198 protein-coding genes, 15 tRNA genes, 3 rRNA genes, 1 pseudogene and 1 riboswitch (1 of these 218 running past the window's edge) are annotated in these 230686 nt (G+C 42.0%); of the genes and pseudogenes, 100 read left to right on the forward strand and 117 right to left on the reverse strand.

Annotated elements, in window-relative coordinates; all coding sequences use genetic code 11:
* Positions 1 to 314: 314 nt before the first annotated feature.
* Genes bioD through bioB form a run of 4 tightly spaced genes read right to left on the reverse strand, consistent with a single transcriptional unit; the run spans position 315 to position 3939 of the window.
* Positions 315 to 989 carry a dethiobiotin synthase gene (gene bioD, locus AB6N04_RS10925; protein ID WP_369308333.1) on the reverse strand — a complete coding sequence of 225 codons (675 nt, stop codon included), beginning with the start codon at positions 987 to 989 and terminating at the stop codon, positions 315 to 317.
* A complete protein-coding gene (bioC, locus tag AB6N04_RS10930; RefSeq protein ID WP_369308334.1) occupies positions 982 to 1767 on the reverse strand; it encodes a malonyl-ACP O-methyltransferase BioC in 786 nt (261 codons plus the stop codon). Before bioC ends, bioD begins: the two co-directional genes overlap by 8 nt.
* The gene (gene bioF / locus AB6N04_RS10935; RefSeq protein WP_369312073.1) at positions 1745 to 2902 is read right to left on the reverse strand and encodes an 8-amino-7-oxononanoate synthase; all 1158 of its coding nucleotides are present in this window, start codon (positions 2900 to 2902) and stop codon (positions 1745 to 1747) included. The genes bioC and bioF overlap by 23 nt, the downstream gene beginning before the upstream one ends.
* Positions 2902 to 3939 carry a biotin synthase BioB gene (gene bioB / locus AB6N04_RS10940; protein WP_369308335.1) on the reverse strand — a complete coding sequence of 346 codons (1038 nt, stop codon included), beginning with the start codon at positions 3937 to 3939 and terminating at the stop codon, positions 2902 to 2904. The genes bioF and bioB overlap by 1 nt, the downstream gene beginning before the upstream one ends.
* A 93-nt stretch (positions 3940 to 4032) precedes the next feature.
* Here bioB and bioA point away from each other — a divergent pair, with 93 nt between their 5' ends.
* Together bioA and AB6N04_RS10950 are read left to right on the forward strand one after the other, a co-directional pair.
* On the forward strand, positions 4033 to 5301 hold the full coding sequence (gene bioA, locus AB6N04_RS10945; protein ID WP_369308336.1) for an adenosylmethionine--8-amino-7-oxononanoate transaminase: 1269 nt from the start codon (positions 4033 to 4035) through the stop codon (positions 5299 to 5301).
* 269 nt (positions 5302 to 5570) lie between these two features.
* Positions 5571 to 5789: pseudogene (locus tag AB6N04_RS10950) on the forward strand (IS5/IS1182 family transposase); the annotation flags it as partial.
* A gap of 211 nt (positions 5790 to 6000) precedes the next feature.
* On the opposite strand, the gene AB6N04_RS10955 reads toward AB6N04_RS10950, so the two are convergent.
* Genes AB6N04_RS10955 through AB6N04_RS10965 form a run of 3 tightly spaced genes read right to left on the reverse strand, consistent with a single transcriptional unit; the run spans position 6001 to position 8386 of the window.
* Positions 6001 to 6489, reverse strand: a complete 489-nt coding sequence (locus tag AB6N04_RS10955) for a DUF6392 family protein (RefSeq protein WP_369308337.1) — start codon at positions 6487 to 6489, stop codon at positions 6001 to 6003.
* Positions 6486 to 6995, reverse strand: a complete 510-nt coding sequence (locus AB6N04_RS10960) for a DUF6392 family protein (RefSeq protein ID WP_369308338.1) — start codon at positions 6993 to 6995, stop codon at positions 6486 to 6488. Before AB6N04_RS10960 ends, AB6N04_RS10955 begins: the two co-directional genes overlap by 4 nt.
* Positions 6992 to 8386, reverse strand: a complete 1395-nt coding sequence (locus AB6N04_RS10965) for an S-type pyocin domain-containing protein (RefSeq protein ID WP_369308339.1) — start codon at positions 8384 to 8386, stop codon at positions 6992 to 6994. The genes AB6N04_RS10960 and AB6N04_RS10965 overlap by 4 nt, the downstream gene beginning before the upstream one ends.
* 369 nt (positions 8387 to 8755) lie before the next feature.
* On the opposite strand from AB6N04_RS10965, the gene AB6N04_RS10970 reads away from it, so the two are divergent.
* Positions 8756 to 9082 carry a transposase gene (locus AB6N04_RS10970; protein ID WP_369312075.1) on the forward strand — a complete coding sequence of 109 codons (327 nt, stop codon included), beginning with the start codon at positions 8756 to 8758 and terminating at the stop codon, positions 9080 to 9082.
* An 87-nt stretch (positions 9083 to 9169) separates the two neighbouring features.
* Here the strand turns inward: AB6N04_RS10970 and pgl are convergent, their stop codons facing one another.
* On the reverse strand, positions 9170 to 10156 hold the full coding sequence (gene pgl / locus AB6N04_RS10975) for a 6-phosphogluconolactonase (RefSeq protein WP_369308340.1): 987 nt from the start codon (positions 10154 to 10156) through the stop codon (positions 9170 to 9172).
* Between the two features lie 243 nt (positions 10157 to 10399).
* Between pgl and AB6N04_RS10980 the strand changes: the two genes are divergently transcribed.
* The 5 genes from AB6N04_RS10980 (at position 10400) to AB6N04_RS11000 (ending at position 14477) form a co-directional block, all read left to right on the forward strand.
* The gene (locus AB6N04_RS10980) at positions 10400 to 11218 is read left to right on the forward strand and encodes a pyridoxal phosphatase (RefSeq protein ID WP_369308341.1); all 819 of its coding nucleotides are present in this window, start codon (positions 10400 to 10402) and stop codon (positions 11216 to 11218) included.
* 159 nt (positions 11219 to 11377) lie between these two features.
* Complete coding sequence (locus AB6N04_RS10985; RefSeq protein ID WP_369308342.1) at positions 11378 to 12415, forward strand: hypothetical protein; 1038 nt, start codon at positions 11378 to 11380, stop codon at positions 12413 to 12415.
* Entirely contained in the window at positions 12415 to 12990 is a 576-nt protein-coding gene (locus AB6N04_RS10990; protein WP_369308344.1) for a LemA family protein, read from the forward strand. The genes AB6N04_RS10985 and AB6N04_RS10990 overlap by 1 nt, the downstream gene beginning before the upstream one ends.
* 84 nt (positions 12991 to 13074) lie before the next feature.
* Positions 13075 to 14082, forward strand: coding sequence for a hypothetical protein (locus tag AB6N04_RS10995; RefSeq protein ID WP_369308345.1), 1008 nt, complete (start codon positions 13075 to 13077; stop codon positions 14080 to 14082).
* A gap of 20 nt (positions 14083 to 14102) precedes the next feature.
* Entirely contained in the window at positions 14103 to 14477 is a 375-nt protein-coding gene (locus AB6N04_RS11000; protein ID WP_369308346.1) for a hypothetical protein, read from the forward strand.
* Positions 14478 to 14566: 89 nt separating this feature from the next.
* Here AB6N04_RS11000 and modC read toward each other — a convergent pair whose 3' ends face one another.
* The 3 genes from modC to modA are packed head-to-tail and all read right to left on the reverse strand — an operon-like array spanning position 14567 to position 17133.
* Positions 14567 to 15634: a molybdenum ABC transporter ATP-binding protein ModC gene (modC, locus tag AB6N04_RS11005; RefSeq protein ID WP_369308347.1), complete on the reverse strand. Its 1068-nt coding sequence runs from the start codon at positions 15632 to 15634 to the stop codon at positions 14567 to 14569.
* 1 nt (position 15635) lies between these two features.
* Complete coding sequence (gene modB, locus AB6N04_RS11010; RefSeq protein WP_369308348.1) at positions 15636 to 16325, reverse strand: molybdate ABC transporter permease subunit; 690 nt, start codon at positions 16323 to 16325, stop codon at positions 15636 to 15638.
* A gap of 25 nt (positions 16326 to 16350) precedes the next feature.
* Positions 16351 to 17133, reverse strand: coding sequence for a molybdate ABC transporter substrate-binding protein (gene modA, locus AB6N04_RS11015; RefSeq protein WP_369312077.1), 783 nt, complete (start codon positions 17131 to 17133; stop codon positions 16351 to 16353).
* 283 nt (positions 17134 to 17416) lie between these two features.
* On the opposite strand from modA, the gene AB6N04_RS11020 reads away from it, so the two are divergent.
* Positions 17417 to 18448 (forward strand): ElaD/SseL family deubiquitinase, encoded by a 1032-nt coding sequence (locus tag AB6N04_RS11020; RefSeq protein ID WP_369308349.1) that lies wholly within the window; start codon positions 17417 to 17419, stop codon positions 18446 to 18448.
* 87 nt (positions 18449 to 18535) lie between these two features.
* Here AB6N04_RS11020 and AB6N04_RS11025 read toward each other — a convergent pair whose 3' ends face one another.
* Positions 18536 to 18685, reverse strand: a complete 150-nt coding sequence (locus AB6N04_RS11025; RefSeq protein WP_369308350.1) for an AcrZ family multidrug efflux pump-associated protein — start codon at positions 18683 to 18685, stop codon at positions 18536 to 18538.
* 230 nt (positions 18686 to 18915) lie between these two features.
* On the opposite strand from AB6N04_RS11025, the gene modE reads away from it, so the two are divergent.
* From modE to gpmA, 3 genes are all read left to right on the forward strand, one after another.
* On the forward strand, positions 18916 to 19704 hold the full coding sequence (gene modE, locus AB6N04_RS11030; protein ID WP_369308351.1) for a molybdenum-dependent transcriptional regulator: 789 nt from the start codon (positions 18916 to 18918) through the stop codon (positions 19702 to 19704).
* A 139-nt stretch (positions 19705 to 19843) separates the two neighbouring features.
* Positions 19844 to 21319 carry a molybdate ABC transporter ATP-binding protein ModF gene (modF, locus tag AB6N04_RS11035; protein ID WP_369308352.1) on the forward strand — a complete coding sequence of 492 codons (1476 nt, stop codon included), beginning with the start codon at positions 19844 to 19846 and terminating at the stop codon, positions 21317 to 21319.
* 326 nt (positions 21320 to 21645) lie between these two features.
* On the forward strand, positions 21646 to 22398 hold the full coding sequence (gene gpmA, locus AB6N04_RS11040; RefSeq protein WP_369308353.1) for a 2,3-diphosphoglycerate-dependent phosphoglycerate mutase: 753 nt from the start codon (positions 21646 to 21648) through the stop codon (positions 22396 to 22398).
* 88 nt (positions 22399 to 22486) lie between these two features.
* On the opposite strand, the gene AB6N04_RS11045 is transcribed toward gpmA, so the two are convergent.
* Positions 22487 to 23173 carry an outer membrane protein gene (locus tag AB6N04_RS11045; RefSeq protein WP_369308354.1) on the reverse strand — a complete coding sequence of 229 codons (687 nt, stop codon included), beginning with the start codon at positions 23171 to 23173 and terminating at the stop codon, positions 22487 to 22489.
* 193 nt (positions 23174 to 23366) lie between these two features.
* Here AB6N04_RS11045 and AB6N04_RS11050 point away from each other — a divergent pair, with 193 nt between their 5' ends.
* Positions 23367 to 24107 carry a hypothetical protein gene (locus AB6N04_RS11050; RefSeq protein ID WP_369308355.1) on the forward strand — a complete coding sequence of 247 codons (741 nt, stop codon included), beginning with the start codon at positions 23367 to 23369 and terminating at the stop codon, positions 24105 to 24107.
* Positions 24108 to 24149: 42 nt separating this feature from the next.
* Here AB6N04_RS11050 and AB6N04_RS11055 read toward each other — a convergent pair whose 3' ends face one another.
* The 5 genes from AB6N04_RS11055 to nadA all read right to left on the reverse strand — a co-directional run bounded on the left by AB6N04_RS11055 (position 24150) and on the right by nadA (position 28561).
* Complete coding sequence (locus AB6N04_RS11055) at positions 24150 to 24941, reverse strand: hypothetical protein (protein ID WP_369308356.1); 792 nt, start codon at positions 24939 to 24941, stop codon at positions 24150 to 24152.
* Positions 24942 to 24978: 37 nt separating this feature from the next.
* The gene (locus tag AB6N04_RS11060) at positions 24979 to 25125 is read right to left on the reverse strand and encodes a hypothetical protein (RefSeq protein WP_369308357.1); all 147 of its coding nucleotides are present in this window, start codon (positions 25123 to 25125) and stop codon (positions 24979 to 24981) included.
* A 192-nt stretch (positions 25126 to 25317) separates the two neighbouring features.
* Positions 25318 to 26376, reverse strand: coding sequence for a 3-deoxy-7-phosphoheptulonate synthase AroG (gene aroG, locus AB6N04_RS11065; protein ID WP_369308358.1), 1059 nt, complete (start codon positions 26374 to 26376; stop codon positions 25318 to 25320).
* A 352-nt stretch (positions 26377 to 26728) separates the two neighbouring features.
* Positions 26729 to 27451, reverse strand: a complete 723-nt coding sequence (gene pnuC / locus AB6N04_RS11070) for a nicotinamide riboside transporter PnuC (protein WP_369308359.1) — start codon at positions 27449 to 27451, stop codon at positions 26729 to 26731.
* A 69-nt stretch (positions 27452 to 27520) separates the two neighbouring features.
* Positions 27521 to 28561, reverse strand: a complete 1041-nt coding sequence (gene nadA / locus AB6N04_RS11075) for a quinolinate synthase NadA (RefSeq protein WP_369308360.1) — start codon at positions 28559 to 28561, stop codon at positions 27521 to 27523.
* 251 nt (positions 28562 to 28812) lie between these two features.
* On the opposite strand from nadA, the gene AB6N04_RS11080 reads away from it, so the two are divergent.
* Positions 28813 to 29682: an aminoglycoside 6-adenylyltransferase gene (locus AB6N04_RS11080; RefSeq protein WP_369308361.1), complete on the forward strand. Its 870-nt coding sequence runs from the start codon at positions 28813 to 28815 to the stop codon at positions 29680 to 29682.
* Between the two features lie 150 nt (positions 29683 to 29832).
* Here the strand turns inward: AB6N04_RS11080 and AB6N04_RS11085 are convergent.
* From AB6N04_RS11085 to sdhC, 22 genes are all read right to left on the reverse strand, one after another.
* A tRNA-Lys gene (locus tag AB6N04_RS11085) sits at positions 29833 to 29908 on the reverse strand.
* A 266-nt stretch (positions 29909 to 30174) separates the two neighbouring features.
* Positions 30175 to 30250, reverse strand: a tRNA-Lys gene (locus AB6N04_RS11090).
* Between the two features lie 32 nt (positions 30251 to 30282).
* A tRNA-Lys gene (locus AB6N04_RS11095) sits at positions 30283 to 30358 on the reverse strand.
* A gap of 192 nt (positions 30359 to 30550) precedes the next feature.
* Complete coding sequence (cpoB, locus tag AB6N04_RS11100) at positions 30551 to 31336, reverse strand: cell division protein CpoB (protein ID WP_369308362.1); 786 nt, start codon at positions 31334 to 31336, stop codon at positions 30551 to 30553.
* A gap of 22 nt (positions 31337 to 31358) precedes the next feature.
* Positions 31359 to 31856, reverse strand: a complete 498-nt coding sequence (gene pal / locus AB6N04_RS11105) for a peptidoglycan-associated lipoprotein Pal (RefSeq protein WP_047756402.1) — start codon at positions 31854 to 31856, stop codon at positions 31359 to 31361.
* Between the two features lie 44 nt (positions 31857 to 31900).
* A complete protein-coding gene (gene tolB, locus AB6N04_RS11110; protein WP_369308363.1) occupies positions 31901 to 33193 on the reverse strand; it encodes a Tol-Pal system beta propeller repeat protein TolB in 1293 nt (430 codons plus the stop codon).
* Positions 33194 to 33339: 146 nt separating this feature from the next.
* Positions 33340 to 34434 carry a cell envelope integrity protein TolA gene (gene tolA / locus AB6N04_RS11115; RefSeq protein ID WP_369308364.1) on the reverse strand — a complete coding sequence of 365 codons (1095 nt, stop codon included), beginning with the start codon at positions 34432 to 34434 and terminating at the stop codon, positions 33340 to 33342.
* Between the two features lie 51 nt (positions 34435 to 34485).
* Complete coding sequence (gene tolR, locus AB6N04_RS11120) at positions 34486 to 34908, reverse strand: colicin uptake protein TolR (protein ID WP_004256786.1); 423 nt, start codon at positions 34906 to 34908, stop codon at positions 34486 to 34488.
* Positions 34909 to 34925: 17 nt separating this feature from the next.
* Positions 34926 to 35609 carry a Tol-Pal system protein TolQ gene (gene tolQ / locus AB6N04_RS11125; RefSeq protein WP_369308365.1) on the reverse strand — a complete coding sequence of 228 codons (684 nt, stop codon included), beginning with the start codon at positions 35607 to 35609 and terminating at the stop codon, positions 34926 to 34928.
* The gene (gene ybgC / locus AB6N04_RS11130; RefSeq protein ID WP_369308366.1) at positions 35606 to 36010 is read right to left on the reverse strand and encodes a tol-pal system-associated acyl-CoA thioesterase; all 405 of its coding nucleotides are present in this window, start codon (positions 36008 to 36010) and stop codon (positions 35606 to 35608) included. The genes tolQ and ybgC overlap by 4 nt, the downstream gene beginning before the upstream one ends.
* A 125-nt stretch (positions 36011 to 36135) precedes the next feature.
* Positions 36136 to 36423, reverse strand: coding sequence for a cyd operon protein YbgE (gene ybgE, locus AB6N04_RS11135; RefSeq protein WP_369308368.1), 288 nt, complete (start codon positions 36421 to 36423; stop codon positions 36136 to 36138).
* Positions 36424 to 36428: 5 nt separating this feature from the next.
* The gene (cydX, locus tag AB6N04_RS11140) at positions 36429 to 36542 is read right to left on the reverse strand and encodes a cytochrome bd-I oxidase subunit CydX (RefSeq protein ID WP_004909083.1); all 114 of its coding nucleotides are present in this window, start codon (positions 36540 to 36542) and stop codon (positions 36429 to 36431) included.
* Between the two features lie 11 nt (positions 36543 to 36553).
* The gene (cydB, locus tag AB6N04_RS11145; protein ID WP_369308369.1) at positions 36554 to 37693 is read right to left on the reverse strand and encodes a cytochrome d ubiquinol oxidase subunit II; all 1140 of its coding nucleotides are present in this window, start codon (positions 37691 to 37693) and stop codon (positions 36554 to 36556) included.
* A gap of 13 nt (positions 37694 to 37706) precedes the next feature.
* On the reverse strand, positions 37707 to 39275 hold the full coding sequence (gene cydA / locus AB6N04_RS11150) for a cytochrome ubiquinol oxidase subunit I (protein WP_369308371.1): 1569 nt from the start codon (positions 39273 to 39275) through the stop codon (positions 37707 to 37709).
* An 858-nt stretch (positions 39276 to 40133) separates the two neighbouring features.
* Positions 40134 to 41006, reverse strand: a complete 873-nt coding sequence (sucD, locus tag AB6N04_RS11155) for a succinate--CoA ligase subunit alpha (protein WP_369308372.1) — start codon at positions 41004 to 41006, stop codon at positions 40134 to 40136.
* Positions 41006 to 42172, reverse strand: coding sequence for an ADP-forming succinate--CoA ligase subunit beta (gene sucC / locus AB6N04_RS11160; protein ID WP_206085302.1), 1167 nt, complete (start codon positions 42170 to 42172; stop codon positions 41006 to 41008). The genes sucD and sucC overlap by 1 nt, the downstream gene beginning before the upstream one ends.
* A 132-nt stretch (positions 42173 to 42304) precedes the next feature.
* Entirely contained in the window at positions 42305 to 43516 is a 1212-nt protein-coding gene (gene odhB / locus AB6N04_RS11165; protein WP_369308373.1) for a 2-oxoglutarate dehydrogenase complex dihydrolipoyllysine-residue succinyltransferase, read from the reverse strand.
* Between the two features lie 14 nt (positions 43517 to 43530).
* Entirely contained in the window at positions 43531 to 46344 is a 2814-nt protein-coding gene (gene sucA, locus AB6N04_RS11170; protein WP_369308374.1) for a 2-oxoglutarate dehydrogenase E1 component, read from the reverse strand.
* 496 nt (positions 46345 to 46840) lie between these two features.
* Positions 46841 to 47557 (reverse strand): succinate dehydrogenase iron-sulfur subunit, encoded by a 717-nt coding sequence (locus AB6N04_RS11175; RefSeq protein WP_369308375.1) that lies wholly within the window; start codon positions 47555 to 47557, stop codon positions 46841 to 46843.
* 35 nt (positions 47558 to 47592) lie between these two features.
* Positions 47593 to 49359 carry a succinate dehydrogenase flavoprotein subunit gene (sdhA, locus tag AB6N04_RS11180; RefSeq protein WP_369308376.1) on the reverse strand — a complete coding sequence of 589 codons (1767 nt, stop codon included), beginning with the start codon at positions 49357 to 49359 and terminating at the stop codon, positions 47593 to 47595.
* Position 49360: 1 nt separating this feature from the next.
* A complete protein-coding gene (gene sdhD, locus AB6N04_RS11185) occupies positions 49361 to 49705 on the reverse strand; it encodes a succinate dehydrogenase membrane anchor subunit (RefSeq protein WP_369308377.1) in 345 nt (114 codons plus the stop codon).
* On the reverse strand, positions 49699 to 50088 hold the full coding sequence (sdhC, locus tag AB6N04_RS11190; RefSeq protein WP_004909059.1) for a succinate dehydrogenase cytochrome b556 subunit: 390 nt from the start codon (positions 50086 to 50088) through the stop codon (positions 49699 to 49701). Before sdhC ends, sdhD begins: the two co-directional genes overlap by 7 nt.
* 674 nt (positions 50089 to 50762) lie before the next feature.
* Between sdhC and AB6N04_RS11195 the strand changes: the two genes are divergently transcribed.
* Positions 50763 to 52049 (forward strand): citrate synthase, encoded by a 1287-nt coding sequence (locus AB6N04_RS11195; RefSeq protein WP_369308378.1) that lies wholly within the window; start codon positions 50763 to 50765, stop codon positions 52047 to 52049.
* 73 nt (positions 52050 to 52122) lie between these two features.
* On the opposite strand, the gene AB6N04_RS11200 is transcribed toward AB6N04_RS11195, so the two are convergent.
* A complete protein-coding gene (locus AB6N04_RS11200) occupies positions 52123 to 52881 on the reverse strand; it encodes a helix-turn-helix domain-containing protein (protein WP_369308379.1) in 759 nt (252 codons plus the stop codon).
* 125 nt (positions 52882 to 53006) lie between these two features.
* Between AB6N04_RS11200 and AB6N04_RS11205 the strand changes: the two genes are divergently transcribed.
* The gene (locus AB6N04_RS11205) at positions 53007 to 54140 is read left to right on the forward strand and encodes a multidrug effflux MFS transporter (protein WP_369312079.1); all 1134 of its coding nucleotides are present in this window, start codon (positions 53007 to 53009) and stop codon (positions 54138 to 54140) included.
* A gap of 922 nt (positions 54141 to 55062) precedes the next feature.
* On the opposite strand, the gene AB6N04_RS11210 is transcribed toward AB6N04_RS11205, so the two are convergent.
* Both AB6N04_RS11210 and AB6N04_RS11215 read right to left on the reverse strand, forming a co-directional pair.
* Positions 55063 to 55806 carry a type 2 GTP cyclohydrolase I gene (locus AB6N04_RS11210; RefSeq protein ID WP_369308381.1) on the reverse strand — a complete coding sequence of 248 codons (744 nt, stop codon included), beginning with the start codon at positions 55804 to 55806 and terminating at the stop codon, positions 55063 to 55065.
* Positions 55807 to 56007: 201 nt separating this feature from the next.
* On the reverse strand, positions 56008 to 56214 hold the full coding sequence (locus AB6N04_RS11215; RefSeq protein ID WP_369308382.1) for a YbfA family protein: 207 nt from the start codon (positions 56212 to 56214) through the stop codon (positions 56008 to 56010).
* 439 nt (positions 56215 to 56653) lie between these two features.
* Here AB6N04_RS11215 and kdpF point away from each other — a divergent pair, with 439 nt between their 5' ends.
* The 7 genes from kdpF (at position 56654) to AB6N04_RS11250 (ending at position 65014) form a co-directional block, all read left to right on the forward strand.
* Positions 56654 to 56743: a K(+)-transporting ATPase subunit F gene (kdpF, locus tag AB6N04_RS11220; RefSeq protein WP_206085296.1), complete on the forward strand. Its 90-nt coding sequence runs from the start codon at positions 56654 to 56656 to the stop codon at positions 56741 to 56743.
* Between the two features lies 1 nt (position 56744).
* Positions 56745 to 58448 carry a potassium-transporting ATPase subunit KdpA gene (gene kdpA, locus AB6N04_RS11225; RefSeq protein ID WP_369308383.1) on the forward strand — a complete coding sequence of 568 codons (1704 nt, stop codon included), beginning with the start codon at positions 56745 to 56747 and terminating at the stop codon, positions 58446 to 58448.
* 13 nt (positions 58449 to 58461) lie between these two features.
* Positions 58462 to 60525: a potassium-transporting ATPase subunit KdpB gene (gene kdpB, locus AB6N04_RS11230; protein ID WP_369308384.1), complete on the forward strand. Its 2064-nt coding sequence runs from the start codon at positions 58462 to 58464 to the stop codon at positions 60523 to 60525.
* 10 nt (positions 60526 to 60535) lie between these two features.
* Entirely contained in the window at positions 60536 to 61126 is a 591-nt protein-coding gene (gene kdpC / locus AB6N04_RS11235) for a potassium-transporting ATPase subunit KdpC (RefSeq protein ID WP_369308385.1), read from the forward strand.
* 11 nt (positions 61127 to 61137) lie between these two features.
* Positions 61138 to 63825, forward strand: coding sequence for a two-component system sensor histidine kinase KdpD (gene kdpD, locus AB6N04_RS11240; RefSeq protein WP_369308387.1), 2688 nt, complete (start codon positions 61138 to 61140; stop codon positions 63823 to 63825).
* A gap of 16 nt (positions 63826 to 63841) precedes the next feature.
* Positions 63842 to 64525, forward strand: a complete 684-nt coding sequence (gene kdpE / locus AB6N04_RS11245) for a two-component system response regulator KdpE (protein WP_369308388.1) — start codon at positions 63842 to 63844, stop codon at positions 64523 to 64525.
* A gap of 93 nt (positions 64526 to 64618) precedes the next feature.
* A complete protein-coding gene (locus AB6N04_RS11250) occupies positions 64619 to 65014 on the forward strand; it encodes a DUF5329 family protein (RefSeq protein ID WP_369308389.1) in 396 nt (131 codons plus the stop codon).
* Positions 65015 to 65247: 233 nt separating this feature from the next.
* Here AB6N04_RS11250 and glnS read toward each other — a convergent pair whose 3' ends face one another.
* The 5 genes from glnS to nagE form a co-directional block, all read right to left on the reverse strand.
* A complete protein-coding gene (gene glnS / locus AB6N04_RS11255; RefSeq protein WP_369308390.1) occupies positions 65248 to 66915 on the reverse strand; it encodes a glutamine--tRNA ligase in 1668 nt (555 codons plus the stop codon).
* A gap of 169 nt (positions 66916 to 67084) precedes the next feature.
* Positions 67085 to 67900: a sulfite exporter TauE/SafE family protein gene (locus AB6N04_RS11260; protein ID WP_369308392.1), complete on the reverse strand. Its 816-nt coding sequence runs from the start codon at positions 67898 to 67900 to the stop codon at positions 67085 to 67087.
* Between the two features lie 991 nt (positions 67901 to 68891).
* Positions 68892 to 69179 carry a type II toxin-antitoxin system RelE/ParE family toxin gene (locus AB6N04_RS11265; protein WP_369308393.1) on the reverse strand — a complete coding sequence of 96 codons (288 nt, stop codon included), beginning with the start codon at positions 69177 to 69179 and terminating at the stop codon, positions 68892 to 68894.
* Positions 69176 to 69439, reverse strand: coding sequence for a type II toxin-antitoxin system ParD family antitoxin (locus AB6N04_RS11270; protein WP_369308394.1), 264 nt, complete (start codon positions 69437 to 69439; stop codon positions 69176 to 69178). Before AB6N04_RS11270 ends, AB6N04_RS11265 begins: the two co-directional genes overlap by 4 nt.
* Positions 69440 to 69836: 397 nt before the next feature.
* Positions 69837 to 71864: an N-acetylglucosamine-specific PTS transporter subunit IIBC gene (nagE, locus tag AB6N04_RS11275; RefSeq protein ID WP_369308395.1), complete on the reverse strand. Its 2028-nt coding sequence runs from the start codon at positions 71862 to 71864 to the stop codon at positions 69837 to 69839.
* Between the two features lie 416 nt (positions 71865 to 72280).
* Here nagE and nagB point away from each other — a divergent pair, with 416 nt between their 5' ends.
* The 10 genes from nagB to AB6N04_RS11325 all read left to right on the forward strand — a co-directional run bounded on the left by nagB (position 72281) and on the right by AB6N04_RS11325 (position 78417).
* Complete coding sequence (gene nagB / locus AB6N04_RS11280) at positions 72281 to 73084, forward strand: glucosamine-6-phosphate deaminase (RefSeq protein ID WP_369308397.1); 804 nt, start codon at positions 72281 to 72283, stop codon at positions 73082 to 73084.
* A gap of 75 nt (positions 73085 to 73159) precedes the next feature.
* Positions 73160 to 74329: an N-acetylglucosamine-6-phosphate deacetylase gene (nagA, locus tag AB6N04_RS11285; RefSeq protein ID WP_369308399.1), complete on the forward strand. Its 1170-nt coding sequence runs from the start codon at positions 73160 to 73162 to the stop codon at positions 74327 to 74329.
* 3 nt (positions 74330 to 74332) lie between these two features.
* Positions 74333 to 75556 (forward strand): ROK family protein, encoded by a 1224-nt coding sequence (locus tag AB6N04_RS11290; RefSeq protein ID WP_369308401.1) that lies wholly within the window; start codon positions 74333 to 74335, stop codon positions 75554 to 75556.
* 388 nt (positions 75557 to 75944) lie between these two features.
* Positions 75945 to 76021, forward strand: a tRNA-Met gene (locus AB6N04_RS11295).
* A gap of 7 nt (positions 76022 to 76028) precedes the next feature.
* Positions 76029 to 76113: transfer RNA gene (locus AB6N04_RS11300), tRNA-Leu, on the forward strand.
* 31 nt (positions 76114 to 76144) lie between these two features.
* Positions 76145 to 76219 (forward strand) — tRNA-Gln (locus tag AB6N04_RS11305).
* A 31-nt stretch (positions 76220 to 76250) separates the two neighbouring features.
* Positions 76251 to 76325 (forward strand) — tRNA-Gln (locus AB6N04_RS11310).
* 49 nt (positions 76326 to 76374) lie between these two features.
* A tRNA-Met gene (locus AB6N04_RS11315) sits at positions 76375 to 76451 on the forward strand.
* Positions 76452 to 76464: 13 nt separating this feature from the next.
* A tRNA-Gln gene (locus AB6N04_RS11320) sits at positions 76465 to 76539 on the forward strand.
* 522 nt (positions 76540 to 77061) lie between these two features.
* On the forward strand, positions 77062 to 78417 hold the full coding sequence (locus AB6N04_RS11325) for a dicarboxylate/amino acid:cation symporter (RefSeq protein WP_369308403.1): 1356 nt from the start codon (positions 77062 to 77064) through the stop codon (positions 78415 to 78417).
* Between the two features lie 63 nt (positions 78418 to 78480).
* On the opposite strand, the gene ubiF is transcribed toward AB6N04_RS11325, so the two are convergent.
* Positions 78481 to 79668: a 3-demethoxyubiquinol 3-hydroxylase gene (gene ubiF / locus AB6N04_RS11330; RefSeq protein WP_369312081.1), complete on the reverse strand. Its 1188-nt coding sequence runs from the start codon at positions 79666 to 79668 to the stop codon at positions 78481 to 78483.
* 580 nt (positions 79669 to 80248) lie between these two features.
* Here ubiF and miaB point away from each other — a divergent pair.
* The 5 genes from miaB to lnt all read left to right on the forward strand — a co-directional run bounded on the left by miaB (position 80249) and on the right by lnt (position 86167).
* Positions 80249 to 81679, forward strand: a complete 1431-nt coding sequence (gene miaB, locus AB6N04_RS11335; protein ID WP_369308405.1) for a tRNA (N6-isopentenyl adenosine(37)-C2)-methylthiotransferase MiaB — start codon at positions 80249 to 80251, stop codon at positions 81677 to 81679.
* 21 nt (positions 81680 to 81700) lie between these two features.
* On the forward strand, positions 81701 to 82771 hold the full coding sequence (locus tag AB6N04_RS11340; protein WP_225819908.1) for a PhoH family protein: 1071 nt from the start codon (positions 81701 to 81703) through the stop codon (positions 82769 to 82771).
* On the forward strand, positions 82772 to 83239 hold the full coding sequence (ybeY, locus tag AB6N04_RS11345) for an rRNA maturation RNase YbeY (RefSeq protein WP_369308406.1): 468 nt from the start codon (positions 82772 to 82774) through the stop codon (positions 83237 to 83239).
* 514 nt (positions 83240 to 83753) lie between these two features.
* A complete protein-coding gene (gene corC, locus AB6N04_RS11350; RefSeq protein WP_369312083.1) occupies positions 83754 to 84638 on the forward strand; it encodes a CNNM family magnesium/cobalt transport protein CorC in 885 nt (294 codons plus the stop codon).
* Positions 84638 to 86167 (forward strand): apolipoprotein N-acyltransferase, encoded by a 1530-nt coding sequence (gene lnt, locus AB6N04_RS11355; RefSeq protein ID WP_369308407.1) that lies wholly within the window; start codon positions 84638 to 84640, stop codon positions 86165 to 86167. Before corC ends, lnt begins: the two co-directional genes overlap by 1 nt.
* Before the next feature lie 54 nt (positions 86168 to 86221).
* Here lnt and AB6N04_RS11360 read toward each other — a convergent pair whose 3' ends face one another.
* Entirely contained in the window at positions 86222 to 87145 is a 924-nt protein-coding gene (locus AB6N04_RS11360) for a sugar kinase (RefSeq protein WP_369308408.1), read from the reverse strand.
* Positions 87142 to 88164, reverse strand: coding sequence for an SPFH domain-containing protein (locus AB6N04_RS11365; protein WP_369308409.1), 1023 nt, complete (start codon positions 88162 to 88164; stop codon positions 87142 to 87144). Before AB6N04_RS11365 ends, AB6N04_RS11360 begins: the two co-directional genes overlap by 4 nt.
* Before the next feature lie 151 nt (positions 88165 to 88315).
* On the opposite strand from AB6N04_RS11365, the gene AB6N04_RS11370 reads away from it, so the two are divergent.
* Positions 88316 to 89029, forward strand: a complete 714-nt coding sequence (locus AB6N04_RS11370) for an NUDIX domain-containing protein (protein ID WP_369308410.1) — start codon at positions 88316 to 88318, stop codon at positions 89027 to 89029.
* A 48-nt stretch (positions 89030 to 89077) separates the two neighbouring features.
* Here the strand turns inward: AB6N04_RS11370 and AB6N04_RS11375 are convergent, their stop codons facing one another.
* From AB6N04_RS11375 to AB6N04_RS11395, 5 genes are all read right to left on the reverse strand, one after another.
* On the reverse strand, positions 89078 to 89605 hold the full coding sequence (locus AB6N04_RS11375; protein WP_369308411.1) for a protein K: 528 nt from the start codon (positions 89603 to 89605) through the stop codon (positions 89078 to 89080).
* A 112-nt stretch (positions 89606 to 89717) separates the two neighbouring features.
* Entirely contained in the window at positions 89718 to 90218 is a 501-nt protein-coding gene (locus AB6N04_RS11380; RefSeq protein ID WP_369308412.1) for a protein disulfide oxidoreductase, read from the reverse strand.
* Between the two features lie 254 nt (positions 90219 to 90472).
* Entirely contained in the window at positions 90473 to 91204 is a 732-nt protein-coding gene (locus AB6N04_RS11385; RefSeq protein WP_369308413.1) for a DsbA family protein, read from the reverse strand.
* Positions 91201 to 93282, reverse strand: coding sequence for a protein-disulfide reductase DsbD family protein (locus AB6N04_RS11390; RefSeq protein WP_369308414.1), 2082 nt, complete (start codon positions 93280 to 93282; stop codon positions 91201 to 91203). The genes AB6N04_RS11385 and AB6N04_RS11390 overlap by 4 nt, the downstream gene beginning before the upstream one ends.
* Positions 93283 to 93330: 48 nt before the next feature.
* On the reverse strand, positions 93331 to 93672 hold the full coding sequence (locus tag AB6N04_RS11395) for a metal resistance protein (protein ID WP_369308415.1): 342 nt from the start codon (positions 93670 to 93672) through the stop codon (positions 93331 to 93333).
* Positions 93673 to 94325: 653 nt separating this feature from the next.
* Between AB6N04_RS11395 and AB6N04_RS11400 the strand changes: the two genes are divergently transcribed.
* From AB6N04_RS11400 to AB6N04_RS11415, 4 genes are all read left to right on the forward strand, one after another.
* Positions 94326 to 95219, forward strand: a complete 894-nt coding sequence (locus AB6N04_RS11400) for an amino acid ABC transporter substrate-binding protein (protein ID WP_369308416.1) — start codon at positions 94326 to 94328, stop codon at positions 95217 to 95219.
* A 388-nt stretch (positions 95220 to 95607) separates the two neighbouring features.
* The gene (locus AB6N04_RS11405) at positions 95608 to 96348 is read left to right on the forward strand and encodes an amino acid ABC transporter permease (RefSeq protein ID WP_369308417.1); all 741 of its coding nucleotides are present in this window, start codon (positions 95608 to 95610) and stop codon (positions 96346 to 96348) included.
* 4 nt (positions 96349 to 96352) lie between these two features.
* Complete coding sequence (gltK, locus tag AB6N04_RS11410) at positions 96353 to 97030, forward strand: glutamate/aspartate ABC transporter permease GltK (protein WP_206085472.1); 678 nt, start codon at positions 96353 to 96355, stop codon at positions 97028 to 97030.
* The gene (locus AB6N04_RS11415) at positions 97027 to 97752 is read left to right on the forward strand and encodes an amino acid ABC transporter ATP-binding protein (RefSeq protein WP_369308418.1); all 726 of its coding nucleotides are present in this window, start codon (positions 97027 to 97029) and stop codon (positions 97750 to 97752) included. Before gltK ends, AB6N04_RS11415 begins: the two co-directional genes overlap by 4 nt.
* A gap of 65 nt (positions 97753 to 97817) precedes the next feature.
* Here the strand turns inward: AB6N04_RS11415 and AB6N04_RS11420 are convergent, their stop codons facing one another.
* Positions 97818 to 98231 carry a GFA family protein gene (locus AB6N04_RS11420; protein WP_369308419.1) on the reverse strand — a complete coding sequence of 138 codons (414 nt, stop codon included), beginning with the start codon at positions 98229 to 98231 and terminating at the stop codon, positions 97818 to 97820.
* A gap of 364 nt (positions 98232 to 98595) precedes the next feature.
* Here AB6N04_RS11420 and leuS point away from each other — a divergent pair, with 364 nt between their 5' ends.
* The 4 genes from leuS to nadD are packed head-to-tail and all read left to right on the forward strand — an operon-like array spanning position 98596 to position 103443.
* Positions 98596 to 101178: a leucine--tRNA ligase gene (leuS, locus tag AB6N04_RS11425; RefSeq protein WP_369312085.1), complete on the forward strand. Its 2583-nt coding sequence runs from the start codon at positions 98596 to 98598 to the stop codon at positions 101176 to 101178.
* A 30-nt stretch (positions 101179 to 101208) separates the two neighbouring features.
* On the forward strand, positions 101209 to 101748 hold the full coding sequence (lptE, locus tag AB6N04_RS11430) for an LPS assembly lipoprotein LptE (RefSeq protein ID WP_369308420.1): 540 nt from the start codon (positions 101209 to 101211) through the stop codon (positions 101746 to 101748).
* The gene (gene holA / locus AB6N04_RS11435; RefSeq protein ID WP_369308421.1) at positions 101748 to 102779 is read left to right on the forward strand and encodes a DNA polymerase III subunit delta; all 1032 of its coding nucleotides are present in this window, start codon (positions 101748 to 101750) and stop codon (positions 102777 to 102779) included. The genes lptE and holA overlap by 1 nt, the downstream gene beginning before the upstream one ends.
* Complete coding sequence (gene nadD, locus AB6N04_RS11440) at positions 102772 to 103443, forward strand: nicotinate-nucleotide adenylyltransferase (RefSeq protein WP_369308422.1); 672 nt, start codon at positions 102772 to 102774, stop codon at positions 103441 to 103443. The genes holA and nadD overlap by 8 nt, the downstream gene beginning before the upstream one ends.
* Here nadD and AB6N04_RS11445 read toward each other — a convergent pair.
* Positions 103434 to 104159, reverse strand: a complete 726-nt coding sequence (locus AB6N04_RS11445; protein WP_369308423.1) for a YbgA family protein — start codon at positions 104157 to 104159, stop codon at positions 103434 to 103436. The two genes, nadD and AB6N04_RS11445, sit on opposite strands and share 10 nt — an antisense overlap.
* 265 nt (positions 104160 to 104424) lie before the next feature.
* On the opposite strand from AB6N04_RS11445, the gene rsfS reads away from it, so the two are divergent.
* The 9 genes from rsfS (at position 104425) to lipA (ending at position 112994) form a co-directional block, all read left to right on the forward strand.
* Complete coding sequence (rsfS, locus tag AB6N04_RS11450) at positions 104425 to 104751, forward strand: ribosome silencing factor (protein ID WP_369308424.1); 327 nt, start codon at positions 104425 to 104427, stop codon at positions 104749 to 104751.
* A 2-nt stretch (positions 104752 to 104753) separates the two neighbouring features.
* Complete coding sequence (rlmH, locus tag AB6N04_RS11455) at positions 104754 to 105224, forward strand: 23S rRNA (pseudouridine(1915)-N(3))-methyltransferase RlmH (RefSeq protein ID WP_369308425.1); 471 nt, start codon at positions 104754 to 104756, stop codon at positions 105222 to 105224.
* A 32-nt stretch (positions 105225 to 105256) separates the two neighbouring features.
* The gene (gene mrdA / locus AB6N04_RS11460; protein WP_369308426.1) at positions 105257 to 107146 is read left to right on the forward strand and encodes a peptidoglycan DD-transpeptidase MrdA; all 1890 of its coding nucleotides are present in this window, start codon (positions 105257 to 105259) and stop codon (positions 107144 to 107146) included.
* A gap of 39 nt (positions 107147 to 107185) precedes the next feature.
* The gene (mrdB, locus tag AB6N04_RS11465) at positions 107186 to 108298 is read left to right on the forward strand and encodes a peptidoglycan glycosyltransferase MrdB (protein ID WP_369308427.1); all 1113 of its coding nucleotides are present in this window, start codon (positions 107186 to 107188) and stop codon (positions 108296 to 108298) included.
* 13 nt (positions 108299 to 108311) lie between these two features.
* Positions 108312 to 109289: an endolytic peptidoglycan transglycosylase RlpA gene (rlpA, locus tag AB6N04_RS11470; RefSeq protein ID WP_369308428.1), complete on the forward strand. Its 978-nt coding sequence runs from the start codon at positions 108312 to 108314 to the stop codon at positions 109287 to 109289.
* Positions 109290 to 109456: 167 nt separating this feature from the next.
* Positions 109457 to 110668, forward strand: a complete 1212-nt coding sequence (dacA, locus tag AB6N04_RS11475; protein ID WP_369308429.1) for a D-alanyl-D-alanine carboxypeptidase DacA — start codon at positions 109457 to 109459, stop codon at positions 110666 to 110668.
* Between the two features lie 193 nt (positions 110669 to 110861).
* On the forward strand, positions 110862 to 111125 hold the full coding sequence (gene ybeD / locus AB6N04_RS11480; protein ID WP_369308430.1) for a DUF493 family protein YbeD: 264 nt from the start codon (positions 110862 to 110864) through the stop codon (positions 111123 to 111125).
* A 218-nt stretch (positions 111126 to 111343) separates the two neighbouring features.
* Positions 111344 to 111907: a lipoyl(octanoyl) transferase LipB gene (lipB, locus tag AB6N04_RS11485; RefSeq protein WP_369312087.1), complete on the forward strand. Its 564-nt coding sequence runs from the start codon at positions 111344 to 111346 to the stop codon at positions 111905 to 111907.
* Between the two features lie 121 nt (positions 111908 to 112028).
* Positions 112029 to 112994 carry a lipoyl synthase gene (gene lipA, locus AB6N04_RS11490; RefSeq protein WP_369308431.1) on the forward strand — a complete coding sequence of 322 codons (966 nt, stop codon included), beginning with the start codon at positions 112029 to 112031 and terminating at the stop codon, positions 112992 to 112994.
* Positions 112995 to 113149: 155 nt separating this feature from the next.
* On the opposite strand, the gene cspE is transcribed toward lipA, so the two are convergent.
* Both cspE and AB6N04_RS11500 read right to left on the reverse strand, forming a co-directional pair.
* Positions 113150 to 113359, reverse strand: a complete 210-nt coding sequence (gene cspE, locus AB6N04_RS11495; RefSeq protein WP_014657708.1) for a transcription antiterminator/RNA stability regulator CspE — start codon at positions 113357 to 113359, stop codon at positions 113150 to 113152.
* Between the two features lie 217 nt (positions 113360 to 113576).
* Positions 113577 to 114035: a methylated-DNA--[protein]-cysteine S-methyltransferase gene (locus AB6N04_RS11500; RefSeq protein WP_369308432.1), complete on the reverse strand. Its 459-nt coding sequence runs from the start codon at positions 114033 to 114035 to the stop codon at positions 113577 to 113579.
* 287 nt (positions 114036 to 114322) lie between these two features.
* Between AB6N04_RS11500 and nrdH the strand changes: the two genes are divergently transcribed.
* From nrdH to AB6N04_RS11560, 12 genes are all read left to right on the forward strand, one after another.
* Positions 114323 to 114550, forward strand: a complete 228-nt coding sequence (nrdH, locus tag AB6N04_RS11505) for a glutaredoxin-like protein NrdH (protein ID WP_369308433.1) — start codon at positions 114323 to 114325, stop codon at positions 114548 to 114550.
* Between the two features lie 8 nt (positions 114551 to 114558).
* Positions 114559 to 114984, forward strand: a complete 426-nt coding sequence (nrdI, locus tag AB6N04_RS11510; RefSeq protein ID WP_369308434.1) for a class Ib ribonucleoside-diphosphate reductase assembly flavoprotein NrdI — start codon at positions 114559 to 114561, stop codon at positions 114982 to 114984.
* Positions 114984 to 117116, forward strand: a complete 2133-nt coding sequence (gene nrdE / locus AB6N04_RS11515; RefSeq protein ID WP_369308435.1) for a class 1b ribonucleoside-diphosphate reductase subunit alpha — start codon at positions 114984 to 114986, stop codon at positions 117114 to 117116. The genes nrdI and nrdE overlap by 1 nt, the downstream gene beginning before the upstream one ends.
* 12 nt (positions 117117 to 117128) lie before the next feature.
* Positions 117129 to 118100 carry a class 1b ribonucleoside-diphosphate reductase subunit beta gene (gene nrdF / locus AB6N04_RS11520; RefSeq protein ID WP_369308436.1) on the forward strand — a complete coding sequence of 324 codons (972 nt, stop codon included), beginning with the start codon at positions 117129 to 117131 and terminating at the stop codon, positions 118098 to 118100.
* Positions 118101 to 118829: 729 nt separating this feature from the next.
* Positions 118830 to 120029 (forward strand): glycine betaine/L-proline ABC transporter ATP-binding protein ProV, encoded by a 1200-nt coding sequence (gene proV / locus AB6N04_RS11525; RefSeq protein WP_369308437.1) that lies wholly within the window; start codon positions 118830 to 118832, stop codon positions 120027 to 120029.
* Positions 120022 to 121188, forward strand: a complete 1167-nt coding sequence (gene proW / locus AB6N04_RS11530) for a glycine betaine/L-proline ABC transporter permease ProW (RefSeq protein ID WP_369308438.1) — start codon at positions 120022 to 120024, stop codon at positions 121186 to 121188. The genes proV and proW overlap by 8 nt, the downstream gene beginning before the upstream one ends.
* Before the next feature lie 82 nt (positions 121189 to 121270).
* On the forward strand, positions 121271 to 122266 hold the full coding sequence (gene proX, locus AB6N04_RS11535) for a glycine betaine/L-proline ABC transporter substrate-binding protein ProX (RefSeq protein WP_369308439.1): 996 nt from the start codon (positions 121271 to 121273) through the stop codon (positions 122264 to 122266).
* Between the two features lie 296 nt (positions 122267 to 122562).
* Positions 122563 to 123762 carry an MFS transporter gene (locus AB6N04_RS11540; RefSeq protein WP_369308440.1) on the forward strand — a complete coding sequence of 400 codons (1200 nt, stop codon included), beginning with the start codon at positions 122563 to 122565 and terminating at the stop codon, positions 123760 to 123762.
* A 660-nt stretch (positions 123763 to 124422) separates the two neighbouring features.
* Positions 124423 to 124938 carry a transcriptional repressor MprA gene (gene mprA / locus AB6N04_RS11545; protein ID WP_369308441.1) on the forward strand — a complete coding sequence of 172 codons (516 nt, stop codon included), beginning with the start codon at positions 124423 to 124425 and terminating at the stop codon, positions 124936 to 124938.
* Positions 124939 to 125154: 216 nt separating this feature from the next.
* Entirely contained in the window at positions 125155 to 126336 is a 1182-nt protein-coding gene (gene emrA / locus AB6N04_RS11550) for a multidrug efflux MFS transporter periplasmic adaptor subunit EmrA (protein WP_369308442.1), read from the forward strand.
* 17 nt (positions 126337 to 126353) lie between these two features.
* The gene (gene emrB / locus AB6N04_RS11555) at positions 126354 to 127889 is read left to right on the forward strand and encodes a multidrug efflux MFS transporter permease subunit EmrB (RefSeq protein ID WP_369308443.1); all 1536 of its coding nucleotides are present in this window, start codon (positions 126354 to 126356) and stop codon (positions 127887 to 127889) included.
* Positions 127890 to 127989: 100 nt separating this feature from the next.
* Positions 127990 to 128412, forward strand: a complete 423-nt coding sequence (locus AB6N04_RS11560; protein ID WP_369308444.1) for a hypothetical protein — start codon at positions 127990 to 127992, stop codon at positions 128410 to 128412.
* Positions 128413 to 128621: 209 nt separating this feature from the next.
* Here AB6N04_RS11560 and AB6N04_RS11565 read toward each other — a convergent pair whose 3' ends face one another.
* Positions 128622 to 129731 carry a tRNA/rRNA methyltransferase gene (locus tag AB6N04_RS11565; RefSeq protein ID WP_369308445.1) on the reverse strand — a complete coding sequence of 370 codons (1110 nt, stop codon included), beginning with the start codon at positions 129729 to 129731 and terminating at the stop codon, positions 128622 to 128624.
* 169 nt (positions 129732 to 129900) lie between these two features.
* Here AB6N04_RS11565 and AB6N04_RS11570 point away from each other — a divergent pair, with 169 nt between their 5' ends.
* The 6 genes from AB6N04_RS11570 (at position 129901) to AB6N04_RS11595 (ending at position 136598) form a co-directional block, all read left to right on the forward strand.
* Positions 129901 to 130602 (forward strand): tRNA-uridine aminocarboxypropyltransferase, encoded by a 702-nt coding sequence (locus AB6N04_RS11570; RefSeq protein ID WP_369308446.1) that lies wholly within the window; start codon positions 129901 to 129903, stop codon positions 130600 to 130602.
* Positions 130603 to 130826: 224 nt separating this feature from the next.
* Entirely contained in the window at positions 130827 to 133472 is a 2646-nt protein-coding gene (locus AB6N04_RS11575) for a bifunctional acetate--CoA ligase family protein/GNAT family N-acetyltransferase (RefSeq protein WP_369308447.1), read from the forward strand.
* A gap of 159 nt (positions 133473 to 133631) precedes the next feature.
* Positions 133632 to 134987, forward strand: coding sequence for a CDP-diacylglycerol--serine O-phosphatidyltransferase (pssA, locus tag AB6N04_RS11580; RefSeq protein ID WP_369312089.1), 1356 nt, complete (start codon positions 133632 to 133634; stop codon positions 134985 to 134987).
* A 56-nt stretch (positions 134988 to 135043) separates the two neighbouring features.
* Positions 135044 to 135388, forward strand: coding sequence for a YfiM family lipoprotein (locus AB6N04_RS11585; protein WP_369308448.1), 345 nt, complete (start codon positions 135044 to 135046; stop codon positions 135386 to 135388).
* A gap of 110 nt (positions 135389 to 135498) precedes the next feature.
* Positions 135499 to 135822 (forward strand): antibiotic biosynthesis monooxygenase, encoded by a 324-nt coding sequence (locus AB6N04_RS11590; RefSeq protein WP_369308449.1) that lies wholly within the window; start codon positions 135499 to 135501, stop codon positions 135820 to 135822.
* Between the two features lie 65 nt (positions 135823 to 135887).
* Positions 135888 to 136598: an ArsR/SmtB family transcription factor gene (locus AB6N04_RS11595; protein ID WP_369308450.1), complete on the forward strand. Its 711-nt coding sequence runs from the start codon at positions 135888 to 135890 to the stop codon at positions 136596 to 136598.
* 410 nt (positions 136599 to 137008) lie between these two features.
* Here the strand turns inward: AB6N04_RS11595 and AB6N04_RS11600 are convergent.
* From AB6N04_RS11600 to gmhB, 7 genes are all read right to left on the reverse strand, one after another.
* Positions 137009 to 137085: transfer RNA gene (locus AB6N04_RS11600), tRNA-Asp, on the reverse strand.
* A gap of 61 nt (positions 137086 to 137146) precedes the next feature.
* A 5S ribosomal RNA gene (rrf, locus tag AB6N04_RS11605) occupies positions 137147 to 137262 on the reverse strand.
* A 138-nt stretch (positions 137263 to 137400) separates the two neighbouring features.
* A 23S ribosomal RNA gene (locus AB6N04_RS11610) occupies positions 137401 to 140485 on the reverse strand.
* Between the two features lie 331 nt (positions 140486 to 140816).
* Positions 140817 to 140892: transfer RNA gene (locus tag AB6N04_RS11615), tRNA-Ala, on the reverse strand.
* A gap of 138 nt (positions 140893 to 141030) precedes the next feature.
* Positions 141031 to 141107: transfer RNA gene (locus tag AB6N04_RS11620), tRNA-Ile, on the reverse strand.
* 65 nt (positions 141108 to 141172) lie between these two features.
* Positions 141173 to 142712: ribosomal RNA gene (locus AB6N04_RS11625) — 16S ribosomal RNA — on the reverse strand.
* Together the 16S, 23S and 5S rRNA genes with 3 tRNA genes alongside form the textbook arrangement of a ribosomal RNA operon.
* 527 nt (positions 142713 to 143239) lie before the next feature.
* A complete protein-coding gene (gene gmhB / locus AB6N04_RS11630; protein ID WP_369308451.1) occupies positions 143240 to 143806 on the reverse strand; it encodes a D-glycero-beta-D-manno-heptose 1,7-bisphosphate 7-phosphatase in 567 nt (188 codons plus the stop codon).
* A gap of 171 nt (positions 143807 to 143977) precedes the next feature.
* Here gmhB and metN point away from each other — a divergent pair, with 171 nt between their 5' ends.
* The 6 genes from metN to proS all read left to right on the forward strand — a co-directional run bounded on the left by metN (position 143978) and on the right by proS (position 149611).
* On the forward strand, positions 143978 to 145009 hold the full coding sequence (gene metN, locus AB6N04_RS11635; RefSeq protein WP_369308452.1) for a methionine ABC transporter ATP-binding protein MetN: 1032 nt from the start codon (positions 143978 to 143980) through the stop codon (positions 145007 to 145009).
* The gene (gene metI, locus AB6N04_RS11640; protein WP_369308453.1) at positions 145002 to 145655 is read left to right on the forward strand and encodes a methionine ABC transporter permease MetI; all 654 of its coding nucleotides are present in this window, start codon (positions 145002 to 145004) and stop codon (positions 145653 to 145655) included. Before metN ends, metI begins: the two co-directional genes overlap by 8 nt.
* A gap of 60 nt (positions 145656 to 145715) precedes the next feature.
* Positions 145716 to 146537: a MetQ/NlpA family lipoprotein gene (locus tag AB6N04_RS11645; RefSeq protein WP_369308454.1), complete on the forward strand. Its 822-nt coding sequence runs from the start codon at positions 145716 to 145718 to the stop codon at positions 146535 to 146537.
* Between the two features lie 124 nt (positions 146538 to 146661).
* Positions 146662 to 147066, forward strand: coding sequence for an Rcs stress response system protein RcsF (gene rcsF, locus AB6N04_RS11650; RefSeq protein ID WP_369308455.1), 405 nt, complete (start codon positions 146662 to 146664; stop codon positions 147064 to 147066).
* A gap of 7 nt (positions 147067 to 147073) precedes the next feature.
* Positions 147074 to 147793, forward strand: a complete 720-nt coding sequence (gene tsaA / locus AB6N04_RS11655; protein WP_369308457.1) for a tRNA (N6-threonylcarbamoyladenosine(37)-N6)-methyltransferase TrmO — start codon at positions 147074 to 147076, stop codon at positions 147791 to 147793.
* 99 nt (positions 147794 to 147892) lie between these two features.
* Positions 147893 to 149611 carry a proline--tRNA ligase gene (gene proS, locus AB6N04_RS11660; RefSeq protein WP_369308458.1) on the forward strand — a complete coding sequence of 573 codons (1719 nt, stop codon included), beginning with the start codon at positions 147893 to 147895 and terminating at the stop codon, positions 149609 to 149611.
* A 154-nt stretch (positions 149612 to 149765) separates the two neighbouring features.
* Here the strand turns inward: proS and chbG are convergent, their stop codons facing one another.
* The 7 genes from chbG to nlpE form a co-directional block, all read right to left on the reverse strand.
* Positions 149766 to 150521, reverse strand: a complete 756-nt coding sequence (chbG, locus tag AB6N04_RS11665) for a chitin disaccharide deacetylase (RefSeq protein WP_369308459.1) — start codon at positions 150519 to 150521, stop codon at positions 149766 to 149768.
* Between the two features lie 35 nt (positions 150522 to 150556).
* Positions 150557 to 151909 (reverse strand): 6-phospho-beta-glucosidase, encoded by a 1353-nt coding sequence (locus AB6N04_RS11670; protein ID WP_369308460.1) that lies wholly within the window; start codon positions 151907 to 151909, stop codon positions 150557 to 150559.
* A 116-nt stretch (positions 151910 to 152025) separates the two neighbouring features.
* The gene (gene chbR, locus AB6N04_RS11675) at positions 152026 to 152892 is read right to left on the reverse strand and encodes a transcriptional regulator ChbR (RefSeq protein ID WP_369308461.1); all 867 of its coding nucleotides are present in this window, start codon (positions 152890 to 152892) and stop codon (positions 152026 to 152028) included.
* Between the two features lie 9 nt (positions 152893 to 152901).
* On the reverse strand, positions 152902 to 153246 hold the full coding sequence (gene chbA / locus AB6N04_RS11680) for a PTS N,N'-diacetylchitobiose transporter subunit IIA (RefSeq protein ID WP_369308462.1): 345 nt from the start codon (positions 153244 to 153246) through the stop codon (positions 152902 to 152904).
* 44 nt (positions 153247 to 153290) lie between these two features.
* A complete protein-coding gene (gene chbC / locus AB6N04_RS11685) occupies positions 153291 to 154652 on the reverse strand; it encodes a PTS N,N'-diacetylchitobiose transporter subunit IIC (RefSeq protein ID WP_369308463.1) in 1362 nt (453 codons plus the stop codon).
* A 108-nt stretch (positions 154653 to 154760) separates the two neighbouring features.
* On the reverse strand, positions 154761 to 155081 hold the full coding sequence (locus AB6N04_RS11690) for a PTS sugar transporter subunit IIB (protein WP_369308464.1): 321 nt from the start codon (positions 155079 to 155081) through the stop codon (positions 154761 to 154763).
* A gap of 370 nt (positions 155082 to 155451) precedes the next feature.
* On the reverse strand, positions 155452 to 156108 hold the full coding sequence (gene nlpE / locus AB6N04_RS11695; protein WP_369308465.1) for an envelope stress response activation lipoprotein NlpE: 657 nt from the start codon (positions 156106 to 156108) through the stop codon (positions 155452 to 155454).
* Between the two features lie 273 nt (positions 156109 to 156381).
* Here nlpE and rof point away from each other — a divergent pair, with 273 nt between their 5' ends.
* A complete protein-coding gene (rof, locus tag AB6N04_RS11700) occupies positions 156382 to 156645 on the forward strand; it encodes a Rho-binding antiterminator (RefSeq protein ID WP_369308466.1) in 264 nt (87 codons plus the stop codon).
* Positions 156646 to 156705: 60 nt separating this feature from the next.
* Here rof and tilS read toward each other — a convergent pair whose 3' ends face one another.
* The 19 genes from tilS to rpsB form a co-directional block, all read right to left on the reverse strand.
* Positions 156706 to 158058 (reverse strand): tRNA lysidine(34) synthetase TilS, encoded by a 1353-nt coding sequence (gene tilS / locus AB6N04_RS11705; RefSeq protein WP_369308467.1) that lies wholly within the window; start codon positions 158056 to 158058, stop codon positions 156706 to 156708.
* A 22-nt stretch (positions 158059 to 158080) separates the two neighbouring features.
* Positions 158081 to 158959, reverse strand: coding sequence for a DMT family transporter (locus tag AB6N04_RS11710; protein WP_369308468.1), 879 nt, complete (start codon positions 158957 to 158959; stop codon positions 158081 to 158083).
* Positions 158960 to 159064: 105 nt separating this feature from the next.
* Positions 159065 to 160024, reverse strand: coding sequence for an acetyl-CoA carboxylase carboxyl transferase subunit alpha (gene accA, locus AB6N04_RS11715; protein ID WP_369308469.1), 960 nt, complete (start codon positions 160022 to 160024; stop codon positions 159065 to 159067).
* Positions 160025 to 160036: 12 nt separating this feature from the next.
* On the reverse strand, positions 160037 to 163519 hold the full coding sequence (gene dnaE / locus AB6N04_RS11720; RefSeq protein WP_369308470.1) for a DNA polymerase III subunit alpha: 3483 nt from the start codon (positions 163517 to 163519) through the stop codon (positions 160037 to 160039).
* A gap of 11 nt (positions 163520 to 163530) precedes the next feature.
* Positions 163531 to 164124: a ribonuclease HII gene (rnhB, locus tag AB6N04_RS11725; RefSeq protein WP_369308471.1), complete on the reverse strand. Its 594-nt coding sequence runs from the start codon at positions 164122 to 164124 to the stop codon at positions 163531 to 163533.
* A complete protein-coding gene (lpxB, locus tag AB6N04_RS11730) occupies positions 164124 to 165272 on the reverse strand; it encodes a lipid-A-disaccharide synthase (protein ID WP_369312091.1) in 1149 nt (382 codons plus the stop codon). The genes rnhB and lpxB overlap by 1 nt, the downstream gene beginning before the upstream one ends.
* Positions 165273 to 165596: 324 nt before the next feature.
* The gene (gene lpxA / locus AB6N04_RS11735) at positions 165597 to 166394 is read right to left on the reverse strand and encodes an acyl-ACP--UDP-N-acetylglucosamine O-acyltransferase (RefSeq protein ID WP_369308472.1); all 798 of its coding nucleotides are present in this window, start codon (positions 166392 to 166394) and stop codon (positions 165597 to 165599) included.
* A gap of 1 nt (position 166395) precedes the next feature.
* A complete protein-coding gene (fabZ, locus tag AB6N04_RS11740) occupies positions 166396 to 166848 on the reverse strand; it encodes a 3-hydroxyacyl-ACP dehydratase FabZ (protein WP_047756012.1) in 453 nt (150 codons plus the stop codon).
* Between the two features lie 129 nt (positions 166849 to 166977).
* Positions 166978 to 168015, reverse strand: coding sequence for a UDP-3-O-(3-hydroxymyristoyl)glucosamine N-acyltransferase (gene lpxD / locus AB6N04_RS11745; protein ID WP_369308473.1), 1038 nt, complete (start codon positions 168013 to 168015; stop codon positions 166978 to 166980).
* A gap of 3 nt (positions 168016 to 168018) precedes the next feature.
* Complete coding sequence (skp, locus tag AB6N04_RS11750) at positions 168019 to 168513, reverse strand: molecular chaperone Skp (RefSeq protein WP_369308474.1); 495 nt, start codon at positions 168511 to 168513, stop codon at positions 168019 to 168021.
* A gap of 89 nt (positions 168514 to 168602) precedes the next feature.
* Complete coding sequence (gene bamA / locus AB6N04_RS11755) at positions 168603 to 171032, reverse strand: outer membrane protein assembly factor BamA (RefSeq protein WP_369308475.1); 2430 nt, start codon at positions 171030 to 171032, stop codon at positions 168603 to 168605.
* Between the two features lie 41 nt (positions 171033 to 171073).
* Complete coding sequence (gene rseP / locus AB6N04_RS11760; RefSeq protein WP_369308476.1) at positions 171074 to 172426, reverse strand: sigma E protease regulator RseP; 1353 nt, start codon at positions 172424 to 172426, stop codon at positions 171074 to 171076.
* Positions 172427 to 172434: 8 nt separating this feature from the next.
* Positions 172435 to 173295 (reverse strand): phosphatidate cytidylyltransferase, encoded by an 861-nt coding sequence (gene cdsA, locus AB6N04_RS11765; protein ID WP_369308477.1) that lies wholly within the window; start codon positions 173293 to 173295, stop codon positions 172435 to 172437.
* Positions 173296 to 173304: 9 nt separating this feature from the next.
* On the reverse strand, positions 173305 to 174060 hold the full coding sequence (gene uppS, locus AB6N04_RS11770; RefSeq protein ID WP_369308478.1) for a polyprenyl diphosphate synthase: 756 nt from the start codon (positions 174058 to 174060) through the stop codon (positions 173305 to 173307).
* Positions 174061 to 174246: 186 nt separating this feature from the next.
* Positions 174247 to 175440 carry a 1-deoxy-D-xylulose-5-phosphate reductoisomerase gene (gene ispC, locus AB6N04_RS11775; RefSeq protein WP_369308480.1) on the reverse strand — a complete coding sequence of 398 codons (1194 nt, stop codon included), beginning with the start codon at positions 175438 to 175440 and terminating at the stop codon, positions 174247 to 174249.
* A 147-nt stretch (positions 175441 to 175587) separates the two neighbouring features.
* Positions 175588 to 176145, reverse strand: coding sequence for a ribosome recycling factor (gene frr / locus AB6N04_RS11780; protein ID WP_369308481.1), 558 nt, complete (start codon positions 176143 to 176145; stop codon positions 175588 to 175590).
* A 108-nt stretch (positions 176146 to 176253) separates the two neighbouring features.
* Entirely contained in the window at positions 176254 to 176982 is a 729-nt protein-coding gene (gene pyrH / locus AB6N04_RS11785) for a UMP kinase (RefSeq protein WP_369308482.1), read from the reverse strand.
* A 219-nt stretch (positions 176983 to 177201) separates the two neighbouring features.
* A complete protein-coding gene (tsf, locus tag AB6N04_RS11790; RefSeq protein ID WP_369308483.1) occupies positions 177202 to 178053 on the reverse strand; it encodes a translation elongation factor Ts in 852 nt (283 codons plus the stop codon).
* A 143-nt stretch (positions 178054 to 178196) separates the two neighbouring features.
* The gene (rpsB, locus tag AB6N04_RS11795; RefSeq protein ID WP_369308485.1) at positions 178197 to 178922 is read right to left on the reverse strand and encodes a 30S ribosomal protein S2; all 726 of its coding nucleotides are present in this window, start codon (positions 178920 to 178922) and stop codon (positions 178197 to 178199) included.
* Between the two features lie 662 nt (positions 178923 to 179584).
* Between rpsB and map the strand changes: the two genes are divergently transcribed.
* From map to AB6N04_RS11815, 4 genes are all read left to right on the forward strand, one after another.
* Positions 179585 to 180382, forward strand: a complete 798-nt coding sequence (gene map, locus AB6N04_RS11800) for a type I methionyl aminopeptidase (protein ID WP_369308486.1) — start codon at positions 179585 to 179587, stop codon at positions 180380 to 180382.
* Positions 180383 to 180647: 265 nt separating this feature from the next.
* Positions 180648 to 183284: a bifunctional uridylyltransferase/uridylyl-removing protein GlnD gene (gene glnD, locus AB6N04_RS11805; RefSeq protein WP_369308487.1), complete on the forward strand. Its 2637-nt coding sequence runs from the start codon at positions 180648 to 180650 to the stop codon at positions 183282 to 183284.
* Between the two features lie 63 nt (positions 183285 to 183347).
* Positions 183348 to 184175 (forward strand): 2,3,4,5-tetrahydropyridine-2,6-dicarboxylate N-succinyltransferase, encoded by an 828-nt coding sequence (dapD, locus tag AB6N04_RS11810; RefSeq protein WP_369308489.1) that lies wholly within the window; start codon positions 183348 to 183350, stop codon positions 184173 to 184175.
* Between the two features lie 400 nt (positions 184176 to 184575).
* Positions 184576 to 184956: a DUF3461 family protein gene (locus AB6N04_RS11815; protein WP_369308491.1), complete on the forward strand. Its 381-nt coding sequence runs from the start codon at positions 184576 to 184578 to the stop codon at positions 184954 to 184956.
* A gap of 81 nt (positions 184957 to 185037) precedes the next feature.
* Here the strand turns inward: AB6N04_RS11815 and AB6N04_RS11820 are convergent, their stop codons facing one another.
* From AB6N04_RS11820 to AB6N04_RS11830, 3 genes are read right to left on the reverse strand one after another with little or no spacing between them, the layout of a single operon-like run.
* The gene (locus AB6N04_RS11820; RefSeq protein ID WP_369308492.1) at positions 185038 to 185490 is read right to left on the reverse strand and encodes a flavodoxin; all 453 of its coding nucleotides are present in this window, start codon (positions 185488 to 185490) and stop codon (positions 185038 to 185040) included.
* Positions 185491 to 185521: 31 nt separating this feature from the next.
* On the reverse strand, positions 185522 to 186271 hold the full coding sequence (gene truC, locus AB6N04_RS11825) for a tRNA pseudouridine(65) synthase TruC (protein ID WP_369308493.1): 750 nt from the start codon (positions 186269 to 186271) through the stop codon (positions 185522 to 185524).
* Positions 186272 to 186274: 3 nt separating this feature from the next.
* Complete coding sequence (locus AB6N04_RS11830; RefSeq protein ID WP_369308494.1) at positions 186275 to 186610, reverse strand: YqcC family protein; 336 nt, start codon at positions 186608 to 186610, stop codon at positions 186275 to 186277.
* A gap of 230 nt (positions 186611 to 186840) precedes the next feature.
* Between AB6N04_RS11830 and AB6N04_RS11835 the strand changes: the two genes are divergently transcribed.
* Positions 186841 to 187728, forward strand: coding sequence for a DUF535 family protein (locus AB6N04_RS11835; protein WP_369308495.1), 888 nt, complete (start codon positions 186841 to 186843; stop codon positions 187726 to 187728).
* A 443-nt stretch (positions 187729 to 188171) separates the two neighbouring features.
* Here the strand turns inward: AB6N04_RS11835 and syd are convergent, their stop codons facing one another.
* Complete coding sequence (gene syd / locus AB6N04_RS11840; RefSeq protein ID WP_369308497.1) at positions 188172 to 188732, reverse strand: SecY-interacting protein; 561 nt, start codon at positions 188730 to 188732, stop codon at positions 188172 to 188174.
* A 145-nt stretch (positions 188733 to 188877) separates the two neighbouring features.
* On the opposite strand from syd, the gene queF reads away from it, so the two are divergent.
* The 3 genes from queF to xni all read left to right on the forward strand — a co-directional run bounded on the left by queF (position 188878) and on the right by xni (position 191974).
* Positions 188878 to 189723, forward strand: coding sequence for an NADPH-dependent 7-cyano-7-deazaguanine reductase QueF (gene queF / locus AB6N04_RS11845; protein ID WP_369308498.1), 846 nt, complete (start codon positions 188878 to 188880; stop codon positions 189721 to 189723).
* Positions 189724 to 189829: 106 nt separating this feature from the next.
* Positions 189830 to 191197, forward strand: a complete 1368-nt coding sequence (gene ppnN / locus AB6N04_RS11850; RefSeq protein WP_369308500.1) for a nucleotide 5'-monophosphate nucleosidase PpnN — start codon at positions 189830 to 189832, stop codon at positions 191195 to 191197.
* Between the two features lie 18 nt (positions 191198 to 191215).
* Positions 191216 to 191974, forward strand: coding sequence for a flap endonuclease Xni (gene xni / locus AB6N04_RS11855; protein ID WP_369308501.1), 759 nt, complete (start codon positions 191216 to 191218; stop codon positions 191972 to 191974).
* Positions 191975 to 192025: 51 nt separating this feature from the next.
* Here xni and rlmM read toward each other — a convergent pair whose 3' ends face one another.
* The 3 genes from rlmM to AB6N04_RS11870 are packed head-to-tail and all read right to left on the reverse strand — an operon-like array spanning position 192026 to position 194488.
* The gene (gene rlmM, locus AB6N04_RS11860; RefSeq protein WP_369308503.1) at positions 192026 to 193129 is read right to left on the reverse strand and encodes a 23S rRNA (cytidine(2498)-2'-O)-methyltransferase RlmM; all 1104 of its coding nucleotides are present in this window, start codon (positions 193127 to 193129) and stop codon (positions 192026 to 192028) included.
* The gene (locus AB6N04_RS11865; protein ID WP_353244432.1) at positions 193122 to 193517 is read right to left on the reverse strand and encodes a DUF423 domain-containing protein; all 396 of its coding nucleotides are present in this window, start codon (positions 193515 to 193517) and stop codon (positions 193122 to 193124) included. Before AB6N04_RS11865 ends, rlmM begins: the two co-directional genes overlap by 8 nt.
* Before the next feature lie 29 nt (positions 193518 to 193546).
* Positions 193547 to 194488, reverse strand: a complete 942-nt coding sequence (locus tag AB6N04_RS11870; protein WP_369308505.1) for a transcriptional regulator GcvA — start codon at positions 194486 to 194488, stop codon at positions 193547 to 193549.
* A gap of 701 nt (positions 194489 to 195189) precedes the next feature.
* Between AB6N04_RS11870 and csdA the strand changes: the two genes are divergently transcribed.
* Entirely contained in the window at positions 195190 to 196395 is a 1206-nt protein-coding gene (gene csdA, locus AB6N04_RS11875; RefSeq protein ID WP_369308506.1) for a cysteine desulfurase CsdA, read from the forward strand.
* Between the two features lie 30 nt (positions 196396 to 196425).
* Positions 196426 to 196884 (forward strand): cysteine desulfurase sulfur acceptor subunit CsdE, encoded by a 459-nt coding sequence (csdE, locus tag AB6N04_RS11880; RefSeq protein WP_369308507.1) that lies wholly within the window; start codon positions 196426 to 196428, stop codon positions 196882 to 196884.
* A 42-nt stretch (positions 196885 to 196926) separates the two neighbouring features.
* Here csdE and tcdA read toward each other — a convergent pair whose 3' ends face one another.
* Positions 196927 to 197742: a tRNA cyclic N6-threonylcarbamoyladenosine(37) synthase TcdA gene (tcdA, locus tag AB6N04_RS11885; protein WP_369308509.1), complete on the reverse strand. Its 816-nt coding sequence runs from the start codon at positions 197740 to 197742 to the stop codon at positions 196927 to 196929.
* Between the two features lie 30 nt (positions 197743 to 197772).
* The gene (mltA, locus tag AB6N04_RS11890; protein ID WP_369308511.1) at positions 197773 to 198912 is read right to left on the reverse strand and encodes a murein transglycosylase A; all 1140 of its coding nucleotides are present in this window, start codon (positions 198910 to 198912) and stop codon (positions 197773 to 197775) included.
* 233 nt (positions 198913 to 199145) lie between these two features.
* Between mltA and AB6N04_RS11895 the strand changes: the two genes are divergently transcribed.
* The 3 genes from AB6N04_RS11895 (at position 199146) to AB6N04_RS11905 (ending at position 199450) form a co-directional block, all read left to right on the forward strand.
* Positions 199146 to 199222, forward strand: a tRNA-Met gene (locus tag AB6N04_RS11895).
* Positions 199223 to 199278: 56 nt separating this feature from the next.
* Positions 199279 to 199355: transfer RNA gene (locus AB6N04_RS11900), tRNA-Met, on the forward strand.
* An 18-nt stretch (positions 199356 to 199373) separates the two neighbouring features.
* Positions 199374 to 199450 (forward strand) — tRNA-Met (locus tag AB6N04_RS11905).
* A 117-nt stretch (positions 199451 to 199567) separates the two neighbouring features.
* Here the strand turns inward: AB6N04_RS11905 and amiC are convergent.
* Positions 199568 to 200818, reverse strand: a complete 1251-nt coding sequence (gene amiC / locus AB6N04_RS11910) for an N-acetylmuramoyl-L-alanine amidase AmiC (RefSeq protein ID WP_369308513.1) — start codon at positions 200816 to 200818, stop codon at positions 199568 to 199570.
* A 247-nt stretch (positions 200819 to 201065) separates the two neighbouring features.
* On the opposite strand from amiC, the gene argA reads away from it, so the two are divergent.
* The gene (gene argA / locus AB6N04_RS11915) at positions 201066 to 202409 is read left to right on the forward strand and encodes an amino-acid N-acetyltransferase (RefSeq protein ID WP_369308515.1); all 1344 of its coding nucleotides are present in this window, start codon (positions 201066 to 201068) and stop codon (positions 202407 to 202409) included.
* A gap of 105 nt (positions 202410 to 202514) precedes the next feature.
* Here the strand turns inward: argA and AB6N04_RS11920 are convergent, their stop codons facing one another.
* The 13 genes from AB6N04_RS11920 to rppH all read right to left on the reverse strand — a co-directional run bounded on the left by AB6N04_RS11920 (position 202515) and on the right by rppH (position 221907).
* Complete coding sequence (locus tag AB6N04_RS11920) at positions 202515 to 203084, reverse strand: hypothetical protein (protein WP_369308517.1); 570 nt, start codon at positions 203082 to 203084, stop codon at positions 202515 to 202517.
* 70 nt (positions 203085 to 203154) lie between these two features.
* Entirely contained in the window at positions 203155 to 205002 is a 1848-nt protein-coding gene (recD, locus tag AB6N04_RS11925) for an exodeoxyribonuclease V subunit alpha (protein WP_369308518.1), read from the reverse strand.
* On the reverse strand, positions 204999 to 208613 hold the full coding sequence (gene recB, locus AB6N04_RS11930) for an exodeoxyribonuclease V subunit beta (protein WP_369308519.1): 3615 nt from the start codon (positions 208611 to 208613) through the stop codon (positions 204999 to 205001). The genes recD and recB overlap by 4 nt, the downstream gene beginning before the upstream one ends.
* Positions 208610 to 211507 carry a pitrilysin gene (gene ptrA, locus AB6N04_RS11935; protein WP_369308521.1) on the reverse strand — a complete coding sequence of 966 codons (2898 nt, stop codon included), beginning with the start codon at positions 211505 to 211507 and terminating at the stop codon, positions 208610 to 208612. The genes recB and ptrA overlap by 4 nt, the downstream gene beginning before the upstream one ends.
* A 17-nt stretch (positions 211508 to 211524) precedes the next feature.
* Positions 211525 to 214902 carry an exodeoxyribonuclease V subunit gamma gene (gene recC, locus AB6N04_RS11940; RefSeq protein WP_369308522.1) on the reverse strand — a complete coding sequence of 1126 codons (3378 nt, stop codon included), beginning with the start codon at positions 214900 to 214902 and terminating at the stop codon, positions 211525 to 211527.
* Entirely contained in the window at positions 214880 to 215266 is a 387-nt protein-coding gene (locus AB6N04_RS11945; protein ID WP_369308523.1) for a prepilin-type N-terminal cleavage/methylation domain-containing protein, read from the reverse strand. Before AB6N04_RS11945 ends, recC begins: the two co-directional genes overlap by 23 nt.
* Positions 215263 to 215700, reverse strand: a complete 438-nt coding sequence (locus AB6N04_RS11950; protein WP_369308525.1) for a DUF2509 family protein — start codon at positions 215698 to 215700, stop codon at positions 215263 to 215265. Before AB6N04_RS11950 ends, AB6N04_RS11945 begins: the two co-directional genes overlap by 4 nt.
* Positions 215700 to 216305: a prepilin peptidase-dependent protein gene (locus tag AB6N04_RS11955; RefSeq protein ID WP_369308527.1), complete on the reverse strand. Its 606-nt coding sequence runs from the start codon at positions 216303 to 216305 to the stop codon at positions 215700 to 215702. Before AB6N04_RS11955 ends, AB6N04_RS11950 begins: the two co-directional genes overlap by 1 nt.
* Positions 216299 to 216784: a prepilin-type N-terminal cleavage/methylation domain-containing protein gene (locus tag AB6N04_RS11960; protein ID WP_369308528.1), complete on the reverse strand. Its 486-nt coding sequence runs from the start codon at positions 216782 to 216784 to the stop codon at positions 216299 to 216301. The genes AB6N04_RS11955 and AB6N04_RS11960 overlap by 7 nt, the downstream gene beginning before the upstream one ends.
* A 312-nt stretch (positions 216785 to 217096) precedes the next feature.
* Positions 217097 to 217948, reverse strand: coding sequence for a thymidylate synthase (locus AB6N04_RS11965; RefSeq protein ID WP_369308529.1), 852 nt, complete (start codon positions 217946 to 217948; stop codon positions 217097 to 217099).
* A 111-nt stretch (positions 217949 to 218059) separates the two neighbouring features.
* Complete coding sequence (lgt, locus tag AB6N04_RS11970; protein ID WP_369308530.1) at positions 218060 to 218956, reverse strand: prolipoprotein diacylglyceryl transferase; 897 nt, start codon at positions 218954 to 218956, stop codon at positions 218060 to 218062.
* A gap of 166 nt (positions 218957 to 219122) precedes the next feature.
* On the reverse strand, positions 219123 to 221369 hold the full coding sequence (gene ptsP / locus AB6N04_RS11975; RefSeq protein ID WP_369308531.1) for a phosphoenolpyruvate--protein phosphotransferase: 2247 nt from the start codon (positions 221367 to 221369) through the stop codon (positions 219123 to 219125).
* Positions 221370 to 221373: 4 nt separating this feature from the next.
* A complete protein-coding gene (gene rppH / locus AB6N04_RS11980) occupies positions 221374 to 221907 on the reverse strand; it encodes an RNA pyrophosphohydrolase (RefSeq protein WP_369308532.1) in 534 nt (177 codons plus the stop codon).
* A 113-nt stretch (positions 221908 to 222020) separates the two neighbouring features.
* Positions 222021 to 222118: riboswitch (TPP riboswitch) on the forward strand.
* A gap of 58 nt (positions 222119 to 222176) precedes the next feature.
* On the opposite strand from rppH, the gene thiB reads away from it, so the two are divergent.
* The 5 genes from thiB to rapA form a co-directional block, all read left to right on the forward strand.
* A complete protein-coding gene (thiB, locus tag AB6N04_RS11985) occupies positions 222177 to 223181 on the forward strand; it encodes a thiamine ABC transporter substrate binding subunit (protein ID WP_369308533.1) in 1005 nt (334 codons plus the stop codon).
* Entirely contained in the window at positions 223157 to 224761 is a 1605-nt protein-coding gene (gene thiP, locus AB6N04_RS11990) for a thiamine/thiamine pyrophosphate ABC transporter permease ThiP (protein WP_369308534.1), read from the forward strand. Before thiB ends, thiP begins: the two co-directional genes overlap by 25 nt.
* Positions 224754 to 225458, forward strand: a complete 705-nt coding sequence (gene thiQ, locus AB6N04_RS11995) for a thiamine ABC transporter ATP-binding protein ThiQ (protein WP_369308535.1) — start codon at positions 224754 to 224756, stop codon at positions 225456 to 225458. Before thiP ends, thiQ begins: the two co-directional genes overlap by 8 nt.
* 74 nt (positions 225459 to 225532) lie before the next feature.
* Positions 225533 to 227872, forward strand: a complete 2340-nt coding sequence (locus AB6N04_RS12000) for a DNA polymerase II (protein WP_369312093.1) — start codon at positions 225533 to 225535, stop codon at positions 227870 to 227872.
* A gap of 383 nt (positions 227873 to 228255) precedes the next feature.
* Positions 228256 to 230686: the 5' portion of an RNA polymerase-associated protein RapA gene (gene rapA / locus AB6N04_RS12005; protein WP_369308536.1), read on the forward strand. Its footprint extends 476 nt past the window's final position; 2431 of the gene's 2907 nt are visible here — the first part of the coding sequence; its start codon is at positions 228256 to 228258; the stop codon falls past the right edge of the window.

Here is a 230686-nt window from a genome sequence, read left to right on the forward strand (position 1 = left end):
CAAGGTTATCCACAGAAATAGTGGATAACTCTTGAAGCCCTTAGGGCTCATGCTTTCTCGCCATAGGCAAAATTTGTTAGACGTAAACTAAATGACAAAATAATGGCAGTTATATGAAAAAATTTTTACGTAGTATCTGTTAGAAAAAAGGGATTTTATCTTTTTTAATAGGATCAAGAGGCAATTTTTAGGGGAAAACTTGACAAAAAAACAGTTGCGAACATTAAACAAGATCAACATGACATTTAACAATTGATCGTTTTATTTAAGAAGAGTAATGGGCTTTAACAACGGTGTTAAGCCCTTTATTGACCTCACAATAAGTTAAGATCTAAATATCGCCCTAACGTGGATAGATCAAGTTGGGGCTGATAAGGCAAGATCCCCAAGCAAGGGGAACTGATCATACGTTTAAGTGTCGAAAGATACTCCCTTTGATAAGGTCCTGGAGCTTCAACTTCGTTGGCAATCCAACCAACAACGGATAAGCCCGCGGTCTTGATAGCCTCTAAGGTTAACAATGCGTGATTAATACAACCTAATTTTACACCGACCACCAAAATCACAGGGAGCTGCTGTTCAATCACCCAATCTGCATACGTTTTTTCGCTGGATAATGGAGTGTACCATCCACCAGCCCCTTCGACTAAAACCCAATCTGCTTGTTTTTGAATATATATTAAACCTTGATTAATAACCGAAAAATCAATTGGAAGCCCCATTTTTTCGCTAATAATATGCGGTGAGGTCGGTGCTTCAAATACGATGGGATTTATCACTGAATAAGGTCGTTTTACACGGCTATTGGCTTGCAAAAGCAAGGCATCACTGTTACGTAAACCTTCTGGGGTCTGCTCGCTACCGGAAGCGACAGGTTTATAACCGATAGTATTAAATCCTTGTAAATTAGCGGCTTGCAATAAGGCACAACTCGCTACTGTTTTTCCTACTTCCGTATCTGTTCCTGTCACAAAATAGGTTTTAGTCACGGTAAATTACTCCAAATACTGTTTGATAGGTTAACGAGAGCCCTTGTTGCGTTCTTGGATACACTGATGCTAAGTGTTGAAGACGTTTGCGAGTCATCAAGCCTGTTTGACGCCCTGCGGTTAAGTGAGTTGCCCCAATTCCTTTTAGTGAATTTAACAAGCTAATTAAATCAGGAAAATACAGCGTATCTTGCTGAAAAGACAATTCATGGCACCAGGTTTGACAACTGGCAGTAATGTTTTGTGAGCTTAAAAAGGTATTCACATGAGAGTATCCATCAATTGATTGCCAAGCTTTAGAAAGCTCATTAAGTGAATGCTCTGCCAGCGTTGTAAAAACAATCACGCCGCCTTGCTTTGTTACACGGTATAACTCACTTAATGCACCGTGAAAGCTTTCGCACCATTGAATAGATAAATTGGAAAAAACCACATCAAACTGTGCTGAATTAACCGGGATCGATTCCATATCTGCGCACACATATTCATCGGCGGCATCTTTATTCCTTGCAACATCTAACATCCCCATAGACAGATCTAATGCAGTAACAATGTGGCCTTGGTCTTTCAGTCGTTGACTAAAAAAACCCGTCCCACATCCTGCATCCAATACCCTCAAGGGTGCTATGATTTGCTGAGTGTTAAGAATAGATTTCAATCTATTCAGTAGTTGCACTCCTGTCCCTTGTTGGTAGTTTGCAATAGCATCGTAGCCTGTCGCTGCTCGCCCAAATGCTGCCGCAATTTTTTGTTTGTCATGACATATTGTCGACGTCATGCAAAGCCTCCAACAGTTTATCAAGATCTGATTGTTGATGTGCAGCGCTTAAAGTGATCCGAAGGCGAGCCGTTCCTGGCGGAACAGTCGGCGGTCGGATCCCTTGCACCCAGATCCCTTTTTGACGTAATAATGATGCTGCCTGTTGGCACGCTTGATTGTCACCAATAATTAAGGGCTGAATAGCGGTCTTTGAGTCCGCTAATTTCATTTGGTTAAAGCTGGCATTTTCTCGTAAGTATTCAATATGGGAGTTAAGAATTTCACGCGGTTTATCTGCCAATTTAATTTGCTTCACGGCTTCTGATAAAGCGACCGCCTGCGCTGGTGGCATGGATGTGCTATAAATCAAATGGCGCGCCCACTGAACAAAAAATTCAGCCGTTTGCTCATCACAAAGTACCGCTGCTCCGCTCAAGCCAAATGCTTTACCAAATGTGACGACTAAAATTTCGGGTTTGATGCCATACGCCGAACAGCTCCCGCGCCCTTGATCACCACAAATACCAATACCATGGGCATCGTCCACCATTAACCACGCACCGTGCTTTTTGGCGATATCATGCAACGTATCAAGGGGGGCACAATCCCCATCCATACTAAAAACCCCCTCGCTAATCACAAGGGTTTTCCCTGACACTGGCTTTTTAATAAAATGTTCAAGAGATAACGTGTTGTTATGATGAAACCGTCTTAGTTGAGCCCCTGAATGCATCGAAGCTTCTATAAGGGATGCATGGCTGAGCTTATCGGCTAAAATGCGGTCATTCTGTGTCATTAACGCCGTCACCACAGCATGGTTTGCCGCAAAACCCGAAATAAATAGCAGTGCTTTTGGGTAGCCCAGCCACTGTGCTAATGCAATTTCAAGTTCCGCATGGGCTTGTGTGTACCCTGTAATATGCCCTGAGCCACCACTGCCCACACCATAGATAGCGGCGCCGTGCTGCCACGCAGCAATGATCTCAGGATGGTGAGATAATCCTAAATAATCATTAGAGGAAAAATTCAGATATTTCTTTCCATTTTGATACAATTCACGACCATTCGCCCTCTCAATACATTGGCGTTGACGCCAGATTGAGGCGCGTTTGCGCTGCTCAATCTGCTCTTGTAGGAATATTTGCCAACTCATCATACAGCTGCGTTATAGAATTGCGCGTTATCCGCAGTTAATAATGTTTCTGCTAATTTAGCAGCTTGTAAATTATCCCCTTCATTGGTATCAATTCGCTCTGGATTAATATCCAGTTTTCGAAATAACGCCAAATCCTTATTTTCATCTGGATTGGGTGTCGTTAATAACTTACATCCATAGAAAACTGAGTTTGCTCCCGCCATAAAACAGAGTGCTTGAGTTTGCTCGTTCATATATTCACGACCAGCCGATAAACGCACATATGAGGTTGGCATCATAATACGAGCAACTGCAATGGTACGAATAAAATCAAAAGCATCAACATCTTCATTATCTGCCATTGGTGTGCCTTCAACTTTCATTAACATATTAATTGGTACACTCTCTGGTGGTTTTGGTAAATTGGCTAATTGCACCAGTAAAGCCGCACGATCGCTGACTTTTTCACCTAAACCTAAAATGCCGCCTGAGCAGACCTTAATCCCTGCGTCACGTACATTTTCCAAAGTATCCAAACGATCTTGATATGTTCTTGTGGTAATAATATTGCCGTAAAATTCAGGGGAGGTATCAAGGTTATGATTGTAATAATCTAAGCCTGCCTCAGCGAGGCGCTGAGCTTGGGAATTATCAATCATTCCCAAGGTCATGCAGGTCTCCATCCCAAGGGATTTCACCTCTTTAACCATCATTTCAAGGTAAGGCATATCACGCTCTTTTGGGTTACGCCATGCCGCGCCCATACAAAAACGAGTTGATCCTGCCTGCTTGGCTTTTTTCGCTGATTCAATGACTTGCTGAACTTCCATCAAACGTTCAGTTTCTAAACCTGTTTTATAGCGAGCGCTTTGCGCACAATATTTACAATCTTCGGGGCATGCCCCTGTTTTGATAGATAACAAGGTGCTGACTTGCACTTGTTGCGGATCAAAATGTTGGCGATGAATTTGCTGTGCCTGAAATAACAATTCAAAAAAAGGCATTGAAAACAGTTCATTAGCTTGTTTTATTGTCCACTGTTTTAATGTATTCATGGAGACGCTCCAGTTGAAAAAATTGTTGCCAGTTTAAATATTGTGGTTATCATGTCAACCAAAATGATCTAAAAAAGTTTACGATGGATAATCATGAATAGTCACGATATTGCTTTTGATAGCCTACATATTTGGCACCCTTACACTTCAATGAGTCACCCTATTCCAGCCTACCCAATCGTTGCGGCACATGGGGTTGAGCTAGAAATGGCAGATGGAAAAAAATTGATTGATGGGATGGCCTCTTGGTGGTCAGCAATTCATGGTTATAATCATCCTGTACTCAACCAAGCTGCCACAAAACAGATAAGCCAGATGTCCCATGTGATGTTTGGCGGAATCACTCACCCACCAGCAGTAAATTTATGCAGACAGCTAGTGACCATAACGCCAGAGCCGCTAGAGTGTGTGTTTTTGGCTGATTCTGGGTCTGTTGCAGTTGAAGTTGCGCTAAAAATGGCGTTGCAATACTGGCAAGCGAGAGGGGAAAAGCGCCAGCGAATTTTAACATTACGCCATGGATATCATGGGGATACCTTTGGTGCGATGGCCGTTTGTGATCCTGATAACTCGATGCATAGCCTGTACAAAGGCTATTTGCCACCACATATTTTTGTCGATGCCCCACAGTGTGGCTTTTATGATGAATGGGAACCCGATGATCTTGCACCATTACGCCATGAATTAGCGAAAACTCACAACGAAATTGCGGCGATCATCTTAGAACCGATCGTTCAAGGTGCGGGGGGAATGCGTATCTATCATCCTGAATATTTAAAAGGTGTGCGCCAGTTGTGTGATGAATACGGTATCTTGCTGATTGCCGATGAAATCGCCACAGGGTTTGGACGCACAGGAAAGCTGTTTGCATGCCATCACGCCAATATATCACCGGATATTATGTGCTTAGGAAAGGCATTAACTGGTGGATATATGACGCTTTCCGCAACAATCACAACTCGCCATGTTGCAGAAACCATTAGTAATGGTGAAGCGGGCTGTTTTATGCATGGTCCAACCTTTATGGGTAACCCCCTAGCCTGTGCTGTCGCTGATGCCAGTTTAACCTTATTACTCAATAGCCCTTGGCAACAAACTATTGCCAATATTGAACAACAACTAAAAGCCGAATTGGTGCCTTTAGCTTCTCACTCCGCTGTTGCTGACGTGCGTGTTCTTGGTGCAATTGGCGTGATTGAAATGAAGCAATCTGTCAATACCGCCGCTTTACAAAAGGTGTTTGTGGAAAATGGCGTGTGGGTACGCCCATTTGGTAAGTTAATTTATATTATGCCTCCGTATATCATCACCCCAGAGCAACTTACTAAAGTCACCGCTACCATGGCCAAAGTCTTAGGATGATCAGCCAAATAAAATTAACCATTTGTTTTAAAAAGATTTTCAAACAGATAATCTCCTAAATAATTTGAGTTATAGCAAGGCTGGTAAGTGAAACTAAGCCCTAGGGACTGTTGATCTTTGTAGGTTTTTTGAACGGCATGGTGATGTTGTATAATGATTTCGCCAAAATACAAACACAACAGAAATCACCATGCCAAGAACAATGTTAACAGAAAAACAGTGGACTACGCTATGCCAACTCATGAGATAGAGCTTATTTATCAGAGGTAAAGGGTTCTACCTCAATGATCCCAAGGCGAAAAGTGAATCTTTTAAGCAATGATCATATGGATTGGGAGCTTTATAAAATCCGACATTTTGTTGAAAATGCATTTGCTCGGATTAAACATTTTATAGCCATATCAAGTCGATATGACAAATTGGCAAGAAATTACTCATCGATGGTCGCACTGTCATTGATTATGATGTGGTTATCAAAACACCGATGAGCAATTTTCACACAAAGTTCAACAGCCCCAGAGATTTCTTGAATTGCACCGTCAAAAGAAGCTCAACCTAACCAGAAGTAACATGCTTAGCTAAAGGAACAAGCTAAGGAGCCATGACCCAATAACCGATCATGGAGAGAAGCAAAGACAAGAAGAGGTTATCGCTTCGCTCCGTTTTGATTAATACCACATTGGGACATTAGGGTTTTATTTATTTCAGTTTTAATTCCAAACGGTCATACAGGAAAAAAGTTACACTCTTAACATTTACCGTTTTATAACCATAACGCATTGATAATGCTATTTTCTTATCAGAACCAGGAAGTGTCATAAAAAACACGCTAATCTTTCCAAAATTAATCCCCATAACAGTCTGTTCAGGTTCACTAACTAGAGGAGCTCCTAAGTATTCCTGTAACCAATATTCCGTCATCACTTGCTGTAACCCAAAGGGAATTTCATTCGGAAACTTCCACTGATTTCGCATGTCATCCGGAATCACAGTTATAGTGATTTCTCTTAGCCTTTTAGAGGGGTTATCAAAAGATAAAAACACATACTCTTTTTTCATATCTAACGTGACAACATCATCCCCTGAGTTCCCTTGAGGCTTAGTTTTATAAGGGATCAGTCCATCATTATAAAGTTCATCATAGGTATCCCCTAAACGTTGCACTAACGCTTCAATATTCACACTCATTTGTAATGATTTACTCTCCAGCGTTTTTCCAAACTATCTAACAACTCAAAAGTAACCTCTTGAGCAAACGTTTTCATCCTAGGATGAAAACTCACAATCATAGCTATATTTTCGATAGATAGTGTCGTAATACTTAACTTAAAAACTTCTGTTTTTCCTATAGGAATGCCTAAAATAACATCTTCCGGTGCTTGCCTTATTGGATTTCCTATATGTTCATACAACCAACGATCTGTCATTGTTTGTTGTAAACCAAAAGGTATTTTATTCGGGAAAACCCACTGATTTCTTACATTATCAGGTATCAGCGTCATAGTAATTTGTGATAACTTTTTCGACGGATTATCAAATGCTAAAAAAGTATATTCCTTATTCATTCTAAGGGTTAATACATCATCCCCAGAATTCCCTTGAGGCTTAGTTTTGTAAGGGATCAGCCCATCGTTATAAAGTTCATCATAGGTATTCCCTAAACGTTGCACTAACGCTTCAATATTCACACTCATTTGTATAATCCTTTCGCTTCGTTTAGCTCATGAATTTTGTCTAATTTTTCATTCAGTAATTTGCTATCGTAACCTTCATTCTCTAAGCATTCTCGGTTGGCTTCCCAATTACGTTCGACCGCCTCCCGTAAATTTTTAGCATCCAACTCTTTTCGTGGTAACAATGTACCATCATTGAGCACAATCTTACTGTTATTGCGACCACCATAGGTCTCACTACATTTCTGATGAACATCTTTAGGAATAGCAATTGAAGCTACCTGATTCACTATTTTGTCTAATTGAGTTTCCGTTAATGCTGGATATTTGTTTTTTAAATACAATCTAACGGCTGCTTTAGATGGTATATGATCTATTTCATATAATCCTTCTCGAGAACGCCCTTTAAAATTCTCGTAATAATCCACCTCCAAATCATCTACAGGCTCTTTTTGAAAAAAAACATAAATAGCCGGTACTTCACCCAGCGGATCGACTATCACGTAATCATTAAAATCCGTTTCATGAAGAGGAAGCGATTCAATCCAACCCGTTGATTGCTCTGGCATCGGAAACGTTTCAATCCAGCCCTTTGATGGTTCGAGTATTGGGTTAGGTAAACTCCAGATTTTTTGAGGCTCAGGAAGCGGTGTCGGCGGAAGATAATCCCCAACTCCGCCACCATCATGAATAACCGCTCCTCGCAGCCCATTATCGAGGCTAAATTTTACCACCTGAAAGGCTAAGTCCGGATTTTTAGCCACATCCTGAGCGGTATAATCGTTATACTCCGCCGTATTATTTTGAGTATTCCAAATAAATTGGCCTTTAAAATCCGGATCAGAAAACGTCACTGAACCATCCTCATGACGCTCAGCAAAACGGACTCGAACTCTGTCTAACCCACTGTGTTCGTCCACAGCATATCCGACGATTTTTGGGTTTCCACTTTTTTCGTCCTCAATCACCCGAAAACGAACACGGGTTGTGACGGTGCTTTTTGCCGCAGCGATTTCTCTTAGAAACGCTTCCGACGTATAGTCATAGGTCGATACGGTTGAGGCAGAACGAGAAAAACCGCCCACAATCGTTCTCTTCTCGAATGGACGCCCGATAACAATGCGATCTAGCGTCGAATCTCCGACGCTCGGCGAATAAAACACCCCCATTAATGCGACGGTTAGCGGATTAGGCGCTTTAACCAACTGAGATAATAGGCTGATATCTTTTGAGAGCGTTGAAGAGGCAGGCTTCGGTATAGATGGGACTGAAATAGATTGTGCTGGCGCAAAAGATAATGCCCTAGGCTCCATAAAAAAACGTAATTTTGGTACCTTAACATAAACCGTCGTTGTTGACGTTCCTGTATTTGTTCGGCTTGTTGCACTTCCAATGTAATTATTTTCTGGCATCCTACCATCTCCGGATAAAAACAATCACACAACATTACCTTATCTTAAATTTTATTTCCCTATTTTTTCATTCCTTAAATATCAGGTTCCCATAATCCCTATCATGTAAATAGTATTTGTCCCCCGCATCACTGAAAATAATGCATACTCCAATTTGACCCTAAGGGCTATTGATCTTTGTGTTTTTTTAACGGCATGATGATGCTGCATAATCTGTTTCGCCAAAAACTCACCATGTAACTGATCACCAGCAGCGAGCTGTGTTAACAGGAAAACAGTGGGCTATGACTCATGAGAAACGCGGAATGTGTCTATAACAAGAACGAACACTGAATGACTTTTGAAGGCATATCCTGTTAATTTTGAGCTATCTGGGTTTATGCAAAAGAATTGGTCGCAAACAGCTCTGCCAGTGACTTTACAATCGCAGATAAAGGATACGATAGCGATAAATTTAGGGCTTATATATCGGATGTAAAAGGTTCTATCTCAATGATCCCAAGGCGAAAAGTGAATCTTTTAAACAATGTTCATATGGATTGGGAGCTTTATAAAATTCGACATTATGTTGAAAATGCCTTTGCAAGGATTAAACATTTTAGAGCCATATCAAGTCGATATGACAAATTAGCGAGAAATGACTCATCGATGGTAGCCCTTTCATTAATCATGATGTGGATACCAAAATACCGATGAGTTATTTTTACACAAATATAAACACCCCCTAGTCACATACACAAGTATATAACTAGGGTTAGTCAGCGTAGCTAACGCAGCTGCAGCTTAAAGGATGAAAGATATGACCCACATAGGGCCTTTACCTACTGAATAACGCCCCACCTCTGTTAACTTCCCAGTGATCCTATCGATCTCTGACACCGAAATATGGTCTGATTTTTGCCCGCTAGAAATTAAAAATCGCCCTGTTGCGTCTATATTAAAACCTCTTGGGTGTACTTCAGTTGGATAACGTGCCTCTAACGTGAGCTCGCAACCATCATCAGAGATAATATAGTGGCTGATATAACTTTCAGAGCGCTCGCTGGCATATAAATGGCGGCCATCTGGTGTCACATGAATATCTGCTGCCCAACGTTGGCTTTTATTACCCTCTGGGTAATTTGCCACTGTTTGCATCGTGCGATAACGGGTAAATTTACGGTAAACACCAATAGTTGAGTCCAGTTCATTCACACAATAAATCACTTTCTGCGTAGGATGGAATGCCAAGTGACGAGGACCTGAATTTGGTGCTGTCGTGATTTGGTCTGCCGTTGCTTCCGTTAAATAGCCATTTTCCTGTAGATCAAACAAGCGGATATGGTCTTCCCCTAAACAAGGAACCCACAGCTGCTGGTTATCAACATCAACGTGGGAGGAGTGCGGGTTACGTAGGCCTTCAATCACTTGAACAACGCGATCGGGAACCCCCTCTTCATTCATCGTTAATACAGCCAAGTTATGCTGATGGTATGAAGGGACAAACAAGTATTTTCCAGTGTTATCAAGGGATAAATGAACAGGTGTCCCCGGCACCGACGTTTCAGCTTTTAAGCGTAATGTTCCTTTCGCTTCAATATCATAAGTCACCACACGGAAATTAGGGCGAACCCCAATATAAAGGTGCTTTTTATCATGGCTTAGCACCATTGGTTGCACCTGCCCCGGTGTTTTCACAGTTTGCAGAAGTGTTAACTCCCCGACTTCATTCATTAACCACACGTGAATTTGCTGACTTTCGGGACTTGCAATATAAACAACCTGTTCCATCCTGACTCCTTAATTCATGATAAAAATGCTAAGCCGCATCGATAACCTAAATATATTAGGTCACTATACCCTATATTATTTAAATTACTGCTAGTAATTAAAAGGCAATATCATTATCGATTTAAATTAACAGGCTGAAACTAAAACGGTTCAGTTCGTTACTATTATCAGCTATGATGATAAAATAACCTCACTCCTATAGCTCACCTATAGGTCACTTCTAAAATCACGTGGAGCCGTTTTATGTCATACCGCGTTATTGCGCTCGATCTCGATGGAACACTGCTTGATCATCAAAAGAAGATCTTGCCTGAATCGTTAGCTGTCCTGCAAGAAGCCCGCCGCCAAGGTGTTAAGGTGATCATTGTGACGGGTCGCCACCATGTGGCTATTCACCCTTTTTATCAGGCCCTTGATCTGGATACCCCTGCTATTTGTTGTAACGGTACCTACCTGTATGACTATCTAGGGAAAAAGGTACTCAAATCAAACCCAATGACCCTCGATTCCGCCACTCAAATGATTAATAAGTTACGTGGCACCGATATCCAACACTTAATGTACGTGGACAATGCGATGTTATATAACGCCAAAACTGAAGGCGTCCAACGCACATTAAATTGGGCTGAATCATTACCCGTTGCACAACGTCCAACCCTTGAATTTGTTGAAGACTATGCGGATGTTATGCACAACTATGATTCAATTTGGAAATTTGCGGTTAGTTCACAAAACACAGAACAACTGCACCAAGTCGTCCATGAAATCGAAAATGATTTTGGTTTAGATTGTGAATGGTCTTGGGCAGATCAGGTAGATATTGGGCGTAAAGGTAATAGCAAAGGCCAACGTTTAAAAGAGTGGGTTGAATCTCAAGGCATGACAATGGAAAACGTTGTTGCTTTTGGGGATAATTTTAACGATTTAAGCATGCTAACAACCGCAGGCCTCGGCGTTGCGATGGGCAATGCGGTTGATGAAATCAAACAGCAAGCTAAACTGGTTACACGTGTAAATACTGAGCCGGGTATTGCTGAAGTTATCCGTAAATATGTTTTATAAAGAATGACTGCGTACTGACATCCACAGATATAAGAACTGCCAATAGTTCTTATATCTGCTGACGTTATAAGTTTAGTAAATAACAACATGAATTTTAAATGGTTTACTTTATTAATTGAATTGTAGATAATCGAAAAATATAAAATTATCGATTATTAAATGATGCTATCCCATAACTCTGCCGTTTCTAACATAACTAAAAAAATAACTGCCATAGTGAATTCAGCTAATAGTAAAGAAGAATTCAATCGTGCGCTAAAATTATCTACCGATTTTGGTCAGCCTTTAAAATATAATAATGCAAACTTGTATATTACCGCCTGTTCTGCGCTAATTATCTGTCTATTCGCTATAGCCTTAGGCTACCAATCAACAAATGGCGGCCCATGGGATAACATCTTTATCTGTGTTATTGCGGTCAGTCTCGTTGTTACACTTATATCACTTGGAATTTGTTTATTTAGAAAATCAAAAATACAAAAAATAAGTAACCAAATTTATACAGGGATTGCCTTATTGGATTACGGTATTAACCCTCTCCCACGATACAATGGCAGAGTTAATCAATTATTGGATGATTTTTTAGAATTTGATAGAGGGAATTACTCAAGAAAAATCATGTATGAATACGAAACATTTCCCGAATCTGAGACTCAATTTAATTTCTATCGTTTTGAATATGTAGATAAAATAGAAAAAGAAGAAACCACATCAGACAGTAAAGGTAATACGACAACCAGAACTGTCACTCACTATGAACACTACTATCGTTACGGGTTAATTACTGATTATCACCTTTTTAGCAATATTGCTGTTATCTCAAATGGAGCCGTTCCTTTTCGTACCAAATATCAACCTGCATCAATGGAATTGAGCAAATATTTTAAGTTTGGTGCAGAAAGCGAATTAGAGCTGGCTAAGTGGTTAAAACCTACTATCGTTGAAATATTGTTAGATGCTAGACAAATTTTTAAAAATTTAAATATTGAAATTAATCATGATGGTATCATGTGTATCAGTTTTTCAACAGATGACGTAATCAAAACCAAACATCAATATAATTTAGAGAATATTGATGACTTTAAGACTGAACTACAAACCGAAAACAAGCTACCTAAGTTAAAACAGCTTATCGACTTTTATAAACGTATTATTAAATATACAGATAACAATTTTTCCAATAAGGATGTGATTTAATGAGTGGTTTTTTAGTTTTTTTTGCGGTTATTGCCGGGCTTATTCTCACTATTATTTTAATTAATAACAGTATTATCCAGAAACATAACCGAGTACGCCAAGCTTGGGCTGACGTTATCACTCAAGAGCGCCAAAAAACGCAGATTATTCCCAAAATTGAATCACTGGTAAAAGATCATAAAGACTATGAGTCCTCCATTTTAGCGAGCATTACCGAAATGCGTAGCGCAGCATCTAAGCTTGGTAGCCATGCAGAAAATGTTAGCCAAACTGAGTTAAAATCGTTTCAGGATAACTTCCAAACTGCACTAAAAGGCTTCAATGCCGTTGTCGAAAATTACCCTGATTTAAAATCGATAGGTCTCTATCGTGATTTAGCCCATGAAATTTCTGAACAGGAAGATAACATAGGGGCAGCTATTCGCATTTATAATAGCAACGTAGCAACCTTCAACACATCTATTGAAGTTTTTCCAAATAGTCTCATCAACAACCTGATGACCAAAAGAAATCCAGCTCAACCTTTTGACCATCAACAGTCTGCTAACGATATTGGCTTTACCCCAACATTTTAATCATATATAGAAAGGCACTTGTTTAGATATTAATAACGAGTGCCTCTAAACCTATACAGTTTTCACACGAAAATTTCAATAAACATGTTTAAAAACAATACGATTGTCTACCAAGTACTGAATAAAGTTAAACAGAAACTAAACCACGCTACGAGCTATAACGATCTTACTGAAGCCGTTTTTATTGCTAAATCAGCAGGACGAAAACTGGTATATAATAATTTTATCTTCGTTATTATTTGTACAATAACATTTGTACTCGCTTTAATCCATTGGTCAGACTCGAATAATAACACAGGATTTCAGTGGGTTAGTCAAGATGGTATTATTGTGGCTAGTTTAATCGCTATAGGATCATTATCTTTACTGATTATTTTTGGTCGTAATAGTTCGGTCACTATGCTTAGTCACGATATCTATCAAATGTGGGGGTTTCTTGATAACAACATTCAATATTCACCTATCGAAAATGGTCCTGTGAGCTCGATGTTAGTTCATTTTGAGCAATTTAAACGTGGCAATTATTCTCGAAAGATCATTAAAGAGTATCAAAGTACGCCTAATGTTAAACACCCTTTTTATTTTTACAAGTTTGAATTTGTCGACACAGAGTTAACTTACAGAAATAAAACAGTCAAAACTAAGAAAGTATACTATTACCGCTATGGATTAATTTTTGATTTTAAATACCATAAAAATATCTATATCATCAGCGATGGTAATATTCCTCATCCATTAAATTACAGCGTTTCATCGTCAAATTTTAATCAAAAATTTTCACTTGGCGGTATAGATGAGCACCAAGTCGCAAAATTCTTGAAACCTATCGTTGTTGAAGCAATTATGAAAGCCAGTGATCAACTTGATAACCTTAATATCGAAATTAATGATAGTGGTATGCTGTGTATTTCATATAGCCATTCAGGGCTGTTATATCAGTTCCCCAAGTATGATCTTAACTCAGCCGATCAATTTTTGGCTGAACTGAACCAAACAGAACCTAAATTTCCGAGTATCAGTGAAGCAATTCGCTTGTACACATTAATTTTAAAATACTCCGATAATAATTTTACCACCCCCTCAAATCTATAATTTATTTTGAAAGGATTCATATGCGTAATACTGGAAACTGGCTATCTCGACCATGGAATGAAGGAAAGTTAAAGCGGATAAATTTTCTACTCTATTACTTATTTTGTGATTTTATGCTGTACGCGCTCACTCCCCCTTTTTTTGGTCATGGTAACCCAGCGATCCCCGTGATTGCCATTGCCATTTTCAGTTTGTACATCAACGCATTGATTAATGTACAAAGGTTACGAGATATGGGGGTTAAGCAGGCAAAATTGATTGGTATTTCCTTACAAGTGATTTTTTCCTCAATCACATATATCTCTGCATATCACTTAAATATTTTAATTTTTTTTATTAACTTTGTTGCTAGCTTTATATTTTTCCTCGTTTTATTACTCTTTCCTTCACGCTAATAGCACTAACTAAGGGCCACAAAAAGCACCCTCTCTTTTTATGGCCCTTTGTGGTAACTTTACGCAACTTATTCACATAGCAAGAAATACTACAGCTGACGACTTAATGAAACGCTTTTCACCTGCGCATACACCTTACGACCTTTACGGATCGACAGCTCATCTCTTGCCCAACGTGTAATTCTCGCCCATAAATAGTGTTTATCGCCCAAGTCCAATTTGACATCAATTTGCTCACCATCCTCAATCCATTCAACAACTTCCGCTGAAAGAATATTGCGAATACTGCTGACTTGTGGTTTTTCTAGCACAAGTGAAACATCAGAGGCATCAACGCGGATGCGTAATCCCGCACCTTGTGAGCTATCCACCCGAGGGATCCATAACTTTTGCCCACCAACAATCACCGCTGTCATGTCATAATCGGGATGCTGGCTGTGAACCGTGGCACTGATGACGCTACTCAACGTCTCTTTTTGCAGCCAAGGGCGTAATGCGCTACTTGCCCACACATCTTCAAGTGGACCGAACGCTTTGACTTTCCCTGCGGCCATAACAATCACTTTATCGGCCAAACGCAAAATTTCATCTAAGCTATGGCTAACATAGAGAATGGGAATTTTGACATCTTGAGACAACCTTTCTAAGTAAGGCAATAACTCGCGTTTACGTGGTAAATCTAAAGATGCCAGCGGCTCGTCCATCAATAAAATTTCAGGCGCTGTTAACAAAGCACGACCGATAGCAACACGTTGCTTTTCCCCCCCCGATAGCGTTATTGGGTAACGGTTAAGCAATTGTTCAATACCTAATAATTCAACAATATCGTCAAAACGAGCCTTCATGACAGGGGACATGCCATAACGCAAATTGTTTTTGACACGATAATGGGGAAATAACCGAGCATCTTGGAATACATAACCAATATGGCGCTGTTCTGGTGGCAAGCAAATGTTCTTTTCGATATCCACTAACGTGCGCCCATTTAACACAATGCGGCCTTTATTTGGCTTTGTTAATCCGCCAATCACGTTAATTAACGATGTTTTCCCTGCGCCCGATAAGCCAAAAACGGCAGTAATACTTTCTGTCGGTAACTGAGTGTTCACTTCCAATTGCAAGTCCCCTAACTTTTGGGAAAAGTCGAGTTCTAACATGCTAGGCTACTCCCAAACGTTTTTTGCCCCAACGTGTTAACCACTCTGAAATCAATAATGAAATCAAGGCTAAAACAATGGCAATAATACACAAACGGGCTGCATCAACTTCAGCGCCTGGCGTCTCAATCAGTGTGTACATGGCAAGAGGGATAGTTTGCGTTTCACCTGGGATATTGGAGACGAAGGTAATGGTTGCGCCAAATTCCCCCAATGAGCGAGCGAAAGCTAAAACAGTACCGACAATAATACCCGGTAAAGAGAGCGGAATGGTGATGGTAAAGAAAACGCGTAACGGCGTTGCCCCCAACGTTCTCGCGGCTTGTTCCAGTTTTCGGTCTACCGCTTCTAATGCTAAGCGAATTGCCCGCACCATTAATGGAAATGCCACAACCGCAGAAGCCAATGCCGCACCTCGCCAGCTAAATGTGAAGCTAAAACCAAACCAGTTATACAACCATTCACCAATAAAACCGCGTTTTCCCATGCTGATCAATAATAAGTACCCCACTACCACTGGTGGCAGCACCAGTGGTAGATGGATAATACTATCGAGCAGTGTTTTACCTGGAAAATTACAGCGAACTAACACCCAAGCCATTAAAATACCAAGAGGTAAGCTGAGGATCACCGCAACACTGGATACCTTAAGGCTCAGATAAATCGCTTCCCATTCATAAGGACTTAACATCTGCAACAAAACACTCTCTTAATATTTATTTAGTGCGAGGATCAAAACCGTAACGTTTAAACACCGCTGAAGCCGCTGGTGTTTTCAGATATTCGTAATAGTCACGAGTCGCTTTATTGTCTTGATCTTTCACGATTGCCATTGGATATTCAACAGGTTTATGTGAATCTGCTGGGAAAACGCCCACAACTTTCACTTTTTGGCTTGCGACAGCATCAGAACCATACACAATACCTAAAGGAGCTTCTTGGCGTTCAACTAGCGCCATACCGCTGCGGACGTTATTTGTACGCGCTAATAATGGGTCAACGGTTTCCCATGCACCTAGGTTACCTAATGCTTCTTTTGCATAAATACCCACAGGGACGTGGTCAGGATCACCCACTGCTAACCGACCGCCATCTAACAGCTTTTTCCAATCTGTTTGCTTATTAATTTCAACTTTATCGATTTTGGAATCTTTTGGTGCGATTAATACTAGCTCATTACCTAATAAGGTATAACGGGTATTTTCGACCATTAAATTTTTATCGATAGCGTAATCCATCCACTGCTGGTCGGCAGAGATAAACAGATTCGCCGGTGCACCTTGCTCAATTTGGCGTGCTAATGTTGAAGAGGATGCATAAGACGCCACGACTTCCACATTAGATTCTTTTTTATACTGTTCTGAAATTTCATTCAGCGCGTTAGTCAAAGAGGCCGCAGCAAAAACGGTAATTTTATCAGCGGCAAAGCTGTTACTTGCCATTGTTAACGTTAATGTTGCGCCAGCAAGAAGTGATACTAAACCTTTTTTCATTTTTATCCACCCTAGTATTAATTAACGCGCTATATATATCAGGATACATCGATAACTTAAAGTTAAACTGCATATAAAAGTGTGCTGGCTCAAGAAATGATGTAATTTTGGCTGCACCTTTTCGTCACAGGTTAAAAAAGGTAAATCCTTCTTACCGCTTATTCCATCGTTTTTGTATAGAAATAAACCTATTCCACTTGGTATTTTATCGGCACATTAAAGGCAAATTTTAACTTTTACAGTGAATTTGTGATTCTTCATGCTCCTCTTGCTGACAAAAGGATTGACCATGCGTATAACTCAACCCTCTTCAATACCACTTTCCCCCAACCAATTAAACAATCTATTAAATGGAAAAATAGATGATGACGGCTTAGCGTTACTGACACAATCCGCCTGCCAAGGCAGTCTTGATGATATTGATTTATTACATAATTTAGCTTTACGCCATGACGAGTTAGGTCAAAAAGCAGAAAGTATTTTATTTGATATTTTCAGTGGAAAAATAAAAAGTAAAAAAGGTATTGATAGCGAAATACAAAAAACCAGTGAAAGGTTGTATCAATTATCCGGTGACGGGAAAATCAAAAATTACCTTGATGATTCAAAACTAAAAGCCCCCTCTAAATTACTCTATATTGTTGGTTCAAAAATAGAAAAGCGTATTGATAAGCTTGATTTAACCCCATTATTTATCAAAGACGAACCAACAGGCTCAAGCCTTTGGGATCTGAACAGAATGCTCACAAGTGATGAACTTGATGCTGTAAATAAAGAGACTGGATCTTTGCCACTTAATGTGACGGTTAATTGTGCAATGGGACTTACCCAAAATGGCGATAATTTATTAGCAGAAATTATCGAAGAAAAAATAAACAGTGGCGCTAATTTGAACCAAATTGAATTATTCCCTATCAATGTTAATAACAACCATTGGATTTTATTTGCACTTTACCAAGCAAACTCACAACACACACCATTAAACAACGACATAAAATGTGTCATATTTAATTCATACTATAGTGTTAGTGACGATATTCGAAAAGACATAGCACTGGCGGCAGAAAAAGCAAATATCGCTGAAAAAAATATCACTTATATTGAAGGTAACATCCAACAATTTGTGCCCAATGGCTGCGGGCTATTTGTTCTTGAAGCAATAAAACGAATCACTGAAGCCCCTGAACAAGATCCAATAAAAAACCTCAACAAATTCCATATAAGTTTCGCTAAAAAAATCGAAGAAGAACAGGAACAATTTAATATTCAAAATCGTCGGCAATTGTTTTCACATTACTTTGATAACAAAAGTCGATTATGATGGGTCCATCGCTTAAGAGAAAAACCCCTTGATGGCCTTCGCCATCAAGGGGTCTATGATCAATTGGAACGGTAATATCGCTAAACGTTACTTGTTCTCAGTATGATGATGCGGAACATGCGCTTTAGACAGTAAGTTAAAGAATGCGCCTAACCCATAGATCAAGCCCATGATCAAAAACATCACGACAGGAACCATCATCAGAGCGAAACCTAAACTTTTAATAAGTTCTAACATAAAAAAGCCTCTTCAGTGATACTGTACCCACCAGCCTACAAGATACGCTGACGAGGAAAATTCGACTCTTAATACAACTATTATAAACCCATTGATTATAAATCAAATCAAAATAATAACGCATAATCGCGTTATAATGCAGACTATTTTAGACAAAATATTATACTAACGACATACTAAACGTGCTTTTTAGCTCTGTCACCACTAACCGAGCCGGAAGGGAGAAAAATATGCAGGCAGAAATCTTACTCACACTTAAATTGCAAGGCAGTTTATTTGCTGATCCACGCCGTATCGCACTACTCAAACAAATTAAAGCGACAGGCTCTATCAGTCAAGGTGCCAAGCTTGCAGGTATCAGTTATAAAAGTGCTTGGGATGCTATTAATGAAATGAACCAACTCACCGATGATATTCTGGTTGACCGCGCAACGGGGGGAAAAGGTGGCGGTGGTACGACATTAACCCATTACGGTGAGAGATTGCTTCAATTATATGATTTATTAGCACAAATTCAGCAAAAAGCCTTTGATGTTCTTAAAGAAGATAATTTACCCCTTGATAGCCTGCTTGCGGCCATTTCACGCTTTTCACTGCAAACTAGTGCACGTAATCAGTTTTTCGGCACACTGATTGCCCGTGACCATACACACGTCCAACAACATGTTCAAATTCGTTTAGCGGATAACAGTACGGTGATTAAGGCCGCACTTACTGAACAAAGCGCTAACCGTCTAGGTTTAGTTGAAGGTAAAGAAGTGCTCGCGTTAATTAAAGCACCATGGGTTAAGCTCAGCAAACAACCAAAACAAAGCGATTTTGATAACCACCTTGAAGGGAAAATCACCACGTTAGAACGAGGTAAAGATAATAGCGAAGTGATTGTCACGCTGACAGGTGGCGAAACACTCTGCTCAACCCTGCCAAATAGTGATGTTGATGCACAATCTTTGCAAGTTAACGACACGATCACCGCACTTTTCAATGCAGACCAAGTGATTGTTGCTACCTTGTGCTAAATAAATCGGCTTACTTACTTGAAAAAAGTAAGTAAGCATTCACCTTTTTTATCTCCACTCACATTCACTTATTGACTTTATCCGCAATCCTGATTATTCCTGTTAGACGACAAGGTAAATATTCATGATAAGGAAGCGAATGAGCTCAATAACAATACAACATAGCAGCTTTAAGCTCAGCGAAACACAAACGTTGGATATCCAGCAACTCACTATTAACAAGGGTGAAAGTTGGGCATTTATTGGTTCGAATGGCAGCGGTAAATCATCACTTGCTCGTGTTCTATCTAATGAGCTCAAACCACTCTCTGGTGTTGTCAAAAATACGTTTAACTCTCCCGTTCGCCTTTCGTTTGAGCAATTGCAAAAAATCATTAATGAAGAGTGGCAACGCAACAATACCGACCTTCTTAGTGATGGTGAAGAAGACACGGGCTATACCGCTGCTGAAATAATCCAGCTTAACCATAAAGACAATGAATATTGTTTAGAGCTCGCAACTAAATTTGGCATTCGTGATTTACTTTCTCGCCGTTTTAAATACCTTTCCACAGGAGAAACGCGTAAGGTATTGTTATGCCAAACATTAATGGGTAACCCTGACTTATTGATCTTAGATGAGCCCTTTGATGGCTTAGACGTCTATTCACGTAGCAACTTAAGCGAACTGCTCTACAGTTTATCTGAAAAAGGTCTAACGCTAGTTTTAGTGTTAAATCGCTTTGATGAACTTCCTGACTATATTGAAAATATGGGAGTGGTTGCCGATTGCAAATTGACGATGTCTGGTGACAGAGAGTCAGTACTTGCTAACTCGCTAATTAGCCAATTGCAGCACAGTGAAAAAATAAAGCAACTTTCAATTCCCGAAACAGAAGATCCAACGAACGATGAAAAGCTTGATGAAACAACACCGCGTATCATTTTAAAAAATGGTGTTATCAGTTATAACGACAAACCTATCCTCCATGGTCTAAACTGGCAAGTTAACCCGGGTGAACACTGGCAAATTATAGGTGAAAATGGTGCGGGTAAATCCACTTTATTAAGCTTAATCACTGGTGATCATCCACAAGGTTACAGCAATGATTTAACCTTATTTGGTCGTCGCCGAGGTAGCGGTGAAACCATTTGGGACATCAAACGCCATATTGGCTATGTGAGTAACAGTATTCACCAAGAATACCGGGTTGCAACCAGCGTATTAAATGTGATTATTTCCGGTTTCCATGACTCAATAGGTTTATACCAAACACCATCGGATCGCCAAATACAGTTAGCTTATGAATGGCTAGCACTGTTAGGATTCGATGCCAAAACCGCACAACACCCTTTCCATAGTCTTTCATGGGGCCAACAGCGATTAGTATTAATCGCTAGGGCGCTTGTCAAACACCCAGCGATGCTGATTTTGGACGAGCCACTACAAGGATTAGATGGTCTGAATCGATTACTCGTTTTACGTTTTATCGATGTGATGCTGAGTCAAGGCAACACTCAGTTGCTATTTGTTACCCATCATCAAGAGGATGCGCCTGCCTGTATTACTCACCGATTAACTTTCGTTCCTGAAAATGGCAAATATCGCTACGAAATTGAACAGGTTCGTACTTAGCCCACAAAACTATCAGCAATTTGGAAGCAATACCAAGTTGCTGATAACTTTCCCTGAAGTCGCCATAGAATTTGCTTGATGTCAGTCATGAGAATGTGTAAACAGTGATTTTATCGCTTGCTGTATCGATTCAATTCGAGTTAAATTTAGTGCATTGGCAAGATTTATCAACCTAGAGAACAAATCGCCTCTTCGAATAAGATTTGTTTTTCACATTGATTAGGGAGAAAACGCAAGTTGCTACTAGCGTTCAAGTTGACTATCCCTATAATGTAGGTCAGCAACAATTCATTTCTAATTAGAATGTACTGATAGGAGTTTTAGCTATGGCTGTAACTAAACTGGTTTTAGTAAGACACGGTGAAAGTGAGTGGAATAAAGAAAACCGCTTCACTGGTTGGACGGATGTTGAATTATCTGATAAAGGTCGCGATGAAGCAAAAGTTGCTGGCCAATTACTGAAAGATGAAGGCTTTGTCTTTGATTTTGCATACACTTCTGTTCTAAAGCGCGCTATCCATACCCTGTGGAACATTCTTGATCAAGTTGAACAACAATGGCTGCCAGTTGAAAAAAGCTGGAAACTGAATGAGCGTCACTACGGGGCTCTGCAAGGCTTAGACAAATCAGAAACAGCAGCAAAATACGGTGACGAGCAAGTTAAACTGTGGCGTCGCGGTTTCGCCATCACCCCACCAGAACTGACGAAAGACGATGAGCGCTATCCAGGTCACGATCCACGTTATGCAAAACTGTCAGAAAGCGAATTGCCCGTAACTGAAAGCTTAGCAACCACGATTGAACGTGTTGTTCCTTACTGGGAAGAAGTGATCAAACCACGCGTTGCAAGTGGTGAAAAAGTCATTATTGCTGCACATGGTAACTCACTACGCGCACTGGTAAAATATTTGGATAACATGGGTGAAGATGAAATTCTAAACCTGAACATTCCAACTGCGGTCCCCATGGTTTATGAGTTCGATGAGAACATGAAACCAATCAAACGCTACTACTTAGGTAACCAAGACGAAATCGCAGCAAAACAAGCCGCTGTTGCGAACCAAGGTAAAGCAAAGTAATTTATTCATTTTACCCTGTTAAAAAAGATTGAGTTTTTGGCTCAATCTTTTTTTATATCACCCATATGACTAGTAAACCATCAAAATATTAGAATAAGTATCTCACACCCAACATTACTTCTTGCGATTTCAGATGTGCTTTCATTTGCTCATCTTGCCGATGACGAATATTATCAAAATTATTCATACCACTTTCGATTTTACCTAGGTCGATGTAGCGATAGCCTAGATCCACATTTAATTTATCAATTGGCTCATAACTCACACCCGCCCCGATAGAATAAACAAGATTAGTATCTGTATTGCTTGCATATTGGCGCGATGTATTCCCCTGCCAGCCAGAAGATTTAATTTTAGCAACACCAAGACCTACAGTACCATACACTGAGATCCCTTGATAAACCTCATAGTCACGGTATGCATTAATCATTAAACGCTCTGCATCGACTTTGTGATGATTAAAGCTGGTACGAAAAATACTAGAACTACTGGTATATTCTGTTTTTTTCTTAAACGTATACTCAGCTTCAGTGCGCCAGCCATTGCCATATTGGTAACCCGCCGCGATTGCACCATGATAAAAATCTTCTTTCTCATCACCCGCAACAAATTGACCAATACCTGGACGACTACTGGTATCCATATTATCGGCTTTTTGCCATACTTTGGTCACTCTAGCTGCGCCGTAATACCCTTCATGACTTGTTGACGCTAAAGTTGTACTGGCCATACTCACCAGTGCAAAGCCAATTGAAATCGTAAAATATTTATTCATTCTCAGTATTATCCATAAATGTTATTGTAACGAATAGTTATCATTTCACTTATGTAACAATAAAGAAATACAAAAATATTGCTTAAGTCATTCTTATTTTTTGAATGAAAATAACTTACTATCTCTAGTGTCGAAAATAACAATAACCGATTATCATAGGGAAAATTAATTTAAGGATTGATAAAACATCGAAATGAATAAATTTAATATTTATGTCTGGGTTGGTTTGGTACTCAGCGCTAGTATATTAGGTTCACTTCTGTATATGATTAATGCGGGTGAACTTGTTATTGATGGCTCAAATGGTGCAGCAAACCATGAATTAATGAAAACATTGATGATTATTGCTTGTGCCAGTTTCCCAATCCAAATTGTAAGTATGATGGTGATGCCATATAAACCAAGGCTCGCGATTGGTCTCGCCATTGTCAGTAGCGTTGCATTGATGCCTATCACCATAGTATTTGCAATGGGGATGATTTTTTCTGCAACTCGCTGGCGCTACCGCCAATTAGACGTGTTTGATACTAGCCTCAATGTCAATTTTAGCGAAAAGGTTGAGTTTAATAAACGCAATAACCGCATTGTGGTGATTTCCCTTGGTATTATCAGTATTGCCTTTATTTTACTGAGCCAAAGTTTAGGGATGTTTTTATTTGTTTTAACGATTTTCCTTGGCTACTTTGGCAAAAAAGCAGGTGATACCGTTTATTTAGCAGTAAAAGACGCATACTTGTATATCCGCCCGAATATCTTTGCTTATTGCTACCGTATTCCATTAAAAGATGTGACTTACCTAAAAGGAGAAAAAGGCAAAGTTTTCTTTGATGTTCAAACCCCTGAAGGGCTTTTGCAATTAACCGCAACACCAGCAAATACAGCACCTGAAGAACAGGTAAATATTGAAAAATTATTAAGCCGAGTCCCAAAATAGTGATAAAAATCTGCCTACAAAAATAGTAGGCAGATTTTATTATTAATGAACTTGAACAGGGATCATCATGTCTATTGAAGGGTATACATTCAGGTCAATACCATTGATTGTCTCCGAATCCAATACATTAATTCCCGAAATAAAGGTGGATAATAATTCAAGAATATTCGTCGAAATATCAAGACCCCCTGAAATAGGGATGTCAGCTTTAAAAGTTTTAATCCCATATTTATTTAAAACAGGCTCTGCCATCTCAGCCCATTCCAAATAACCAGTAATCGCTTCTTCTGCATTTTTAATATTATCCTTAGCTCTTATGATTTCATATTCAGTTAAAGCATCATATTTTAATTTATCTTTTTGTGAATTAATATAATCTTTCTGTTCTTGAATTAGCTTACCATATTCTTTAAATCCATTAACATAGTCATAACCTTTATATTCACCATGTTCTTTAACATTCTCAATCGTATAATTAATATTATTCGCGGTGCTTTCCAGAGTAACCATTTTAAAGTGTTCCTGCCTAATTCTATTGTCTGATTCAGTTAATAACTCCCTTGCTTCAGACGTTAATTTAGGTAGTGCGTTAAATAATTTATTGCTAAATTCAGGTGGTGATAATTTTCTAGTTTTAAGTTCGTAAAATTTATTTATTATTTCACTTATCTGACTACTTGCAATCTCACCATTTTGCATATAACTGTTAACTTCAGTTAATAACCGATTATAATTTGAATTCCTATCGGTGAGATATTCATAGTAGCTTTCAACAGAATCTATATATTTCTCTATTTCATTTAACTCACTCTCGTCTATATTTCCAATTTTCAAGTTATTTTCAATAAAGACCTTATAGTACCTTAAGTTATTATCTAATAATTAAATCATAAAATGATGGGTAAAAAATTTCATTTCTATTTACAGCATTAATTGAATGTTCATGCCAATTCATTAAATCGAGTTTATAATTAGCTCTATTTAAATTACTTAAATTACTTAAATTACTTAAATCCATACTGCAATCTCCTATAGTTTCAATTAATAATTATATATTTCGGAGATTACATTAGCCAAAATATTATAAAAAAAACAAATTTAGTTTTTATATATAAAGAATTGAATCATATTAGTAGAAATAGTTAAAATAACATTTAGCCATTAATAGAAAAGCTCAATTATATAATAATTGAGCTTTTCTGGAGATTAATTAATATTTACTGCGACGTGCTATCACAGCATCCGATAGCTGACGCAATACTTTCTCGGTATCACCCCAACCAATACAAGCATCTGTGACGCTTTTACCGTAAACTAATGGCTCACCGGATTCTAAGTTTTGGTTACCTTCCACTAAATTACTTTCAATCATAATCCCTGTAATTGAACGATCGCCGCTGCTAATTTGTTCACTAACATCCGCCGCAACTTCCATCTGCTTTTCAAATTTCTTACAGCTATTCGCGTGGCTAAAGTCAATCATAATGCTAGGCATTAAACCTGCTTTTACTAAGCCCTCGCGCACTTCTTTAACATGTTTAGCGCTATAATTTGGCTCTTTACCGCCACGCAAAATGATATGGCAGTCAGGGTTACCGCTTGTGTTTACGATGGCAGAATGTCCCCATTTCGTCACAGACAAGAAACAATGTGCAGAACGCGCCGAATTAATTGCATCAATGGCAATTTTAATCGTGCCATCAGTACCATTTTTAAAACCAACAGGGCAAGAAAGTCCTGAAGCAAGTTCACGGTGAATTTGTGATTCAGTGGTACGTGCCCCAATTGCTCCCCAACTCATTAAATCAGCAACATATTGTGGGCTAATGACATCCAAAAACTCACCCGCAGTCGGCAAACCTTGGTTATTAATCGTTAATAGTAATTCACGCGCAATACGTAAACCTTCGTTAATATCGAAACTGTTATCCATGCGAGGGTCATTAATTAAACCTTTCCAACCCACTGTGGTACGAGGTTTTTCAAAATACACACGCATCACGATTTCTAACGAGTCTTTCAACTCTTCACGCAACTGAGCTAAGCGCTCAGCGTATTCAAGCGCAGCTTTAGTATCATGAATCGAACACGGGCCAATTACCACCACTAGGCGGTCATCTTTACCCGTTAAAATATTGTGAATAGCAAGGCGTGCTTCATGAACGGTAAACGCAGCTTTATCTGTTGCTGGAAATTTTTCAAGTAGAGCAATAGGGGGAAGTAATTCTTTTATTTGTTTTATTCTGACGTCATCGTTCTGATAGTTCATACCTGTATATCCAATGTTTATTATTTTTTACTGTTGTTGATTTGCATACCTTATTTATCTCAAGCTAGCGCGCAGAGATCGCTTGTTAGTTCCCTCACCACGCAATAAAGATGAATTGATAACTTAAAAGATAATCGGTATCGAATTTTTAATCTAACCGTTCAGCAGACATCTGTAAACAGCCAAACGCATGCAGAAACAAGGGGTTTATTTGCTACTGATTATAAAATGAGGTGAAATAGGGATATTTAGCACAATAAGCAGGCTAAGTTGACATTTTCCAGTGTTAAAAACAAGCAAAACGACTAAATAACGAGGATGTTACTTTAGCCGTTTTCTGTTTTTTTTCAAACTAGGGGCGAGATAACGGCGTAGAGCCATTCTCTTTTGCTGATTTTATCCAAAGTCGAGAACCGTTTAAGGCGATACCGAGCAAAATAAGGTATTCTAGCGACATTGCGTATACCCCTTGGATAAAGAAAATCACAATGCTTATCACATTGATGATCACCCAAAGCAACCAATTCTCAACGTATTTACGCGTCATTAAGATCATCGCAACGACAGACAAAATCGTCATTGCGGAATCCCAAAATGGGAATGCATCCGGTTCTATCGTTGGCATCGCTAAATTAGCACCAAACAAATTCAAAATTTCAACAGCCCAAGTCGCCAGAATGCCAAACACTGTGTCAATATTAAAAGTGAGATAAAGAACCGCTAATACGCAAAACACTAGGGTTATAGAAGCTTTTGGTAGGCTTAACCAGCGGATCTTTAACTCAGCTTGTTGAGAGCTTGTTACCCGGCTCCATGCATACCAACCATAAATATTGGCGACAAAAAAGAATATCTGTAAAAGTAAGTTCGCGTAGAGTTGGATCTGAAAGAAAATAACGGCAAATAATGAAACATTAATTAAACCAAATAGGTAATTAATCGTTTTTTCTAAGCTTGCCAGTAAAATGCAAAGTAAACCTGCAATTGTCCCCACGGCCTCAATATATGATAAATCATAGACTGAACCCCATAAGGGGATTTGTACTAACGTATTGGCTGTACTAAAAAAATCCATCCCAAAACCCTTTTAATTGTTAGTCAATGTTGTATTGCTCAATACTGCTTTTCTTTATGCTGATTATGTTTATTTTAGACTCTGAGCAAAATCTAGCATTTTATTCAACGGTAATAACGCTTTTTTTCTTAAATCATCAGTAACGTATATTTGATGGTCTTGAGAATTCCCTTCTAATGCCTCAGCAATCGCTTTTAAGCCATTCATTGCCATCCAAGGGCAATGGGCACAAGTCCGGCATGTCGCCCCCTCTCCTGCTGTTGGTGCAATATATAACGTCTTTTCTGGGCACGCTTGCTGCATTTTATAGAAAATGCCTTTATCCGTTGCCACGATCATTGAAGGGTTGGGTAAGTCTTGTGCGGCTTTGATCAATTGACTCGTAGAGCCCACCGCATCAGCGAGTTCGACTATCGCCTGAGGCGATTCAGGATGGACCAGCACTGCAGCTTCTGGGTAGAGAGACTTCATTTTTTGTAACGATTGGGTTTTAAACTCATCATGAACAATGCAAGCTCCCTGCCAGCACAGAATATCCGCCCCGGTTTGCTGCTGTACATAACGCCCCAAATGACGGTCTGGAGCCCAAATAATTTTTTTCCCAAGGCTATTAAGGTGCTCAATCAACTCAACGGCAATACTTGAGGTTACGACCCAATCAGCCCGTGCTTTTACCGCCGCTGATGTATTGGCGTAGACAACAACTGTTCTATCTGGGTGCTCATCACAAAAACGAATAAATTCATCTTCAGGGCAGCCTAAATCCAAAGAGCATTGTGCATCCAGTGTTGGCATAAGAACAGTTTTCTCTGGGCTGAGAATTTTGGCTGTTTCTCCCATAAATTTCACCCCAGCAACCACAAGGGTTGATGCAGGATGTTTAGCCCCAAAACGCGCCATTTCTAGTGAATCTGCGACACATCCGCCAGTTTCTTCAGCGAGTGCTTGAATTTCAGGATCCGTATAGTAATGTGCAACGATAACTGCATTTTTTTCGACCAACAATGATTTAATCTGTTTGCGATAAAACGCTTTTTCATCCGCGCTTAATGGCGCAGGTTTTGGTGGAAATGGGTAAACTGACTGTTCGAAATCGATAAACACGCTCATTTTTCACCTCTGTTTAGCATAAAGCGATTTTTTGACTTAAATTAAGTTAAAAACCGCAAAATAAAGCCAAGTCTGTTTTATATACTAAACAAGATACTCCACTTTGCTTAATAAGTCTTCTTTCTTTTTACTTATAAAGTCGTATCTTCAGGCGGTCTTTTCTCATTCCTACTCTTTTTACGTTTGAACCTTCGCTTTTATTACGCTTTATCGGTATCTTAGCGCTTACTATTATATTAAGCAGGCCAGTTATGGAATCACCAGCATCGTTAATAAATAAAATTATCTCTATTTCATTACTCGACCCTAGAATTGAAGCCGTGGTGTTAACGGGTTCACGAGGTCGAGAGCAAGATATCGATAGTTACTCTGATATTGATATTGAATTAATCGGCCACGGCGTGATGGAACTCTTTCAACAAAAAGATTGGGTTGATCACTTTGGTAAACCATTGGCTGCACTTCATTTACTTAACTTAGAAGATGATGCCCCTGATTGGCCCACATGCTTAGTGATCTACGAAGAAGGTCGTAAAGTCGATTTCACTTTTGCAGAACCTGAACGTTTAGAGAAAATGAAGCGCTCAGGTTTGGATGCCACATTTTCACGCGGCTTTACTATTTTATTAGATAAAACAGGGATCACTGATGATTTACCAGACGATATCAACGCCGCATCTTTGATGCCTTCTCCTTTGAATGCCATTGAATTTGGAGAGATTGTCACCGACTTTTGGCATGAGGCCCATCAAGTTGCTATTGCCCTTACACGAGAAGAATTGTGGGTGGCATGGTCACGAAGCGCAGATATGAAGCGCTATTTTCTAATGCTGATTGAGCGTCTGGTTTCTCTACAAGGTAAAGATGTTTGGTATAAAGGCCGTAAGTTCCACGAATGGATGCCAGTAAAATATATTCAAGCTCTAGAAATTATTTTTAATTGCAGTACAGCAGAAAAAGCCGCATTGTCGTTACAGTGCTTGATGCAATGTTTTGCAGAAGTCAGTATTGATTTTGCCAAACTACAACCTTATGACGATCTACAGGATATGGCTAAAAAAATGCAAAAGTTAGTGATTGGTTTGTTACAAGATAATGGGCTGCTACCTGAAGGGCTGTGATTGTATTATCCAACGTAGTAATAAAATATTTTGTTTTAAACTGAGTCGTAAGGGGTGCAAATCCTACGGATTTCGCCTTCGGCTCAAACCTGCGACCAGCTTGTCGAGGTATCGCTAACCAACGGCATGTTTACTTAAGGAGACTTGAGATGGTGGGTCGTGCAGGATTCGAACCTGCGACCAATTGATTAAAAGTCAACTGCTCTACCGACTGAGCTAACGACCCATCTTGAAACTACTTTGATTATGTTTTGCAGGATTTAAGTTCTTCGAACTTCCCCTTCGGGCTGAACCTGCAACCATCTTGTAAAACTCAACAACCCGACCGACTGAGCTAACGACCCATCTTGAAACTACTTTGATTATGTTTTGCAGGATTTAAGTTCTTCGAACTTCCCCTTCGGGCTGAACCTGCAACCATCTTGTAAAACTCAACAACCCGACCGACTGAGCTAACGACCCATCTGGGATCTTTGTGTTTACTGTCTTAGATGGTGGGTCGTGCAGGATTCGAACCTGCGACCAATTGATTAAAAGTCAACTGCTCTACCGACTGAGCTAACGACCCATCTTGGGATACTTTATGTTTACTGTCTTAGATGGTGGGTCGTGCAGGATTCGAACCTGCGACCAATTGATTAAAAGTCAACTGCTCTACCGACTGAGCTAACGACCCATCTAAAACTCTAAAACTAAATTTCTTACTGTTTCGCGAGATTTTCGGATAACCGTATTCTCGTATCAACGGCGGCTTATATTACTGATTTCTGACGAGGGTGCAATAATTTTTTTGCAAAAAAAGATTGAATGCACACTTATCATACTGATAACCCCGAAATATTCGGCAATATCGCTTCGGGGTTAGGAATTAAAGTGCACTTAGCTTTTTTTCAGCTAATTTAGAGCCCGCACTGTTTGGATATTGTTTCAACACCTGTTGGTAAACAGCTTTCGCTTTATCTTTTTGTCCCTTATCTTGCATGATCAGCCCAACTTTATATAAGGCCTCGCTGCTTTTTTGGGATTTTGGATATTGTTTCACTACAGTGGCAAAGTAGAATGCAGCGTCGTCCTTACTACCTTTGTTGTAGTTTAGCTGCCCCAACCAATAGTTTGCGTTAGATTGATATCCTGACTTTGGATAGGCTTTAACAAAACTTTGTAATGCACCAATCGCTTCATCAATTTGAGCTTTTGATTTGCTTTCCATTGCAAGCTTAACCGCAGCATTATAATCATCTTTCTCATTTCCACCTGTATTGGCCGTTGCCGCAGGAGCATTTGATGAAGATGATGTATTTGCTGCACTTGTATCAGGCGCATCACCTGAGTTAGCTGAATTACCGCCCCCCGCGTTGTCTAATTGCATATACAAATCTTTTTGACGCTCGATGACTTGATTCAGTTTGTATTCACTTTCTTGAATCTGACCGCGTAGCATATCAATGTCACGTTGGTTGTCAGCGAGTTGTTGTTGAATTTGATACAAAATTTGACCTTGAGAAGATACTGCTGTCTCAAGCTGGGATAGACGGTCACCTGGGGAACCAGATCCGACATTGTTGATTGGCGCTTGGGCAATAGCGGCCCAAGGGGCCGCTACGCCAACCAATAACGACAGACCGACTAGTAAGTGTCTGAAGTTACTGTTCATAATAGATAATTTCGCTTATCTATTAGTATGCAATGACTGCACGACGGTTTTTCGCGTAGTCTGCTTCAGTATGACCTAACACAGCTGGTTTTTCTTTACCGTAAGAAACCAGTGAAACTTGGTCACCAGAAACACCCTTGCTTTGCAGGTACATTTTAACTGCATTAGCACGGCGCTCGCCCAGTGCGATGTTGTATTCTGGAGTACCACGCTCATCCGCATGACCTTCAACAACAACACGTACAGATGGGTTGCTACGCAGGAATGCTGCGTGTGCATCTAACATATCAGCGTATTCTGGAGATACGTTGTATTTGTCAAAGCCAAAGTAAACAGTGTTGTTTTGTTGCAGCTGTTCCATTTGCTGACGTGCCAGCTCTTCCGCAGACAGACCTGTGTTAGTTTGGTTAGTAGAAGTATCTACGCCATCTTGGTCATTGTTTTTGTTAGAGCTACAAGCTGCGACTGCCATGATTGGTAACGCGATCATCAGCCCTTTAAGCACTTTATTCAGTTGCATCGTTTTGATCCTTAATATTTTTTGCCACACATTATTATTATGCATCACAGATACGGAGACCAGGCAGGGAATTTAACCTGTCCATCGGTCGCCGGAAGACGCGCTTTGAAACGCCCGTCGGTCGAAACTAGCTGCAATATAGTCCCCAAGCCTTGAGAGGAGCTATAAATTACCATAGTGCCGTTAGGTGCGATACTCGGCGTTTCATCTAGGAACGTTTTCGTTAAAAATTCAACGTTATTCGTTGCCAGATCCTGTTTGGCGACATGCTGCTGACCGCCGCCGGAGCTGACCATCACTAAGAAAGTACCATCCGGACTAACATCAGCATCCTGATTTTGTGTTCCTTCCCAGGACACACGCTCAGGGCTGCCACCATTAATATTCATTTTATAAATCTGCGGACGTCCTGCCTGATCTGAAGTATAGACCAACGTTTGGCTATCTGGCATCCAGCTTGGCTCAGTATTGTTACTACGACCATCTGTTACCTGACGAATTTGCCCACTTGCTAAGTCCATCACATAGAGATTCAGGCTGCCTGTTTTAGACAGTGCAAATGCCAATTTTGTCCCGTCTGGAGAGAATGCAGGTGCCCCATTATGACGAGGGAAAGATGCCACCTGACGAACGGCTCCAGTAGACAATGTTTGAATGACAAGTGCTGAACTACCACTTTCAAACGTTACATATGCCAGTTTTTCACCATCAGGTGACCAAGCTGGCGACATCAGAGGTTCTGGTGAACGGTGAACCGTAAATTGGTTGAAACCGTCGTAATCAGAAACTCGTAATTCATACGGATACTGACCGCCTTTATTCACGACAACATACGCAATGCGTGTGCGAAAAGCACCACGAATACCGGTCAGTTTTTCAAAAACTTCATCACTTGCAGTATGCGCTGCGTAGCGTAACCACTCTTTTGTGACTTTAAATTGATTTTGAGATAACACAGCACCAGGATTAGCAGCAACATCGACTAGCTGATAGCTAACCACAAAGCTACCATCAGCGGCTGGCTGTACTTGCCCCACTACCACCGCATTAATACCTAATGCAGTCCATGCTTCTGGAATAACTTCCGATGCAGTGCCTGGTTGCTGAGGCATACGGCTTGGCTCAATTGGGTTAAATTTCCCGCTATTGCGTAAATCAGCACCTACGATTTGACCAACTTCTTGTGGCGGTGCACCTGCACCAGACCATTTAAAAGGCACCACACCAATTGGTTGAGCTGAATTTACACCTTCAGTGATCTCAATACGTATTTCAGCCTGAGCCACTGTCGCCCATAGCATTAGGAACCCTAAAACTACTTTAAAAGCCTGCTTCATTCTTATCTCCCTTACTGCGTATTATTTACCACCGCAATAATTCGCTGAATTTTAACAAAGGTATAATAACAAAACTAGATACCACGCAAACTATTTATGCTATTGCCATAAAATTTTCAATACAGATAGCTCTGAGTTATTGAAAATCAAGGCTTAAACACAACTACGCTCCCTGCTTTATTAAATGTATCATAGACTTCGCGGCTAGGCGGTTTTGGCATTGTAGCAAGCTTCGCTGCTCTGATTGCCGCATCACATAGTGCCGCGTCGTTTGCCGGATTATTTTTTGGTGTAATACTGACCAATAATCCGTCAGGAGCAAGCTTTAATTGCAGGTCACAAGTCCGTCCACGATAAGTCTCCGAATCATAGAACTTACTTTGGATTGCTGCTTTTATTTTACCTGCGTAACTATCAACATCCGCATTTGATGCGCCTGATTTTTTACCGCCCCCCGTTCCCGCTGCTGCTTGGCCGCCCTGCTTACTTGGGCCTGATGCCGTTAAGTCACCCAGCAAGTCATCAACAGAAGCCGCGTTTTTGGCTGCTTCTGCTTTGGCTTTAGCCGCTTTGGCTTTAGCTTCTTTGTCTGCTTTTTCTTTCGCTTCTTTTTCAGCTTTAGCTTTGGCTTCTTTTTCGGCTTTGGCTTTCGCTTCTTTTTCCGCTTTTTCTTTGGCTTCTTTTTCCGCTTTAGCTTTAGCAGCCTCAGCTTCTTTTTGCGCTTGAGCTTCAGCTTTGGCTTTTTCGGCTGCTTGCTCTTTAATTAATTTTTCTTTTTCGGCTTTTGCTTTCGCGGCAGCTTCTTCCGCAATTTTTTGCTCTTCCTTGGCTTTTTTCGCGGCTTCTAACGCTTTTTTCTGTTGTTCTTCAGCTTGCTTTTGTTGCTCAGCGGCATCACGTTCAGTTTTTATGCGTTCTTCTTCTAATTTTTGCAGGCGTTTTTGTTCCTTCTCTTGCTGTTCCCTTAGCTCAGCTTCTTGCCTCTGTTCTTGTTCTTTACGCTCTTTAGCTGCTTGTCTGGCCATGTTTTGTTGTTTTTGCATTTGTTCATACTGCTCAACAACCACGCCGGGGTCGACCATCACCGCATCAATGACAGTCCCTTCTTCTCCGCCACCACCAAGTTTGACGACGGAAACTAAAGAGCCTATAACGATCAAACCGATCAAAAGAATGTGCAGTATCACTGACATCATAAGTGATCGATTTAAGTTATCTTTTTTCTCTTTTGTCTTTCCCACTCTGGTATCCAAAAAAAGATTTGTGACTTACGCAAACCACAACAACTCAGCCTAAATAGGCTGAGTCATCAAGCCGACAGATTTAATCCCTGCACTATGCAAAATATTCAGCGCCTTAATCACTTCTTCATAAGGCACTTCTTTTGCGCCTCCAATTAAGAAAATCGCTTTGGGATTTTTCTCTAATTGAGATTTAGCTTCAGCCGCAATCTGTTCAGGTGGCAGCAATTCTAACACCTCACCATCAAGGCGCATATTGTATTGCCCCACTCCCGAGACCTCTAAAATAATCGGTGGGTTATCACTCGATGATACGGTTTGTGTATCCGTTGCATCCGGTAATTCAACCTCCACGCTTTGAGAGATAATTGGTGCGGTTGCCATAAATATCAGCAATAACACCAACAACACATCCAGCAATGGAACGATGTTGATTTCGGATTTCAGCTCACGTCTGCGACTTGTGCGCGCCATTCGCTTATCTCCCCGTATTATTTCTTATCAGCAGAGAAGGCTTGACGATGCAAGATGGCTAAAAATTCTTCCATAAAGTTATCGTAGCTTTGTTCTAACTTACTGACACGCAGGTTTAAACGGTTAAATGCCATAACGGCAGGAATTGCAGCAAACAAACCAATCGCAGTGGCGATCAGCGCTTCAGCAATCCCTGGAGCAACCATTTGTAAGGTCGCTTGTTTAACCGCACCTAATGCGATAAATGCGTGCATAATCCCCCAAACGGTACCAAATAAGCCAATATATGGGCTAATTGAGCCAACCGTACCTAAGAATGGGATATGCGCCTCTACCGATTCTAATTCACGATTCATTGAAATACGCATTGCTCGAGACGCCCCAGTGACCACCGCATCAGGTGCATGAATATTCGCTTGATGTAAACGGACGAACTCTTTAAAACCTGCGTGGAAAATTTGTTCTGCACCACTGAGTTCATCACGACGCGCTTGGCTTTCTTTATATAAGCGCGATAGCTCGATTCCTGACCAGAACTTATCCTCGAATGCCTCTGCCTCACGGGTAGCGGCATTTAATATTTTGGTTCTTTGAATGATGATCGCCCATGATGCAATAGAAAAACCGATCAAAACGAACATAATAAGCTGAACCAAAAGGCTCGCTTTTAGGAATAAATCCAGGATATTCATGTCAGTCACTGTTTAAACTCCGCGACAATAGACTTAGGAAGCGCTGTAGGCTTCATTTTTGATGTGTCCACACAAGCAATAAGGGCATTTGCCCCACATAGCAGGTTACCTTGCAAATCAACTAACCTTTGATGAAAGGTTAATGAGGCGCGTTTCATTTCAACAAGTTGCGTCTCAACTTCCAACAGATCATCCAACCGAGCACCTTTCACAAAGTCAATTGTCATGCTACGCACAACAAAGCCAAGGTTCTCAGCAAGCATACTTTGCTGGTTGATCCCTTTATTTCGCAACATTTCTGTTCTCGCTCGTTCAAAAAATGCTAAATAGCGCGCGTGATAAACCACGCCGCCCGCATCTGTATCTTCATAATACACGCGAACAGGCCAGCGAAATAACATATCAACCACTCCGTCTTAGGTTAAATTAACTAACGGTGCCACTATACTCAAGACAGTGTCAGTTTGGAATCACTTTGAAAGTAAAGATATCAAAAATAATTATGGGTCCATTGACCCACAATTAGCAATTAGAATTATCTAAAGACTTGAAAAAGTCCCCAAATAAGAATGATGGCTGCTGGCAATGGGTGAAATATTGCGCGAAAGATAACTTTTTGCGGTTTAAAACCAACCCCAAAAATCATTGCAGTGCAGGTTGCCCAAATTAATAACAGGCCTTGCCATATTTGGAATGAGCTGGTTTTGGCCGCGAACATAGTTGGGTCCCACATTACCGCACCAGCGGTCACTAAAGCTAAAATAAGGATAAGGGCCCTTATCGGCCCCTTATCCAATAGCTGATAGGTTTTATCCACCAGCATTTTAGTTACTCACCATCTTTAGCGGCTTTAGAGTCTTCAGAGTGCTCTAACGCTAATGCTGCAATCACTGCAAAACTACAAGCTAACAGCGTGCCGAGGATCCAGGCGAAATACCACATAGTTATGCTCCTTAATACAGTGAGTGCTTGTTGCCTTCGATGAAGTTTTTATCCAAACGACCAAACAATTTGTAGTAACACCATGCGGTGTATGCCAGTACGATTGGAACAAAGATAATCGCAACCACAGTCATCACTTGAAGCGTAAACAGGCTAGAAGTCGCATCCCACATGGTCAAGCTTGCATTTGGCATGATGCTTGAAGGCATGATGAATGGGAACATTGCTACACCACAAGTTAAAATGATACACGCGATAGTTAATGAAGAACTAACAAACGCCCAACCATTTTTATCTGCTTTACTAAACAGCATAGTCAGTAATGGCAGTGCCAGACCCAGCACAGGCAGAGCCCAAAGGATTGGATAAGCATTGAAGTTATTCAACCATGCACCTGAAGCCACTTCGACTGTTTTGTTCAGTGGGTTAGAAACAGCCAGTGTATCGATGGTTGACGTCACAACATAACCATCAATCGCCATCACTAACCAGACACCTGCACCAGCAAACGAAAGCAGAGTGACTAATGCACAGATATAAGTTGCTTTACGAACACGCAAGTACAGTTCGCCTGTGGTACGCATTTGCAGATAAGTTGCACCTTGAGTCACAATCATCATTAAACCGACCACACCCGCTAACAGGCCATATGGATTCAGCAGACCAAACAGGTTACCTGTATAGGTTAGATACTGTTGGCTATCGATTTGCAGTGGAACACCCAGTAGCAGGTTACCAAACGCAACACCGATAACTAATGGTGGAACGAAACCACCGATGAACAGACCCCAGTCCCACATGTTACGCCATTTCGGGTTCTCCAACTTAGAACGGTAGTCGAAACCAACCGGACGGAAGAACAATGCCGCTAACACCAAAATCATGGCGATATAGAAACCAGAGAATGACGCAGCATAGACCTGTGGCCACGCAGCGAACATCGCACCACCCGCAGTAATTAACCAAACTTGGTTACCATCCCAGTGCGGTGCAACGGCGTTAATCATGATACGGCGTTCAGTATCTGTTTTACCTAAGATAGGTAATAAGAAGCCAACGCCCATGTCAAAGCCATCCGTGACGGCAAATCCAATCAGTAATACACCGATAAGGATCCACCACACAAACCGAAGAACTTCATAATCAAACATAAGTGGCTCCTATTTACTGAACGTCGTGTGCAGAAGTGTTTTTCTGTTCAAAGTGGTAACGACCGGTTTTCAGGCTACTAGGCCCTTTACGAGCGAATTTGAACATTAAGAACATTTCAGCAATTAAGAACAGTGTGTACAGACCACAGATCAGTATCATAGAGAAAATCAGGTCATGCGTTGTCAAATTAGAGTGTGCAACCGACACCGGCAACACTTCACCAATTGCCCATGGCTGACGACCATATTCTGCAACGAACCAACCCGCTTCAATTGCAATCCATGGTAATGGAATACTAATCAAGGCAATACGTAACAACAGTTTGCTTTTACCAATACGGTTACGAACCACTGCCAAGAATGCCCAACCGATGATTAACAGTAACAGGCAGCCAACACCAACCATGATACGGAATGCCCAGAATAGAGGACCTACGTTCGGAATACTGTCTTTAACGGCTTGCTGGATCTGTGCTTCTGTCGCATCAACAACATTTGGTGCATATTGTTTTAACAGAAGACCGTAACCCAGATCTTTTTTGCTTGCTTCGAATGCAGCACGCAAGTCAGGATCTTTGTTACCCGCTAACAGCTCTTGTAACTGACCATATGCAACCATACCGTTACGGATACGCACTTCGTGTTGTTTCATCAGATCTTTCAGACCTAATACAGGCGTATCAATAGAACGAGTTGTAATAATACCCATCACCCAAGGGATCGAGATAGCAAATTTGTTTTCTTGCTTCTCAGTATCTGGCCATGCAATTAAGTTAAATGCAGCAGGTGGAGCGTGGGTTTCCCACTCTGCTTCAACAGCAGCCAGTTTGGTTTTCTGAACGTCACCCATTTCGTAACCTGATTCATCACCAAGAACGATAACAGACAGAACGGCCGCGATACCAAAGCTTGCAGCAATTGCAAAAGAACGTTTAGCAAAAGCAACATCACGACCTTTAAGTAGGTAGTAAGAGCTAATACCAAGGATAAACATTGCACCAGTACAATAACCCGCAGCAACTGTGTGGACGAACTTCACTTGCGCAACTGGGTTTAAGACTAGCTCAGAGAAGCTAACCATTTCCATACGCATTGTTTCGAAGTTGAAATCAGCAGCAATTGGGTTTTGCATCCAACCGTTCGCAACCAAAATCCACAAAGCAGAGAAGTTAGAACCTAAAGCAACTAACCATGTTACAGCTAGGTGTTGATTTTTGCTTAAACGATCCCAACCAAAGAAGAATAAACCGACGAACGTTGATTCTAAGAAGAACGCCATCAGACCTTCGATTGCAAGAGGTGCACCGAAGATATCTCCAACATAGTGCGCGTAGTAAGACCAGTTAGTACCGAATTGGAACTCCATGGTCAAACCCGTTGCAACACCTAGGGCGAAGTTAATACCAAATAACTTACCCCAGAACTTAGTCATATCTTTATAAATTTGCTTGCCAGACAGCACATATACCGTTTCCATGATCGCAAGCAAAAACGCCATACCGAGCGTTAATGGCACGAACAGGAAGTGATACATTGCGGTTAAGGCAAACTGTAATCGTGACAGTTCGACAATATCAAACATCTTGACTCCTTGCTCCTAGCAGGAAGACACCGACTTGCGGCAACCCAGCTTCCAAATTATGTTTTTAGAAAGCCTCTTAACTACCAGCAAAAAATGCCTCAAAACAACAAATAATTAACAAAATTAAAAGAACAAACGTTACTATAATAATAGTACGCCTATCTTCACACACAATAAACTTCTTTTACGTGACTCAGATTTGAATTCTGAATTTACATCAATAATTATACTCTTTAATAGAAAATTGAGTATTTGATCGAGCACCAATTTAAGCAATTTATACAAATAAAGCTAGCTCCAATGAATTGATTTACGTCAATTTTTTTCGCATTGTTAATTGATTTGAGCTTCGGTCAATTAATAGTTATTTACTTGTTAATACGCTGTTATTGGTATTGATATAAATGTACTTAATTTTTTCAAAGATTAACAAAAAAATATAACCTTTGTATTAAGGACTCCAAAAAAGAATATTTAATTTATAATAGTATCTTATTTTAAAGTTATTATGAATTTTATTAATATACGAATCTAACTCAACTAAATGCCTATATTAGCTTAATTGATCCTCCCTAAAAGTTCTAAATTTGATGTGCCGCAATTTCACTATTTTTTGCATAAAGTGCGAACACCTCCCCACAATCTGATAGCGAATACCTTATTTAAGCTCGATGTCGCATTGCTACGCCAGTTGCTATCTTTTTTAAGTATAGACACTCTTTTACATAGCACCTTATAAGTGATGCAGAAATTATATTGGCTCTTGATGTGCTTTCCTGAGCTATAGACACAAAAAAACCCGTACTCAAAGGAATACGGGCTTTCGCCTCTTACGATTACTCGTTATCTAGGGGCTGTTTACTTGTTCAATAATGATTTAACAGCATCACCGATATCTGCAAGGCTACGAACTGTTTTCACGCCTGCCGCTTCTAATGCCGCAAATTTCTCATCTGCTGTACCTTTACCGCCCGCAATGATTGCACCAGCGTGCCCCATACGTTTACCTTTCGGTGCAGTCACACCCGCGATGTAACCGACAACAGGTTTAGTCACGTGCTCTTTAATATAAGCCGCGGCTTCTTCCTCTGCATTACCACCGATTTCACCGATCATAACGATAGCTTCAGTTTGTGGGTCAGCTTGGAATAATTTCAGGATATCAATAAAGTTTGAACCCGGAATTGGGTCACCACCGATACCAACACAGGTAGATTGACCTAAACCTGCATCTGTTGTTTGTTTAACCGCTTCATAGGTTAGCGTACCGGAACGGGAAACGATCCCCACTTTACCTGGCATATGGATGTGACCAGGTTGGATACCAATCTTACATTCACCTGGAGTGATAACGCCCGGACAGTTTGGACCAATCATACGAACGCCAGCTTCATCTAATTTCACTTTTACAGTCAGCATATCCAGCGTTGGGATACCTTCCGTAATAGTGATAATCAGTTTAATGCCTGCATCGATAGCTTCTAAGATAGAATCTTTACAAAATGGAGCTGGAACGTAGATAACTGAAGCCGTTGCGCCTGTAGCTTCAACCGCTTCACGCACGGTGTTAAATACTGGCAGACCTAAGTGAGTTGTGCCACCTTTACCCGGAGTCACACCACCAACCATTTGAGTTCCATAAGCAATTGCTTGTTCTGAGTGGAATGTACCTTGACCACCAGTGAAACCCTGGCAAATAACTTTGGTGTTTTTATCGATTAAAATAGACATTATTTAGCCTCCGCTGCTGCTACTGCTTTTTTAGCTGCGTCTGTCAGGCTGTTTGCAGCGATAATATTCAAGCCACTATCTGCCAGTTTCTTCGCACCTAACTCAGCATTGTTACCTTCTAAACGCACAACTACTGGTACATTTACACCCACTTCTTCAACTGCACCAATGATGCCGTCTGCAATCAGGTCACAGCGAACGATACCACCAAAGATGTTAACGAAAACCGCTTTCACGTTTTCATCAGAAAGAATGATTTTAAATGCTTCAGTGACACGCTCTTTTGTCGCGCCGCCGCCAACATCTAAGAAGTTTGCTGGTGCGCCACCGTGCAATTTAACGATGTCCATCGTCCCCATTGCGAGACCCGCACCGTTAACCATACAACCGATGTTGCCATCTAATGCAACGTAGTTCAGTTCCCACTGAGCCGCTTGTGCTTCACGAGCATCTTCTTGAGATTCGTCACGCAGTTCACGGATTTCAGGTTGGCGATATAATGCGTTGCTGTCGATACCCAATTTACCATCTAAGCACACTAAGTCGCCCGCAGTACTAATAACCAGAGGGTTGATTTCTGCTAATGCTAAATCGCGCTCAAGGAACAGTGTTGCCAGCCCCATGAAAATTTTTGCAAATTGACTAACTTGTTTGCCTGTTAAGCCTAATTTGAACGCTAATTCACGGCCTTGGAAAGGCATTGGACCCGTCAATGGGTCGATAATTGCTTTGTGGATCAGTTCTGGCGTTTCTTCAGCCACTTTCTCGATTTCCACGCCACCTTCCGTCGATGCCATGAAAACAACACGACGAGTGCTACGGTCTACAACTGCACCTAAATATAACTCTTTCGCAATGTCAGTCGCTGTTTCAACCAGAATTTGGTTAACTGGCTGACCATTCGCATCTGTTTGATAGGTAACTAAATTTTTACCTAACCAGTTTTCTGCAAAGGCTTTAACTTCGTTGATATCGCTAGTGACTTTAACGCCGCCAGCTTTACCACGTCCACCTGCGTGAACTTGGCATTTAATTACCCATGGGCCGTTGCCAATTTTTTTCGCAGCATCGACGGTTTCAGCGACTGATGAACAGGCATAACCTGTTGGTGCAGGCATCCCATAACGTGCAAACAACTGTTTTGCCTGGTACTCGTGTAAATTCATGATGTTCTATCCATAATTGAGTCTGAAGAGGCGTTTATTCGCCTCCTGCAATTGTTACTGATTTAGCAACCCGCAAGCGGGTTGCATCGGTTACTTCAGACCGGGCAGGTTATTCCCTGCCCTGTTATGTTGCTATACGTCCAGCAGTAAACGAGTTGGATCTTCCAGCATATCTTTGATAGCGACTAAGAAGCCGACTGACTCACTACCATCGATTAAACGATGATCATAAGACAGCGCTAAGTACATCATAGGAAGAATCTCTACCTTACCATTTACAGCCATCGGGCGGTCTTTAATGGCATGCATGCCTAAAATCGCGCTCTGTGGTGGGTTAATGATAGGTGTAGACATCAGAGAACCAAATACGCCACCATTAGTAATAGTGAAGTTACCGCCGGTTAAGTCTTCAACAGTTAATTTACCGTCACGACCTTTCACAGCCAGTTCTTTAATTTTCTTCTCAATATCAGCCATGCTCATTGCATCGACATCACGCAATACTGGGGTGACCAGACCACGAGGTGTGGATACTGCAATACTGATATCAAAGTAGTTATGATAAACCACATCGTCGCCATCAATAGACGCGTTCACTTCTGGATAGCGTTTCAGGGCTTCAACCGCAGCTTTCACATAGAAAGACATAAAGCCTAAACGTACACCATGACGTTTTTCGAATGCTTCGCCATATTGTTTACGTAAGTCTTTAATCGGTTGCATGTTGATTTCGTTAAACGTGGTCAACATCGCTGTGGTATTTTTCGCTTCTAACAAGCGCTCAGCAATACGTTTGCGCAAACGCGTCATTGGAACACGTTTTTCGCTACGATGTGCTAATGGAGCCTGTGGTGAAACAGGTGCAGATGCTGCTGGTGCCGCTGATTTGTTTGCAGACAAGTGTTTTTCAACATCTTCACGCGTTAAACGACCACCAACACCCGTGCCTTTAATATCCGCAGGGTTCAAGTCATGTTCTGCAATTAGGCGACGAATTGCTGGGCTCAGCGCATCGTTGCTTTCTGTTTCCAGACTTGCAGTTTGACGTTGTGCAGGCGTTGCTTGTTGTGGCTCTTTCACTTCAGCAGGAATACCCGTGCTATCACCTAAACGAATGCGACCTAACAGCTGTTTAGATAATACTGTTGCCCCTTCGTCTTCAACGATAGCTTCTAATACGCCCGCTTCGCTCGCTGGCACTTCCAGTACCACTTTATCTGTTTCGATCTCAACCAGAACTTCATCACGCTGAACACTGTCACCTGGTTTTTTATGCCATGTGGCAACCGTAGCATCTGCAACGGATTCAGGAAGATCGGGAACAAGAATTTCTACGCTACTCATTTTCTATCCTTTAATTATTCAATGTTCAAAGCGTCATTAACCAGAGCTTTTTGTTGCTCTAAGTGTACGGACGTATAGCCAACTGCTGGAGATGAAGAAGCAGCTCGACCTGCATAACGTAAAGTTGCCCCTGCTGGGATAGCTTCACGGAAATTATGTTGACTGCAATACCAAGCACCTTGGTTTAATGGCTCTTCTTGACACCATACAAAGTCTTTCACATGGTTAAATTGCGCCAACGCGTTTTGGATATCTTCGTGTGGGAACGGATACAGTTGTTCAATTCGCACGATAGCCACGTCAGTTTGTTCATTCTTACGACGTTGTTCTAACAAATCGTAATAGACCTTTCCTGAACACAGAATGACGCGTTTCACATTTTTCGGATTGATTTCATCGATTTCACCGATAACTGGTTCAAATGTTCCATTCGCCAGTTCTTCCATGCTAGACACCGCTAATGGGTGACGCAGCAGAGATTTTGGTGACATCACAATCAGAGGACGACGCATGCCTCGCAGGGCTTGACGACGTAACATGTGATAAACCTGAGCCGGTGTTGACGGCACACACACTTGCATATTTTGGTCAGCACACAGTTGCAGGTAACGTTCTAAACGTGCAGATGAGTGCTCTGGGCCTTGGCCTTCATAACCATGAGGCAGTAACATCACCAGTCCACACATACGACCCCATTTTTGCTCACCTGAGCTAATGAATTGGTCGATCACCACTTGGGCACAGTTAGCGAAGTCACCAAATTGTGCTTCCCAAATAGTCAGTGCACGTGGTTCGGTGGTTGCATAACCATATTCGAACGCTAATACCGCATTTTCAGTCAGAACAGAATCCCAAACGTTAAACACGCCTTGGCCGTTATGAATATTTTGCAGTGGAACGTAAACAGAACCGTTAGTTTGGTTGTGAATAACCGCATGGCGATGGAAGAAGGTTCCGCGTCCCGCGTCTTCACCTGATAAACGCACTGGGATGCCTTCATCAACCAAGGTTGCATACGCTAAAGTCTCCGCTGCCCCCCAGTCGAGTAATTTCTCACCTTTCGCCATCTCTGCGCGGTCAGCATAGATTTTCTCAACACGAGATTGGGCAACAACGCCTTCAGGGATAGTACTGACTTTTACTGCCAGATCTGTTAAGCGTTTGATATCAAATGTTGATTTGTAGGATGCATCCCATTCATGGTTCAAATACGGAGCCCATGTGTATGAGTTCAGCCCCATTTCACGGTACTCTTCAACCACACAGTCACCTGCATCTAATGCATCGCGGTACAGGTTAACCATTTCAGTCACATCATTCGCACTTAATACGTTCTCTGCGATTAAGCGGTCTGCGTAAATTTTACGCGGCGTTGGATGCTGTTTGATTTTTTGGTACATCACTGGCTGTGTTGCACTTGGCTCATCCGCTTCGTTATGGCCATGACGGCGGTAACACACTAAATCGATCATCACATCGCGTTTAAATGTATTACGGAAATCCAGCGCTAAACGTGTCACAAAAGCCACTGCTTCTGGATCGTCTGCATTCACGTGGAAAATTGGTGCCTGCACCATCTTCACGATGTCAGTACAGTATTCAGTTGAACGTGTGTCTTTTGGATTTGACGTGGTAAAACCAATTTGGTTATTAATCACGATACGTACGGTACCGCCCACCTCATAACCCCGTGCCTGGGACATGTTCAGTGTTTCTTGCACAACACCTTGACCAGTTACTGCTGAGTCACCGTGAATAGTGATTGGCAGAACCATGTTACTGCGACCTTCATCTAAACGGTCACGACGCGCACGCACAGAACCGATAACCACTGGGCTAACGATTTCAAGGTGTGATGGGTTAAACGCTAGCGCTAAGTGAACGCGTGAACCTGCGGTTTGAAAGTCAGAAGAGAAGCCTTGGTGATATTTAACGTCACCCGCACTAGAGTGATCTTTATGTTTACCTGCGAACTCATCAAATAATTCGCCCGGTTTTTTACCTAAGATATTAACCAGTACGTTTAAGCGACCACGGTGGGCCATACCCAGAACAACTTCACGGGTATCTTGTTTGCCTGCGTGGTGGATTAAGTCTTTCAGCATTGGGATCAGTGAATCACCACCTTCCAATGAGAAACGTTTTGCGCCCGGGAATTTTGCCCCAATGTAGCGCTCAAGACCTTCAGCTGCGGTTAACTCGGACAGGAAACGCTTTTTCTCTTCCGCCGAGAAAACTTTAGACACGTCTACAGACTCAAGACGTTGTTGGATCCAACGTTTTTCTTCTGTATTCGTGATGTGCATATATTCCGCACCGATTGAACCGCAGTAAATACGTTTCAGGTTGTCATATAGCTCGCTGAGTTTCATGGTTTCTTTGCCGATAGCAAATGAACCCACGTTGAAAGTTTCGTTGAAATCTTCTTTTGTTAAGTTATGGAACGCTGGGTCTAAATCTGGAACAGATTCACGTTTCCAAAGCCCTAACGGGTCAAGATTAGCATTTTGATGTCCGCGGAAGCGGAATGCATTTATTAACTGCAAAACTTTAACTTGTTTTGCGTCGATAGCTGGATCGCTAACAGAGGTATGATAACGTGTAGAGTCTTTTGCTAAGCGGCGGAAGTAATCGCGCGCTTGGGAGTGGAATTGCTCACCGCTAGTGCCGAGGGCTGCACCAGGTAGTTGCTCGAAAATGGCTTTCCACTCGGCATCTACAGAGTTAGGGTCAGTCAGATAATCTTCATAGAGCTGTTCTATATAAGTCTGGTTCGCGCCTGCCAGAAAGCTTGAATCCAGCCAGTCCTTCATTACGCCGTTCTGCATTGTGATCCCTTAAGCTTTAAAAGCTTTAGTTTTCGCCGTGGTTAACTAATCGCCGCATTTAAGCGACCTCGATAAAGGTTCTCTTGGACGTGCTTTATGCATGTTCTCTCTTTGGGAGGCCCTTTATCAGTAAGGGTTTCCCTTTTAAGGAACCTTTAAAAACTGGCTACGGTTTTTAAAGGCCCCTAAGATTACGCTTTCGTCTTCATCTTTTGCAGTTGGCTAATTTTTTTACTTTTTACTGTTACTTTCGTTACTTTCACTTTTTTGCGCTTTTGTTATTACAACGTTTTATTTAATGCTATTTTTTATTGATGACAATGTTACTTTCTGATCACCTTTATGGATATTTGGTTTTCGCGCTTTTGTGACCTTAAGCGCTATTTAAATCAAAATATTGAGTTTACTTTACGCTTTCTTTTTAACTTATGTTTTTATTTTGTGCTATTTTTACTTAGCCCGCAGTACCAAGGCACTGCGGGTTAAAGTTTAGCGATTAGGCACTGTGTTTTAGCAACATAGATTTAATATGACCGATAGCTTTTGTCGGATTTAGCCCTTTAGGGCATACATTGACACAATTCATGATGCTATGACAGCGGAAAACACTAAAAGCGTCGTTCAGATCATCTAATCGCGAATCGGTTTCTGTATCACGGCTATCAATCAAGAAGCGATACGCTGCTAACAGACCTGCCGGACCAATAAATTTGTCCGGATTCCACCAGAAAGATGGGCAAGAAGTCGAACAACATGCACACAAGATACACTCGTATAAACCATCGAGTTTTTCGCGTTGTGCAGGAGTTTGTAAATTCTCACGCGCAGGCGGATTCTTATTGTCATTAATCAGATATGGACGAATTTTCTCGTATTGGGTGTAGAACTGAGTCATGTCGATGATCAGGTCACGTATAACTGGCAGACCTGGTAATGGACGAATGACAATTTTCTTCCCACCACGAGTCAAAGCGGATAATGGCGTGATACATGCCAACCCGTTTTTACCGTTCATGTTCACACCGTCAGAACCGCATACCCCTTCACGACAAGAACGACGGAAGGATAATGTGGGATCTTGTTCTTTGATTTGGATTAACGCATCCAGCAACATCATGTCACGCCCTTCAGGAACGTCTAGCGTGTAATCTTGCATACGTGGTGCGTTGTCCACATCAGGATTGTAGCGATAAATCGAAAATTGTAATTTCATAGTTTATTTCTCCGCAACTGGATTAACACCACGCATTAGTAGGTACGAATTTTCGGTGGGAAGGCTTCACGCAGTTTTGGCTGCATGTTGACTTCACGACGCGTCATCGTTTCAGATTGCGGTAAATATAATGAGTGACATAACCAATTCGCATCATCACGATCTGGATAGTCAAAACGGCTATGGGCCCCACGACTTTCTGTACGGAAATTCGCTGCTTGCGCTGTTGCATAAGCGGTTTCCATCAGGTTATCCAGTTCTAAACATTCGATACGCTGCGTATTAAATTCTGTGGACGTATCATCAAGGCGTGCATTTTTCAGACGTTCACGGATCACTTTCAGCTCTTCTAAACCTTTCGCCATAGCATCACCTTCACGGAATACCGAGAAGTTATGCTGCATACAGGTTTGCAGTGCTTTACGAATTTCCGTTGGATCTTCGCCAGTACGTGCGTTTTCCCAACGATTAAAGCGCGTCATTGCCGCGTCAATGTCAGATTCAGAAGCATCACGCATAGAACCTTGTTCCATGATGGACTCTTTCAAATGCAGCCCCGCAGAACGACCAAATACCACTAAGTCGAGTAGTGAGTTACCCCCTAAACGGTTAGCGCCATGTACAGATACACACGCAATTTCCCCAACGGCAAACAGACCTGGGATCACTTCATCTTCGCCTTTTTCGTTATAGCGAATTGCTTGACCTGTCACTTTCGTTGGGATCCCCCCCATCATATAGTGACACGTTGGAATAACCGGAATAGGTTCTTTGATTGGGTCAACGTGAGCAAAGGTACGGGATAATTCAAGGATACCCGGTAAACGAGATTCCAGAACTTCTTTTCCTAAGTGATCCAGTTTCAGCTTAGCATGAGGCCCCCAAGGACCATCACAACCACGACCTTCACGGATTTCAATCATGATTGAACGTGCAACAACGTCACGACCTGCAAGGTCTTTGGCGTTTGGTGCATAACGTTCCATAAAGCGCTCGCCGTCTTTATTCAGCAAGTAACCACCTTCACCACGGCAACCTTCAGTGACCAGAACACCAGCCCCTGCAATCCCCGTCGGGTGGAATTGCCACATCTCCATATCTTGCAGAGGAACACCAGCACGTGCAGCCATACCCACGCCATCACCCGTATTGATATGGGCGTTAGTCGTTGATTGGTAAATACGGCCAGCTCCACCTGTTGCCAGAATGGTCGCTTTTGCTTTGAAGTAAACCAGCTCACCCGTTTCCATACAAATTGCAGTACAACCCACGATATCACCATCTTGATTTTTCACTAAATCAAGGGCATACCATTCAGAAAAAATTGTGGTGTGGTTTTTTAAGTTCTGCTGATACAGGGTATGTAATAGTGCGTGCCCAGTACGGTCAGCCGCAGCTGCGGTTCGTGCAGCTTGCTCACCACCGAAGTTTTTAGACTGGCCACCAAATGGACGTTGATAGATCCTTCCATCATCAAGGCGTGAGAATGGCAACCCCATATGTTCTAATTCAAGGATAGCTTCTGGCCCTGTTTTACACATATACTCAATAGCGTCTTGGTCACCGATATAGTCGGAGCCTTTAACTGTATCATACATGTGCCATTCCCAGTTATCCGGGTGCGTATTACCTAATGCTACCGTAATACCACCTTGTGCTGATACAGTATGAGAACGGGTTGGAAAGACTTTTGACAGCAGAGCACAAGATAAGCCCAACTGTGAAATTTGAAGTGCTGCGCGCATACCTGCACCACCAGCACCAATAACGATAGCGTCAAACTCTCTGATTGGCAGATTCATTTTATGCACCCCACACAACAATTGTTCCGTAAATTAAATAAGCCAACAGACCTACAATGATAGCCAATTGCAACACTAAGCGAATTGCCAGCGGCTTAACATAGTCAGTCAGCACTTGCCACATGCCAATCCACGCATGCACAAGGATCGAGAACAAGGTGAGGATGGTGAATACTTTCGTCACAGAAGAGGCAAAGAAACCACGCCAGACTTCATAGGTAATGTCGTTAATTGCAACAAAACCAACAACATACAGTACGTAGAGTGCGATAATTATCGCCGAGCCACGAATTAACAGCCAGTCCTGAATACCAGTACGGCCTAAAGCTGATGCATTACTTACCATACTAAGATCCCCGCCAGAATTGCCAGAATTACGGTAATAACAAATGTAATTTTTGCAGATGAGTTACCAGCAGCAAGGGTTTCATCAACACAGCCGAAATCCATTAACATATGACGAATACCACCACAAATGTGGTAAGCCAATGCAGTCAGGATGCCCCAAAGAATGAACTTAGCAAAAAAGCCAGTCATTATTTCAGACGCGTATTGAAAACCTTCTGGAGAGGAGAGAGATGTCCCTAACAACCAAAGCAGAATACCAACTGCGATGAGAGTAATGACGCCAGAGACACGGTGCAAGATCGAAGATATTGCAGTGATCGGGAAGTGGATCGTCTGCAAATCAAGGTTGACAGGTCTTTGTTTTTTCACAATTTTGCCCACACAGCTCTTTATTATTTTCCATCCTCCGGACCTGGGGTGGAAATCAGACAGCGACAGGGGTACAAAATGCAACTTAACACAAACTCTAATCCATCATGTTTAAATAAAGTTGCATACTGATCACGCTGGGAACTCCTACTACAGGGTAATCCGGAGACCTGCTGCTAGTATAAAGTCTTCACAATGCCATTACAATTCCCACACAAAATGTTTGGGGACATTTAGCCCGAACAGTGAGAAGGATCACGATTTAAACATTTTATATAAATGTGCTTATCTTATTTGACAATGATTCAACATTTATCTTACATATAGGTCTGGCAGAATTATCTTAACGGTGTGGTTGACGCTTCACTGTAAAAATAAAAAAACGTGAATGTTACAATGTTAGATACTCCACAATTTGAACTATGATGGGTATTAATAACAAAAGTTATGAAAGTTGTTCCTCTTACCACAAATAATGATATTGTAGGGAAAACAACAAAAAGAACATAACATCTACACACTCATAAACAACCTAATTACATTGTCGTCGGTCGTCAGATTTCAGGTTTTATGTGATAGCGAGCTGATTTCCAAAGCATACCGGTGGAACAATGCACAAAGACACAGTATAACGCTGAGTTTCTGGGTTGTTGGGTGTCGATTATCAAGCGCTAAGGAGACCATAAATGGCTGATAACAAAGCTAAGCTAATGACGAGTAGTGCGGGTGATATTGAACTCGATATTTTAAGCCCGACAATTGGTCAAGACGTTATCGATGTCCGAACTTTAGGTTCAAAAGGGTTCTTTACCTACGACCCTGGTTTTACTTCTACTGCATCCTGTGAATCAAAAATCACCTACATCGACGGTGAAAAAGGCGTACTACTGCACCGTGGTTTCCCTATTGACCAACTCGCTACCGAAGCCTCTTACCTCGAAGTCTGTTATATCCTGCTGTACGGTGAAGCTCCAACTCAAGAACAATACGACGTATTTAAAAATACAGTGACTCGCCATACCATGATCCATGAGCAAATTACTCGCATGCTTAATGGTTTCCGCCGTGACTCACACCCAATGGCGGTATTATGCGGCGTAACAGGTGCACTGGCAGCGTTCTATCACGATGCATTGGATGTTAACAATCCACGCCACCGTGAAATTACCGCTTATCGCTTGCTGTCCAAAATGCCAACCGTTGCAGCAATGTGTTATAAATATTCTATTGGCCAACCGTTTGTTTATCCACGTAATGATTTGTCATACGCGGGTAACTTCTTGTACATGATGTTCTCTACTCCATGTGAAGAATATACGGTAAACCCAGTCCTTGAACGTGCAATGGATCGTATTTTAATTTTGCACGCTGACCATGAACAAAATGCATCAACCTCAACCGTTCGTACAGCAGGCTCTTCAGGTGCCAACCCATTTGCTTGTATCGCAGCAGGTATCGCTTCACTGTGGGGACCTGCCCACGGTGGTGCTAACGAAGCTTGCTTGCGCATGCTTGAGGAAATTCAAACTGTTGAGCACATTCCTGAATTTATCGAACGTGCGAAAGACAAAAATGACTCTTTCCGCCTGATGGGCTTTGGTCACCGCGTCTATAAAAACCACGATCCACGCGCCACCGTAATGCGTGAAACTTGCCACGAAGTTCTAAACGAACTTGGCTTGAACGATAGCTTACTGGAAGTCGCTATGGAGTTGGAGCGTATCGCACTGAACGACCCGTACTTCATTGAGAAGAAACTGTACCCGAACGTTGACTTCTACTCAGGTATCATACTGAAAGCGATGGGGATCCCATCTTCAATGTTCACGGTGATTTTCGCCATTGCGCGTACCATAGGTTGGATTGCGCACTGGAACGAAATGCACGATGACGGCTTAAAAATTGCACGTCCTCGTCAGCTGTATACCGGTTATGACAAACGTGAATTCAACTCTGCATTAACAAAAAAATAATATTTCGTTAAGTTCAAACCCTACGTTAATTAAGACCTTGATTTTTCAAGGTCTTTTCTGTTTATCTAATCCTCTACTGTTGATACTCTCTTGGCGTCATTCCGCTCATTTTACGAAAAAAACTAATAAAGGCGCTATCACTAGTCAGGCCAAGCTCTTGAGTAATAAAGTAATATGGTTTTCCTTGAGCCAATAATTCAACCGCTTTCATAAACCGCCATTGCTGTCGCCATGTTTGATACGTCATGCCTGTCTCTTTCAAAAAAATACGGGTGATCGTCTTTTCGCTAGCGCCAATATTTTGAGCAAGTTGATTCAAATTTGGGGGTAATTGTTCGATATCGAGGCGATTAAAGCGCCTATCTTGCGGTAAAGAAAGTAACGTCGGCTCGGTTGTGGCAGCTTGCAGCTCATCAATAAAAACAGGTAGTAAATTTGCGAGCCTTCCCTTTTGCCAATCGCTATCAAATGGTGCGATGGCTATCCGCTCTAATAACTCCCTTAACAACGGTGAAATACTCAAAATCACCACGTCATCCCCCACTTTTTCGGCATATTTTTCACTTAAATAAATAGACCGATAGCCCACCGAGGCGCGCATTTGTGCGCGATGGCGAACAAAAGGAGGGATCCACGCCACCCTGCCGGGAGGTAACAGTGATAGACGGTTATCTAGGGAGATGCGAATACATCCCTGCTGAGTAAACAGCAGTTGCCCCATTTCATGCATGTGGGTTCCTGAATCATGCTGCCCCATCTGTGCCGCAATCCCCAAAACTGGAGATTGATACCAATGAGTTTGAAACTCATCCGTTTGATTTAACCACGCCATAAATGTCTCTTTTTTGATATTTATAGTCTTTATTATAGTAATAAGACATTAAAATTATCACTAAACTGCTCACCATTGAAAGGTTAGACCATTATTTTTTTATTACTCAGGGCAGGAAAATGCATATCAAACCCTCTCTTTCATTATGGCTAGCGGTGGCCTTAATGATGTTCCCACAAATTGTGGAAACCATCTACAGCCCAGCATTGACTGACATTGCGAGCGCTTTTTCAGTCAATGCGGAACAAGCCTCACAAACCCTTTCGCTCTATTTCTTTGCATTTGCATTGGGCGTGGTGTTTTGGGGAAGAGCATGTGACACCCTAGGCCGTCGTCCAACAATTTTAGCGGGCCTGTTAGTTTATGGAATAGCCGCGATAGGGGCTTTATTTATTGATCAATTTTACGGGCTACTGCTGCTGCGAATGTTAGCCGCTTTTGGTGCCGCAGTCGGCTCTATTGGTACACAGACGGTAATGCGCGATAGCTATCAAGGCCATGAATTAGCGAAAGTTTTCTCAATTATGGGCATTGCATTAGCCATTAGCCCTGCATTAGGTATGTTATCTGGTGCTGGGCTAGCCAGTTTGGCGGGTTATCGTGGTGTTTTTACTGGTTTAGCGATTTTAGCCATCGTACTTTTACTGTGGTCAATGTATCGTTTACCGGAAACTCGCCCTGAAAATGTGACTAAAGTCCCATTTATGGAGACATTTTTACGGATGATCACCGATAAAGAAATTATGAGAAATGTGATCCTAATAGCATTTTTCAACATTAATTTATTTAGCTATTATCAGCTGGCACCTTTCAGTTTTGAACAATTAATGCTCACCCAACAACAATTTGGTCTTACAGGGATTTTATTAGCTCTTGGCGTGGGATTAGGTTCGATGATTAACCGCTATTTATTGGCTAAAAAACACACATCCGAGCAACTTGTTAAGCTATCGAGTGCTATTTCTGTTGTTAGTGGCTGTATAGTTTTTGTTCTGATGGATTCTATTTGGTTCGTTTTACCCGTAATTGGCATCGTTATTGGCTACGGAATTGCGATACCGAACATCCTTGCCCATGCATTAAATCGCTATAGCGATAGAAAAGGCACGGCTGGCGCAATCTTGGGTTTACTCTATTACATAGGGTTAGCCATTGGGTTAATGGTCGCAGGTTGGAGTCAGCACTTAGGTTTAGTGCTGACTATCTCAAGTTTGCTTCTGCTTCTTGCGTCATTACGCTATCGCATTGATACAAATTAAGTTTTTATTTTACTATTCACAAATCATTTTCTAAATAGTTCGCGTTGTGGCTAGGCGGCAAATAAGGATAGCTTGGGGAGCATACACCAGTATGTGACTGGGGATTTGCGAGTGAAGGCAACACCACCACAGCTCGAAATATGACAAAAACTTAATTCTCTAAATAGTTCGCGTTGTGGCTAGGCAGCAAATAAGGATAGCTTGGGGAGCATACACCAGTATATGACTGGGGATTTGCGAGTGAAGCCAACACCACCACAGCTCGCAATATGACAAAAACTTAATTCTCTAAATAGTTCGCGTTGTGGCTAGGCGGCAAATGAAGATAGCTTGTGGAGCATACACCAGTATGTGACTGGGGATTTGCGAGTGAAGCCAACACCGCCACAGCTCGAAATATGACAAAAACTTAATTCTCTAAATAGTTCGCGTTGTGGCTAGGTGGCAAATAAGGATAGCTTGGGGAGCATACACCAGTATGTGACTGGGGATTTGCGAGTGAAGCCAACACCGCCACAGCTCGAAATATGACAAAAACTTAATTCTCTAAATAGTTCGAGTTGTGGCTAGGCGGCAAATGAGGATAGCTTGGGGAGCATACACTAGTATGTGACCCAAGTATCCGAGTGAAGCCAACACCACCACAGCTCGAAATATGACAAAAACTTAATTCTCTAAATAGTTCGAGTTGTGGCAAGGCGGCAAGTGAGGATAGCTTGGGGAGCATACACTAGTATGTGACCCAAGTATCCGAGTGAAGCCAACACCGCCACAGCTCGAAATATGACAAAAACTTAATTCTCTAAATAGTTCGAGTTGTGGCAAGGCGGCAAGTGAGGATAGCTTGGGGAGCATACACTAGTATGTGACCCAAGTATCCGAGTGAAGCCAACACCGCCACAGCTCGAAATATGACGAGAATTTAGGCTGGATTATCAATATCGATAAACTCGGCATCTAACCCCTGCTCATCGACTAACCACTTAGTTAGTGCTTTAATCCCATAACGCTCCGTTGCGTGGTGACCTGCACTGTAGAAATGGATCCCCATCTCCCTTGCTATATGGATTGTTTGTTCTGAAACTTCCCCTGTTACAAAAGCATCTACACCAAATTCAGCAGCTTGCAGAATGAAGCCTTGCCCGCCCCCTGTGCACCAAGCAATTTGGCGAATTTCTTCTTTCGCATTATCGCCACAGTGCAGGACTTTACGACCTAAGCGTGTTTCTAAACGCTCGGTTAATTCAGTTGGGGTTATTGGCTGATCAAAAAAACCAAATGGCATTAATGGGTCAATTTGACCATTTATTTGCACGCCCATGATATAAGCGAGCTGAGTGTTGTTACCTAATTGATGATGAGCATCTAAAGGAAGGTGATAACCATAAAGATTAATATCATTGGCTAATAAAGTTTTTAAGCGATTCTTTTTCATGCCTTTAATCAGGACTGGCTCATTTTTCCAAAAATAGCCATGATGAACAATCACCGCATCCGCTTTTTTCTCAACGGCGACATCTAACAACGCTTGGCAGGCCGTGACACCCGTGATAATTTTATGCACATGGGGACGTCCCTCAACTTGCAATCCATTTGGTGCAAAATCTTGAAACTCATTGACCTTGAGCTCATCGTTAATGATTTCTTCTAATCTTAAGTTATGCATTATGTTGTCCTTTTGACTGCACAGCGAATCTATAACACCATTTTGAATGTAATTTGCTGATAATCAATAAGCATAAACGGAAACCCCATTTTTTTGTGTTAGTTGAAGCCCATCATTTGAAAAGAAATAAGAGAAATAAAAAACAAAACCCCCACAATAAACAATTGCAGGGGTTGTCATTTTAAGACTTAACACACTGGATTAGCGATGGCTTTCAAGTGTTGTCTCTGAACGTTCTAACCACACAGGTTTGTCACTTGTTTTCGACCAAACTTTGTTTAAGTAACTGTAATATTTAGCTCTTTTTGGATGAAAAACCATAACCGGAAACGCAATAATGCCAGCTGTTACAGCGGCAGTGCGGCGTGCAATTACCTGATTACGGGAATATTCGCGGTATGTGGACATCGATATCCTCCTTCAGTTGCCACTTTATTTGTCGATCCCAGCATTGCTCTAAAAAACTCCCCAAGTACAACCATTTCGCAGAGCGACTAAAACCGAACAGATAATATGAGTATTTATTGACTACACATAGAATAACGCAAATTGTGTAATAAAACTACTCATCTGACCACTAAAATTAAAATATTACAGATAACTTCTTATTATTCTGTATTTTTATTACAAAATTTAACCAAAAACCGTTTTAAACAAACATTTTTGCAACAACCAAGCAACAAACTATATTTTAAGTATTGGTACTTAACCCTTAAAAGAGGGCAACTTTCCCCCCAGCGAAATAGCTATTTTTATACTTTTTTTACACCCAGCCTTATTTTTTTATCAGCTTCTTTACAACGAACGCCCTAAGCTCATCTCATGGAAATAATAAGGAGAAAATACTGTGTCATTACTTTCCATTTTTGGGGCAGTTCTCGTTGTTCTACTGCTGGTTTATCTGATTTACGCCCTGCTTAACGCGGAGGATTTCTGATATGGCCACCACATCATTTTTGCTGATTGGCAGCTTTCTTCTGGTCTTGATCATATTCGCTAAACCACTAGGTAATGGGATTACACGACTCATTGACGGAGATATCCCTCGTCGCTTAGCAGCAAGTGAATCATTACTTTGGCGCTTAGCTGGCGTTAAACAGCCTGGGAGAGAGGCTGCCGAAATGAATTGGCTGCAATATGCGTTAGCCATTATTTTATTTAATGTGCTTGGCTTTATTATCCTGTTCGCTATTTTGGTGTTTCAGGGCCACTTGCCACTCAATCCACAACACTTTGCGGGGATGAGCTGGGATTTAGCCTTTAATACCGCGATAAGCTTTGTGGCAAACACGAACTGGCAATCCTACAGCGGTGAAAACACGCTGAGTTATTTAAGCCAAATGGCTGGTTTAACCGTGCAAAATTTCCTCTCTGCCTCAACAGGTATCGCCGTCGCTTTTGCCTTGATCCGTGCCTTTTCTCGTCATGGCAGTAAAACACTGGGTAACGCATGGGTGGATATTTACCGCATTACCTTCTATTTATTGTTTCCCCTCGCCATTGTTTTCGCCTTATTTTTTGTCAGCCAAGGGGTGATCCAAAACTTTTCTGACTACCTCTTAGTCGATAATTTAGATAACACGACACAGCTGTTACCTATGGGCCCAGTGGCATCCCAAGAAGCGATCAAATTACTAGGAACCAATGGCGGTGGTTTCTTTGGAGCAAACTCTTCTCATCCGTTTGAAAACCCCACCGCACTGAGTAATTTTGTCCAAATGCTGGCGATATTTTTAATTCCTACTGCTTTGTGTTTCGCCTTCGGCCGTTCTGTGGGGGATAACAAACAAGGACATACCTTGTTGTGGGTTATGGGGATTATTTTTGTGATCGCCGCGATTGTGGTTATTAAAGCAGAATATGTGGGCAATCCATTTTTAAGTGAGCTACACGCCAATAGCAACGCCAATATGGAGGGTAAAGAAAGCCGCTTTGGTATTCTTTCTTCTGCTTTATATGCCGTTGTCACAACAGCAGCCTCATGTGGTGCCGTCAATGCCATGCACGACTCCTATACTGCGCTCGGTGGTATGGTACCAATGTGGTTAATGCAAATTGGTGAAGTCATTTTCGGCGGTGTCGGTTCTGGGTTGTACGGAATGTTATTGTTTGTCCTACTCGCGGTCTTCCTTGCCGGGCTGATGATTGGTCGTACCCCAGAATACTTAGGTAAAAAAATTGAAGTGCGTGAAATGAAGATGGTCGCACTCGCAATTTTAGTAACCCCTACCTTAGTGTTAGTTGGTACAACGATAGCATTAATGACCGATGCAGGACGTGCCGGTATTTTAAACCCAGGCGCACATGGCTTTAGTGAAGTGTTATACGCATTTTCATCCGCTGCTAATAACAATGGCAGTGCTTTTGCAGGATTAAGTGCCAATACCCCGTTCTATAATGTGCTACTCGCTATCGCTATGTTTGCTGGTCGCTTTGGGGTTATCTTGCCTGTCCTCGCTATCGCAGGTTCTATGGCACTCAAAAAATCTCAAGCACAGAGTCAAGCAACATTGCCGACTTCAGGTCCACTCTTTATTGGCTTATTAATCTTTACTGTCCTCCTTATTGGTGCACTGACTTTTGTTCCTGCTCTGGCATTAGGTCCAATTGCGGAGCAGTTGCAAATAGGTTTTGCGGGATAATCAGGGGAAAAAAATGAAAAAGCAAAAAACACCTTTATTCGATAAAAAATTAATCAAACAATCTATTTTTGATGCTGCCAAAAAATGTACCCCCCAAGCACAATGGCGTAATCCTGTCATGTTTGTGGTATATGTCGGCAGCCTGATAACGACCTTACTATGGGCAGCCATGGCGACAGGTTTGACTGACGGAAGCGCGTGGTTTAGCGCAGTGGTCACCCTGTGGTTATGGTTTACTGTGCTATTCGCCAATTTTGCTGAAGCACTGGCCGAAGGACGCAGTAAAGCCCAAGCTCAGAGTTTAAAAGGCGTAAAACAGCAAAGTAATGCCACACGCCTTACCGCTGCATCGTTGGAAGCAAGTCAAGAAACTGTCAGCTCTGATCAATTGCGCAAGGGGGATATTGTGCTGATCCGTGCAGGTGAAACCATCCCTTGCGATGGAGAAGTCCTTGAGGGGGGCGCATCTGTGGATGAAAGTGCGATCACCGGGGAATCGGCGCCAGTGATCCGCGAGTCAGGCGGTGACTTTTCCTCCGTCACAGGAGGCACTCGCGTACTGTCTGACTGGCTGATTGTTGAATGTACCGTAAACCCCGGGGAAACTTTCCTAGACCGCATGATCTCCATGGTGGAAGGTGCGCAACGCCGCAAAACACCAAATGAAATCGCCTTGACCATTTTGTTAACCGCGTTAACCATTATCTTTGTACTCGTTTGTGCAACTTTGTATCCATTTACTGTTTTTGCCGCAGAGTACGCTGGTGCTGGCAGTGCAGTTTCTCTATTAGTGCTGATCGCATTATTAATTTGCTTGATCCCAACGACTATTGGCGGGTTGCTCTCGTCCATCGGTGTGGCTGGCATGAGCCGTATGTTAGGGGCAAATGTGATAGCCACCAGCGGGCGTGCTGTTGAAGCTGCTGGGGATGTGGATGTTTTATTACTCGATAAAACGGGCACTATCACGCTCGGAAATCGCCAAGCTTCTGAGTTTCTGCCTGTAACAGGTATCACCGAGGAGCAACTGGCAGATGCGGCGCAACTCTCTTCTCTCGCCGATGAAACCCCTGAAGGCCGTAGTATTGTGGTGCTCGCAAAACAAAAATTCAATTTACGCGAGAGAGATATTCACGGAATGAATGCGACTTTCGTCCCCTTTTCCGCGATGACTCGCATGAGCGGCGTTAACGTTGGAGAACGAATGATCCGCAAAGGCTCTGCTGATGCTATTCGTCGCTATGTTGAAGCTAATCATCAAAAATTCCCTGAGGAAGCCGACAAATTAGTGGAAAAAGTGGCCCATTTAGGTGGCACACCACTAGTGGTCGTTGATGACCAAACGGTTCTTGGTGTTGTTGCACTAAAAGACATCGTCAAAGGCGGAATGAAAGAACGGTTTGCCCAAATGCGCAGTATGGGGATCAAAACCGTGATGATCACGGGTGACAACCACTTAACAGCGGCAGCTATTGCGGCAGAAGCCGGCGTTGATGATTTCCTTGCTGAGGCAACCCCCGAAGCGAAACTCGCCTTGATCCGCCAATACCAATCAGAAGGCAGATTAGTTGCCATGACCGGTGACGGAACAAATGATGCCCCCGCACTCGCTCAAGCCGATGTTGCTGTCGCCATGAACTCGGGGACTCAAGCCGCGAAAGAAGCGGGGAATATGGTGGATTTAGACTCAAACCCAACCAAACTCATTGAAGTTGTACACATTGGTAAACAAATGCTGATGACCCGTGGTTCACTGACGACTTTCAGTATCGCAAATGACATCGCCAAATACTTTGCCATTATCCCCGCCGCCTTTGCTGTGACATGGCCGCAACTAAATGCATTAAATGTCATGCAGTTGCATTCACCTGCATCGGCCTTGCTCTCTGCGGTGATCTTCAACGCTCTGATTATTGTCTTTTTGATCCCACTGGCGCTCAAAGGTGTAAATTACCGCCCAATGAGCTCCCAATCACTTTTGCAACGCAACTTAGGCTTATACGGCTTAGGAGGCTTGCTTGTGCCATTCGTGGGGATCAAATTGATCGATATGTTTATTAGCTTGTTTGGTATTTAAGGATTCAATTATGAACATGATCCGTTCATCTATTATCATGTTATTGGTATTAACCCTTTTAACAGGAATAGCCTACCCCCTGATCGTGACTGGGCTTGCGAATGTCTTTTTCCCATGGCAGGCAAAAGGCTCTTTAATCACACTCGATGAGCATATTGTTGGTTCCAAATTGATTGGGCAAAATGTACAAAGTGAAGGGTACTTCCATGGTCGCCCTTCCGCCACCGCAGAAATGGCATACAACCCACTTGCGTCAGGAGGTAGCAATCTTGCGGTGAGTAACCCCTTGTTACAACAAACGATGGCGGAACGTAGTAAACTACTGCGTGCTCAGAACCCAGAAGCCGGTAATGCTATTCCTGTCGATCTACTGACGGCTTCTGCCAGCGGGCTTGATCCAAATATTTCGGTTGATGCCGCTATTTACCAAGCACCGCGCATTGCGAAGAACAGACAAATTCCATTAGAGGCCGTAAAATCATTAATTACGGCACAAACCGAAACGGCATTATTGCCCTTTTTAGGCGAACCTATTGTGAATGTGCTACAACTGAATTTGGCACTTGATGAATATATGCAGCAAAAAAATAGCCAACGTTGATAAGGTGAGTTATGAAAAATCAGGAACCTGCTCGCCCAAACCCGGATGACTTATTGGTAAAAGCCAATGAAGATGGCAGAGGTAAATTAAAGATCTTTTTCGGCGCCTGTGCTGGCGTCGGGAAAACCTATGCCATGTTACAAGAAGCTCAACGCTTACGCTCACAAGGGTTAGACGTTCTTATCGGGGTGGTGGAAACCCATGAGCGGGAAGAAACCGCAGCATTATTGGACGGGCTTTCCGTGTTGCCGCAGAGAAAATTACAGCATCGAGGTCGCCGCTTAAATGCGTTTGATATTGATGCAGCAATCGCGAGACACCCTGCGATTATACTCATGGATGAATTAGCATTTAGTAACCCAACAGGTAGCCGGCACCCAAAACGCTGGCAAGATGTTGAAGAGTTATTAGATGCAGGCATTGATGTGCTCACTACCATTAACGTTCAACATATTGAAAGTTTGAATGATATTGTGGGAAGTATTACGGGTATTCGTGTTCGTGAAACGGTGCCTGATCATATTTTTGACGCTGCTGATGAAGTGGTATTAGTCGACTTACCCCCTGACGATTTACGCCAACGCCTTAAAGAAGGCAAAGTGTATATTCCAGGACAAGCTGAACGCGCCATTGAGCATTTTTTCCGTAAAGGGAATTTAATCGCATTACGTGAACTAGCCTTACGCCGCACCGCAGATCGTGTTGATGAGCAAATGCGAGAGTTCCGTGACGGTAAAGGGGAAGCCCCGGTTTGGCACACTCGTGATGGGCTTCTATTATGCATCGGCCATAATATGGGTAATGAAAAACTGGTGCGCGCTGCCGCCCGTCTTGCCGCAAAATTGGCTAGTGTGTGGCATGCGGTTTATGTCGAAACGCCAACACTCCACAAACTCCCTGAAGCCCAACGCCGTGCGGTATTAAAAGCACTGCGCCTTGCTCAAGATTTAGGTGCAGAAACTGCCACTTTATCCGACTCTTCGGAAGAAAAAGCCATTCTCCGTTATGCACGGGAACATAATTTAGGCAAGATATTGATTGGTCGCCGCGATAAGCACCGTAAATGGCCAAAATTCAATTTCCGCCCCGGCTTTGCTGAACGTTTAGGTAAATTAGGTCCTGATCTTGATTTAGTCATTGTTGCTCTTGAAGAAAAAAGTGATTGGGATAAAGAACCCGAAAGAAAGCCCTTTTCTGAAAAATGGCGCTCTGATTTAAACGGCTACTTGATGGCTATCGTGATGTGCGCAGCTATCACCTTATTTTCAAGAACATTTTTACTCGCTCTAGACAAAGCTAACCTTGTAACACTGTACCTACTGGGCGTGGTACTTATTGCGCTCTTTTATGGTCGCCGCCCATCTATTTTTGCCGCCCTCATTAATGTTATTAGCTTTGACCTGTTTTTTGTCCAACCCCATTTCTCCCTTGCTATCATGGACATGCAGTACTTAGTGACTTTTACGGTGATGTTAATTGTCGGTGTCGTTGTGGGGAACCTCACCGCCGGTATGCGCTATCAGGCGCGCATTGCACGCTATCGGGAACAACGAACTCGCCATTTGTACGAAATGACAAAAGAATTAGGGCAAGCGCTCAATACAGAAGATATTGGTAAAACAGGCTATCATTTTCTTAATAACGCCTTTCAAGCCAAAAGCTGTTTATTAATCCCCGATGAAAATGGCGATTTATTGCCACTGTTATGTGATGGTCACACGCCCATGCAAATTGATAAAGCCATTGCCAAATGGAGTTTTGATAAACGCCAGCCCGCTGGTGCAGGGACGGATACCCTGCCGAGCGTACCTTATCAATTACAACCGATCACAACCACAGACCAAACCTTAGCGGTATTAGCCATTGAACCGCGCAACTTACGCCAACTGATGATCCCTGAACAACAACGCATGCTGCAAACCTTTACAGGGTTGATCGCGAGTGCCCTTTCGCGCTTAGCACTGACAAAACAAGCAGAATCCGCCAAATTAGATATTGAACGGGAGCAGCTACGTAATTCGCTACTGGCGGCACTTTCTCACGACCTAAAAACGCCACTTACCGTTTTATTTGGTCAAACAGAAATCTTGATGCTGAATTTATCCGCAGAAAACTCACCACTGACGGAGCAAGTTAACCAAATGCGACAACAAGTGCTGAGTACTTCGCGTTTAGTGAATAATTTACTCGACATGGCACGTTTGCAATCGGGCAGCATCCAACCCAATCTTGAATGGGAATCCGTGCAAGAAATAGCCAGTAGCGCCATCAGAACATTGGATTACACGTTACACAGTCACCCATTGGAAATTAATATTCCTGCTGATTTGCTATTATATTGTGATGCAATGTTGATTGAGCGAGTATTCATTAATTTATTGGAAAATGCTGTAAAATATAGCCATAAAGATACGCCGATTGGTATTAATGGTCATATTGAAGGGCAGAAAATTCATATTGAAGTCTGGGATGCCAGCAATGCTATTCCGGATGGGCAGGAAAAAACGATTTTTGATAAATTTTCCCGAGCACAAAAAGAATCAGCGATCCCTGGTGTTGGCCTTGGTCTTGCCATCTGCCGTGCTATTATTCAATTACATGACGGGGAAATTTGGGCACAAAATAATAATAAAGGTGGAGCTAGCTTTCACTTTGTTTTACCTTTAAAACAACTCCCTGATATTGAAGCTGAAGTTTAGGAGATAATACCCCATTGTGAGCAGCCATCAAATCCTGATTGTGGAAGATGAAAAAGAAATTCGCCGCTTTGTCCGACTCGCATTGGAGGGAGAGGGCTGGAAAGTCTTTGAAGCTGAAAATTGCCAACGGGGTTTGATTGAAGCGGGTACAAGGCAGCCCGATTTACTTATTTTAGACCTCGGGCTACCTGATGGTGATGGCCTTGATTTAATTCGTGATTTACGTAAATGGAGCAGTATACCGATTATTGTGTTATCTGCCCGTGAAGAAGAATCACAAAAGGTTGCCGCTCTTGATGCAGGTGCTGATGATTATTTAACTAAACCTTTTGGTATCAGTGAATTGCTAGCCCGTGTCCGCGTTGCCTTGCGCCGTTTTGGCAAAGCGACACAAGAAAACTCGCTATTTCAATTTGGTGATATAACTGTCGATTTTATTAACCGAATTGTCACTAAGCAAAGCGAAGAGTTACACCTTACCCCTATTGAGTTTCGCTTACTCAGCGAATTAGTTGCCAATAGTGGTAAGGTATTGACTCAGCGACATTTATTATTGCAGGTGTGGGGGCCTAGTTACATTGAGCACAACCATTATTTGCGAATTTATATGGGGCATTTACGGCAAAAACTGGAAAATGACCCTACCCGCCCCATCCATCTATTAACAGAAACGGGCATTGGCTATCGGTTTATGCCATAAACCATTTTGCCACCCTATTCTCAGAATCTTTCCGTTAGTTTAAAACCCTTGGCTGGCTATAATTTCTCCCTTATTTTCTATGGAGAGAAATTCGTGCAATCATTAACAGCTCAGCTATCCAAACGTTTTGCATCTGTATTAGTCCTTTTTTTAGGGATTTTTGTCACAACCCAAGCCCTTGCTTTAAGCCCAGAAGAAAAAACTCGCACCGAGTCTTTACTGGTAGAACTGGGTAAGCAACAAAAGCTGGTATTTATGCGTAATGGCACAGAGCACAGTGCAGCCGATGCAGAAGCCCATTTACGCTTAAAATTACGTAAAACAGAAAAACGCCTAAACACCACCGAACAATTTATTGACAATGTGGCCTCAAAATCCTCCATTACAGGGGAGGTATACCAAGTTAAAGATGCTCAAGGAAATGTCTTTTCTGCCAATCAATATTTACATGATTTATTAAAAGAAAAAGTAGATAACAAGCCTGAATAAGTTTTGTCATATTCCATAAAAAAGCCGACATTTGATATGTCGGCTTTTTTGTCTTTCTCTTTTTGGCTTTAAGCAGCATCGGGTCTCTAGAGATTTACTCAAAGCCATCCTCTAAATCATTTGTATTGTAGGAAAGCGGCAAATCCACTAGCCCCTAGAGGCATACATTAAGTCTGTGACTTGGGCTAGTGGGTGAAGCCAACGCACCTACAGGGCGAAAGATGACGAGGATTTTAGTTTGACTCGATTTTCGCCCAAGTGTCTCTCAACCCAACAGTCCGGTTAAATACCAGATGTTCTGGAGTGCTTAACTTATTATCTGCACAAAAATACCCTTCACGCTCAAACTGATAGGCTTTCTCGGCAACCGCGTCTTTCAAGCTTGGCTCCACAAAACCTTGGCGGATCACTAACGATTCTGGGTTAATTACCGATAAGAAATCCTCTTCTGCCCCCGGATTTGGAACAGTAAACAGACGATCATACAGGCGAATTTCCGCTGGCAGTGCATGTTGTACGCTCACCCAGTGAATAACACCTTTGACTTTACGACCATCCGCAGGATCTTTGTTCAATGTGTCCGCATCATAAGTACAGAAAATGGTTGTGATGTTGCCATCCGCATCTTTTTCCACACGCTCAGCTTTAATGATATAAGCATTACGTAAACGCACTTCTTTACCTAACACCAAACGTTTAAATTGGCGATTTGCCTCTTCGCGGAAATCTGCACGATCGATGTAGATTTCGTTGCTAAATGGCACTTGCCGTGTCCCCATCTCAGGGTTATTTGGATGGTTTGGCGCAGTTAAAATTTCTTCGCCCGCAGGCATATTTTCAATCACCACACGTACTGGGTCAATAACCGCCATAGCACGTGGTGCTGACACATTCAGGTCATCACGAATACATGACTCTAATGACGCCATTTCGACGTTATTATCTTGTTTAGTCACACCAATACGTTGGCAGAATTCACGAATAGATGCAGCCGTGTAACCACGGCGGCGTAACCCTGAAATGGTCAACATGCGTGGGTCATCCCAACCGTTAACGTGCTTTTCTGTCACTAATTGGTTCAACTTACGTTTAGACATCACGGTATATTCCAGATTCAGACGAGAAAACTCGTACTGACGTGGATGACAGTCAATCGTGATGTTATCCAGCACCCAGTCATATAAACGACGGTTATCTTGGAATTCCAATGTACATAAAGAGTGCGTGATCCCTTCTAGCGCATCAGAAATACAATGCGTGAAATCATACATTGGATAAATGCACCATTTATTACCAGACTGGTGGTGCTCTGCAAATTTAATGCGGTATAAAACGGGATCGCGCATGACCATAAATGGCGATGCCATATCGATTTTTGCACGTAAACACGCTTTACCTTCGTCAAAACCACCATCACGCATTTTTTCAAATAATGCGAGGTTATCTTCGATTAGGCGTTCACGGTACGGACTATTTTTACCCGGCTCTTTCAATGTGCCACGGTACTCGCGAATTTGTTCAGGGCTCAACTCATCAACATAAGCGAGGCCTTTTTTAATCAACTCAATCGCGTATTGATATAAGGTATCAAAGTAATCAGAAGAGTAACGAACATCCCCCGACCACTCAAAACCCAACCATTTGACGTCTTCTTGGATTGAGTTAACGTATTCGACATCTTCTTTAACAGGGTTAGTATCGTCAAAACGTAAGTTGCACTGCCCCTGATAGTCCTTTGCAATGCCAAAGTTCAAGCAGATTGATTTCGCATGACCAATATGTAAATAGCCATTCGGTTCTGGTGGAAAACGGGTGTGGACCGTCGTGTGTTTTCCGCTCGCCAGATCTTCATCTATGATCTGACGGATAAAATTTGTTGGGCGAGCATCTGCCTCATTCATTGTCATCATTCCTCAATGCCAAAAGCGCGCTAAAAGCGGTTAGTAACCAGATATATTCTATCATAATCCATCAGGAAACAACCGTTTGATCACGCTTAAGCGATAAAAGCGATGTCAAAGAGGCTATTATCACAAAAAATAGAGATACTAGGCTTTATGCGCCCATCTTTTAGGTCAATAACATCACAGTTAACACCACCAGTAATAGTAGTGGGTAACTTTGCGCATGACGCTTATCGCTAAGATAAGGCATCAACAATCCAGCAAAACGGATCCCCAACCAAGAAGCCGCAATGAGGATTAACGCACCTTTTAAGTAGATCATTCCCAGAAAGCCAGTTCCCAGATCAACATGCCTATTAATCGCGAAATAAAAATAGGTGAATGTCCCCGTGATTGCCATTGGCAAGGTTAACGGGTTCGCGAAAGCTGCTGCTTGGATCATACTGACACCTCGGCGTCGCATCAGTGGAACCGTCATCACACTGCCGCCCACACCTAAAAATGCCGCTACCGCGCCAATTACCACACCAATCGGAGTATCTGAAAAAATTCCTCCCCGAGAAGCTTTAATCCCTTCCGCTTCTGTTTGCATAAAGCCGGGGCGAATAAAGCAATCCAAGATAGTCACAATCAAGTAGGCAATAAATATCCAACGGATCAAGGCACTATCTACCGATAACGCGACGATCGCACCGAGTATTCCGCCAACTGAAATGGGAATAATAAATGGCCGAATAATTACCCAGTTAAGATTGCCTTTTAAGTAATGAGCCCGACTCGAAAGGGTCGATGAAAAAATCATCACACAAGTTGAAGTGGCAACCGCAATTTGCATTGCCACACTACCAGCATCGCTTTGTGCCCCCCACACTAAGCTAATCAATGCATACAGCAGCGGTACAGTAATAAACCCTCCACCAAAACCAAATAGTGCGGTTGTGATCCCTGAGATAAAACCAAATAAGCAAAGAAGCAGTTCCACAGAAAATTCCTCGTCAGTTATTGAGAAAATATCTTATCGATGAAAAAAGCGCCTTGCTTATGCAGATTTGACAACCTACTTTGAGATTTCGCCAACGTTATTGATAAGTGCAACTTGCTGGGGTTAAATAAAGGGAGCTTAACTCCCTTTATTTAACATCATTCAAATGTGAGTAATCACTACCATTCGTCTCGATAATCGAATGAAACCTAGTAACTGTCAGATCAAATCTGAGCTAGTACACAATTAAATGAGCTAAAACAAAAAACACTCCAGCGACTTTTATCAGAATTTGTAGCATTAGGTGATCTGACTACCGCTGCATTTAATGTTGATAACAACCATCAATTGTTAGAAGTAAGTATCACACTCGCTAAGGCATATGGTGTAGAGGAAAGTAAGATTATTAAAAACTCTGATGATCTAGATGCAGTTATGATGTCATAGAAAGTCGGCATCTTTATATATCAGTTCAAACATACATTAGCTGATATATATTGTAGTGAATGGGACTATGATTCAAATTTTTGAATTTGCCACATCGTCAGCCAAAATAAGCGGTTAGCTCACAAGTTTTGATGGAGGAGAAATGGGTGACGGCGTGTTAGGTAGCACAAATGATAAATAGAACGTTCTTAAGATGGTTTTTGACGATAATACTGATCCTTTCATATTATTTGGGATTGGCCATCTTTGATTTCGGGTTTAGCTCAAGCTTCACATACAGCTACACTGTAATGGGTAATAATGAGCCGACTACAGTTTGGCGTGCTTTCGTAGAGAATTTGCAGGTGTATCATGATAATGCGATAGCTTATGTTTATTTGGGCACCCCTGTTTTGCTAGTGCTGTTATTTAATATTCATAAAAAGATAAGATAACACTCAATATCGACGAGCTTGGGAAGATGAACTGCCCCAAGAATGAGCAACAGAACTTGGAGAGTTGTCGGTGAGTGAAAACGCTCTGCTTAATTTCAGGCCGTTAATTGCTAACTAAAATGTGCAGGAATGTCTCTGGAGCCGTGGAGTATAAGTTCGATGCGCACTTCAGCATCTAATACACGGAAAAACAGCACATACCGACCGTAAGCGCAGCTTCGCAACCCAGGCAAAATCTCCGATCTTTCAATATAAAGAGTAGGAGACTCAGCAATGAGTAGACATTTTTGATACAACTCCTCAATAAAACTTAGCGCACGAACGGGGTTGTCTTTTGCTATCCAGTCACCGATCGCTTCTAAATCTTGTTCTGCCAATGGTGAGATAGCCAGTTTCATTTTGAGTCACTGCCTTCAACCGATTGGGCATATTTGCTTGATAACCGGGAAAATACAGTGTTTGCATCCTTACTTTCGCCACTATTAACACCATCAATTATCGCCGTTTGTAGAGCGACCAATTTCGACTGATTTTCCTGTTCTTCTAACGCGCGAAGTCCAGCACGGATGACTTCACTTGTATTATTATATCGCCCGCTTTTAATTTGATTCTGAATAAACTCTTCAAAGTAGGGACTTAAAACGACACTTGTAGACATTGTTAAGACCTCGCCATATACCAACTATTATTAACTATTAGTATAATTGAGTTCATTTTTTTATCAACATGACTCATTCAACAATACCGTTCACCTTCATTATACCGTCGGATAAGGGTCGGCAAGGTGTCTTCCATGCCGTAGTAGGCGACAGTATGATTATTTTTCCCTTATTTTACCCCATAAAAAAGGGTGGCCTAAGCCACCCTGAGGTTGTTGACAAAGCGGGAAAAAGCGTGGTTTTTCCCGCTTTGTGTTATCAGGCGAAAATCAATGTATTGATTTTCCTTGTTTATTTTCAATAACCTATCCAACCTGCCGCCAAACATGTTATGTTTGTCAGCAGTCTGAGGGTGGCCTAAGCCACCCTATTACTCACTTATAATATTAAACTGAATTATTTCAGTACATTATAAATAACGGTTTCGCCTGCTTTTACTTCACCGTCAACTAAAATTTCGACGCCTGCGAAATCATCAATATTACTGATGATAACAGGGCTGATCATCGATTTAGCATTAGCTTCAAGGAAGTCTAAATCTAATTTCAGAATTGGAGTCCCCGCGGTCACTTCCGCACCTTCTTCCACTAAGCGTGCACAACCTTCACCTTTCAGTGCAACGGTATCAATACCCATATGAACAATTAGCTCAACACCATTTTCAGTTTCAAGGCAAAATGCGTGGTTAGTTTCAAAAATTTTCACCACAGTGCCTGACGCTGGTGCTAACACTTCGCTACTCGTTGGTTTGATAGCAATACCATCACCCACAATACGGCTCGAGAACGCTTCATCTGGCACATCATCAAGGGAATAGACTTGACCACTCACTGGCGCAACCAGAGATAAAATCACATTGCCTTTTGCTTTCGTAGGCTGTGCCGCTTTTTTCTCTTCCGCAACCGCAGCAGGGGCAGTACCTGCAATCGGCCCTTTCGCAATTACGTCTTCCATTGCTTTAGCAACTAATTCAGCACGTGTTCCCACGATCACTTGCACATTTTGTTTGTTCAGGCGAATAACACCAGAAGCACCAAGACGTTTGGTCATCGCATCGTTAACAATTGCGGTGTCTTTTACCGTTAAGCGTAAACGTGTAATACAAGCATCAATGCTAACGATATTGTCGCTACCACCTACCGCAGAAACATATTGACGCGCTTCTTTTTGGATATCGCTATCTGTACTATGCACTGGGCTGAGGCTTTCATCGTAACCATCAATCGTTTCATCCCCCGCACTTTCTTCACGACCTGGTGTTAACAGGTTAAATTTGCGGATCATGAAACGGAAAATCACATAGTAAATACAGAAGAAGACTAAACCTTGAACAATCAACATATACCATTGAACGGCTAATGGGTTACGTGATTGCAACAACATATCCACTAAACCTGCGCTGAAACCAAAACCTGAAATCCATTCCATGGTCGCCGCAATATACACCGAGATACCGGTTAATAATGCGTGAATTACGTACAGGATTGGCGCCACAAACATGAATGAGAATTCAAGCGGTTCAGTAATACCAGTGAAGAATGCAGCGAATGCCCCTGCAATCATGATCCCCGCTACTTTGGCCTTATTTTCAGGTCGTGCACAGTGGTAAATTGCCAATGCCGCACCCGGTAAGCCAAACATCATAATCGGGAAGAAACCTGCTTGGTAACGCCCCGTAATACCTACTGTTGCTAAGCCAGCTTCAATAGATTTTGCGCCACCGAGGAAGTTTGGAATATCGTTAATACCCGCAACGTCGAACCAGAACACGGAATTCAGTGCGTGGTGCAATCCAACAGGAATTAATAAACGGTTGAAGAACGCGTAGATACCCGCTCCCACTGAACCTAAATCTTTAATGCTTTCACCGAAAGAAACTAAACCGTTATACACCACAGGCCAAACGTACATCAGTACAAAGGCTAAGATGATCATCAGGAATGACGTTAAAATCGGCACAAGGCGACGACCACTGAAGAAGGACAGCGCTTTTGGCAGTTCAACACCACTATAGCGGTTGTACAATTCAGCAGACAGTACCCCAACTAAGATACCCACGAACTGGTTACTGATTTTACCGAATGCTGCAGGAACAGATTCCAGAGGAACATTCATGATCATGGAATAAGAAGCCGGAGAACACAGTGTTGTCACCACTAAGAAGCCAACGAAACCGGTCAGTGCCGCAGCACCATCCTTATCTTTAGACATCCCATACGCAACACCAATTGCAAATAGCACGGACATATTATCAATAATTGCCGCACCGGATTTAATCAGTAACGCCGCGATTGCACTATTAGCCCCCCAACCATCTGGGTCAATCCAATAGCCAATCCCCATTAGGATCGCTGCAGCTGGTAGTACAGCAACTGGCACCATCAGTGCTCTACCAATCCGCTGTAAGTAGCTAAGAATATTCACAAACTCCCCCTTTATCGCCCTATTTTTGCCCCATTTACGGGATCTTCTTGTTCACACACCTAAATCATAATTTAGGTCATTGAGAGTATCAATTTCATAGTCTAGATTAATTGTTTCGCGATGCAAAATAAATAGACGTAATCTGTGATAAATGTCAACGAAAGCATTCATGTTATGACTAAATTAGTAGCTATTATTGGAAACTTATTTTATGATTAAAAATAACTTATTTAGGCCATTAACCTGTATATTCTCAGCGCGTTTAAAATGCAGCGTCGTCATTAAAACGGCACTGTATACCAACACCAACGCGTAATAAATTTGTAGTATAACGAGTATTCCTATATCTAATGAATAACATCAGGGATACACATATATATGAAAGATTTCACAGACTTATTAGAGGTAATTGAAACATGAGGCTAATCCCATTAAACAATGCGCATGATGTCGGCAATTGGTCCGCACAGTATATCGCCGATAAAATCAACGCATTCAACCCCACCGCTGACCGTCCTTTCGTTCTCGGTTTACCCACAGGTGGGACACCACTTGCAACCTATAAGGCTCTGATTGCTTTGTATCAAGCAGGTAAAGTGAGCTTTAAACATGTGGTGACGTTTAATATGGATGAATATATTGGTATCCCTGCTGATCATCCACAAAGCTACCATACATTTATGCATGAAAATTTCTTCAGCCATATTGATATTCAACCTGAAAACATCAACTTACTAAATGGTAATGCCCCCGATGTTGATGCGGAATGTCAGCGTTATGAAGATAAAATCAAATCTTATGGCAAAATTAATTTATTCATGGGTGGCGTAGGTAATGATGGCCATATTGCATTCAATGAACCGGGTTCTTCTCTCAACTCTCGCACCCGCATTAAGACGCTAACCCCAGAAACACGCCAAGCAAATTCACGTTTTTTTGATAACGATATTAACCAAGTCCCTAAATTTGCGTTAACTGTAGGTGTCGCCACATTAATGGATGCAGAAGAGTTAATGGTCTTGGCAACAGGCGCGAATAAAGCCAATGCAGTTCACGCAGCGGTAGAAGGTTCAATTAACCATATGTGGACTGTAAGTTGTGTGCAAATGCACCCTAAAGCACTGATTGTGTGTGATGAACCTGCAACGCTCGAGTTAAAAGTCAAAACACTCAAATATTTCAAACAGTTAGAATCTGAAATTATTGAGCAGTTTAACTAAGATTACATTTATCAATCACCCGACTGGTGACGGCCAGTCGGTGACCCATTTCCCAGAGGTCAGGAGGTTAAAACCATGTATGCACTAACCCATTGCATTATTTATACAGGCCATGAAAGACTGGATAACCATGCTGTTATCGTTGATGGTGAAATCATCAAAGAGGTTTGCCCTGTCTCTGAACTACCTGCAAATATTCCGCAACACGATTTGCAAGGCGCAATTCTCTCTGCTGGTTTTATTGATCTGCAAGTTAACGGCTGTGGTGGTGTTCAATTTAATGATAATAAAGAAAACGTCACACTAAAAAATTTAGACATCATGCAAAAAGCCAATGAGCGCACAGGTTGTACTAGCTATCTACCGACGCTAATCACTTGCTCTGATGATCTCATGAAACATGGGATTGAAGTCATGACCGAGTATTTAAAAGATCACAAACACCAAGCACTTGGTCTGCATTTAGAAGGTCCTTACATTAACGTGATCAAAAAAGGGACCCATAATCCAGAGTTTATTCGCCAGCCTTCAGCACAAATGATTGATTATTTAGCTTCTCACGCTGACGCTATCACGAAACTTACCTTAGCACCTGAAATGGTAGAGCTTGATTATATTCGCCAATTAAAAGAGGCGGGCATTGTGATTTCTGCGGGGCATTCAAATGCAACGTACGAAGAAGCTAAGCGCGGTTTTAAAGCCGGTATTCGTTTCTCAACGCATCTTTTTAATGCGATGCCTTATATTTCAGGTCGTAGCCCTGGTTTAGTGGGAGCTATTTATGACACGCCTGAAGTTTATGCGGGCATTATTGCGGATGGTCTACATGTTCAATGGGCGAATATCCGTAACAGTAAACACCTAAAAGGGGATAAATTAATTTTAGTGACAGATGCCACAGCACCAGCGGGTATTGATCCTCAAACTGGTGAAATGGATCATTTTATCTTTGCAGGTAAAACCATATACTATCGTGATGGATTATGTGTTGATGAAAATGGCACACTCAGCGGTTCGTCACTGACGATGATTGAAGCAGTCAGAAACAGCGTAGAACATGTCGGTATCGCATTGGATGAAACACTTAGAATGGCAACGCTCTATCCAGCAAGAGCCATCGGAGTTGATGACTGTTTAGGGTCAATAGCTCCGGGTAAAATTGCGAATTTGACCGCATTTAACCACGACTTCACTATTCTTGCGACTTATGTAAACGGAAAGGAAGTCTACAAAATGAGTAACTAGCTAATGAATCAAAGACACTCGCTAAAGCAAATTGGTAATATTGACCTCGTTAAACAACTCAATAGTGCTGTCGTCTATAGCTTGATAGACCAACATGGTCCGATATCAAGAATCCAAATAGCGGAGCAAAGCCAGCTAGCCCCCGCCAGCGTCACTAAGATCACTCGTCAGCTACTCGAACGCGGTTTAATTAAAGAAGTTGACCAACAGGCCTCCACAGGGGGCCGTCGAGCTATCTCAATTGTCTCCGAACATAAAAATTTCCATACCATTGGGGTCCGTTTAGGTCGATATGATGCCACTATCGCATTATACGACTTAGGCGGAAAAATGATTGTGGATGGCCACTACCCTATTTCAGAACCTTCTCAAGAAGCCGTCGAGCAGAAACTGATTGAAGCACTCGAAGGTTTTATCGAGGAAAACCATCGTCGTATCAAAGAACTGATTGCCATCTCAATTATTCTGCCAGGTTTAGTGGATCCAAATCGCGGCATTATTTTTTATATGCCTCATATTAAAGTCGATAACTGGCACCTCATTGATAATCTGCAAGCGCATTTTAATATCACTTGCTATGTCGGCCATGATATTCGTAGCCTCGCGCTGGCGGAGAGCTATTTTGGTGCAACACGGGATTGCGAAGACTCTTTATTAGTCCGTATTCATCGAGGCGCTGGGGCAGGTTTGGTAATCAATAAAGAAATTTTACTTAATCATCGCGGTAATTTAGGGGAGATAGGTCATATTCAAGTCGACCCGCTAGGGGAACTGTGCCACTGCGGTAATTTCGGCTGCTTAGAAACCATTGCCTCTAATCAAGCCATTGAAGCGCGTGTTAAACAACGCTTAGAACAAGGCTATTCCAGCACGCTAACAGCAGAAACTTGCACTATTTCGTCTATTTGCCAAGCCGCAAATAAAAACGACCCACTCGCCACCGAGGTGATTCAGCACGTTGGTAGGCAAATTGGTAAAGCGATTGCCATTGCGATTAACTTATTCAACCCAGAAAAAGTCGTGATTGCAGGGGATATCACGGAGGCTGAACACATTTTACTGCCCGCCATCCAAAGCTGTATCGATACCCAAGCACTTAAAGGCTTCCGTGAAAATTTACCCATTGTCACCTCTCAATTAATCCATAACTCGGCAATTGGGGCGTTTGCCTTAACGAAGCGTGCAATGCTTAATGGTGAACTACTGCAAAAATTGTTTGATAATTAATAGGGCTTCTATAAAAGCAGACTCAGGTCTGCTTTTTTGTTTTAACAAACTCCGCAACAAAAAAACGCCTTCCCTATCACCATAACTATCACCAAAAATTGTACAATTTAAAATCTATTTGTATTTTCTCAAATTATATCGGCTTCTTTCAAAGGCAACTCCCACAAAATACATTTATTTTTTCCCGCTATTTTTTGAACAGATAAAGTCTCAAAAGAGGATTTTTTTCAAATTGAGGGTTGTTTTTTGCTGGCTTTATCGACAAAATGATTATTCAACAAACAAACAGACGCATTTTCTGAAAAATAGTGCAAAAAGCTGTTGACTGTAGGGTCTGTAATTAGCATAATGCGCCCCGCAACGCCGATGAAGGTTAAGCAAAAAAGATGGCTATGTAGCTCAGCTGGTTAGAGCACAACACTCATAATGTTGGGGTCACAGGTTCGAATCCCGTCATAGCCACCATTTATTTGCGGGAGTGGCGAAATTGGTAGACGCACCAGATTTAGGTTCTGGCGCCGCAAGGTGTGCAAGTTCAAGTCTTGTCTCCCGCACCATTTTCCTTCTCGGTAGTGTTGAATTTAAGATTGGGGTATCGCCAAGCGGTAAGGCACCAGGTTTTGATCCTGGCATTCCCAGGTTCGAATCCTGGTACCCCAGCCATCTTAAAACATTCAATAGTAGAATTCCCGGATGGGGTATCGCCAAGCGGTAAGGCACCAGGTTTTGATCCTGGCATTCCCAGGTTCGAATCCTGGTACCCCAGCCATCTACTACCCCCTCTTGTTGCAAATAATCATTCCAAAGAAATAGACAATGGCTATGTAGCTCAGTTGGTTAGAGCACAACACTCATAATGTTGGGGTCACAGGTTCGAATCCCGTCGTAGCTACCATTTCTTTTGTTGTTGGGGTATCGCCAAGCGGTAAGGCACCAGGTTTTGATCCTGGCATTCCCAGGTTCGAATCCTGGTACCCCAGCCATCCTTATCTCTCTTCAACAAAGCAAAAAGAAGTCAATTTCTCCATTTCAGTTATCACTTTTTTTGATAGATTCAGCTCAATCTAAAAAAACAGGTAATAAAACCATTTTTGTTACTAAACCCAATTTTTTACGTCAATTTTTGCATGATTATGCATATTTTCAGTTGGAATACGTCCTTTTTTATCTTTTTTAGTTTATTAAATCCTAAGATTACTAATTAAACAGCCACTTAATCAGTTTAAATGTTAACTAATCAACATTTCGCCTAAAAAATTTACTTTTACATAACTTTTATATTAAATTTGTGACTTTAATCATTCCTATTTAACGACTGAAGATGGTAATCTGCGCTGGAATTGTAGTTAGGTATGATTGGTGGCTAAAAGGATTTATTCACTTAAGCCACTTAAAAACTCACTCCCATCTTCCGTTCTATTAATTAGTTCTCAAAAACTCAAATAAAAGTTTTAAACCTAATAATTATAAATTGCCAAAACGCAACATTTTTACAGAGAAAATTTATGCGAAACATGATAAAGCAACCAATATATAAAATCTTATATGTTCAGGTCATCGTAGCCATCGTCCTAGGTATCGCGCTAGGCCACTTTTACCCAGACATTGGAGAGTCATTAAAACCACTTGGTGATGCATTCATCAAAATCGTTAAAATGATCATCGCACCCGTTATCTTCTTAACCGTAGTAACAGGTATTTCGGGTATGTCAAACATGAAGGCTGTCGGTAGCGTTGCGGGCAAAGCAATGTTGTACTTCATTACCTTCTCTACTATCGCTTTAATCATTGGTCTCATCGTTGCGAACATCATTCGCCCGGGTGATGGTTTAAATATTGATCCTGCCACTCTTGATAGTTCTAAAGTGGCTGGCTATGTTGCCAAAGCCCACGAATCGTCCATTGTTGGCTTCTTGATGAATATCATCCCTGATACCGTCATTAGCCCACTGGTCAATGGCAACATTCTCCAAGTTCTGTTCATTGCTGTTATTTTCGGATTAGCATTAGCAGCAACGGGCAAGCATGGCGAACCCATTGTTAAGTTACTGCAAAACTTCTCTGAGCCCGTGTTCAAAATGGTTGCGATGCTGATGAAACTCGCACCGATCGGGGCATTCGGCGCCATGGCATTTACCATTGGTAAATATGGAATTTCATCTATCGGTAACTTAATGATGCTGATAATGACGTTCTACATAACCTCTTTACTGTTCGTTATCTTAGTATTAGGGGCGGTAGCCAAATATAACGGCTTCTCAATCATCGAATTGATAAAATACATCAAGGACGAGCTCTGGTTGGTTTTAGGGACATCGTCTTCTGAAGCGGCCCTGCCAAGCTTAATGAGAAAAATGGAACATGCTGGGTGTGAAAAATCAGTTGTGGGCTTAGTGATCCCAACGGGGTATTCATTTAACCTTGATGGTACCAACATTTATATGACCATGGCGGCTCTGTTTATCGCACAAGCCACTAACATCGAGCTCACTATTTGGGAGCAAATCTCTTTACTGCTGGTTGCGATGATCAGCTCAAAAGGTGCGGCAGGTGTTACAGGTGCTGGTTTCATTACCTTAGCCGCAACACTGATGGTTGTACCAAGCATTCCCGTTGCTGGTATGGCTTTAATTTTGGGGATTGATCGCTTTATGTCTGAGTGCCGTGCATTAACTAACTTAGTGGGTAATGCATGTGCATGTATCGTGGTTGCACGTTGGGAAAAAGAGTTAGATACCGAAAAACTGGCTCATGCATTCTCAGCAAAAAATGAAACATTAGATTCAGTGATCACTGAAGATGACAGCGTCAATACTGAGATTAAAAACGTCCAGCCTGTTGATTTAACAAATCATAAATAATCGTTTGGATTGATAACAAATAGGCCGCTAATCTGCGGCCTATTTTTATGATTTACGGTAAGCCTATATTCCTAGCGCATATTTTAACGCCAGCTTTTTCGCTTCACCCGCTCTTTGCGCCGCCATCAACCCAAGGTTTCTAAATACTTTTAGTCCCGGTAGGTTTTCGCTAAAGACCATATAGAACACATCCATACCAGCTTGCATCACTAAGTTATCGGGCAAACGACGACGTTCATAGCGTTTTAGTACATCCATCGAATACCATGGCTGTAAGTATTCACGTGCATAGCTTACTACACTCAATAAACTATCCACATCACGATAACCTAAGTTAACCCCTTGTCCTGCTAGCGGATTAATTGTATGTGCGGCATCCCCAATCAACACTAAACCGTCGATAACATAACGATTCGCATGATGGCGTGTTAATGGAAAAGCCCCCGATGCAATTGCAGTGACCTTACCGAGACGCTCAGGAAACGCTTCTGAAATCGCCCCTGTGAGTTGTTCCATTGACATGCCTTGTAAACGCCTAATCTTAGCTGGACTGTCATACCAGACTAATGAAGCCCAATTATCGTATAACGGCAAAAATGCCCGAGGTCCCGATGGGAAAAATTTCTGCCAGGTTTTATCTTGTTGAGGTTGTTCGGTTTTAATAGTAATCAGCATGCACGATTGGCGATACTGCCAACCACGACTGCCAATCCCTGCCATTTTGCGGACCTGAGAGTTTGCGCCATCTGCGCCCACAACCAGTTTTGCTTCCAAAAGACGATTATCATCAAGAGTTAATTGCCATTCTTTTTGGTTTTTGGGCTGATATAAATTCACTAAGTTTGCCGGACAAACTCGTGTTAAATTGCTGTACTTCTCGCACTCTTGCCATAAAGCAAGCTGTAATACCCGATTTTCAACCATAAAACCGAGCTCAGGTAAACCAAGGCTTTGGGCATCAAACACCACATTGCTATCAGGTTCTTCCCAGGTTTCTAATTGACGATAAGGAGCACAGCGCATCGCTTCAACATGTTGCCATGCACCAAGTTGCTTTAATAATTCAACGGAAGCTCGGCTGATAGCCGAAATACGGACGTCTGGATGACTGTGTGGCTCAAATGGTGCGGGTTGTGCCTTTTCAAGCAAAGCCACCTTCATCCCTTCTTGGGCGAAGCCCAATGCCGCCGCTGCGCCAGTCATACCCGCGCCAACTACGACAACATCATAAGATTCGATTTGTTTATTCATCATTTTGGCCACTATTTACGAATTGATTGCCATATTGTACCGAAAATTTATTGCCCTCGCAGACAATATCTCCATTTGAACGCGAGGGGCTGTTTACCTGTACTGCTGATTTTTAACGCTAAAAAAGGTTAAAAAACTAGAAAATGGATAAATGTGTTAATCCTGCTGACTAATTCTTATTTGAATACAGTATGCTGCTTAAACACTGCTCTATGGGTTCGATTAACGCACGTTTCACCCAGTTAATACTGCCTTGCCGAGTTCACACGGCGGCGAACCCCTCGCCTTGCCTAAAATGGCTTTAATTCGAATAAAAATCGACCGTCAAAGATAAACAGCCCCTAGCCACTGAGCCCCCAAATGAATACAATACGTCCTAATTTTTAAAACAATAGGCAAATGCCTGCCCTTAAATTTCAAGTAGTGATATTATTTCTCGCTATCTTTGCATTTATCCCATCATACAATGATGTCCTTAATCAAAATGCAGACGAGTTCCCAAAAGAGGGTAGGACTTTGGATTTACAACGCGTTTCGGGGTCCATTACACTAGCCGCTTCGAAAACACCGGATATACGACATGTCGACGAATAAAAAGTTATACATTAAAACTTGGGGCTGCCAAATGAATGAGTATGACTCATCCAAAATGGTCTCTTTATTAGAAAGCACCCACGGTTATCAGCTAACTGAAATTGCTGAAGAAGCAGATTTACTTCTGCTTAACACCTGTTCGATTCGGGAAAAGGCTCAAGAAAAAGTCTTCCACCAGCTTGGGCGTTGGAAGTTTTTTAAAGACAAAAACCCTAACATCATTATTGGTGTTGGCGGCTGTGTTGCATCTCAAGAAGGGGATTTTATCCGCCAACGTGCACCAAGTGTTGACATTGTCTTTGGTCCACAGACATTGCACCGCCTTCCGGAGATGATCAACCAAGTGCAAGGTACTCGCAGCCCTGTTATCGATATCAGCTTCCCTGAAATTGAGAAGTTTGACCGCTTACCAGAACCACGGGCAGAAGGGCCTACTGCTTTTGTTTCTATTATGGAAGGGTGTAATAAATACTGCACTTTCTGTGTGGTGCCATACACCCGTGGTGAAGAAGTTAGTCGCCCATGTGACGATATCTTATTTGAAATCGCACAGTTGGCCGCACAAGGTGTACGAGAAGTTAACTTACTGGGTCAAAACGTTAACGCTTATCGCGGTGAAACCTTTGATGGTGAAATTTGTTCATTTGCGGAGTTACTGCGATTAGTCGCTGCGATTGATGGTATTGACCGCGTGCGTTTCACCACTAGCCACCCTATTGAATTTACCGACGATATTATTGATGTTTATCGTGATACGCCTGAATTAGTCAGCTTCTTGCACCTGCCTGTGCAAAGTGGTTCAGACCGCATTCTCACTATGATGAAACGTGCTCATACGGCTCTTGAATACAAAGCAATTATTCGCAAACTGCGCGAAGCTCGCCCGGGTATTCTCATCAGCTCTGACTTTATTGTTGGTTTCCCTGGTGAAACCACCGATGATTTTGAAAAAACGATGAAGTTGATTGCAGATGTTAACTTTGACATGAGTTATAGCTTTGTCTATTCCGCACGTCCAGGCACGCCAGCGGCCGATTTACCTGATGACGTTACTGAAGATGAGAAAAAACAGCGTCTATACTTACTGCAACAGCGTATTAATCAGCAGGCTTTAAATTTCAGCCGTCAAATGCTGGGGACCGTTCAACGCATCTTAGTTGAAGGGACGTCGCGTAAAAACATTATGGAACTGTCTGGGCGCACTGAGAATAACCGTGTTGTGAACTTTGAAGGCACACCGGATATGATCGGCAAATTTGTGGATGTTGAGATTGTGGATGTCTATACCAATTCATTACGTGGTAAAGTCATTCGTACAGAGGATCAAATGGGTCTTCGCGTTCATGAATCACCCGAGTCTGTTATTGCACGTACCCGTAAAGAAGATGAGCTAGGTGTTGGCAGTTTTCAACCCTAAGCCGTAACCATAGGATATTCAGTGACTGAGACAAAAAATTTGCAAATCGCAACTCAAGAAATCTTTCTAGAACCCGCAGATAACCAGCGTTTAATGAGCCTCTGCGGGCCATTTGACGATAATATCAAGCAGCTAGAACGCCGCCTTGCTATCGAAATTAATCGCCGTGATAACCGTTTTAAACTATCGGGTAAACCGCTTAATGTTCAAGCGGCGAGCAAAATTTTGCGTCAACTGTATGTCGATACCGCGCCTGTGCGCGGTGTCATTCCTGATATCGATCCTGAGAATATTCACTTAGCCATTCTTGATAGTCGCGTTTTAGAGCAATCGGCCGAAAGCGTTCCTGACTATGGCAAAGCCGTCAATATCAAAACCAAACGTGGTGTGATAAAGCCTCGTACGCCAAATCAAGCGCAGTACATTGCTAATATTTTAGATCATGATATTACATTTGGGATTGGTCCGGCGGGAACAGGGAAAACCTATTTAGCCGTAGCCGCTGCCGTCGATGCCTTAGAACGTCAAGAAGTTCGCCGCATTTTGCTCACACGCCCAGCCGTTGAAGCAGGAGAAAAACTAGGTTTTTTACCTGGGGATTTAAGCCAGAAAGTCGACCCTTATTTGCGCCCGCTTTATGATGCGCTGTTTGAGATGTTAGGCTTTGAAAAGGTTGAAAAACTGATTGAGCGCAATGTTATTGAAGTCGCACCACTGGCGTATATGCGTGGCCGGACTTTAAATGATGCGTTTATTATTTTAGATGAAAGCCAAAACACCACCATTGAGCAGATGAAAATGTTTTTGACGCGGATTGGTTTTAACTCCAAAGCGGTCGTTACAGGGGATATTACCCAAGTTGACTTACCGCGAGGCAGTAAATCAGGCTTGCGCCATGCGATTGAAGTACTCTCTGGCGTGGATGACTTGAGCTTTAATTTTTTCCACAGTGAAGACGTGGTTCGCCACCCTGTCGTTGCCAAAGTGGTTATGGCCTACGAAGCGTGGGAAGAGCAAGATAATAAACGTCGTCAACAATTACGTGAAGAAAAAGAACAGCAAAAAGAGCTGGAAAAGCAGGAAAACCAATAAATGAGTGACGTCATTCTCGATTTACAAATTGCGTGTGAAAAACCTGAAGGTTTGCCTTCTGAAGCACTATTCGAGCGCTGGTTAGCTGCCGTGTTACCCAAATTTCAAGCGCAAAGCGAAGTCACTATTCGTATTGTTGACGAAGCGGAAAGTCACCATTTAAACCTGACTTATCGTGGAAAAGATAAACCAACCAATGTGTTATCTTTTCCTTTTGAAGCTCCACCTGAAATTGAGCTTCCCCTGCTCGGGGACCTAATTATTTGCCGCCAAGTCGTTGAACAAGAAGCTATCGAACAGCAAAAAAGTGCTGAAGAACATTGGGCACATATGGTGGTTCACGGTTGCTTGCATTTATTAGGTTATGATCATATTGAAGATGATGAAGCTGAGGAAATGGAAGGTTTAGAAACTGAAATTTTGGCAGAACTGGGCTATGAAGACCCTTATCTTGCAGAAAAAGAGTGACTTAACTATAATTTTTTAAGCGTCTTTTACAGAAAAAGCATTATTTTACAAAAAACTGACGGTTATTTTGCAGATAAACCGTCAGTTTTATGCTAAAAAAGAATGAAGTAAGCTGTTTTTATTAACTAAGCTCTAAATACTTTATCTGCTAACTCTTTTGCTTAACGAGATAGCTAAAACCAGCCAACAACGCTGCGGTTCGATATATGATGAGTAACGACTATCTAATACTCTAAATAATTCGGATTGCAGCTAGGCGGCCAGCGAGGATATCCCGATGAGCATACACTAGTATGTGATTCGGGTAGCCGAGTGCAGCCAACAACGCTGCGGTTCGATATATGATGAGTAACGTCTATTAAATACTCTAAATAATTCGGATTGCAGCTAGGCGGCCAGCGAGGATATCCCGATGAGCATACACTAGTATGTGATTCGGGTAGCCGAGTGCAGCCAACAACGCTGCGGTTCGAAGTATGACGAGTATTTTTTGAGGAAAAAAAAATTAACCGCCATGAGCGACGATAACTCTTCGAGTAACGATAACCCAGGTCCTAAGAAAGGGTTCTTTGCACTGTTAAATCACCTTTTTCATGGTGAACCTAAAAATCGTGATGATTTAGTCGAATTAATTCGCGACTCTGAACAAAACGATTTAATCGATCCTGATACCCGTGAAATGCTTGAAGGGGTTATGGATATCGCGGATCAGCGTGTACGTGACATTATGATCCCGCGTTCCCAAATTGTTACCTTAAAACGTAACCAAACCCTTGATGAGTGTTTGGATGTCATTATTGACTCTGCTCACTCCCGCTTCCCTGTTATCAGCGAAGATAAAGATCATATCGAAGGACTGCTGATGGCGAAGGATTTACTGCCATTTATGCGCACAGATGCAGAGCCTTTTAGTATTGATAAGGTCTTGCGCCAAGCGGTTGTTGTTCCTGAAAGTAAACGTGTAGACCGATTACTCAAAGAGTTCCGTTCCCAACGTTATCATATGGCTATCGTTATCGATGAATTTGGTGGCGTTTCAGGTCTTGTGACCATCGAAGATATTTTAGAATTGATTGTGGGTGAAATTGAAGATGAATACGACGATCAAGATGATGTCAATATTCGCCAATTGAGTCGTCACTCCTATTCTGTCCGTGCACTGACACAGATAGAAGATTTCAATGAGGCTTTCAATACCCATTTTAGTGATGATGAAGTCGATACGCTTGGTGGACTGGTGATGCAGGCCTTTGGCCATTTGCCTTCCCGTGGTGAAACCATCACAATAGATAACTATCAGTTTAAAGTTGCTATGGCAGACAGTCGTCGAATTCTGCTGCTTCACGTGAAAATTCCAGACGATGCGCCAGTTCCTACTTTGGAAGAAGAACAGACTTAATGAACTCAATGTCGATATATCAAAGTCAGTGGCTGCGGTTGCTGCTGGCTTTATTGTTCGGAGCCAGTGGAACACTGGCTTTTTCGCCTTTTGACATCTGGCCAGCCGCACTACTTTCGATTTTATTTCTCCAATTACTCACCCTAGAACGCCGTGTAAAACAGTCTTTTGCTATCGGGTTTGCTTGGGGATTTGGTCTATTTGGCAGCGGAGTTAATTGGGTCTATGTCAGCATTGCTGATTTCGGTGGAATGCCGGGACCAGTAAATGTCTTTATTGTTATATTATTAGCGGCTTACCTTTCCCTTTATACAGGGCTATTTGGCGCTTTACTGGCTAAACTCGCCCCTAAAACCAATATTTGGCGCTTAGTTTTCGTCGCCCCAGCCCTCTGGCAAGTCACCGAGTTTCTTCGCGGCTGGATACTCACTGGGTTCCCATGGCTGCAATTTGGGTATAGCCAAATTGATGGACCGATGAAAGCACTCGCTCCCGTATTTGGAGTGGAAATGATTACGTTGCTATTGTTTAGCATCAGTGGTCTGTTAGTACTCGCTATCCTACGCCGTAGCTTTATTGCGCTGGCGGTTGCAGCTGTTTTAACTTTTGCCCCATTAGTTGCCAAAAATATACAGTGGTTCACCCCTCTTGAGAGCAAAAAGATGCAAGTGGCGCTGGTTCAAGGCAATATTCCCCAATCGATGAAATGGGAAGCCAGTTTTTTACAAAAAACCAAAGATACCTATATGGCGCTTTCTCGCCCTTATATCGGTAAAGCCTCTTTGATTATTTGGCCTGAGTCTGCGGTGCCTTCCGTTGAACTTGATAACCAAACGTGGCTTAAGTCTCTCGACCAATTATTAGCGCAGTCCAACACCCAATTAATTACAGGGATTGTGGATGCCAGACCGATGGATGGTGAATACACTTTCTATAATACAATCATTGTGTTAGGGGATAAAAAACCGTATTTATACCCATCTAAAAACCGTTATAACAAACACCATTTAGTCCCATTTGGTGAATATGTCCCTTTAGAAGACTTACTGCGACCAATCGCGCCATTCTTTAATTTGCCGATGTCAGGCTTTAGCCGTGGTGATTACCAACAAGCTCAGTTAGCGGTTGGCAATATTCATCTGACTGCGGCCATTTGCTATGAGATTATTTTAGGTACACAAGTCAGAGATAACTTTAAACCTGATAGCGACTACTTACTTACCGTTTCAAATGATGCATGGTTTGGGCAGTCCATTGGCCCATGGCAGCACTTCCAGATGGCACGGATGCGCGCTTTAGAATTGGGTCGCCCACTATTACGTTCTACCAATAATGGCATCACGGCCGTGATCAGTGCTGATGGCGCGATACAAGATATGCTTGCGCAATTCAAAACTGCCACACTGGCTACTGAAGTGACACCAACGACAGGCTTAACACCTTATGCACGTTGGAGTAATTATCCGATGTGGGGGGTTGTTGTGGTCTTTGGCGTGCTAGGCTTTGCGATGAATAGACGCCGGAAATAGTCATGATCAGCCCGCCTCAATAACACAATCAACTTTATTGAGGCGGGTGTTACACTAACCAATGAGCTGCCCTTGTAAGTCAGCAATTTTTACAGTCACAATACAGCCCGCATTAAACTGTAAAAAATCATCTTCGATGCCATCGGAAAAAATTACGCCATTATCTGGCATTAAGGACTCTAGTGCTAAAGGTGACTGAGGCTCTATTGTGCCAAATACCCATTTAGTGCCCGTCGTTTTACTTAAAAATGGTTCTCTAACACTAAACTGTAATTTGCTTTCTCCCCAACCGAATCCATTTGAAAGCGGATGTGAAGTTGTTCCTGTAATAGCTTGTGCTCCCGCTAAGATAGATTGAAACCACCCAGTTGAGCCTAGCCCTGTCGATATAATGATCCCCGAAGAAGACTGAAGCTCTTGTTCCCCTTGCCAATTTAACAAATAACGCGCGGAGGTATGACTTTTAGGTCCAATAAATAAGTCATTAACCGCCAGTAATGACTGCCCATCATTGGTTGTTGCCTGCGCAAAGGTCACTGATTTTTGTTCAACCTGACCTTTCATTGTTTTCATTACCACCTCTTGTAACTGGCCAATTTCAAATGGCAGTAATTTACCATCCCACCTTGCTGGATCGGGGTTAATCGCAATAACGGGCTGCCCTTTTAAATACTTTAACGTATTAGCCACTAAGCCATCTTGGCCAATCACGACGATAATGTCCTGCTTAGAAAATTGATAGCTTGGTAATAATTTTCTTTCCAATAATTGAAATCGACCTAACGCCTTCAAGATTGATTCAGCTTGAACTAATTGCCGCTGATACAAATCATGTTCATTCAGGTAATCATCGACTTCTACATGGTTGTGTTCCAAATAAAACTTTGCCTGTGGCCAAGTATTGAAGCGTTCAATCAGTTCTTGTAAACGCGTTTTACGCATCACTAGAATGAATCGGGCATCATCCATCTTATTCATGATTTCACTCCTTTCTTCATTAGTTGGCCGAATAAATCAGGGGAAATGTTTAGCTCACCAATTTTCCCTGCATTTTGCGCCAATGATTCAAATGCCATTGCCATCAATTGCTCTGGTCCCATTTTCGCCAACGCAAGTGCTTTTAAGTTTTCCACTGGTAATTGGCTGTAGGCTTTCATTTTAGATTCAATCGCATAGGCATCTGCATCGGATTGGATCCGTTGATTTTCTACGCTAAGTGCCACCAGCTCATTACGTTTTGCTTCTGCACTTACCTGTGCCGTCAATTCTTCTTGCTTGATCTCTGCACGTTCACGTAACAATTTACGTTCATTATCAAGACTAGCCTCTTCAATTTGCTGCTCTTTGGCTTGTACGGATAAGTCAGTTTCTAGCTCAGCTTCTTTGATAGTCCTTTCTTGCTCGACAGAAAACTTACGTCTGGCATAGATAGCGTCGTCGGCTTCTTTCAAAATAGACTCTCGCGCTTGTGCTTCTAACGCTTTGAGGGTTTCAGGTGAAGGCGCAATTGCCGCAATAGAAACATCTAAGATAGCGATGCCCAATGATTCTATTGCGGGTTGTTCTGCAAGTTGCTTACAGACTAATGTCACCAATGATTGGCTAATCAATAATGCATCTCGCAAAGAAGTGCTCTGTATCTTAGCTTGGATGATCGTTTGAGCCGCACGCACCACCCTATCGCTCAGTTTAAGCGGATCTTCGGATGCGTAACCTTTTCCGTCCTTAGTTAGGTTGAAATTTAAAACATCCGCTGTTTTTTCAGCAGCGACTACCTGAAATGAAATCTGCCCTTGTACACGTAAACTCTGGAAATCAGCCGTTTGCAGATTAAATATAAACGGTGCCTCTTGGGCATTGAGTGGTAAAGCCGCAATCGATGTTTTGTCTGCGTTATACCAAAAACTGAGCCCTTTACCTTGTTTACGCACTTTTCCATTCACTGATTGAATAACAAATGTAGATGGATCTGCTTTGAAATATTTAAAGTTTATCATTTTGTAACCCTCATTATTGTCTTTATGACTTTAATTAATTATTGTCCTATAGACACAAACAAGTCAAGGATTAAATGTCTTAATGACAATAAATATTTTTGCGTGTATGATTTAGCTTTACATACCATCTTTGGCTTTGAGTGATAACACTATGAATGAAAAAGAATTTCTTGCTAACTATGACAGAAAAGATTATTTATCACCTTTACTCACTGTCGATGCGGTTTTGTTTACTTACCATGAAAATACATTGAAGGTCTTGCTCGTTGAACGGGCTAATTTTCCAGAAAAAGGGAAATGGGGATTACCGGGAGGGTTTATTGATGAGCAAAATGATCAAACCATCGAAGATGCTGTTTTACGTAAGTTAAAAGAAAAAACAGGGGTGATCCCACCTTATATTGAACAGCTTTGTACAGTGGGAAACCACCAACGGGATCCACGGGGTTGGTCTGTAACTGTGTGCTACACCGCATTGATTGCTTACCAAGCCTGCGAACCCCATATTGAAACAGTGGACTCCGTCAAATGGGTAGCGATTGATGACATTGAGCAATTATCCCTCGCATTTGATCATCTTGAACTTTACCAACAAGCTAGAGAGCGTTTAACACAAAAATCCCTGTATTCAATTGTGCCAGGTTTTGCCCTACCCGATGTGTTTACCTTAGCAGAATTGCAACATGTGCATGAAGTATTGATTGGTAAGCCCTTGCAAAATAAGTCTTTTAGACGTCGTCTAGAGCAAGCCGATTTATTGATTGATACGGGGGAAAAACGTCATGAACGTGGCCGACCGGCTAATTTATACCGCTTAAAACCGCAATCGGCAGATTATCGCTTTATTCGCAATTTAGAGTTTTAACCGCCAACAGGCCTGATAAGTCGCCATTATCAGGCATAATAGCCAACCCTAGTGACAAATAGCAGGGGTCACAATGTAGGTGAAAACCAATTTATCTGATTTATGATAATTGTGCGTGATCCCTTCAGGGAACATTTCATGCAGCATTTTCATCCCTGCATCTTTACCACAATAGTTTTTATCTAAGATCTCACGCATATTTTGCTGCCAACTTTCACCTTCCAACACCTTATCTGGGATACCTTTAATGGTGTACTGGTAAAACAACATCCCATTTTTGGCGGTGACCTCCGTTAATAGCGTCACATCATCAATCAACATCGGTAGTGATTTTGCCATTTCAGACAGGAAAACATCGCGCAATAAGGTCGGATCATCGTCACCTTTAGCATTAAACGCATTGATTTTTTCTTCCGTTGAATTCGCTTTAATTTCGTCATAACGCTGTTGTAATTCTGAGTTTGCCGTCGTTGCTGAGGGTTGTTCAACTGGTTTTTTCTCTTCAACATCAGGGGAACATCCGGCGATTAATACCACACCTAAAAATAAACCAACCACTTTTCTAAACATAAACATTCCATCCACCTAATTTTATTATTTATATAGCCGAATGAGTTTAGCACAACGGTAAATTAAACTTATAGACAGAAAAATCCCCTTTTTCAATCTAAAGGGGACGATGGAAATATTAGAATGATGCCAGCCACATGCGCATTTTTAAGCCGTAAGAGCTGGTCCAACCCGAAGTAAAGCTGACTAATTCCCCGTTATCAATCACCATAAATGTTGGCGTTGCACTAACCCCGACAGCGTTGGAAAGCTGCCCGCTAATGTCATTAATAACTGGAAAGTTGAGATCTTTCTTTACCATGCCATTAATTAAACGCGGGGTTTCACCTGAGCGTATTGCAACCGAGATAATCGGCATACCCGACTGGCTTAAATCGGATACCGTTGGCGATGTTAAATTGCATACCCCACACCATGTCGCCCAAAAGTAAACCAATATGGGTTTTTCTCTGCTTAATTCTGCCAATGAAACGGATTCACCATTGGCCAAAGTGTGTTGTTCTAATAGTACAGGCGCAAGGGTTTGTGGCTTGCGCCACAGGTCCATGACTGTGAAGGCAACAAATAAAATAATCGCCAAAACAATAAGCTCTTTAGACCACTTTTTTAGTCTATTCATGCTGTTATTTACCTATTTGTTATCAAATAGTACAAATCTAAGATGCAAGAAACCAAAGCATTCAATCGAAATTAATGCTCTTCTATTTAGGCTTAGGCAAAATGTATTGTTTCCTGATTCTCTTATGCGCTTTCTTAGCGCTTATCCTCTAAATAATTCGTGTTGTGGCTGGGCAGCAAGAGGAGCTAAGCCAACAACACCACAGCACGAAGTATGACGAGCATACGCCACAGCGCGAACTATGACGAGGAAGATTATTTCAGCTTGGCTAACTGCTCCTTCACCACCGCTTCAAACTGCTGTGCATCGATAGCCCCTGGGATCATCTCATCGCCCACTAACGTCGCTGGCGTTCCATTGACCCCAAGTTTTTCCGCCAACATCATATTGGTGCGGATACCTTCACGGCTTTTCTCACTCGCTTTGAGCTTATCGTTACCTGTTGCTTTGAGTGCATCTTTAATATTCGCATCGGATAACATGCCTTGTTTTTGCATAAACTTATGATGTAGTGCTTCGAATGCTTTTGGATCTTCCTGCCACAGTGTCATGGTCAGTTGTGCTGAATCTAAAGACGTTTGCCCCTTAAAAGGTAAGTACTTGATCACCACAGCAACGTCATCGGGATATTTTTTTACAATATCGACCAATTGAGGATCAAAGCGTTTGCAATACGGGCAGTTAAAATCGGTAAAGTTGACAAGAACCAGCTTGGCATCTTTTTTCCCCAAACGCGGACTTGTTGGGTCATTAAATAGTGCGTCGTGCTCCGCTTTGAGTGTTTCTTTCATCTGCGCTTGTTGCTTTTCGCCTTGTTTTGCTTGCAGAGCAACTATTGCTTCTTCGAGAATTTCTGGGTTTTCAACTAATGTATCACGCACTAACTTTCGTACTTGTGCTTCTTGGTCTGCCGTTAATGGTGCGCCTTGTGCTGTTGCACCGATCATGAGAGATGAGAACAGAACAGCTAAAATTGTTTTTTTCATTTTGTGGCTCCTTTGGCCTGATTCATAACTGAGATTAGCGATCCACGGTCAAGTATTGTTGACAGTACTTCGCCGTCGGCCAAATTAGGGCCATAAATCTGATTAAAGGGAACTGCAACTTGCCCACGTTTTTGCAAAAACGCAGTAATTTCAGGAGAGGGTTTTGTCCAATCTCCACGTAATGCGACAACATCAGGCTCACTGAGTAGCTGCTGAATATCATCTCTTAATAATACATTGTATTTGTTTGCCTTACAGGTAACACACCATTCCGCAGTAACATCAATAAAGACTCGCTGGTTATTGGCCAACGCCTCATTAATCGCCTGCTCCGTCAAAGGCTGCCAGTTAACCGAATCTTTCACCAATGCACGGCTTCCAGTCTGCTGGTCTTGAGTCATCCAAACAAAGGCCCCTGCAAACAGTGCAAATAACACGAATGGGAAAATGGCTGCTTTTATTCCCCTTTTGATAGCAATAAAGACCACCAGCAAAACTAAGAATATCATCGCAATCGCCGTGGAATAAGTTGCACCAAAATGGGGAATTAACAAGCTAATCAACCATAGGCTAGACACTAACATCATCAGACCAAGTACAGCGCGCAACTTCAACATCCATGTACCTGGTTTGGGTAATAATTTAGCGATAGCAGGGAAAGCGGCAATCAGCAACCAAGGTAAGCTCATCCCTATACCTAATGCAGTGAAAATAAGCCAGAGTTCACTCATCGGTGCCGCAAGGGCAAAAGCCACTGCTGTGCCCAAAAATGGTGCAGAACACGGTGTAGCTAACAGCGTAGCAAAAACTCCCTGCCAAAAATGACCACTATTACCATGACCACCCGCCGTCGCAAGACGTGTGTTAGTTTTACTGCCAAGATTAATTTCGAATAGACCAAATAAATTCGCGGTAAACAGAGCAGTCACCAGCACCATAAACCCAATAAACCACGGATTTTGAAATTGAATTCCCCAGCCAACCGCTTGCTGACCAACCCGTAGCAACGTCATCAGCAGGGCGAGTAACCAAAAGGAGACTAAGATCCCTGAGGAAGACAGCAAAAATTGGCGACGAATAGTTTTTTGCTCACCTTGAGGCACCATCAGCACGGAGCCCAGTTTCATTGCAAGCACAGGGAGAACGCATGGCATTAAGTTAAGAATTAATCCCCCAACGACAGCGAATAAGACGACTTGCCACAAGGCGATCGCACTGCCAGCACTATTTTGACTGATCACACCAGTAAATGGCGTTACTTCACTGCTAATTTGCTGGGAAATGTCACCATCAGTGACCACAAAAGAGACTGTTTTACCTGTTAAGTCTGGTGACGCCTCGCCCCAATCATCGCTTACATCGATAGTTGCAGTGAGGTTATTTCCTGATGTTTTAATGACAGGCACCCCTAAGATTGCCCCTTCCACCACATCAGTGAAAATGTTCGGTTTAACCCATGGATTACCTGAGCTTTTTTGCAACTCAATAACCAGCTTTTCATTCGCAAAGCCGGTTTTTATTTGCTCGACTAAGCCACTCGTTGGCGGCACAGCCCCTTTGGCTTGATTAAAAGCCCATATAAAATCAGCGGGGGTTGGCTCGGTTAAATCAAGTTCAAAGGGATAATCCGTTAAAATACACACATTACTACAGGTCGATAGCGTTAAAACCCCAGCGAGTTTAGTGAGCTTTTCAGCACTGGAAACCGTAATAGGGAAGATAATATCCCCCATATACCCCTGAGTTGACACCCCAGCAACATCAAAGCGTCCCGGAGCTGGCCATTGCCAATCCACCGTTTCGATAGGGGTTGACCAAACTATTTCAGGCGCAACGCCGCCTTCTCCCGGTGAACGCCAATATGTTTTCCAGCCATCATCAAGTTTTACATCCAACAAAATATCTATTTTGCCATCATCTTGTTGGGTTGAACTTAACAGACGAACTTGTGCATGCATTGGTGTGTTATCACTCATCCAACCCGTTTTCGCAGGTTGTAACCACCCCGTATCCGCAGCCTGTAAGCTGCTAGAAAATAAAGCAAATAAAATCAAAAATGAATTAATTAAAAAACGCATTGTTTCCTCCAGAATAAATTACACAAACGAATGGCAATTCGTTGTGCGCTAATTCCGAAGATTACAAAACTGTAAATGTCGTCTGACTCTGGGAGGGGCATGTTTTTCTTCATTGTTTGCTCTAGATATAAATAGATTAGTGCAAAATACCATTAATGCAGCTAAAGCAAGGAACATAAAGAAGAAAGGTTCAATAACAGCAGGCAACAATGTGACTAAAGATTTAGCACTAAGCTCACAACTGGAAAGATGCGTACTGCTATCACTCTGTTCTAATTGAGATTTATCTATATAGGTAAGGTTAGACCCAGCACTGCTTTGTGTGTGACCTAAAACGTTTGGCACCAAAAAATTGGCAAATAGACGCTCTCCGACGGCACGTTGATTCATACAAACCAACACCATCAGACAGGCGAATATCACTAATCCTTTACCTAATTTTAAATGCCTGTTCATGCGTTTCTCGGTATATCTTCCTGAAATAACACCAACTAAACAACTTTAGCAATAATAACGATAAAAATCGAACTTTGACTAATACCGCTATGCCATCTATAAGTTAAATGGAGGTTACATCTTACACAGCAAAATATTCCGTACAAGTACCATCATCTAACTTTACAAATACGTTTTCCTTTTCGATAAACAAAAGTTCAGCTATCTCTAAAACTAGGCACAGAAATTGCTACATCTTACACAGAAATGAAAGTGACCCTAATTTGCACCTTAACCGTGCATGATTATCAGTTTTAAACAATTTTTAGTCGTTATCCGTCATATTAGTGCGCTGATTCAAGGATCCACCAAATAATATGCGAGATAGCTCTCGAAATTGAAACAATTCAATTTCATTGGTTAACAAATTTAATTACTTTTTAACAATAATAAAACATACAGCCGATAATCGTGGTATTATCTAAATCCTCGATATATCAGCAAATACAACACTACAAAGCCAGCGTCATTCAAATGTAACTTCGTTCTATGGCAGGGGACATTTGAAGTATGACGGGTTTACACCGATGTTTGAAAGGAGCTGTAATATGCGTATAAGTAAGCTTGTATTATCAATGATGCTTTTAGGTGCAACCTGCGCGGTTCAAGCAGATGAGTTAAACGGTACTCTGAAAAAAATCAAAGACAACGGTGTGATTGTTGTTGGCCACCGAGAATCCTCCGTGCCATTTTCTTATTATGACAATAACCAAAAAGTCGTTGGCTATTCGCAGGACTACTCAAACGAAATCGTTGATGCAGTGAAGAAAAAATTAAACATGCCTGATCTGCAAGTAAAATTAATTCCAATTACATCGCAAAACCGTATTCCATTGCTACAAAATGGTACCTTTGACTTCGAATGTGGTTCAACCACCAATAACGTAGAAAGACAAAAACAAGCTGCGTTCTCCAACACGATTTTCGTGGTTGGTACACGCTTACTCACTAAGAATGATTCTGGTGTCAAAGATTTTGCTGACTTAGCAGGAAAAAACGTAGTTGTAACCTCCGGTACAACGTCTGAAATTCTGTTAAATCAGCTAAATGACGAAAAGAACATGAAAATGCGCATTATCAGCGCCAAAGACCATGGCGATTCATTCCGTACCTTAGAATCTGGTCGCGCCGTTGCCTTTATGATGGACGATGCTCTGTTAGCCGGTGAGCGTGCGAAAGCGAAAAAACCTGAAATTTGGGAGATCGTTGGTAAGCCACAAACAGAAGAAGCGTATGGCTGTATGCTGCGTAAAGACGATCCGCAATTTAAAGCGCTGGTCGATGAAACTATCGCAGCGGTACAAACCTCAGGAAAAGCTGAAAAATCATTTGATCGCTGGTTCAATCAACCTATCCCACCAAAAAATCTGAATCTGAAGTTTACGTTGTCCGACGAAATGAAAGCGCTATTTAAAGCGCCAAATGACAAAGCACTAAACTAATAAAAAAGACAAACAGGGTGTTACTGGAAGTCAGGGTAGCAAGGCGGTCGTTCCCCGCCTTGCTTACTCTACTTAAGGCAGTTTATCTTTCCTGCTGATTTTGACAGCTAAGGAAGGTCAAAAAAATAACCCAAACAATGGATAAATGTGTCAATCAAGCTGACTGACTCTTATTTGAATGAAGTATGATGCTTAAACGCTGCCTTATGGGTTCGATTAAAGCGAGTTTCACGCATTTGATGCTACGTTAAGGACTCTATCCGAGTTCACTCGGCGGCGAATTTCTCGCCTTGCCTAATATGACGTTAATTCGAATAAAAATCGGCCTTCAAAGATAAGCAGCCCCTAGTATTCGGGACAATCTAATTGCCCACAGGAAGTCAATATTATGTCAATCAATTGGAATTGGGGGATTTTCCTTCAGGAAGCCCCATTTGGGAATACCACCTATTTAGGGTGGTTAATATCTGGCTTAGAAGTCACTGTTACACTTTCTATTTGCGCATGGATTATCGCATTCTTAGTCGGTTCATTTTTCGGTATTTTGCGTACCGTCCCTAACCGCTTTTTAGCTTTTTTAGGGACTGCTTATGTGGAATTATTCCGTAACGTGCCACTCATTGTACAATTTTTCACATGGTATTTAGTGATCCCTGAGCTGCTTCCGCGCTCAATCGGTGATTGGTTTAAAATGGAGTTAGATCCTAACTATCAATTCTTTCTCTCCTCGATGTTATGCCTTGGGTTATTTACGGCTGCACGTATGACCGAACAAGTACGCGCCGCAATACAATCCCTGCCAAGAGGGCAAAAAAATGCCGCTTTGGCGATGGGCTTAACCTTGCCACAAACCTATCGCTACGTGTTATTACCAAATGCGTATCGCGTAATATTGCCACCAATGACCTCAGAAATGTTGAACTTGGTGAAAAACTCTGCCATTGCCTCAACCATCGGGTTAGTCGATATGGCAGCACAAGCAGGCAAATTGCTGGATTACTCTGCCCATGCCTGGGAGTCATTCACTGCAATTACATTAGCTTATATCGGTATTAACGTTATCATTATGATTTTGATGACGTTATTAGAGCGCAAGGTTCGCTTACCTGGCACATTAGGAGGGCGATAAAATGATTTATGATTTTGATTGGAGCTCAATAGCCCCAAGTATGCCCTTCTTAATTGATGGCTTTATTGTGACAGCTAAAATTACCTTAACCGCTATAGTGGTGGGCATTTTATGGGGAACCGTATTAGCGGTCATGCGCTTGTCAACCTTCAAGCCAATTAGCTGGTTTGCGGCTCTCTATGTGAATACGTTCCGTTCGATTCCACTGGTTATGGTCTTGTTATGGTTCTATTTAATCGTACCGAGCTTATTACAAAATGTGCTAGGCTTATCACCAAAAAATGATATTCGTTTGATTTCAGCAATGATAGCCTTCTCTCTTTTTGAAGCGGCCTATTATTCCGAAATCATTCGTGCAGGTATTCAAAGTATTTCCCGTGGTCAAGCCTCTGCGGCATTAGCACTCGGCATGACACAAATGCAAACCATGAGACTGGTGGTATTACCGCAAGCGTTTAAAGCGATGGTACCTCTGTTATTAACGCAAGGTATTGTGTTATTTCAGGACTCATCCCTTGTGTATGTCCTGAGCTTAACCGATTTCTTCCGTACTGCCACAAATATTGGTGAACGAGATGGCACGCAGGTAGAGATGGTACTGTTTGCAGGTCTGGTGTACTTTATTATTAGTTTTGGCGCTTCAATGTTAGTGAATTATCTAAAGAAAAGGACTGTTTCATGATTACCCTGAAAAATGTCTCTAAATGGTATGGCCAATTTCAGGTGCTGACAGACTGCACAACTGAAGTTAAAAAAGGCGAAGTTGTGGTAGTTTGTGGGCCATCTGGTTCAGGTAAATCCACATTAATAAAAACAGTGAATGGTTTGGAACCTATTCAACAGGGTGAGATTTTTGTGAATGATATTCAAGTTAATAGCAAAAAAACAGACCTTGCGAAACTGCGTTCTAAAGTGGGGATGGTATTCCAACACTTTGAATTATTTCCACACCTATCCATTATTGAAAACCTGACGCTGGCGCAAGTCAAAGTACTTAACCGCGATAAAAAAGAAGCAGAAGCGAAAGGCTTGAAACTACTAGAACGGGTGGGTTTAGCTAACCACGCCAATAAGTTCCCCGCTCAGCTTTCAGGCGGTCAGCAACAGCGTGTTGCTATCGCACGTGCACTTTGCATGGATCCAATCGCCATGTTATTTGATGAGCCTACGTCTGCACTTGACCCTGAAATGATCAACGAGGTGCTTGATGTGATGGTAGAACTCGCCAATGAAGGAATGACCATGATGGTGGTCACTCATGAAATGGGCTTTGCCAAAAAAGTGGCCAATCGCGTCATTTTTATGGATGAAGGTAAGATTGTTGAAGATAGCAAGAAAGAAGATTTCTTCGCTAATCCACAATCAGAGCGCGCCAAAGATTTCTTGGCGAAAATTCTGCATTAAGTGTTTAACTGTGTGGCAGAAGGTCGTCAGATTATCTGCCACATGTTACTCATATTCCATCGTTATTAGCTTTTATTTAATTCTTTATAAATCAGTTTTCCAATAACACCACCACCGCCATCTTTAGGATGGTTAATGCCGTCCATGACGTTGACCTCAGCAAAATCAAACGGGGAGACGCCCTCTATACAAGCCACATTAACCCCATATTCTTCCGGATTGGAACGTCTTTGGTGAAAAGTATAAATTCCACATACTGAGCAGAAAAAATGCACCGCTTGACGAGTATTAAAACGGTATTCAGTCAGTTTTTCTTTGCCCTCAACAACCTTTATCCCTGACAATGGCGCGGAAATGGCAATCGCGCCTCGCATAGCACAAAAAGAGCAATTACAACGGCGAATGGTATTAAACCCATTGGTCGGTTCCACAGTAAATTTTACTGCGCCACAGTGGCACTGTGCATTTAGCTTAGTCATTCGATATCCTCACGTTTGTCTCCATATTTTATTTTAGTGCAATCTACTCATCTTTGCAGATCGCTGCATTTTCATCCATCTTACAATGTCCCCTTGCTTGCCCAAAAATCAATAACAACTCACTGAATTTGAAATAGTTCAAGAAACCACTACCATTTGCCTGACTTTTTAGTTAAGTTGTTTGGTTATCAGCGTAAAATATCCTGATCCGTTCCCCGAAAAGCAATGTCCAGCTTCCCCCGCAGGTTCAGCTAATCAACTATTGTTGTTTTCGGTGTGGATCCGCTATGCTATGCGGATCTTAATTAAGAAAGACATTCACGCTACAGATGTAGCATTTATTCACCATAGGATTATCGGTGCCATGCAAGAACAATATCGTCCAGAAGATATAGAGCCTAAAGTACAGCGTCACTGGGATGAAAAAGCAACTTTCAAAGTGACTGAAGACAACAGCAAAGAGAAATATTACTGCCTGTCCATGCTACCTTACCCTTCTGGTCGACTACACATGGGCCACGTACGTAACTACACCATTGGTGACGTCATTTCCCGTTACCAACGTATGTTGGGGAAAAACGTTCTCCAACCCATTGGTTGGGATGCGTTTGGTCTGCCAGCGGAAGGCGCTGCTGTTAAAAATAATACAGCACCAGCGCCTTGGACATACGCCAACATTGATTACATGAAAGGCCAACTGAAAATGTTGGGCTTCGGTTATGATTGGGATCGTGAAGTCACCACTTGTACCCCTGAATATTATCGTTGGGAACAGTGGTTTTTCACTAAGTTATATGAAAAAGGCTTAGTGTATAAAAAAACTTCCGCGGTTAACTGGTGTCCACATGATTTAACCGTTTTAGCGAACGAACAAGTGGTTGATGGTTGCTGCTGGCGTTGCGACACCCCTGTTGAACGCAAAGAAATTCCACAATGGTTTATTAAAATCACAGATTACGCAGAAGAATTGCTCAACGATCTGGATAAATTAGAAGATTGGCCTGAGCAAGTTAAAACCATGCAACGCAACTGGATCGGCCGCTCTGAAGGGACTGAAATTACCTTTAACGTAGCTGATCGTGCTGAAACATTAACGGTTTACACCACTCGTCCAGATACCTTTATGGGGGCAACTTATGTCGCAGTTGCTGCGGGCCACCCACTAGCAAAAGAAGCGGCAGCAAATAATGCTGAATTAGCCCAATTTATCGATGAATGCCGTAACACCAAAACCGCTGAAGCGGATATGGCGACTATGGATAAAAAAGGCATGGCGACAGGCTTATATGTTATCCACCCATTAACCCAAGAAAAATTACCTATTTGGGTCGCTAACTTTGTGTTAATGGAATACGGCACAGGTGCAGTAATGGCGGTTCCTGCTCATGACCAACGTGACTGGGAGTTTGCTCACAAGTACAACCTGCCAATTAAAGCCGTCATTGCTGATGCAGAAGGTCATGAACCCGATTTATCTAAAGAAGCCATGACAGAGAAAAATTCCCTGATCAATTCAGGCGAATTTAGCGGTTTAGATCATGAGGCAGGCTTTAATGCGATTTCTGACAAACTGGTTGCGTTAGGTGCTGGTCAGCGTAAAGTGAATTATCGTTTACGTGACTGGGGGGTTTCTCGCCAACGCTACTGGGGTGCACCGATCCCAATGGCAACATTGGAAGATGGCACTGTTGTGCCTGTTCCTGAAGATCAACTGCCAGTGATTTTACCTGAAGATGTAGTCATGAATGGTATCACCAGCCCGATTAAAGCAGATCCTGAGTGGGCGAAAATCACCATTGATGGTCAGCCCGCACTGCGTGAAACGGATACTTTCGATACCTTTATGGAATCATCTTGGTACTACGCACGTTATACTTGTCCGCAACATAACGAAGGTATGTTAGATCCAACCGCAGCCAACTACTGGTTGCCTGTTGATCAATATATCGGCGGTATCGAACACGCCATCATGCACTTAATGTACTTCCGCTTCTTCCACAAACTGATGCGCGATGCAGGCTTAGTGAATTCCGATGAACCTGCTAAACGCTTACTGTGTCAAGGCATGGTATTAGCCGATGCGTTCTACTATACAGGAAGTGACGGTCAACGCGTTTGGGTTTCACCAGCAGAAGCAATTGTTGAACGTGATAGCAAAAACCGAATTGTTAAAGCCGTAGATGCGCAAGGTCATGAACTGGTTTATACCGGCATGAGCAAAATGTCTAAGTCCAAAAATAACGGTATTGACCCGCAACTGATGGTTGAGAAATACGGTGCAGATACTGTTCGCCTGTTTATGATGTTCGCCGCTCCGCCAGAATTAACCCTCGAATGGCAAGAGTCAAGCGTTGAAGGTGCAAACCGTTTCGTTCGTCGTGTCTGGCGTTTAGTGCATGAGCACACACAAAAAGGTGCAGTTTCATCTTTAGATCTCAATGCATTAACCCCAGAACAAAAAGATTTACGTCGTGATCTGCACAAAACTATCGCGAAGGTGACGGATGATATTGGTCGTCGCTATGCATTCAATACCGCTATCGCTGCCATTATGGAGTTTATGAACAAATTAGTTCGTGCACCACAAGAAAGCGAACAAGACCGCGCATTAGTACAAGAGTCTCTTGATGCGATTACCTTGATGCTCAACCCTATTATTCCACATGCGTGTTTCGAAATGTGGAAAGCGCTGGGTCATGAAGAAGATGTTGATTTTGCAAATTGGCCCGTCGCTGACGAACAAGCGATGATTGATGACACCAAACTGGTGGTTGTTCAAGTCAATGGTAAAGTGCGTGGGCGTATTACCGTTCCAGCTGATGCCAATCAGGAATTTGTCTTAGATATGGCACAAAAAGAGCCGAGCGTCGCGAAATATCTTGAAGAAGTCAGTATTCGCAAAGTAATCTATGTACCAGGCAAATTGCTGAACCTTGTTGTAGGTTGATATTAGGTTGTTGGCTGATAAGGAGGCCAGGTGCGTTATCTGATAACTTTATTTTTGAGTCTTGCGGTGCTAGTCACCGCTGGTTGCGGTTTTCGTTTACAGGGGACAACCCAAATTCCTGAAGAATTGAAAACATTGCAACTGAGTTCAAACGACCCATACGGCTACCTAACACGAGCTCTTCGGGAACAACTGCGACTCAATAACGTGACGATCCTCGAAACAGGCAACGCGAGCGTCCCAATTTTGAAAATCACCGGTTCAAGTGAAAACACCGAAACCGTTTCGATTTATCAAGATGGTAAGGCTGCCGAGAAACAATTAACGTTCACCATGAATGCGCAAGTTTTGATGCCAGATGGTGCGATTTACCCGCTGCAAAGTCGCGTAGAACGCACTTTCTTTGATAATCCATTAGAAGCACTTGCAAAAGATGCGGAAAAAGAGATTGTTAAGCAAGAAATGCAAGAGCAAGCGGCACGAAATATCGTTCGCAAGCTACTGCTGGTTCACTCAGCTGAGCTTGAAAAAGCCAAAACTCAAGCGGCTGAAACTAACACTCAACCATAATGACGCGTATTTACCCTGAACAGCTGGCCTCTTCGTTACAAGAGTCTCTAAGAGGCCGCTATTTAATTTGGGGCAATGAGCCCCTTCTTCTTCAAGAAAGTCAGGATGCGATCCGCAAAGCCGCCACTGATCAGGGCTTTGCAGAGCATTTTACTTTCACCCTAGAGCAAAACACGGATTGGGATGAAATTTTTAGCTTGAGTCAAGCACTAAGCTTATTCGCCAGCCGCCAAACGCTCACCTTACTGCTCCCCGAAAATGGCCCAAATGCGGCTATGGCGGAAAAATTAAACCAATTAGCGCCATTATTGCATGCTGATCTCCTGTTGGTGCTACGAGGTCATAAACTAACCAAAGCTCAAGAAAACAGTCCATGGTTTAAAGCGATTAGCCAAGATGCAATTTATGTCAGTTGCTTAACGCCTGAATATCAGCGTTTACCTCAATGGGTATCTAAACGGGCATACAGTATGCGGCTATCTCTGGAAGCAGAAGCCAATCAACTACTATGTTATTGCTATGAAGGGAATTTATTGGGTCTAGCCCAAGCCCTTGAACGACTTTCGTTGCTTTACCCTGATGGTAAATTGACCTATCCCCGTGTTGAAAGTGCGGTAAATGATTCAGCACACTTCACGCCATATCATTGGGTTGATGCCCTATTGGCGGGGAAACCACGCCGTTCGTGGCATATTCTTGAGCAATTACAGCAAGAAGATGTTGAGCCAGTTATTTTACTGCGTTCAATCCAGCGTGAACTGATGCTGCTTGTCACCTTAAAACGGCAATCATCGGCAACATCTTTAAAAGCGTTGTTTGACCAACACAAAGTCTGGCAAAATCGACGTGGTGTGCTAACTGAAGCTTTACAGCGTTTAAGTTTGCATCAATTACAAGCAGCATTAATGTTGTTAACACAAGCAGAACTTCATATTAAGCAAGATTTTAGCCATGGTGCATGGCCAGATCTTCAATCCCTTTCGATGTTGCTATGCGGCAAGACATTCGCAGAGAATTTTATTCATGGCTGATAACCCCATTTCTCAAGAAAACACACTTGGCCTGCAAGCACTATTTGGTGGAACATTTGACCCAATCCATTATGGTCATTTGCGCCCAGTTCAAGCCCTCGCAGAACAAGTTGGGTTACAGAAGGTTATTTTGCTACCAAACCATGTTCCCCCTCACCGCCCGCAGCCAGAAGCCAGCCCATCACAACGATTGGAAATGGTAAAATTAGCAATCGAAAATCACCCGCTATTTACGATTGATACACGGGAACTGGAAAAAAACACCCCCTCATATACCATTGAAACATTGAAAGAGTTACGTCAAGAAATGGGCACTACTCAGCCCTTAGCCTTTATTATTGGGCAAGACTCACTGCTTTCCATTAATACATGGCATGGATGGGATGAAATATTAGACAACTGCCATTTATTGGTTTGCTCGCGTCCGGGGTACGCAGCACAATTTACTGACCCCAACATGCAAACGTGGCTTTCACAACATAAAACCACCAGCCCTGAACTATTAAACCGTACACCCCACGGTTATATTTTTTTAGGGGATACCCCGCTTGTTAATATATCAGCGACAGATATCCGCCAAAAATTAAGTGCAGGAGATAGCTGCCGAGACTTAATTCCAGAAGCTGTTTTACACTATATTCGTCAGCAAGGTCTTTACCAGTGATAAGGGTTTTCCCGTAACACATTGCAATTAGGATAAGGTGCAAAGAAATATTGTTCTTGAAGGTAGTTATCCGGATATTGCTGCAACAATTGCTGCATCATCATAAGTGGCCGATTAATAGGCAGATTACCTTCACGATAATCATTAATTAGCCACAATAAGCGTTTTTTCTCATCCTGCGTAGCCTTATGTTTAAAATACCCTTGCATATGGCTAAGTGCATTTACTTGAATATTTTTAGGTGAAACCACTGAAAATATTTCCATCAAACAGGCTTTATATTGATTAAAAAAGAGTGTCAAATCACTCCCTTTGCGAATATTGGCAACTAAACGCCCCGTCAATTGATACCCCACAGGGGAATAGGCCATAATCAAATATTTATGACGACTATGAAATTTGATCACTTCATGATGCGTTAAATGTTGCTGCAAATACTCAAGCCGCTGCAAAGTATATAATTGCGTTAAAAAAGCATCCCACTGATCTATATCCTGCAATTTATCTTCCGTTAAAATTGGAATATTTGCGGGAAACCCAGCCATTAATTGAGAAAGATTTTTCGACGCACAAATAACCCCCAATACCGTTCCTGAGTAAGAAATACTCGATAGATTGGTTATGAATTCCACAATAGAAACGATGTCATCCTGCGTTTTAAACGGGATGTGATTAATCTCTTCAAAAATTAAAACTTGTGGCTTAATTATTTGCACTCTATCCATCCCATTCTAAAATATTTGTTAGCGTAAGAACTTTTTTGTTATTTTGTAAAGTTAACACAAACTTCTTGCCCAAATGAGCAATATCCCTATAAATTTCACTTCAAAATGAATAAAAAAGAATTTAGCCGATTTTTCTGAAAATCTAGGGTAAAATGGCTGTGCTAAAAATGAGTCTGATTCGTTTATTGGCAGTAAACTATTTGTCTATAAACTACAAACAGTATCTAACATCGTATTCTGTTTGTTTGAATAAAAGGTGAACCTTTTGCAAGGAACTGAACTCCAAAAATTTATTATCGATCAGCTTGATGATGCGAAAGCCGAAGATATCATCACTATCGATGTTCATGGGAAATCAAGTATTACCGATCAGATGATCATCTGTACAGGAACCTCAAGCCGTCATTTGATGTCTGTTGCTGACAGGTTGATCGACGCTTGCCGCAAAAATGGGCTAATGCCGTTAGGTGTTGAGGGGCAAGGAATTTCTGATTGGATTGTTGTTGATCTTGGCGATGCTATCGTTCACATCATGCAAGATGAAAGTCGCCGTATGTATGAATTAGAAAAACTCTGGAGCTGAGTTTGAAATTACAGCTCATCGCCGTTGGAACAAAAATGCCGGACTGGGTTCAGACCGGCTTTATGGATTATCTCCACCGTTTTCCTAAAGATATGCCGTTTGAATTAACGGAAATTCCAGCCGGAAAACGAGGGAAAAATGCTGATATCAAGCGTATTTTGGAAAAAGAAGGCGAGTTAATGCTTGCCGCTGTGGGAAAAGGTAATCGTATTGTCACACTGGATATTCCAGGTGATCGCTGGGATACGCCCAAACTCGCTGTTCAGCTTGATAGGTGGAAACAAGATGGTCGCAATGTCAGTTTACTGATTGGAGGGCCTGAAGGCCTTGCACCTGCTTGTAAACAAGCCGCTGAGCAAAGCTGGTCGCTGTCACCGCTTACGTTACCCCACCCGCTGGTTCGAGTCCTTGTTGCCGAAAGTCTTTATCGGGCATGGAGTATTACGACTAATCACCCTTACCATCGGGAATAGTTAAGTTTGAATATGTTCAAAATGGCAATGGGATGAAAACACAACGCACCCCTTTTCGCGACCATACCGCTGAATCTGTCTTATTTATTCGCCGAGCGCTGATTGCTTTCGGCGTGATTGTTATTTTGACTGCTATTCTTGTCACTAATTTGCATCATTTGCAAATCGTCCGTCATGAAGATTATCAAACACGTTCAAACGATAACCGGATCAAATTAGTACCGATTGCACCAAGCCGTGGCATCATCTATGACCGCCGAGGAACACAGCTTGCCCTAAACCGCACATTCTATCAGTTGGAAATTGTGCCTGAAAAAGTCGGTGACTTAAAAGAAACCCTTGAAAAATTGCGTGATGTCGTCGATTTAACCGATGAAGACATCACCAACTTTGAAAAAGAGCGTAAACGTTCGCGCCGCTTTACCTCTATTGCGCTAAAAACGCAACTCAATGAAGTGCAAGTGGCACGCTTTGCCGTAAACCAATACCGTTTCCCCGGTTTAGAAGTAAAAAGCTATCAACGCCGTTTTTATCCTTATGGTTCCGCACTAACCCACGTGATTGGTTATGTCGCAAAAATTAACGATAAAGACGTTGAACGCTTGGATAAAGAGGGGGTGTTAGCAAACTATGCCGCTAGCCACGACATTGGCAAGTTAGGGATTGAACGCTACTATGAAGATATCTTGCACGGCAAAACGGGTTATGAAGAGGTCGAGGTCAATAGCCGCGGTCGAGTGATCCGCCAGTTACATGAACAACCCCCTCAAGCGGGGCGCGATATTTACCTCACTATCGACCTTGAACTGCAAACTTATATCGAAAAATTACTCACCACCAGCCGTGCTGCTGTCGTTGTAACTGACCCACGCAATGGTGAAATACTGGCATTGGTATCTAATCCAAGTTATGACTCGAACTTGTTTGTTAATGGTATTTCGAGCAAAGATTATCAAGCCCTGCTAAATAACCCTGACAGGCCTCTGATAAACCGTACCACTCAAGGGCTTTACCCCCCTGCATCGACGGTTAAACCGTTTATTTCTGTTGCAGCCCTAAGTGAAAAAGTGATCACACCCAATACAACAATTTTTGACCCCGGTTGGTGGCAACTTCCCGGTTCAGAAAAACGTTATCGAGACTGGAAACGTTGGGGACACGGCAAACTCAATGTCGTTAAGTCTATTGTTGAATCCGCAGATACCTTTTTCTACCAAGTCGCTTACGACATGGGGATAGACCGACTTTCGGCTTGGATGACACGTTTTGGTTTCGGGGAATATACTGGTATTGACCTCGCCGAAGAACGTTCAGGTATTATGCCAACCCGTGAATGGAAACAAAAACGCTACAAAAAGCCTTGGTATCAAGGAGATACTATTCCCGTTGGTATCGGACAAGGTTACTGGACAGCCACCCCTATTCAAATGTCTAAGGCGTTGATGACATTAATCAATGATGGGCAAGTCAAAACCCCTCATCTGCTGTATGGCACAAAGTTAGGTAATGCAATGGTGCCTTATGAAGACAAAGAAACCAGACAAATTGGTGATATCCACTCTGGTTATTGGGAACTGGCTAAACACGGTATGTATGGTGTTGCAAATGCACCAAACGGCACGGGTCGCCGCAGTTTTATTGGTACTCCCTATAAAGTGGCTGCAAAATCAGGAACAGCACAGGTTTTTAGCTACGAAACCTATAACGCAAGTAAACTGGCTGAACACTTACGTGACCACAAATTAATGATAGCCTATGCCCCTTATGACAAGCCAACGCTTGCTGTGGCAATTATTTTAGAAAATGGTGGTGTGGGTCCAGCAGTCGGCGATATTGTTCGCCAAATATTTGACCATGTTCTGTTAGGTGATAACCGAACTGAAGTTGCAACCTCTGTAACAGGGGCGGGGGAAGATCGCTAATGAACATTTTAAGAACTTTTTCTGTAGGCAATAAAGACTATGACTGACGATAAGAAAATAAATTCATTATCAACACGTCTACACATCGATGTGCCAATGTTATTGATCATTATTGCTCTTCTGGCTTATAGCGCATTTATTATGTGGAGTGCTAGCGGCCAAGATCCTGACATGATGGAAAGAAAGCTTGGGCAAATCGCCACTGGCTTTATTGTCATGATTGTGATGGCACAAATTCCACCACGTATGTATGAAAACTGGGCTCCGCATTTATTTATTTTTTGCGTTATTTTACTTGTTTTCGTGGATGTCTTTGGGCAAATCAGTAAAGGGGCTCAGCGCTGGTTAGATTTGGGTTTTGTCCGTTTTCAGCCTTCTGAAATTGCCAAAATAGCCGTTCCTTTGATGGTGGCTCGCTTTATGAACCGCGATTCTTGCCCACCTTCATTTAAAAATACGCTGATTGCTTTAGTGCTAATTTTCGTTCCAACACTTTTAGTTGCCGCGCAGCCTGACCTTGGAACCTCGATTTTAGTCGCTGCCTCAGGCCTATTTGTCCTATTTCTTGCGGGGATGAGTTGGCGGCTTATCGCCGTTGCCGCAGTTGCACTTGCCGCCTTTGTTCCGCTTTTGTGGTTCTTTTTAATGCATGATTACCAAAGAGCCCGCGTCATGATGCTACTCGATCCTGAAACCGATCCTTTAGGCGCAGGCTACCATATCATTCAATCTAAAATCGCCATTGGTTCTGGTGGGCTAATGGGTAAAGGCTGGTTACACGGTACACAGTCCCAACTTGAGTTTTTACCTGAAAGGCATACCGACTTTATTTTTGCCGTCCTTGCTGAAGAACTTGGTTTAGTTGGTGTACTTATTCTACTCGGGTTATATATCCTGCTCATTATTCGCGGATTGTATATTGCCGCCAGTGCGCAAAATACATTTGGTCGAGTCATGGTTGGTGGCTTGATATTAATCCTTTTTGTGTATGTATTTGTTAATATCGGCATGGTAAGTGGTATATTACCCGTTGTTGGTGTTCCCCTCCCCTTGGTGAGTTACGGGGGATCTGCCTTAATTGTGTTAATGGCTGGGTTCGGTATTATCATGTCGATACATACACACCGAAAATTTCTATCCAAAAGTTTATAAAATGAGGCTTAGTATGCGTTTACAATGGATAATGCTTGGCATCACTGCCGCGCTGCTCAGTGGTTGTGTGACTGAAGAAGTTAAGCAGGCACCACAAGTGCCGACAAATGTGCCCACACAAGATGTGTTAGGTGCAGAGCCTCATTATGAGCCATACCACCCTACTGCAAATAATGACTATTCACGTAATGGTCAACAATACCAAATTGTTCGTGATCCCGCTCAGTTTTCACAAGTGGGTTATGCGTCGATTTACGGCGCTGAATCCACAGGCAATATGACCGCAATTGGTGAGCGCGTAAACCCTGTAGAATTAACCGCTGCGCACCCAACGCTGCCTATCCCAAGCTATGTTCGCATCACTAATATGATGAATGGTCGCATGATGGTGGTTCGCGTTAATGATCGTGGTCCTTATATTCCGGGTAAAAGTATTGCAGTTTCCCGTGCAACGGCAGATCGCTTAAATTTAATGCCCACCACAAAGATCAAAATTGATGCCATTTCGGTTGCACAAGATGGCAGTTTATCGGGTGTTGGTACCATCGGCTCCAACTTTGTCAAACAAAGTTATGCTCTACCGGGACGCCCACAATTAGGTTCAGGCCCACTGGGCACCCCGGTAATGGAAAATTTACCGACCCCAGAAAATGTACTGCCTGTTCAACAACCTAAAGAACCAATGCAGCCAACCATGCCGGATATGAACCTACAACCTCCGGCACCAACACCTTCGTCTCAACCTCCTCGTGAAGAGGCTGTACCAGAACGCGGCTTCTTAGTTCAAGCTGGGGCTATTAGTAGCCAAGCTAACGCACAATCGATGCTGAATGAATTAAAAACTCAGTTTAATGTACCAGGTCGCCTACAACCTTATAATGGTATTTATCGCGTGCAATTAGGGCCATTTAGTACAAGGCAACAAGCCGTAGAGATCCAAGGGCGTTTGCAATCTGAACGAAACCAAACTTCGATGGTTGTCGCACCTTAAGACTTCACATATGTTGAGTGATGAGATAAAAATCCATTTAACATATGAAAAAGATAAAATGCAATAAAATGATTGGCGCAATGCAAAAGGGGCTTTTTTGTTCACACACTCTTTTGCTACACTGCGCCTCCTTGTGTTCACCGAATTTCGGATGTAATGGTAAAACCATGAATAATGTCGCTCCATCACGCATCGTGCGTCACACTGTGCTAGGTTCTGCACTACTGCTTTTGACTGCTAATATTGCAACTGCTAATGAAACTTTTCCAAATACTTCAATCCCAGCGGCACCACCTATTGATGCTGAAGCTTATATTCTGATTGATTATAATTCAGGAAAAGTCCTCGCTGAGAATAATGCGGATCAGCGTCGTGATCCGGCGAGTTTAACCAAAATGATGACGAGCTACGTGATTGGTCAAGCGATTAAATCAGGTAAAATCGGTGCAAATGACATGGTTACTGTGGGGGAAGATGCATGGGCAACAGGAAACCCTGTGTTTAAAGGCTCTTCTTTGATGTTTTTAAAACCGGGTGATCGTGTCAGCGTTTCTCAATTAACTCGTGGTATTAACCTACAATCGGGTAATGATGCTTGTGTGGCTATGGCAGATTATGTTGCTGGAGATCAAGCCAATTTTGTCCAATTAATGAATGGGTATGTGAATAAACTGGGCTTAAAAAACACCCATTTTCAAACTGTTCATGGTTTAGATGCCGATGGGCAATATAGTTCAGCCCGTGATATGGCACTGATTGGTCAAGCGCTAGTGCGTGATGTTCCTGAAGAATATGCTATCTACAAAGAAAAAGAATTCACCTTTAACAATATCCGCCAAACTAACCGTAATGGTCTATTATGGGATAAGAGCCTCGCTGTTGATGGGATTAAAACGGGTCACACTAACGCAGCGGGGTATAACCTTGTTGCCTCCGCGACGGAAGGTGATATGCGTTTAATTTCTGTTGTTATGGGCGGAAAAAGCAGTAAAGGTCGCGATGCAGAAAGTAAAAAATTATTAACTTACGGTTTTCGTTTCTATGAAACGGTCAAGCCACTGCAAGCAGGGGTTGATTTCGCTAGTGCCCCAGTGTGGTTTGGTGATGAAAACGAAGTCAAATTAGGTGTTGTGGAAGACCTCTACCTAACGATCCCACGTGGTCGTTTAAAAGACTTAAAAGCCAGCTACGAATTATCCACTACTGAGTTGCAAGCACCACTAACTAAAGGGCAGCAAGTGGGCACAATTAGCTTCCAGTTAGATGGTAAAACCATTGAGCAACACCCATTAGCGGTGCTAAAAGATGTTGAAGAAGGTGGTTTTTTCAGTCGTTTAATCGATTATATTAAGCTGTTATTCCATCGTTGGTTTGGTTAAGGGAGGTTTTTGAGTCTTCCTAGCTGTAACAATCAGCAGGAACGATAAACACCTCTAGCCCTTGAAACAAAAATAACTCATCCCCATATAGTGAATATCGAAATATTTGTTGGATGAAAACAATTCATTGGCTGGTTTAATACCAGCCAATCTTTTTCAACCAGCGATGCCATTTAAAAAATTAGGAGTGCCCATGAAAACGAAATTAGGTGAACTGCTTGAGTTCCCATGTCCATTAACTTACAAAGTAATGGGCTTGGCACAGCCTGAACTGGTTGATCAAGTGATTGAAGTGGTACAGCGCCATGCACCCGGTGATTATTCACCCGAAGTCAAACCCAGCAGCAAAGGCAATTATCACTCAGTATCAATTACGATTAATGCAACCCATATCGAACAGGTTGAAACCTTGTACAGTGAATTAGGTGCATTAGAATTAGTGAAAGTTGTTCTCTAATGGACACTTAACTGGAAAACCGAATAGCTTGACTGTTATTCGGTTTTTTTGTTTTAAGCGTTATCCAAATAACAAATTAATAACAAAGTGAACTGGAGATATACTTTTCACAGCGTTATACTGCCTTCATTTGAACCGTTGGACACAATATTTTGTCAGACAGAAGCATTATCATTCGCCAACTTGGCCATGCGCCTTATCAAACTGTTTCTGATGCCATGCACCAATTTACTGAGTGTCGCACCGCTGAAACCCTAGATGAAATTTGGCTTGTTGAGCATCCACGTGTTTTCACCCAAGGACAAGCTGGGAAAGCAGAACATATTTTAGCGCCCGGCGATATTCCCGTCATTCAAAGTGATCGAGGCGGTCAGGTGACCTATCACGGTCCCGGTCAGCAAGTCATGTATGTCATGCTTGATTTAAAACGCAATAAAATTGGTGTCCGTGAGTTAGTTACTGCTCTGGAAACCACCGTAGTAAACACCCTCGCCCATTTTAATATTGAAGCCTACCCTCGCCCTGATGCCCCCGGCGTTTATGTTAACGGAGACAAAATTTGCTCTCTTGGATTACGCATTCGCCAAGGTTGCTCATTTCATGGATTGGCATTAAATATTAATATGGATCTTGAGCCATTTAACCGTATAAATCCTTGTGGTTACAGTGAATTGAAAATGACTCAAGTTTGTGACCTCGCCCCCAACGTGTCATTATCTGATGTTCAGCCTGTGCTAATTAGCCAATTCTGTGACACACTGGGATTTCATATTGTTCAATAATAATGCTATAATTTTTTAACATTTTTAAAAAATATTTTAATGAGTGAGTTACGGCGCTCTATATGTAATTTAGAATTAGCACTTATCCATCAGCATAAAAGATAACTGGAACCGTCATATTATGAGTAAACCAATTCAGATAGAACGCGGAATTAAATATCGTGACGCCGACAAAATGGCGCTGATCCCTGTCAAAAACGTGGTCACTGAACGCGAAGAAATTCTACGCAAACCTGACTGGATGAAAATTCGGCTTCCTGCTGACTCAACACGTATCCAAGGCATTAAAGCTGCAATGCGCAAAAATGGTCTCCATTCGGTGTGCGAAGAAGCATCCTGCCCTAACCTATCTGAATGCTTTAACCATGGGACGGCAACCTTTATGATCTTAGGCGCGATTTGTACACGTCGTTGTCCGTTCTGCGATGTTGCCCACGGCCGTCCTAATGCCCCAGATGCCAACGAGCCTGAAAAATTAGCACAGACGATAAAAGATATGGCTTTACGTTACGTGGTGATCACATCCGTTGACCGTGATGATCTGCGTGATGGTGGTGCACAACATTTTGCTGACTGCATCAGCGCTATTCGTGAGAAAAGCCCATCGATTAAAATTGAAACCTTAGTCCCCGATTTCCGTGGTCGTATGGATCGCGCATTAGAAATTTTAACGGCAACACCACCCGATGTATTCAACCACAATCTGGAAAATGTACCGCGTATTTATCGTCAAGTTCGTCCAGGTGCAAACTATGACTGGTCACTAAAATTACTCGAAAAATTTAAAGAAGCGCACCCAGATATCCCAACAAAATCAGGTTTGATGGTGGGTCTCGGTGAAACAAATGAAGAAATTATTGAAGTGATGCGTGATTTACGTCGCCACGGCGTGACGATGTTAACTCTTGGGCAATACTTGCAGCCAAGCCGTCACCATTTGCCTGTAAAACGTTATGTCAGCCCGGCTGAGTTTGATGAAATGAAAGAAGAAGCCATGGCGATGGGCTTTACCCATGCAGCTTGTGGACCTTTCGTCCGTTCGTCTTACCACGCTGATTTACAAGCAAAAGGCGAAGAAGTGAAATAATCGCCAAATTGATTCATTAAGCAAAACTGAAACCTGATTTAGGTAACTGAGTCAGGTTTTTTATTGCCTGCAATAATACTTGCTGCATAAAAAACTCGCTCCAGTTAACTAGAGCGAGTTTACAGCTGTTCGTTTCTGATTGTTAATTGTATAAATTACAGAGAGACAACGTTAACAGCAGATGGGCCTTTAGCACCTTCAGTGATTTCAAATTCAACTTTCTGGCCTTCAGCTAAGGTTTTAAAACCTTCGCTAGCAATCGCAGAAAAGTGAACAAATACATCTTTGCTACCATCTTCTGGAGTGATAAAACCAAAACCTTTAGACTCGTTGAACCACTTAACGTTACCTTTAACTTTAGACATCAAATTATTACCTTTAAAATAAAATAGACACACCATCTGTATCAAGCTCAGTACATCAGATCTCTGACTTACTTGTCTACAACCTAGATCACGAAAATCGACTAAAATGATAAAAATATATTATTTATTGGTTGCCTTTACTCTGATTTCGACAATTATTCTTATCAATAGCAATTAATACAACCAATAGTATCATCCATAGCCAATTATTTAGCCTTTACTTCTCGTGGAGTAACAGCCAATCTTTAATATCTAAACCTCCTGTGTACCCAACTAGCTTACCATCGTGACCCAAGACACGGTGACAAGGGACGATTAACGAGATGGGATTACGTGAATTCGCCATTCCCACTGCACGGCAATAATTGGCGGAACCTAATTTTAATGCTAAGTCCTTATAACTCCATCGCGCCCCATAGGGGATCCCACACAGATGCTTCCAAACTTTCTTCTGAAATTCAGTGCCTTGTGGGTTTAAGGCTACCGTAAACGTTTTTCTTTTGTGATTAAAATACTCTTTTAATTCTTTAGCACACAACTTGGAATGTTCATTTTTAGTTTCTTTTTCTGTTTTTTCTTCAACAAAAAAAAGGCTCGTGATCCCTTCGTCGTCCGCCGTAATATGGATCCACGGCTTAGGAAACGTATCCGGTGTCGCTAAATATTGATGGTACATAGTATCTCCTTAAAAGGATTCATTTACCTGATTGTATATACAGTTATAGAGTAAAGTATTTCAACTTTGCAATGCTATTTTTTCTCAGTGTGGCTAACGGAATCGTCGAATACCCTAATTTTTTATTTTCAATATAAATAACAACCTAGCGGATAATTAGAATAATTATCATTCAATATTCACTAATCACTATATATTGTGTGGTTGATAAAATTAAGATCTATATATAGTATTTAAATATCTCAACGCACACTACGATACTGTTAGAAATTCCAAAGGTGAATAATATGAATGAGATTACCATTTATAGTAAGCCCAACTGCGTTCAATGTAATGCCACCTATCAAGCCTTAGACCGCAAACAAATTACTTATCAGATAATTGACTTAACAGAAGATAGCCAAGCGCTTGAGTTTGTTAAAAAATTAGGCTACCAGCAAGTGCCAGTTGTTGTTGCAGGTGACAAACATTGGTCTGGTTTTCGCCCCGATATGATAAGCCTTCTGGCTGCATAGGAAATCCCATGGGTACGGAATCACTGATCTATTTTTCAAGCCAATCAGGAAATTGCCATCGGTTTGTTGAAAAGTTGGGGATACAAGCAACACGCATTCCGATTGGTCAACAAAAAAATAGCCCTATTGCGACAAAACCTTATGTTCTATTGCTTCCCACCTATGGCGGTGGAGGAACAAAAGGTGCGGTGCCAAAAGAAGTGATCCAGTTTTTAAACATTGAGCAAAACCGATTATTTATCCGCGGTGTCATTGCCGCAGGTAATACCAACTTTGGCGATGCCTACGCCATTGCCGGTGATATCGTCGCACAAAAATGCCAAGTGCCCTACCTCTATCGTTTTGAACTCTTAGGTACGGCAAAAGATGTTCAATCGGTGAGAAATGGCCTACAAACGTTCTGGCAACGTGCCTTCAACGAGAGTTCTTTCTGATGGATACAACACAAAACAATACTACTGTTGATTACCATGCGCTAAATGCCATGTTGAATCTATATGATAGCGAAGGTCATATTCAATTTGCTAAAGATAAAGAAGCTGCGCACCATTATTTTCGCCAGCATGTTAATCAAAACACCGTATTTTTCCATGATTTAAAAGAAAAATTGGATTTCCTTATTCAAGAAAACTACTACGAAAGTAACGTATTACAACAATATCGTTATGCCTTTATCAAAGCGTTATTTCAGCAAGCTTATGCGCATAAATTTCGTTTTCAAACTTTTCTTGGCGCATTCAAATACTACACCAGCTATACCCTAAAAACCTTTGATGGCAAACGCTACTTAGAACGTTATGAAGACCGGGTATGTATGGTGGCATTAACGTTAGCACAAGGTTCAGAATCCCTTGCTAAGCTGTATGTTGATGAAATCATAACCGGTCGCTTCCAACCCGCAACACCGACATTTCTTAATTGCGGCAAAAAACAGCGTGGGGAACTGATTTCCTGTTTCCTATTACGTATTGAAGACAATATGGAGTCTATCGGGCGCTCCGTAAATTCGGCACTCCAACTGTCCAAACGTGGGGGCGGCGTTGCCTTTATGATGACCAATCTACGTGAGCAAGGTGCCCCAATAAAGCTGATTGAAAACCAATCCTCAGGCGTAGTGCCAGTGATGAAAATGCTGGAAGATGCTTTTTCATACGCCAATCAATTAGGTGCGCGCCAAGGGGCTGGTGCCGTGTATTTACATGCACATCACCCTGATATTATGCGGTTTCTCGATACAAAACGGGAAAATGCTGATGAAAAAATACGCATAAAAACCTTATCCCTTGGGGTAGTGATCCCTGATATTACCTTCCAGTTAGCAAAAAATAATGAGGATATGTACTTATTTTCACCTTATGACATCCAGCGCGTTTACGGTGTTCCCATGTCTGAAATCAGCGTCTCTGAAAAATACGCTGAAATGGTGAATAATAAGGCAATAAAAAAATCTAAAATTAATGCACGGGAATTTTTCCAAACGTTAGCTGAAATTCAATTTGAGTCCGGCTACCCATATATTTTATTTGAAGATACCGCTAATCGAAGTAACCCAATTGCAGGGCGTATTAATATGAGTAACTTGTGCTCGGAAATTTTGCAAGTTAATCGCCCTAGCCTGTATGACGAGGATTTAAGTTACCTAGAGGTTGGTAAAGATATCAGTTGCAACTTAGGATCGATGAATATCGCCAAAACGATGGATTCGCCAAACTTTGCTCAGTCCATTGAAGCCGCTGTAAGAGCCCTTAGTGCCGTTTCCGATATGAGCGATATCCGCTCCGTGCCCTCTATTGCACAAGGAAACCGCCAATCCCACGCGATTGGTCTGGGGCAAATGAATCTACACGGTTATTTGGCTCGTGAGCATATCCATTATGGCAGTGAAGAAGCTCTGGATTTTACTAATATCTATTTTTATGTTGTAACTTACCATGCCCTTAAAACATCGAATCAATTAGCCATCGAACGTAAAACTGCCTTTGTCGGTTTTGAACAATCCACCTATGCCTCTGGTGACTATTTTGATAAATATATCAACAATATCTGGTTACCAAAGACCCAAAAAGTACAGGAATTATTCCGACGCTCGGGCATCGAAATTCCCACTCGCGAAGACTGGCAAACCTTAAAACAGTCTGTTATTACCTATGGTATTTACAACCAAAACTTACAAGCCATTCCACCTACGGGATCAATTTCCTATATCAACAATTCAACATCAAGCATTCATCCAATTGTTTCTCGTATTGAGATCCGTAAAGAAGGAAAGATTGGTCGAGTCTATTACCCTGCTCCATTTATGAATAACGATAACCTTGAATACTATCAAGACGCTTATCAAATCGGTCCAGAAAAAATAATTGATACCTATGCCATGGCGACTCAACACGTCGATCAAGGTTTGTCGTTAACTCTATTTTTTAAAGACGATGCCACGACACGTGATATTAATCGCGCACAAATCTATGCTTGGAAAAAAGGCATAAAAACCTTGTACTACATACGATTACGCCAAACAGCACTGGAAGGCACCGAAGTTGACGGCTGCGTATCTTGCACTTTGTGATAGGAAAAGACTATGACCCACCATGCATCCACCGCTCCTGTTAAAGCAATTAACTGGAACCGCATTCAAGATGATAAAGACCTTGAGGTTTGGAACCGCCTGACCACTAACTTTTGGTTACCCGAAAAAGTGCCGTTATCCAATGATATTCCCTCATGGAACACCCTCAATGCAGCCGAGCAAAAGCTCACCATCCGTGTTTTTACTGGGTTAACGCTACTTGATACCATCCAAAACACCGTTGGCGCACCTTGTTTGATACCTGATGCGCAAACCCCACATGAAGAAGCCGTATTATCCAACGTCAGCTTTATGGAAGCCGTTCACGCACGCTCTTACAGCTCTATTTTTTCTACATTATGTTCCACCAGCGATGTCGATGATGCTTATCGTTGGAGTGAAGAAAATAGTACGTTGCAAAATAAGGCTAGCATTATTCTGTCTTATTATTGTGATTCACATCCATTAAAGAAAAAAGTTGCAAGTGTCTTTTTGGAATCTTTTTTATTCTATTCAGGATTTTATTTGCCTATGTTTTGGTCAAGCAGAGGCAAGCTAACAAACACCGCAGACTTAATTCGGCTGATTATTCGAGATGAAGCTATTCATGGATATTATATTGGTTATAAGTTTCAAAAATCATTATTACAATATGATGAAAAAATACAGGCTGAAATAAAAGATTTTACCTTTTCATTATTATTCGATTTATATGAGAATGAAGTTAAATATACCCAAGAGTTATATGATCCCGTTGGTTGGACAGAAGACGTCAAAAAATTTCTGCATTATAATGCCAATAAAGCCTTAATGAACTTAGGCTATGAAGCCTTATTTCCTGATAGTGTAACCGATGTCAGTGCTGCCATATTGTCTGCATTATCCCCTGATGCAAATGAAAATCATGATTTTTTCTCAGGCTCAGGCTCTTCTTATATTATCGGCAAAGCAGTCAGTACCGAAGATGATGACTGGAACTTTTAACCAATTGATTAATTTAGTTTACATTTAAACCCAAACATTAAACCTAAGCATACCCTGATGAATAATAAGAAATTTATTTGTCTGGGTATTTTTTAGGTTAACAAATAGACAAAATAGTTCGTTTTTTATAGTGATATCTATTTAACTATTCATTTTTAATGAGCAAATCTGGTATTAATTTTCGTTTTACTATATTTACAGATTAAAACACATTAATAACCCTAATGTTTTACACCTTTTATTCAATTTATTTTTATGCATTACTTATTGTTTTTTTTATTCAAAAAAAATGATATCTCTAACCTTTCTAAATATATGCGCTTACTTTCATCCATAAGAAAATAAGTATAGTCCTACCAGTTAGTTAGCAAGATTTTCAATTCATCATACTACAATTCATATTAATCACTTTTCACTTAATTTTGTTAAATGATATTGCGTATTTATAGGCTATTTTTTTGATTAATTCTACTTAACCAAGGGTTGTCAGCTCGTTTTATTATGCTAGGGTTTATTGCTTGCAATTTTTACTAATAACTCATCTAGGGGCATTTGAATTTAAACCATAATGAATAAACCCATTAAATTAAAATAGGAATTTCTGCCCTAATAATTTTCAACCGATGGCTGCCATAGCGTTCTGAATAGGTCCAGCCATCACTATTGAATCGACATAATTCATTTTGGGCTCCAACTCTTTTTGTTGATTGAAAATTGGGTAAATAATATATGGCAATAAAATTAGAAGTTAAAAATTTATATAAAATATTTGGGGAAAATCCTGATCCCGCATTTAAGCTTTTAAGATCAGGCATGGACAAAGAGACTATCTTTGAAAAAACAGGCCTTACGGTCGGTGTTCAAGATGTCAATCTGGCGATTGAAGAAGGCGAAATCTTCGTTGTGATGGGGCTTTCTGGCTCAGGAAAATCCACCTTGGTGCGCCTCCTCAATCGCCTGATCGAACCTACCAGTGGTCAAGTGCTAATTGATGGTGAAGATATCTCTGATATTTCAGACAAAGCACTGCGAGAAGTTCGTCGGACAAAAATCAGCATGGTGTTCCAATCTTTTGCCTTAATGCCACATATGAATGTGATTGATAATACCGCATTTGGAATGGAGCTTTCGGGGATCGCAAAAGAAGAACGTCATCAAAAAGCGATGGATGCACTGAAGCAGGTAAATCTTGAAAAATGGGCAAACTCTTACCCCGATGAGCTTTCTGGTGGCATGCGTCAACGCATCGGCTTAGCAAGAGCCCTTGCAAATGATCCTGACATTCTCTTAATGGATGAGGCGTTCTCAGCCCTTGATCCACTGATCCGAACAGAAATGCAAGACGAGTTGCTTTCTTTACAAGGGGATAAACAGCGTACTATCGTTTTTATCTCCCACGACCTTGATGAAGCTATGCGAATTGGAGATCGCATTGCCATTATGCAAGGTGGCGTAGTCGTTCAAGTCGGTACACCTGATGAAATACTCAATAATCCAGCGAATGACTATGTCAGAACCTTCTTCCGTGGGGTTGATATTAGTCAGGTATTTAGCGCCAAAGATATTGCCCGAAGACGCCCTGATGCATTGCTGCATATCGCCCCCGGTTTTGGCCCTCGTTCAGCGTTAAAAGTGCTAAACGATGAAGACCGTTACCACGGCTACTTACTTTCACGAGGTCATACTTTTGCAGGCGTTGTTTCCGTAGAGTCCTTAGAAAAAGCTTTACACGACAAGGCGGGTATTGAAGCCGCTATTTTACCCGATATCGAACCGATCCAAGGCGATACATCCCTAAATGAGGTCATATCAACTGTCGCACAAGCGCCTTGTGCAGTCCCTGTGGTGAACGAAAAGAATCGTTATTTAGGGGTGATTTCAAAAGGAATGTTACTGCAAGCACTGGATAAGGAGACGCCAAATGAGTAAGCAAAACCAAGAAAAGACCATCGACCAACAGGATCCGTGGGCAGATACTCAAGTTGAGCAAACGCCAGCACAAGCACCAGAAACACCTGCTGCTGACGATCCTTGGGCGACAAGTTCCACACAAGAACACAATGCGACAAATGATCCGTGGGGCGGCTCATCAACAACAGATACCGCAACGGATTCTGGATCCAGTGACTGGCTTGATGCTGCGCCGACAGACTCAGCGCCTATCGATCAATTTGACATTCTGGATCCGTTCCAACACACAATCATTCCCCTCGATTCATGGGTAACCCATGGTATTGATTGGGTCGTGCAAAATTTCAGACCTGTTTTCCAAGGGATCCGCGCACCTATTGATTTCATTCTCAGTGGGTTTGAACAGCTACTGACCACCCTGCCTGCCCCAATTGCCATTGTACTGTTTGCATTATTAGCATGGCAATTTGCAGGAAAAGCAATGGGCGTGGCGACCTTTATTTCAATGATTGCCATTGGGGCGATCGGCGCATGGTCAGAAGCAATGGTGACACTGTCTCTGGTGCTGACCTCTTTACTGTTTTGTATTGTAATAGGACTCCCGTTAGGGATCTGGCTCGCACGCAGTGATAGAGCAGCGAAAATTATTCGTCCATTGCTTGATGCGATGCAAACCACTCCTGCATTCGTCTATTTAGTACCTATTGTCATGTTATTTGGTATCGGTAATGTACCCGGTGTTGTCGTCACCATTATATTTGCCTTACCGCCAATCATTCGTTTGACTATTCTGGGGATCAAACAAGTCCCAGCAGATTTAATTGAAGCTGCCGAATCATTTGGAGCCAGCCCCCGTCAAATGCTATTTAAAGTGCAATTACCATTGGCGATGCCAACCATTATGGCAGGGGTTAACCAAACCTTGATGTTAGCGCTGTCGATGGTGGTAATTGCATCCATGATTGCCGTGGGTGGACTAGGCCAAATGGTCTTACGGGGGATCGGTCGACTTGATATGGGACTCGCATCCGTCGGTGGTGTCGGGATTGTCATCCTTGCCATTGTCTTAGACCGTTTCACACAATCTTTAGGCCAAGATACACGCGCAAAATCAGCTGCACGTTGGTATCAACAAGGGCCAATTGGGCTCGTCGTACGCCCATTTAGCAAAAAATAAAACATCCTCCATCCTAAAGAGCCATGTAGTTGGCTCTTCGCTGACATGACTCAGCGACGAACGAAAATAGAAGGATCATCAAATGAAACAATCCATTATTCTTGCAACTGCATTATCCGCCATTCTTGCAGCCCCTTTAGCCGCTGCCGAATCCCTGCCGGGCAAAGGGATTAAAGTCAATCCTGTGCAAAGTACTATCAGTGAAGAAACTTTCCAGACACTGATTGTAGCTAAAGCACTTGAGAAATTAGGCTATGATGTCGCGCCAATTAAAGAAGTGGATTACAACGTGGCTTACGCGTCTATCGCTAATGGCGATGCTACCTTCCTCGCCGTGAGTTGGGTTCCTTTGCACAATGCTCAGTATGAAGCAGCTGGAGGCGATAAAGCGTTCTACCGCCAAGGTGATTACATCGTCAATGCGGCACAAGGCTATTTAATTGATAAAAAAACGGCAGAGAAATATAACATCACTAACATTGAACAACTTAAAGATCCGAAAATTGCGAGATTATTTGATACCAATGGTAACGGCAAAGCGGATCTCACCGGCTGTAATCCAGGCTGGGGCTGTGAAGCTGCGATCAACACCCACTTAAAAGCCTACGACCTTGAAAAGTCAGTCGACCACAACCAAGGTAACTATGCCGCTATGATGGCCGACACGATCACTCGCTACAAAGAAGGCAAACCGATTTTCTACTACACTTGGACGCCTTATTGGATCAGTGACGTGTTAAAACCGGGTCGTGACGTGGTGTGGCTAGAAGTTCCTTTCTCGGCGATGCCAAATGGTGAAAAAATTGATACCAAACTGCCTAACGGTAAAAACTATGGCTTCCCACCAAGTACCATGCACATTGTCGCAAACAAACAATGGGCGGCAGAGAACCCTGCGGCAGCCAAATTGTTTGCCATCATGAAATTACCGATTGCTGACGTGAATGCGCAGAACCTAAGAATGCATAATGGTGAAGCCTCACAAGCCGATATCGAACGTCATGCAAACGCGTGGATCAAAGCCCACCAGTCCACATTTGATGGCTGGATAAAGCAAGCGCAAGAAGCCGCTAAATAAGCCTAAATAGTTCGTGCAACTAACTTTAGCCACCTTAACTCGGTGGCTGAGGTTGTTGACAAAGTGGGATAAAAGCGTGGTTTTTCCCACTTTGTGTTATCAGGCGAAAATCAATATATTGATTTTCCTTGTTTATTTTCAATAACCTATCCAACCTGCCGCCAAACATGTTATGTGTGTCAGCAGTCTGAGCCACCTTAACTCGGTGGCTTTTTTACATTTAATAATAAAAAGAAATAACCAGAGGAAATGAATTTTGTTTATAGTAGCCACCTAGCAATTAATAGGTAACCTATATGAAACAGAACCAAACAGCAGAGCTGACCACCAGCCTCACCATTTTAATGGCAATTGCGACAGGTCTTGTCGTTGCCAGTAACTACTATGCTCAGCCACTGTTAGACACCATTGCAGCCCAATTTAACCTTACCACTAACATGGCTGGGTTTATTGTCACCGCAGCACAGCTTGGTTACGCCGTTGGTTTATTATTTTTAGTCCCTCTCGGGGATTTATTTGAACGCAAGCGACTAATTTTATTGATGACACTGCTTTCTGCGTCTGGCTTACTGATTACCGCACTTTCAACCAATATTTGGCAGATCCTATTAGGGACGGCTCTGACAGGGCTGTTTTCAGTTGTTGCTCAGGTACTTATTCCTATGGCGGCATCCATTGCTCATCCTAATAAGCGAGGCAAAGCTGTCGGTATTATTATGAGCGGCTTACTGCTGGGTATTTTACTGGCGAGAACGGTTTCAGGTGCGGTGGCGATGGTCGGAGGTTGGCGTGCAATTTATTGGGTCGCGTTTGCTTTATTAATTATCTTATTAATTGTATTAGCGATTAAATTACCTCGCTACCACCAAAAAGCCAATCTGAACTATTTTCAGCTCCTATGCTCTATTGGCCGTTTATTTTTCAGCACCCCAGTGTTAGCCGTTAGAGCTTCTCTTGGCGCGCTTTCATTTGCTAACTTTGGCTTATTATGGACAGCGATGGCATTTTTATTGGCTAGCCCTCCCTTTAACTATTCTGAAGGCACCATTGGCTTATTTGGTCTCGTTGGCGCTGCGGGCGCATTAATGGCCTCTCAAGCAGGACACCTAGTGGATAAAGGCAAGGGTAAGATGATCACAACCGTTGGCTTAGTTTTATTACTACTGTCTTGGTTACCTATAGGTTTAGCAAAACACTCTTTAATCGCCTTTATTATCGGTATTCTGGTTCTCGATCTTGCCGTTCAAGCCGTCCATGTCACCAGCCAAAGTACCTTATATCGCATCATGCCTGAAGCACGTAATCGCCTAACCGCAGGGTATATGACCAGTTATTTTATTGGGGGAGCACTTGGCTCGTTATTATCAGGTTATGCCTATGAACGTGCGGGCTGGGAAGGTGTCGCGATAGCTGGCGTCAGTTTAACGGCATTAAGCTTAATCATTTGGGCTATTGGTATTCGATTTGATCCAACAGTTCCCCCCTCAGAAGCGTAATACCTTTCATTTTTTATTGTCGATAACATTTAAAAATAAATGTTATCGACAGCACATAAATACATAAAAAAACATAATATATTTACGGTATTGTCAACCTTTTTTTCTGCATTTTTGTCCATAACCTATAAATTATTATCCATAATTCAGGACTATAGTTATATGTTGTTATAGTTACTATGGCAAAAGTCAGCAAATGACACAGTTAAACAAATACTATATCTACCTAGAACAGTATAATTATTGTTAATTTGCCCAATAATTATTGCTAGAAATAATCATACAAAAACAATAAATAGGTATTTACACTTAATGAATAGCAATATCTATCTAACTTGTAATTATTGGGTAACAAAAAAAATGGTGTTGAGTTAATGTAATGTGATTATATATTGCTTTATATGATTTTATTTGAGGTATAAATCGTGTTTTTTCTGGTTATTTTATGTTCAAATAAACATAAGTAGGCTAAAAATTCACTTTGGGCTATACTGAAACACATAAATTACATTCATAAAATTTATGAATGATGTATCATTATCAAAATAAAATCATCGATATTAATTAAGTATAATTGCTAATTCTATCTTTTAATATACCATTTAGATGGTTGATGACAGTTGTAATCTTACCAACTGAAACTAATAAGGTATCCAAATAATGGAAAGTTCATTTACACCGACAGAAGAGCTATTAAATGCTCGTGTCGCACAGCAAGATACACACGAAAAACCCATTCCGTACCAAGAAATACTGTTAACACGCTTATGCATGCATGTTCATGGAAAATTACTTGAATCTCGCAACAGTATGCTACGTGCTCAAGGCATTAATGAAACCCTTTTCATGGCATTAATGATTTTAGATACAAAAGATACACGCAGTATCCAACCTTCCGAGCTCAGTGCTGCACTTGGTTCATCCCGTACCAATGCAACACGTATCGCAGATGAACTCGAAAAAAATGGTTGGATTGAACGAAAAGAAAGCCACAATGACAGACGTTGTCTACATTTACACCTCACAGAAAAAGGTTCAGAGTTTTTAAGTGGCTTATTACCGCCACAACACCGTGCACTAATCGATATATGGTCAGTTTTAGAAGATGATGAAAAACAGCAGTTGGATAAACTAATGCGTAAGCTACTGGTAAAACTGGATACTATAAAAGATTAACCACTTTTTTTGTAAGGTTAATGTATTTGAGGCATTCTGCTGCCATAAGGCGAAAAAAAACTTTTCAGCCGGCAATATTTCATTATCCTTTCAACCTTATGCTTTACGATATTCCCGCAAGCAGCAAAATCATTTGTAGTCTCAGTTTCCAGTGGTTATGACTAACTACTGGAAACAACCGTGATCCTTATCCATCGAAAATGGAGTAATACCCGTATGAGTTCCCCTGAGGAAATGCAACAAATGCAAGCTCCCCAACGAAATAAAAAAAGACAACGCAGAAATGCCTTAATGTTTTTAACGTTAATTTTTATAGTAATTGGTGTGGGCTGGGCCGTTTACTGGTATTTAGTACTTCGCCATTATGAATCAACGGATAATGCTTACGTCGCAGGTAACCAAGTCCAAATACAATCCCAAATATCGGGAAGTGTTATGACCGTTAACGTCGACAACACTGACTTTGTGCAAAGTGGTACCGTGCTGGTTGAACTTGACCCACGGGACGCTGAACTTGCACTCGATAAAGCCAAAACCCAATTAGCAAACAGTGTGCGTCAAACTCGCCAACACATGATTAATAGTCGCCAACTACAAGCTAATATTGATGTTAAACGCTCAGAATTAGGTCGTTTACAAAATGATTTAAAACGCCGTGAAGTGTTAGGCAGCAGCAATTTAATTGGTAGAGAAGAGCTACAGCATGCTCGTGAATCCGTTGTGAGTGCAAAAGCTGCATTAGACATGGCAGTTGAACAATATAACGCCAACCAAGCGATCGTTCTCAACACATCCATTGAAAAGCAACCCGCCGTCGAACAAGCCGCTACTGAAGTTCGTAATGCATGGCTGACGTTACAACGAACCAAAATTGTTAGCCCAGTCGATGGCTATGTTTCCCGCCGTAGTGTACAGGTTGGCTCACAAATCACGCCATCAACCCCATTAATGGCCATTGTTCCATCAAATGGCATGTGGATTGATGCTAACTTTAAAGAAACACAGCTAGCTGATATGCGTATTGGTCAACCTGCGAAAGTGACAGCTGATTTCTACGGTAAAGATGTGGTCTTTAATGGCACTGTTGTCGGTTTAGATATGGGGACGGGGAGTGCGTTTTCATTACTACCAGCACAAAATGCCAGTGGCAACTGGATCAAAGTCGTGCAACGCCTCCCAGTGCGTATTGCGTTAGATCCAGCCCAACTGGAAGAACACCCACTGCGTATCGGCCTATCTACCGAAGTGACAATTGATACCTTAAATAAAGATGGCAAGGTGCTGTCAAAAGGCATGCGCGATGCACCTGCATATCACACATCAGCATTAGCGGTGGATATGTCCCCTGCAGACAAAATAGTTACTGAGATAATTAATAATAACGCTGGAAACAAATAAGTGGGAGCGCAACAAATATGACCGCACCACTTACAGGCTCAAAGCTGGCTTGGATGACCATCGCCCTCTCTTTGGCGACATTTATGCAGGTCCTTGATTCAACAATTGCCAACGTTGCTATCCCAACGATTGCAGGTAATCTTGGTGCATCTAACTCCCAAGGAACCTGGGTGATCACTTCATTCGGCGTAGCAAATGCGATCTCCATTCCAGTCACGGGCTGGTTAGCTCGGCGTATTGGTGAAGTTCGACTATTCCTATGGTCTACCGGTTTATTTGCTTTAACATCTTGGTTATGCGGTATTTCTGGCAACCTAGAAATGCTGATTTTATTCCGTGTGTTGCAAGGTTTAGTTGCGGGCCCGTTGATCCCTCTATCCCAGAGTCTACTTCTCAATAACTACCCTCCGGCAAAACGCAGCATGGCCTTAGCGTTGTGGTCAATGACTATTGTGATCGCCCCAATTTGTGGCCCTATTCTCGGCGGTTATATTAGTGATAACTACCATTGGGGATGGATATTCTTTATCAATGTTCCGTTTAGTGTTGCAATTATTTTTGCCATCATGCACACCTTAAAAGGCCGTGAGACAAAAATTTCTATCCAACGTATTGATACCGTTGGTTTAGTTTTATTGGTTGTTGGCGTTGGTGCACTGCAAATCATGCTCGACCAAGGGAAAGAACTTGATTGGTTTAACTCGACCGAGATCATCGTTCTGACCGTGATTGCGGTTATTGCGATTGCGTTCTTAATTGTTTGGGAGCTGACGGATGATCACCCCGTCATTGATCTCTCTTTATTTAAAGAACGCAATTTTACGATTGGCTGCTTATCACTTAGCCTCGCCTATATGTTGTACTTTGGCACCATCGTTTTGCTTCCTCAGTTATTGCAAGAAGTATATGGCTATACTGCAACATGGGCAGGTTTAGCGTCCGCACCTGTCGGGCTATTACCGCTACTTATCACGCCAATTATCGGGAAATTTGGTAACCGTATTGATATGCGTTACTTAGTCACATTTAGCTTTATTATCTATGCTGTCTGTTACTACTGGCGTGCTTATACCTTTGAGCCAGGCATGGGCTTTGCCGCAGCAGCTTGGCCACAATTCGTTCAAGGTCTTGCTATCGCCTGCTTCTTTATGCCATTAACCACCATTACGTTATCGGGGCTACCCCCTGAAAAAATGGCATCGGCATCTAGCTTATCCAATTTTACTCGAACACTGGCAGGGGCAATTGGAACCTCAATTACCACCACAATGTGGACACAAAGAGAATCCATGCACCATGAAAATCTGACAGAATTTGTCAACCCCTATAACCCGAACGCACAGCACATGTATAGCGAATTGGCACAAATCGGTATGAATGAACAGCAAAGTGCAGCTTACTTAGCAAAAACGATTACAGACCAAGGGCTAATTTTATCTGCCAATGAAATTTTCTGGTTATCAGCGGGGGTCTTTATCTTGCTAATGGTGATCGTGTGGTTTGCTAAACCGCCATTTGGTGCTGGATCAAAAGATGGTGGGGGAGCACACTAATCTCAGGCTACCCCTACATTCTGATGTGGGGTTAGTTTTTTACTTCTGCGCTTTCCCCAACCAATGCGGGGGAGCATTATCCTAATTAGGTAAAACAGCGATGAAATCATGGATTGAAAATAGTCAGGCATTAGCATTAATTAATGCCATGGATGATATTCAGGCGGAGCAATACCGAAGAAAACTGATTTGCTACGTTAACCAATATCAAGAAACTTATTCATTCGATATTTTGGACGACGTTCAGGCTTATATGCAGTTAAAACTGGCGGCTGATGATCTTGATTTTAGTACCATCCCCGATGAAATCACCCAAGCCATCATAGAAGGTTATTACGAATACTGCATCAGTTTAAATGAAATATCTGCGGCATATCAAATCGTAACTAAAGCCACCCCATTGACCCGTTTAGACCTCATTGAATTCGTTAATCATATATTAGAAGCTTTCTCATGTAATTATGCAGAAGAAGAGTTTCTCGCTCCGAAGTTAGCGGAGTTTGCGGATTTATTTGCTCACTAATCAAATTGTAGATAGAAAAAAGCCATACGTAAAAACGTATGGCCCAGATTGCTGACAAACATAACATGTTTGGCTGCAGGTTGGATAAGTTTAGAAAATAAACATGGAAAATCAATATATTGGTTTTCGCCTGATAACATCAAGTGGGAAAAACCTCGCTTTTATCCCACTTTGTCAACAACCCATCGAAATCACATCAATAAAATCGTTTATTTAACTTGGTTTTGCTGCCACCATTGTGCCAACATCACACCTGTTGCCACAGAAACATTCAGGCTTTCAACTTTACCCGTCCCGCCAATAAATAAGCTCATATCCCCTTGTTCCCAGGTGCTATCACTTAAACCATCACTCTCTTGGCCTAAAACGAGCACCATTTTAGCGGGCAACGTCGCTTTCGCTAAATCTTGGCTACCTTTATGGCTTGAAGTGGTGACAATGGTATACCCCGCTTTACGAAACTTATCTAGCGTGGAAGTCAAGCCATCCGCATCGATAGCTTTAATGTGCTCAGCACCACCTTCTGCGGTACGAATTGCGGCACCAGACTCCAACATAGCCGCATCTTGTAAAATCACACCTTGCACACCAAAGTGAGCACAACTACGCATGATCCCGCCTAAATTATGGGGGTTGCCCACATCTTCTAGCGCTAACACACAGTCCTTTTCTGCGGCTTGCTGTAAATAAGCATCCGCACTCATGCCGCCACGTTTTTTGATAATAAAGCACACACCACCATGATGCTCTGTACCGGACGCTTTTGATAGCTCTTCATCATCGACAACATGATACGCTTTGCGGTTTGCTGCCATCCATTTCAAGGCATCACGAAAGCGCGGGGTGACAGATTGCAAAAACCACGCACGAACAATGGCATCTGGCCGATTTTTAAACATGGCTTGGCACGCATTTTCACCATAAATACGCGTCTCTTCTTGGCGTTGCTTACGCAGTTGTTCAGGATCAATTTGGCTTTTTCCAACAATCCCACCATGATCATTTTCAAATTCGGCACTATCCGGTTTTGAAACAGTACGCCATGGAGAACGCTCACGCGGTGCACTATCACGATTATCAGAGCGACGACGTTCTTGACGACCGCTCTCAGAGCGATTCGAACGACTTCCTCTTTCTTGGGGGGCACCATCACGTCGGTGACCACCGCGTCTATCGTTGCCCCCACGTCTATCATCGCGACTACCGTCACGACCACCACGGCGTTTATCGCTGCCTTGGTTGTTGCCCTGCTCTTCACTGCGGACATACATCACTTTTACTTTGCCGTTTTTACCACTAAAATCATTCGAGTCGTTCATCACTATTCCCTACTAAGCTATGGCGCGAAGATTACATGATGTTGCAAGGCTACGCTACCGATCCGCACTATTATCTCACCGAAAACTTATTGAATATACCTCTATCGCATAGAAATCGTTTTGCGTACAATATGCGGCTTATTTTATAGTCTGAAAAACAGTAATCAAAATGACATCTAATGCCGTTTATCACCTCCGCCAGCAACGCCTCGCCTTATCAACAAAACCGTTTAAAGCTAGGGGCTGTCGTGTAAAGCGCTGCCAATATTGTTTGTTACCTGTTCCACAATGCCTTTGCCAAGAGACGGTATCTTGCCAAGCGAAAAGCCAATTTTGCTTGATCATGTTTGATGGTGAAGTGTTTAAACCCAGCAATACGGGAAAACTCATTGCAGATGTCCTACCTGATACACTGGCTTTTCAGTGGTCAAGAACTGCGCCAGAAACTCAGCTTTTAGCGGCATTGGAGGATGATACTCGGCAACCTTATCTGATTTTTCCAAACAGCTACGCCCAAGAAAATCGTATTGTTGTGAATGAACCGAACATTTCTGACAAGCCTGCTTTATTTATTCTATTAGATGGAACATGGCCTGAAGCACGAAAAATGTTCCGTAAGAGCCCGTATCTTAACCATATTCCACTGTTATCCATCAACACAAAAGCACGAACGGACTACCTGCTACGCACGCCATCTCGTGAAGAACAACACTGCACCGCTGAAGTTGCCGCCACCTTGCTAGAGCTCGCGGGTGACGTCCAAGCATCACGGCAATTGTTTAGTCATTTTAGCCTATTTCGCCAGAAATACCTTGAAGGAAAACCCCATCACCCTGTGGCAAAAATGCTGTTAAACGAAGAGGAGCTCTAACTATTTTTAGCCCCATTCTCACGTTTTTTTCGTAAGCTGTTCTAAGAAATCGTAACTTTCGGATAAACGTCATCATAAAACGTGAAGGGGCTTGTATAAATTAATTAAATTCGCAGGATAAACTAGCGCAATATAAAAGATAGGGCATAGTATTCATAAGTATTTATCAGCCTCTTTTTATCTCTTAAATGATTATATTGTTCACCAAGTGAAGGGTTATCTTTATGGGTTTAGTGAGTCAGTTAGAATCTTTATTCAGGCCAAAATCAATCGTGGTCATTGGCGCATCTGAAAATCCGAACCGGGCAGGTTCGGTTATGATGAAAAACCTACTCACCAGTGGTTTTAAAGGGCCTATTCTCCCGGTAAACCCAAACCGTAATTCTGTACTCGGCGTACTCGCTTATCCCACTATTGATAAACTTCCACTCAAACCTGACCTTGCCGTTATTTGCACTCATTACTCAAGAAACATCAGTTGTTTACAACAACTTGGCGAAGCAGGCTGTAAAGTCGTCATTATCTTATCCTCCCCCTCGATTCAATTTAATGAATTAAAAAAAGTCGCTCAGCAATACCAAATTCGTCTTTTAGGTCCTAATAGCCTAGGCTTTTTAGCACCATGGCAAGGCTTGAATGCCAGCTTCTCACCTATCCCTATACTCAAAGGCAAACTGGCGTTTATTTCCCAGTCTGCCGCTGTTTCAAATACCGTACTTGATTGGGCAAGGCATCGCGATATCGGTTTTTCCTATTTTATCGCGCTAGGCGATAGTATTGATATTGATATCGATGACCTACTGGATTACTTAGCACGTGATAGCAAAACCAGTGCGATTTTACTTTATTTGGAAAATATCAGTGATGCGAGGCGTTTTTTATCTTCGTCACGCAGTGCTTCACGCAACAAGCCCATTCTCGTTATCAAAAGCGGACGAACACGTAAGGCGCAAGCACTTTTAGGGGAAAAACCGAGCTTAGATGCTGCTTATGATGCAGCCATTCAACGCGCAGGGCTTTTGCGAGTTCAAGATACTCATGAAATGTTCTCCGCTGTTGAAACATTAAGCTACATGACACCATTACGGGGTGAACGTTTATCAATTATGAGTAATGGCGCTGCCCCTGCTGCAATGGCACTGGATGAACTCTTACAGCGTAATGGCAAACTCGCCAAGCTCAGTATTGAAACAGAAAACGAACTCAGCGCCCTACTACCTCTTGACCTCTCCACGCAGAACCCGATTAATTTAGGTGATGATGCCACCGTTGAACGCTATATCAATGTGCTAAATAAAATGCTCGATAGCCATGATCATGACGCACTTTTATTGATCCACACCCCCAGCGCAATCACCGAAAGCAAAACGATGGCAGAAAAAATCATCAAAACCATCAAGCAGCACCCTCGTGGAAAATGGCTCACTATCCTAACCAACTGGTGTGGTGAATATTCATCTCAAGGATCGCGCCGTTTATTTAGTGAAGCAGGCATTCCCACTTATCGCACGCCTGAAGGGGCTATTACTGCGTATATGCATATGGTGGAATATCGCCGTAACCAGAAGCAACTAAAAGAGACGCCTGCACTGCCTGTCGGTATTACTGCGAACACACAACAGGCTCATGAGTACATTCAGCAAGCATTAAAAAATAACAACTTGCACTTAGATACTCATGAAGTTCAACCAATATTACAAGCCTATGGACTCAATAGCTTACCAACCTGGATAGCCCATTCAAGTGATGAGGCAATTAAAATTGCAGAGAAAATTGGTTATCCCGTTGCATTAAAATTGCGTTCACCTGATATTGTGCATAAATCAGAAGTCCAAGGGGTTATGCTGTACCTAAGAAACGCAAAAGAAGTCGAAGACGCCGCAAAAGCCATTATCGAACGTGTTTCTAGCAACTATCCAAATGCTCGCATTGATGGTCTCTTAGTGCAGAGCATGGCAAACCGAGCTGGGGCACAAGAATTACGTATCGCGGTAGAATTAGACCCTGTATTTGGCCCATTGATCATGTTAGGCGAAGGGGGGATTGAGTGGCAACAAGAAAGCCAAGCCGCTGTAGCCCTTCCACCGTTAAATATGGCACTCGCACGTTATCTCGTGATTAACGCCATCAAAGGCTACAAAATTAAATCACGTAGTGCTTTAGAGCCGTTAAATATCTTAGGGCTCTCAAGTTTATTAGTGCGAGTATCAAACTTAATCATAGACTGCCCTAATATTACCCACTTAGACATTCATCCACTGCTCGCTTCAGGGGATGAATTTACCTTACTGGATGTCTCCATGACACTCAGTCCTAGTGATGAGGTAACTACATCAAGGCTTGCCATTCGCCCTTATCCAAGTGAACTGGAAGAAACAATTCACTTAAAAGACGATCTAAATTGCCTACTACGCCCGATCCTTCCTGAAGATGAGCCACTATTGAAATCTTTTATCGAACAGGTCACAAAAGAAGATCTTTATTATCGTTATTTTAGTGAAATCAGCGAGTTTACACATGACGATCTCGCCAACATGACCCAAATAGACTATGACCGAGAGATGGCCTTTGTGGCCGTTAAAAACCAAAACACCAACCCCGAAATTATTGGTGTTGTCCGTGCAATGGCGGATCCTGACAACCAAGAAGCTGAATTCGCCGTTTTAGTGCGTTCCGATATGAAAGGTCAAACACTCGGTTATCAGCTCATGCAAAAGCTGCTTAACTATACTCGAGGTCACGGCATCAAAAAATTAACCGCAATAACCATGCCTGAAAATCGTAATATGATCAGCTTGGCAAAAAAATTAGGGTTCGATGTTGAAATACAATTTGAAGATGGTGTTGTTAATCTCACTCTCCATCTTTAGCTACACAGGAATGCGTCGCATAACCTGTATGGAAATTAAACAGATATGCAATTTATTCTAAATGGTTTGACTAAATATGCTATCATCCATGGATCATTCGCTTAAAAATGTGTGCAAAGCGATTTGCTATTGGACTAATAAGAGAAAATTCACACTGTGATGTTGTCAAAATTAAAACAAGCAAAACATCAACAATATTTGGTTGGTTTACCTAAACTGTCTCAAGATGTTGCTGATGTTAAAACGCTCTATAAGACAGAAGATTTTCGTGATGAACTGCTTAAACAAATTTCTCTCGCTCAAAATACTATCTACATAACGGCGTTGTATTTAGAGAAAGATGATGCAGGTAAAGACATTCTTCATGCGCTGTATGCTGCAAAACAAGCTAATACATCATTAGATATCAAAATTCTCGTCGATTGGCATCGAGCTCAACGAGGGCGCATTGGTGCAGCGGCTAATTCCACCAATGCAGATTGGTATTACGATGTCTCACAGCAGTATCCTGATGTCGAAATTCCAATTTACGGTATCCCAGTCAATACACGGGAAGCTTTAGGTGTGTTACATCTAAAAGGTTTTCTTTTTGATGATACACTGCTATATAGCGGTGCGAGTATTAATGATGTGTATTTACAACGACATGAAAAATATCGTTATGACCGATATCACCTTATCAAAAATAGCCAGCTAACCGCATCAATGCGAAAATTTATTGATGATTCCTTATTACCGGCTGATGCGATTAATCGTCTAAATACCGAGACACGCCCTAAAACAGCTGAATTTAAGCATCTTATAAAGCAATTCCGCTTAGGGCTACGCGGTTCTTCTTACCGTTTTGAGGGTAATGCTTCTAATGATGAATTATCCGTCACGCCTTTTGTCGGCTTGGGTAAGAAAAACGATCTCAATCGTGTGATCACCCATTTAATGGGCTCAACCAGTGATAAGCTGACTATTTGTACACCATACTTTAACCTTCCGGCGGTGCTAGTACGGATTATTAGTCGACTACTGCGTGAGGGTAAACATGTAGAAATCATTATTGGTGATAAAACCGCTAACGATTTCTATATTCCACCTGAAGAGCCTTTTAAAATTATCGGCGCGCTTCCTTACTTGTATGAAATCAACTTGCGTCGCTTTGTCAGTCGCTTACAACGCTATATTGATAGCGAACAACTGACGGTAAGGCTATGGAAAGATGGTGACAATACCTACCACTTAAAAGGCATGTGGGTCGATAATCAATGGCAATTAATCACGGGTAATAACTTAAACCCTCGTGCTTGGGGCTTAGATTTGGAAAACGCGGTACTCATTCACGATCCTAAGCAAGAGCTTCACGAACAGCGCCATCATGAATTAGAATGTATCCGCACTCACACAAAAATTGTTCGCCATTACAGGGAATTAGACAGCATTCAAACTTACCCTGTTAAAGTCAAAAAATTAATTCGTAGGCTGCGACGTATACGTGTTGATCGACTCATTAGTCGGATCTTATAAGTTGTTCAATAAAGCGTCACTTCACAGTGGCGCTTTTTAATTCAGACGGGTATTAAATGAACCCAAATACAATCAAAATATTCATTATTAGCTCACTGATGTTATTAACTACTGGGTGTAGTGGCTTTCATTGGTCAAATGACAACTGGAAAGGGAAAGACAAAGCACAACACTTTGCATTCTCCGCCGCAATGGCTGTAGCAGGCAATGCCTATGCAGATAGACAAAATATGTCACATCGCAGTGCGGCACAATTTGGTATGTTATTTTCCATTTCTCTTGGTGCGGCGAAAGAACTTTATGATAGCCGACCAGAAGGAACAGGCTGGAGCTGGCACGACTTTGCATATGACATTGCAGGATCAGTTGCAGGGTATAGCTTATATCAATCCCTTAAGTAATCCTTATTTTCAATTGCCCCTATTCTCATTTCCTTCAATACTTCGCTCATCGTCGAAGTATTGCTTAATAAAAGGCTTATAGTTGTGCTTTCGATATTAAGGAGAATTTTATGATTGCCGTGATCTTCGAAGCGATTCCAATTCCTAAGCAAAAAGAGCGTTATTTTCAACTTGCCACAGAACTGAGATCTGAGTTAATGAACATTGAGGGGTTTATTTCAGTTGAACGTTTTCAGAGTATAACAACTGAAGGGAAAATATTATCCCTTTCTTGGTGGGAAAATGAGGACGCTGTTATGAAATGGAAACGCCATTTTATGCACCAAAATGCACAAAATGAGGGAAAAAGGTCAGTTTTCTCTTATTACCGTATCCGAGTTGCGCAGACCATAAAAGATTATGCCTTTAATAAGGAAGATAATCATAACCTATAATATTTCCCCCATCATTGAGAACTAAGCTGGCACATTAGTACGATAAGAGACAACTTTAGGCTAACATGAAAACCAATAAAATTAACCTTCCCATTGACGAAAATGCACATTTAGAACAGTCTATTTCAAAGGTTGCCTCTGCAATTGCTGATCCTTCGAGGGTCAGTATCCTTTGTGCACTAATGGACGGTAGGGCTTGGACTGCCACAGAATTGAGCGCCGCAGCAAATATAGCACCTTCAACAACCAGTGCCCACTTAACGAAACTTTTAAATAGCCATTTAGTAAGTTGTTTATCTCAAGGTCGGCACCGTTATTACCGACTTGCTGGCTCAGATATTGCACAATTATTGGAAACATTGATGGGCGTGTCCATGAAGCGGGAATATCAAGCGCCGATCTCTACCCCTATTCATTTAAGAAAAGCACGCACCTGCTACGATCACTTAGCTGGGGAAATTGCAGTTCAGATTTATGAGTTTATGGATACAAATGGTTGGTTTACATCTAAAGAAAATACATTATCCGTTATCGGTATTGCGCAATTCCAAAGCTTAGGTATTAACATTACAGCACCAACTAAACGAAAAATGGCCTGTGCTTGTTTAGATTGGAGTGAAAGACGCATGCACTTAGGGGGCAGCGCTGGTGCTGCCTTATTACACACTTTTGAGCAAAACGAATGGATCATGAAAACAGTAGGCTATCGAGAGGTTATTTTTACCACTCGTGGAAAAGAAGCACTACAGCGAATTTTTGGTATTAAGGTCATATAAATACATACCGCATATGGCACAATCACACCGAGCAAATATAAACAATGAGTGTTCTTTACTTCCCAATATTCCGTCATTTCACCGACTAAAATAATAGCTTGCACATAGTATCTTTATCACTTCCCATCAATATATGCGTTGTGACTCACTACATCATTTCTCTCAAAGGCATACACCAAAGTAATGACAACAATAGGTGGAAGAGGCTAGTCACCCTTGCCAAATAAGATAACTATACGGATGGTTCTCGCTATTTTCCATAACTAAGCCATATTTGCATGATCAGTTTATTTATAGCCATTAACCTTGAATTAAATCGCTATTGTGAAATTTTTTAAGATTGGAGTTTGGTAGGTAGTATAAGTATATAAACAAAAACCCCGTGATTTTCATCACGGGGCTTCGATAAGTGGCGGAACGGACGGGACTCGAACCCGCGACCCCCTGCGTGACAGGCAGGTATTCTAACCAACTGAACTACCGCTCCACTTAATCTTTCGCCTTTCGGCTGCTTATTATGAAATCTCACAATAAGGCTTTAATTTAATGTCTGGCAGTTCCCTACTCTCACATGGGGAGACCCCACACTACCATCGGCGCTACGGCGTTTCACTGCTGAGTTCGGCATGGGGTCAGGTGGGACCACCGCGCTATTGCCGCCAGACAAATTCTGTTTCTTCCCGTTTAGCTATCTTTCACTAAACCAGAAGTGCAATCTTGAACAAGCTGTTGTGTCCTTCACCTTTCGGCTTCTCACCTCTTGAAAATCAACACACTCTCTCTAAAACACCTTCGGTGTTGTCAGGTTAAGCCTCACGGTTCATTAGTATTGGTTAGCTCAACGTATCGCTACGCTTACACACCCAACCTATCAACGTCTTAGTCTTAAACGTTCCTTTAGGACCCTTTAAGGGTCAGGGAAGACTCATCTCAAGGCAAGTTTCCCGCTTAGATGCTTTCAGCGGTTATCTTTTCCGCACTTAGCTACCGGGCAGTGCCATTGGCATGACAACCCGAACACCAGTGGTGCGTCCACTCCGGTCCTCTCGTACTAGGAGCAGCCCCTTTCAATCTTCCAACGCCCACGGCAGATAGGGACCGAACTGTCTCACGACGTTCTAAACCCAGCTCGCGTACCACTTTAAACGGCGAACAGCCGTACCCTTGGGACCTACTTCAGCCCCAGGATGTGATGAGCCGACATCGAGGTGCCAAACACCGCCGTCGATATGAACTCTTGGGCGGTATCAGCCTGTTATCCCCGGAGTACCTTTTATCCGTTGAGCGATGGCCCTTCCATTCAGAACCACCGGATCACTAAGACCTACTTTCGTACCTGCTCGAGCCGTCACTCTCGCAGTCAAGCTGGCTTATGCCTTTGCACTAACCGCATGATGTCCGACCATGCTTAGCCAACCTTCGTGCTCCTCCGTTACTCTTTGGGAGGAGACCGCCCCAGTCAAACTACCCACCAGACACTGTCCGCACCCCAGATTATGGGGCAACGTTAGAACATCAAACATTAAAGGGTGGTATTTCAAGGTTGGCTCCACGCAGACTGGCGTCCACGCTTCTAAGCCTCCCACCTATCCTACACATCAAGGCTCAATGTTCAGTGTCAAGCTATAGTAAAGGTTCACGGGGTCTTTCCGTCTTGCCGCGGGTACACTGCATCTTCACAGCGAGTTCAATTTCACTGAGTCTCGGGTGGAGACAGCCTGGCCATCATTACGCCATTCGTGCAGGTCGGAACTTACCCGACAAGGAATTTCGCTACCTTAGGACCGTTATAGTTACGGCCGCCGTTTACTGGGGCTTCGATCAAGAGCTTCTCCTTACGGATAACCCCATCAATTAACCTTCCAGCACCGGGCAGGCGTCACACCGTATACGTCCACTTTCGTGTTTGCACAGTGCTGTGTTTTTAATAAACAGTTGCAGCCAGCTGGTATCTGCGACTGGCTTCAGCTCCATGGGTAAACCACTTCACCTAATGCCAGCGTGCCTTCTCCCGAAGTTACGGCACCATTTTGCCTAGTTCCTTCACCCGAGTTCTCTCAAGCGCCTGAGTATTCTCTACCTGACCACCTGTGTCGGTTTGGGGTACGATTAATGATAATCTAGAGCTTAGAGGCTTTTCCTGGAAGCGGGGCATGAGCTACTTCGCCACCGTAGTGACTCGTCATCAGATCTCAGTGTATAGTGAACCGGATTTGCCTAATTCACCCACCTACATCCTTAAACCGGGACAACCGTCGCCCGGCCAGCCTAGCCTTCTCCGTCCCCCCATCGCAATTATCACCAGTACGGGAATATTAACCCGTTTCCCATCGACTACGCATTTCTGCCTCGCCTTAGGGGTCGACTCACCCTGCCCCGATTAACGTTGGACAGGAACCCTTGGTCTTCCGGCGTGCGGGTTTTTCACCCGCATTATCGTTACTTATGTCAGCATTCGCACTTCTGATACCTCCAGCATACCTCACAGTACACCTTCACAGGCTTACAGAACGCTCCCCTACCCAACAATATCTAATATTGCTGCCGCAGCTTCGGTGCATAGTTTAGCCCCGTTACATCTTCCGCGCAGGCCGACTCGACCAGTGAGCTATTACGCTTTCTTTAAATGATGGCTGCTTCTAAGCCAACATCCTGGCTGTCTGAGCCTTCCCACTTCGTTTCCCACTTAACTATGACTTTGGGACCTTAGCTGGCGGTCTGGGTTGTTTCCCTCTTCACGACGAACGTTAGCACCCGCCGTGTGTCTCCCGTGATAACATTCTTCGGTATTCGTAGTTTGCATCGAGTTGGTAAGTCGGGATGACCCCCTAGTCGAAACAGTGCTCTACCCCCGAAGATGAGTTCACGAGGCGCTACCTAAATAGCTTTCGGGGAGAACCAGCTATCTCCCGGTTTGATTGGCCTTTCACCCCCAGCCACAAGTCATCCGCTAATTTTTCAACATTAGTCGGTTCGGTCCTCCAGTTAGTGTTACCCAACCTTCAACCTGCCCATGGCTAGATCACCGGGTTTCGGGTCTATACCCTGCAACTCATTCGCCCAGTTAAGACTCGGTTTCCCTACGGCTCCCCTATTCGGTTAACCTTGCTACAGAATATAAGTCGCTGACCCATTATACAAAAGGTACGCAGTCACCCCATCCTCAAATGTCCCGCTTGCCTTGCCGTCCAATCTTGCCCGATTTTTTAACTTCCGCTGCTCATGGACTTCTATGTCCACTGCGCTGCGGCTTGAAAAAATCGACCAACCTTGTTAGCCAATGCTGCGCTGCTCTTGTGGTGGTCTTTTAAGCCATCACTCAATTGCCGAGGCACTTGAGTGATGGGGCTCCCACTGCTTGTACGTACACGGTTTCAGGTTCTATTTCACTCCCCTCGCCGGGGTTCTTTTCGCCTTTCCCTCACGGTACTGGTTCACTATCGGTCAATCAGGAGTATTTAGCCTTGGAGGATGGTCCCCCCATATTCAGACAGGATAACACGTGTCCCGCCCTACTCATCGAGTTCACAACACCAACACCTTCGGATACGGGGCTATCACCCTTTACTGCCGGACTTTCCAGACCGTTCTCCTGATGCTGATGCTGATTAAGACTCTGGGCTGCTCCCCGTTCGCTCGCCGCTACTAGGGGAATCTCGGTTGATTTCTTTTCCTCGAGGTACTGAGATGTTTCAGTTCCCTCGGTTCGCCTCGTTTGACTATGAATTCATCAAACGATAGTGCAACGAATTGCACTGGGTTTCCCCATTCGGATATCGTCGGTTATAACGGTTCATATCACCTTACCGACGCTTTTCGCAGATTAGCACGTCCTTCATCGCCTCTGATTGCCTAGGCATCCACCGTGTACGCTTAGTCGCTTAACCTCACAACCCGAAGGTGTCTTTTCGTGTCATTCTGACGGGTAATGGCTGCGCGTGCATCGATTCTATGTTGGGCAGTGCTCGCAATGCTCACGTACTCATGTACGCTGCGCTTGCTGTGCGCTGGCCGCCTTGAATCGCTGACTGCTCGCTCATTACGTTTTGCCATCATGACAAAGAACATCTTGAGTTGAGATTTTTGAGAGACTCTCACATCGTTTAAGCGATAAACGATGTGCGTTGTTTTCAATTTTCAGCTTGTTCCAGATTGTTAAAGAGCATAATTATTCGCAATAGACTATTGCTAATCTATTCTGAATAATCAGAAAAATTATGGTGGAGCTAAGCGGGATCGAACCGCTGACCTCCTGCGTGCAAGGCAGGCGCTCTCCCAGCTGAGCTATAGCCCCATAAAGGTTTTTCGGTATCAATCAATCTCCTGATAAGATTTTTTTCTTACTCGGAGGTCTTTTTTCTTAGACAAGGCATGGATTAGCGACGTTTACTTGGGTAAACGAGCTTAGCCATAACGCAGCATAAGAGAAAAGTGGTAGGCCTGAGTGGACTTGAACCACCGACCTCACCCTTATCAGGGGTGCGCTCTAACCACCTGAGCTACAAGCCTATCGATACCGCTACTCTATTTCATCAGACAATCTGTGTGAGCACTTCACAAGTACACTTCAATGGTAAGGAGGTGATCCAACCGCAGGTTCCCCTACGGTTACCTTGTTACGACTTCACCCCAGTCATGAATCACAAAGTGGTAAGCGCCCTCCCGAAGGTTAAGCTACCTACTTCTTTTGCAACCCACTCCCATGGTGTGACGGGCGGTGTGTACAAGGCCCGGGAACGTATTCACCGTAGCATTCTGATCTACGATTACTAGCGATTCCGACTTCATGGAGTCGAGTTGCAGACTCCAATCCGGACTACGACGTACTTTATGAGTTCCGCTTGCTCTCGCGAGGTCGCTTCTCTTTGTATACGCCATTGTAGCACGTGTGTAGCCCTACTCGTAAGGGCCATGATGACTTGACGTCATCCCCACCTTCCTCCGGTTTATCACCGGCAGTCTCCTTTGAGTTCCCGACCGTATCGCTGGCAACAAAGGATAAGGGTTGCGCTCGTTGCGGGACTTAACCCAACATTTCACAACACGAGCTGACGACAGCCATGCAGCACCTGTCTCAGAGTTCCCGAAGGCACCAAAGCATCTCTGCTAAGTTCTCTGGATGTCAAGAGTAGGTAAGGTTCTTCGCGTTGCATCGAATTAAACCACATGCTCCACCGCTTGTGCGGGCCCCCGTCAATTCATTTGAGTTTTAACCTTGCGGCCGTACTCCCCAGGCGGTCGATTTAACGCGTTAGCTCCGGAAGCCACTCCTCTAGGGAACAACCTCCAAATCGACATCGTTTACAGCGTGGACTACCAGGGTATCTAATCCTGTTTGCTCCCCACACTTTCGCACCTGAGCGTCAGTCTTTGTCCAGGGGGCCGCCTTCGCCACCGGTATTCCTCCACATCTCTACGCATTTCACCGCTACACATGGAATTCTACCCCCCTCTACAAAACTCTAGCTGACCAGTCTTAGATGCCATTCCCAGGTTAAGCCCGGGGATTTCACATCTAACTTAATCAACCGCCTGCGTGCGCTTTACGCCCAGTAATTCCGATTAACGCTTGCACCCTCCGTATTACCGCGGCTGCTGGCACGGAGTTAGCCGGTGCTTCTTCTGTCGGTAACGTCAATCGTTGATGATATTAGCATCAACGCCTTCCTCCCGACTGAAAGTACTTTACAACCCTAGGGCCTTCTTCATACACGCGGCATGGCTGCATCAGGCTTGCGCCCATTGTGCAATATTCCCCACTGCTGCCTCCCGTAGGAGTCTGGGCCGTGTCTCAGTCCCAGTGTGGCTGATCATCCTCTCAGACCAGCTAGGGATCGTCGCCTAGGTGAGCCATTACCTCACCTACTAGCTAATCCCATATGGGTTCATCCGATAGCGCAAGGACCGAAGTTCCCCTGCTTTGCTCCTTAGAGATTATGCGGTATTAGCCACCGTTTCCAGTGGTTATCCCCCTCTATCGGGCAGATCCCCATACATTACTCACCCGTCCGCCGCTCGTCAGCGAGAAGCAAGCTTCCCCTGTTACCGCTCGACTTGCATGTGTTAGGCCTGCCGCCAGCGTTCAATCTGAGCCATGATCAAACTCTTCAATTAAAAAGCTTGATGCTCAAAGAATGTTACTGTCTCGTAACGCTCTTTTGTTCGGTTAACTTTGTCAGCTGCGCATCGCTTCACCTCGCCGTACTTAAGTACTGTCTCGGTTCATCGCTGCTTGCTTTCGCGTTACCCTTCCAAAATAACGTTACTACCTATTAAGTTCATATATATGAATTAACGTGTTAGTCACTCTTCAAGACTTAAAATCAAATATTTTTTTGATAGTGTCCTGTGAGTGCCCACACAGATTGTCTGATAAATTGTTAAAGAGCGTTGCGACTGAATCTTTCGATTTTCGACTTCAAGGTCGTTGTCGCGAGGAGGCGTATAATACGTTTTCCTCCGTGAGAGTCAAGCAATTTTTTGCTTTTTCTTTTCAGAATCTCTCGCTGCCGTTTCAGTGTTCATCGCGCTTTGCGTTGTCTTGTTCCCGGTCAGTGGATGCGCATTATAGGCAGCCAGAAAAATCTGGCAAGTGTTTTTTTTAACTTTTGCTCTGACTGCTTGCTTATCACCCAAAATGGCTATTTTTTGATTCTTTTTAGCGTTTCTGGTAGTTCTGCTATGCTATTAATCACAAAATCGGCACTATTCATTGCTTCTTCTGACACAGGTTCGCCACTTTTAACGAGGACTGTCGTTCCGACTTTCGCGGCTTTACCCGCTAAAATGTCTGCAAGTTTATCACCTACCATTATAGAAGCAGCCATATCTATATTTAAGAACGATTGTGCATCTAATAGCATACCCGGGTTCGGTTTACGGCAATTGCAGTCTTGACGATATTCTTCAACATCCGACTCTGCGTAATGTGGGCAAAAATAGATACCATCAAGATCAACACCACGGTCGGCAAGTGACCAGTCCATCCATTCTGTTAATTGCATAAATTGGTCTTCAGTATAAATGCCACGACCAATGCCCGATTGGTTTGTAACAACCACTAACGCATAACCCATTTTCTTTAATTCCAGCATGGCTTCAATAGCGCCTTCAATAAATTCAAAATCATCTATTTTATGCACGTAACCATGATCGATATTAATTGTGCCATCTCTGTCTAAAAAGACTGCTGGTATCCCTTTACTCACCTGTTTACTCCTCAAACTAAATATCGCTTCAGTATCTCACGAAAAGAAATGAAATGAGAATAGAATAAATCGCACAATCTTTATTGACTTAGACGTCTAGACGCCTTAACATCCAACCATATTAGATACACTATCTAAAAGAACAATTCAGATAAAAGTTAGAAAACATAAATGATAAAGCTCTCAAATATAAATAAAGTTTTCCAGCAAGGAAGCCGTAACATTCAAGCGCTAACCGATATTAGCTTGCATGTACCTGCTGGTCAGATATATGGCGTTATTGGTGCTTCAGGCGCAGGTAAAAGCACGTTAATTCGTTGCGTTAATATGTTAGAGCGCCCAACTTCAGGCCAAGTTATTGTTGATGGGCAAGATTTAACATCAATGACAGAAAAAACGTTGACGAGAGCACGCCGCGGTATTGGCATGATTTTTCAACATTTTAACTTATTATCTTCACGTACTGTTTTTGATAACGTGGCTCTGCCATTAGAACTCGACAATACGCCTAAAGACAAAATTAAAGAGCGGGTTGATGAGTTATTAGATTTAGTCGGTTTAAGCGAAAAGAAGGATGCTTACCCTGCTAATTTATCTGGTGGACAAAAACAACGTGTTGCTATCGCACGTGCATTAGCCAATTCACCAAAAGTTTTACTGTGTGATGAAGCCACTAGCGCCTTAGACCCAGCAACAACTCGTTCAATTTTAGAATTACTGAAAGATATTAACCGCCGTTTAGGGTTAACCATCTTGTTAATCACTCACGAAATGGATGTCGTCAAACGCATCTGCGATCAAGTTGCGGTGATTAGTGGCGGTCAATTAATCGAACAAGATAAAGTAAGTGAAGTGTTCTCTCACCCGAAAACACCTATTGCACAAGCTTTTATTCAATCAACGCTAGTTATTGATATTCCTGATGACTATAAAGAGCGTTTGAATACGGAAGCGGGCAAAGATTTATCACCATTGGTGAAGTTAGAATTTACAGGGCAGTCTGTTGATGCGCCACTAATTTCGATGGCTGTACGTAAATTTGATATTGATATTAATATTTTAAGCTCTCAGATTGATTACGCAGGCGGCGTAAAATTTGGTGTGATGTTAGCCGAGTTGCATGGCATAAATGGTGGTATTGAGTCCACAATTGAATTTTTGAAAGAGCACCACGTGAAAGTAGAGGTTTTGGGTTATGTCTGAGAGAATGATTTACTTGCTGATTAACGGCACCATCGACACTATCACAATGACCTTTGTTTCCGGTTTTTTAGGCTTTGTTTTAGGCTTACCACTGGGTGTTTTACTTTATATTACGCGTAAAGACCAAGTAATGGAAAATGTCGGTTTATACCGTGTTCTTGCCGTTATAATTAATATTTTCCGTTCTGTACCTTTTATTATTTTACTCGTTTGGATTATTCCATTAACGTCGTTTTTAGTGGGTACAACTATTGGCTTAAAAGCCGCAATCGTACCTTTAACTATTGGCGCAGCGCCATTTATTGCACGTATGGTAGAAAATGCACTTTTGGAAATTCCAAGCGGTTTGATTGAGTCAGCACGTGCTATGGGAGCGACACCGCTTCAGATCATCCGTAAGATCTTGATCCCTGAAGCTATGCCAAGCCTGATTAACGCAGCAACCATTACCTTAATTATGTTAGTGGGTTATTCCGCAATGGGCGGCGCTGTAGGTGCCGGTGGTTTAGGGCAAATCGCACTGCAATATGGCTATCAAACCTATAACCCTGTTGTCATGAATACCGTTATTGTTCTTCTTGTAATTTTAGTAAACGCAATCCAATTTGGTGGCGAATACTTAATGAAAAAAGTTTCACATCGATAGTCAGTAAAATAGCTGCGCCGTTAGGGTGCTTATAAAGTCCGTATGAAAGGGGTAATACCAATGTCTATTAAATTAAAATCTATCGCAGTTGTCGGCGCGCTATTAGGCACACTCGTTTTAGCGGGTTGTGGTGAAAAAGAAAAAGATGCTAATAGCATTAAAGTTGGTGTGATCATGGGCAAAGAGTTAGAAGTTGCTGAAGTCGCACAAAAAGTTGCTAAAGAAAAATACGGTTTAGATGTTGAACTGGTTTCATTTAATGACTTCGTATTACCAAACGAAGCTTTAAGTAAAGGCGACATTGATTTAAACGCGTTCCAACACAAGCCATATCTCGATCAACAAATTAAAGATCGTAATTATAAGTTAGTACCAGTTGGTAATACATTTATTTACCCAATTGCTGCTTACTCTAAAAAAATTAAGTCTGTTGACGAATTAGCGGACGGTTCACAAATCGCATTACCTAATGACCCAACAAACTTAGGTCGTTCTTTACTGCTGCTGCAACAACAAGGTTTAATTAAATTAAAAGACGGCACAGGTTTAATGCCAACCGTTCTGGATGTTATTGAAAATCCAAAAAACTTAAAATTTGTTGAATTAGAAGCGCCACAATTACCACGTGCACTTGATGATCAGAAAATTGCTTTAGCCATCATCAACACCACTTGGGCTAGCAGCGCAACACCAAAACTGACACCAGCAAAAGATGGTTTATTTGTTGAAGATAAAGATTCTCCATATGTAAATATTATTGTTGCTCGTGAAGACAATAAAGATAACGAAAATGTGAAGAAGTTTATCCAAGCTTATCAATCAGATGAAGTAGCAAACAAAGCTAATGAAGTCTTTGATGGTGGTGCAGTTAAGGGCTGGTAATCTTTTTTATTATTGAAAAAACGATTAAAATACTAGGTGGCTCCGTGCCATCTAGTATTTTTTGCAATTTATAGACTATAAAAATAACGACATCTTTTTGAATCATATAAGAAAGGTATAACTTATGAGACTGTTATTGCTCACCTTAGCCGCGTTTACGTTAGCTGGGTGTGGGATTAACCAATACACGAGTCCAGGGGCAAACAAAGGTTTCACGAGTATGAAATTGTCTAAGCCTGTACCGAGTGTGACTAAAGAACCTGAAACAGCAAATGTTAAATTAATGAATAGCCCTGAAGAACTATTGGGTATGCCTTTCAAAGACTTAGGCATTGTTTCTGGGGAATCTTGCAGAGAAAGCGTTCAAAGCCCACCTGCAAATTTAAACACAGCCAAAAACAGTATGTTATCGCAAGCTGCGTTTATCGCTGCTGATGCTGTCCTTTTGCACCAATGCCAGACAATGACCGCTCCTGGTTGTTATCAAGCAACGATTTGTGAAGGTAGCGCATTAAAAATTGTTGAATAACTGCCATATGCAATCTTTTCAATTTGATATTATTGGGCATATCGAATCACCCTATAAAGAAAAGTTTGCCATCCCGCGTCAACCTGGACTTGTGTCAGGTGGCGCAGGACGCCTACACCTTCATCCCCCTTTTAATGATGCTAATACCGTTCGTGGCTTAACACAATTTAGTCATATCTGGGTGATTTTTGTTTTTCATCAAACAATAAAAGGTGGCTGGAAGCCTTTAGTCCGCCCTCCCCGCCTTGGTGGTAATGACAAAATGGGGGTATTTGCAACACGCTCAACATTTAGACCAAACCCAATAGGAATGTCTCTTGTTGAATTAAAAGGGGTTTCTATAAAAAACAACCAAGCTATACTTGAGCTTGGTAGTCTGGATTTGGTCGACGGCACACCAGTGATTGATATCAAGCCTTATTTACCTTTTGCTGAAGCCATACCTGAAGCAACCGCGGGATACGCGCAAGATGCGCCTTCAGATAATATGCAAGTTTTATTCACACTGCACGTTGAAAAACAATTAGCGTCTTATCAACATCAATATCCCGCACTAAAGCAATTTATTGAACAAGTTTTAATGCAAGACCCTCGCCCTGCGTATAAAAAACAATCTAATGATATTCGTGACTATGCCGTTCATTTATTAGATTTTAATATTCGTTGGCGAGTGATTAATGGCGTGACTGAAGTATTCGCTATCGAACCTTACGAAAAAACGTGTTAACCCCTTTTGGCGGATCTCAGTCGCTGGTAGACTAGATCTCTATATACTTTGGTAGGCAAGCGGCTTACCATAATTTGTTGTTCTAATGGAACCTATACAATGCGTACTAGCAAATATCTGCTCTCAACTCTAAAAGAGACCCCTGCGGATGCAGAAGTTATCAGCCACCAGCTGATGCTGCGTGCAGGAATGATCCGTAAACTTGCTTCTGGTCTATATGACTGGTTACCCACTGGCGTGCGTGTTCTGCGCAAAGTAGAAAATATTGTCCGTGAAGAAATGGAAAATGCAGGCGCTATCGAGGTATCTTTACCCGTCGTGCAGCCCGCAGATTTGTGGCAAGAAAGTGGACGTTGGGAACAGTATGGTCCTGAGTTGCTGCGTTTTGTTGACCGTGGTGAGCGCCCGTTTGTTCTCGGCCCAACCCATGAAGAAGTGATCACCGATTTAGTGCGTAACGAAATCACTTCATACAAACAACTGCCATTGAATTTATTCCAAATTCAAACCAAATTCCGTGATGAAGTTCGCCCGCGTTTTGGTGTCATGCGTTCACGTGAATTTATTATGAAAGATGCCTATTCTTTCCACATTAGCCAAGAATCATTGCAAGAAACCTATGATGCGATGTACGAAGCCTATAGCAAAATCTTCACGCGCATTGGCTTTGACTTCCGTGCCGTTCAAGCAGACACAGGCTCTATCGGTGGAAGTGCCTCCCACGAATTCCAAGTGTTAGCCAAAAATGGTGAGGATGATGTTATTTTTTCAACAGAATCTGACTATGCTGCAAACATTGAATTTGCCGAAGCATTAGCTCCCACTACACCACGTGGAGAACCGACAGAAGCATTGCGTTTAGTTGATACGCCAAACGCAAAAACGATCGCTGAGTTGGTAGAACAATTTAACTTACCTGTTGAAAAAACGGTTAAGACTCTCATTGTTCATGCAGAAAAAGATTCAGGGCATACATTAGTCGCATTATTGATCCGTGGCGATCATGAATTGAATGAAGTTAAAGCTGAAAAACATCCTCTCGTTGCTAGCCCACTGACGTTCGCAACAGAAACTGAAATCAGAAATGCCGTAAATGCAGGACCAGGATCATTAGGTCCAATCAACATGCCACTACCGATGATTATCGACCGCAGCGTTGCTGTGATGAGTGACTTTGGTGCAGGTGCAAATGTTGATGGTAAACACTATTTTGGCATCAACTGGGAACGTGATGTAGCGTTACCTGACACGTACGATTTGCGTAATGTCGTTGAAGGTGACCCAAGCCCAGATGGTAAAGGTGTGCTACAAATTAAACGCGGTATCGAAGTTGGTCATATTTTCCAATTAGGTACCAAATATTCAGAAGCCATGAAAGCGTCTGTGCAGAACGAAGAAGGCCACAATCAAATCGTCACCATGGGTTGCTATGGCATTGGTGTAACCCGTATTGTTGCTGCCGCTATTGAACAAAGCCATGATGATCGTGGGATCATTTGGCCAGATGCCATCGCGCCTTTCCAAGTTGCCATTTTGCCAATGAACATGCACAAATCTTATCGCGTAAAAGAGGTGGCGGAAAAACTGTATGCTGATCTAAAAGCAAACGGGATTGATGTCATTTTTGATGACCGTAAAGAGCGTCCAGGTGTGATGTTTGCCGATATGGAGCTGATTGGTGTTCCACACACCATCGTTATTGGTGACCGTAACTTAGATAACAACCAAATTGAATATAAATCACGCCGTAGTGATGATAAAGAATTGGTTGGTCTAGAAAATGTCGTTAGCTTCCTTAAAGGTAAGCTTGGCAAATAAGTTAGGTTAACCTCTAGGGGCTGTTGATCTTTGCTGGTCAATTTTTATTTGAATTAAAGCCATTTTAGGCAAGAGCCTCTCAACGTAGCAGCAAAGATCAACAGCCCCTAGGAATAAAGCCCAAATGACTATCATTTTGAATTTGGGCTTTTCTTCAGATATCGCGGTAAGAACCAATTTTAAAACCACGTGCCACAATTTGTGATTTTAAATTCTCCGACGTTAATACTTCCAATTCATTTAAACGTGGATAAGCATAATTGCTTTTTAATAGTGCATTATCAATAAAAGCCGGATGGCTCATAACTTCAATACTGTTATAACCCTGTGCTTTCGCTTCATCGATAATTTTTAACAATAACGCTTCTGAAATTTTATCGCCATAAAACTCACTACTAAAACAGTCAGTGCTCGCCACTTGATATGATAATGGCGGCCAATTTTTCTCTAATTGGCGATCAACACGTAATGCCACGCCTTTTTCCTGCGCGAACCCGACGACTATTGGAAAAATACCTTCAATCATATGCACGTGGTGATGGCTATCAATATGACTAGGCTTTTGACCAAAAATTTCAATAAATTTTTGATATTGCAGATTTAGCTCTTGTTCAATCTCAGACAGTGGTAACTCATTGATATCAATATCCCACAGCCATTTACCCAACATTCCATCACGACTAAGTGCCGGCATTGATGAAAAAGGTTTACCTGCTGTTAAAACAAAATGCATACCCACCGCTAAATTCGGATTTTCATGGCTTAATTTAGCAGCATGGTATATTGCGGGCATATTCATCATTGCACTAGTTGAATTAACAACCCCATTACGATGAGATTCGATAATGCCGTAATTAACGGCTTCACATAACCCGAAATCATCGGCATTCACAATAAGTAATGAAGCCATTGGCTCTCCTCTAATACTATAAGCCATTTGGCTAATTAATTTTCCTGCTCAAGTTGTTGTATTGCTCTAGCAAAGTTAGGCAGGTGTTTTTTATGTGCGATAAGTAGTTCCTTAGCAATTAAACGTGCATCATTGTCCGAATGAATTAATGGATTCAAGTTCATTGCCAGTAATACATCATTAAACTGGCCATTCACAGCAGCTTGGCTAGTCGCAATTTCAAAGTTCTTTAAGGTATAAATTAAACCAAGTACCTTATCATCAAAATGGGTGACTCGTGGATGAGGTTTTGCGCCATCACGCCCAAGTAGGCAGGTCATTTCCACTGTCCAATCATCAGGAATATTATCAATTTGCCCTTGATGTGGGATATTAACGTAATGTTCTGTATTTTTATCGTTATAAATAGCATTAATCACTTCACAAGCGGCATCTGAATAATAAGCCCCGCCCCGTAATTCAAGCTCTTTAGGCTTCACATCTAACGATGGATCCTTATAAAGTTCAAAAAGTTTATGTTCTACTTTTTGTACAATTTGCGCACGAGCCCCACCTTTATAATACTCCCCAAGTTCGATAGCTAACATTTCTTTTGGTTTAAAGTAATACAGTAAATAAGAACAAGGGATCAGGTTTAAGCTGCGAATTAAGCCTTCGTCAAAAGCAAGATCAGTAATATTTTTCACTGAGTTAGCACTTAATGTTCCAGAAGCAATACCATCTAACAACTCATCAAAACGAGAAACGCCATTAACAATTACATCCTTGATGAAAACCATGTGGTTTAAACCAAATAAATCGATGGACAGATCGTCTTGGTCTGAAAGTTTAAGAACATCTGTAATAAACATTTTCATGCCAATCGGTATATTACATACACCAATAAACCGCTTAAAGTTAGTGTGGCGATACACGGCTTCTGTCACCATTCCTGCTGGGTTAGTAAAATTAATCACCCATGCATTAGGACAGATTTTTTCTACATCTTTAATAATGTCAAAAATAACAGGGATCGTCCGTAGCCCTTTAAATAACCCACCAGCACCATTGGTTTCTTGACCTAAATAACCATGTTTTAGAGGAATAGACTCATCTAATTCACGGGCTTTTAATTGACCTACTCTTAATTGTGTGGTTACAAAGTCTGCATCTTTAAGTGCTTCTGCGCGATCCAATGTTTTCACTATTTTTAACGGGATGTTCGCGTGTTTAACCATTCGTTGGCATAAATCAAAAATAATATCTAATTTTTCTTTGCCTTCTTCAACGTCCACTAACCATAACTCAGTAATTGGAAGTTCATGGTAACGTTTAATAAAACCTTCTAGTAATTCAGGTGTATAGCTACTACCGCCACCAATAGTGACAACTTTTAACTTCTGAGTCATATTAACCTCATAAAACCTTATACAATAGACATAGAAAGGCACACCATCTTTATTAAAAAGATGGTTATGCTTGATTTTTTAATTAACCGTTTTTAATACAATTTAATTAATATAAATTAACCCACCATTTTTTGCTCAATACTAAATAAATTTTTCCGATAGTCACTCGGAGTTAATGATGTTGACTCTTTAAATTTTTTCACAAATAAACTTGGGCTACTGTAACCAGATTCAAATGCAATATCTGTAATTGAATAGTTGGTAATTTCCAATTGTTTTTTGGCAAAATTAATTCTGATATCGTTAATTATTTGCATTGGTGTTTTGCCATAAAAACGCTTTGTCGCCCTTGTTAAATACTCTTGAGATTTTCCCGTCATAGAGATCATATTTTGTAAAGCACTCTCACCGAACATCGCTATATCATGCATCTCTTCCAGTGTGTTCTTTAACCATTGAGGCGCATCATCTTGTAAACTCTTTTCACGGAAATGACGTAAGCGATTAACCACATTAAAGGTAACTAATTCGATAAACTCATTAAACTCGCTGTCTCTGAAATTTAAGGAGGCAATAACAGATTCAATATAAGCCATAAATTCATTTTTTAATTGATAGCTTTGCGAAGCAACAAAACAACTTGGTAATAATGGCAAATAATGTTTATCAAAAAATGATTTGCTAATTCCAACATTCAATATTCGTGTTGGTCCAAAGTCATAAGCACTTTCATGATGCGAGCCGATAGGTAAGAAAACGAAATCGCCGCGTTCTAGTAGTATTTTTTTTCCATTAATGATTTGGTAACAGCGTCCCGTTAATACAATGGTATATTCATAATAGTCATGTTGATGCAGTCCACTTGCACTCTCAACTTTATTATAAATAAAGACATGAAAGGTTTTATTGTTAAACAGTTCACTTTCCTGAACTAATTTAATTTCAGCATTAGTGTCGGTTTTATTCATCAGTGTCTGCATCATTATCCCCTTTTAATGGTTTAACTTTTCATGTAGCTCAATTAATTCTGTAATAAGTTCGCGAGCTAACATGGCATTCATTAAATGATCTTGTGCGTGAACAAGCACTAAACTCACTTTAATTCGCCCCTCTCCCATATCGCTTTCAATCAGTTGAGTTTGTACTTTGTGGGCCTCATTCAAAGCAGAGTGAGATTGTTCCATTAAACTTTTGGCTGTTGTGAAGTCACCCTCTTTTGCTTTTCTTAATGCGGTGTAGGCTAAACTTCTCGCTTGTCCCGCATTAATGATTAAGCCCATGACGACTTCTTCTAATTCGTTAGCGGCATCTTCTTGAATATCATCGAGTTCAAACATACTTTTATCTCTACTAAAGTGGGAGGAGCAAGCTCCTCCATTTTTTAAAACTTCAGTGCATTCGCAATGTCTTCTTCACTTTCTTCTTCATCTATCTTATTTTGGGCTTTGTTCGAAATCACCACAAATGGTAGATAAACCAGAACAGCAACACCAAGGTTAAATAAAGCAAGCAGTAAAGCGGCAATACTTCCGTTAGTGTTAAAGAAGGCGGCTAAACCTGTCGGCATTGTCCACGGTGCAATATTTGTCACTGGAGGGATAATCCCTAAAGAATACGCAGCTACCATTATTCCCGCCAATAAAGGTTGAATAAGAATAAAAGGAATAAACATAACTGGGTTCATAATGATAGGTAATCCAAAAATAATCGGTTCGTTAATTTGGAAAATACCTGCTGGTAACGCTAATTTCGCAACTTGGCGGTGATCCGCACGACGTGAGGCAATAAAGATAGCAATAATCAGCCCTAATGTTGCCCCTGTTCCCCCTAAGAACACGTAGGAGTCAAGCATTGGTTTTGCCCACATGTGGAAAGACTTCCCAGCAGCAATTGCCGCATCCACAGAACCATATTCTGCATATAATGAGACGTTTTCTAATGCCCACGGCGTCATAATACCGCTATCTAAGGCAGTCAGTGCTAATGAACCATGAATACCAAAGAACCACAGTAACGACGTAAATACCACATAGGCCCATCCCACGATGTTCCCCATTGATGCAAGTGGTGTCGACACGGTATCCATAATAATCTGATGGAAGTTAGTGCTAATACCACTAGAAAGCGCCCAAGACACAATCCCCATGATAGACAAGATAATAAAACCCGGGATTAGTGCAGAGAATGAACGAGAAACCGATGGTGGTACGCTTTCAGGCAACTTAATTACCCAGTTGCGACGTACAATAAATGCAAACAATTCGGCGACAATTAACCCTAAAATAATGCCTGAAATAATATTTGCGCCGCCCAACCAATTTGCCCCAACCGCGTATGCGCCATTCACTTCATAAGGCGTGACCGTCATAAATGAAGCGACTGCCAGCAAACCTGCGGCTAATGGGTCAACTTTTCGCTCTTCTGCTAGTGCCATTGCAATAAAAAAGGGAGCCATTAGGGACATAATACCCAGTGTTCCGTTATAAACATTTCCCCCTATTGCTTTAAATCCATTTAATGTTTCTATGGTCGACGGTTCTAATCTCACGCCCAATGAGTAAAAGAACGAGCCAGTATCAAAACTTAAAAACACATTATTAATCAGTACAAACATAGCCCCAACTAACGTCAGTGGCATAATACGAATAAAACCATTCTTTATTGCATTAACATGAGGTTGCTTTCCCAATCTAACCGCAAAGGGAAGGAGTACCTTTTCAAGCGAAGTGATAACAAGACTCATAAAAATACCCTCGATTTTTTGAGTGTGCTCCATTCTGATTAGGCTAATCCGCAGTAAATAGCACTAAGGTTGATGGAGTTATTATGTAGTAGAGGTAACTCTCTGATTTTAATTTGCTGTTTGTTTTTTTATGCTTGCAACGGCTGCTTTTAATACCCCAAGCCCATCAACTTTGCCGTACAGCAATGAATCAATAACTTCGACAGGTTTATTGGGTAATACTTTTTGAATATCCGTTAACATCCAAGCAATTTGGGGACCAAGTAAAACCAAATCTGCATCAATGCCTTTTTCACTCACTAAACTTTCGGGAAAGGCTTCAATGTTGACTGGTACATCATATTTTTCTGCCTGCTGCCTCATTTTGTTCACTAACAGCGAGGTAGACATACCCGCAGAACAAAATAAATAGATATTTTTTTTCTTCATTCCTTATCCTTTGCTGCGTTCTATTTTTTGATTACCGCCGTAATTTATAAATTTTGTTACAGACTTGCGGTTTTTTTTGAGTGGACGAACTAAAAATTCAAATTATTTCTAGCTGAATGCAGTATACGGACTTCCCTTAGTTTGCGATATTTCATAGTTAGCACTAATTGTCTGTCATTGACCAATCCCTATGACAGCCTTCACAAAACCTACAAATATTTTGCGACAATAAAAAAGTAATATTGATATCAAGAAGGATGAGATGTGGAAAAAAGCGTAAGGTATGGGCTGTTTTTATTGATATTTGAAGAAGTTAAATAAAAGAAGCCCAATATTTCTATTGGGCTTTCAAATAAAAATTCAGTTCAGATTAGTTACAAGACGCATTTTTATCAAATTTGATTTGACCTGTTTGCACTAATGCAGAGTCAAATTGGCCGTCTTCCATTGATGGACGAACGGTATAATAACCTTCAACCTCTACGTAAACTGGTGTTCCAGCTTCAACGCCTGTTTCACTATAGGCTTTTTCTAATTCAATTCCTGAAGCCGCATACTGACGTCCCGTACTGCATTCTTTAAATACAGCAGCATCTGCCATATAGCGATATTGCCCTATTTTTTTACTTGGCTGAACACGGTTTAACGTATAGTTGAGTTCCGTCTCAATTGGGTTGCCTTCTAAATCCAGCAAGGTGACGGACTCACCATTATCGGCTTTAGCAAAAAAGGTATTCTCACCTTTCGGATTGGTGGTGCGCAGTTTGTTACCTTCAAGACTCCATTTGCCAGCTTCATGGAAACCACTGTTGCCGTCTTTTGTTCCCAAATAAATCAGTTGCTCAACATAACTGCCATCTTGGTTAACTAACAAAGTTGCTTCAATGCCTGAGCAATCAGCACAAGGCAATACCCCTGTGTAAACCTGATCAACAGGCACTACATTGGTATTTCGTGCACCACTTTGACAGCCTGCTAATGTCACCGTACCAGCCGCTATTAAGACTAACAATAGTGATTTTTTCATGATAATTCCCTTGAAATCATTTGTTTTTAACTTGTTTACCAATATGAAACATCATAGCACCTCAAGCCATAAAAAAATGAAAAGAGTCAGATAATTCGGACATAACTGATAAAAAATATCACGCATTAGCTTGATGAATAAGAATTGTCTTTTTCATCAAGTAGCGATTATAGTTATTAAAATTACTGTGCTATTATCGGACTAAGCATTTTTTTGCTTGGTACAACATGTTCAAGGCGGCAATAACCGCCACTAACACAGTGGTGAAGGAATATGTCTACAGATACTGAATATCAACCTATCAATTGTGATGATTACGAATATCTAGAAATTGCATGCCAACGTCAGCTGAAGTTGCAGATAAAACTTAATGACGGCGAGAATATTGAAGGACAAGCCAGTGATTTGCTTCTACGAAAAAAAGTCGAGTACCTGATTGTTGAAACACATGAAGGCACAAAGGAGCTAAGGTTGGATTACATTAATTCCTTCAGTCATCCAGAAATCGGTACGATAGTTATCGACCACTCTCACTAACACTCACAATTTGAGTTCTTCTTGCCCCTTATGATAGTCACAGTCATAAGGGGTTTCTTATTATAACGCGAGCTGAAATTCGTTCTTTTTTTGCCAATCTATCGCAATACCCAACAATCCATCGCCAACTAAGCCTTCTGGGGTAATAAAGCACCCCACCGCCGTAATCAGTTGGTCATTATAATAAATCAGCGGAATACGCTCTCGCATCCACGGTGCTACGCCGAGCTCTTGCCAAATTTTTTTACTGCTTCTTGAACGGTGGCGACCTACAATATTGAGAGTTCCTTGTAAACCAAAGCGCACCGTTACGCTCTCACAAGGCTCTGGAGGGCGAATTTGCCCCTGCCCTTCCATAATCTGCAATATTCCAAGTGATTCAGGCAGTTCAAAGGAAGCTGGATATGACCATGTATATTGCTGTCCAGCCAAGTTTGCAATACGTTGAACCACCCACAATGCCCCTTGGTAACGACGAATTTCAACAGCACCTAAGCGACAAACAGGTTCAGCATCCTGCCGAGCAAGCGCAACTTCATGCCAGATACGTTCTAACTGATTAAATGGTGGCATTGGAAGTTGATGTAGTCCAACCCAACGGCGTATCAATGCATTACGTTTCGCCAAAGAGCAGTTCTGTAGCTCATCAATAAATAAACCACCTCGATAGTCCATCATGCCTTCAAGCGTTTCTTGCAATAATTCATCCAGTAAGGATTCTTGCTCGGCACACAGTGACGCACTCCGAGCAATGGCATGAGAAATATGCGGCCAGCGCGCTGTTAAGCGCGGTAAAATGTGTAACCGAAGGAAATTGCGATCATAACGATCATCTTGATTACTATCATCTTCCACCCACGGTAATTGCTGCTCTTGCATATAAGTTTCTAAATCAACGCGGGGGATAGTTAATAATGGACGCAATAATTGAGTTTGACCTTGCTTTGTGACAAAAGAGAGGGATCCTGGCATGGATGATAACCCTGCAGGACCACTTCCGCGCTTCAAGGCTAGTAAGAATGTTTCCGCCTGATCGTCAAGGTGTTGAGCCGTCACTAAGACTTCATTCACTTCAATGACCTCACGATACGCTTGATATCGGGCATCCCGTGCAGCCGCCTCAATCCCTTTTTCACTGGGGTCTACGAAAACATGACGGCAGATAAAAGGGATTTCCCATTGTTGGCATAGCTGTGCACAATGTTGCTGCCAAGCATTTGCCTTGGCGTTCAAGCCATGATGAACATGGATAGCACGAATAATTAATGCCGGATCATGCTCCTTTTTGATCAGATAAAGGGCATGCAACAACACTGTTGAATCAATCCCTCCACTGAACCCTACGAGTATTTTTTTGTGATCGGCTATTTTTTCCCGTACTCGTTCGATGATCATGGCTGATTGAGATACCATTCGCTCACCCTTTTGACTATTGTTAGTTACGCCGTTTTGCACCAACGCATAAAACGCCAGAAATAATCACTAATACGACCCCTATGATATAAGCTAGTTCAAATGGGTCACTTAAAAGTAAAACTAGCCACAACACAGATAACACGGGTGATAAAAATACCACTGAGGCAATTTTTGTCGAGTTTCCTGTATTCATTGCTTTAAACCACAAAATATATGATACACCGTTAATTAACACACCATTAATCAGTGTCGGCCAAAATGCGGCTTGAGATGGCAATTGTATTTCACTCAACGACAACAGTAAAACCAGTGAAGTCAACGTCGAAAATATAAATAACCAAACCGTACTTATATAAGGGTCAATGGAATACTGGCGCGAAAATACCGACATTAAAGCAAAGCAAAATGCACCACTAAACACTAATAATAAGGCCACTGGATGGTCCACATGCAACTGCGTAATTTGCCCTTTCGTAAACGTAATGATAACGGCAATAAAACCAATTAACACCCCAAAGACTTGCTTCATTGCTAGCTTATCTTTCAATAATATCACTGATAAAAGAATAATAATTAGCGGCCAGCTATATTGGATCACCAATACGGCAATACCATTTTCGATGGAGTAACCGTAGTACAATAGTAAATAGAACAAACAATCAAGAAAACCGAGCACAAAGACTCTGGCAAGCATTTTGCGAGGCAAGATAAACAATTTGGTAGGCTTATAGCCTGATGCTAATGCCACACTAATAACGGCGATTGCTGAAATAAGGTTTGACCAAAATAAAAATTGGAAACTATCCATTCCATTTTGCCCAAAGCGTGAAACAATCGGGATAAAACTCCAAATCAACACGCAAGAAAAGGCATAGATTAAATAATTATATTGGCGCACTTTCTTACCTTTTTTGTTTGCAGATGAGAATTGATCATTTCCAATAAAAAACGGGAGCTGGCAAAAGCAAACTCCCGTTTTATCAAATTGGCGGATCACTAACAATTAGCAATAACCATATTCCATCAGACGCTGATAACGACGGTTTTTTAATGCTTCAGCATCTAAAGCTTCCAACTCGTTAAGGTCTTCAGTAATACGCGCTTTTAGATACGCTGCAACTTCATCGTAGTTACGATGTGCACCACCTAAAGGCTCAGAAATCACGTTATCAATCAGTTTTAACTCTTTTAAGCGTGGAGCAGTAATCCCCATCGCTTCAGCCGCTAATGGTGCTTTGTCTGCACTTTTCCATAGAATGGATGCACAACCTTCTGGTGAAATAACTGAATAGGTGCTGTATTGCAACATATTCACTTTATCACCAACACCAATGGCTAATGCACCACCAGAACCGCCTTCACCAATAACAGTACAAATGACAGGAACAGATAAACGTGACATCTCACGTAAATTACGTGCAATCGCTTCTGATTGACCACGTTCTTCTGCCCCGACACCTGGGTATGCGCCTGGGGTATCAATAAAAGTGATAATAGGTAGGTTAAAACGCTCAGCCAATTCCATCAAGCGTAACGCCTTGCGGTAACCTTCTGGGGCTGGCATACCAAAATTACGACGGATTTTTTCTTTCGTTTCACGCCCTTTTTGGTGCCCTATAACCATCACTGGACGACCATCTAAACGAGCCAAACCACCTACGATAGCTTTATCATCAGCATAAGCACGGTCACCTGCTAATTCTTGGAAGTCCGTGAAAATGCGAGAGATATAGTCCAATGTATATGGACGGCGTGGATGACGAGCAAGTTTAGCAATTTGCCAAGCCCCCAGATCAGAGAAAATTTTACGTGTCAATTCAACACTTTTTTCACGTAAACGAGCAACCTCTTCATCTAGGTTGACTTCTAAGTTGTTATCTTGACGGCTAACGGCTTTTAGAGAATCAATTTTTGCCTCTAATTCCGCAATTGGCTGTTCAAAATCAAGAAAATCCAGACTCATAATATTCCTATTTTAGTCAAATTCTAATTCTACCTGCTCACTACCCAGCAGAGTTCGAAGATCGTTCAGAAGGGGATCCACGGGTGTCACACGCCAAACAACGCCAAATTTAAGCTTGGCTCTGGCATCATCCTTCTGGTAATACAGATGAACCGGGATAGTACCTGAACGATGAGGTTCAAGCGTACTGCGTAGCCGGTTCAGTAATTGATCGTTAATTTGTTTATCTGACAGTGAAATCGCGAGTCCACGCGCATATTTTTCCCTTGCTTCACTAATATCCATTAACTCACGCACTGTCATTTTATTACCACCATTGAAATCATCAAAGCTGACCTGACCGGTGGCTATCAGGATATTGTCTTTTTCCAACATATGTTGGTATTTATCGAGTGCATCTGAAAATAACATAATATCCAGACGACCGGAACGATCATCAAGCGTACAAATACCAATTCGATTGCCACGCTTGGTTGTAATCACTTTAGCTGATAGTACTAAACCTACCACAGTTGTCACCTGACCACGAGGGGTTGGGTTCACATCTTTTAACCTAAGGCCGTTAGTATAGCGCTCTATTTCGCTCAAGTATCGTGTTATTGGATGCCCCGTTAAATATAACCCAAGGGTTTCTCGCTCGCCATCCAAGACCACTTGCTCAGGCCATTTAGGTACACTGGCATATGAGCTTTCCACCTGTTCAGGGGCTTCAGCCAATACGCCAAACATATCAGCTTGGCCAATGGCTTCGGCTTTCGCATGTTGATCAGCGGCTTTTAATGCATCCTCAAGGGAAGACATCAAGGCCGCACGATGAGGACCTAGTCTGTCAAACGCCCCCGCCATGATCAGTTTTTCCATCACACGGCGGTTAATTTTTTTAATATCAACACGGGCGCAAAGGTCGAAAATTTCTTTGAAAATCCCACCTTGTTGGCGAGCTTCCACTATCGCTTCAATCGGACCTTCACCAACCCCTTTGATTGCGCCAATACCATAAACTATCTCACCTTCATCATTCACATGGAAGTGATAAAGTCCGCTATTGATATCTGGCGGTAATACTTTTAAGCCCATTCGCCAGCATTCGTCAACTAAACCAACGACTTTTTCAGTATTATCCATATCCGCGGTCATTACCGCCGCCATAAATTCAGCAGGGTAATGGGCTTTTAACCACAGGGTTTGGTAAGAAACCAATGCATACGCTGCGGAGTGTGATTTGTTAAACCCATAACCGGCAAATTTCTCTACCAAGTCAAAGATTTTCATCGACAACTCACCATCAATGCCGTTTTTGATCGCGCCTTCTTCAAAAACAGAGCGCTGCTTCGCCATTTCTTCCGGTTTCTTTTTACCCATTGCACGGCGTAGCATATCTGCACCACCGAGGGTATAGCCCGCTAGAACCTGTGCAATCTGCATAACCTGTTCTTGGTATAAAATAATACCATAAGTTGGCTCAAGAACAGGTTTTAACGATTCGTGTTGCCATTGCACATCAGGGTAGGAAATCTCTTCACGACCATGTTTACGGTCGATAAAGTTATCTACCATGCCTGATTGCAGTGGACCCGGGCGGAATAACGCCACTAATGCGATCATATCCTCGAAGCAGTCAGGGCGTAACCGCTTAATCAAATCCTTCATACCACGGGATTCTAATTGGAATACCGCCGTGGTTTCAGAGCGTTGCAGCATATCGAAACTTTTTTGATCGTGTAACGGAATAGCTGCAATATCAATCGGTTCTAGATTTTTCTTGGCACGGCGGGCGTTGATCATTTCTAACGCCCAATTGATGATAGTTAATGTCCGTAAACCTAGGAAGTCAAATTTTACCAACCCAGCATATTCAACGTCATTTTTATCGAATTGCGTAACAGGGTTATTCCCTTCCGCATCACAATACAACGGAGCAAAATCGGTAATTTTAGTTGGTGCAATAACCACACCACCTGCGTGTTTACCCGCGTTTCGAGTCACCCCTTCAAGTTTGCGCGCCATATCAATCAGCGCTTTGACTTCTTCATCCGCTTCGTAAATTTCAGGCAACTGAGGTTCGGCTTCAAACGCTTTTTCTAATGTCATCCCCGGATCAGGTGGGATCAGTTTAGAAATTCTATCCACAAAGCCATAAGGGTGACCGAGAACACGGCCTACGTCACGAATAACCGCTTTCGCTGCCATCGTACCAAAGGTGATAATTTGTGATACCGCATCACGACCGTACATCTGTGCCACGTGATCAATAACTTGGTCACGCTTTTCCATGCAGAAGTCGACGTCAAAGTCCGGCATTGAGACCCGTTCTGGGTTTAAAAAACGCTCAAATAGCAAGTCGAACTCTAATGGGTCAAGGTCGGTAATTTTAAGCGCATAAGCCACTAATGACCCTGCGCCAGACCCCCTTCCCGGCCCAACTGGCACACCATTATCTTTTGACCATTGGATAAATTCCATCACGATCAGGAAGTAACCAGGAAACCCCATTTGGTTAATAACGTTGAGTTCAACTTCCAGACGCTCATCGTATTCAGGTCGCCTTTCAGCCCGTATTTTTTCATCAGGAAATAAAAACTTAAGGCGTTCTTCGAGCCCTTCTTTTGACCGCATGACCAAAAAATCTTCGGTTTTCATATCCCCTGTCGGGAATTGCGGTAAGAAATATTCACCAAGACGGATAGTGACATTACAACGCTTAGCAATCTCTACACTGTTTTCTAATGCTTCAGGAATGTCAGCAAAAAGCTCGCACATTTCCGCTTCAGTACGTAAGTATTGCTGAGGGCTATAATTTTTCGGTCTTTTAGGATCGGCTAATGTGAAGCCATCGTGGATCGCAACGCGAATTTCATGAGCATCAAAGTCACTACTTTCAATAAAACACACATCATTCGTGGCGACGACAGGCAAGCCTTTTTTCGTTGCCAATTCGACAGCAGCATGGAGATAACTTTCTTCATCAGGGCGACCTGTTCTCACTAATTCAAGGTAGTAGCAACCGGGAAAATGCGTTTGATAAAACTCAAGGCACTCATCAACAAGGGCTTGATTACCTCGTAACAAGCATTGACCCACATCTCCTTTGCGCCCGCCAGAGAGTAAAATAAGACCATCTTTGTACTTCGCCAACCACTCCCGTTTAATCGTTGGCCCGATCGCACCATAACCTTTCAAGTAAGCTTCAGAGATGAGAAGCGTGAGATTTTGATACCCTTCATTATTCCGTGCGAGAATGGTTAGATGAGAGATTTCATCACCCAACAATTCACTTTCCACATAAAAATCAGCACCAATAATTGGCTTGATCCCTGCACTATGAGCAGCGCCATAGAACCTCACTAACCCACACAAGTTAGTAAAATCGGTAATTGCAAACGCGGGCATGCCCATCGCGGCCACTTTTTTGACCAATGGACCCGTTTTAGCAAGTCCATCAACCATGGAGTAGTCACTATGCACACGCAAATGAATAAAACGAGGAGATGCCATCGACTGAATACCTATTTTTGACTGTCTAAAGCTCGTCTCACCGGAGCAAAGCTTTTACGATGGAATTCGGTTGCACCATACTGCGCCAATTTTTCTAAGTGATAAGCGGTTGGGTAACCTTTATGTTTTGCAAAACCATATTCTGGAAATGCTTTATCCAGTTCAACCATCTCTCTATCCCGAACCACTTTCGCTAAAATGGATGCAGCGCTAATTTCTTGCACCAAGCTATCACCTTTGACCACCGCCTGTGAAGGCATTGGCAATTCAGGACAGCGATTGCCGTCAATTAAAACAAACTCAGGCGCAATAGATAGCCCTGCAACTGCACGCTGCATAGCTAACATTGTCGCATGTAGTATGTTTATTTTATCAATTTCTTCGGGTTCTGCACGCCCAATACACCAACACAAGGCTTTTTCTTTAATTTCTTCGAACAGCTTCTCACGTTTTTTTTCTGTGAGTTTTTTTGAGTCTGTAAGCCCAGCAATAGGGTTATTAGGGTCTAGGATCACTGCGGCAGTCACTACTGCACCGACTAATGGCCCGCGTCCGACTTCATCAACGCCAGCAATTAAATTGGCTTTGGGATATATAAATTCCATTAACTTCTAACCAGATCGAGTACTGCTTGCGCAGCTTGTTTATCTGCATCACAACGGATCAATTGATGCAATTGTAAAAAAGTTTCTTTTAGTTGTTCAACCTGTTCGCCCCCTTCCAATAATGGAAGAAGTTCTTGCGCCAGTTTTTCTGGCTGACACTCTTCTTGCAGTAATTCTTTGACAATTTCTTTTTCAGCAAGCAGATTCGGCAAGGAAACATAAGGTGTTTTGACTAAGCGCTTCGCTAACCAGAATGTGAACGGTTTCATGCGATAACCGACCACCATCGGACATTTAGTCAGCATACATTCAAGTGCGGCAGTTCCCGATGCTAACAATGTCGCATCTGCGGCAATCATCGCATCACGAGCTTGGCCATCTAGAATATGCACTGATAACTCGGGGGCAGCAGTCGCTTTTATCGTATCAAATTGCTGACGGCGTTTTTCATTAACCAACGGCACCAAGATATGCAAATCAGGAAAATGTTGTTGGAGTATCTGCGCCGTGAGTAAAAAGTCAGCACTCAACATTTCCACTTCGGAGTGGCGGCTTCCTGGTAACAATGCGAGGCATTTTACATTGTCCGGAATACCCAGCCGTGCTCGCGCAGCAAGTTTATCAGGATGTAAAGGGATAGCATCCGCCATGGTATGACCAATAAAGCGGCAAGGCACATCAAAACGGTCATAAAACGCTTTTTCAAATGGTAAAAAGGCTAAGACTAGGTTAGTCGAACGACCGATTTTAAATACCCGTTTTTGCCGCCATGCCCAAACAGAGGGGCTAACGTAATGAATGGTTTTGATACCTTTTGCTTTCAAGCTTCCTTCGAGGGTAATATTGAAATCAGGCGCATCAATGCCAACAAAAATATCGGGTTGCAACTGTGTAAAACGCGCAGTCAGATCTTTACGAATGGACAATAAACGCGGCAACCGCCCGAGGACTTCCACAATTCCCATTACGGCTAACTCTTCCATTTCGTACCAAGCCTCACAACCTTCGGCTTGCATCAGAGGACCTGCGACGCCAACAAAACGCGCATCCGGTACTTGCTGTTTCAGTGCACGAATAAGCCCTGCCCCGAGGATATCACCAGATGTTTCTCCGGCAACAAGGCCAATAGTAAGTGGGCGGTTATTAATCACCGAAATTCGCTCCTTAATAAAGGCCTAGGGGCTGTTGACCTTTTCTATTGATTTTACAGCCAAAAGGTCAAAAAACCCGAAAAATTGATGAATGTGAAAATCAAACTGACTGGCAATTAGTTGAATGAAGTTTGATGCTTAAACGCTGCCCTACGGGTTCGATAAAAGCGCGTTTCACTCATTTAGTGCTACGTTGAGAGGCCCTTGCCAAGTTCGCTAGGCAGCGAACCTCTCACCTTACCTAACATGGCGTTAATCCGAACAAAAATTCACCATCAAAGTTCAACAACCCCAAGCCACGCTAATCCCAATACGCTGAGATTAGCGAATAATACCACGTTTAGATTGTGCGGAATCTTCCAAGAAATCACTAAACACTTTAACGTGCTCATTCTCTTTTGCCGCTTCAGCAATTTCTTCACGTGCTTCTTCTAATGATTTACCTGAACGATATAACGTCTTGTATGCATTACGAATAGCATGTAATGATTCTTTTTCAAAACCACGACGTTTTAAACCTTCGAGGTTTAAACCAAACGGCGTTGCATGATTACCTTGAGCAATAACATATGGTGGCACGTCTTGAGCAACTCCAGAACAACCACCAACCATAACATGTGCACCAATCTTACAAAATTGATGAACGGCTGTCATACCACCAATAATGGCATAATCACCTAACGTGACATGACCACCAAGCGTGCCGTTATTTGCAATAATGCAACGATTACCGATGATACAATCATGAGCAATATGCACATTAACCATCAATAGGTTATCGTCACCCACTTTTGTTAAACCTACGTCTTGGATCGTACCACGGTGGATTGTGACACTTTCTCTGATGCGGTTTCTATCGCCAATTTCAACGCGAGTTGGTTCACCTTGATATTTCAGGTCTTGGTTAATTTCGCCAATTGAAGCGAACTGAAAAATGACATTATCGCGACCGATTTTAGTATGGCCATTAACGACAACGTGGGATTTCAGCTCCGTGCCTTCGCCAATTTCAACATTCGCGCCAATATAACAAAAAGGGCCAATACGAACATTGGCACCAATAATCGCTCCATCTTCGACTATGGATGAAGGATGGATATAGGCAGTATTGTCAATCATATCAGACCTCACGGCGACGGGCGCACATCATTTCTGCTTCGCAGGCCACTTCTCCATCAACTTTTGCAACGCCTTTAAAACGTGCGACTCCGCGACGTTCTTTGATAAATTCAACTTCTAAGACCATTTGGTCTCCAGGCAGAACAGGACGTTTGAAACGTGCATTGTCTATCGCTGCAAAATAATACAGTTCACCCGGTTCTAATTTTCCAACGCTTTTAAATGCAAGAATACCCGTTGCTTGCGCCATGGCTTCTAAAATTAAAACACCCGGAAAAATCGGTTTACCAGGGAAGTGCCCTTGGAAAAATGGCTCATTGAAGGAAACATTTTTAACTGCACGCAAAGATTTGCCTTCTTCAAAATCCAAAACACGGTCAACCAAAAGGAACGGGTAACGGTGCGGAAGGAGCTCTAAAATTTCTTCAATATTCAGAGTATGATTATCACTCATCGAAATACTCTTCCTGTTTATTAATACGGTTATTATTAACGAATCGGCCTGCTTTAACCTTAAATTAGGTTAACTGGCAGGCCGGAAAACGTAACTCAGATAACTATTTTAGCCTGAATTACAAAATGATTACTGTTTTTTTTGATTTTGGCTATCTAATTCACGCTCAACATGTTTCAGTCTCTTATTCATCTCATTGATATTTAAGACTAAAGCAGCTGTTTTACGCCAAACTTTATTTGGTTGTAAAGGAATACCTGAAGAATAAACTCCCGGCTCAGTGATAGGCCTCATGACCATTCCCATCCCCGTTACTGTAACCTTATCGCAGATTTCCATATGACCGTTGATGACGCTCGCGCCCCCAATCATACAGTAACGACCAATTTTTAAGCTGCCTGCCATAATCACACCGCCAGCAACTGCGGTATTATCACCAATAATAACATTATGTGCAATTTGGCACTGGTTATCGATAATGACACCATCACCAATGATCGTGTTATCTAACGCACCGCGATCAATCGTTGTACTTGCGCCGATCTCAACACGTGAACCGATGATCACCGAACCTAATTGCGGAATTTTGATCCAATTGCCACGATCATTTGCATAGCCGAAACCATCTGAACCGATCACTGTCCCAGATTGAATTAAACAGTGCTCACCAATTTCGATATTGTGATACACGCTGACATTCGCCCATAAACGGGTTCCTGCACCTATACGCGTATTTTTTCCCACAAAGCAACCAGCGCCAATCACCACGTTATCCCCGAGTACAACACCACTTTCGATAACGGCATTTGCGCCAATTGCAACATTCTTACCAAGCGTTGCATCATCTGCAATAACAGCAGAAGGATGAATATCTTCCGCTGGGCTTGGTGTTGTATCCATAATTTGCGCCATGCGTGCATAAGCTAAATATGGGTTATCAACAACCAGTGCTGCAACTTTGCAGGCTTTAAGATCTTTTGCTGTGAGGACTACCGCGGCAGCTTGGCAATCAGCCAATTTATCACTGTAACGGCTATCAGATAAAAAGGTAATCTGTTGATTATTCGCTGAATGCATGGGGGCAATACCGGTGATGACGATATCGCCATCACCCTGTAATTGTGCATTCAACTGCTGAGCAAGATCAGCCAATCGAATTGAATACATCTATTATTTAACCTGTTTTTGAACCTGGCTGGTGATGTTAACACTATCTTTTGCATACGCTACTGCGTTTGCATCGATAACAACATCATAGCCTTCTTTCGCGGCAACAGACTTAATAGAGTCTTGAATACGAGCTAAAATCTTATTACGCTCTTCACTTTGACGACGACGATTGTCTTCTTCAAATTTTTGAGCTTTTTCAGCAAAAGCGTCACGTTTAGTCATGAGTTCAGATTCAAGCTTTTCGCGTTCACTTTGCTTCATAGTTGCACCATCACGACGCAGTTTTTCTACACGTGATTGCAGGTCTTTTTCCATATTCTGCAACTCAGTCGCACGGCTCTTGAATTCATTTTCAAGCTGTTTAGCAACGGCTTCACGCGCTGGCATATTTTGGAAAATTTCACCAACATTTACGATAGCGATTTTTTCAGCATAAGCCCCCGCAGACATTGCTAAAGCAATACTCACACCCGCTGCACACAACAATTTTTTCACACTAAACTCCTTAACCCATATGTATGGTTGGAAATTTTGGTTGCTCCCATAATATTATGGGAGCCTTCATAGATAGAAACTGGAGTAGATTACCACGTTCTACCAATATTAAATTGGAACTGTTCTGATTTATCCCCTTCGTAGTCCTTAATCGGCTGCGCATAAGAGAAGACCAGTGGTCCAAGTGGGGACATCCATTGTAAAGCAACACCTGCTGAAGCACGAACATTGGTCGCCTTACCGTAGTCAGGCATTCCTTTACGCCAATCAGAGTTAATGCTATTCCAATTTGTATCCCATACTGTCCCCGCATCAACGAATAGAGAAGTACGAACAGAGTTCGAGTATTTCTCATCGATAAATGGTGTAGGGGTAATTAACTCAAATGATGCCGCATACATGGCATTACCACCAACAGCATCACTTGATGGGCTTCCTGGCTCTGGACCATTTACCCAATTTCCAGCTGAATCCTTCATACGTTTCAAGTAAACCGCTTTCGGACCGATATTGTTCGAACGGAAACCACGAATGGTACTAGAACCACCCGCATAGAAGTTTTCGTAGAATGGCATTTGTTTGCTGCCAATACCGTCACCATAACCCGCTTGAGCACGCCCCAGCACAACCCATGTTTCATCTTCATCTAATGGATAGTACTGCGCTGTATCAAAGCGTAGTTTATAGTATTCGTTATCCGAACCTGGAATGGTAACTTTACCTGATACGTTGGTCTTGTTACCGGATGTTGGGAAGAAACCACGGTTTAATGAGTTGTAAGTCCAACCTAAGTTAAGCGTGAAGTCATCGGCATCAAAGCTTTCTTTATTACGACCGTTTTCTGTGATTGGCGGGTTTTTACCCATAGAATCAAGGTAATCCCACATCGCAGCTTGTGCACGCATGTCAGACAATTTGTTATGAACATAACCCGCCCCTACACGGAATGAGTTATTTTCATTGAATGGGAAACTTAAGAAGCTATCTAAGCCATACGTTTTGTTGTTATAGCCAGATAAGTCAGCATCTTTCGCACTAAAGTCGTTATAGAAAACACGCCCTCCCAAACTCACACCGTTAACGGTGAAGTAAGGGTCAGTAAAGGAGAATTCAACGTTAGTTGAATAGTCATTTTTACTCGCGTTGATACCTACCGCGTTACCTGTACCTAACCAGTTATCTTGCGTAACACCAACTTGGAAGCTCACACCACTTTCTGTACCAAAACCGATACCAAAGTTCATTGAACCCGTATTACGTTCTTTAACTTTATAGATAACATCAACTTGGTCAGGACTACCCGGTACGCGTTGAGTTTCAACATCGACGGTTTCAAAATACCCTGTACGATTGAGACGTTCTTTACCAAGTTCAACAAGATCATTACCCAGCCATGCCCCTTCCATTTGGCGCATTTCACGACGCAGGACGGTATCTTTACTGGTGTCATTACCTTGGAAACGAATTTCACGCACGTAGAAACGGTTACCTGCATCAATGTTCAGATGCAATTTAACGGTTTTATCGGCATCGTTAATTTCAGGCTGAGTCATCACACGCGGATAGGCATAACCGTATCGACCAAACAGTTCTTTGATCTGGTTTTCCATTCGTGTCACTTGAGCACCGTTGTATAATTCACCCGGAGTGATCGTGATAAGCTCTTTGATTTCATTTAAATGATCAGCCGTATTACCATTAATTTCAACGCCAGAAATTTTATACTGGTCGCCTTCAGTAATGTTAATCGTGATATAAATGCCTTTTTTGTCTGGGGTCAGACTGACTTGTGTTGAGTCAATATTAAAACGTGCATAGCCGCGATCAAGGTAGAAACTACGCAGGGTTTCTAAGTCACCTGCCAGTTTTTGCTTCTGATATTTTTGGTCAGCAGCAAGGTTCCACCATGGTACATCATCACGTAATTGCAGTTTGTTAACCAATTCTGCGGTCGTGTAGTTTTTGTTACCGACGATATTAATCTGCTGAATTTGTGCAGAAACACCTTCAGAGAATACAAATTTTAAATCCACACGGTTGCGCGGTAATGGTGTCACAACGGCTTTCACTGTCGCGTTGTATTTACCCACACTGTAGTAAAAGTCTTCTAAGCCTTTTTCAATATTCGCAATCGTGGTGCGGTCAAGTGCCTCACCCACGCGAATATTTGAAGCCTCCAAGTTCTGCTTGAGCATATCGTCTTTAACAGATTTATTACCTGTAAACGTAATGCTTGCGATGGTTGGCCGCTCTTTAACTTGAACGATCAGCGTGTTTCCATCACGCAGGACCCTAACATCTTCGAAGTTACCGGTTGAAAATAGGGAACGAATCGAACGACTGATATCGTCGTTATCAATCGAATCACCAACCCTAACTGGCATGTTCAATAATGCTGCACCAACGGCGACGCGTTGTAGACCTTCGAAACGAATGTCTTTAACTACGAATCCGTCTGAACCGTATGCAGTGGCGCTGCTTAGAAGCAGCGACGCTATGAGCAACTTTTTCATCGCCATCGTTGTTATGCGTATTCCTTACTGGTCCCCAGCTTACAAAATTAGAAGCGAGAGAAATCATTAAAAAGTGCAAGTCCCATTAACAGAATCAATGCCATTGCACCTATCCGAAAACTAAAGTCTTGTACTCGCTCAGACACTGGACTTCCCTTAATTTTTTCAATTAATAAGAAGAGCAAATGCCCCCCATCTAAAACAGGCAATGGAAACAGATTGATGATACCTAAATTTACGCTAATAAGCGCAATAAACATCAAATAATATACCAAGCCTGACTCGGCGGATACCCCCGCACCTTTCGCGATAGATATCGGACCGCTTAAGTTATTGAGTTTGACATCCCCAACAACCAGTTTACCCATCATGCTGACCGTCAGTTTCATCAACTGCCACGTTTTATCGCTTGCTTGGTAAAACGCAGAAAATGGCCCATATTGTTGCACCATTTTATATTCATCTGCTAACGGTAACACTGAAAGTTCTACACCCGCAAACCCAATTTTCTCACCACGCTGCCCATCTTGACTATCTGGCGTTAAGGTGAGTGAAATACGTTGTGAAGCACGCTCAACGTCTAATTTCAGTGGTGTTCCCGGATTTTCGCGAATAATTCGAGTAACTGGGTTCCAATACCCGAGTGCTTCGCCGTTAACACTCACAATTCTATCCCCTGGCATTAACCCTGCGCGCTCCCCAGCTTGACCTGCTGTCACTTTTTGAATAACAGGGTCGACTCTGGCTGAAACTGGCATGATGCCAAGTGACAGAATAGGGTCTTGTTTTTCAGGATCAAATTTCCAGTCAGTTAAATCAACTGTTTTAGTAATTGGCTCATTGTACCCTTGAGGCAATACTTCTGCGGTTAATTGCCGATCGCCAATTTTACTCACTAACGCTAAACGCGCAGAATTCCAATCTGGTGTTTCGATACCATCAATGGATTTTAGTTCCATTTTGGATTCAAAATTTGCCGCCGCCGCAATCGAACCCGGCTTTACATCCTCAATAACTGGCTTCACAGAAGGAACACCAATCATAAAGACTATCCAGTAGACAACGATAGCAAGTAAAAAGTTCGCAATTGGCCCCGCGCTAATAATTGCCGCACGCTGCCCCACGGTTTTATTGTTAAATGCTTCATGTCGGCGTTCAGGAGAAACTTCACCAACGCGCTCATCCAACATTTTGACATAGCCGCCCAGTGGGATCAAAGCAAGAACAAATTCAGTACCGTGTTTGTCAACTTTGCGCCACAACGTTTTACCAAAACCGATAGAGAAACGCTCGACATAAACACCACAGCGGCGTGCCACCCAATAATGGCCAAATTCGTGTACGGTAATCAGTACACCAATTGCAATAATAAACGCCACTAAGCTCCAAATAAATCCCATTTATCGTCCTAGAGACCAAAGCCGTTAAAAATTAACAAATTTAGCCCAGCAAATACCGGAATTGCTGCTGTTAAGCTATCAATACGATCAAGTATACCACCGTGACCAGGGATCAAATGACTGCTATCTTTAATACCTGATTGTCGCTTAAACATACTTTCGGTTAAATCACCGAACACAGATACTACAACAACAATAATTGAAGTCACTAGTAAATAATCTGGCATAACCGGGATTGGTGCAAATGCACTAAATACCCAAGAAATAATCCCTGCTGTGATTAAACCACCAACCAGACCTTCCCATGTTTTACCCGGTGACACTTTTGGTGCCATTTTATTGCGCCCAATCGTACGCCCAAAAGCATAGGCACCTGAATCAGCCCCCCACACCAGTAACATGACATACAGTAACCACCATGCACCAATCGATGTATCGCTATGGTAGCCTACTGTACGTAGCGCCATCATGCCGCAGTAAAAAGGAATAATAGTAAATGCACCAAATAATAAACGTATAGCAACGGATTTGCCCCAAGACGCCGATGCAGGGTAAGTGACAACAAGCACAATGGCAATCACCCACCACACAAGACCAGCCCATAACCCGTATAAAATTATCGGATCATTCGATAATGAGGTGATGTTAGGGATGGAAAATTGCATCGCAAGTAAGATTGCCGCAAAAACAACCGCTAACCCAATACGTTTAACCTGTGAATGCCATCCAGCAAATTGCGCCCATTCCCAAGCACCTAACGCAGAAACGGCAATCACTACTAAACCAAAATTAGCTGGAGATAGTAAAAACAGCGCTGCAATAACAATGGGTATTAATACTATCGCAGTCAGTAAACGATATTTCAGCACATCTATCCCCTATTCTTCGACGATTTCGTCATCTGATTCAGCTCCACCATAACGACGCTCGCGCTTACTAAATGCATCAACCGCATCCTGAAACACCATTTCATCAAAATCTGGCCACAAAACGTTGGTGAAATAAAATTCCGCATAAGCGACTTGCCATAATAGAAAGTTGCTAATTCGATGTTCTCCCCCTGTCCTAATGACTAAGTCAACATTTTCTTGGTCATGCATACAGATTGAGTTATTGATTGTATCTTCATTGATATTATCAATAGAAAGTTCACCACGTTGCACTTTTGCACAGACTTGTTTCACACTATTGACGATATCCCAGCGCCCACCGTAGTTCGCTGCAATATTTAATTTTAAACCTGTATTGTTTTTCGTCAGCGCTTCTGCTTTATCAATTCGTTTTCTAAGGCGCTCACTAAAGCGGTCAATATCACCTATCACTTTTAATTTCACATTGTTCTTGTGTAGGTTTTTTACTTCATTATCGAGTGCAAAAACGAATAATTCCATCAAAGAACTGACTTCTTTTTCAGGTCTCCGCCAATTTTCACTACTGAATGCATAAAGGGTGAGTGAGCTAATATTATTTTTGACTGCAAAACGCACAGAGTTACGTACAGATTCAACACCTGCCTTATGACCTGTTATTCTGAGTTTTCCTCTCTGTTTTGCCCATCGCCCATTGCCATCCATAATGATAGCGACATGCTTTGGCATCATCGATTCAGAGAGATTTTCACCACTAGAGTTCATTAAATGTTAATCCTTGTGAGTACCGCTTTGAGAATACCACTCAATAATAACCACTATTATTAAGTTTGCTGATAAGACACATCCTTAATTCTCTGCTAGATACTAGGTTATCTTTCTTTTTTTAAACGCATCACATATTAAAGATAAATTGTGGTTATCAGCAACTAAATAAATCACATACCAAGCTTAAACCGTTTGAGCGATTATTTTTGCTGCATCACGGCGTACACATTCGTCGATTTCTAAGACCTCTTCAATAGAGACTGGTTCAGAAAAAACTTGGCTTTCTAAAATTTTGTGATTAATTTTCGCAATATCAGTAAAGCGAATTTTCCCCTCAAGGAATGCTGCCACTGTCATTTCATTTGCTCCGTTCAGCGCCGTCGTCGCGGCTTGCCCTTGATGACAAGCATCAATAGCGAGTTTTAAGCAAGGATAACGCTGGTAATCAGGTTGCACAAAAGTTAATGATGAAAGGCTAGCAAAATCAAGGGGTTTAGCCCCAGAAACAATACGCTCAGGGTAAGCCATACTATACGAAATTGGTGTGCGCATATCTGGCGTACCAAGCTGTGCAATAACACTACCATCAAGGTATCTCACCATCGAGTGGATCACCGATTGAGGGTGAATAATCACTTCCATCTGCTCAGCATGTGCATTAAAGAAATAACAAGCTTCAATATACTCTAGCCCTTTATTCATCATAGTCGCTGAATCAACAGAAATTTTACGCCCCATCGACCAATTTGGGTGGTTACAGGCCTCATCAGGCGTCACGTGTTCAAAATGCGATAATGGCGTGTCTCTAAATGGCCCACCAGAGCCTGTTAGAACAATACTGGAGATACCTGAAGCCGCAAGGTCAGCAAAACCTAAGTTGAGCTGAATAATTTCTGGCAAACTTTGAAAGATAGCATTATGTTCGCTGTCAATTGGAAAAACGGATGCATTATGTTGGCGAATCTCATTAAAGAATAAACGGCCACTGGTAATCAAAGACTCTTTATTCGCTAATAATATTCTTTTCCCTTTACGGATCGCCGCTAAGGTTGGCAATAACCCAGCAACCCCTGTGATCGCCGACATAACTTGGTCTGCGTCATCAAGGCCTGCTAGCTCGATAGCCGCTTGCTTGCCTGACAATACTTCTGTTTTATTATTATTTTCAGACAAAATCGTGCGTAATGCTTGAGCCGATGACTCATCCGCCATTGCGGCATATTTCGGATTAAACTCAAGACATTGTTTTGCCATTTCAGCGACATTTTTGCCCGCAACTAAGGCAACAACTTGGAATTTTTCAGGATTTTGACGAACAACAGAAAGTGTATTAGTACCAATTGAACCTGTTGAACCCAGGACTGTCAGACGTTTCATAGTGATCGGATACTCTGTATTAATTCAATACTGAGATTATATCAGCTTAGTGATAAGAAAGGATTTTTTAATGATGACGAAAAATAATAAAGCCACGCTAACGCACACTTTTACATTTTGCGTTGGTGGCTTCATCACGATGATGGATTAAAACTCCATCAATTCTGCTTCTTTTTGCGCTAATGACTCATCAATTTTCTTGATATAATTATCAGTCATTTTTTGAATGTCATCTTGTGAACGACGCTCATCATCTTCACTGATTTCTTTGTCTTTTAGCAGCGCTTTAACTTTGTCGTTAGCGTCACGGCGCACATTACGAACAGCAATACGGCCTTGTTCCGCATCACCACGAACCACTTTAATTAAGTCCTTACGACGCTCTTCGGTTAATGGCGGAAGTGGAACACGGATAACAGTACCCGCAGATGATGGGTTCAGACCTAAGTCAGACGCCATAATTGCCTTTTCAATCGCAGGTGACATACTACGGTCAAAAACAGAAATCGCCAGTGTACGTGAATCTTCAACCGTCACGTTAGCCAACTGACGCAGTGGCGTTGCTGAACCATAATAGTCAACACTGATGCCGTCTAACAGGCTTGGAGATGCACGGCCTGTACGAACTTTACTAATTTGGTTTTTGAATGCTTCAAGGCTCTTTTCCATGCGGTCTAGAGCATCTTTTTGGATTTCGTTAATCACGTTTTCAACCCTTAAGAACTGATTATTAAAGGCCGCACTGCGACCTCGCTTAAATTGTCTGAATTTATCCTAGATAATACATTTAAACTCAGGCTATGTCTCTGAGTATTAGTTGTGAGAAATCAGAGTACCTTCATTTTCGCCCATGACAACGCGGCGTAATGCACCCGGTTTATTCATATTGAAAACACGAATTGGCAAGTTATGGTCACGGGCTAATGTGAAGGCCGCTAAGTCCATCACTTTTAACTCACGCTCCAGAACTTCTTGGTAATCCAGTTTTTCATATAATACAGCATCAGGATCTTTCGCAGGATCCGCTGAATAGACGCCATCAACTTTTGTTGCTTTTAACACAACATCCGCTTCAATTTCAATACCGCGTAAACACGCCGCAGAGTCTGTTGTAAAGAATGGATTGCCTGTTCCCGCAGAAAAAATAACAACACGACCGTGACGCAGTAAGCTAATCGCTTCTGCCCAGCTGTAGTTATCACAGACGCCGTTTAATGGAATTGCAGACATGAGTCTTGCATTCACATAAGCACGGTGTAAAGCATCGCGCATTGCGAGTCCATTCATCACCGTGGCTAACATGCCCATGTGGTCGCCGACAACACGGTTCATACCAGCTTGTGCCAAACCCGCACCACGAAACAGGTTACCACCGCCAATAACAACACCGACCTGTATACCCAGTTCTATGAGTTCTTTGATTTCCTGAGCCATACGATCTAAAACGCTAGCATCGATACCAAAACCTTCTGCGCCTTGTAAGGCTTCGCCACTTAATTTAAGCAGAATACGCTGATAAACGGGTTTTGCATTGGTTGCCATGGTGTTCTGTCCTAACAGATTATTTATTGGGGTAACATACGTAGAACACGCGGTTTCTACATACTTAAATTCGAATAGATTTTTAAACCTTAATTACTCACGAAATAGTTCAAGCACCAGAAGATAACGTTGAGGGTCTCTCATATCCGTTAACTTATTTTTTTACTTGAAAGCAACGTGAATAAAACAGAGCCGCCAATTGGCGGCTCTTCGTTGAGATTACTTACTCATCGCAGCAACTTCTGCTGCAAAGTCAGTTTCAACTTTCTCGATACCTTCACCTACTTCGAAACGAAGGAAACCAGAAACTGTCGCACCTTTCTCTTTCAGTAAGTCACCAACAGATTTGCTTGGATCCATGACGAAAGGCTGGCCAGTCAGAGAGATTTCACCAGTGAATTTGTTCATGCGACCGATAACCATTTTTTCAGCGATTTCGCGTGGTTTACCTGATTGCATTGCGATGTCTAACTGAATTTGGTGCTCATGAGCAACAACATCAGCTGGAACGTCGTCTGGAGTCACATATTCAGGTTTGCTTGCAGCAATGTGCATAGCGATGTGTTTCAGTAATTCTTCGTCTGCGCCTTCACCAGCGACTAAAACACCAATACGAGCACCGTGCAGGTAGCTACCTACTTGCGCGCCTTCCAGAATAGCAACACGGCGAATATTGATGTTTTCACCAATTTTCGCAACTAATGCTGTACGAGCGTCTTCGAATTTTGCTTTCAGCGCATCGATATCCGCATTTTTGTCAGCAACAACAGAAGCTAAAACATCTTTACCGAATGCTAAGAAACCTGCATCTTTAGCAACGAAGTCAGTTTCACAGTTCAACTCAACCAGAGCACCTGTTTTACCATCGTTGAACACTTCAGTCAGGATAACACCTTCAGCTGCAACACGACCTGCTTTTTTAGCCGCTTTTGCTTGACCTGATTTACGCATGTTATCAATTGCTAATTCGATGTCACCGTTAGCTTCAACAAGTGCTTTTTTACATTCCATCATACCTGCGCCAGTACGTTCGCGCAGTTCTTTTACCAATGCAGCGGTAATTCCAGACATGTGATTTATTCCTCGATATTCCCCGTAAGAGTCTTCCTCACGTGGATAGTTCTGATTCATATATAAAAGGGGCCTAAATCAGGCCCCTTCTAACATATAGCAGTACCTGTATAGCAATACCTGTTAATAAGGATAAAACCTTATTATTCAGCTTCTACTAAGCTTTCTTCTGCTTGAACAGCCAGATCTTGCGAACGACCTTCACGAACGGTGCTTGCTACAGCGCCCAGATACAGTTTGATTGCACGGATTGCATCGTCGTTACCAGGGATAATGTAATCAATACCATCTGGATCAGAGTTAGTATCAACGATAGCAAATACTGGGATACCCAGATTGTTTGCTTCTTTGATAGCGATGTGTTCGTGGTCTGCATCGATAACGAACAGAGCGTCAGGTAAACCGCCCATATCTTTGATACCGCCTAAGCTGTTTTCTAACTTACCAAGTTCACGACTACGCATCAGCGCTTCTTTCTTAGTCAGTTTATCGAAAGTCCCGTCTTGTGATTGAACTTCTAAATCTTTCAGACGTTTGATTGACTGACGAACAGTTTTCCAGTTAGTCAACATTCCACCTAACCAGCGGTGGTTAACGAAATATTGGTCACAGCTGTTAGCAGCTTCTTGAACGGCTTCGCTTGCAGCACGCTTAGTACCGACAAACAGAATTTTGCCTTTACGAGAAGCAATTTTAGTCAACTCAGCCAGAGCTTCGTTGAACATTGGAACAGTTTTTTCCAGGTTGATGATATGAACTTTATTACGAGCGCCGAAAATGAAAGGTTTCATTTTTGGGTTCCAGTAACGAGTCTGGTGACCAAAGTGAACGCCCGCTTGTAACATATCGCGCATGGAAACAGTTGCCATTTAATACCTCTGTATTTAAGTAATTGGGGTTATGCCTCCACGAATCCCATACTACCGACTCTAAAGCTGCGTATAAACGCATAAGAGCACCCCGGCGCACGTGTCGATTCGTGTGTGTTATACACAATTGAGTTTAAGTTTCGCTAATCCAATTTCCTTTTCAGGAAACCCCATTTTCCTGCCATAAATTGACATTTCAATGAAGGTAAGAAGAAAATAATATGGATTGCCGGCGCGCTTTATACCATAAAACCAACTTAGAAGCCAACTTTTGTTGATTTTTTCACTCACAAAAAAATGACAGAAAAACGGATTTTATGGGTCGCATTTCGCCTATCTGATGCATGATTTGCATTCGATTAATTATAGACTTTTTTTGACCCGATGAAAAAGCCCTATTTTTATAATGGGTATTGAGTCTCTGACTTCTTTTTTTGCAATTTGTGCGGTGAAAAGCTCAAAATGAATAAGCTACCTCCCTCTATTCCCCTATCCTAATCACAATTTCAACTTTCTAACCTTTCGATAGTTAGTTGGCAGAAAATGCGGTGGCTGTTACCATAAGTATCATTAATGCTAAAAAATGGTCTCAAAAACCCATTTTCAACCTCTCATTTTTTTAACATGTCATCAATCATTGCTGGCATGAATGGACTGGACTCATGGCTATTATTATCAAAACTGAAGAAGATATTCAGAAAATGCGCGTTGCTGGTCGCTTAGCAGCCGAAGTATTAGAAATGATTGCACCACATGTGGTACCCGGTGTTAGCACTGGCGAGCTGGATAGACTTTGCCATCAACACATTGTTGACGTACAACAAGCGATCCCTGCTTGCCTGAACTACCACGGTTTTCCAAAATCTGTGTGTATTTCCGTTAATGATGTAATCTGCCACGGTATTCCAAGCGATGATAAAATTCTAAAAGATGGAGATATTGTTAATATCGATGTTACCGTCATCAAAGAGGGCTTCCACGGCGATACGTCGATGATGTTTATCGTTGGCAAACCGACAATTCAAGGTGAACGCCTGTGCCAAATCACCCAAGAAAGCCTGTATTTAGCCATTCGTATGGTCAAACCCGGTGTTCGCCTACGCACCATCGGTAAGGCCATTCAAGAATTCGTCGAAAAACAAAGTTTTTCCGTCGTTCGTGAATATTGTGGACACGGTATCGGCAAAGGTTTCCATGAAGAGCCGCAAGTGCTGCACTACGATGCTGACGATAGCGGCGTTGTTCTACAAAAAGGCATGGCATTCACTATCGAACCCATGGTGAATACAGGTGATCACCGCATTCGCACCATGAAAGATGGTTGGACAGTTAAAACCAAAGATCGTGGTTGGTCTGCACAATATGAGCACACGCTAGTTGTTACTGATAACGGCTGTGAGATCCTCACGTTGCGTAAAGAAGAAGAGCCCTTTATCTCTGCGGTGTTAGTTAACGAATAAACCTTCCAAACGCCCTCCACCAAGAGGGCGCTTAAAGTTGTTGAGAAGGTGGGAGAAAAGCGTATTTTTTGCCACTTTGTGTTATCAAATAAAAATCAATATATTGATTTTTCTGGTTGATTTTCAAAGCCTATCCAACCTATCGCCTATCATTTTATGTTTGTCAGCAGTCAGAAGAGTTAGGGGCTGTTTTACTGTTCATCCTTCACAAAAAACCGTAAGCTAGTAGCCGTTTCTTTATGGCTATCAATACGGGAAGATAAAGATGACAGCATCCTCTGCAACTTATCTCGCACCAAACCACTTCACGGCCAGCGACCTTGCACTTACGGCACTCAGGCAACATGTTGATGATTTTGACCATTGGCTGGAAGACAGTTTTAACCAAGGTAAAGATGTTGTCGATTTAATTCACATTCGTAGTGACTACCTTGATGCCCTGCTCACAAGGTTGTGGCAAGCTTTCAACTTTGACAATCAAGGGAATATGTCCCTTGTGGCAGTTGGCGGTTATGGCAGACACGAACTGCATCCACTTTCTGATATTGATATTTTGATCCTCAGCAAGCAACCTCTGCCCGAAGAGATTGCCACACAAATCGGTCAGTTTATTACGTTACTGTGGGACTTGCGCTTTGATATTGGTCACAGCGTGCGCTCTCTTGCTGAATGTATCGAGGCTGGCAATGCAGATTTAACGACGGCAACGAATTTAATTGAGTCACGACTGATTTGCGGTGATATCGCTCTTTTCTTATCGCTACAAAAAACTATTTTTAGTGAAGATTTTTGGCCTTCAGCGACCTTCTTTGCTGCAAAAATTGCCGAACAACAAGAGCGCCACCAGCGTTATCACAGTACCAGCTATAATTTAGAGCCAGATATTAAAAGCAGCCCTGGCGGCTTGCGCGATATTCATACCTTACTCTGGGTAGGAAGACGCCATTTTGGTGCAACAACTGTCGATGAAATGGTCGGCTTTGGCTTTTTGACTGAGGAAGAGCGCCAAGAGCTAAAAGAGTGCCTCACCTTCTTATGGAAAATTCGTTTTGCGCTCCACTTGGTGGTAAAACGCCACGATAATCGTTTGCTGTTCGATCGCCAATTTAGTGTAGCGCGTTTATTAGGTTATGAAGGTGAGAAAAATCAGCCTGTTGAACGCATGATGAAAGACTTCTACCGAGTGACACGCCGCGTAAGGGAGTTGAATCAAATGCTGTTGCAGCTATTTGATGAAGCGATTTTAACCCTCAAGCCGAATGAAAAACCGCGACCTATTGATGCGCAATTTCAATTGCGTGGCACACTGATAGACGTGATTGATGAAAACTTGTTTATCAATCAACCTGCCGCCATCTTAAAAATGTTCTACCAAATGGCTCGCGCCCCAAATATTACAGGTATTTACTCTACGACATTGCGTCTACTGCGCTTTGCGAGACGCAACTTGAACGTGCCACTGTGTGAAATTCCAGAAGCGCGTAAGTTGTTTCTAAAAATTCTTCGCCATCCACGGGCTATTAAGGGGGCATTTGTCCCCATGCACTTACATAGCGTACTGAGTGCCTATACACCGCTTTGGAGCAACATTGTTGGGCAAATGCAGTTCGACCTCTTTCATGCTTATACTGTTGATGAACACACCATTCGCGTTCTACAAAAAATCGACAGCTTTACGCTCGAGGAAAACCGTCGCGAACACCCTTTGTGTGTCAGCGTTTACCCTAAACTACTGCAACCTGAAATTCTGCGGTTAGCGGCTATTTTCCATGATATAGCAAAAGGTCGTGCAGGGGATCACTCAGACTTAGGCGCTGATTTTGTATATGACTTTGCACTGCTCCATGAGTTATCAATAAAAGAAGCTGAACTTGCTGCGTGGCTGGTGAAAAATCACTTGTTAATGTCAGTCACTGCTCAACGTCGGGATATTCAAGATCCTGATGTTATCAAGCAATTTGCCAGTGAAGTTAAATCGGTTTCTCGTCTTAACTATTTGATGTGTTTGACTGTTGCGGATATTTGCGCCACGAATAGCACCTTATGGAATAGCTGGAAGCAGAGCTTAATTCGTGAATTATTTCTTTCAACCGAGCATCAGCTCAATCAGGGTATGCAAAGTACACCAGATTTACGTGAGCGAATTCGCCATCACCGTAACCAAGCACTTTCTTTGCTTCGTCCTCTAGCCATTGATGAAGAAAAACTCCAGAAACTGTGGTCACGTTGCCATGCTGACTATTTTTTACGCCACACCCCATCGCAACTCGCTTGGCATGCCAAAAATCTGTTAAATCACGATCTAACTCAGCCTTTAGTGTTGATCAGTACGCAGCCCAAACATGGTGGAACGGAAATTTTTATTTGGTGCCACGATAAACCACATTTATTTGCCGCCGTGGCCAGTGAGCTAGATCGCCGCAATTTAAGTATTCACAGTGCCCAAATTTTCACCAATAAAGACAATATGGCGATGGATACCTTTGTGGTGCTTGAGCCTAATGGCTCTCCCCTCGCAAAAGATCGCTATGAACATATTCGAAAAATGTTGTTAGTTGCGGTTCAGCAACCTGAAATTTCGCCGCCAAAACATCGCACATTACCCTCAAAGTTGCGTCATTTTACGGTTCCTACCAAGGTTAATTTTTTGCACTCCACTAATGAGCGCCGCACTTATATGGAATTGTTTGCATTAGACCAACCCGGTTTGCTAGCACGAATTGGTCATATTTTTGCACAGTTGGAGCTTTCTTTATATGGCGCAAGGATCACCACTATTGGCGAAAAAGTAGAGGATTTCTTTGTGTTAGCCGATAAAGAACACAAAGCGCTCGATAAAAATATGCAACAAGAGTTATCAGAAAGGTTGACAGAAGCCCTGCAATCGAAGGATAAAATATAACGTTCATCACATTTTTCCGGTGAGCACCCATTATTTATATTATTCAAGAGGGAAATACTATCAATGCAGCATTTACAAGCGATCATTGAAAACGCATTTGAAGCGCGTGCTAATATCACGCCAAACACCGTCTCTGCACCTGTAAAGCAAGCCGTTTTGGACACTATCGCACTATTAGATAGCGGTAAGCTGCGTGTTGCTGAAAAAATTGCGGGTGTGTGGGTCACTCACCAGTGGTTAAAAAAAGCCGTGTTACTGTCATTTCGTATTCAAGATAACCAAGTGATTGACGGCGCTGAAAGTCGCTATTTCGATAAAGTGCCAATGAAATTCGCCGATTATGACCAAACACGCTTTGAAAAAGAAGGTTTTCGCGTTGTCCCACCTGCCGCAGTTCGCAAAGGTGCTTATATCGCCAAAAATAGCGTACTCATGCCATCTTATGTGAATATCGGGGCTTATGTCGATGAAGGAACAATGGTCGATACATGGGCGACTGTAGGCTCCTGTGCACAAATCGGCAAAAACGTACACTTATCTGGCGGTGTCGGTATTGGCGGAGTGTTAGAACCATTACAAGCTAACCCAACCATTATCGAAGACAACTGCTTTATTGGCGCACGCTCTGAAGTTGTCGAAGGGGTGATCGTCGAAGAAGGCTCTGTTATTTCTATGGGCGTCTATCTGGGGCAAAGCACTAAAATTTATGACCGTGAAACAGGCGAAATTTTCTATGGGCGAGTTCCCGCAGGCTCTGTCGTCGTATCAGGTAACTTACCATCAAAGGATGGCAGCTATAGCCTATATTGCGCCGTGATCGTCAAAAAAGTGGATGAAAAAACCCGCGGAAAAGTTGGCATCAATGAATTATTAAGAAGTATTGATGAATAACGCAATTCCAACCGTTCTACACCCCGCTCCTTTTACTGCTATTTTAAATAACTCAGTGGTAATTGGGTAAAACGAAGCTATCCCGAAATGCATACTCTGTATGCAACTCGGGTGGCCAAGTTCCCTTACCTTGCTACATACCTCTATTTTCCTTTCACAGGTTGATTACAAAGAGAAGTTGGTCTATTTCGAGAAATCGCGCATAATATGTCTGTGACTTTTGCCGTTTACCATCAATAAAACTGTATTATCTTTTTTTACTCTCAAAATGCTATTTAGCTAACGGCTTGCAGCCTTTAGCGCAATAGCATAATAAAAGAGAAATAGACCAGTATTGTTACGGCCAGTTCACACCACTATTTTGTTCACCGACTCTGTCTCTACAGTTAAGCGAGCTAACATGTACGATAATTTGAAAAGTTTAGGCATCAGTAACCCTCAGGATATTGACCGCTATACCCTACGCCAAGAAGCAAATAACGATATTTTGAAAATTTACTTCCGCAAAGATAAGGGGGAGTTTTTTGCCAAAAGTGTAAAATTCAAATATCCACGTCAACGCAAAACTATCGCGGATGGCGGTAATAACTTTAAAGAAATCAATGAAATCAACACTAACTTGCGTTATGCCATTGAAGAGCTTGATCAGATTTGTCAAACAGATAAAACTGACATTGATTTAAAACACAAAATTCTTGATGACTTACGTCATTTAGAACATGTTGTTTCAAACAAAATTGCAGAAATTGAAGCTGACCTAGAAAAACTAACTCGCAAATAATTTGCAGGGCAAATAATTAAGTTACTGCACCGTGAAATCGTCTTTTTAACATTAAGCTAGTGGATTTCACGGTGCAGACGTTTAAAGTAAATCACTCCACGCTTCAACCCACGGTTTGGCAAACTCTTCAGGAACATCCACTTCAATGGCGTCAATAAAAAGAATATCGCCAATACGTGTGGCTGATTGCTCAGTGAGCAGTTCATCAAAACGCAATCCTGCACCACAAAAGCTTTCATAGCTGCTATCGCCCAATGCAATTAAGCCGTAACGTAAATCAGGCTGATAACCAACAACGTCATTGATTTCATTAAATAATGGCGCAATGGTATCCGGTAAATCTCCTTGCCCTGTCGATGAGGTTACGATCAACGCAATTTCATTACCCGAATTATACAATTGCCAATCATTCAGAGTCGGTTCGTCAAAGACAACCACTTCATGCCCTCGTTGCTCTAAGATTTCTTGCGCCGTTTCTGCTACAGCTAAAGAATTGCCATAGACAGTGCCAACAAAGATACCTATTTTTGCCATAACGTCTTCCTCTAAATTTTATTTAAACTGCTTAATTAATCACTTTCATACCTAAATTAGCGACTTGGGTTGACCATCCAAACTGATCAACCAGTGATAACCATTGTGCATCCCAAGGTGCAACCAACGATATATTTTCTTCTGTTATAGGATGACTTAAATTTAATTGACTTGCGTGCAACATTAATCGAGATACTGAAAAATGTTCTGTTACACCTCGGTTTTGTCGTAAATCCCCGTGTTTGCTATCCCCAATAATCGGGTGACGCAAGTGGGACATATGCCTTCTCAACTGATGCTTGCGCCCAGTTTGCGGAATTAATTCCACCAAACTAAACCGAGAGGTTTCATAACGACCTATGGCAACCGGACACTCTACTGTTGCAATTGGCCGGCAATGGGTAATGCACTCTTGCAGTACAGGTTCTCGGGTGGCACGCTTATCTGCAATTTTATCCAATTCTTCTAATAGGGGATAATCAATCGTTTGTTCAACAGTCAGGTAACCACGGACAATGGCATGATACGTTTTCACTAACTGGTGATTTTCAAACTGTGCCGCCAGCAGCCTCGCGACATCACTCGATAACGCAAATAATAAAATCCCTGATGTCGGTCTATCTAGCCGATGAATGGGATAAACATATTGACCTATCTGATCACGCAATGTTTGCATAACAAATACAGTTTCTTTGCTATCTAACCAACTACGGTGAACTAGCATGCCTGCGGGCTTATTCACTGCAACCATGTCATCATCTTGATAAATGATTTCTAACATCAATCACCTGTCTGAATTAGTTGAAAAGAGGCTATCAAGTTCACGTAAATGCTCGAGGAGTACCAGATATTGTTGCTCTTCATCATGCTTGTACGCTTCTTCAAAATAGGGAGCGATAGCAAAACTGGTTGGTAGTGAGCCACCTTGGTCAATAATGGCTTGCAAACGAGGAATTAAAATCCATTGTAACCATTCCGATGCTTCCATGGTATCAATACAAAATGGCTCTACACTCTCAAAAGCTTCCTGTTTTGGCGGCTGTTCACGCCATAGTAATTTTAATTTCATTTCCTCTTCGAGATGACGAAGTTTTTCAATGATGCGCTGTTCTATATTCATAGTTAAACCTTTAAGCCTTTATGCTGCGAAATATACTGTACTTTTGCCAATAATTCTGTCGGATAAATGGGGTTGTTATACCGGATATGCAAGCTTACTTATTTCTATATAAATCAATTTAAAAACATGCACTTTAATAAGTTTCGTTGATGTTTTGTTAGGGTACATACAAATATAATAAAACGTTTTTTTTATTTAATTGAAATAATTAACAATAAAATGGTTTATCTATGGGATTACTAAAGCAGTGGCGCAAGGAAAACAAGGCTTGGAAGGCCTTCAGTAGTAAATATGTTAAGCTCAAACGACACATTCGTATTGCGAAGCTCCCTGCTGCGCAATATCAACAATATCAAGGCATGTGCCAAACATATCAAAGCGCCCAGTTTGCTTCTGCGATAGATGGAGTTCCCCATTTTATTGAACGCCCAATAAATAAGTATCTGCACAAAGCTTGGAGTGGAAAACAAAAATTGCTGACGGCAAGTTATACACTGGATTTAATTGAAAAAACCTTTACTCCAGAAGCCATTGAAGCAATGTTTTCTACCAAACGTAAAGGGTTAACCGTTGCAAATATCGAGTTAAAATCCGGTGATTTTGCACAACTGACCTTAATTTACTCACAATACCCACGGGAAGGCGATCTCACTTTACATCTACGCAATGAAACAGGTGATGATATTTATTTAATGAGTTTTTCATTTGGACCTGAAGGCCAGCTTTATATATGCTCACTTCAAGGCCCATCTACCGACCAGAGCGTTGAACAAGTTCGCTTAATCACTAAGCAGATGCATGGAATGAGACCCAAAAATTTATTGATGTCTGCTGTTTACGCGGTTGCCGCTTATTTTAAACGCACATCAATTCAGGGCATTTCAAACAATTGTCATATTAAGAGCCAGCACTTAAAATCGAGCTACGATACTTTTTGGCAAGAATGTGGTGCAACATTGACTTCTGATGGCTGGTATCAACTTCCGTTGCAAGAACCCACTCGCGATATCGAATCAGTAAAAAGCCAGCGTCGTGCTGAATTTCGCCGACGTGAAGCGCTGCGTGATGCAATGACCCAAGAGATTGTTGCATCGTTAACCTCACATTCAATTCGTTAACAATCAAGTCGCGAATTAAAACCATAAAAAAGCCAGCCGACCTAAATCAGACCGACTGGCTTAACTTTACATTTTAGATCCTAATGCATCCTGCAAAACGACATCCTATCGTTCAACATCCTGTTGAATAAAACAATTAAATAGGCCATTCCTGCCTATTAGCAGTCCATCGCTTTGTTTTTACATTTTTTATACACCATGTTGTGTATAAAAAGCTAAACGAACATACCCTGTCCAGCGGCATAAGAATGTATTAAATCAATTAATGAAACAACCTAGCTAAGCAAACAAAAATAAATTTAAAAAAAACGATATTGTCTCTCTTGGTAGTAACGCCATGAAATTAAAAGTTAAATAATTATCATTTCAATAAAATAAAATGAAGTTGAGCGATCACTTAACCAAATTGTAAGCTTTGGCTTACACTATTTATCGTAAAAGACTTACCCCAGAGGCTCGACGACTGGGATTAGTTCGTTAATAAAACTCGCTAGGTTGGGTGAAAGTACACGTCGTTCTTGGCTACCAAATTTTTCTAAAATCACTTCTCCCGTTAAATTACACAGCGAAATCATTTCAATTTCAGAGTCTATTGTGGCAATAAATAAGGTTGGAGATAATTTTAACCGTTTTTGAGTCACTAAATGACCAATTAAATTTTCTTGTAAACGAATAAAATCCTCTTCATTCCATACTTGTACCAAACTTAAGGTTATATCATGAAATGTCGCTTTCATGTCCCCTGCGAGCTGAGTCGTATAAAAATGATGAATATCATCTTGTAAACTGATATCCAAAGCGGTTGCGACTTTGTTTAAATGAGCATCTTTAGCTGGAAACGGTTGAGGCTCCCAATAAACCCAGTTTTCACCTGTTCTTACAATGCACGGGGAAGGAATACCATATAAATCAGTGGATGCAGGCGGTAACCCTGTTTGTTGTTTCCACGCTGAAATATAGTTTTGGGTAAAATGCTGTAACGCTTGAGAGAGTAATGTATTCATAATGATGTAATTTTTACGGCTAGCCTAAATTGAAAGACGCCAAAATGATGGATAAATGGTATTATGACAAATGTTTGCAGGCGAATAAAATGTACAACACATTCTGCTTTTTAGCCTTATTTGTTGATGAAGTATAAGGATCACTATGTCACACTACCAGAACAATCCCACCCTTGACAATTTAACCCTCGGAAAAAAAACGGCTTATCACGATCAATACAATGCCTCATTACTGCAACCTGTTCCGCGGAGTTTAAATCGTGATCCCCTGAATATTTACGCATCTGCATTGCCATTTCATGGGGCGGATATTTGGACCTTATATGAACTTTCTTGGCTAAATCAACGTGGCGTTCCCCAAGTGGCAATTGGTTCGATAAGTGTTAACGCGGCAAGTGAAAACCTCATTGAATCGAAAAGTTTTAAGTTGTATCTCAATAGTTTTAACCAAACTCGCTTTGAAACTTGGGAAAATGTGCGAAGCGTTTTGCAAAATGATTTAAGCCGCTGTGCTAATGGTGAAGTTGACGTTACACTTCATAAGCTAGAGGCATTTTCTCATCAGGCAATCCAGCCATTACGTGGGCAGTGTATTGATGAGCAAGATATTAGTATCGAACATTACGAGTTTAACCGGGATTACTTAGCGGGTTCGACTCAAGAACAGGTGGTTGAGGAAACATTAGTCAGCCATTTACTAAAATCGAATTGTTTGATTACCAATCAACCAGATTGGGGCTCTGTACAAATTCATTATCATGGTCCTAAAATCAACCATGAAGCACTTTTACGGTATTTAGTTTCGTTCCGTCATCATAATGAATTTCATGAGCAATGTGTTGAGCGGATTTTTAACGATATTATGCAATTGTGTAAACCTCAGAAACTCAGTGTTTACGCACGCTATACCCGCCGTGGGGGGCTAGATATTAACCCATGGCGTAGCAATGAAAGTTTTGAACCTGAACTTGGTCGCTTAGCGCGCCAATAATATGCATGTAGTTAAAAATGCTTGAAAAACAGTTGAAATGTAAATGCGATCATGCATTTGCAGTACAATTCACCTATCAAGAACCCATGGGGTAAAGGAGTACTACTTGATTACGCATATCAGTCCATTAGGATCTATGGATCTACTCTCGCAACTTGAAGTTGACATGCTTAAGCGCACTGCAAGTAGCGATTTATACCAGTTATTTAGAAATTGCTCATTGGCGGTTTTGCACTCAGGTAGCCTTACTGATAGCAGTAAAGAGCTGCTAGAAAAAAGTAAAAACTTTGATATCAACGTATTACGCCGTGAACGTGGTGTTAAGCTTGAACTTATCGAACCACCAGAAAAAGCATTTGTCGACGGGAAGATCATTCGGACTTTACAAGCGAATCTCTTTGCGGTTTTGCGTGATATTTTATTCGTTCATGCACAAATTAACCAAGCCAAAGCACAATTTCATTTTGATACTGGCAATGGCACGCATATCACTAATATGATTTTCTCTATCTTGAGAAATGCCCACGCTTTGCATGTTGGTGATGAGCCAAGCATGATTGTCTGTTGGGGGGGGCACTCAATTAATGAAATTGAATATCAATATGCCCGCAAAGTGGGTAACGAACTAGGTTTACGTGAACTGAACATCTGCACAGGTTGTGGACCGGGTGCGATGGAAGCACCAATGAAAGGGGCTGCTGTCGGTCATGCACAGCAACAGTATAAAGATAGCCGTTTCATCGGGTTAACTGAACCTTCGATCATCGCTGCTGAGCCACCTAACCCATTGGTTAACGAATTAATCATTATGCCTGATATCGAAAAACGTTTAGAAGCGTTTGTTCGTTTAGGTCACGGTATTATTATTTTCCCGGGTGGGGTGGGTACTGCTGAAGAATTGCTGTATTTACTGGGGATTTTGATGGATCCGGCAAATAAAGAGCAAGTTCTGCCGCTCATTTTAACGGGTCCAAAAGAGAGCGCGGAATACTTTGAAGTACTCGATGACTTTATCCGTCATACCTTAGGAGATGCAGCGAGCAAACATTACCAAATCATTATCGATGATGCCCAAGAAGTGGCTCGAGTAATGAAAAGAAGCATGCCGCAAGTCAAAGAAAATCGTCGTAGCACAGGCGATGCATATAGCTTCAATTGGTCAATTAAAATTGCGCACGATCTACAACATCCGTTCGAACCGACTCATAAAAATATGGCGTCACTGAACCTTCATCCAGGGCAAGCCCCTGAGAAATTGGCTTCAGATTTACGCCGCGCATTCTCTGGTATCGTTGCCGGTAACGTGAAAGAGTTTGGGATGAAAGCGATTGAAAAACACGGCCCATTCAAAATTCATGGCGATAGCGAACTGATGAAGCGTATGGATGTGTTATTACAAGGGTTTGTTGAACAGCATCGTATGAAATTACCCGGTGGTAGTGCCTATGAACCTTGCTATGAAATCGTGAAATAAATAAATGATGGCGTATTTATGATCCATTTGTTGATTATCGATGCATTAAATTTAATACGCCGTATCCACGCGGTGCAAGGAAGCCCGTGTGGAGAAACCTGTATGTCTGCAATATCACAGCTGATAGCGCATACGGAGGCCACACATATTGTGGCAGTATTTGATGAAGAAGGTCGTCATCAAAGCTGGCGTCATGAAAAGCTGCCCGATTACAAAGCGGGTCGTCAGCCGATGCCTGAAGATCTGCATACTGAACTCCCTACCTTAATGGCCTTATTTAAGGAAAAAGGGATTCACTGCTGGCAATCGGAAGGGGATGAAGCCGACGATTTGGCTGCCACATTAGCAACGCGAATTGCGGGAGCTGGGCATACCGTGACTATCGTATCCACGGATAAAGGTTATTGCCAACTACTTTCACCTAATCTGCGAATTCGTGATTATTTTCAAAAGCGCTGGCTAGATATCCCTTTTATTGATAAAGAGTTTGGGGTCTCTCCTGAGCAGCTTCCTGATTATTGGGGCCTAGCAGGCATTAGTAGCAGCAAGGTTCCCGGCGTTGCAGGCATTGGCCCCAAAAGTGCGACAGCGCTATTGCAGCAATATCACTCCATTGAAAATTTATTTGCTAATTTAGATAAGCTTGAAGATAAATGGCAAAAAAAGCTATCGGGGAAACAAGAGATTGCGCTAGTTTGCCGTGATATTGCCACACTGAGAACTGATATTGAGTTAAAAGGAAACTTAAATCAGTTGCGTTATACACCCTGCGGATAGAAACAAAAAGACCACTTCATAAATTAATGAGTGGCCTTTTTATTCAATCAATTAATAATATTCACGCGCCATTGGGTTTGCTGACCAAATACGCATTACATGCACAGTCACTTCTTCTCTATCATGATAAAGCTGCTTAGCTTGGATCAGGGCATTTACACCGCTCTCTTTAAGCTGAAGCTGCATCTTTTCTAAGATATGAGAAACTTCTTCATAACGCTTTTTCATTGGCAGTTTTAGATTAAAAATTGCCTCACGGCACCAACCTTTTATTAGCCAATCCGTCATCAATGCCGCAACTTTTGCTGGTTTTTCAACCATATCACATACTAGCCATGTAATATTTTGCGATGTTGGTTGGAACTTAAAGCCGTCTACTCGGTGGTGAGTTACCTGCCCTGTTTCCATCAAGCTTTCTGCCATAGGACCATTATCAACTGCATGAACCATCATACTGCGTTTAACCAGTTGGTAAGTCCATCCCCCCGGACACGCCCCTAAATCCACGGCTTTCATTCCACCAGCGAGTCGTTCATCCCACTCTTCATAAGGGATAAAGACGTGGAAAGCTTCCTCAAGTTTCAAGGTTGAACGGCTCGGAGCATCTGACGGAAATTTTAAACGTGGGATGCCCATATAAAAATTCGAACTATTATTGGTATATGAATAGCCGGTATAACAGCACCCTGGTGCAATGAAAAATACGTGGATCACAGGGCGCTTAAAGTTTTCAAGCGGAAGTAAGATTTTTTCTTTACGCAGCGCATTTCGTAAAGGCACCGTAAACTTACGACAAAACTTCATCAGTTCTTTTGATTCGTTGGTGTCCGCCACTTCTACACGAATATCTCCGGCTCTCACCACTTGTTGGCTTAGAGCGCTGACTATTGGCGTGATACGATCTTCAGGTGGCAAGTCTTTTAATAAATCACCAACGACAATCATCTGGCGAGCAAAAATTAGCTCACGAAAAGGTAATGTCCGCGCGAGTGTGTCCGCATCTTCTGCTTGATAGCACTCAAAAATGACATAACCACTATTCTCTTTAACACGGGCAAAACCATAAATTTCTTTTTGCCCTGCTTTATCCGTAATCTCTGCTGCGCACTCTTTTTCAAAGCCTGGTCGACAATAAAGTGCAATCTTATTACTCATTGCGTGACGCCGATTTCCTTAGACGCATAGCGCCAATTACTACTAACAACCAACCAATTAGGAAACAAACTCCCCCTATTGGCGTAAAATAAGAAAAGTATTTTACCTGCAATAGGGCCATACAATAAAGGCTACCACTAAAAAGAAGTATTCCAACAGAGAAAAAAACACCTGACCAATAAAACCACAAGATCACTTTGCGTAATAAAATCGCACCTAGCACCATTAACGTGACAGTGTGCAACATTTGATAACGTAATCCTGTTTCAATCCAGTCCATTTGATGGACACTCATGATTGACGATAATGCATGAGAACCAATAGCCCCAAAAGCAACAGTAAAAAAGCCACTGATTCCAGCAAAAATTAACATCAAACGACTATTCACAGTAACACCTTTTATATTTAAATACTTGATTACTGAATAAGCGCCACATCCTGGTCACCCGTAATAAACCCCAATTTCTCCTGCTCACTCGCAGCTTGCGCAAGGATCCACTGACGGAACGCAGCTATTTTCCCTAAATCTGCCTGACTTTCTTGGCAGACTAAATAAAACGCATTTTTACTAACTAACACCTCACTAAAGGGACAAACTAATCGCCCTGCGTCAATTTCATTCTTTGCCATTACATTATTAGTCAATGCAACACCTTGCCCATGTACTGCCGCTTGGATCACCATTGCACTATGACTAAAAATAGGACCTTGCTGTACATTGACGATATTTTGTAACTCCAGTTGCTTAACATACGCTTGCCAGTCTTTACGTGAAGAATCATGTAACAGTGTATGCTTAGCTAAGTCCTCTGGATTTTTTAACTGATTATCTCCAGTCATTAATGACGGGGAACAAACTGGCATCAAATATTCGGCATACAGCCTATCCGTTCTTAAACCAGTCCAGTTTCCTCGACCATAAAAAATGGCGACATCGACATCATCAGCGAGTTTATCTTCTTCTCTATCAACTGCTTGGATCCTTACGTCAATACCTGGATAAGCTTGGTTAAACCCAGATAGCCTAGGTACCAACCATTGAATAGCAAAACTTGGAGATAGACTTACCGTGAGAGCCCCCTTGGCACTCCGAGCTTGCAACTTACGGGTCGCTTCATTTAAAGAAGAAAATATTTCTTTAATATCTAGGTAATAGCTCTGGCCTTCTTCCGTTAATAGCAATGAACGATTACGTCGCCGAAATAGCTTCAACCCAAGGAAATCTTCCAAACTTTTCATTTGGTGACTCACTGCGGCTTGGGTGACAAATAATTCTTCTGCTGCCTTAGTAAAACTTAAATGACGTGCAGCAGCATCAAACACTCTCAGGGCATTCAGTGGCGGTAATCTTTTAGACATAATCACTTCGACTCGGCATCTTGTTATTCATTAGTTTTTTTCATCCGAAGCATTATAATTTGTCCCTTGAGGATCTGCCAGTAAATACCTATAGTATGCGCACTTCCTAAGCCGGAACGAAAAGTTACAGAGTTTAGTTACTTTGAAACTTTTGGCTTTGTGGTTGTGATGTTGTGTTTGCAAGTTGTCTGGTTGAACCAGACTTTGTAGCTTTTGCTACTGTTTTTTTCACTTCCTGTACATTTACCCTGTCTGTCCATAGTGATTTTTATAGTGCACCGCCAAAACGCGGTGCTTTTTTTTTTTGCTTTTTTACTGAAATCTACGTTAAAGAAAATAAGCAATTTAACTTAGTAAATACAAATAGCTATATATAATTACTAGTGTACCGAAAAAACTTTAAGTTAGATATTTAAGATAATTCCTGAAAATGATTCAATTTATGCTTCTCAAAAAAGGAGTCACAAAGAAAAAGAGACAGATTGCGCTACAACGCTCTGAATCACTCTAGAAAATCATTTTTTAACTAATGCTAATAAGTAATACCAAACGTAACAAAATATTTCAATGTTTTGATTGAAAATCACAAGTTTAAATTAATCAAAAAATAATCAATAATGTACGGATAAATGTACATCTCTGTAGACAAGGCTCACAACCTTCAGGCAACACAGATAATATTGACTAAAAAGAAAAAATCCATGGATCATTTTAGTGCTACCCCATTTCGCCAAGCATTTCCTGCAATAAACTCCTCAACACTATTTTTTGATAGTGCAGCAACGGCATTGAAACCCCTTGCGATGATTGAGGCTTCGAACGATTACTATCGTTTATCTGGAAGTTCGGTCTACCGCGGACAATCCCCCGAGTCATTAAAATTGACCCGCGACTATGAACTTGGTCGCATTCGAGCTGCAAAATTCATCAATGCAGCCAGCGAAAAAAATATTATTTGGACGCGTGGTACAACTGAGTCAATTAATTTAATTGCTCAAAGTTATTTTCGCCCTATATTACAAGCTGGTGATGAAATTATTGTTAGTGAAATAGAGCACCATTCAAACTTATTACCGTGGATGATCGTTGCTAAGCAAACAGGGGCTAAAGTTATAAAATGGCCAATGGAAAAAGACGCGTCGTTAAATATTGATAAACTAAAACCACTGCTAACTAACAAAACCAAAGCTATTGCTATCACTCAAATGTCGAATGTCACTGGTTTCCAGCCTGATGTAGCCGCAATCACCCACCTCGCACATCAAATAGGTGCTCGCGTTATCGTTGACGGTGCACAAGGTGTTGTACACTGCCCAATCGATGTGAGTACTGAAGATATCGATTTTTATGTGTTTTCCGCCCATAAACTTTATGGTCCAACGGGGCTTGGTGTGTGTTATGGCAAAACGGAATTATTAGAAGCAATGGCACCTTGGCATGGTGGTGGAAAAATGTTGACTGAAGTGAACTTTGAAAGTTTCACACCCGCCCCCATTCCCCAGTGTTTTGAAGCCGGCACTCCCAATATTGCGGGGGTTATTGCATTCTCCGCCGTCCTAGAATGGGTAGCAGCTATCGATTTAGCGCAAGCAGAGGCTTACACTTGCTCACTTATTGAATATGCAAATAGAAAGCTCTCACACATTCCAGGTTTTATTCGTTATAGTGTGCCTAATTCGCCTTTACTCTCATTTAATTTTGCCGGTATTCATCATAGCGATTTAGGCATGCTATTGACTGAACAGCATATTGCATTACGCTATGGGCAGCATTGTGCCCAACCTTTAATGGATGCCTTGAATATTAGTGGCTGCATACGCATCTCAGCGATGCCATACAATAATCTGCAAGATATTGATAAACTTATAAAAGCCGTCACATTTTCACTTTCAATACTCAATGACTAAATCAATATTAAAGATAAAAAAGGAAGCCTAATGACTTCGACTAAACATGAACTTGCTCCGCACCCTTTTGGTACAGAGATTGGAATTCAAGAAATAGTTGAACAGTTTTCCACACACAAAGCATGGGAAGATAAGTACCGTCTACTTATCCAATTTGCGCGGCAATTACCCGCGTTAACTGACGAAGAAAAACAGCACACTCAAGAAGTGAAGGGTTGCGAAAACCGTGTATGGATTGGCGCATTAATCAATGATGATGAAACTTTTCATTTTTATGGTGACAGTGAAGGTCGCGTAGTAAAGGGACTTTTCGCTATCTTATTAGCGGCTATTGAACAAAAAACAGCAAAAGAGATCTTGGCAATTGATTTTAATGAGCTACTAGAAAAAACAGGTTTACTCGGCCAACTCAGTGGTTCACGCCAAAATGGTATTCAGTCACTAATTACAGTCATTCAAAATATTGCCAATGAAATGACACCCGCCTAATCAATGAAAGAGGCTATCTATCGCAATAGCCTCTTTATTTATTCATCTTTTTTCAGCGTCTCTTTGTGCCTTAGCCATCATTTTTTTCAACGCGTGGGCGACAGCAATAAAACCAAAACTTGCCGTTACCATTGTCACTGCACCAAAACCTGAGGCGCAATCCATTCGTTTTGACCCCTCTGCGGTACTTTTAGCCGCACAGACAGTGCCATCACTTTGTGGATAAACAAGCTGTTCAGTGGAAAATACGCAATCAATCCCTAATTTACCTTTGCCATTTTTAACCACCTTAAAATCTGACTTTAACCGCTCACGAAGTTTTGCTGCTAATGGGTCTTGAATGGTTTTCGCCAAATCTGCCACTTGTATTTGTGTTGGATCCATTTGACCACCTGCTCCTCCCGTCGTGATCACTGGGACTTTAAAGCGCCTACAATAAGCCAGTAGCGCCGCTTTAGGCCTAACACTATCAATGGCATCAATAACATAATCAAAGCCTGTACTGAAGTATTGAGCAACATTATCGACAGTAATGAAATCATCAATTACATTCACCACGCACTCTGGGTTAATCTCCAAAATGCGGGCTTTCATCACATCCACTTTCGGTAACCCGATAGTTGATTTGACTGCGTGTAGCTGACGGTTGGTATTGGTTACGCAAATATCATCCATATCGATTAAGGTAATTTTGCCGATACCTGAACGAGCTAGCGCCTCCGCAGCCCATACACCGACCCCACCCACACCAACCACACAGATATGGGAGCGTGCAAAAAGATGAAGGGCTTGCTGCCCATATAAACGCCCGATCCCAGCAAAACGCTGCATCCAAGCATCAGAAAGCTTAGTTTGCATAATAACAAACGACCTTAGTTAAAACGGTAATTACATTGTACCAAAAAGGGGCTGACTCTTTTTCAGCACCCAAACGCGTCCATAATGGTTATAAAAGCCAGCCATTTTGCCTGCGTCATGACCTGTACCGTGGTAAATATCAAAATGGTGACCTTTGATCGCCCCTCCCACATCCAAGGCAACCATCATACGCATTTCGTATTGCCCCGTAAATTTACCATTGCCATCTAAAACAGGTATCTCCGCTAATAACGCTGTACCCGCTGGGATCAACGTTTTATCTGACGCCACGGAAGCTTTAGCAATCAAGGGAACGGCACTTGCACCTCTTACCGGCACAAAAGACTGTGGTTTGAAGAAAACAAACGATGGATTTTCCTCTAACAATTGACGAACTTCTTGTTCACTATGGCTATTTGCCCAATCGTGGATTGCTTGTAAGGACATTTGGCTTAATGGCACTTCACCGCGATCAACAAGCACTTTACCTATACTTTTATAGGCGTGACCATTCTTTCCGGCATAGCCAAAAAAATCCAACGGGCTACCATCACCAAAATCAACATAACCACTCCCTTGGACTTCCATCATAAAATTATCTACAGCAGAGTTACTGTAAGCCAAAATAAGGCTATCGCTTAGTGCACCATTATAAATAGCGGCTCGACTTGGTAAACGAGACTTCCCTTTTGGTGGCATTCTATATAGGGGATGGCGAAACTCCCCCTGCGGCGAGCGCCTTGCTTCAATAACGGGTGTGTAATAACCCGTAAATTGAACGTTCCCGTAGTTATCAACCCCTTCCATTTGGAATGCAGACAAATTGAAATTAGCAAGCTGAGCAGGGTCCCCCCCCGCCATTAACCAGTTCTCAATTGCGTGATATGTATCACGGTTATTCTGAAATAAACGAGGAGATGCTTTTTGAATTTCCATGACTTGCTGGTTAAAGTCAGGTGCGTTTATTGGCTTACCTTGAACATTTACCTGATTAACTTTTTGTAAGTCTTCGATAAGGCGCCCATCTTTATACTGTTGCCCCTTATCTGTTGGATGAGTTTGGCATCCTGCTAACAATGAAAAAAAGACACCTGTCACTATCCATTTATTTAGCACCGACCATTTTGTTGCAGCCAGTGCATTAATTACCTTCGTTAATCCTAAATTCATGCTCCACCATCCAAACGCATCCAACAATCCAATATGAAACGCACAATAGCAAACCCAAAATGGGAATGAAACGTGTAAACATATTTAGTTAAATTATTTTCCTTTACCACTCCGGTAAAGATTAAAAAATAGGCATTCCGTGCGTATTTTGTTCTATAGAATACGAAAAATGAAAAAAAAACACGAAAAAACTTGCATCAGATCTCATCCCGAGTATAGTGCCCGCTATCGGACGCGGGGTGGAGCAGCTTGGTAGCTCGTCGGGCTCATAACCCGAAGGTCGTTGGTTCAAATCCAGCCCCCGCAACCAATACTGATTTAATCAGTAGAGCAGTTAAAAAATCAAAATGTTGTAAAAAGTTCAGTCGCGGGATGGAGCAGCTTGGTAGCTCGTCGGGCTCATAACCCGAAGGTCGTTGGTTCAAATCCAGCTCCCGCAACCAATTTTTTACTTCTTCAGTCGCGGGGTGGAGCAGCTTGGTAGCTCGTCGGGCTCATAACCCGAAGGTCGTTGGTTCAAATCCAGCCCCCGCAACCAATTTTCTCTCTGAGTTATCTTCCCCTAAGACACCCCAATAATCTTATCTAGTAGTTTGATAATAAAAAAGGCGACTCGCATTACGCTTATCACCTCTTTGTTTATCTTTCAGTTTACTTAATTACGGATCGCTAACTCACCACCGTTACGGAAATAGGCTTTTATCCCTTCAAAAATGGATTCTGCCATTTGTTGTTGGAATTTAGCCGTCTTCAGCTTACGTTCTTCTTCTAAATTACTGATAAACGCCGTTTCAACTAATATTGATGGGATCTCAGGAGCTTTGAGTACCGCAAACCCTGCTTGGTCAACCTTGTTTTTGTGTAATCGGTTAACTCGCCCCATGCGTTTGAGTACTTCATCACCAAATTTTAAACTATCGTTTATGGTGGCTGTCTGAACTAAATCCAACATAGTGTGATCGAGATACACATCCCCGCTCTTACTGACCCCACCTATTAAATCGGCCTCATTCTGAGTTTGAGCAAGATATCGAGCTGTGTTACTGGTTGCCCCTTTTGTCGATAATGCAAACACTGACGAACCATGGGCTGAACGATTAGTAAAGGCATCCGCATGGATTGACACAAATAAATCAGCCTGCATTTTACGCGCTTTCGCAACACGCACTTTTAATGGAATAAACACATCCTCATTACGTGTCATATATACGCGCATTTTCGGTTCTTTATCGATCAGCGCTTTCAAACGCCGAGCAATTTGCAAAACGACGTCTTTTTCACGCGTTTTATATTTCCCTATTGCACCAGGGTCTTCCCCACCGTGCCCAGGGTCAATCATAATAATAATTGGCCGGTCAGTTCCCGCTTTGCCCGGTTTTTTCGCTTGTGCAGGCATACTTTCTTCGAGGTCACCTTTATTGTAATCCTCAAGTAATGCCAGCAATGGATCATCAGTCGTATCCACCCCTTTACCCGGATAGAAATCAAGAACTAAGCGGTGCTTAAACTCTCCTACTGGCGACATAGTGAAGAATTGCGGGGTCACTTTATTTTTAACTTCAAAAACAAGACGCACTGTTTTAGGGTCAAACTGCCCCACCCTAACCAATTTTAGGTAAGGATCACGAGTTTGAATTTGGGCTCCCATCTGTTTGAGGACATTATTGAGTTGCACCCCTTCAAGGTCGACAACAATCCGCTCTGGGTCATTTAGCACAAACTGGCGGTACTTTAGCGGAACACTTGATTCAAGCGTCACACGGGTGTAACTCGACGCAGGCCAAATACGTACAGCGATCACGCTGCTATTCGCAGAAAAACCGAATGGGCTAACGCTCAGTAACATAACTGCGGCGGCACCTTGAATAAAACGGCGCTTAGATGGGCTGTGATCTTGCTGACTCATCAATAATTCCGAACCTAAAACTGAAAAATAAAGTGATTTTAGAATATATGCCAATTATTTGGCCAGAAATAAGCACTCTAACTAATCATGTGACTTCTGTCATTAATAATACACATTTATATTTAAAGATATGTAACCCTTAAAAATATATTTGTTATTTTTTTATACCATCTTTTACTTGATATTTTTTGTCAAAAAGAATAAAAATACATTATTAACGAATAAAAATTCACTCAAGAGGGTTGTTATGAAAGAGCGCAGCACCGAGTTGGTTGATGAGTTTCGCCATTCGGTACCTTATATAAACGCCCACCGCGGCAAAACTTTTATTATTATGCTTGGTGGTGAAGCGATTGCGCATGAGAATTTCCCAAGCATTGTCAATGATATAGGATTATTACATAGCTTAGGGATCCGAATCGTTGTGGTCTATGGCGCGCGCCCTCAAATTGAGGATATTTTAGCTGAGCATAAATATGATGCCGTTTATCATAAACATACACGAGTGACTGATTCAAATACGCTTGAATATGTTAAACAGGCGTCAGGTGCGTTACAACTGGATATTACCGCTCGTTTATCGATGAGCTTAAGTAATACACCATTACAAGGCGCTCACATTAATGTGGTCAGTGGGAATTTTGTGATAGCACAACCGCTTGGCGTTGATGACGGTGTTGATTACTGCCACAGTGGCAGAATTCGTCGCATAAATGAAGAAGCAATTAATAATCAGTTAGATAATGGCTCTATTGTCTTAATCGGCCCAGTTGCAGTTTCTGTGACAGGGGAAAGCTTTAATCTTACTTCCGAAGAAATTGCCACCCAACTGGCCGTAAAAATGAAGGCAGAAAAACTCATCGGATTCTGCTCTTCCCAAGGTGTTGCGGATAAAGATGGCAATATTTTATCTGAGCTGTTTCCAAACGAAGCCGAAAATCGAATTCAAGAGCTTGAGTCTGAAGGGGATTATTATTCAGGAACGGTACGTTTCTTACGTGGTGCAGCAAAAGCTTGTCGCCGAGGGGTACGTCGTAGCCACCTGTTAAGCTACCAAGAGAATGGCTCGCTTATCCAAGAATTGTTCTCCCGTGATGGTATCGGTACGCAAATCGTAATGGAAAGTGCGGAGCAAATTCGTCGTGCGAATATTAATGATATTGGGGGCATTCTGGAATTAATTCGTCCATTAGAACAGCAAGGGATCCTCGTTCGCCGCTCCCGCGAACAACTCGAAATGGAAATTGATAAATTCACGATCATCGAACGGGACAACTTGGTCATTGCATGCGCAGCGCTTTACCCATATCCAGATGAAAAATTAGGTGAAATGGCTTGCGTCGCTGTCCATCCTGACTACCGAAGCTCTGCTCGAGGGGAAGAACTGCTTCACCGTATTGCTGTGCAAGCAAAACAATTTGGTTTAGAGAAATTGTTCGTCTTAACCACCCGCAGCATCCATTGGTTCCAAGAACGAGGCTTTATACCTGCTGAAATTGACATGCTGCCATTGAAAAAACAGGCTTTATATAATTACCAACGCCGTTCTAAAATTTTAATTTTAGATTTAAAGGGCCAATCTGATAAATAGTCGGATCTTAGCTTGCCATAAAACAAGTATCGGTTAGTACAATCCCCCAAATTACACACGGATGTCTAATTTTGGGGGAACGTTTAATTGCTAATCACTATTGGCTTAAGCAATTTGCACAATTCTTGCCTTTTCACAAAGTGGGTTAGCGGCCAAATGTGGCTTTATTGCCGCTTCCATTTCAGCAAATGAACTACCATAAAAGTAGAATGCGGTTTCTGTTGGACCATCCCATACACCATGGATACTACCGATATCTTCAACAGCTTCATCTAACACGTCAAAAACATCGTTAATATCACCATTCTCATAAACTTCATCCGCAAGCTCAGTACCGTTAAAATAAACGGCTAAACCTTCGTGTTCACCAAAATCAATGCGAACATCTTCACCATGAATAAATAAACGAGAACCTTTCGGTGCTAACATGGATGTAAACAATTGAATTATCATGCTAATATTTTCATCACTAGCATCAGCCATGGCAATTTCAATATCACATTCTTGTGCTTCACCATTATCGCTTAATAGTGTCCCACCCCCTGTCACATGAATATCTTTATTCAGACTTTTCATGACTTCGTCAAAAGCATCTTCTAAATCTGCACGTCTAACAGGCTCTAATCTCGCATTTAACGTAACGGTTACTGTTGTCATCTCTTGCGGGTTATCCATATCATTACCTTTAAATCATTATTATTAGCAAGTTAGGTCATTTAGTTACCCAAACATCCTCTTGCAATGGTTACATTAACTGCCTCTTTAACCCACTACGACGCTTGGTTGGTGTTTCAATTGCTCGACGCAATACCTTCGGGTTGCCATAAAGGGAAAGTTCTTTTTTTGCTCGAGTGATTGCGGTGTATACCAATTCTCGAGTAATAACGGGTGAATATAATTGGGGTAAAACAAATGCGGTATGAGCAAACTCCGAACCTTGAGATTTATGGACTGTCATCACATAAGCAGTTTCATGTGAGGGAAGCCGGTTAGGCTGAACCCCACGAATGCTGCCATCAGGGAATTGAAAATAAGCCCTAAGCGCGCCCTCTTCATCAGGTAAAATGATACCAATATCCCCATTAAAAAGCCCTAATGGGCTATCATTACGACTGATCATTATCGGCCGCCCCGCATAATGCCGATTCAACGGGTTATAAGGGCGATTAATTAAACCTTGACGATGAAGTAACTTTTCTAGTTTTTCATTTAACCCTACAACACCAAAAGGCCCTTCTCTTAGCGCTGTTAACAATCGATATTGATTAAACTTAGATAAAATTTCTTCTGGTGTTTTATTGGCTTTCACTGCAAGCAAGTAATCTTCATAACAGGCAGAAGCATCAAGTAAAATTTTCACATAATCATCAGCTGTTTCTTGCACATAATTATGCACATCCACTAATCCCTGATTTAACAATTTTTGAGCTCGAGTGGCATTTCCTTCGTTAACCGCAAAAGCAAGCTGCCCAATACCTGATTGGGCAGAAAAACGATAACTTTTACGTAATAAACACAAGCTATCACGAATAACAGGGCCTTCAGTTGAAGAATATTCATCAAGTGAATAACCCGTAATTTCTGCCAATTGTTTCGCTCTTTCCACGCTATAGCCAATATCGGCAAACTGGCAAATATCGCCCAATACCGCGCCCGCCTCTACCGAGGCCAGTTGGTCTTTATCACCGAGAAAAATCAATTTTGCATGTTCAGGTAGAGCCTCAATCAGTTTTGCCATCATCGGTAAATCAACCATAGATGCTTCATCAATAATTAAGATATCTAATGATAATAAATTATTGCGATTAAAGCGGAACTGCTGACTTTCAGGTTGAGCACCCAATAACCGATGCAAGGTTTTCGCTTGGTTTGGTAAAATTTCTCTCTCTCTATCCGTTAATGGCATCTCTTTCATCGCATTACCTAGGGATTCTGTTAACCTCGCCGCAGCTTTTCCGGTAGGTGCTGCCAGTTCAATGATTAATTGATGCTCATTTCGGGTTTCCAGCTTAATTAAAGCCGCCAGTATGCGGGCAACTGTCGTCGTTTTTCCCGTTCCTGGTCCCCCAGAGATAATAGAGACTCGGCTTGTTACAGCCACTGCCGCAGCAATTTTTTGCCAATCAATTTCATCTGAAATAGGAAATAAGCCATCTAAAACTGATTGAATGTGTTGATTCTGACAACTTATCGCTGATGTATTAGAAAAAAAGTGGGCGACACACTGTTCATATTGCCACATACGCTGAAAATACAAATAATCGCCCGAAAGCAACAGCGGTGACAGCCTATTTTCTGATGTTAAAGAAACCGCATTTGAATTTTTAATTGCTTGAATAATAGTTTTTTCATCAGGTTGCCCCATTTTGAGCCAAAAATCATTAGCCAGTTCCTGATGCCGCCCTAAAAATAGGTTCTCAAGAGTCACATCGGATAGCGCTAAACAGACATGTCCGGTCATAGTTTCCGCACTCAATAACGCAGCCACCACCAATAAAATGGGATGGCTTTCATCCGCGATGCTGTAAGCAAATTGCACATCTAAAGGTGTAAAAATCCGCTGTTCAATCCCTTGATTAAAAAGAGATTTCATTCGCACTTCTCCTTATCCTGTGTATTGCTAAACAGTTGATCAAGAGCTTGAATAAACCCATTGACTGGGCGATAAAAGAAAATGCCATTTCTCAAATTAGCGCTATCAATTCCTCTTAAAAAGAGATAATAGACACCACCGAAATGAGTTTCGTAATCATAGTCAGGCAAACGCTGTTTTAAATAACGATGTAGCGCCAATGAATATAGTTGATATTGTAAATCATAGCGATGATCTATCATCGCTTCAGCCATCGCATCTTGTGTATAATATGACGCATCTTCACCAAGATAATTCGACTTATAATCAAGTAAATAGAACTTTCCATTCCAATAAAACGTTAAGTCGATAAACCCTTTTAAAATTCCCTGAACTTTTTCAAAATTTAATGGCGGGCATCGTTTAGACAGAGGATCATATTGGTGAGTAATACTATCTAAGTTGCTTGCATTAATGATGGCGTCAATGGGTAAATAAAACTGCATTTCGTCCAGTTGATCTTGAGGCTGCAATGCCGATAAACAGAGGCCATCCTCCGCTAACGGCGCATCGACAATGACTTTTAACCATTCTTTCAGCATAGGTGCCCACACAGTATCAAACCCTGAGGCTTCGAGTTGCTCCGTTAACCACTCAAGGGAAACAGGCTCGCTAAAATTGATTTCTTCCATCAATGTATGCAAAAAAGTGCCTGGTGATGCGCCTTTAGGAAACTGATGAGGCGTTAGGATAGCATCGCTTTCTTCTTCCGGTTGCCCGATATCAACACTGGCTTCGGTATCCATTTTTGGGGCCAATGAAGTCGCCAATTGTAACGGCGAAACGATTTGATCAACCTCTGTATGACTTAAGCCATAACTCAGCCCTGAGTAACTTGTAACTCTCCAATGATCGTCAAAATCACGAGTTAGCTCTCTGGCCATTAATTCATCATGCACTTCGGCATCTAACATTAATCTGTCTATTTCAAGCTGAGTAATCGTAGCGACATCAATAACTTCATTACTGATTTCATTTAACATACTGTTTAACAGTAAGTTGTCACCAGCTTCCCCTTTTTGTATAACATAACCCAGAGCAGATAAATGTAAGTCCGTTTCACCGCTTTTCTTTCTATTGCCCTTTATTAATGGGGCAATACCGACGCTACAATGGTAAATCGCACGAGTTAATGCCACATACAATAATCGGAGATCTTCTGCTAAACGCTCTTCATCTGCTAAAGCAACGGTTTCTTCACTATCTTCTAAATCGAGGCGCGTACCATAATCATTTCTATCATGATATAAACCTTTTGATTGCGGTAAGAAGTTGCTGGCAAAAGGCAACCACACAATTTTATATTCAAGACCTTTAGATTTATGAATAGTGCTAATTTGAACCAGATGTTTATCACTTTCCAAGCGCATTTGTTGGGCATCTGACTGGTGGTCAGGATGAGCAATTTGTTGTGCTAACCAGCGAGTTAGTGTGTGCTCACCTTCAAGTTGAAGTGACATTTCCTGCAATAATTCGCCAATATGCATGACATCCATCAACCGCCTTTCACCATCTGTTGTCGATAATAATGTTTCAGCAATATGGCGCTGTGACATTATCATTCTCAACATAGGCAATACACCGCGTTTTTGCCAAACAATGGAATAACGTGAAAACTCATCGACGAGCGCCTCCCATGCTTTTTCATCATGATTAAGCTCATCGATATCTTTCGCGGTTAACCCTAAAATCCCCGTAGCTAATGCACTGCGTAGCACTCGCTCTTTTTCAGGCGTCAACACGGCCTGCAACAACCATAATAAATCCCTTGCTTCGGGAGTTGAAAACACACTTTCTCTATTTGATTGAAAAACAGAAGAGATATTTAGCTGATTTAAGGCGTCTCGAATTAACCCAGCTTCACGGCGGCTACGCACCAACACTGTAATATCAGAGGCAGTAACAGGGAAGCGTTGTTGATTATCCACAAAGTATGTTTCCCCTTTAAACCCACCTTGTAGATACTGCGCAATGTGTGTTGCACATTGTGTTGCTGTTGCTTGTTCATATTCAGAGACAGAAACTGCTTCTGCATCTAACTGCCAAAAAGTCAAAGCCTTGACCTCATGACCTTTGTGGATCAGTTTTTTCCCTGCATTTTGTGTTGCATAGTTAACTGGCTGAAAGGGAATTTGATCGAAAATAAAAGGTGACTGACAATGGCTAAATACGCGATTTATAGCTTCAACCATACATTGAGAAGAGCGATAGTTGGTCTCCAAAGTATAGTGAGCACTAACTTCCTTTTTCGCTTCTATGTAGGTGAAAATATCCGCACCACGAAAAGCATAGATAGCTTGTTTTGGATCACCGATAAATAAAAGAGCTGTGTTATCAACGCCTTGATAAATTCGCTGAAAAATACGGTATTGCTGCGCGTCAGTATCCTGAAACTCATCGATCATCGCGACAGGAAAGCGCTGGCTAATTGCCTGTGCTAAAAATCTGCCCCCTTCATGGCTAAGTGCACCATCTAAACGCGTTAAGAGGTCATCAAACCCCATTTCGCCACGACGGTGCTTTTCATCGATAATAGTTTGCCTAACTTGCGAAATAGCCAGTGGAATAACCAGATCTTTTAAGGTTAATGGTTGGGAAAGCAACTCATCTATCTTTTGAAAAACGACATGTACAGGTCCTTGACCACTTTTTGATTTTTCATGTAATACGGATTGGGAAAAACGCACAAGATCTTTTGGTAGTTCGTAATCCTCTGTTTTTTCATCTACCCATTCGCCGATTTTTATCAGCCAATTAGGCAGAAAACGAGAACTGTAACTTCGTTTATCAACATCTGAATCTGTAATCAGTTTTTCAAAATCACCCGCGTTTTCCCGCCAAGAGGATTTGACCGATTCAATCAGAGAAATTAAGCGTTGATGCCGTTCTTCCAAGGATTCCGGTACGTTAGGTTGATTAATGATTTGTGGCATATCCCCTTGTAAGAAAGGCCTTATTTCAGCTAAAAGTGCCTCTGGACCATTCCATTCAGACTGCACAACCTTTGTCATCGAATAATCAAGCGGGTAAAAATGACGTCGCCAAAAATCTGCACAAGCTTGTTTTTGAATCGGAAATTCATCTTGGATCATCGTTTGTTCAAACAGTACACCCGATTCAAAAGCATTGTGCACTAACATCCGTTGGCAAAAACCATGGATAGTATAAATGGCAGCCTCATCCATTTGTCGTTCGGCAGCCAACAACCAATTTTCAGCAAACTTACGCTGTTCCTCGCTTGAAAGTTCACTGAGCAATGTCAAATACTCAGGTTGAGATTCAAACCCAATCCCATTTCTTAAGCAAACTAAACGCATTTCATGAATTCGCTGGCGAATGCGTCCACGCAATTCGTTAGTAGCCGCTTCAGTGAATGTCACCACCAATATTTCTTCAACACTAAGAGGCCGAGGAAACGCATTATTTCCGCCTAAGCCTAATAAAAGCCGCAGATAGAGTATACCAATCGTGTATGTTTTTCCTGTCCCTGCCGAAGCTTCAATCAATCTTTGCCCACTTAATGGTAAAGAAAATACATTCAGTAACTGGGACTCTACCTGCACTTTATTCACTCAGCATCTTCCTTTATTGGCAAAATCTGTTGTAACTCTATTGCTGTTGGATAGAACGTCCAACCTTTCAGTTGAGCAAAACCGGACTTCGCGTCAACATCTTGACCAATTACCTGTGATGTTAATGCTAGACCTTTACGTTTAATCACTGCATTTTCATAATATTCAATGACTTGTTCTTTCGTTGCTGCACCTAATGCCTTCAACACTTTATCACGCGTATCAAAGCTAAAAATATTGCGTGAGAAGTCAGATGAATAGCGCCCAAGTTCGTCAAAGAATGTTTGTGGGGGCTGATTCATTTCTGTAATAATTGACTGTTTATACTGATTAAATTCCTCAACTGGCAGTTTTTTGAGTTTATCTAAAGCTTGAGTATAAAATGCTTGATAACGTGTATTCAGGTAATCTGGTGTTTTTGCATTGCTTTGTAATAAAAAACCCATCCCCCATTGATCACCTAACCCTGATTTAAAGACAAATACAGCATAACCTAGCTGCTCGTTAGTCCTTAATTGGTCATAAAACCAAGGTTGGATCACCTTCGCTAAAATACCTGACAACACTGCACTATCTATACGGCTATAGCCATCTGGAACAAAGATTTCAGCTAGTGCGTTATCCGTACTATTAGCCTGCTTCTGGAAGTCTGCTAAGTAGTTTTTATCGATAACAACAACATCACCACGCCACCATTCGGTCCCTTCGCTATTCAATAACTTTTGAGCCTCTTGGATCGTTTTGATACCTTGTGATTCGCTAATGTTACCAAAAACGAGTGCCTGTAATGCTGCACTTTTCACCAATAGCTGCCGATAGTTAATAAGATCATCAAGTGATATTTTATCCAGCTCAGCAAGTCGCTGCTCTTGTTCAAAGTAAGGAACACTATTAATGCGCTGAAGAGGTTGCATTGCCAATTCATAAGCTTTTGCATTATTCGCAACCGCTATTTGTTCTTTATACCAAGACTTGGCCTGAGCTAACTCTTGTTCTGTTGGCTCAAAGTTTAAATACAGCTTAGTCATTGATAAAAAGAGTTCAGATAAGTGCTGAGTATAACCACTCGCGTTAAACTGTAATCCAACCCCCTGTGAAACAGAAACAGACATGCCTGCAACCGATGCCTGATATTGCAGCTCATCCATTTTTAATGAGGAAATATATTGCAATAATGAACCGGTTACTTGTTCTTTTGCATTTCGATCACCTTGTTTAGTACGTAATGACAACGTAATACTTGCTTTGGGCTCATCTGCAAAATATTGGCTTGGCATATACAGCACACGCGTATTACCTTTTTGATAAATAAGCTCAGGGTGGTTATACGTTTTTTCAGTTTTAATTAATGGAAGCTTATCCGCAATGTAGGGGTTTAATGCGGGTAATTTAAACTGCATGTTTGACGCTAAACGACTCCAGTTTTTAAACTGTTTTTGCGTAATTCGATCAACTTGATAAGGTGCCTCAACAAAATAGGCTTTCTTATTGCTGGGCTCATCAGGGCTAATAAACCAAATTCTTGCATTTTGTGCAGTCAATTCTGATAGTCGCTGTTTAATCGCGGCCGGATCATATTTATCTGCAATATAATCTGAATCCAGTACATGATTAACCGGAACATCTATCATTTGGTCAGATAGCCATTCAATGTAGTTCATATCCCTAACTACCGAACCATAACGAAACGATAAGTTAAGCACTTTTGCAATTTCATCAAAGTAGCTTTTGTTAACACCTTCTTTTTTAATTAATTCGATATAAGAAAATATGGCGGCGATAATTTGGTCTCGCTCTTGTAACCCTTTATCCGTTAAGGTGACATAAATAGAGAAAGAGCCGTAATTTCTATCTGCATTCGGTGATGCTGATGCACTAATCCCTTCTGCTAGACCTTGTGAAATTAACCAATCAGCTAATGTGCCAGGGCTGCGATTTCCGAGCAAATAACTAATATAGCTATCACTTTTACTGCGAAAATCCGCCATATTATTTTTAATACTAAACTCAATCTGGATCGCTTTTTGTGGTTGTGCGGGTACGTAGTGAATGATAATCCCCTTTTCTTTATCCGTAACCGCTTGAGTATTAATGGCAGGCACACTCCTATTGAAATTAGGGATACGACCAAATGTTTCTTGCGCTATTCTGGCAAGAGAATCAATTGATTGGTCACCATAGAGAACCCCATTCATCAAGTTTGCAGAATAATAATGTTTATAAAAACCAACAAGTTCATCCTGTAACTTACTGTTAGGCTTATCTTTTAACGTTTCTAAGTTACCCCCTGAAAAACGAGAATTAGGGTGTTGTGGGTTAAGTGTTTCAGAACGCACTTGCCATATACGCATCCCATCGCGAGAGCGAGCCATCGTTAATTCTGCGTTAACCGCATTACGCTCTCTATCTGCATTGTGAGGATCTAATAACGGTGCTGCTAATGCGTCCGCTAATCTATCAGTCGCCTCTTTTAATGCACCGTTTTCAACTTCAAAGTAGTACGCTGTGCGATGTGGCGCTGTGCTCGCATTGTGGCTACCACCATGCTTTTGCAAAAATTCAGAAAAACTACTCGGTTCCGGGTACTTTTTAGACCCCATCAGTATCATATGTTCCAAATAGTGAGCTAACCCTAGCTGGCTATCTGGATTCTCAATACTGCCTACTGGTATAGAAACAGCTGCCAATGATTTTGTTGCTTTAGCATCAGAAACTAATAAAACTGTCATATCGTTATTCAGCTTTATTGCCTTATACTCTCTAGGATCGCTTTCACTCTTATTAATATTCTCGGGTAACAACTGCCAGAGTGGTTGGTCTGCAAATGCATTTCCCCACATTAACAGCGTGAATAATAAGAATAGATGGGCGATTCTTTTGGATAAATATTGCATCCTGTAATGCTCTCCCGTTATTTTAAATATTTCGTCATTGGCTGTAAAAAACGCTGGGTATTCAGTATCAGCGACTGGATCATTGTACTATTCAAACTTCTACAAGCCCTTAACACATAATCATCTTCCATCTCACCTTTTTTCATCGAACTCCCTTGAAGACTTTGTGTTAAGGCTGCCAGTGCTTTTTGCTGGCTCTGTGCTGACACAAAATCGTATTGTTTCGTTTTTTTATCAAAACAGGCAGTTAACCAATTCCAACCACTTTGATTTAAAAGTATTAAAGGAGAGTTTAACCCTTCACGATAGCCTTTAATTAGATTTTTTAAATAACCTAATGCATCTTCTTTTTCAACAGATGAAAATTGCCAAATACTGTTATCGCGACCAAGGGCAATACTCTCCCCTTCACCAATAAGGTAATTAAATAAAAGATGCTCAATCCATAACTGTACGCCATCATTTGCCGTTAAATAGGCAGGCCTGTAACGTAGCAGACCTGTTTCGTGTACATTTTTTAGTTGCCCTGTGATCCTTATTCCTTCAACCTCACAATCTATTGGATAATCAAACTGTTGAAGTTCATGCTCTTTTATCTTTTCAGCGAGTGGAATAATTTCATTAAGTTGTTGTTCCCAAAAAAGCTGACCAAATTGCTTCGCTGGCAGTTGCCCTGAAGCTTTGAGTGCATGATAAAAAGGATCAGGACTTTCCTCTTTGACAAGCAAATCTAGAACGTGATCGTTAATTTTATAGCGTTGTAAGTGGTTAAGAATAAAAGGCTCTTCTTCTGGAAGCTCAGTTTCTTCCATTGAAAAATGCACTTTTAAGCGTTGTTGGAAAAATGCTCGAATAGGGTGGCGATAAAAACGTAACAACTGCTCTAAAGCAATATGGGTAATTTGTTCTTGCGGATCTTTAAGAACGGAGCAAAAAGATGTTTCTACTCGATCTATTGTTTTCGCTGCCGGTAACCACTCTTTTGCAAAGCTTTGATAAGGTGTTTGAGGAATAAAGTTTTCTTTCGCAAAAGGGACTCGGCTGTGTTGAGTCACTAAATGGGATCTTAAACGCTTAGAACTGTCATCAATATTAAGTTGCTCGTCGCCAACTAAACAACAACTTTGACAAATATAATCAAGCAGCTCAGTGACTAAAACTGATGGATTACAGGGTTGGTTATCACGGATCGAAAGCCCAATATAGCTTATATAGAGCTGTTTAGCGGCAGAATTGAGCGCCTCTAAAAAAAGGTAACGGTCATCATCTCGACGCTTTCTATCCCCTCTTACTGGCTTTTCAGCCATCAAATCAAAGCCCAGCGGTGGAATACTTCTCGGATAAGCGCCATCATTCATTCCCAATAAACACACCACTTTAAATGGCACAGAGCGCATTGGCATCAAAGTACAAAAGTTAACAGCTCCAGCTAAAAAACGCTGACTGATTTTTTCATCATCAAAACGCACTGAAAGTTCGTCTCTGAGCAAACGAAGCGAAACAGATTGTTGATAGCCTGAAATCAGCGCATTTTCGATGATTTGATGCCACTGCTCTGTTAAAAGTGTCAGAACAAGTTCTGTTTCACCATCAACCAGAAAACAACTATCGATAAGTTGTTGGCAAAGATCCTTCCATTCATTGAGTGAGCGCGCTTGCTCTAATATTGTGCGCCACTCTCTTAATGTATTAATTAATAAAGCCAGCTTACCGGCTAGCTGTGCGGCCAAGCCACTACATTCATCATAAGGCAAAATACCATTCCATGGGCCATTTCGGCTATCCATAGCATAGCCTAACAACATGCGGCTTAAACCAAATTGCCAAGTATTTTGTCCGATAACCGGTAAAGCAAATGAGCGCACATTGTCATCGTCTAACCCCCAACGGATCCCTGACTCATTCACCCAACGGCGTAATAAACTTAGCTCGCTTTCATCAATCCCAAACCGTTGTGAAAATGCATTCACCTCAAGCAAGGTAAGCACTTGTTCTGTTGAAAAACGACTTTGAGGCAAATCTAATAACATGATAAATGCCTGTAAAATTGGGTGTGCTTGCAATGCTTTTCGGTCAGAGATGGAAAATGGGATATAACGAGAGGTTGCTGTATTGCCAAAAACAGCTTGAATGTAGGGGGCATAGCTATCAATATCTGCGACCATCACAATCACGTCCCTTGGTGTTAAGGATGGGTCTTCTTCAAAAATAGCTAATAGGTGGTCTTGTAATACTTCCACTTCACGCTGAGCACTGTGACATAAGTGGAATGAAATTGAATCATCCGCTTTATCTATTGGTCTCTTATCTTGGCTTGTTTCATAATTCTCTAATGTCGTACCAAGCTGTGCATGATTTTCAAGATCTAAAATATCTTGCTGAATATGTTCAAGAAGGGTCGCTCTTCTTGTATCAACATAAGCAGAAATTTCATTTGCTGTCTCAATTTGGGAAATAAAATATAAGTTATCCCTACCCAGTTTTCCCCATGAAGCGAGTAACGGGTTAACAATATCTTGCTCACCTTGTTCATTAAATAAATGGGAGGCATGTTCTTCTACCTTAAAACGTGAGATTTCATGTTTATCAAGATAGTGGCGTAATTTTCTTTGTTGTAGCCTTGCTAAAAAAGAAGCACTTTGAATATCTCCCCAATAGTAACGACAAGGGTTTGTGAACATCAAATGAATATCAGTATGCTCCGCAATAGCATTCAAAGCTTGAAGATAAACAGGGGGAAGAGAGGAAATACCGCAAATAAAAATGCGCTTAGGTAGCATTTTCCCTAAAGACGGCGAACTCCTAAGCTTATTGATAAAACTTTCGTATAAGTTAGCACGATGCCAAGGGGATTGATTTAATTCATTTGAATATTCAACCAAACATAGCCATAGTCTTTTTTGCCATAGCTGATTCGTACTCAGCCCTTCTATTAGCTCATTTTGTTGCCATTTTTCAATCCATTGAGGGCGATAAACTAAATATTGGTCAAATAGATCTGCGATCCTCCCTGCAAGCTGATGAAGTTTTCGTTTATCCGTATCGTGCTGTAGATAATGCCTTAATGGCTCAAACTCCTCTTCACCAATGACATTGGGTAAAATTGTCATCAATTTCCAGGTCATTGCTTGTTTGGTATACGCACTTTCTTTGGGGATCTCTGGTAGTACGCACCTAAACATATCCCATATAAATGTAGCAGGTAACGGATAGGTAATATTGGCTGCAATACCAAATTGTTTTGCAAGTTCAATCTGTAACCATTGAGACATACCAGGGCTTTGCACTAAGATGATTTCTTGCTCAAAAGGATGAGATAAAGGTTTACTTTTCATCAAATGGGCAATGAGTTCTTTTAGCAAATCTAGTTGGTTAGAATGATAGACTTGAAACATGGTGCTCTCCTATTGAGCAATACCAGCGACTAAGCGAAAGCCGCTGCCTAGGAATAAGTAATGAAACCATAAGCTCAGTGCAAAATTCCGTTGGGTTACGGTCGCTTTGTTCAATCTTTCCATCAGAGTATCGTAAATCTGCATCAATGAAAGGAATTTCCACTCTCGACATTTCACCTGCCGAGGCGCTTTGATTTTCTAATACACTATGTAATTCTCTTATTGCCATTGAGCCTTTATATAATTGATTAAAATTCAATACGATATATTGTGTATAGTTTAGCAAAGCGATAAGTAAGATGGCAAAAACTACCGTTGCAACCATCGACTCAACTAATGCAAACCCTTGTTGGCTTTTTTTCACAAACAAAATCCTTTTTGTTGAACTGGGCAATAATCTAACCAACCATTTTTACGGGGAAAAATTCTTTTTTTCTCTATATCAAACTCAACCCATTGATAAACTTTGATATCAGCACCTTCTGTGTAAGGACTTTGCCCGGATAAAACATAAACTAGACCTTTATAGGGTTTTAGGCAGCTTTTCCAGTTTTGCCTTGTATTTTGTTGGCAAACCCAATTCTTCTTTGTGCTAGCTTCCCACGCTAATGTAAGCCCCCACGCTAACCCTGATTCAGCGCGATTAAACGCATTATAATATTTAGCTTCTTTGTGCCATTCGTCCTGAGCCCGCTGTTGGAAAAAATGCAGAGATTTAATCAATAACAAGCCTATTGTCATTAAAACAACCGTCATCACTAACGCGATATTACCTCTTTGGCTATCCATTTTTGCCATTATAAATTCCTGAGTTTTACTGCGATTTTGTAATTAAACAATTGTGCAGGCAATAACCTTGTTTGGACACTAATAATAACCTCAATCACTTGAATACGTTGATTCCAATTAAAAGATAATTTTTTTACTGTCACCAAATTTGCATCAAATAGTGACTGCCAGCGAGTACCACCACAATCCCTAACATTTCGATTTGACTCTAATTTCCCTTTATTTAGCCGATACCCAAAATAATCTGTTTCTGTTGTTTTGGACTTAATATCAACCCATTTACCTGATAAATCTTGGTCATAAGCAAAAATGATACAACTATTTTTCCCCTCACTTAATGAACTAACACCCGTTATTATTGGCTCACCAACACAATTTGAATTACTGCAATAACCGATACGCCTAAAATCCTTTTCTATATTTAATAAAATCTGCCTAACTTCTCTATCTAATTGATATTGAAAATAAGCTCGATATGCTTGCTTAAATATTGACGGAATACTGCTCATTGCTGCAATACAAACAATGCTACTTATCACCATCGCCACCAGCATTTCAATTAGCGTAAAACCCTTCTGTTTTTTTCTAGCTACACTATTTGATTGCATCAACATTTGGGGATCCCAGCCATACTTTGGTACGAGCAAGCTCTAACCCTTCCTAACGCAGACATATACATAAAAATAGATTTATTTTTATTTTTTAACTCAAGACTAAATGCACGGCTTGTTCCTTGCTTTCCATATAACTCAACTGAGGTTCGCGTTGCTTTAGCGATTTCAATTCCCTGAAATTTATCTGCCGTAACTTTCCCTAATTCCTTATTCGTTTTTGCATCTTTTATCGATATCCACCAATCTAGTTTCCCTATTTTTACTGAAAGAACTTGATGCCGATTTAAATATATTCCCTCTTTCATATGGCTATAAATAAACTCAGACACTTGCCTCGCGGCATCCATTATTCGTTGCTGTTCAATTTGCTGCTGCCAATGATGCAGCCCAGTAAGTACGGTTAAAGAACAAATAAACAGGACAGTTAAAATTTCAATCAATGTAAAGCCGCGCTGAGTTTGCTCCTGTTCTATTTTCATAAATATCTCCCTCGAACATACACAGCCGCGAGTTTTATTGAAAATAATCCACTTAACGAGCGAATACTTTTCTGTTTACAAAGCGCTTCCACAAAAAATGAACACCCTTGGTTTGGATCTCAATAAGTTTGGGAAGCGCTTCGCAAAACAGTAGAGCCCAATAAAAAATATGCAGTTTTTTTATTCGAGGAAAAACAAAATAAACGCATCAGTAAAGAGCGAAGAAATAAAGGAGGGGAGAATGTATTCAAAAACAGGGCATAAGGTGGCTCTTTATATCAAGCCACCATAGCCACCAAAAGAGATTGTGAGTTAGACCGTAAATGGATATTTGATAGCTTCATGACATTGATACCCATCAAGTGTGAAGTCATCTGTAGTTACCCATGTTTCAATATCTTCTAACGTTTTAATTTCTGGATTAATTGTTAATGAAGGAGAAGGAAATGGTTCACGTTTTAGTTGTACATCTCTCATCAACGGTAGCTGGTTTTCATAAATATGTGCATTCACAATCTTATGATAAGCCTTACCTGCTTTATGACCCGTGATACGAGCCATCAATGCAAGTAACACAAAACATTGTACTTGATTAAAATTCAGGCCGAGCGGAACATCACAGCTGCGCTGGTATGATGTCAGATACAAGGTGTCGCCTAATAGTGAAAAGGTATGGGTGTGCATGCAGGGACGTAAACACCCCATCTCAAATTCACCGGGGTTATAAAAAGTGATGATTTCCGCCCGGTCATCAATACCATTTTTTAAGTTATTAACCACTTTTGCCAGTTGATCGAGATGAGAGCCATCTGGGCGTTGCCACGAGCGACCTTGAACACCATATACACGGCCCATATCATCCTCACCTTTTCGATGAGGGTTGTTCAGCCAAGCTTGGTTTTCATTCGCATTTGCGTTCCACGTGTTACAGCCAATTTCACGAAATTGAGCTGCATTATCATAACCACGTAAATAACCAAGTAGCTCTGCAATCGCCGCCTTATAAAAGCTTTTACGAGTCGTAATCAAAGGGAACTGATTATTTCCAACATCATATTCAAGATCGGCATTAATTACAGTTAAACAACGAACACCTGTACGCTTGTTTTCAACCCATTGCCCTTCATCAATAATACGTTGGCACAACTCTAGATACGGCTTCATAATGGCTCTCTTATGCAAAATAACTTAACTGGCAAGCTTAGTAAGAAATAGACTATTTTCAGTGAAATTGTTGTATTAAAAATACTAAGCTAGCCTCACTAACACTGGGGTTCAACCACCTTTAGGCTCTTTTTCAGGCTGATGCGCAGGAATGTTTTTACCATATTTATATGCCCATATAATCATTAGAACACCAATGATTATCATTGGGATAGATAAAATTTGCCCCATACTAATACCACCAAATAACCCAAGCTGAGCATCTGGCTGCCTAAAGAACTCAACAATGATCCTAAACGCACCATAGCCAATTAAAAATAGCCCTGAAACACTGCCCATTGGCCTTGGTTTGCGAACAAACAAATTAAGAATCAGGAATAAAACAATACCTTCTAAGAACATTTCATAAAGCTGTGAGGGGTGCCTTGGCAATACACCGTATTGCTCTAAAATCGGTAATAACGAGGGGTCTTGTGCCGCCAATTGAATATCTTCACTGCGTGAATGCGGAAATAGGAAAGCCCAAGGCGTATCAAGGGTTACACGTCCCCATAATTCACCATTAATAAAGTTACCAATACGCCCCATACCTAAACCAAATGGGATTAGTGGGGCTACAAAATCAGAGACTTGAAGAAAACGACGATGCGTACGATGAGCGAACCACATCATGGCACAAATAACACCAATTAAGCCACCATGGAAGGACATCCCGCCATCCCATACCTTAAAGAGATAAAGCGGGTCATCAAGGAAAACGGGAAGATTATAGAAAAATACGTAGCCAAGACGACCACCAACAAAAACGCCCACAAAACCAATATACAGTAGGTTCTCAACTTCATTTTTAGTCCAGCCGCTATTGGGTTTTGCTGCACGACGTCCTGCTAACCATAACGCAAAAACAAACCCAACGAGGTACATAAAACCATACCAGTGTAGCGATACTGGTCCAATTGAGAACATAACAGGATCAATTTCCGGAAATGCTAAGTAGCTGTTACTCATCGTTCCCCACTTTTAATGATTAAGCCAACTGTGCGCTAGCTATAAGGTATTCAATACAGTTCAATTATTTGAAGAGCGCAAAGCATACAACAAAAAGCCTAGTGACTCATACTCCAATATAATCACTTTAGCCTAATTTAGCCGCAGACGAGTAAATACAATAAAACTAAATACCGCCACGGACAAACCCACCAAGGCGATGAGTTTCCATAAAGTGACTGGCTTCTTCTTTGACACGTTCTGATGTCTCAGCCACTAATAATTTATCAACTAAATCAGACATTAATACTGGATCGAGTTGACGAATAAGGTATTTCATCCGTGGAATACTCCGCCCACTCATACTTAAAGAGCGGTAACCAAGAGCAATTAATATCATCGCACTGAGTGGCTGACCTGCCATTTCACCACACACACTGACGGGAAGAGCAAGACGCTGACACTCTTCACTGACCTTCGCGAGAAAGCGAATAACCGCAGGATGAAGATTATCATATAGCGCAGCGACATGTGTATTGTTGCGGTCAACAGCAAGTAAATATTGTGTAAAGTCATTGGTACCAATGGAAATAAAATCTACACGTTTTTTTATTTCAGGTAATAAAAATAATAATGATGGCACTTCGAGCATCACACCAACTTGCGGCATTGCGATTTGTTGGCCTAGTAACTGGCTAACTTCCTCTTTTGCTCTGGTTATTAATGAAATCGCTTCATCAATTTCATTAATACTCGTCACCATTGGTAAAAGGATGCGTAAATTTCCAGATAATGCATTTGCCCGTAACATCGCCCTTAATTGAATTAAAAAAATCTCAGGCTGATCGAGCATAATGCGGATCCCTCGCCAACCAAGGCTTGGATTCTCTTCACTGATAGGCATGTAAGGAAGCTGTTTATCAGCCCCAATATCAAGGGTTCTCAATACGACTGGCTTTGTTGGGAATAACTGAAGAACTTCTTTATATAATTGTTTTTGTTCATCTTCTGAAGGAAAACCATTATGCAGCATAAAAGGCAGTTCTGTACGATATAGCCCAACACCATCAACCCCCATATTAATTTGCTGCTCATAGCGAGGGCTTAACCCTGCATTAAGATGGATTTGCACCTGCTCGCCACCTTTTAGGGTTGCATCTTGCTCTAATGTTCCCTCAGCCAAGCGGCTAATAACATTTTCTTCTTCGATAATTTGCTGATATTCCTGAACAATCAGGTTTTCAGGCTCAATAAAGACTTCTCCACGGTAGCCATCTAAAATTAAATGGCGATTATGCAATAAAGACGGTTCAATATCCGCCCCCATAATGGCTGGGATCCCCATTGCTCGAATTAAAATTGCCGAGTGTGAATGGGTTGCACCATCACGCACAATAACACCCGCGAGTTGTTCCATCGGCAGTTCAGCAAGCACACTGGCACTAAGTTCATCAGCGACTAAAATAAAACGATCTGGCCATTGTTCATTTGCCGTTAAAGAATCATCAAGATGGAATAGTAAGCGCTGACCTAATGCTTTGAGATCTGAGCCCCGCTCTCTTAAATAAAGATCGCGCAAACGAGAAAATTGCTCAACATAGTTTTCAATAACCGTTTTTACCGCCCATTCAGCGGCAGCACCATTCTCAATGGCGGCAAATAGATGTTTTTTAAGTTGAGGATCACTCAGCAGATGATTATAAAGATCAAAAATTGCTGCGCTTTCTTTCGCAGAGCTCGCCATAAAACGTTTACTGATCCGCCTACATTCTGCCGTTGCGCTTTCTAGTGCCGTGATTAAACGCTGTTTTTCACTATCAATATCAATCGCACTAGTTTGGCTAATGCTATCAAAAGAAGGTTGTGAATTGTCTTGCCAACCATAGGCCATGGAAACTCCCTGAGAGACAGGGATTGCTTTAATTCTATTTTGCCGATATTGCCCAAAAATCCCTTTGGCTTGCGCTTGTGATAAAATTACCGCAAGCTGCATCGACAACGTTACCATGAAAGATTCTTCTGTTTCGTTAAACAGCCGTTTTTCACGCTGCTGAACCACAAGCACGCCTAATAGTTGACGCCGATAAACAATGGGAACACCAAGAAAGGCTTTAAGCTGCTCTTCTTTTAGTTGTGGAAGATATTTATATTGAGGATGTTCGCGAGCATCCGCTAGGTTAAGCATTTCTGATTGACGTCCAACTGCGCCAACCACCCCCTCATCAAAGCCAAGGCGAATAGCAATCCCGCTAGGTTTTTTTAACCCGCGGGTTGCCATTAAGTAATAGCATTGGCGAGGATGATCTGCTAAGTAAATCGAACACACGTCCGTGCGCATCGCTTTGCAGGTTTCATCCACCAATACTTCGAGCGCATCGGTCAAACTTGTCGCCATCGCTACTTTTTCGACAATTTCACGTAAACGCATCAACATAGGCTTACCTTGCTCCACGCCTACGGTTATTAAAAACAGGTCGTTGTGGTAATTTTTGTTCCTGTAAAGGCATAACTATTGGCGCGAATTCTTTCATTACACGGCGATAAACTTCGCGTTTAAAAGAAACCACCTGCCTGACAGGATACCAATAACTGACCCATCGCCAGCCATCAAATTCTGGCGATTTACTGCGCTGCACGTTTATATCGGCATCATTGCATTGAAGTTGAAGTAAAAACCAACGCTGCTTTTGCCCAATACAAACTGGTTTTGTATCCCAACGCACCAAACGCTTGGGTAATTTGTAACGTAACCAATTACGGGTAGAAGCCAATAATCTGACATCCTTACGCTGTAGCCCAACTTCTTCGTATAACTCACGATACATCGCTTGCTCTGGTGATTCCCCAGGATTGATACCTCCTTGAGGAAACTGCCATGAGTGCTGACCATAGCGGCGAGCCCATAAAACCTGCCCTTGCCGATTACAAATTACAATTCCTACATTCGGGCGGTAGCCATCATCATCAATCACTCGACTACCCCAATAACCAAATTTGAAAGATACCTAATTGTTTCACACATACCCTAACGGGTAAACCTATATCAATACAGTTTGCAGATATGTCTGAAGTCTCTACAATAGTAAGCGTCTCAACGGGGTGCCAAATTTATTTTGGCTGAGAAATAACCCGTAGAACCTGATCCGGTTAATACCGGCGTAGGGATTTGAGCCACCGTATGCCAACCTGCATCGGTTCACTCTCAAATCCTGTGTCACTCTTTATTAGCGCAGGAAAAAGCATGTTTAAAAACAAAATTATAGCATCGATTTTTACCCTCAGTGCACTCAGTTTAAGCCAATTCGTATGGGCAGAAAAACCCACCTTGACTGTCTATACCTACGACTCCTTTGCAGCACAGTGGGGACCCGGCCCGCAAATTAAACAGAATTTTGAAGCACAATGTGACTGCGAATTAAACATTGTGGCTTTAGGTGATGGCGTCGCACTATTAAACCGTTTAAGAATGGAAGGCAAAAAAAGCAAAGCTGATGTCATTTTAGGTTTAGATAATAATTTATTAGACTCCGCGGAGAAAACAGGCCTTTTTGCACCTGCCGAGATTAATACTGCGGCGCTAAAGTTACCCATTGCATGGGATAGCTCCATTTTCATTCCTTATGACTATGGCTACTTCGCATTTATTTACGACAAAAACAAAATTCAACAGCCACCAGCAAGTATGGATGCGCTATTAGATAGTAAAAATAACTGGAAAATCATCTATCAAGATCCGCGAACCAGTACTCCAGGACTTGGATTGATGTTATGGATTGAAAAGCTGTATGGGGATAAATCCGCCGAGGCTTGGAAAAAAATGGCAGGAAAAACCTTAACAGTGACCAAAGGTTGGAGTGAAGCATATGGTTTGTTCTTAAAAGGTGAAGGGGACTTTGTTTTAAGTTATACCTCATCGCCGGGCTACCAAATACTAAATGATAAAAAAGACAATTACGCTGCCGCCTTATTCAACGACGGTCATTATCTGCAAGTAGAAGTTGCGGCGAGATTAAAAAACAGCCCGCAACCAGAACTTGCCAAGCAATTTTTGCAATTCGTTTTAACGCCTGAATTTCAAAGTACTTTACCGACCACTAACTGGATGTATCCGGTTATTGATATGCCTTTACCAGACGTTTATAACCAACTGCCTCTGCCAGAAAAAGCCTTACAATTTAGCTCACAAGAAGTGGCTAAACAACGTCAAAACTGGACACGTTTATGGCAATCCGCCGTCAGTCGTTAATTAACCTTTCGTTATTACCGGGGGCAATTGCTTCCGGTCTATTAATTACCATAGCGCTTCTGTGCTTTGGCGCGCTCTGGTTTTTTGCACCTGAAATCGCCATTGATGACATCATCCGCGATAGCTATTTGTGGCATGTCATCGGCTTTACCTTTTGGCAGGCATTTTTATCCGCTGTGTTTTCCGTGCTTCCCGCCATTTTCCTTGCCAGAGCACTTTATCGTCGCCGCTTTTGGGGAAGAACATTATTTATACGCCTATGTGCGATGACGCTCGTTCTCCCCGTTTTAGTCGCCGTTTTTGGCATTTTATCGGTATATGGGCAAACAGGTTGGCTTGCAAAAATTTGCCACTGGATAGGTGTGGAATACACTTTTTCCCCCTATGGTTTAAAAGGGATTTTACTCGCGCACATTTTCTTTAATATGCCACTCGCCACCAGAATGTTGTTGCAATCCTTAGAAAATATTGCCATTGAACAACGGCAAATTACGGCACAGTTAGGTTTTAATGAGTGGCAACAGTTTAGAATTTTAGAATGGCCTTATTTACGTAGACAAATTCTGCCTACCGCCGCGCTGATCTTTATGTTGTGCTTTGCCAGTTTTGCCACCGTACTAGCCTTAGGCGGCGGTCCAGCAGCAACCACCATTGAACTGGCTATCTACCAAGCGCTGAATTATGATTTTGATCTTGGCAGGGCCGCTATTTTGGCGCTGATCCAATTATTCTTTTGTCTTGGATTGATGTTCATTTGCCAAAAGATCAACAATTTATTTTCTGTTGGCTTTAGCCATCAGACCCAATGGGTTGATCCGGCTGATAATCTTTTTCGCCGCATCCGTGATTATCTTTTAATTATTGCAGCAATGCTGTTGTTACTTCCACCGCTGTTTGCGGTGATTTTCGATGGCTTAAATGGGCAACTTTTGTCGGTTTTACGGCAACCTGCATTATGGCAAGCGACTGGAACATCCCTTTTTATTGCACTTTGTGCAGGTCTGCTCTGCGTTGCCCTTACCTTAATGCTGCTTTGGAGTAGCCGCGAACTGCGTTTGCGTCAAGCTGTACGACTTGGTCAAGCCATTGAATTAAGTGGTTTAATTATTTTAGCTATGCCCGGAATCGTACTCGCCACTGGCTTTTTTATCTTGTTTAATGAAACCATCGGGTTACCCGAATCTCCCTACCCTTTGGTGATAATGACTAATGCCCTATTGGCTATTCCTTACGCCTTAAAAGTCCTAGAAAACCCGATGCGAGATACCGCAGAGCGATATAACCCACTCTGCCAATCTTTAGGCATTACAGGGTTTAACCGTTTTAAAATTGTTGAACTCAAAGCAATGCGCAAACCTATTGCTCAAGCACTGGCATTTGCTTGTGTGATTTCTGTCGGAGATTTTGGTATCGTCGCGCTGTTTGGCAATGAAAATTTCCGCACCCTTCCCTATTATTTGTACCAGCAAATTGGGGCTTACCGCACTAGCGATGGCGCTGTAACAGCAATGCTATTGTTATTACTGTGTTTTTGTTTATTTAGCATGCTTGAGCGTATTTCAGGAAAACACCATGATTAAGCTGACGAAATTAGATTACCAATATGATAACCTGACGATGTCATTTGATTTTTCAGTAAAATCAGGGGAATGTGTCGCAATTATGGGGCCGAGCGGCGCAGGGAAAAGCACATTGCTAAGCTTAATCAGTGGTTTTCAATTTCCCAAAACAGGAACCATAGAACTGAATGGGCAAGACTATACCTTTAGCCCCCCCGCGCAGCGCCCAGTTTCTATGCTATTTCAAGAAAACAATTTATTCGCACATTTGACGATACGACAAAATATTGGCCTAGGTTTACAGCCAAGCTTGCGACTGAATGGGATGCAAATGCAGATAGTTGAGCAAATTGCGGATCACGTTAGCTTAACAGAGTGCTTAGATCGTTTGCCGGCACAGCTTTCCGGTGGACAACGCCAACGTGCCGCACTGGCGCGTTGCTTGGTTCGCAATCAACCTATTTTGTTGCTTGATGAGCCATTTTCAGCCCTAGATCCTGCTCTACGCTATGACATGCTAATGTTACTAAAACGCGTTTGTGAGGAAAAATCCATCACACTATTAATGGTCTCCCATAATGTGGATGATGCTTTACAAATCGCACCAAGAACTTTAGTCGTGGTCGATGGTGCGATTGTCTATAACGGCGATACACAGGCTTTGTTGCAAGGAGAGAGTGCAGCCTCTGCACTTCTTCGAGCCAACGACACCAACTAATACTGTATAAATTCACACCCTTGTCGTATATTATTGGGTAACTGAGCAAAACGAGTTACCCAATGCACCAACCAATGACCTCTGCACAACAAGGCTTTATCTTAAGCCGGCACTGGAAAGACACCCGCCATGGTGTCGAGGTCTCCTATTGGCTGCTTACCGACACTCACCCACAAAAAGTCACCGTCCCTTATCAAAAAGCCATTGGATTTTTATCCGCTTCCAAGCTGCCTATTGTTCAACATCTCTTAGATGAACAGCCTAACGTCAGTTACCGATTACTCGAACTCTCTGACTTTCAACGGGAAAAAGTCTACGCTATCTATTGCCAACAATATCGCCAATTACAAAATATCGAAAAAAGCTGCAAAGAATTAGGCGTTGAACTGTTCGAAGCTGATATCCGCCCTTGTGAACGCTATTTAATGGAGCGTTTTATTACGGCTCCGGTTTGGTTTTCACGTAACCTGCATGGTGAATACCTGCTTAAGCCTTGTGAAGGCTACCGTCCACGCATTAACGCGGTTTCTTTGGATATCGAAACGAGCCAACATGGTGAATTATACTCCATTGGGCTATCTGGCTGTCATGACAACGTGGTATTTATGTTAGGTCCGGAGCAAGGCCCAGCACTAAATCCAACGTACCGTCTTGTCTATGTGAATAGCCGTCCTCAATTGCTTGATAAACTAAATGAATGGCTGCAACAGTACGATCCTGATGCCATTATCGGCTGGAACTTGGTCCAGTTTGACTTACACATTTTGCAAAAACACGCAGAACGCTATGGCATTCCTTTGTTGTTTGGGCGGCAGGGAACAAAATTAGAATGGCGAGAACATGGTTTTAAACCAGGCGTTTTTTTCGCTTCAGCACAAGGTCGGTTAATTATTGACGGCATCGATGCGCTCAAAAACGCGACATGGAATTTTACTTCTTTTAGTTTAGAATCTGTCTCACAAGAACTCCTTGGTGAAGGCAAAGCGATTGATACTCCTTACGACCGTATGGATGAAATTAACCGCCGCTTTGTACACGATAAACCAGCCCTCGCACACTACAATATTCAAGACTGTATTTTAGTCCATCGTATTTTTGAAAAAACCGATCTGATGGCCTTCTTACAAGAACGGTCTTCAGTGACAGGCTTAGTCCCTGATAAAATGGGGGGCTCCGTTGCGGCATTTTCCCATCTGTATATTCCGCGCTTACACCGCCTCGGTTTTGTTGCCCCAAATATAACCGAACACAAAATGCAGTTAAATCCTGGTGGATTCGTGATGGATTCTCAACCCGGGCTGTATGATTCTGTTTTAGTCCTAGACTACAAAAGCCTGTATCCCTCAATTATTCGGACCTTTTTAATCGATCCCGCAGGTATGATTGAAGGGCTTGCTCACCCTGATCCGCAACATTCAGTACCCGGTTTTCGTCAAGCGTGGTTTTCTCGTACAACCCATTGTTTGCCCGATATTGTTAGTCATATTTGGCAAGAACGGGATAAAGCCAAAAAAGAACACAATGCCCCGCTGTCGCAAGCACTAAAAATCATTATGAATGCTTTTGCTGGTGTACTTGGTGCTGAAGGTTGCCGCTTCTTCGACCCACGTTTAACCGCATCCATTACCATGCGTGGTCATGAAATCATGCGTACAACCAAGCGATTGATTGAATCTCAAGGCTACCAAGTCATCTATGGGGACACAGACTCGACCTTTGTTTGGCTACGTGAACAACACAGCGAGGAGCAAGCACAAAAAATTGGCTACGCACTTCGTGATTATGTCAATAATTGGTGGAAGAAGCATTTGCAAGATGAATGGCAACTTGAAGGTGTTCTGGAACTTGAATATGAAACCCATTACCGGCGTTTTCTCATGCCAACCGTACGTGGCGCTGAAATGGGCAGTAAAAAGCGTTATGCAGGTTTAAGCCAAGATAACATGGTCTTCAAAGGGCTAGAAACGATCCGCTCAGATTGGACGCCTCTGGCACAAATTTTTCAAAAAGAGCTTTATACACGTATTTTCCATCGCCAACCGTATCGCGAATATATTCTTGAATATATCCAAAATATTCGTGCGGGTAAATTTGATGATCGCTTAGTTTACCGTAAGCGCTTGCGTCGAAAACTTACGGATTATCAACGCAATGTACCTCCCCACGTTCGTGCTGCGCGTGCCGCTGACGACTATAATGTCAAATTGCAACGCCCTTTGCAGTACCAAAATGGAGGGTGGATAAGCTATATCATCACATTATCGGGGCCTGAACCCCTCGAAATCGTTACCGCAAGACCGGATTACGAACACTATATTAACAAGCAAATCAAACCGATAGCTGATGCTATCTTGCCTTTTTTAGAAGATGACTTTGATACCCTCTTAACGGGTCAAATTAGCCTATTGTTTTAAAAATTATTCTGTAACTGATGCTTTTTTAACAGGTGACGATATGCCTCAGTTGAATTACTATAACGCCCCTTTGATATCCGCACAGCTCAACTGCACAATTAATGCGCGATAATCAGTAATACTCGTTAGAATTCAAACAGGATTACTCGCCTTATCTTTAGCGTATATCTCGCGAAGGTAAATAAGCAATCATGGCGAGCCACTGCAATTTGATTTTATTAATGTGTATAATTAATCATCAGGTAACGACTATTTTTAACAAACTCGAATTCTTCCTGATGCAACAGCGTGTTAGTTGCATCAACACTGGGCGAAGACTCTGATAAAAATTGTCTTAATAAATCTAAGAATAACTCACAAATTTATGGAATTAAGTTAAATCTATGCCATTTACTCTTGGTCAACGCTGGATCAGCGATACAGAAAGCGAACTTGGATTAGGCGCCGTTGTGGCGATTGATGCCCGCATGGTGACATTGCTTTTCCCTGCAAGTGGTGAAAACCGCCTTTACTCACGCAGTGATGCGCCAATTACCCGAGTGATGTTTAATGAAGGTGATACCATTACCAGCCACGAAGGTTGGCAGCTTCAAGTTGAAAGCATTGAAGAAGATAAAGGATTATTAACTTACATCGGTACGCGTTTAGATACGCAAGAAAGCGATGTAAGCCTCAGAGAAGTGTTTCTTGATAGCAAACTGACCTTTAATAAACCACAAGATCGTTTATTTGCTGGTCAGATTGACCGTATGGATCGCTTTGCACTGCGTTTTCGTGCACGTAAATTTCAAAGCGAACAAGTTAAGCACCAAGCGACAGGTTTACGTGGTATACGCGCCAGTTTGATTCCACACCAATTACACATCGCCAATGAAGTAGGCAAGCGCCATCATCCACGTGTTTTACTTGCCGATGAGGTGGGTTTAGGAAAAACCATTGAAGCCGGAATGATCATCCACCAGCAACTTATGGCGGGTCGTGCTGAGCGCGTACTTATCATCGTTCCAGATAGCTTACAGCACCAATGGTTAGTGGAAATGCTGCGCCGCTTTAACTTACGCTTTTCACTATTTGATGATAGCCGCTATAGCGAAGCGCAACATGATAGCGATAACCCATTTGAAACCGAGCAACTCGTCCTCTGTTCACTGGATTTTGTTCGTCGTAATAAACAGCGGTTTGACCAATTAGTTGAAGCTGGCTGGGATATGATGGTAGTCGATGAAGCTCACCACCTGCAATGGAGTGAAGCCGCCCCGAGCCGCGAATATCAAGTGATTGAAACTTTAGCAGAAAGTATTCCTTCTGTGCTTCTGTTAACCGCGACGCCCGAACAACTCGGTCAAGAAAGCCATTTTGCTCGTTTACGCCTTCTCGACCCTAGCCGTTTCCACGATTACGCAGAATTCATTGCTGAGCAAAACAACTACCGCCCTGTTGCCGATGCAGTTTCATTATTGCTCTCTGGTGATAAATTAACTCATGAGCAGCAAAACTTGCTTAATGATTTGATCAAAGAGCAAGATATTGAACCATTACTGAAAGCCGCTAATCTTGAAACTGAAGATAGCGATGCAGCGCGTCAAGAACTGATCAACATGTTGATGGATAGGCACGGTACCAGCCGCCTATTGTTCAGAAATACCCGTAATGGCGTCAAAGGCTTCCCTCGTCGCGAACTGCATTCGTTAAGAATGCCATTACCTACCCAATACCAAACCGCTATTAAAGTGGCTGGTATTATGGGAACCAAGAAAGATACGGAAACTCGTGCTAAAGAGATGCTGTATCCTGAACAAATTTACCAAGAGTTTGAAGGTGAAAATGCCACTTGGTGGAATTTCGACCCACGCGTCGAATGGTTGATGGGTTTTTTAACGGCTAATCGCCATGAAAAGGTACTGGTTATCTGCGCAAAAGCAGCAACGGCCCTGCAATTAGAGCAAGTTTTACGTGAACGGGAAGCTATCCGTGCCGCCGTCTTCCATGAAGGATTATCACTATTAGAACGCGACCGTGCTGCGGCTTACTTTGCCTCTCAAGAAGAAGGTGCTCAAGTACTACTGTGTTCTGAAATTGGTTCAGAAGGTCGTAACTTTCAGTTTGCTAACCAATTAGTGATGTTTGACCTGCCGTTTAATCCTGACCTGCTAGAACAGCGTATTGGTCGGTTAGACCGTATCGGTCAAAGCCGTGATATCAGTATCCACGTGCCTTATCTAGAAAACACCGCGCAAGCAGTGTTGATCCGTTGGTATCACGAAGGCTTAGATGCTTTTGAGCACACCTGCCCAACAGGTCGAGCTATTTATGATAAATATTACCAGCCATTACTGCAATTTATGGCCGACCCCACCGTCACCGAAGGGTTTGATGAATTTATCAAAACATGTCGTGAAGAACACGACAGCTTGAAATTGCAATTAGAACAAGGCCGCGACCGTTTACTTGAAATGCATTCAAACGGTGGCGAGTCAGGTAATCTATTGGCCGAAGAAATTGGCGAAGGTGATAACGATACTGAATTGGTTAACTTTGCACTCAATCTGTTTGATATTGTTGGTATTAATCAAGAAGATAAAAGCGATAACTTGATTATTTTAACACCCTCTGACCATATGTTAGTCCCTGATTTCCCAGGACTTCCACAAGATGGCTGTACAATCACCTTTGATAGAGAGCAAGCGCTTTCCCGTGAAGATGCACAATTTATCAGCTGGGAACACCCTATCATCCGTAATGGGCTGGATTTAGTGTTATCCGGTGATACCGGTAGCTGCGCAGTGTCTTTATTGAAAAATAAAGCCTTACCGG

It is taken from the genome of Providencia rettgeri (assembly GCF_041075285.1).
Taxonomy (GTDB): Bacteria; Pseudomonadota; Gammaproteobacteria; order Enterobacterales; family Enterobacteriaceae; genus Providencia; species Providencia rettgeri_G.

Coding starts and splice junctions, on each gene's coding strand:
- pgl (WP_369308340.1), bottom strand. CDS start 10,156: ATGGAACAGGTTGTTTATATTGCAAGTCCCGAAAGTCAGCAAATTCAC.
- AB6N04_RS11375 (WP_369308411.1), bottom strand. CDS start 89,605: ATGTTTATGTTTAGAAAAGTGGTTGGTTTATTTTTAGGTGTGGTATTA.
- AB6N04_RS10980 (WP_369308341.1), top strand. CDS start 10,400: ATGTCATACCGCGTTATTGCGCTCGATCTCGATGGAACACTGCTTGAT.
- cpoB (WP_369308362.1), bottom strand. CDS start 31,336: ATGAACAGTAACTTCAGACACTTACTAGTCGGTCTGTCGTTATTGGTT.
- uppS (WP_369308478.1), bottom strand. CDS start 174,060: ATGAACTCTAGTGGTGAAAATCTCTCTGAATCGATGATGCCAAAGCAT.
- AB6N04_RS10965 (WP_369308339.1), bottom strand. CDS start 8,386: ATGCCAGAAAATAATTACATTGGAAGTGCAACAAGCCGAACAAATACA.
- AB6N04_RS11540 (WP_369308440.1), top strand. CDS start 122,563: ATGAAACAGAACCAAACAGCAGAGCTGACCACCAGCCTCACCATTTTA.
- AB6N04_RS11045 (WP_369308354.1), bottom strand. CDS start 23,173: ATGAATAAATATTTTACGATTTCAATTGGCTTTGCACTGGTGAGTATG.
- rlmM (WP_369308503.1), bottom strand. CDS start 193,129: ATGAGTAATAAGATTGCACTTTATTGTCGACCAGGCTTTGAAAAAGAG.
- AB6N04_RS11200 (WP_369308379.1), bottom strand. CDS start 52,881: ATGGCGTGGTTAAATCAAACGGATGAGTTTCAAACTCATTGGTATCAA.
- sdhD (WP_369308377.1), bottom strand. CDS start 49,705: ATGGTAAGTAATGCATCAGCTTTAGGCCGTACTGGTATTCAGGACTGG.
- AB6N04_RS11000 (WP_369308346.1), top strand. CDS start 14,103: ATGCGTAATACTGGAAACTGGCTATCTCGACCATGGAATGAAGGAAAG.
- AB6N04_RS11025 (WP_369308350.1), bottom strand. CDS start 18,685: ATGTTAGAACTTATTAAAAGTTTAGGTTTCGCTCTGATGATGGTTCCT.
- AB6N04_RS11585 (WP_369308448.1), top strand. CDS start 135,044: ATGAACCCAAATACAATCAAAATATTCATTATTAGCTCACTGATGTTA.
- proW (WP_369308438.1), top strand. CDS start 120,022: ATGAGTAAGCAAAACCAAGAAAAGACCATCGACCAACAGGATCCGTGG.
- dapD (WP_369308489.1), top strand. CDS start 183,348: ATGCAGCATTTACAAGCGATCATTGAAAACGCATTTGAAGCGCGTGCT.
- AB6N04_RS11645 (WP_369308454.1), top strand. CDS start 145,716: ATGTCTATTAAATTAAAATCTATCGCAGTTGTCGGCGCGCTATTAGGC.
- nrdI (WP_369308434.1), top strand. CDS start 114,559: ATGGGTACGGAATCACTGATCTATTTTTCAAGCCAATCAGGAAATTGC.
- AB6N04_RS11590 (WP_369308449.1), top strand. CDS start 135,499: ATGATTGCCGTGATCTTCGAAGCGATTCCAATTCCTAAGCAAAAAGAG.
- lipB (WP_369312087.1), top strand. CDS start 111,344: ATGCACCAATTTACTGAGTGTCGCACCGCTGAAACCCTAGATGAAATT.
- AB6N04_RS11950 (WP_369308525.1), bottom strand. CDS start 215,700: ATGGCAAAAATGGATAGCCAAAGAGGTAATATCGCGTTAGTGATGACG.
- mprA (WP_369308441.1), top strand. CDS start 124,423: ATGGAAAGTTCATTTACACCGACAGAAGAGCTATTAAATGCTCGTGTC.
- thiQ (WP_369308535.1), top strand. CDS start 224,754: ATGATTAAGCTGACGAAATTAGATTACCAATATGATAACCTGACGATG.
- AB6N04_RS11595 (WP_369308450.1), top strand. CDS start 135,888: ATGAAAACCAATAAAATTAACCTTCCCATTGACGAAAATGCACATTTA.
- recC (WP_369308522.1), bottom strand. CDS start 214,902: ATGTTTCAAGTCTATCATTCTAACCAACTAGATTTGCTAAAAGAACTC.
- syd (WP_369308497.1), bottom strand. CDS start 188,732: ATGAATACATTACTCTCTCAAGCGTTACAGCATTTTACCCAAAACTAT.
- nrdE (WP_369308435.1), top strand. CDS start 114,984: ATGGATACAACACAAAACAATACTACTGTTGATTACCATGCGCTAAAT.
- kdpB (WP_369308384.1), top strand. CDS start 58,462: ATGAAAAAGCAAAAAACACCTTTATTCGATAAAAAATTAATCAAACAA.
- AB6N04_RS11395 (WP_369308415.1), bottom strand. CDS start 93,672: ATGAATCAACGTGCCGTCGGAGAGCGTCTATTTGCCAATTTTTTGGTG.
- map (WP_369308486.1), top strand. CDS start 179,585: ATGGCTATTATTATCAAAACTGAAGAAGATATTCAGAAAATGCGCGTT.
- chbR (WP_369308461.1), bottom strand. CDS start 152,892: ATGATGCAGACACTGATGAATAAAACCGACACTAATGCTGAAATTAAA.
- leuS (WP_369312085.1), top strand. CDS start 98,596: ATGCAAGAACAATATCGTCCAGAAGATATAGAGCCTAAAGTACAGCGT.
- pyrH (WP_369308482.1), bottom strand. CDS start 176,982: ATGGCAACCAATGCAAAACCCGTTTATCAGCGTATTCTGCTTAAATTA.
- csdA (WP_369308506.1), top strand. CDS start 195,190: ATGGATCATTTTAGTGCTACCCCATTTCGCCAAGCATTTCCTGCAATA.
- rnhB (WP_369308471.1), bottom strand. CDS start 164,124: ATGGAATTTATATATCCCAAAGCCAATTTAATTGCTGGCGTTGATGAA.
- lgt (WP_369308530.1), bottom strand. CDS start 218,956: ATGAGTAACAGCTACTTAGCATTTCCGGAAATTGATCCTGTTATGTTC.
- thiP (WP_369308534.1), top strand. CDS start 223,157: ATGGCAATCCGCCGTCAGTCGTTAATTAACCTTTCGTTATTACCGGGG.
- pal (WP_047756402.1), bottom strand. CDS start 31,856: ATGCAACTGAATAAAGTGCTTAAAGGGCTGATGATCGCGTTACCAATC.
- AB6N04_RS10955 (WP_369308337.1), bottom strand. CDS start 6,489: ATGAGTGTGAATATTGAAGCGTTAGTGCAACGTTTAGGGGATACCTAT.
- nrdH (WP_369308433.1), top strand. CDS start 114,323: ATGAATGAGATTACCATTTATAGTAAGCCCAACTGCGTTCAATGTAAT.
- nadD (WP_369308422.1), top strand. CDS start 102,772: ATGGCTGATAACCCCATTTCTCAAGAAAACACACTTGGCCTGCAAGCA.
- AB6N04_RS11050 (WP_369308355.1), top strand. CDS start 23,367: ATGAATAAATTTAATATTTATGTCTGGGTTGGTTTGGTACTCAGCGCT.
- lipA (WP_369308431.1), top strand. CDS start 112,029: ATGAGTAAACCAATTCAGATAGAACGCGGAATTAAATATCGTGACGCC.
- rlpA (WP_369308428.1), top strand. CDS start 108,312: ATGCGTTTACAATGGATAATGCTTGGCATCACTGCCGCGCTGCTCAGT.
- truC (WP_369308493.1), bottom strand. CDS start 186,271: ATGTTAGAAATCATTTATCAAGATGATGACATGGTTGCAGTGAATAAG.
- AB6N04_RS11820 (WP_369308492.1), bottom strand. CDS start 185,490: ATGGCAAAAATAGGTATCTTTGTTGGCACTGTCTATGGCAATTCTTTA.
- ptsP (WP_369308531.1), bottom strand. CDS start 221,369: ATGTTGATGCGTTTACGTGAAATTGTCGAAAAAGTAGCGATGGCGACA.
- nadA (WP_369308360.1), bottom strand. CDS start 28,561: ATGAGCGTGTTTATCGATTTCGAACAGTCAGTTTACCCATTTCCACCA.
- AB6N04_RS11175 (WP_369308375.1), bottom strand. CDS start 47,557: ATGAAATTACAATTTTCGATTTATCGCTACAATCCTGATGTGGACAAC.
- queF (WP_369308498.1), top strand. CDS start 188,878: ATGTCACACTACCAGAACAATCCCACCCTTGACAATTTAACCCTCGGA.
- AB6N04_RS11960 (WP_369308528.1), bottom strand. CDS start 216,784: ATGAAAATAGAACAGGAGCAAACTCAGCGCGGCTTTACATTGATTGAA.
- sucD (WP_369308372.1), bottom strand. CDS start 41,006: ATGTCTATTTTAATCGATAAAAACACCAAAGTTATTTGCCAGGGTTTC.
- cspE (WP_014657708.1), bottom strand. CDS start 113,359: ATGTCTAAAGTTAAAGGTAACGTTAAGTGGTTCAACGAGTCTAAAGGT.
- modB (WP_369308348.1), bottom strand. CDS start 16,325: ATGTTAAGTCCTTATGAATGGGAAGCGATTTATCTGAGCCTTAAGGTA.
- AB6N04_RS11370 (WP_369308410.1), top strand. CDS start 88,316: ATGAATGAAAAAGAATTTCTTGCTAACTATGACAGAAAAGATTATTTA.
- metI (WP_369308453.1), top strand. CDS start 145,002: ATGTCTGAGAGAATGATTTACTTGCTGATTAACGGCACCATCGACACT.
- rpsB (WP_369308485.1), bottom strand. CDS start 178,922: ATGGCAACTGTTTCCATGCGCGATATGTTACAAGCGGGCGTTCACTTT.
- sdhA (WP_369308376.1), bottom strand. CDS start 49,359: ATGAATCTGCCAATCAGAGAGTTTGACGCTATCGTTATTGGTGCTGGT.
- corC (WP_369312083.1), top strand. CDS start 83,754: ATGAGCGACGATAACTCTTCGAGTAACGATAACCCAGGTCCTAAGAAA.
- bioB (WP_369308335.1), bottom strand. CDS start 3,939: ATGAATACATTAAAACAGTGGACAATAAAACAAGCTAATGAACTGTTT.
- tsaA (WP_369308457.1), top strand. CDS start 147,074: ATGCAATCTTTTCAATTTGATATTATTGGGCATATCGAATCACCCTAT.
- modE (WP_369308351.1), top strand. CDS start 18,916: ATGCAGGCAGAAATCTTACTCACACTTAAATTGCAAGGCAGTTTATTT.
- AB6N04_RS11500 (WP_369308432.1), bottom strand. CDS start 114,035: ATGTACCATCAATATTTAGCGACACCGGATACGTTTCCTAAGCCGTGG.
- proS (WP_369308458.1), top strand. CDS start 147,893: ATGCGTACTAGCAAATATCTGCTCTCAACTCTAAAAGAGACCCCTGCG.
- tcdA (WP_369308509.1), bottom strand. CDS start 197,742: ATGCAAACTAAGCTTTCTGATGCTTGGATGCAGCGTTTTGCTGGGATC.
- ptrA (WP_369308521.1), bottom strand. CDS start 211,507: ATGCAATATTTATCCAAAAGAATCGCCCATCTATTCTTATTATTCACG.
- AB6N04_RS11405 (WP_369308417.1), top strand. CDS start 95,608: ATGTCAATCAATTGGAATTGGGGGATTTTCCTTCAGGAAGCCCCATTT.
- amiC (WP_369308513.1), bottom strand. CDS start 200,818: ATGAGTCAGCAAGATCACAGCCCATCTAAGCGCCGTTTTATTCAAGGT.
- fabZ (WP_047756012.1), bottom strand. CDS start 166,848: ATGAGTGATAATCATACTCTGAATATTGAAGAAATTTTAGAGCTCCTT.
- lpxD (WP_369308473.1), bottom strand. CDS start 168,015: ATGTATTCAATTCGATTGGCTGATCTTGCTCAGCAGTTGAATGCACAA.
- sucC (WP_206085302.1), bottom strand. CDS start 42,172: ATGAATTTACACGAGTACCAGGCAAAACAGTTGTTTGCACGTTATGGG.
- accA (WP_369308469.1), bottom strand. CDS start 160,024: ATGAGTCTGGATTTTCTTGATTTTGAACAGCCAATTGCGGAATTAGAG.
- nagA (WP_369308399.1), top strand. CDS start 73,160: ATGTATGCACTAACCCATTGCATTATTTATACAGGCCATGAAAGACTG.
- AB6N04_RS11670 (WP_369308460.1), bottom strand. CDS start 151,909: ATGACTCAGAAGTTAAAAGTTGTCACTATTGGTGGCGGTAGTAGCTAT.
- modF (WP_369308352.1), top strand. CDS start 19,844: ATGAGCTCAATAACAATACAACATAGCAGCTTTAAGCTCAGCGAAACA.
- tolB (WP_369308363.1), bottom strand. CDS start 33,193: ATGAAGCAGGCTTTTAAAGTAGTTTTAGGGTTCCTAATGCTATGGGCG.
- mrdB (WP_369308427.1), top strand. CDS start 107,186: ATGACTGACGATAAGAAAATAAATTCATTATCAACACGTCTACACATC.
- thiB (WP_369308533.1), top strand. CDS start 222,177: ATGTTTAAAAACAAAATTATAGCATCGATTTTTACCCTCAGTGCACTC.
- miaB (WP_369308405.1), top strand. CDS start 80,249: ATGTCGACGAATAAAAAGTTATACATTAAAACTTGGGGCTGCCAAATG.
- AB6N04_RS11020 (WP_369308349.1), top strand. CDS start 17,417: ATGCGTATAACTCAACCCTCTTCAATACCACTTTCCCCCAACCAATTA.
- bioF (WP_369312073.1), bottom strand. CDS start 2,902: ATGAGTTGGCAAATATTCCTACAAGAGCAGATTGAGCAGCGCAAACGC.
- AB6N04_RS11560 (WP_369308444.1), top strand. CDS start 127,990: ATGAAATCATGGATTGAAAATAGTCAGGCATTAGCATTAATTAATGCC.
- bamA (WP_369308475.1), bottom strand. CDS start 171,032: ATGGCGATGAAAAAGTTGCTCATAGCGTCGCTGCTTCTAAGCAGCGCC.
- csdE (WP_369308507.1), top strand. CDS start 196,426: ATGACTTCGACTAAACATGAACTTGCTCCGCACCCTTTTGGTACAGAG.
- AB6N04_RS11400 (WP_369308416.1), top strand. CDS start 94,326: ATGCGTATAAGTAAGCTTGTATTATCAATGATGCTTTTAGGTGCAACC.
- rcsF (WP_369308455.1), top strand. CDS start 146,662: ATGAGACTGTTATTGCTCACCTTAGCCGCGTTTACGTTAGCTGGGTGT.
- emrB (WP_369308443.1), top strand. CDS start 126,354: ATGACCGCACCACTTACAGGCTCAAAGCTGGCTTGGATGACCATCGCC.
- AB6N04_RS11215 (WP_369308382.1), bottom strand. CDS start 56,214: ATGTCCACATACCGCGAATATTCCCGTAATCAGGTAATTGCACGCCGC.
- modC (WP_369308347.1), bottom strand. CDS start 15,634: ATGTTAGAACTCGACTTTTCCCAAAAGTTAGGGGACTTGCAATTGGAA.
- AB6N04_RS11210 (WP_369308381.1), bottom strand. CDS start 55,806: ATGCATAACTTAAGATTAGAAGAAATCATTAACGATGAGCTCAAGGTC.
- pnuC (WP_369308359.1), bottom strand. CDS start 27,451: ATGGATTTTTTTAGTACAGCCAATACGTTAGTACAAATCCCCTTATGG.
- tilS (WP_369308467.1), bottom strand. CDS start 158,058: ATGGTATCTCAATCAGCCATGATCATCGAACGAGTACGGGAAAAAATA.
- AB6N04_RS11420 (WP_369308419.1), bottom strand. CDS start 98,231: ATGACTAAGCTAAATGCACAGTGCCACTGTGGCGCAGTAAAATTTACT.
- AB6N04_RS11690 (WP_369308464.1), bottom strand. CDS start 155,081: ATGAAGAAAAAAAATATCTATTTATTTTGTTCTGCGGGTATGTCTACC.
- AB6N04_RS11830 (WP_369308494.1), bottom strand. CDS start 186,610: ATGAATATAGAACAGCGCATCATTGAAAAACTTCGTCATCTCGAAGAG.
- ybgE (WP_369308368.1), bottom strand. CDS start 36,423: ATGCTGGTGGATAAAACCTATCAGCTATTGGATAAGGGGCCGATAAGG.
- nagB (WP_369308397.1), top strand. CDS start 72,281: ATGAGGCTAATCCCATTAAACAATGCGCATGATGTCGGCAATTGGTCC.
- chbG (WP_369308459.1), bottom strand. CDS start 150,521: ATGGCTTCATTACTTATTGTGAATGCCGATGATTTCGGGTTATGTGAA.
- AB6N04_RS11870 (WP_369308505.1), bottom strand. CDS start 194,488: ATGTCTAAAAGATTACCGCCACTGAATGCCCTGAGAGTGTTTGATGCT.
- AB6N04_RS11385 (WP_369308413.1), bottom strand. CDS start 91,204: ATGAAAAAAACAATTTTAGCTGTTCTGTTCTCATCTCTCATGATCGGT.
- glnS (WP_369308390.1), bottom strand. CDS start 66,915: ATGAATGAGGCAGATGCTCGCCCAACAAATTTTATCCGTCAGATCATA.
- mrdA (WP_369308426.1), top strand. CDS start 105,257: ATGAAAACACAACGCACCCCTTTTCGCGACCATACCGCTGAATCTGTC.
- AB6N04_RS11920 (WP_369308517.1), bottom strand. CDS start 203,084: ATGGATAACCCGCAAGAGATGACAACAGTAACCGTTACGTTAAATGCG.
- glnD (WP_369308487.1), top strand. CDS start 180,648: ATGACAGCATCCTCTGCAACTTATCTCGCACCAAACCACTTCACGGCC.
- AB6N04_RS11265 (WP_369308393.1), bottom strand. CDS start 69,179: ATGAAACTGGCTATCTCACCATTGGCAGAACAAGATTTAGAAGCGATC.
- cydX (WP_004909083.1), bottom strand. CDS start 36,542: ATGTGGTATTTCGCCTGGATCCTCGGCACGCTGTTAGCTTGTAGTTTT.
- tsf (WP_369308483.1), bottom strand. CDS start 178,053: ATGTCTGGAATTACCGCTGCATTGGTAAAAGAACTGCGCGAACGTACT.
- cydA (WP_369308371.1), bottom strand. CDS start 39,275: ATGTTTGATATTGTCGAACTGTCACGATTACAGTTTGCCTTAACCGCA.
- ybeD (WP_369308430.1), top strand. CDS start 110,862: ATGAAAACGAAATTAGGTGAACTGCTTGAGTTCCCATGTCCATTAACT.
- AB6N04_RS11060 (WP_369308357.1), bottom strand. CDS start 25,125: ATGGATTTAAGTAATTTAAGTAATTTAAGTAATTTAAATAGAGCTAAT.
- rseP (WP_369308476.1), bottom strand. CDS start 172,426: ATGGGATTTATTTGGAGCTTAGTGGCGTTTATTATTGCAATTGGTGTA.
- nlpE (WP_369308465.1), bottom strand. CDS start 156,108: ATGAAAAAATCACTATTGTTAGTCTTAATAGCGGCTGGTACGGTGACA.
- ubiF (WP_369312081.1), bottom strand. CDS start 79,668: ATGAATAAACAAATCGAATCTTATGATGTTGTCGTAGTTGGCGCGGGT.
- ispC (WP_369308480.1), bottom strand. CDS start 175,440: ATGAAACGTCTGACAGTCCTGGGTTCAACAGGTTCAATTGGTACTAAT.
- AB6N04_RS11565 (WP_369308445.1), bottom strand. CDS start 129,731: ATGAACGACTCGAATGATTTTAGTGGTAAAAACGGCAAAGTAAAAGTG.
- AB6N04_RS10985 (WP_369308342.1), top strand. CDS start 11,378: ATGATGCTATCCCATAACTCTGCCGTTTCTAACATAACTAAAAAAATA.
- AB6N04_RS11570 (WP_369308446.1), top strand. CDS start 129,901: ATGACATCTAATGCCGTTTATCACCTCCGCCAGCAACGCCTCGCCTTA.
- proV (WP_369308437.1), top strand. CDS start 118,830: ATGGCAATAAAATTAGAAGTTAAAAATTTATATAAAATATTTGGGGAA.
- AB6N04_RS11575 (WP_369308447.1), top strand. CDS start 130,827: ATGGGTTTAGTGAGTCAGTTAGAATCTTTATTCAGGCCAAAATCAATC.
- gpmA (WP_369308353.1), top strand. CDS start 21,646: ATGGCTGTAACTAAACTGGTTTTAGTAAGACACGGTGAAAGTGAGTGG.
- kdpC (WP_369308385.1), top strand. CDS start 60,536: ATGAACATGATCCGTTCATCTATTATCATGTTATTGGTATTAACCCTT.
- xni (WP_369308501.1), top strand. CDS start 191,216: ATGATCCATTTGTTGATTATCGATGCATTAAATTTAATACGCCGTATC.
- AB6N04_RS11270 (WP_369308394.1), bottom strand. CDS start 69,439: ATGTCTACAAGTGTCGTTTTAAGTCCCTACTTTGAAGAGTTTATTCAG.
- sucA (WP_369308374.1), bottom strand. CDS start 46,344: ATGCAGAACGGCGTAATGAAGGACTGGCTGGATTCAAGCTTTCTGGCA.
- AB6N04_RS11815 (WP_369308491.1), top strand. CDS start 184,576: ATGTACGATAATTTGAAAAGTTTAGGCATCAGTAACCCTCAGGATATT.
- AB6N04_RS11365 (WP_369308409.1), bottom strand. CDS start 88,164: ATGATAAACTTTAAATATTTCAAAGCAGATCCATCTACATTTGTTATT.
- AB6N04_RS12000 (WP_369312093.1), top strand. CDS start 225,533: ATGACCTCTGCACAACAAGGCTTTATCTTAAGCCGGCACTGGAAAGAC.
- AB6N04_RS10960 (WP_369308338.1), bottom strand. CDS start 6,995: ATGAGTGTGAATATTGAAGCGTTAGTGCAACGTTTAGGGAATACCTAT.
- nrdF (WP_369308436.1), top strand. CDS start 117,129: ATGACCCACCATGCATCCACCGCTCCTGTTAAAGCAATTAACTGGAAC.
- holA (WP_369308421.1), top strand. CDS start 101,748: ATGACGCGTATTTACCCTGAACAGCTGGCCTCTTCGTTACAAGAGTCT.
- pssA (WP_369312089.1), top strand. CDS start 133,632: ATGTTGTCAAAATTAAAACAAGCAAAACATCAACAATATTTGGTTGGT.
- argA (WP_369308515.1), top strand. CDS start 201,066: ATGAAAGAGCGCAGCACCGAGTTGGTTGATGAGTTTCGCCATTCGGTA.
- odhB (WP_369308373.1), bottom strand. CDS start 43,516: ATGAGTAGCGTAGAAATTCTTGTTCCCGATCTTCCTGAATCCGTTGCA.
- chbA (WP_369308462.1), bottom strand. CDS start 153,246: ATGTTTGAACTCGATGATATTCAAGAAGATGCCGCTAACGAATTAGAA.
- bioA (WP_369308336.1), top strand. CDS start 4,033: ATGAATAGTCACGATATTGCTTTTGATAGCCTACATATTTGGCACCCT.
- AB6N04_RS11955 (WP_369308527.1), bottom strand. CDS start 216,305: ATGTTGATGCAATCAAATAGTGTAGCTAGAAAAAAACAGAAGGGTTTT.
- AB6N04_RS11835 (WP_369308495.1), top strand. CDS start 186,841: ATGGGATTACTAAAGCAGTGGCGCAAGGAAAACAAGGCTTGGAAGGCC.
- emrA (WP_369308442.1), top strand. CDS start 125,155: ATGAGTTCCCCTGAGGAAATGCAACAAATGCAAGCTCCCCAACGAAAT.
- chbC (WP_369308463.1), bottom strand. CDS start 154,652: ATGAGTCTTGTTATCACTTCGCTTGAAAAGGTACTCCTTCCCTTTGCG.
- recD (WP_369308518.1), bottom strand. CDS start 205,002: ATGAAATCTCTTTTTAATCAAGGGATTGAACAGCGGATTTTTACACCT.
- AB6N04_RS10995 (WP_369308345.1), top strand. CDS start 13,075: ATGTTTAAAAACAATACGATTGTCTACCAAGTACTGAATAAAGTTAAA.
- bioC (WP_369308334.1), bottom strand. CDS start 1,767: ATGACGTCGACAATATGTCATGACAAACAAAAAATTGCGGCAGCATTT.
- mltA (WP_369308511.1), bottom strand. CDS start 198,912: ATGAATTTAGGATTAACGAAGGTAATTAATGCACTGGCTGCAACAAAA.
- AB6N04_RS11380 (WP_369308412.1), bottom strand. CDS start 90,218: ATGAATAGACTAAAAAAGTGGTCTAAAGAGCTTATTGTTTTGGCGATT.
- kdpD (WP_369308387.1), top strand. CDS start 61,138: ATGAAAAATCAGGAACCTGCTCGCCCAAACCCGGATGACTTATTGGTA.
- dnaE (WP_369308470.1), bottom strand. CDS start 163,519: ATGGCATCTCCTCGTTTTATTCATTTGCGTGTGCATAGTGACTACTCC.
- lpxA (WP_369308472.1), bottom strand. CDS start 166,394: ATGATTGACAATACTGCCTATATCCATCCTTCATCCATAGTCGAAGAT.
- kdpA (WP_369308383.1), top strand. CDS start 56,745: ATGGCCACCACATCATTTTTGCTGATTGGCAGCTTTCTTCTGGTCTTG.
- ybeY (WP_369308406.1), top strand. CDS start 82,772: ATGAGTGACGTCATTCTCGATTTACAAATTGCGTGTGAAAAACCTGAA.
- AB6N04_RS10990 (WP_369308344.1), top strand. CDS start 12,415: ATGAGTGGTTTTTTAGTTTTTTTTGCGGTTATTGCCGGGCTTATTCTC.
- tolR (WP_004256786.1), bottom strand. CDS start 34,908: ATGGCGCGCACAAGTCGCAGACGTGAGCTGAAATCCGAAATCAACATC.
- rof (WP_369308466.1), top strand. CDS start 156,382: ATGTCTACAGATACTGAATATCAACCTATCAATTGTGATGATTACGAA.
- metN (WP_369308452.1), top strand. CDS start 143,978: ATGATAAAGCTCTCAAATATAAATAAAGTTTTCCAGCAAGGAAGCCGT.
- AB6N04_RS11080 (WP_369308361.1), top strand. CDS start 28,813: ATGGAATCACCAGCATCGTTAATAAATAAAATTATCTCTATTTCATTA.
- AB6N04_RS11360 (WP_369308408.1), bottom strand. CDS start 87,145: ATGAATAAGATGGATGATGCCCGATTCATTCTAGTGATGCGTAAAACG.
- aroG (WP_369308358.1), bottom strand. CDS start 26,376: ATGAACTATCAGAACGATGACGTCAGAATAAAACAAATAAAAGAATTA.
- AB6N04_RS11415 (WP_369308418.1), top strand. CDS start 97,027: ATGATTACCCTGAAAAATGTCTCTAAATGGTATGGCCAATTTCAGGTG.
- AB6N04_RS11390 (WP_369308414.1), bottom strand. CDS start 93,282: ATGCGTTTTTTAATTAATTCATTTTTGATTTTATTTGCTTTATTTTCT.
- AB6N04_RS11325 (WP_369308403.1), top strand. CDS start 77,062: ATGCGAAACATGATAAAGCAACCAATATATAAAATCTTATATGTTCAG.
- AB6N04_RS11965 (WP_369308529.1), bottom strand. CDS start 217,948: ATGAAGCCGTATCTAGAGTTGTGCCAACGTATTATTGATGAAGGGCAA.
- proX (WP_369308439.1), top strand. CDS start 121,271: ATGAAACAATCCATTATTCTTGCAACTGCATTATCCGCCATTCTTGCA.
- cydB (WP_369308369.1), bottom strand. CDS start 37,693: ATGTTTGATTATGAAGTTCTTCGGTTTGTGTGGTGGATCCTTATCGGT.
- dacA (WP_369308429.1), top strand. CDS start 109,457: ATGAATAATGTCGCTCCATCACGCATCGTGCGTCACACTGTGCTAGGT.
- AB6N04_RS11290 (WP_369308401.1), top strand. CDS start 74,333: ATGAATCAAAGACACTCGCTAAAGCAAATTGGTAATATTGACCTCGTT.
- AB6N04_RS11195 (WP_369308378.1), top strand. CDS start 50,763: ATGGCTGATAACAAAGCTAAGCTAATGACGAGTAGTGCGGGTGATATT.
- lnt (WP_369308407.1), top strand. CDS start 84,638: ATGAACTCAATGTCGATATATCAAAGTCAGTGGCTGCGGTTGCTGCTG.